Genomic DNA, 169,822 nt, shown 5'->3' with positions numbered 1-169,822 from the left:
CCCCCCTTCCTGACTCATTGGGATAACGATCAAAAGAGACATTAGTGAATGAATAACAGGCCAAGAAACGTAGCACGCACGTCCCTTCTAATCCTTATGCAGCGCTTGAGCAATAGAGGAGCACCTAGTTCCTTTTTTTCTTGCAAAAAATTGCCGCCGTTGATGTCTGGAAACAATTCAAAACTTTCCGGCCGCTTCATGTATCTAATCATAGGCAAGGTGAAAGAGAGTTTGCTACCCAGGATTTTCATGTCGTTTTTAAGAAAAAAATAAGGGGTCTTTTTATGAAGTTTCCATATGATTTAACTGCTAGATGTTGTAAGATGAACACAGGTTTAAGAGATAGATAGTTTGGCAATTTGGATGGTGGATACGTAAATTATGATTTATACGGATTGGTTTTATTGGCTGTTCGTGCTCGTGGCTGTCGTCACGTATCACCTCATGCCGCATCGTGTCAGACCCTGGGTTCTCTTTGCCGCAGGGGTCGCTTTTTACTACTATTATGCAGGTTCTTACCTGTTTCTGTTGCTTGCTGAGGTGGTCATCGCCATATTGGTCGTTACGGCCGCGGCGAAGTGGACCAAGCGGTGGATTTATCCCGTGGGCATTATCGGCGCCGTTCTCGTGCTTGGTTATTTCAAGTACACGAATATGATGCTGGATACGTTACATGAGTTGTTTTCGTTTTTGCACCAACCCTTCTTGCCGAAGGCGGAGCAGATTGTGCTGCCGCTCGGCATCTCTTACTTTACGTTCGAACTGATTCATTATTTGGTCGAACGCAAGCGTGGCACTTTGCCGGAACATCGGCCGGAAGGACTTTTGTCGTTTATCTTTTTCTTCCCGACGATGGTGGCCGGGCCCATCAAGCAGTTCCAGGTGTTCTATCCCCAGCTTACTGCGAAATTTCACATCGACCATGTGATGATCGGGGTAACCCGGATTGGATTCGGGTTGTTCAAAAAGCTTGTGCTGGCTGGTTCGATCGATTTGCTGGCGCAACCGGTATACTCGCAGGCCGGAATCGCCGGATCGGACACGGCAACGCTCTGGATCTCGCTCGTCGCCTATACATTCGTCATTTATTTTGACTTTTCGGGGTATTCGGATATTGCTATCGGAACCGCGCGCTTGTTCGGCATTGTGGTGCCGGAGAACTTCCGCTTCCCTTACCTGGCCCGCAGCGTAGCCGAGTTCTGGAACCGTTGGCACATCTCGCTGGGCTCCTGGCTGACCCGCTATGTGTATTTCCCGCTCGGTGGAAGCCGCGTCCCTGCTCCCCGTGTCTATTTGAATCTGATGGCGACGATGACCGTCTCCGGCCTCTGGCACGGAGCCGCTTGGAATTTCGTCGTCTGGGGCATGTTCCATGGCGTGATGTTATGTATCCATCGCTTCTACGTGAAGCAAATCAAGCCTTCATTTAAGCCTGTACCGAAGTGGCTGAAGCCGGGAACGACAACCATCGCGATTTTGATTACGTTTTTTGGCGTCACGATCAGCCGAGTGTTCTTCATTCTGCCGATTGTGGACGGATGGGATTTGATGCTCCGGTTGCTCGGCTTGCGATAGGTTAACCGATTTTCGATTATTGATGGAATGGAAGTGTGAGGTATAATGGCTAATTTATTTCTGAACAAGACCGTGTCCGTCATGCTTATCTCCTTCGCCTTGGTCGGATTGCTTGGACTAGGCAATGGAGCCGATCAAGTGGTCGAACAAATGAGACAAGAAGTCGTGACGCATGCCAAAAAGGAACTCCGCGTTCCAACCTATGATTCGATCGTCTATACGCCGTTATGGGTGGAATATTTGAAGGAGCAGCCGAATGACGGCAAAAAGGTCATCGGCATGTTCGGGCCCTCCACTGTCTTCGGCACGACGGTGAAGAATGGGGAGAACACCTCGGCAGGTGTCCTTCAGGTCCACATGAAAGACAGCAGCGTGGTTAACCTGGGTATTGCCGGCGGAAGATTCACCGAGACGTACGCTCTGCTTGCCTCGATGATTGACAATGTCGATTATGTTGTCTATGAGATCAACTACGGCATCGCCGTCGTCTCGGATAATGAGCCGAATGTTATCGTCTATCCGTCGCTTGTCGAGAAGCTGGACCAAAATATCCCGCGCAGCTGGCTGGATGATTTCCCGGACAAGAACCGCCAGTCGCTTCCCAGCGACACTCATAATTGGGTCATGTCCCATTTCCTGAATAAGTGGACCCTCTATCATGATCGCGACGCGATCAGCTACCGGTTGTTCAAGACCCGTACGCCGACGGAGAAAATCCGCCGGGAAATCCAAAAGAAAGAGAATGAGAAAAAAGGGATAAAAGAAAGCTATACCCCGATGTATACCGCCTATGACAAATTGAAAGATGCCCAAAAGGAAGGCATCGACAAGCATTACAAAGAGCTTTATCGCTGGAATAAGCCTTTCGACAAGGATAACAGCTTCGGGTTGTTCATGATTGAAAAAACGCTGGATCTGTTGCAGGAGCATGACAAAAAAGCCGTGTTCTATTCAGCTCCGCTCGATAAAGAACATATTGTGAAGAAGAAGCTCTTCAACTGGAACGAGTATACCAAGGTGATGGGGGCTTACCAGCAGCTGATTGAGTCCAAAGGCTATCCGTATATCGAATTCAATAAGGATAAGGACAATACGATCCCACACGAATATTATCGCGATCCGGCCCATCTTATCGACAAAGGAAATAAAATGTTCGGCGAAATTTTGTATAAGAGGTTGAAGGAATATGGAATTACAACCCCGTAGTGCCAGACTGGCCAAAACGAAAGCCCGCAGTCTCACTCATCGCGTCGGACGCGCACTGATGATGGTAGGAGCAGCGCTCGGCGGAGCGATCGTCCTAATCGCCATCGTGCTCGGTATTTTGTTCTTCTCCGGCGAGACACAAGAATTTATTTATATGAACTTCTAGTGTGTAAAAAAACGGCATGCAAGGACTGGCTCCCGGTCTTGCATGCCGTTTTTTCCCTTCATAAGGCTGCGGAAGTCCAATGGACAAGTCACTTACTTGGGCTGCTACGCCGCTTTGACCCCATTGAGCCAACTTTCCTTGAATGATAAGCGTCCACACAACCTGTGGATGTTCGCCATATCATACCTATAAGATGCGATTAGGATTCGTCTGCATAATGAGGAGTAGGTGGGGAATTTCCTATGATCTATACAGCTCTTGGTGATTCGATTACATTCGGAGAAAATGCCTCCTCTGCGGCAAGGGCTTATCCCCGATTGGCCGGATCGATGTCACACCCTTACCGGGTATATGTTCTGGCGCGTCCCGGTTGGAGCGCCTATGATTTGTTGGATGCCGTGATATGGCAAGGGTCCTCCCTTATTCACCGTTCTGCCGTGGTGTCAGTATGGATTGGAGGGGTGGATCTGGCGAATGCGGCGCTGTCTGCGCTTCGCACCCGCCGGCCATTGGCTGCCAAATTGATTTTAAGCCGTTATAAACGAACCTTGCACGCCATCCTGACTCACATCAAAAGGAACAGGCATGCCCGGATTATTTGCTGCACGCAATATAATCCGTTTCCGAACAGCCCTATTTCCATCATGTCGATAGACCGGTTAAATTACGCGACCAAAGAAGTGGCGAAAAGCTGCAGCGCCACGATCGTACCTGTTCATACGTGGTTTGAAGGAAAACAAGCCAATCTTATCTATGGATATCGAAGAGGAAAACTGGAAGACGCATTGAGCGGGTTCCTGCCCATCCATCCCAATGATCAGGGGCACCGGCTTATTGCCAAAGGGTTGGCCCCCTATCTTGCCCCCTAAGTCAGCTTCCTGATAGCCTGCGTCTGATTCGATAATAAAAGAGAGCGGAACGATGTTGTTCCGCTCTCTTTCTGTTGCCCCGGTGTCCGTGCTGCATCTCGTTGATCCGCTGTGCCGAGCATCCAGGTTCCATATCTTCCTTGGTGGGGCGCTGACTTCGGACTGTTAGGGGAAGCGGCTCGAGGAACGGACTCTTCCCTATGTATCTATCGATTATTTCAGATACGCCTCGGCGATTCCTCTTTGCTTGCTTTATCCCTTGTCCGCCCAGATGTCATAGGTGAATCTCTGTTTTTTATCCGGGCTCTTGTACACCCATGTGAGCGCTCGACTTTTCGGGTATCCCCCTCCACCACGTCAGCAAGGACCTGGCGCAACTTCGCTTCATCCACGCCGCCCCCCCTTTCACCTCTATACAACGAACCATCGACACGGGAATGTGACAGTGAATTATAAAAATAAAGTAAAATTTTTAAGATCGCGCTTGCTTAGATTAATTTTATTTGCTAGTATAACTGACGAACGTTCGTTAATTTGAGGTGATTCGATTGAAAAGCGAGGAAATTAAGGATGCAGCTCTGAAATATTTCACCATACATGGTTATGAAGGGGCATCCCTGTCTCTTATTGCCGAAGATGTCGGCATGAAAAAGCAATCGATCTACGCCCATTTTAAAGGAAAGGACGATCTTTTTCTGCAAGTGCTGCGTGATGCGAAGGAGACGGAGCTCTCTTCCAAGCTTCAATATTTTAGCAGCATAGGCTCCCAGCATCCCGAGAAAGCTTTATACGGGTTTCTGCAACTGGTCATCGATCTTTTCCAAAAAGATGAGCGGTTAACGTTTTGGCTGCGCATGTCTTTTTTTCCGCCCGCTCATCTTGCCAAAGCGATCGAACAGGAAGTCATCGATATCGAAGAAAAGGTGCAGGCGATGCTGGAGCGGAAATTTCAGGATTGGATCGATGAGAAGGCTATCGTCGAAGAGGCGGCGAGAACGCCAACCCTCGCCTTCCTGGGCGTCGTCGATTCCATTATGCTGGAGCTTGTGTATGGCGGCAATGATGATCAGCGGCTGAAGGACAAATTGGAAGCCTCCTGGACCGTATTTTGGCGAGGAATAGCACATCCTTGATTTTGACAGAAAGAAAGTGGTTGATGATATGAAGAAAACAATCAAAGAACAAAAAGCAGTACTGCTTATACTCCTCAGCAATATATTCATTGCCTTCCTGGGCATTGGCCTTGTTATCCCCGTCATGCCGTCTTTTATGAACATGATGCATTTATCAGGCAAAACGATGGGCTATCTGGTTGCCGTATTTGCCGTGGCCCAACTGCTGATGTCGCCGCTGGCCGGACGCTGGGTTGACCGTGTCGGCCGCAAGAAGATCATCATCATCGGCTTATTCCTGTTCAGCGTATCCGAGCTAGTCTTCGGGCTGGCCGGGAATGCAACGATGCTTTATATATCAAGGCTTCTGGGTGGAGTTAGCGCCGCCTTTATCACGCCGGGGGTTACGGCTTATGTCGCGGATATTACCTCCATTCAGGAACGGCCGAAGGCGATGGGGTATGTCTCGGCCGCCATTAGCACCGGCTTTATTATCGGGCCCGGCATCGGCGGCTTTATCGCGGAATATGGCATACGCATGCCCTTCTTCTTTGCGGCGGGAATTGCTTTTTTCGCCTGCATTTTATCCGTGTTTATTTTAAAAGAGCAGCTCACCAAGGAGCAGCTTGCGGAGATTTCCGCGAACGCAAAGCAAAGCAGCTTTCTTGCCGATATGAAAAAATCGCTTCACCCGCTCTACTGTATCGCATTTATTATCGTCTTTGTGCTCGCGTTCGGTTTATCGGCATACGAAACGGTCTTCAGCCTCTTTTCCGATCATAAATTCGGCTTTACGCCAAAAGATATTGCCGTCATTATTACGGTTAGCTCCATTTTCGGCGTCGTCGTGCAAATCTTTATGTTCGGAAAAATGGTAGAAAGACTCGGGGAAAAGAAACTGATTCAAATCTGCTTAATTGCCGGGGCCATTTTGGCGGTGGTGTCCGCCGTCATCTCCGGCTTTGGAATCGTGCTGGCGGTAACGTCCTTCATCTTCCTCGCCTTTGATCTGCTGCGGCCGGCTTTGACGACATTTCTGTCCAAAGCGGCCGGGAAAGAGCAGGGCTTCGTGGCTGGAATGAACTCAACCTATACGAGCTTGGGCAATATTGCCGGCCCAGCGATGGCCGGAATGCTGTTCGACGTTAACATTCACTATCCTTTCCTGTTCTCGGCCGTCATTATGGTCATCGGCCTCGGCATTACCGTCATGTGGAAAGAGAAGCATTTGCCGCAAAACGAAGCCGAATAGGTTGAACTTCATCCGATTGACTTTAGGGAGTGTCTCACAGACACTGCAAATGATTGAGATGACGAGTTAACAGAGAATATGGATGCGGGAAAAACGGCGGCGCACAAACCGGTGGAAGATGGATGAAGCAGTGAAATGCTGCGTGGATGCATCAATTTCTGCTCTTTAAGCCGCTATTTGATGAAATTCCTGCAAAAGTTCATTATGTTCATCGATTTTTGTCTTTTATCGATTGGATAGTCAGAAATTGATGCCGTTTTGCAGGATTCCCTGTAACGGAGTACACGTCATAAAGGAAAAAGTGTATTATTGCAGTTTTTCGGCGAGTCGAGCTTTGAGAATCAGGGGGGGCTGTCTCACTGTAGTGAAATACTACTTTTGGGACACCCCCATTTTAATCTTTTAATTCGATTCGATTTCCTTCGGGATCAATAACAACTCCTATTTTCCCCCAATCAAAGCTCTTCACCTCGACATTTACCCCACGCGCCTCCATCCCTGAAAAAAAAGAGAGCGGTGAAATACATCCGCTCTACATACATCCGTTCTATTCGTTTTTATTTTGGGTGCCGTCCGTACGCTTCCCGGATTCCTTGTCTTCCTCCGGTTCGGCTCCGTCCAGTTCCATGTCCTCTTGCTTGATGATTTCATGAATCTGATGCTTAATCGTCTCGGAACGGGTTCCGAAGATGGCCTGCACATTGTTGCCGACCTCCAGCACGCCCGAGGCGCCCAGTTCCTTCAGGCGCTCCTTATTCACATTGCCCTTATCCTTGACCTGCACGCGCAGGCGCGTAATGCAGGCATCCAGGGATGCAATGTTGGCTTTGCCCCCAAGCGCCGTCAGGATACCGCGCGGCAATTCTCCCGCCGTCGCTTCCGGCTTGGCCGCAGCAGCAGGCGCGGCCGCTTCCCTTCCCGGCGTCCGGAGATTGAAGGTCCGGATGGCGAAGCGGAAGCCGAAGTAGTAGATGAGCGCCAAGACCAATCCGACCAGGATGACGAGCCAATACGGCGTCCGGTTCTGCAGCACGCCGAACAGCAGGTAATCGATGAAGCCTCCGGAGAACGTCATTCCGATTTTGACGCCGAGCAGGTGCATCGTCAGGAAGGACAAGCCCGCGAACACGACATGCACGGCGAAGAGAAGCGGCGCCACAAACAGGAAGGAAAATTCCAGCGGCTCCGTAATGCCGGTCAGGAAGGACGTCAAGGCGGCCGATCCCATCAGCCCGGCTACAAGCTTCTTATTCTCCGGGCGAGCTTCATGATATATGGCTAGGGCAGCCGCTGGCAGACCGAACATCATGAATGGGTATTTCCCGGTCATGAACGTGCCCGCCGTCAATTCAACGCCGTCTTTAAGCTGGGCGAAGAAGATTTTCTGATCCCCCCGGATAAGATCGCCCGCCTTGCTCACATATTCCCCGAATTCGAACCAGAAGGGCGAATAAAAGATATGATGCAGCCCAAATGGAATCAGCGCCCGTTCGCAGATGCCAAAGATGAAGGCCGCCAGCGCGCGGTTCGAGTCGATGAGCGAGTGGGAGAATGCATTCAGGCCGTTCTGGATCGGCGGCCAGATGAACACCATCAGAATACCGATAACAAGCGAGGTGACGGCCGTAATAATCGGGACAAAGCGCTTGCCCGCAAAGAAGCCGAGATAGGAAGGCATCTCGATCTTGAAGAACCTCTTATATAGCATTGCCGCCGTAATACCTATAATAATACCCCCGAAGACGCCCGTCTGCAGCGTCGGCACGCCTTGAACGTTGGCATAGGCAAAGTCGGTCTGCACCATCTCCGGCGTCACACCCATCATCACTTTCATCGTCACGTTCATGACGAAATAACCGACGATGGCGGCAAGCCCCGCTACCCCCTCCCCTCCGGCGAGACCGATGGCGACCCCGACGGCGAATAGCAGGGACAGGTTGTCAAATACAATGCCCCCGGCTTGCTCCATCACGCTGGAGATAAGGCTGATAGCGCCGGTGCCCAGCACCGGAAAGCGCGCGATCAGATCCGGATTGCCCAGCGCGTTGCCGATTCCGAGCAGGATGCCGGCCGCCGGCAGAATGGCGACCGGCAGCATAAGCGCCTTGCCGACCTTTTGCAGAACGCCGAATATCGATTTAAATATGTTAAGCATGGAAGTCAACTCCTATCGATGTACAGATGAGCAAAATGCATAAAAAACCTATTGTTACCATTTCCAATCTGTTCAGGCACTATGCATGCAGCGGAACCGCCCCGCGCCATGGTCCCGAATACCAAGCGTAGCCACGCGAAGAGCCCTGGAGACGGTTCCGGTTCCGGGCATTAATCGAGAACGGATTCCAGCACCGCGCCTACGGCATCAATCGCCTGCCCGGCTTGGTCGCCTTCCGCCGACACCATAACGATGTCGCCGGCCTTCAGGCCGAGCGTTAACACGCCCGTGATGCTTTTTGCGCTTACTTTGCGGCCGTTGAACTCCAGCGACACTTGCGAATCCGGGAACTCGGCGGCTTTTTTCATAATGGCTCCCGCCGGACGCGCATGCACGCCTTGCGGATTTTTTATCGTAAATTGCTTTTCCATGATTGGCCTCCTCTTGGTTACACCCCTATTTAGTCATCAAGCCCGATTCATGCCTGAGCACAAGGGAATGATGAATATCGTATTCTTCTTCGCGCCAAGTCCAAACCTGTCTTCCTCCTCGTAATATGTACTGGTGATGCCCTACCGTGCAAAGCAGTCGCAGCACGGCTTGGGACTAATGACGGGAACCCCTGCCACGTCGTCTGCATAGCACAAAAAAGGCATGAGCCAAAGCATGCCAGTTCACGCAGTGAACGGCCGCTTAGCTCATGCCTAGTCGTACTAGTAACACGCTGCTTGCAGTGTAAATGACAACGCTTAATTTAACACGACCCATTACGGAATGCAAGCGTTGCCAGCCCCTGTTACCAAATTGACACAATCGGTAGAGGGATTATTGACGATTTATAGGAAATTTACCCCTATTTCTCCATGACGACCCCTTTGGAGACATTCATCTCGCCGTACCGACCCATGACATCAGGCAGTTCATCCATGCGGAAGCGATGGCTGATCAGCGGCTCAATGCTTACGATATGCTGCGCGAGCAAAGCGATCGCCTCCTCGTGCGTGTACGGATTGATGAACGAGCCCATGATGCGCAGCTCCTTGCTGAACACCTCGAATGGCGACAGGCTGGCCCGCGCTTCCGGAGAAGCGACGCCGAAGAGCAGGACTTGGCCGCCCTTGCGGGCCGCCTCCAAGGCCAGCTCCACCGATTCCGGACGGCCGGCGCACTCGATCACGACATCGGCTGTGCTGCGCAGTTCGTCCGCTGCGCCTGCTTCCAGCGGCGAGACGACAGCTTCGGCGCCCAGCTCATGCAATAGTCTGTGCTTGTGCGCGGCCGGCTCGCATACGGTAATATGCGCGACGCCCGCGGCCGCGACGAGCTGCAGGAACAACTGGCCGATGAAGCCGCCTCCGATAATCAGCACATGCTGATTCGCACGCAGCTCCAGCTTCTTGAATCCATGCAGCACGCAGCCAAGCGGCTCGGCCATCGCCCCTTCGACCCAGCTCACCTGCTTGGGCAGCTTGTAGCAGTTGGCCGCCGGCACAACGCAGTATTCGCCCATTCCGCCGTCCCTCGTCACCCCGACGGCCTGCAGCCGATCGCACAAGTGAGCGCGGCCGTTGCGGCAATATTCGCACGCCCCGCAGTATATATTCGGGTCGACGGACACCCGGTCGCCCGGATGCAACTCCGTGACCGCCTCCCCCACGGAGTCGACGATGGCGGCCAGCTCATGGCCAAGCACAATCGGCGGCTTCACTTCCGCCGATCCCGGATGGCCGTGATAAATATGCTGGTCTGTGCCGCAAATGCCGCAGCAGACGACACTCAGCCGAACCTCGTCCCTGCCGGGCTGGCGCTCGGCCCATTCCGTTACCTCCATCATTTTCGTTCCGCGCAACACTGCCGCTTTCATGCTCTTCATCCCTTTTCCCGTATGATTGTAATCCTTCTCCATCCCGATGCCCTCCCCGCAGAGCAGAGTGTCCTATCTCCCGTCACTGTTCACGGCTTCCGATGAATTCAGGGCGGTGATGCGCAGCGTCTCCCACGGAATCCGCTTGCCTTCCGCCTGCGAGAGCCGAATCTCCTTCGCTCGCCCCGGCAGCAGATCGAAGAAGTTGTCGCTCGCCGCAATCCACGCTTCATCCAGCTCGATCTTGACCATACGGGCCGCCCGATCCGTCTCGATGCGAATGACGCCAGCCTCCTCATCCAGGCCGATCTTCAGCTGTGCCTGCTCGAAGCGCATCACCTTATAGTCGCGCAAGTAGACATAGTTATCTTCCGTGAGGCCGCTTCCGGACGAGATGAGGCAGACCACCTCCGCCGGATCCGCCCCGTTCGTCAGCTCCGCTTCGGACAGCGCATCCAGTTCCCTTTTGCCGTTCGGCTCCAGGCATACCTCATACTCGCGCTCATACAGCCTCGTCCCATCCATCCGGTACACCGTCAGCCGGACCTGGTCTTCATAAGGCTCCAACCGGTCATTGAGCGCCCACAGATGCAGCGCCCGGCCCGCATCATGATCCGCCGTCAGCAGCACTGGCGCATAGAACTTCCGCGCGTAATGATACGCCGCCTTCGGCAGCCCATAGTAGTCGATGACCGACCAACTCGTGCCCGGCCAGCAGTCGTTCAGCTGCCAGAACAACGCGCCGCTCGTATCCGGCTTGCGGCGGCGGTAATGCTCAATGCCGTATCGCAGCCCCTCGGCCTGCGTCAGCATGGAATAATTGATGTACTCTTCCATATCCGTCGGGGCCCCGGTATACCCTTCCATCAGCAAGATGCCCTTCGGATGATGGATATCTTTGTTGCGGTACATCATCTCGTCGCTGCCCCAGTAGAATTGGCTCTCCGGGATGTTGCGCTGCAGCGTGTAGCGGTTCGAGGAGGCATGCATGCCGAATTCGCTGGCGAACTTCGTCGTGTCGCCCTTGAATTTTTTGAACGACAACCCTTCGACGCTATAGTCCTGCAATTGCGGCTCGCCGAAGACCCGCGGCTCGATGTTGCCATGCCATACCTGCCAATTATGCGTATCGCCAATCTCGCGCGAATTGTGATCGTTGCCCCCGTATGGCGAGCTCGGCCAGAACCGGCGCGTCGGATCGAGCGTCTCCAGCAGGGCCGGCATCAGCTCGTGGTAAATTTTCTCTCCATAGAACGGATGCGGGATCTCCCCGCTCGAATGCAGTGCTTCATACAGCCAGTCGTTCTCGTTATTGCCGCACCAGAGAGCAAGACAAGTCCGGCTCCGCAGCCGCTTGACGACCTGCTCGATCTCCCGCCGGACGTTATCCATGAAATTGCGGTTATAGTCCGGATAGAGGGCGCAGGCGAACATGAAGTCCTGCCAGACAAGCAGCCCGAGCCGGTCACACTCCTCGTAAAAAATATCCCGCTCATAGATGCCGCCGCCCCAGACGCGCAGCATGTTCATATTGGCCTCCTGCGCCAGGCGGATATACCGCGAGTAACGTTCATCCGGCACCGCCGCAATGAAGCTGTCGATCGGAATCCAGTTCGCGCCCTTCGCGAACAGCTTCACCCCGTTGAGCACGAACGTGAACGCATGCTGTCCTTCCTCGTCATGCAGCATCAAGTCCAGCGTCCGGATGCCGAAGCGCTGCTGCCGCTCATCCACGGCATCGCCGCCGCTCCGCAGCGTCACTTCCAGCCTGTACAAATAGGGCTCACCCAGATCATGCGTCCACCACAGGCGCGGATTCGGCACCCGGAGACGTGCGCTGCCGGACAGGCCATGCGCACAGATAGCGCCGTCCGGCATGAAGCCCAGGCTGCGATCAAGCACGAACGTCCGCCCCGCCACCTGCCGGCCTTCGGCGTCCATCAGCGCGACTTCCGCGGTGCAGGCGCCGCGGCGGTCGAATACACGGGCCTCGACCTCCACCTCGATCATCGCCTCGCCGTCCTTCACCTCAACCGTATGAGCGAACACATTGTCCACATACGCACGGCTCCGCTTCACCAGATGGACATCCTTCCAGATTCCCGCACAGACGAGCCGCGGCCCCCAGTCCCAGCCGTAGTGGCTTTGGTTCTTGCGCGTCCATATCCTTTTTTTGCTGAAGCCGGACCAATAATATTGCATCTTGCTCTTCGCATGCAGGTGAACCGGATCCAGCTTGACCGCGAGGACATTCTTGCCCTTGTTCAGCTCGCGCGTCACCTCGAACGAATGGCTGATGAACATATTGTCCGTCGAGCCCAATTCCACCCCGTTCAAATACACGGTCGCGAACGTATCAAGCCCTTCAAAGACAAGCTCCATCCGCTCCAAGTCCTCCCGCTGTCCGTCCCAATGGAACGTCGTGCGGTACCACCACACCTTCTCCTCGACCCAGCGGCATGTCTGATCGTTATTTCCATAGAACGGATCCTCGATTATGCCCTTCTCGATCAGCGTCGTATGCACATCCCCCGGTACCTTCGCCGTCATCCAGAAATAATCGACATAGTCAGGGGAAGCCACCTCCAAATCGCGCTCCTCGCCGACATTGAAATCGCGCAGCTTCCAATTCTCATTCAGTATCATATCGCGCTCCTATCCAGAAGACGCCAAGACCTCCCGGCCTTGGCGTCTCCCTGTCTCTACTGCTGTCTATTCATCTATATAGGTCAAGCTCTCCAAAATTTCCTTGAGGCTAAGCTCCGCGCAGGCCATCGACGTATCCGCAACTCCATAGTACATCTTGACCGTATCACCTTCCACAACGACGCCGCAAGAAAAGACGACATCGCCGAAGAAACCGTTTTTCTCGTAATCCGCCTCCGGCTCCATCACCGGTTGCTCCGAGCGGGCGATGACCTTCGTTGGGTCATTCAAGTCCAGCAGCACGGCGCCCATGCAGTAGCGGTGCTCCTTTGTCGCGCCATGGTACAGCTCCAGCCATCCCTTTTCCGTCTTGAACGGGACGGCACCGCCGCCCATGCGCCCGCTGTCCCACATGCCCAGACGCAAGCCAAGCAGATGCTGATGATTGCCCCAATAGAGCAAATTATCCGATTCGGCGATCCAGATTTCCGGATTGCCGATGCTTTTCGTCGTCGGACGATGCAGCGCATAATACTTGCCGTTGATTTTTTCCGGGAAAATAAGGACGTCCTTATTATCCGGGCTGAAAATCATGCCGTGATGCGTCACATTCACGAAATCCTTCGTCGATACCATCGACTCCCCGACGCCGACCGGAGATACGGCCGAGAAATAAATGTAATACGTATCGCCGATCTGCGTTACGCGCGGATCCTCGATGCCGAACGTCTCCAATTCCGTCGACGGATAGACGAATGGCGCATCATCTATCGTGAAGCGGTGCCCGTCCTTGCTGCGGGCAATGCGGATATAGGAGATGGAAGTCAAATATTCGAACGTCGCGCCTTGCGCCTTGTTACGAATGACGCGCGGATCGGAGAAGTCGTAACGATCATCATCCACGCGAAGCTCAATGATGTCCAGCTCCTTCGTCTCCGGGTTGAAGACGGGCGCCTTCACGATGTTCGGGTCGGTGCTGATCGGGCGCTCGGCTACGCGGAGCAGCAGCAGCACTTCCCCGTTGTAGGTCGCGACGCCTGCATTGAACGCGCCGATGACTTCGAAGTCTTCGCGATGCGGCTTGACGTCGGCCGGCGTAATAAGCGGATTTTCTTCATACCGATAAATATTCATGCTGTAGACTCCTTAAGCTGTAAAATGATAATTGCGATTATGCCTGTTCGTATTGCAAGAATGGATCGGCAATGGTCAGCCGATGCGCCTCCGCATCGCTTATGCCTGCATACAGCACCGCCGTGCCGTCGTCGTTGCGCACCAGGCCGCCGCTGAATACGACGTCCACGAGGTCGGTCCGCTTCGCCGCGCCCGGCAGGAATTGATCCCGCACGGCGATGAGCTCGATGGCGGTGTGCTCGCCGGTAGCCGGATCAAGCGCAAACGCCATCGGATAATAGTGGCGGTCGCCTTGGTCATCGAAGCATGCGATATGTCCCAGCACGCCGATACGGCCGTTGCTTAGCATATGCGCTTCGTTCGCGCCTCCCCATTCCTCGTCGATGAATTGCCCTTCCAAGAGCGGGGCGTTGTCAATCAGCTCAATCGATAAGTCCTCCAACCGCTCGACGCGGGTAAATCCGATCTTGCCGCGGCCACCCTTCTCTCCCTGCGGGCGGGTAAAGACGCCGATGCTGCCGTCCAGAAGCTCGACCAGCCGCAGATCCTTCATGCCGTCCGGGCCGGTGAAGCACGGCTTCAGATCGGCGATGCGCTTCCCTTTGTAGAATACCGTGCGCCACATCAGCGCGTTCGCCTGTGTCGGATGCGGATAAATCTGCACGCCACCGAGCACAAGCTCGCCTCCGATCCGGGTCTGGAACGGATCCTGAAGCTCGAATGCCGGCGCGCCTTCCCGCGGCACCCATTCCCCGTTCCGTTCGACGAAGAAATGAACTTCAGAGTGCTCGCTGTCACGCGATTCCACGCGTCCGGCGATGACCTGCTCCCCCTCGTCTTCGAACGGGGCGGTAATATTGTATACATCTTTGCTGCCGACGCCGGTAAATTTCAACTTCTCCGCGTTCGCCGCCAACGGGCTGCGCGTCATATATTGCTTCAGCAGTGTCGCGCAGGTGATTGCGCTGCTGTGGTTCCCTGTCATGTATGGCACGTCTCCTTCACTGATGAGTTCTCGCTGATCCAAATAGCCGCTTCCTGCGGACCGAGGATGAACGATTCATTGGATTCACTCGGCTCCCCGTGGCTGGACAAGGCGAAGCGGAAAGTCCCGGCTAGCAGGCTGACGACGGGCAGAGCGTACGGCTCCGTCCCGAAGTTCAGCGCCACCAGCACCTCTTCGCCAGCGGCCTGCTTCACGTAGAAGAGCACATCCCCCTGGCGTTCCAGCCGCGCATAATCGCCGCTGTGCAGCGACGGGTAACTGCGCCGGAGCGCGATAAGCTGCCGGTAGAACGAATAGATCGAATCCGGTTCCCGCTGCTGCGTCCGCACATTCAGCACTTCATGCCGCGGGCCCATGCCGATCCACGGGGACGCATCCGAGAAGCCGCCATAGGTCTCGTCCGTCCACTGCATCGGCGTCCGCGATTTGTCCCGGCTCTTCGCCAAGGCCCTCTCAAGCGCCTCCTCCGGCGCCGCGCCTTCCGCCAGCGCGAGCCGGTAGGCCGTCAGCCCCTGCACGTCGCGCATCTCTTCGATCTTCTCGGCCACGAAGTCACGCATCCCGATCTCTTCGCCGTAATACAGGAACGGCACGCCCTTCGCGGTGAGCATCAGCGCGGCAATCAGCTTCGCCCGCCGCTCCTCCAGCTCGGTCTTGCCTTCCCCGAAGCGGGAGATATGGCGCGGCATATCGTGACTGCTGAAGAACAGCGTCGGAAGCTGGTCGGAGGCATGCGCCTCCTCCATCTTCTTCAATTCCTCATACAGGCGTTCGAGCGAGAACGTCTCCTGACTGCCGAGATTGAAGTTGAACACGACGTCCAGCAAGCCCGTGCCGCTATAGCGGCGCAGCACGTCCATATCCTCGGAGCCGACCTCGCCAACCATGAATGTCCCCTGCCGTTCATGCGCGTGGGCGGACAGCTCCGCGATGGCTTCCAGGATGCCTTCCTGATCCTTGTCATGCACATGCTGCTGCTCGCCCGTCTCCGCATCGTACGGGTTGTCGGGGAATGCCCCTGATACTTTCAAAAAATTGATGACATCGAGCCGGAAGCCGTCAATGCCCCGATCCAGCCAGAAGTCCATCACGCCCTTCATCGCAGCGCGGACTTCGGGATGAGTCCAATTCAAGTCGACCTGTTCCTTCGCGAACGCGTGATAGTAATATTGCCCGGTCGCTTCATCGAACTCCCAAGCCGTACCCCCGAAGAAGGACTCCCAATTATTCGGCGGCCCGCCGTTCACCGGGTCCTTCCAGATGTACCAGTCGCGCTTCGGATTCGAACGCGACGACCGGGACTCCCGGAACCAGCGATGCTCCGACGACGTATGGTTCAGCACCAGATCTACGATCACTCGGATATCCCGGGCATGCGCCTCGCGGATGAACGCTTCGAACTCTTCCATCGTCCCGTAATCGGGATCGATGGCCGTATAGTCGGCGATATCGTAGCCGTTATCCACCTTGGGCGACAGATAGAACGGCGTCAGCCAGAGGCCGTTCACGCCCAGCTTGGCCAGCTCATCCAGCTTCGACGCTATGCCGGCGAAGTCGCCGATGCCGTCCCCATTGCCGTCGCAGAAGCTCGGCATATAGATTTCATAGAAGACGGCCGATTGCCACCACGGTGCTTCCATTCTCTCCACTCCCATTGTTTAGGCTGGCAACTTCCTTATTTGAGGCTGAATTGCATGCCTTCCTTGAACTTTTTGCCGAACACCATGAACATGATAATAATCGGCAGCGTCAGCAGCACCGATGCGGCATACAGCGGACCCGGATAGCCGCCGTAAGGCCCGAACATTTGCGACAAGAGCACGTTCAGCGTCAGCATATTGTCGCTGCGCACGACGATCATGTCCCACAGCAGCTCCGTCCACCGTTCCATCAGCAGGAACAGGAAGATAACCGCCGTAATCGAACGTGACATCGGCATCATGATGCGGTACAAAATTTTGAAATCGGACGCACCGTCCAGCTTCGCCGCCTCGATGAACACCGTCGGGATCGCCTTGAAGAAGTTGGTGTACATGAAGATGGCCCACAAGCTGACCGCCTTCGGAATAATCATGGCCCAGTACGTATCGTACAATCCGACCTTCTGGATGATGAGGAAGTTCGGGATGAGCAGGATGATCGCCGGAAAGAACATATGGAACAGGACGAAGTTGTTCACCGTGTCCCGCCCCTTGAAATTCAGCTTCGACAATGCGTAAGCCACCATGACGCCAAAGAGCATCATGAGCGCCGTCGACACGACCGAGACAATGACGCTGTTCACGAACGCGTTCAGCCACGGACGCGCAATGCCCGTCTCGCCTCCGGTGAACAGCCATTCATACGATTTCAGGGAGTAGCTGGCCGGAATGAGCTTGCGGTCGACCTGCGACCAGTCGGCGAACGAGTTCAACACCATGTAGAGGTACGGGTATACCATGACCAGAAGCAGGAGCGTCGCCAAAATATAGCGGATCGTCAAGCGAAGCTTGTTGTTTTGTTTAGACCCAACCATTTCGTTTCCCCCACATTTCCAGCAGTTTTTTGATGACAAAGATCGAGATGAACGTAACGACGGACGCCAAAATGGCTACAGCCGAGGCATAGCCGGCCTGCAAGTTTTTGAAGGCCTGATTGTAAATCTCCATCTGCCATGTGTTCGTCGCGAAGTTCGGACCTCCGCCCGTCAATTGGTATACTTCCGTGAAGATGCCGAATGTGACGCCGAACGAGAGAATCAAGGTCGTATACAGCGCGGGATACAGCAGGGGAAGCGTGATCTTCCAGAAGCGCTGGCGATCCGTAACGCCGTCAATCGCCGCTGCTTCATATACTTCCTTATCAATGCTTTCCAGTCCCGACGTCAAAATGAGCGCATAATAACCGGTAAACTTCCATGCGAGAATAAGCCCTACGACGAAGAGCGCCGACAACGGCGATCCGAGCCAGTTAATATCGAGCCCGAATGCATCACGCAGGAAAATGTTCACCGGACTGTTATAGGACAAAAAGCCCTTTACGATGAGCGAAGCGACGACGCCGGACGACAGATACGGCAGGAAAAAACCGATCAGATACAAGCTGCGCAGCTTCGGCAGCCCCTGCACAATCACGGCGACGCCGAGCGACATGACCGTGACAAGCGGCACGAACACGATCATGAATTTGTAAGTGACCCAGAAGGCCGATTGTACCCCTGGCGTTGACAGCGCCTTGATGAAGTTCTTGAACCCGACGAAGTCATAGGTCGGCGCAATCAAGTCCCAGTTCGTGAAGGACAGATAGAACGACCATAGTAACGGACCCAAAAAGAAAACAAGCCCATAAATGAGGTAGGGACTGGTGAATAACCAGCCCAACCGATTGTTATTCTTGTCGATCATTATTGAAGTTCCCCTTCAATAGCCTTCTTCATGTTGTCCCATCCGGTCTTCGGATCAATCTCGCCGAGGACCACTTTGTTGAATGCCTCCTGGCCAATCAGCGTCTGAAGCTCATTGTAGCGGGCATTGTCGATGGCCGGAATGCCGAGCGGCACGGACTTGGCGTACAGCTCAAGCTCAGGCGATTGCTCGATTATCGACTTGAATTCCGGAAGCTCTGCCAGATCGTCTCGCGCCGGCGGCAGATTCGTCTTCTCGAACCACGCTACATCGTTCTTCGGATCGGAGTACACCCACTTGATGAACTCGGCGGCCGCCTCCTGCTGCTCCTTCGGCACGCTGGAGAAGATAACGAGACCTTTCGCGTCGGAGAACGTCTTCGCTTCGTCCGGATTCATGCCGTCCGGAACCGGAGGAAGGGACAGCGTGTATGTCTCGTTGTATTTCATTTCCGGGAACTTCTCAGCCCAGTAGTTGAACGTCCACGGGCCAAGATCCGTAAAGATGCCGATGCCCGACTCGAACGGATCGGTTACGTTTTTCGCCAAGATCGCCTTTTCCTTGCGCAGGTTGTCGACGAACTCCAGCATCTTCACGCCGGCAGCCTCATCTCCGACGAACTGGTCTCCGTCAATAAATTTGTTGCCGTCCGATGCGGCATTATAGAGCATGAAGAAGTCGAACCAGCGCTTCCATGCCGTAGGGTCAACCAGATCCGCACCCTTGCCCCACACGTACTTATCTGGATATTTCTCTTTCAGCTTTTTGGCGACATCCAGCACTTCGCTGTATGTCTTCGGCGGCTCGTTATAACCAAGCTCCTTCAAGATGTCGAGACGCCAGCCGAACAGCATCGGATTGGAGTAGATCGGCAGCACGTATTGATTGCCGTCAGCGAACTCCCACGGCTCGAGCGTATTGCTCATATTGCGGCCCGATACGATGTCGTTGAATTGCGGCAGCGTGTTCAGCGGAACAAGCGCCTGGCTTCTGGCCAGCTGCGCGGCGAAGCCGCGGTTGATATTTTCCGAGATGGCCGGAGCGCTGCCACCGGCGATAGCAGCCTGGATGCTCGCCTCCGAGCTTGGCGATTCCTTGATCGCGCTCACATTGATCTTGACATTCGGATTGACCGCCTCATATTCCTTCGCCATTTCCATCCAATACGCTTGCTGCGGCGGGTTCGGTGCCGCCCAAAAATCAATGGTAATTACCCCGTCTGCCGACTCCTTCGGTGCTTCCCCTTTGCTGCAAGCAGCCAAGACCGAGAAGACCATCGTAAGAATGAGCAGAATTGACAGTTTCTTTTTCATGGAAAAAGACCTCCTCCTAATGACATGACTAAACCTCATGATGACAATATACACTTAGTAACGTTACAATTAAAATGACTAAACGCACTGAAAGCGTTTGTAATCACATTATTAATCAAATATTATCGGTTGTCAATCCGTTTTTTTAGGTAAAATAGATATTTCGACATTTTTCGATAAATATGTAACTGTCTTTACTATTTCTTTGAGTAACGTTATTATTATTTTGTAATGTTGTTTTGTAATCCTTTTATTTCTGGCATAATTACTATAGAAACCGATTGCACTGCGGAAGATGATTTTGCTTTGGTTAGTATGCAATGTTCAACTGGTTTTTATTCCAAAAATAACCCAACGGAAGTATACAAGCTTGAAAGGAGGTGTTGGTCGCTGATGAAAGCAAAAGTGACAATGCAGGATATTGCGGATCGGCTCCATATTTCCAAAAACTCCGTATCGCAAGCTCTCTCGGGCAAGGACGGAGTAAGCGAAGAGACGCGCCGGCTTGTCCTCGAGACAGCGAAGCAAATGGGATATACCTACCCCTCTGCACGTAAAAAGAAAGTATCCGAGCAAACCGGCAACATAGCCTTGATCGCCTCGGATTTCGCGTTCGGGCAAAAAAGCTTTTTCGGGGAAATTTATTTGAGTGTGGAGCAAGAAACGAGAAGACGCGGCAAACACCTGCTCATCCAATCCATCAACAAGGAATCGGAGCTTGAGCTGGCCTTGCCCTCTTTCTTGGAGAATCAAGACGTGGACGGGATTCTGATTCTGTCCCACTTGAGTACGGCCTTCACGAATGCCGTTATCGGCACCGGAATACCGACCGTGCTTATTGACCACCATCATCCGGCCATTCATGCCGATTGCATCTTGACGAAAAATCGCTTCAGCGCGTATGAGGCCGTTCAACATCTGAGCGATTTGGGGCATCGGAGCATCGGATATGTCGGCAATATTGATTTCTCTCCGAGCTATTATGAGCGGCTGGAAGGATTCCGGCTCGCTCTGCGCGATATGGGGCTCGAGGCCCGCCCGGAATGGATCGTGACCGATGCGGTAGAGCAGGCGGATTATGTCATGGAGACGATGAAAGCGATGAGCGAACTACCGACAGCCTGGTTCTGCGTGAATGACGGGCTCGGCTTCCTTGTCAATTCTACGCTGCATCAGCTTGGGTTCCAGGTGCCGGACGACATATCGGTATGCAGCTTCGATAACGGGCAGTTGTCCCGCTTGGCAACGCCAATGACGACAACGATGGCCATCGATTTGAATCTGTTCGGCCGCAAAGCCGTCGAGCAGCTGTTCTGGCGTATGGAACATAAGGATGAGCCGTTCATTGAGCTGCTTCTTCCGACCCAGATCATCGTACGCGAATCGACGGCTCCGCCACGGAAGTAAGGACGGCAGCCAATCATGCCGAACGGACAAGCCCCTCCGCTTGCCCGTTCTCTTCAGGCGTCTCGCCGCAGATGCCCGTCACCGCACGACAACCCGGCCGCCAGGCCGGGTCTCTCTTCGTTATTAGCTTTGGTGTGAACTTCGGTATAACATCCTCCCCTTAAGACGGAAGCCGGCCAATATACAGCAGACTCTCGACAGGCAGATGATCCGCACTGCCGTTCACAATCGCTTGCACGTCCTGGAGCATGTCATACAGGCCGACTTCCGCGCCAGTCCGGCCCGTATAGGCCTCGGCGACATGGAACGGCTGGGTGAGATAGGCTTCCAGCCGCTCGCCCCTGTCATAAGTATGCCGCTCCGAGCCCGGGATCCCGTTCAGGCCCTTCACCTGGACGAGGGAACGAAGCTCCCGGTAGCGCCGCAGCAGCTTCTGGGCCCGCTGCTGTACCGCAAGATGGTTCTGGTCGAGATGCACCCCCTCCAGGATGGAGGAGGTCGAGTAGAGCGGATTCACCGCCGGGAACTTCTGTCTGGCCGCGAGGTCGGCATCGAAGTACCATAGCGTCTCCAACGGACCGTACGGGAGATCCTCATCGACGGCAATCCCCTTCAGGTCGACCAGAAATGTCGTGACCCCGGTAATTCCCGCTTGCAGCAGCCTTTCCTGCAAGTCATAGATGCCGCCTGTCAACACATGCTCCCGGTCCGCGGCGAACACGATCTCCCGCCCTCCGGCATCGGCCATCCGCCGGTACGTCTCCTCGATCGAGTAGGTCACCTGATCGACGCCGTCCAGCAGGTCCCTGAGCTCGGGATACACCACGTATTCTCTTCGGGCTGAACGAAGCGAAGCCGGTTTCCCTTCCCCGTGCCACGCCTATGCTTGCCCCCCCCCGCGTGAAGAGACGCCTTGCTATTTTGCCAGCACATTGGCCTGCTTAAGGTCCTGCTCGAGGTCCCACTCAAGGTCCCGTTCAAGGTCCCGTTCAAGGTCCCGAACAAGGTCCCGTTCAAGGTCCCGTTCAAGGTCCCGTTCAAGGTCCCGCAGGTCCCAAGCTTCCGGATGCTGCCGAACGGCCCCAAACGCATCAAGGGGGCTGTCCCATAAGTAGGCTTTCGCTACTGTGAGACACCCCCTGATTGTTAAAGCTCGACTTGCCGGAAAACTGTAAAAATGCAGTTTTCCCTTAGGACTTTTGCGTCGTCACAGGAATTCCTGCAAAAACGCATGAATTTCAGCATAAAAAGAGAGATAAAGCAAAAGTTGACGGAAAATAATGTACTTTTGCAGGAATTTACCAAAATGTCGGCTCAAAGGGCGAAAATTCCTGCATTAACGCAGCATTTCACTCCAACATCCCTCCAACAGCCATCCTTCGCCGCTGTCTTTCCGCCTCTACATTTACATTCCTCTACATTCCTCTACATTCTCTGCTGTCCCTTCCTAGTATCTGCTTCCCGTCATCATTCTCTGCTGTCCTGTCTTGCCTGCCTCATTGTGCACGACCATCGGACAACCTCTCTTCAGGCGATTCAAGTTATTGCTGCTTCAGCGCCTGCATCCCTAACGCCAGCGCGCCGGTAATCCCCGCGCGGTCCGCGAGACCCGGCGGCACGATATAGCCGCTGTCCGTATCCAATACGGCCGGATGCTGCACATAGCCGTTCAGCAGCCGCTTCACTTCCTCGCGAATGCGCGGGAACAGATGAAGCTGCTTCGATACCCCGCCGCCCAGAATGATTTTTTCCGGGGATATGGTCAAAATATAGTTCATCAACGCCTGAGCCAGATAATAGGTCTGGAACTCCCAAGCCTTGTGGTCTTCGCCCAGTTCATACGCCTTGACGCCCCAGCGCGCTTCAATCGCCGGTCCGGCAGCCAAGCCTTCCAGACAATCCTGATGGTATGGGCACTTGCCCGCATACGTATCCTCCGGATGTCGCTTCACGAAAATATGTCCCATCTCCGGATGAGTCAGCCCGTGAACGAGCTTGCCTTCCACGACCGCCCCTGCTCCGATGCCGGTGCCGACGGTAATGTAGAGGCAGCTGTTCAGCCCCTTCGCCGCCCCGTAGGTCGCTTCGCCCAGCGCGGCTCCGTTCACGTCCGTATCGAATCCGACCGGAACATGAATATGGCCCTTCAAGTGCCCCACGACGTCATACCCGCTCCAATGCGGCTTCGGCGTCTTCGCAATATGGCCATAGGTGGCGCTCGCCGGATTCAAATCCACCGGTCCGAACGAGCCGAAGCCGATAGCATCGACTCCCTTATCCTTAAAAAACTGCACAGTACGGTCCATCGTCTCTTCCGGCGTCGTCGTAGGGAACGTCTCCGTCTCTCCTACCTGTCCGTCCGGCGTGCCGACGGCGACCACAAATTTAGTGCCTCCGCCTTCAATCGCTCCTATACGTGTCATCACTTTCTCCCTCACCTTCTCCATGCCTGGTACGGCTGCGCCCTGTCTGTCTGTCGGTGCCGCGCAGCCCGCAGCGGCCGCCTTGCAAGCGGTAACGCTTCCATCGGTCTCATTATACCATTCGTCTCGACACGTTCCAACACGAATCGAGCCTCATCTAAGATTATGACACATTTGTCGAATTTTTTACCCTTCCCCTCCGAAACAATCGAAATAAGTTTTCGTGGACGTCGGTTCGGTAATGCGTTAAAATATCAAATTAAATAAATGCGCTGGGCACACAGGGAGGAGTTATCATTGAGCACACAGACAACACAGCCAGGCATGTTCGGTGAATTCGGCGGCAGCTACGTTCCGCCGCAGCTTCAAGAAGTGTTGGAGCGGTTGGCGAAAGCCTTCGAACGCTATAAGGACGACCCGGAATTCATCGATGAGTTCAAAACGTATCTGCGCGAATATGTTGGACGGGAGAGTCCGCTGACGTATGCGAAGCATCTGAGCGAGAAGCTTGGCGGGGCCAAGATCTATCTGAAAAGGGAAGATCTGAACCATACCGGATCGCATAAAATCAATAATGTGATGGGACAGATTCTGCTCGCGAAGCGCATGGGCGCCCATCGCGTCATAGCCGAGACCGGCGCGGGCCAGCACGGCGTCGCCACGGCCACCGTCTGCGCTATGTTCGATATGGAGTGCATTATCTATATGGGCGCCGAGGATATTCGCCGTCAGGCGCTGAACGTGTTCCGCATGGAACTGCTCGGCGCGAAAGTCGTCTCGGTCACGAAGGGGCAGGGCCGCTTGAAGGACGCCGTCGACGAAGCGTTGAACGATCTCGTGGACAATTACGAGTCCACGTTCTACCTGCTCGGCTCGGCGGTAGGCCCGCATCCGTTCCCGTCGATGGTCAAGCATTTCCAAGCGATCATCAGCGAAGAGTCGAAGCGCCAGATCATGGACAAGGAAGGCCGCTTGCCGGATGCGGTGCTGGCCTGCGTCGGAGGCGGCAGCAATGCGATCGGCGCCTTCGCCCATTATGTGGACGAACCGTCCGTCCGCCTCATCGGCGTGGAGCCCGACCAAGCCGCCACCTTGAGCCGCGGCGTCCCGGGCGTGCTTCACGGCTTCCGCTGTCTCGTGCTGCTTGACGAGGAAGGCAACCCGGCGCCAACGTATTCGATAGCCGCCGGTCTCGACTACCCGGGCATCGGACCGGAGCACAGCCATTTGAAAGTCAGCGGCCGGGCCGAATATGTCACCGTCACGAACGAGGAAGTGCTAGAAGCGTTCCAGGTGCTGTCGAAGACGGAAGGCATCATCCCGGCGCTGGAAAGCGCCCATGCCGTCGCTCACGCCTTGAAGCTGGCGCCGCAGCTTCGCCGCGATCAGATTATCATCGTCAATCTGTCGGGACGCGGAGACAAGGACGTGCAGCAGGTGTTCGAGATGCTGCAATCGGGCAATTGATTGATAGGAGAGGGGCTGTCCCGTAGGTAGTTTTTTAGGGTTCAGCGAGACAGCCCCGCCCCTGCTTCTTACAGTTCAGTTTGCCGAAAATACTGTAAAAATGCAGTTTTCCTTTAGGACGTGTACTCCGTTACAGGAAATTCCTGCAAAACGGCATCAATTTCAGATTATGTAATAGATTAAAAGCAAAAACCGTTGGAAATGATGTACTTTTGCACTAATTTCATCAAAAAGAAGCCCGAATATCAGTAATTCCTGCGTTTACGCAGGATTGCACTGTCTCATCCATCTTCCACTACTGTGTCCTCCTCCGCCTTGCCTGCCTCACCTTGCCTGCCTCCGACTTGCCCGTCTCCACCTTGCCTGCCTCTGCCTTGCACGCCCCCACCTTGCCTGCCTCTGCCTTGCCCGCCTCCGACTTGCTGCCTCTGACCTTGCCCGCCTCCACCTTGCCTGCCTCCGCCTGAACAGATCTGCCCAGGAGAGGCCGATGCGGGGCAGCTCGATCCCATGCTCGGCGAACAGGTCGGCATTATAATAGATAACGCTGGTGAAGAAATTCGGCGTCAGCCCATAGAGCGACCCTCCCCCCTTCTCCCGCAGCGAGTCAATCAAGCCGGGCATGTATCCGTCCACATCGAACTGCTCCTGCTTGATGATCGGCTCCAGGTTGAACAGCTTGCCCGCCTGTGCATACTCTTCATACTCGTCCCGGCCAAGCAGCAGCACGTCGGGCTTATGGAGGTCCACCCATTTCGCCAGCTCGCTCCGGTAATCGAAATCCTCGCCGCTTATCCTTCTGGCCATAAGCTCCTTCGTGCTCACAATATCGAACTTGATATTGGGGAACTTGACGTTGAACGCATTCCCGTATTCCCGGTAAAAATCATCTTCGTTATAATAAAGAACCTTTATCGTTCCCTTGCCTTCTTCGACAAGCTCTTCCAAGACGGACTTCGACCCGAAGCAGCCGCTAAGCAAGACAACGGAGCCAAGCAGAAGCAGGCCTTTTTTGGCAATGGCGGACAGTCGCATCATTGTTCCCATTCTCCTTTACTAGCGCCACGCGGAACTTTACTTGGCTTTCGCTCCGGCTGGCTGCTGGACCGCGCTTTCCGCAAGCTCGATCAGTTCTTCTTTCGTCAATGGATTTTCCGGATTCGTCGAAATGTTAAAAATTGATATTGGTTGTCTGTCCAACTCAGTGTATTTTGAACGAATTGAGGGTATTTTTTCTTCGTCTCTTCATCAAATTCGTCGGCCGCCGTAAAGTGGTAACCTTTCTGCTTGCCGTACTTCTTCGCGTTCTCTGCGCTCATTAGGCTAAATTGGAGCCGCACGACATCTTTTCCGTTCTTGAATTCCAGATTGACCTGACCCGCTTCCGTCCATTTGATGAGCTTCAAGTAAGCGGCTTTGTCTTTGGCCTCCGTTTTCACTTCTTTCTGATACTTGTCGCCATAGGCCAGAATCGGCGGCGCTGGATGTTGGCTTTGGTGAACCTATACCCTTCCGGCAATCCGTCCGGACGCTTCAATGCGGGAGTCTTCAGCTTGGATACTTCTTTCATGTAATCTTCATAGCTTTTGAAATTGTACATATTCAGATAGTTAGAAAATTGCTCGCCGCCATTAAGCGACTTATCGCTTACATACAATATGTAATAGTCACCCGGATTTTTTTCATTTTGGCATACTTCGCTTTTTCCGCTTCCACCGCCTTTTTCTTGTCCGCAGCGGAAGGCGCCTTCGCTGCGGACAGTACCGACACTTTCTTGGCCGTGTTGGCCGGCGCCGCCTCGGCGGCAATATGCATCGAATGGAACAGCAGCAGGCAGCTCGTCGCGGCAATCGCCGCTTTCGTCATGTTTTTCATGTTCTATTTCCCCTCTCCAGCGTTTCATTTTTGATCGAGCTTCTGTTCAAGGCCAGGCCGCATTGCGTTGCTTTGGGATCCCTTAGGCGCAAGCCTCTATGTTATAAACACCGCCAGACGAAAAATTGGTTCACTTTTTTGAACACTCATTTGCGGTCATTATTCAAAAAAATAGACCAACCAGAAATATCTGGTCGGTCTAGCACCACGGCAAGCCCTCCGCATTCGCTGCCGCAGCGCGGAAGGAAGAACGTCCCTTTATTGAAGCTTCAATGCTAACTCCCGTTCGGGATATCTGATAAAATACATAAAAAATATAGATTTCCACTTCCGTTTCTTCAAAGCCGGGATAGACGTCCGCCCGTTTGTTGAGGCTATCGTTAAGCCCGGCGCCTGTGATCCAATCGAATAGGATATGTCCAGGGATGCGCTGATCTTCCTGGCGAATCAACGTCTGATTGATCCTCCGAATCGTGCGTCCGCGCTTTCGCTTCTACATACAGGTCACCGTTCTGCTTATAGTAGGTCCACTTCACCGGATATCCTCCAACGTCCGTCGTCAACGTCTGCTTTTCGTCCGAAATATTTGACAGAAGGATCGGTTGTTTGTCATCCCATATTTCCTCTACTTCATATTGCAGCAGCAGCTCCATCGGCAAATCCGCTGTCAGGCGGAGATCAGGCGGAGCCTCGAATAGATACGTCTGCAAATAATTAGATCCCTCGCCCGTATTGTCCGTTAACCATTCTTCCCCTTCCAGCTGCCGGCCGCCAACAGACAAGTAGACGTGCTTATAAGGCAACCGCGAGTATGCCCTGCAATGCTCAATCTCGACCCGAATGCCTGTCGGACGAATGAACAGCTTGCGGACGACGGCCTCTCCATCCGTCGTCCTCAACGGCACGTCCAGGGTGCAGATCGCTGATGCATGCAAAGCCTTCTCCTTGTTCAGCCGCAGCATTCCGAGATTCCATTCACCGTCTATCTTCGTGCCCGGCGTCATGTAGGCGAGCTCGAACGTGATATCTTGCTGATGAATCGTCCAATTGGTAAATTTCTTGTTCCGCCCACTTGCCGTCTGCCTGATCGAACCGAATACCGCCTGGCTTCATGAGCTTCCCGTCCTTTTTCACCAAAATCGCGGGAAGATCGGTCTTCCCAATCCGTTCATCCCTATACGTATAGAGGGACTTGAGCACCACTTTCCCTTCTGATTCCCGCGAAATATGAATGCTTGCGGCGTCAATGCCGCCAGCCTGAATCGGGAACGTCTGCACGCCAGTCTAGGCCAGATCGAGAGCCAGCGGCAACTTCCTAGTCTCATACTCCTGCAGTCCCCGCACGATTAGCTGCAGCTCCGTCTCCTTGCCGTCGAAGGTCCATGGCGTTTCCAAAAAACCGTTGACGGCGATGCGCATAAGCCACGTTTTGAGGTGCTCTACCTGCCGCCATCCCGAGGTAACGCCTTCACGAACACCTCTTGGCATATATCCTCCGCATCTGACGCATCGCGCAGCATATAGTAGCAGGTCCTGTACACTTCCTTGTTGTACCGCTCGAAAAACTCCCTGTCCGTCAACAGGCCCTCCACCTTTCCCATGCTCTACTCTACTAAGTTAACAACTTAGCGGGAGAAAAGGTTCATTATTATCAAATTATTCTTCGCCACAAAGCCGCCAGAACGTAGAGATCCCCCCGTCTCCGTCAGAAAAATCGGAGCCGCTAAAGAAATGCGGGCCATTTGCCGATATACATAAGGGAGTATGTCTGAGGAGGATATTGAAATTGCCACAATTCGTTCGGCGGCTCAATCGCTGGCTGCTGTTCCTGATATTACTGGCGCTGTGCGCCTTCCCGATACAATTCCTGTTCGCCTCCAAATTCAATGAGGGCGGGCTGTCCTTCTCGTTCGGCATGCCTACGGACGATATCGTCCTCATGCTGCACAGCAATACCGCCTACGTCGGCCGCTACCTCGTTCCGATCGATGAGCGGGAGAACAGGGCATCGCCATACCAGCAGTCCGGCGAGACGCTGGTTCCCGCCCGCTTCCTCGCTTCGAAGCTGGAGGCCGAGCTGGCCTATGATGAAGCCACAGGAACGATCACCTTCACCAAAGACGATGCGCGGGTTACCTACCGGCTGAACAAGCCGGAGGTCAAGATTGCGGGAGCCACGTCTTCGGTCAAGACGGCTCCGCATGTGAAGAACGGGTTGACGTACGTGCCGCTTCGCCCGGTCAGCGAGGCGCTCGGGCGCAATATTTACGCCCGGGATGGACTTATCGCGCTATCGAGGCGCGATGAGGCGCCAGATGAGGCAGAGTGGAATGACTGGCGGAAGGAATTGTCCCAATACATCGACTATGATACGTTCGGGCCCTATGGCGTCCAGCTCGGCGGGCGCTTCGAGCGCGTCTTCCGCCGCTGGGAAGATGCCGTCGCTTACGCTCGGCAGGCGCCCGGACGCCGGGTAACCTATCGCGGGCAGCATGTCATGTGGGACCCGGAGAAGCCGGCGCCGAAGTCGTTCCGCTACAACGGGGCGCCGCTCATTCTGCAGCTGCCGGAGCTGCCGCGCGGCTGTGAAGTGACCGCCCTGGCCATGCTGCTGAAGACGGCGGATGTCGACGTCGACAAGATGGACCTCGCCCGGGAAATCCGCAGAGACCCGACGCCGTATAAGAAAGCAGGCGGCAAGGTTCACTTCGGCAATCCGCATAACGGATTCGTCGGTGACATGTACACCTTCGCCAATCCGGGACTCGGCGTCTACCATGAGCCGATTGCCGAGCTGGCCGAACGCTACCTGCCGGGCCGCATTGCCGACTTGACCGGCACATCGGTCGAGCACCTGCTATGGATCGTCGGGCAGGGTACCCCGGTCTGGGTCATTCACACGACAATGTATGATGAGGTGCCGGATAAATATTGGGTGACATGGCAGACCACGGACGGTCCGATTCGCGTTACCTACTTCGAGCATTCCTTCATCGTGACGGGCTATGACGAGAAATATGTCTATATCAATGACCCGCTCGGCCGCCGCAATCGCATCGAGCGTTCCGCCTTCCAGAGAGGCTGGGAGCAGATGGGGAGCCAGGCCATCACCTATTTGCCGTCCGAAGAGTCTGTGGAATGATTGCGGCTCCAACGCCAAAGCCCGAAGCCTTCCTGTCGGTCGACAGGAAAGCCTCGGGCTTCTTTTGTAAGCCGATTATATGATGTCAACAGAGTTGGATGCGTGCTGAGCCTGGACCCAGGCCCGCATCCTTCCTCTCTTCTGCCTATACATTTTCTTCGTCCTGCTGGTTCGATACCCGGCTATTGAAATACCATAACGCATAGAGCACGGCGCCAACCAAAATGAACAATCCTACCATCCAAATAATAAGTTCACCCATTCCATCCACCTCCCCTGTCAAATCCATGCCTGCTCCAACTGCCTACGGGCTGCACATGGTCCTGCGGTATGAAGCAGCGAATCTGGCTGTCTCTGTCTACTCTGTGTCTACATGATATACCCTTGTTGCCATTGATTGAACCTCAATCCAGCGGCGAGCATCTGCCCGGCACCGTTCGGCCAAGCCTCTCTCGCGATTCCCCCTCCCTTCCCATCCATGTCGTAAGCTTGCAGCGGCCAACGGCTCGCTCTCCTTCCATCATGCCATAAAAGGGAATAAATGCAAACCAATTCCACCAAAACCGCTCTCGCGCCAGAACTCCGCCCCTAATCCCTTCGCCTTCTGCTGTTAAGTACTATTCGAACGGTCCTTTTCGTCACTATCCCGCCGCCTCATAACTGTTCGATTCTCCAAGCGCTCTTTTCAACGCTATCCCATTCACTCATAAGCTCACTTCATGGCTGGCCGACTCTTACACCACTATCCCAATGCCTCATGACCGTGCATATAGTCCACCTGCTTTTTTCATCGCTATCCCGTTCGCTCATATCCCCCCCCCCGGACTACGGCGGCTTCGTTTACTTTGGCTTACTGCCATTTATATGTTCATTTCATTTCTGCAATATCTCGTATAGGCTTGTAAATCCAGATCTTGCTTCTCCAATGGGATAATGGCCAAAAGAACACGCCACCCCATACATTACGTACCTTGCCTCCCCCCGCCAAAAATGCGAAAAATAAAAAACGCTGCGGCCAACCAAAAAAAACGGAGCCCGCAGCAACGCGGAACTCCGTTCGCAATCTATCGATTTAGGACACTTCCTCAACTGGCGTATCGAGCACGTCCGCCTGCAGCCGGTGAAGCTCTGCCTTCAATTCGCTCACCACCGTCTCATAGCCCGGTTCACCGTATACATTGCGCATTTCGCAAGGATCCTGTTCGAGATCGAACAACTCCCACTCCGGGGGCCGATTTTCGTCGACCGAACCCGGCGTGCCCAAAGCCTGCGCATAATAGTAAATCAGCTTATACCGATGCGTTCGAATGCCATAGTGCGAATAAACGTTGTGATGCTCGTCCAGGTGCATCCAATACCGGTAATACATCGAGGTCCGCCAATCCGGAGGCGTCTCCCCTTCCCATACAGGCCGGAGAGAATGCCCCTGCATGCCCGCAGGCGCCTCGATCTGCGCATAATCCAGGAAGGTCTGCGCGAAATCAACGTTCAGCGCCATCGCATCCGTCACGCTGCCCGGAGCAATCGCACGCGGGTACCGGACGACGAACGGCATGCGCAGCGACTCCTCGTACATGAACCGCTTGTCGAACCAGCCGTGATCGCCAAGGAAGAAGCCTTGGTCGGAGGTGTAGATGACAATGGTATCCTCCGCGATTCCTTCCTCGTCCAAATAATCGAGCAGCCGCCCCACATTGTCATCAATGGACGCGACGCAGCGCAGATAATCCTTAATGTAGCGCTGATACTTCCACCGCTTCACTTGCTCCTCCGTCAGTCCTTCCGGCGTATCTCCCTTCGTATCGGTTGTGACCATATCGCGCCCAATCCGCATTTTTGCTTCGACGGCAGCTTGCGAGCGATTGGCGTAATCGTCATCGAATGTCTCCGGATACGGAATCTCCACATCTTCGTACATGCGGCTGTGACGCTCATCCGGCTGCCAAGGCCGATGCGGCGCCTTATGATGGCACATCAGCATGAACGGCTTGTCTTTGTCCCGCTTCCGCAGCCAATCCAACGACAGGTCTGCGATGACATCGGTTACATAACCTTCGATGCGGCGGCTGCCATCCGCCTCCAAGAACTCGGAATTAAAATATTCGCCCTGCCCGTCCAGGACGCTCCAATAATCGAAGCCGGTCGGATTGGCGTGGCCTCCATGTCCGAGATGCCATTTGCCGACAATGGCGGTCTGGTATCCATGCTGCTGAAGCAGCTTCGGAAATGTCTGCTGTCTTCCATCGAAGTGATCGTCGATCGATTTCACTCCGTTAAGATGGTTGTAGGTCCCCGTCAGGATAGAGGCTCGGCTTGGCGAGCAGATCGAATTCGTGCAAAAGCAATTGTCGAAGCGGATGCCTTCATTCGCAACCCGGTCGATCTGAGGTGTCACGTTGATGCGGCTGCCGTAACAGCTCATCGCGTGGGAAGCGTGATCATCTGACATCACAAATAAAATGTTCGGTCTTCGGTATGATGCGGTCGTCATCGTTGTCCACTCCTTCGGTGAGCGAAGGCGGCTCCTGCCCAGAGCATCCATATATAACGCTGATGCGGCGGAGAGCCTGTCCTTCCTATAAAATGTAATGAATGTTAACGGTAACCTTCATGCGCATAACAGGGAGAACCCTGCGTTATAACCACACAGGGCCCCATCATGCAATTACGAATCCTTCGGTTTGTCTTCCTTCACTCGCTTCAAATACTCATCGTACCGGCTATCAATTTCCTTCGCCATGCTTCGATACTGCTTCGTCTCCTCGACAATCGGGTCGAGGGCCGTCTGGATCCGGATCTCGGTGCGGGGCGGAAGGCGTCTTCTCACCGCTTCCTCCTGCTCCTCCGTCTCCATGTCTCCTTCGGTCAGATATTCGCTTAGCCGGGCTTCCACCCGCCGGCGATCTTCTGATTCGGGCATGAGCGCTCCCCCTCCTTCATACCGTAGTATACCCAATTCATGGACTTGTTCGAGAAAACACGCTCCTCCTGATGATCAACCGGACAACCCGTAGCCGGAGACTCGGTTCAAAGTCCAGCCGCTGCCGCGGGGTTCACCGGTTAGCAATGAGAAGCCGGGTTGTTACCCTTGCGCTCCCGCCGCCTCCAACGCTCCGATGAAGGCGTCATGGATGGCGCCGTTGGTCGCGACGACATCGCGCACGCCCAGATGATACGGCTGACCGTGCGTGTCGGTAATCTGACCGCCGGATTCGCGAATGAGCAGGCTGCCTGCCGCCAAATCCCATGCATTGAGGTTCAGCTCCCAGAATCCAGTCATCCTTCCGGCTGCGACATAAGCCATGTGCAGCGCAGCCGAGCCCGCCGTGCGGATATTGCGCACCTGCGGCGCCAGCGCCTGAATGCCCGCCAGATTAAGCGGCAGAGCACGGGTACACTCAGTCGGAAATCCGCTCGCAATCAGGCTGCCGGACAAGTCCTTCTCCGGTGCGACCTGCATGCGGCGGCCATGCACGTAGGCGCCTTTGCCCTTCTCCGCGACGAACAGCTCGTCGCGCGTCGGGTCATATACGACGCCGACGATGACCTCGCCATGATGGGCCAGCGCGATCGAGACGGAATAGAACGGGAAGCCGTGAACATAGTTCGTCGTGCCGTCCAACGGATCGATAACCCACACATATTCCTCGTCCTTTACCTGCTCCCAGGCTTGCTTGGAGGCGTCGCTTCCCGGCTCCACCCCTTCTTCACCCAGAATGGCATGGTCCGGAAAATGCGTCAATATCAGCTTGCGGATCATTTGCTCCGCGCCTTTATCCACTTCCGTCACAAGGTCGTGCATGGATGACTTTATATGAAGCGACTTGAATTGCCCCAGCTTGCTCTTGATCCATTCGCCTGCCTTCGCCGCGCAATTCACCGCCACCGCGGTGTGGCTCTTGCTGGACACGACGTAAGGAACTTTTTCCTTCGTATTCAAAACAATCACGCTACTTTCTGTAAAAAATGGAACGAACTGCCCCAGCTATTATACGTTACTGCAACAGCCAAGTTTCATAGATTTTACTGGCCTCGCCTTCACGCCGCAAGTCTCGTTCCTGCCTTTACACCGGAAGATACAGAAAATCCGCCTTGAGGAACCGGCCTCGAATGAGATCGATCCCGCAAGGCGGACGCCTGCTGCAGCGTCCCGTAACTATCGTCTATACTCCGATAATATGGAAACCGCCGTCTACATAGATTACTTCTCCCGTGATGCCTCGCGACAGATGGCTCATCAGGAACATCGCGGTATCGCCCACCTCTGCGGTTTCCGTTGTTCGGCGGAGCGGCGCTTTCTCTTCCACTTCCTTGAGAATGGAGTTGAAATCGCTGATGCCCTTCGCAGCCAATGTACGGATCGGTCCGGCCGAGATAGCGTTGACGCGAATGTTATGTTGTCCGAGATCGTTCGCCAAATAGCGAACCGACGCCTCAAGCGCTGCCTTCGCCACGCCCATGACGTTGTAATTCTTCATCGCGCGCTCAGCGCCCAGATACGTCATCGTCATAATGCTGCCGCCTTCCGTCATCAGCGGATGCAGGCGCTGTGCCACCGCGACGAGCGAGTAGGCGCTGATGTCATTCGCCAGGGCAAAGCCTGCGCGTGACGTGTCCACATACATTCCTTGCAGCTCCTCCGTCTTCGCAAAGGCAATGCTGTGCACGAGTCCATGCAGCGTGCCGAATTCTTCCCGAAGCCGGCTTGCCAGCGCATCGATATCTTCATCGACGGTCACGTTGCAAGGCAGTATGATCGAATTCGGAATCGTCTCCGCCAGCTTGCGCACGCGGCCTTCCACCCGTTCGCTCTCATATGTAAATGCCAATCTTGCGCCTTGAGCGGCCAAAGATTGCGCAATCGCCCAGGCGATGCTGCGATCATTCGCGACGCCCATGACGACGATATTTTTACCTGCCAATAATTGAGTCATTGCTTCAACCTTCCTCCCCTCGCCCACTCGCCTCATCACGCATCATCGCCGCGATCAAGCGGTAAACGTTCTGTGTCCAACGTATCGTATTTTCGCCACATTTTCAAGTAGCTGTCCATCATGGATCGATTCGGACGCTGGCCTGATCCGCGATCGCGACCCCTTCTCCCTCGCAAGCGGCGAGAGCGTCCATCAGCTTGAACAAGGCCTGATCCTTGTGCTTCGCCTCGATCATCACGTCCAGCCGCTCCGTATGGGCGGCAGCCATCCGCAGAAAATGAAGCAGCGGCGCAATATCGACATCATCGGCATGTCCGCGGATATCCTTCTCGCTCTTCGGGCTGGAGACGTGAATCTTCGGCGGGAGCGGATCGTCCGGCGTGGCGTCGGCCTGGGCATACGGCGTCTCCCATGTCCTCGCGATACGGGGCCACAGCTCTTCAAGCGGCTCGCCTTCATTGTTGATCTCATGATGATGGATATCGAGCACCATCGGCAGCCCGAGCCGTTCACAGACGGCCAACGTCTCGGCCGCCGTGAAGGTCTTGTCGTCATTCTCCAGCGTCAGACGCTGCAGCAGTTCTTCCGGCAGTTCCCCGGCATGGCTGACGAACCGCTCCCCGGCCGCCCGCTTGTTCCCGTAAGCCCCGCCGATATGAATATTGTTCTTCGCCCGTGCGTCGAGCCCCATCGCCTCCAGCATCCGAAGATGATAGCCGAGATCGCGCTTCGAGCTCTCCAGCACTTCCTTCCGCGTCGTGCTGAGCACGGTGAAGTGATCAGGATGGAACGACAGCCGCATGCCGTGCCGCTTCGCATAATCCCCGACAGCGGCGAAATCGTCCCGCAGCGCCGGGAACGGATCCCAATCGGCAAGCTCCTGGTGGGTCACCAGCGGAATCAGCTTCGAGGACATGCGGTACAGCCGGATATCATGCGCGCGGTTATGCTTCAGCAGCCGGAGGGTATTATGCAGATTCTCCGCCGCAATCCGCTCCAGCTTGCGCAGCGCCGCCTCGCGATCGGGCAGCGCCTGGAAGCGCTTATATGTCATTGTGCGCGACGGCGAGGCGTTCGCCACCACCATCGACATGGCCACGTACCCGAATCGGACAAGCATGGAATCAGACTCCTTTTCCTCTGCGTCGCATGTAGCGCGCAGGTGTTCTTACTCCTAGAATGCCCTATTTCTCCCAACTGGAACCGTGGCACGCGCTCCACTGGCTTTTCTTTTCTCACCCCGGATTAAAATAGAAGCCCTTCGGCCGGAACAAGCGGCTTCTAGCGCTTCTATTTCATAACGCGCATGCAGAGCTAAGCGCGGTTCGGATTGCCGAAGAACATCTCATGGGCCAGAGCGGTCTGGACCCGGGACTCTTCTTCGTTCAGTCTGCGGACGAGTTCCATCTCGACCGCCGTCACTTCCTCGCCTTGGAAGTTAATCTCGGCGATGGAGGCGCTAATCTTCACAATGGCAACCGCCGTATTGTCCGGCGAATAAGCGATGACCATCTGGCCGGTCGGAAAAATCCGAAAGCCTGCTTTGGTCATTTTGCAGCGCCCATATTCCAGCAGTTCATATAATTCCTGCTCCTTCTTGAACTTGCATACAGAATTGAACTCAGTTTGAAATCCCATCCGTCCCCGCTCCTTTGCGTTATAATCTCTCTATATATTGAACCATGCTGGAAGGGGTTGTGGCAACCGGGCAACACGTGCGGCCCCGGCAAAACCTTTAGATGATGCTCACCATGGCAGCGATAGAACTGGCCAAGTTGGCACATCCATGGATGAACCAGCTCGGAAGGATGGAGCCGCCCGCCTTTTTCTCATTTATCCATCCCATGAGCCATCCCATCCCCCCTGTAGCGATCGCAAGGGCAATCGCTGCGTTCCTTTTTCAATGCTTTTTTCGCCGAATTGAGCCGGGATTTGACCGTCCCCTCCGGAATACGCAATATCTCGGCCGCTTCCCGGTAAGTGCACTCCTCGAAATAGTACAACACGAGGAGAATGCGATGCTCATCCTTGAGTCTGCTTAGCGCGCGGCGCACCAGTTCCTTGCGGTACGAAGCTATCAACAGGTCTTCAGGTTCATCCGGAGACCCTGGAATATTCGCAATCTCCCGCTGCTGGAGCTCCGGGTTAAAATATTGCTTCACGCGGCCCAGCCACCGCTTCGCCTTGCGATAGCGATCGCGGTACAGATTCGTCGCGATGGTGAACAGCCAGTTCTCCAGACTCCTGTTCGCATCATAACTATCCCAATGCTTTATGGCGCGGATCCACACATCTTGGAACAGATCGTCCGCATCCGAAGCCGAGCCGCATAGATGAAGACAGTAGCGGTAGAGAGGATGCTTGTATCGTTCCAAAACCGTTTCCAAGTCATAGCGGACCGATCCCGCGTTCCCCCACATCCTTCCCCCCTTATGTTGTATTACGCCTGACCTCCTCTTTCGTTCGCCGCAACGGATTAATTTATGAAAAAAATAAAAATCCCCTTGCCAATCACGCTCCGTGACCGCAAAGGGATTTACTGTCCTGGGATTTTTCAAATATTTTGGGCGTAACGCTCGTCAGGCGTTTTCGTCAGGACAACATACAGGCTAGACACCCCATCGACGCCGTTGCGATAAGAGAAGCTCTCATCGCCCGTGATATGAAGGACATCCCCTGCCGCTACGGCCGTTGCCGTCCCATCGCAGATAACGGTGCCCGCCCCGTCAACAACGAGAATATATACGTTGGCGCCCGGATGATTATGTGTCGGCAGCTCCGCTCCGGGACTAAAATTCAACATGAAAATGACATTTTCCGCTTCCTTGTGAATAATGCGCTTCGTAAATTTATTATCTTGATATTCCTGAAATTGAGCCAGATTACTCTTTTGCACCTGCTATCACTCTCCTGTGAAGTTTTTTTAATCCCTGTTCAAAAAAGCCGCTTTCCTCTCAAAAACGAATTTCATACTCGCAGCAATCGTCGCCATTGACATTACACTTGATTTCCTTGACCAAAACTCTCTTCTTTTTCAATTTGGTCAGCGCCCCCTCCATAATCGCGCCTTCCAGATCACAGATCATATGGCCTTCCATTTCCGGCAACCCTTCGCAAAAACAGTCCTTCACGGCAACGTGCATTTTGTGCTCTTCTTCAAGAACGATTTGCGGATCTCCGATTTTTAAGTCGCGAAACATAGTGAACAGCTCTTCCAACGAATGAACGGGCAAGCTTTCGCCGATTTTTCGACCTATCGTCACGGTAGTTCCTTTCCCTCTCATAGGAAGCCCCTGATACATTCCGATTAGACGAATGGCTCTGTATAGCTCGATCGGAACAGCGTGCCCCAATTTTGTTCGTGAAATTTTGGCCATATCGTCAAAGGTAAACTCCTGGACAACACTTGCTTTATTCATAGCTGCACCGCCTATTCATAACTGGTGGATGTGAATGTATTTCTAGTATATTGGACTGGTTTTTTTAGCTTGTGATTACAGTCACATACCGGAAAAATCACCATCTTTATCGAACTATTTTTTTCAGAAAATTTGATTTCAATCCTCTTTTTTGCTGGCAAGCAGGGATAGAATCAGGGTGTCGTCCAAATTGAACCGCAGGAGGTTAGTCAAATGCACATGGAGCATAAGCTGTCCAAGGATATTTATTGGGTAGGAAAAATCGATAGCCGCGAGGTTCCCTTTCATCGTCTTCTGTTAGCAAAAGGGACAACCTATAATTCATATTTGCTCAAGACCGGAAAACCAACGGTCATTGATACGGTAGATATCGCGTTCGGAAGAGAGTTCGTTGAAAGAATAACAGAAATGATCGATCCGCTGGATATCCAATATATTGTCATCAACCATACCGAACCGGATCATTCAGGCGGTCTGGCGGCGCTGGCGGCCAAGGCAACCAATGCCACAATTGTCTGTACGGAAATTGCCGTACCGGAAATTCAACAAATGTACAAGCATCACCACCGCAATTACCTGGTAGTCAAGGATGGAGATCAGCTTGAAATCGGAGGCAAGACGCTTCTCTTCAAAGAAACGCCTTATCTGCATACGGAAGAAACCATGATCACGTATTGCATAGAGGATAAAATTTTGTTTCCTTGCGATATATTCAGTACCCATGTTGCCGTGGAGCATCTCTTTGCCGATGAAGCGGGATTGGATATCACAGGGGATTTCATTGGATATTACCGGGCCATTATCCATCCGCACCGAAGATACGTCCGGACACTGCTGGAAGCTGTCCGGGACTTGGAGATCGACATCATCGCCCCTTCCCATGGCTTTATACTGCGGCACGACATTGCCAAGTACATCGGCTTGTATGCCGAACTCAGCACCGACACGAAGGAAGGCAAAAAAAGTAACCATCGTCTATGCAACGCTCAAAAATAACACGAAAAAAATGGCCCATATATTGAGAGATTGCTTTCTTGACAACAATATCGCCGTTGAACTGTGGGACGTGGACAAGGCTGACGAGGCTGACATCTTGCACAGCATCGGGACTGCAGACGCCGTCTTGGTCGGCAGCTCGACGAAATATGCGGATATGACCGGAAAATTGGAGCCCCTGCTGCAGAAAATGCTGAAGATGGATCTGGCAGGAAAGCTTGGCGCAGCCTTCGGATCCTACGGTTGGAGCGGCGAAGCGATTGAGGTGGTCCAGGATTATTTGAATCAGACGAATCTGACCGTACAAAGCACCTCCAGCGTAATCAAGTCAACCGGCATGACGCATGTGGAATTCCCTGTTCGCGTGCGCTTCTCCCCGCAGGAAGAAGACAAAATCAAAAAAATCAGAAATGCTGCCGAATTCATCTCAGACTTGCTGCTTAGCGCGGTCTAATGAGATCAGGCAAGGAAAGGGAGAGGAATATGGCCGACAACCGCCATTATGTTATTGTGGGCAGTGGAGTTGCTTCCGTACATGCTGCTAAAGCGATTAGAGATCATGATGACGTAGCGCAGATCTCCATTTTCGGAGAAGAGCCGGCCCTTCCGTACAACAGGGTAAAGCTGTCGAAAGGGTTGTTTACCGATTTGCACAGTGAGAAAATCTTGATTAAGAAAGAAAAATGGTTCCATGAAAACAGAATTGCCGTGCATGACAATACCCGTATTTCTTCTATCAGTACAGAGAAAAAAGCGGTGATAACCGCTGACGGCCGCGGGATAGCATATCATAAGCTTCTTCTGTGTACGGGAGCCACGAATCGCAGGCTGAGTATGGAGGGCGCTTCCCTTCCCAACGTGCATAACATTCGCGACAGGCATGATGCGGACAAGTTCAAGGAAGCTTTGCGTACGGGGGAGCGGGTCTGTGTCATCGGGGGCGGCATTCAAGGGTTGGAAACGGCCTGGTCGCTTATCCAAGCGGGATATTCCGTCACGATTATTGAGGCCGGACCGCGGCTTATGCCTCGGCAGCTGGACGCCCCATCTTCGGCGATATTGATGGAAGCTGCCGTTGCATGCGGAGCGGAGGTCAGGCTGGGACAAGGCGTCACCCGCATCATTGGCGCAGGCCGCGCAGACGGGATTGAGCTTGAAGACGGCTCGACTCTCGCTTGCGAGCATATCGTCTACTCGATCGGGGTCATGCCGAACATAGCGCTTGCGCGCGAGGCAGGCCTGGCAGCCGGGAGGGCATTATCGTCAACGAGCAGATGCAGACCAGCGACATTCATATCTATGCCGCAGGAGACTGCGCCGAATTCCAGGGCAAGGCGGACGGCCTGTGGGGATGCGCCATCGAGCAGGGACAAGTGGCCGGGGCCAATATGGCGAACCGCAAAGCGATGTACCAGCGGCCGGTTCCGATGACCTTGTCCAACATATTCAACACCCCCTTATTTTCCATCGGTCTGGTGGATGAAGAGCAGTCCGATACCAGCATAACCGAATCGGCGCAAGGGCGTTACAGACGGATTTTTATCAAAGACGGTTCCCTATGCGGGGCGATTGCCTTCGAAAACACTGCCGCTTCCTTACCGTATAAAGCCGCTATTGAACAAAAGCTTCCTCTGGATGGAATCGATGTTGCAAGCTGCAGCATGGAGGAAGTCATGAATGAAATTTCCAGTAGATTGCAATAACAAGGAGAGAATAGGATGAAAAAATATATATGTCAGCCTTGCGGATATATTTACGATCCAAGCATTGGCGATCCTGATGAAGACATTGTACCCGGCACCGCGTTTGAGGATCTTCCCGAGGATTGGGTATGTCCGGTGTGCGGGGAAGATAAGAGCCAATTCGCTCCTATTGAAGGCTAGCAGCATGCAAATGATGTGCGATCATGCTTGCGCACTGCACCCTGGAGCAGATAGAGGGAATGGAGTGGAGACGATGACAGAAGATTCCTGCCAATACGCCGAGGAGCCTTGCACCCGCAAGGTTCCTATTTTCGCCTCTCTGTCTGATGAGGAATTGGCTAAAGTCAGCGCCATGATCAAACACAGAAAGTATGAGAAAGGCGAAGCGCTCGTTCTGGAGGAACAACCTTCGGACACCTTATTCATTATTAAGCAAGGACATGTCAAGTTGTTGAAAGTGACGCCTCAAGGCAAAGAGCAAATCTTGCATATCCTGACCAACGGTGATTTTTTTAGCGAGTTGAATATATTCAATAGCGATGAATTGAGTAATTTTAGTGCCTATGCGCTGAAAAAGACCGACATTTGCATGTTCACCAAGGATAATATGGAGCATCTTGTCCGCAACAACCCGGACATTTCGTTGAAGCTGCTCAAAACGGTGACCAAACGATTGGCGCACACGGAAAACCTGGCCCAAAGCCTGGCTACCAAGGACCCTGAAATACGGATTGCCTATATGATCCTGGAGCTCGGCAATAAATACGGCAAACCGGTGAAAGGAGCGCAGGAGCGGATCAAGATAGAACTCCCCCTGTCGTGCGAAGAATTGGCCAATTATGTGGGCGTGACACGTGAAACGATCAGCCGCAAATTCAGCAAGTTTGAGCGGCTGGGTATTATTGAAATCAAAGGCACCCGGGAAATCACGATCCTGAATGCGCAAAAACTGAACGAATATATTGATTAGTTCATATATTGAGCTGCAATCCCCTCTATTCACTTCCATCTAAGGCCAGACACCCCCTTAGCAACCCGTAGGGCAGAGGCACTTGTAAAGTGCCCCGCCTACGAGGGGTCATTAATCCCGTTTCCCCGCATAATCCCCGTTGCCCCGTATAATCCCTTTACCTTTCTGTGCTCCCGTCAGGTGCATTGCCATAAATGCCCGCTCACCTTGCAGCGGTCGCACCAGAATAGGTAGCCGATCCCGCCGCTGCCCCACATCCATTCCTGGCCGTCCGCCAGCGGCAGCTCGGAATCGAGCTGATGAAGGCCATCGTCTCGCGGCATTCGGGGCAGCTCGGATATTGAGCGTCCTCTATCCAGGAAGGCATGCCGCCCACACGGCACAAATTCTCGCGCCCGTTGGACAATGCCCAATCCTGGGCCGCCAGCGCGCAGGCGCAAGAACTCCATACCATTGATACCTCTTGCTCCCCTAACTCCCGCACCTCGATCTCCAACTCCACCCGAAGTTCATCGAGCTTCTCTCCGGCTCCCTCCTCTTCCATTGAAGAAGTATAAGCCAGAATTCGGTACTTGCCAGCTGGCAAGAAAGCGCGCCTTACATTGTCGCTGAACGGATTACGCCAGGCTCCGGTGCAGTGTCTCTATTATATAGAAAACTATAAGTTACCAAATGAAAGGAATTCAGGGCATCCAGCACCATGTCCCCCGGCTCGAATACCGTTTGCTTGCGCGCAACCTGGGTCATGTCATCTGTAACTTGCCCCGCTTCGTCCCGAATGGAATAGAGTATCATCCGATTCGGATGAATGATTTCTATACGATCATCACCTTCATATTGTAGCGTCGACCAGATGTCTATCGGCTCTCCTGCCTTATATACGGTCTTCGATGAATAGAGCGACAACGTGAAGTCTCCCTTCCGGGTCCTCGCGTTCTTGCTCGATTTCATCGTCTTCATCGGCTGATGATCGATATCAATCCGCTTCGACTACATTGTTGTTCACTTTTATCGTCACATCTGATTTGAGTACGTTATCGCTTATTTTTACAGCCGAAATTGGATAAACGCTCGGATCTTGGCGGCATCATCGCCCTCTGGAGGCATCGTTGCCCCCTGGGGCTTGAACTGTGGAGGGAATTGCTGCTATTTTACAGGAATTTTGGCTCAATGAGTCCACATCACGAGGAATTGCTGCATATCTACATCATTTTAGGCCCTTTTGCACCAAGTCGAAGCGAAACGGGTGAAATTCCTGCCGTTTTGCAGGATCCCCTTTCTAGTGAGGTCGTCCATAGCGAATTGCTGTATTTGCGCAGGATTTCGCTTACCGAATAAGCGTGTCTGGAGAAATCATGCAGTTTTGCGGATTCGCCTACCGGATAGACGTGTCTGGAGAAATCGTGCAGTTCTGCGGATTCCGCTTACCGGATAGACGTGTCTAGGGAAATTGTGCTGTTTTCAGACCATTGGAACCCCCCATTTTTTTACGAGGGGGTGGAGATTGTCCATTTTCCTAAGTAAAACTTGGCACTTAGAGCGTTTTACATCAATTTTTTCTACTGGGGGACGAGTCAAAATAAAGTGCCAGTGATGTACAGGAGCATTTACTGCTTATAGCGGAGGACGGTATTATTATATTACAGCAGGACATTGGGGTCGTGTCGGCGACTCCTTCCAGCAAGGTGGAAGCTCTATTGGTTCTGTAAACAGAGTTTCGGCCTTTCCTGGAAGACCAAGTTTATCTGATGCTCTTATTCTCTGATGCCCTAAGTATTTCAATTTCTTCATCAGAGGCAGGCAAGTTTATTGATAACAATCGATATGAAAGCCTGTCTATCAATGGTTGGGAAAGAGAAGACGAAGAAGTTCTAGGTTCTATTATATGTAAATCTGGCGATACAACGGAAATTACCTGCGGTGAACTCGTTACAAACCGGTATTTTACCCTTGATGAAGAGAATCCAGGTATTAGTTACTCACAAATGAGAGTTGTGAAGGCTAAAGCATCTAAAGGGGGTAGTGGAGCACCAACGTTTCATGCCGACTTTGGAATGATGAGATCAGTGATGACAGGCACTTTATCCTTTGCTGGGTATCATGATAGATATAAGTCGGATGTAATTGGATATGGTCATGTAACTAACGTCCTAAACGACCTGAATTTGGATGGTGTATATATTTACAATTAAAAATCAATGGGTATCATTATGACTTCAGTTCGTTATGAATAGAGGCCTGTCTTGGAGGTTTAATGACAAAGTAAAATAAATGATTACAATATCGAGGGGCCGGATTATTCAGCCCCTCATCTTATTTGCAATAAAAGCAAGGCTCCAATCTATCTGATTCATTCCGCTCCGTACACCTTATCGTACCATGCCCGCAGATGATGGATGGCGACGCCGGCGAAGGACGGATGTCGTCCTCCCTGCTGCTCCAGCGCTCGCAGATGGTAATCAAAATAATGATTCGACTGGCCATGGAACGATACGCTCTCGCCTTCGTCTGTCTGGCCCAGCTCGACCCCGACAAGAACCGGGCGGTTCAGCCGCTCCCCGATGCTCAGATCGGCCGCGGCCACGTCATAGATCGCATTGACGTGGTTGCGGTACGCCATAATCGTGATGGCGTCGAACCGCTCCTGCACCCAGACGCTCATCGAGGCGTCTTCCTCTGGCGCCGGAATCTTGTCCAGCCAGAAGGGCACGTCTGCCGCGATGAACAGTCCCGCCTCTCGGGCCTCGCGAATCCAGCGGTCCATGCTGTCCGTCCATTCCTTCACAATCCGAGCCTGCTCTTCCTTCCAGCCCGGCAGGAGATAAGGCTCGACATCGAAATGGACGCCGCTGAACCGCTCCTCCTCCGGAACGGCCGCATTATAATCGCGGACCCAGCGGATGAAGCCGACGCCCTCCTCGCGGCGGTCGGGCTTGGCCCACTCGGGCTTCCCTTCCAGGGCGTGCACCTGAATGCCGGCTTCGCGGGCCATGCGGATGAAGCGGCGGTATGACTCCGCTTCCTGCTCCTCATCAATCTGCAGATAGATCAGATTGATCCGCTGCGCTTGCGCGAAGGAGACGATATCAGCCGGCGCTTCCGCCATCCACTTCGTCTCCCACAGCCAGGTCGCCCGCGTATTCTCCGTTCCGGCCTGACTAAGCAGCAGCGAAGCGACTGCCAAATAGCAGAGCAGCACGGCCACCTTCAGCCCGTGCTGCCCGGTAAGGAACGAGGGCCGCCAACGGCCTTCCTCGTTCCTGCGGAACAGCCACAGAAGCGGTCTAGACCAGAACAACCTGATCCCACTCGCTCTGAATTTGCTGCACCGAATTGCCCAGCTTGAAAATATTCGGCCGCTCGATGCCCTTGAAGGCGTTGCGGGTATCCAGAATTGGAATGCCCAGATCCGCCAGTTCCTCATAATCGAATGACTGGTGGCTCGTAATCAGCACCATGCAGTCATACGTTCCGAAGTCCTGCAGATTGTAGTCAATGGTGCGCACCATTTTGCCCGACTTACTGATGAAGTGAGTAGCGTGCGGATCGTAGTAATCGACATTGGCGCCGCTCGCCTTGAACAGCTCGTACACTTCCAGTCCTGGCGATTCACGCAGATCGTCGATGTCGGATTTGTACGCCATCCCGAGGATGAGGATCTTGGAATGATTGAGCGATTTGGCGCTCTGATTCAGAATCCGTCCGGTCTTCTCCACGACATAGTACGGCATGTTCGCATTGATCGATTGGGCAATATCGATGAATTTGCTGTAGAAGCGGAAGCCCTTCGCCTTCCAAGACAGATACATCGGATCAAGCGGGATGCAGTGGCCGCCAATGCCCGGTCCTGGGTAGAACGGCATGAATCCGAACGGCTTCGTCGAAGCCGCTTCGATGACTTCCCAGATATCGATGCTCATCCGGTCGCACATCATCGCCATCTCGTTGATGAAGGCAATATTGATGCTGCGGAACGTATTCTCCAGCAGCTTGGACATTTCGGCCACCTTCGTGGACGAGACTGGCACAACCTTCATGACGACGCGGCTATAGAGCGCGGCCCCCAGCTCCAGGCAGGTCGGGGTGGCGCCGCCGATGACCTTCGGCGTGTTGAACGTATTGTATTTCGTGTTGGAAGGATCGACCCGCTCCGGCGAGAAGCAGAGGAAGAAATCCTCTCCCACACGGTAGCCCAGCTTCTCGATCTCCCGTTGAATGAGCTCCTCCGTCGTGCCCGGATAAGTCGTGCTCTCGAGCGTAATGAGGCTCCCCTTCTTCATATACTGCTTCAATTGATCCACGACTTGCGTAATGTACGACGTGTCCGGATCCTGATTCTCGCTCAGCGGCGTCGGGACGCAAATGCTGAGCGCATCCATTTCGCGGATATGCTCGTACTCGTTCGTAGCCATGAACCGACCTGTGTCCATGCATTGTTGCAGCGTCTCATCGCTGACGTCCTTGATGTAGGAATGTCCTTTGCGGATGCTGGCAATCTTGGAAGGATTCAAGTCAATTCCGATGACGCGGAACCCTTGCTTGCACATCTCCACCGCGAGCGGCAGACCGACATATCCGAGACCGATGACTCCGACGACAGACGATTGATTTTCGATGTTGTGTTTCAAATTGGCGGCATACATGTTCACAGGTTTCACCTTCCATAGAAGAATTGGATTATAGTGCTGTTCCCACATTCCGCTTGCCTGTCTGCGGGAACGCACTTTTATATCTATTTAAAAACAGTTTCTGATTCTAGCGTCCAAATCTGCCGGCGAGAACGGCTTCGTAATATAATCGATGACGCCCTGCTGGAAGCAGTGCTCGATCGTACTTCCTACGCGCTGCTCCGACAGAATGATGATCTTGGGCTCTTTGGCTAGTTCCATCTTCTGAATCTGGGAAATGAACGGCAAGCCATTCAACCCGTACAGATTGAGCTCAGTGACGATCAGGTCGTAGCCTTCCTTCCGGATCATGTCCAGGGCGGTTATCGCATCAGTTGCCGCATGCACCTCATAGCCCTGGAGCTTGAGCTGAATCTGCAGGAACTCGCGCACGCTGTCGTCATGGTCGACGATGAGAATTTTCTTCGCATCAGGCGCCTCCAGCTCATCGTGCAGGACGCAAATCCCGGCGGTGCCGTCCATCATCTTCAGCTCCGGCCAGCGATCGAAGAGGAGCGATTCCGCTTCCGCCGGGTTGTCCGGCGCGGCTATCGCGCATACGATCGGCTTGCCGACATGGCTCTGCTCGAGCAGCATCTTCAGCTGCAGCGCATGATAGTGGGTCATGTCGAGCGCGGAATTCGGCAGCAGCACGGCCAGAATGTCATGGGCCGCATCGCGCAGCAGCTCGAAGCGGAGATTCCGGTCAGCCGAGAGCCACTCCCGTGCCTCCGCTTCCCAGTTCGAACCGAACGGTTGAGCGTGAAGGAGTATCACCCCCAGGCGGTCGCTGTCATTGGCGCATAAGCGTTGGACCTTTTCTTTGACAGATGGTGCAGCTTCCGGTTTCATTACCGTGTTCAGCATTTTCGGAAATACCACCTTTCCCAACTGTTATCGTCAAGCCGATTTGACCGGCTTGCTGTCCTCTTGCCAGCTCTGGCGGGTCATGGCCCCCCACGAGTTGTTGTTCTGGAAATATTGAATATGGCCTTGAATCCGCCATAGACCTCCCAACTGACGGTAGCCGAAGAACATGAGCACGCTGAACGCGAGCATGCGCAGCAGGTCACTGATCCGCGGATATCGCTTGAAGGCGATCTCCTCCAGCAGCAGCGAGCCGATGGCAAGCAGCATGCCGGACAAGAAATTGATCAGCATAAAGATAAGCACGATAGGCCATTGCGTCATGTCCAAGAACGCATAACCGATTAGGGCAAGCAATCCCGTAACTTTGAAATACGGATTCAGCGCTTCGAACAGAATCGTATACGGCATTGACAGCAAGCCGAATACTTTGTACTTCGGACGGAACGCCATGTCGTAGTTCTCGATCATGTTTTTCAGATTCCCGCGTCCCCAGCGCTTCCGCTGATTGGACAAAATATGATACGTATCCGGCGCCTGCGTCCAGCAGACCGCTTCCGGGCAGAACGCGACGCGGTACGGCAATTTATTTTCCAGCATATAGCGGTGGAGCTTGATAATGATGTTCATGTCCTCGCCCGGATACCCTTCGCGGTACCCGCCGACCTTGATGACATAATCCTTGCGGAACAGGCCGAACGCGCCCGAGACGATGATCAATCCGTTGATCGCGCCCCAGCCGATGCGGCCGCCGAGGAACGCCTTCAAATATTCCAGCGTCTGGAACATCGGCCACCACTTCTTCGGCAGTCTCACATCGGTGACGGTGCCGTTCTCGATCTTGCAGCCATTGGCGATCCGCACATTGCCTCCGATGGCGACATACTCCTCCGGATTAGACATATACAGGTTCGCCATTTGGATAAGCGAGTCTTTCTCCAGCAGCGAGTCGGCGTCGATCGACGAGATGAGCGGATAGTGGGAGAAGTTGATCCCCGCATTGAGCGAGTCGGCCTTCCCGCCATTCGCCTTGTCGATAAGATACAGATTCGGATATTCCGGATTGTAATAGACGCCCCGGAACTTCGTGCAATTTACCGCGTAGCGCACGGCCAGATTGTCCATGCGGTACATCCCGAACTCCTCGATCATCACCTGCAGCGTATGATCGCTGGAGCCGTCATTGACGACGATAATCTCGTAGGTCGGATAGTTGAGTGTCATAAGTGACTTCACATTCTCGATAATCGTCAATTCTTCATTATAGGCAGGCACGAGCAGCGATACCGGCGGTACATGCTCCGAGCCTGCGAGATTGCTGCGCAGCGCATAGCGCTTGCGGCGAACAATTGAGGAAATGCTCTTAAAAGAACACAGCATTATGCCGAAATAAATAGAGTTGACAATAATGACGTAGTACATGACGACGATGCCATAGACAAGCAGCAGATCTCTAAGCAGAATAATCGCCTCCTACCCTGCCAAGTAGCGGAGCGATCGCGGCCTCGCCGAAATACTGCTCATAGATGATCCGCTTCGGCTGATATCCGGCACCCTGCTCTCGCCGGCCGGCAAAGAAGTGTTCGCGCAGAAGCTCCTTGTGTATGCGATCTTTCGCCATGTCCGACTTGAAGTGATCGTCGGTCTCCAGTGCTGCTTCGCACAGCGCATGGAAGCCTTCATCCCCCATATTGGACAGGCTGTTCGCGCTGTAGTAGCGAACCCACCAATTGGAATCGGTCAATGCTTGCTTGAGCACCGGGATTCGATCCGTGTTCTTGGAATGTCCGAGCGCTTCTGCCACAGCGGCTCGGATCTCCCATGCCGGATCCTTGATCCATTCGAGGATGTTGTTCTCGGTCAGCGCATGTCCGGCGCGAACGAGCATTTTGACCGCAAGGGCCCGGATCTCTTTGTCATGACTGTCAACGAGCGGAAGCAGGGCGGGCGTCAGCGCGACGTCTGTCTGTCCGCTTAAGGCGAGCAAAGCCGCCTTGACCATATTGTCCGACTCGTCCTTGAGACAGCGGACGAGCATCGGGGTCGCGTTCACCCGCGTCTCTTCCAACACCTCCGCAGCCAGCAAGTGGCTCTGGCGGTGGCGCGTCAACTGCTGCAGCATCGTATGGAGCTGCTCCGCCTCGTTGGCGCATTTGGCCACGGAACGAGCCAGCACCTGCAGGAGCGGACCATCCTTCTCCTGCATCATCGCCTTCATCAGATGGGGAACCGCCCGCTCAGAGCGCATTCCGCCCAGCCGGAACGCCGCCTTCATCTGCTTGGAATAGAACAGGCTGCCTAATTCCTTAATGTCGCGGTCGACCAGACCCATCTCTTCACAGAGCGCCGTCAGCTTCTGCTGCTGCTCCCCGCTGAATTTGTCCATCCATTCCATCAGCTTATCCTGAATCACCCGCATCTCCAGCGTACGAAGAGGCCCTTTGGGGGGCTGGAACGGATCCGGGTCCAGCATATGTCGCTGCAAATACACGAAATAGGGCTGATGCTTCTCCAAATAAATCTCCTGATGCTTGGCTAGCCGGTTATTGCGTGCTTTCATCAATAACAAAATGAGTACACCGATGCCAATCAAGCCAAGACAAACGTAAATGAAGCCGAGAGCGACTCCCAAACTGGAAAACATGTACGTGTGCCTCCTTTGTCGGTATCAAGCGCAGCTTGGGCCACTACTCTGCACCCAGCTGCTCGAATATATTTTTCATGTCGGTATAGCTTTGCTTCAGCCGCTCGGTATAGCCAACCTCCTCCCAGTCATCCCATTGGTATACTGGGATATTTCGGAAAGCGTAAGGTACGACCTCCTTCCCGGATGAAGCTTGTTCCCGTTCTGACAGCCAAGGCAGGAACCGGATGCCTTCCGTCTTCACGGTCGTGAACGTCCGCTTGTCCTTGACCGGGTCGTAGCTGATGACCTGCTTCGAGCTCGGGTCGGCGAAGCCGAACAGCATCCAAGGGATGCGCAGCTCGATGAAATCCCCCTTGTACTGCCACGCGGCAAGCGATTGATATTGTTCATCCTGCGGATTATTCGTCCCGCGGATCAGCTTGCCTACCGTCACATCTTGGAACGGATGCGCCGTTCTCGTATCCGGCGGCTCCATCTTCAGGCTGACAGCCAATTTCCACGGATTGAATATCCCCGAATTATCTTGAAGCTCTTTCTTGTTCGGCTCCACCATCCAATAGCCAGACGGACCATACAGCCGATTGTTGAAATCATAGTTGGACGCGATGCGAATCTCGCTGTCCTGATCCGTGCCGAGCGTGATGAGCGTCTCCAGCCCTTCATCCAGCTTCAGGCCCGGGAGCTCCGGCATGGTACGGTTGCCCCCCTCCAGCACGCTGGAGCCGATATGCAGCGTCTGCGTCTTCGGATCGAACGGCTTGTCCAGCTTGAGCGCGAGATAGACGTAAGCTTCATCATGGGTTGCCCACATCCCCCGGATGCCCGGAAGCTCGGTCTTCAATTGAACCTTGTCCTCCAGGGCCTCCCAGTCGCTCCAATCGCCGTCAAGCACGATTTGCTCTTCCTTGCTCGGATACATGCCGAGAATGCCGAACAATTGCTCATTCGTCAGCACGTTCAGCCAGTAGGAACGGCGATCCTCCGGAATTTCGAAGCGCATCGTGTTCCAGGTCTTCTTGAACCATTCATCCTGCCACATGAACAGAATCGCGCCGGCGAACTCCTCGTCATAAATATCCTTCGTCAAGGAGGCGTTAATGCGGCCCTGCTCCCGCTCATCATGTCCTCCCTGATTGCGGCCTCCCATGCCCAAATGGGAAATCCCGATCGAGGCCGGCACCCCGTATTCGGTAATCATGACCGGCATATCGGGATACTCCGCCTTCAATAGGCGTAAATACGCTTTATACGTATTGAATTGGCCATTCTCATCCTTCAACGTCTGCAGCGTCTTGTCCAGATGGAAAAAATCCGGGTAATACGGATACACGTGGTATGCCGCGAAATATCCGGCCTTCCAGTCAACCGGCTGAATATGGCGCGCGTCGACGCTGACCATATCTTCCTGGAACAGCGGTTCGCCGGGATGCGTCAGCACGTCGGTCGTCACCCAGTTGGTGAACGTCATCGGGTGCTGCCAGCCGTATTGGTTCTCCAGCTCTGCCGTAAGATCAATCAATTCTGCCAGCCAGCTCTCGAATGGCGATGCCTTCTCCGTCGCCTGGAACCGGCTTCCTTGGTAGGGCTTCACATCCTTATGCAGGCGGTTCGTATTATCGACCATCGTCGGATCCCACTCGGTCCCAAGATGCCAGGCCATCAGATACTGCCCCGCATTCTGCTTGTACTTCCCCCCTGCTGTCCCCGGCTTGACCGGGATATCCAGATCCCCATAGACGGCCTTGACCACCTTCTCGATTTCCTGCTTGAACTCCTGTTGGATCTCCGGAAGATACGCATCCTGCTTCTCGATGAGCTCCTCCTCCGGGGACCAGATTCCTTGTATAAAATAGAGCGGGCGTTCCGCTTCCTCCCGATTGAACTTCACTAGCGCCTTATAGAAGACCGGCTGGTGCACCGTATAGAGGCGGATAACATTGGCGCCCATATCATGAATTTGGCGGAACCAGCGTAAATACGTCTCCTCATCGACCGGAAATTCACCCGGGAAATGTCCCGGAACCGTCGCCCCAAGATTGACTCCTTTCACAAATAACGGTTCGAACTGCTCATTCCTGTATTCGAGGAATTGATCTCCTTCCGTCTTGAACTTCAGCTTGATGCCGCTCGCATCAGCATAGGCTATCTGCTTCGGATACAGCAGACCGGGTAAATAATACCCCGCCAGCCCGCCGGCAGCGAGAAGCAAGACAACAACTATGATGAGATTCCACTTCGTTCTCCGGCTCATGGATCGTAGTATTGTTCACCCTTTCCTGCACAACGTATTTCCTGTGACTTATCCAGTACCACGGAAATTAATCGCAACACCTAACACTAACTATAACCAAGAAAACCAATGGTTTAACATGGTTATTTAGACTCTTTTTGTTCAGGACCCTTGAGTCAAAAAAATGGTTCTATGCGGGCGGAAAGCAGTGGCCCGTGATCAGACGGTCTATTCGGTTAGTCCCGTCTATCAGTGAGGAAAAAAGCAGGGGTCTGGTTCTGGTTTTCTTTATTTGACATGGTTAGACGCGTTCCTCCTTTAAAAGTTTCGGTATTGTAACCATTTTACCAATAATACCTAGTTTTATCGTTCTTTAGTCATATTTATATTAACATTCATTGCATCAAAATGTTTTTAACAATTTCTAGTTAATTTCTACTATTTTCATGTAAAAATAAGCCTAAAAATGGATGATCTAAATTGGATAAAAAAGGGCTGCTTTTCTTCCCTCTCTCAAAAAAAAATCCTTGCATCTTGCATGCAAGGACTGAATAATGTCTCAGTTGGAACATATTTCGCTCACGTATACAATAACGAAATAACCAGTAATTGATACAGAACAAGCGGCAAAATAACATCACTATAAGCCGCTGAACCGGGGAATGCCCGTCGATCCATCGGCATCCGGGTGTGCAGATAGAGAAAGCCCTGGTCAACATTAACAATAACGCCATCGTACACATGGCCGTCTATCGTCTGAATCCGCACATACCGCTTCTTATACATATGGCCGACATACTGAACCCGTTCCCGTATGGAATGCAAGGTTTGCACCGTACTCGGCTCCGCCTGATAGATAGCTTCTTGATGCGGGGACGAGGAATGACGGGCTGAATATGACTGATACAAGGGCCTGAACCTCCGATCGGATTGAAATAAGGTACATTTCACCTTATGCGCATTTTTCAGGCATCAGCACCAGAAATTACTGCCGCTCGTCCGCCGGCCGTCGGGAACCCGCACACCAATATATAACGGGAGCGGGCCAGCCGCATGATGGCCAGCCCGCCCGGTGAGAGGAGAACGGAGGTTATTCGATTACTCCTTGCTGCGGTAGTAGACATGGCGAATCTGGAGGGACTGGTCCTCTCCGATATCCAACAGGCCGTACGAATACTTCGGTTGAAGCCGTTTATCCGTCGGGGAGCCGGGATTGAAGAGCAGAATCCCCTCCCTTTCCTCCATATACGGGACGTGCGAATGGCCGAAGACAATGATATCGACACCTTGATTGCGGAAAGTATGGAAGGCGGTATCCTTCGCCGATCGGCCTGCCCCGTCCCCATGAACGAGGCCGATCCGGATCCCGCCAGCCTCAATGATTTTGCGGCGGCCGAAGCGCTTCACAATAGCCGTACCGTCATTATTCCCGGCGACGCTGTCAACCGGGGCCAGCGACTCGAACATCGGGATAACGCTTGACGATGTCCAGTCTCCCGCATGCAGGATGAGGTCAACGCCGCGCAGCCCTTTGGCCAGATCGCGAGGCAGCTTCTGTCCCCGATGGGGCATATGGGTATCCGACACGATTCCGATGCGCATAGGCTCTCCTTCCTCCTTTCTTTTTCCTAAAATAGATAGGACTCACTCGCAGCCTTCAGTTTGATTAATATCTATTGTGGCATAACTCCCGCCTCACGTCGATCCCTTTGCCGCGTTATCCCATTCGCTCAGCAAGGGCGCGGGCCCTTATGAGCAGTATCCCATTCGCTCAGCGCGGGATAGGGCACAGGGCAGCGGGCCCTTTCGGTCACTATCCCACTCGCTCAGAACGGGATAGGGCACAGGGCAGCGGGCCCTTCGGTCACTATCCCACTCGCTCAGAACGGGATAGGGCACAGGGCAGCGGGCCCTTTCGGGCATTATCCCACTCGCTCAGCGCGGGATAGGACACAGGCCCGCGGGCCCTTATGGGCAGTATCCCATTCGCTCAGCGCGGGATAGGACACAGGCCCGCGGGCCCTTATGGGCAGTATCCCATTCGCTCAGCGCGGGATGGGACACGAGCGGCAGGCGCACGGGATAGGATACAGACCGCCCGAACGGGCGGGTGGAGCGTTCAGCACTAGATACATGCTCATTCATAGAGCGGCAACCGAATGTTGGCCCGGGTTCGTTCCCTATTTGCGTGTATAATGTTCAGCGGGCACGATATTCGTCTCTTTTCTGAAGCAAGGGGATAGTGGCCAAAAGGGGGGCGGAAGGCATACCCTCTCATTCGACATTTCCCTTCCACCGATTACACCGCATGCCAGTGTTCTCCTTGGTGGGTGCTATTTACCGTTTTTCTTCCTATTATATGCATCATTCCCCTTCAACACGCCCAAAAGAAAAAGAAACCCGAAGTCTTAGCAAAGACCGGGTTTCTCGGCAAGCCAACCGACACATGCTGTCCATGTCCGGCGGGTTCTCTTTTCTTCTATGGCTCATTGCCCTTCTATTCAGCCTGGAGTCGGCAAGTTCCTGGGCTGGCGAAGTAACTGGAAGCACGCTGTGAAGCTATACGTTCTCGTATTGCAGCTTCTGCTTCGTCTCGAAGCGCTCCAGAGCAAGCTGAATGAGACGATCGAGCAGAGCCGGATACGTGATGCCCATCTCCTCCCACAAGATCGGATACATGCTGATCGGAGTGAAGCCTGGCATCGTATTGACTTCATTAATCAGGACGGCCATGTCGGAACGGCGGACGAAGAAGTCCACGCGCGACAGTCCGGAGCCGTCGATGGAACGGTATGCCTGCAGCGCCATCTCGCGGATGCGCTCCAGCAGTTCCTCGTCCAGCGGCGCAGGGATAGCGATTTCTGATTTACCGTCGATATATTTTGCCTTATAATCATAAAATTCGTTAGACGAGATAATCTCGCCTGGTATGGACGCTTGCGGCTCGTCATTGCCAAGAACACTCACTTCCACTTCCCGTGCGTCAACGAATTCCTCTACAATAATCTTCCGATCGTATTGCAGCGCGAACTCAATCGCCTGCTTCAATTCCGCTGCATCGCGGGCTTTGGAAATACCGACCGAGGAGCCGAGGTTGGCCGGCTTCACGAAGCAAGGATAGCCCAGCTCAGTCTGCACCCGATCCATAATCTCCGCTTGATTCTGATCCCACTCCCAGTGAAGAAAATACTCGTATTTGCACTGAGGCAATCCCGCTTGGGCAAAGACTTGCTTCATGATGGCTTTGTCCATTCCGACGGAAGAGGCGAGCACCCCCGCTCCAACATACGGGATGCCGGCCATCTCGAACAGTCCCTGGATGGTGCCATCTTCGCCGTTCGTGCCGTGCAGAAGCGGGAATATCACATCGATCTGGCGCCGGCTCACGCCGTCCTCCGACGCCCCTTCTGCGCTGTCTATGCCCGCGAACAGCATCTCCATCGCCGTTACGGTTCCCCCTCTAAGCGATTCCAGCGTCAGTTCCTCTTGATTCGTGAACGGCCGGTCCCGCCATGTGCCGACCCGCCACTCTCCCTTTTTCGTAATATAAAAAGGAAGGATCTCATACTTGCCGTAATCCATCGCTCCCATCACCGCAAAAGCTGTAGACATCGAGACTTCATGTTCCCCTGATTTGCCGCCGTAGATGAGACCGACGCGCAATTTGCGTTCTTGTTCCATGTTCCCCTCCGGTTAGCGCCTGATGCGCCTGTTGTCTTCTCTCAGAATGCCCGTCACGCCCCGCACATCGGGCCACACCGCAATAAGCGGGAACGGATTGTCTCCTTCCCCGCCTGGCAACCTAAAATGCATTGACAATATGGAAAAAGCGGTACCTCGTCGCTTCCGTCCATGCATACGAGTCCTGGTAATCCCAGTACCGGTGGCGGCTGCTTACCGTGTGAGCGTTCACCAGCGGCATGCCGTTCGCATCGAAAGCGGTGACAATGGTCGTATGCTGGTAATGGCCGTTGCCGTCCCAATCATACGCGATCACGTCACCGAGCTGCAGATCACTCGGATGCTCGACCAACTCGGCCCGCAGGCCGTACGTGCTGTTCGTCAAATGCCGCTCCAAACTGTTGGCGACCGCCCAACTGTAGCTCCACGCTTCCTGGCTGTTAACCATGCCTTTATACCACCAGCCCGAATCTCTTCTACCAGTATAGTTCATCGGTGCACTGCCTGCAAAGAGACATTGCGAGATATAATTGGTGCAATCGACCTCGAAGCTAAGAAAGCGCGGGTTCGGTTCATTCCACCATTCATCCGCGTAGGCGACTGCTTTGTCGCGGCGGTACGGGATGGCCCGCAGCGAGCCGGGCGGCCCAAGCACATTCCGGTTCAACAGCGGCAGCGAGCGGTTCGAACGAGATGCCCGATCCTGCTCAGCTCCGACGAGCTGCTGTCCCCGCCTCTCCGGTACCGGAACCTCCACCTTGGACACGACCCATCCGGTTCCTTCCTTGAGCAAGGTCAGCCGCTCTCTCTCAATTCTCTCATCCTTCAGAGGCAGCCCCTTCTGCTCATAGCCTCTCCGAATATGGTATTCGAGGTCTACCGTAACCTCATGATCCGCCTCATGGGTGCGCAGGAGCTTCGCCTTCGTCTCGCTCTTGGTCGGACTGGCCCCCCTGCTCTCGTACCACGAGACCAGCCTCCGCGCCCGTTCGCTCGTGAGGAGCGCATGCTCCATGTCGGTCACCGGGGCCTGGATGGCCCGGGGCCGTTCGTCGATCTCAGAACGATTATGCTGATCTACGTACAAATAAAGAGTCGTTTTCCAATCGTGACGCATCCCCTCTCTCCACCTCCTTCACTCACTTTTGTCGCGTCAGCCGCGGATGGAGCCTATCGCTCCTTTCTCTCCGCCGGCCCGGTATTTTGCTATCCATTGTATGCAGAAATGCCGCTTCGCATGTCGAAGCGGTAGATTTAGGCGGGTTTGTATGGGAAAAGCTCTTTACGGTGTCTCACGAACACGATATACTAAAGATGTAAGCAATTATGAAATCGGGTTTCATCAGATGAAACGAATAACGTAAAACAAATGACGCATGACAGCATGAAGCTCCATGACGGGCTTCGGATGAACAGAATTTAGAAGGAGGTAATTTTCAATGGCAAGAACAGATGCTTTCTCTACGGCCCGCGAACTGAAGGTCGACGGCAAGTCGTACCGCTACTACAGCCTGGAAGCATTGGGCGCGCAAGGCTACCAAGGAATTGATCGCCTTCCGTTCTCGATCAAAGTCCTGCTTGAGGCTGCCGTTCGCCAATTCGATGGCCGGGCGATTACAAAAGATCACGTCAACCAAATTGCAAAATGGGCGGAAGGTCAAGATGAAAATAAGGAAATTCCGTTCATTCCATCCCGCATCGTTCTTCAGGACTTCACCGGCGTTCCGGTTGTCGTCGACCTGGCGGCTATGCGCGATACGGTGAAAAAGGCGGGCGGCGATCCGAAGCGCATCAATCCGCTCGTTCCGGTCGATCTCGTTATTGACCACTCGGTAATGGTCGACGCTTTCGGTTCGGATCAAGCGTTGGAATATAACATGAACGTGGAATTCGAGCGCAACGAAGAGCGCTACCGCTTCCTGCGCTGGGCTCAGACGGCATTCGATAATTTCCGTGCGGTGCCGCCGGCTACCGGTATCGTTCACCAAGTGAACCTGGAATATCTGGCTTCCGTGGCCGCTACCAAGGAAGTCGACGGCGTAACCGAAGTCTTCCCTGACTCCCTCGTCGGTACGGATTCCCATACGACGATGATCAACGGTCTCGGCGTGGTCGGCTGGGGCGTTGGCGGGATCGAGGCTGAAGCCGGCATGCTCGGCCAGCCGCTCTACTTCATTACGCCGGAAGTCATTGGCTTCAAATTAACGGGAGCGCTTGCAGAGGGCGCGACAGCGACCGACCTGGCGCTGACCGTTACGCAAATGCTGCGCAAAAAAGGCGTCGTCGGCAAATTCGTCGAGTTCTTCGGCCCTGGTCTAGAATCGATCAGCCTGGCGGACCGGGCGACCGTCGCCAACATGGCTCCGGAATACGGCGCGACGATCGGATTTTTCCCGGTTGACCATGAGACGCTGAACTACCTTCGCCTCACCGGCCGCACCGAGGAGCAAGTCGCTCTCGTGGAAGCCTACTACAAGGCGCAAGGCATGTTCCGCCATACGGATACGCCGGACCCTGTCTTCACCGACATCATTGAGCTGGATCTGAGTTCGGTCGTGCCGAGCCTTGCCGGACCGAAGCGTCCGCAAGACCGCATCGAGCTGTCGAATATGAAACAATCCTTCCTCGATATCGTCCGCACACCGGTCGACAAAGGCGGATACGGCTTGAGCGACAGCAAAATCGAACAGAAAGTGCCAGTAGCTCATCCGAACGGTGAGACAAGCCAACTGTCGACAGGCGCTGTCGTCATCGCGGCGATTACGAGCTGCACGAACACCTCCAACCCAAGCGTTATGCTCGGTGCGGGCCTCGTGGCGAAGAAGGCTGTCGAGCGCGGACTGCGCAAGCCGGCTTACGTGAAGAGCAGCTTGACGCCGGGTTCCCTGGTCGTAACAGAATATTTGAAGAAATCCGGTCTGATGGATTCGCTGGAGCAGCTCGGCTTCCATGTCGCCGGCTACGGCTGCGCAACGTGCATCGGGAACTCCGGTCCGCTGCCGGATGAAGTGGGCCAGGCGATTGCCGATCATGACATGACGGTCGCGGCGGTTCTGTCCGGTAACCGGAACTTCGAAGGCCGCATTCACGCGCAAGTGAAAGCGAACTACCTGGCTTCGCCTCCGCTCGTCGTCGCCTACGCGCTCGCGGGCACGGTCAATATCGACCTGGATAACGAGCCAATCGGCTACGACAAGAACAATCAGCCTGTATATTTGAAAGATATCTGGCCTTCTTCGGAAGAGATCAAGCAGGCGATGGCGCAAGCGATCAACGCTTCGATGTTCCGCGACAAATACGAGCATGTCTTCACGCAGAACGAGCGCTGGAATGCGATTCCGGTTCCGGAAGGCGAGCTGTATGAGTGGGATGATAAGTCTACCTATATCCAAAATCCGCCGTTCTTCGAGAATCTGGGTACTCAGCTCGGAGACATCGCCGATATCGAGAATGCCAGCGTCCTGGCGCTCCTTGGCGATTCCGTGACCACGGACCACATCTCGCCGGCCGGCAATATCAAGGCGGACAGCCCGGCAGGGGAATACCTGATCGCGAACGGCGTTCAGCGCAAAGACTTCAACTCTTACGGTTCCCGCCGCGGCAACCACGAGGTAATGATGCGCGGAACGTTCGCGAACATCCGCATCCGCAACCAGGTGGCTCCGGGCACCGAGGGCGGCGTGACGAAGTATTTGCCGAACGACGAGATTATGTCCATTTACGATGCGTCCATGAAATATCAAGGAGAGAACACGAACCTTGTTGTCCTTGCCGGTAAAGAATACGGCACAGGCAGCTCCCGCGACTGGGCGGCGAAGGGAACGTACCTCCTTGGCGTCAAAGCGGTCATCGCCGAAAGCTTCGAGCGTATCCACCGCAGCAATCTGGTCGGCATGGGCGTGCTTCCGCTGCAATTCCAGGAAGGCCACAGCTGGAAGGCGCTCGGCATCGACGGCACGGAAGTGTTCAGCATCAACGGCTTGTCGAACGACATTCAACCAGGACAAACACTGCAAGTCACAGCGACTCGCCAAGACGGCACGACGTTCGAATTCCCGGTTACGGTCCGTCTGGACAGCATGGTCGACGTCGATTACTACCACAACGGCGGCATCCTGCAAACCGTACTGCGGCAAATGATTGCCGGAGAAAAGGCGAACGCGTAAGCGAATGGCGTTTGAGTGCGTAATGGCTGAAAAATAATAACGGAGCTGTTCCCGAAGGTCCATGACCACCGGGAGCAGCTCCTTTTTGTTCGCGCCTGTAGTCTCCCGCCGCAATTATTTCTTCCTGCCCCCGATGCCAACCGCTTCCCAACAGCTAGGCCCCCGCATAGGATGAACTACCTTGAGACCAAGGCATATCCTGCGGAGGCGATTCTGTATGACAGTCGCGTTAACCGGCATTCACGCCGTCTATTTGCTGTTCGTCGCCCTCATCATTCTGTGCCTCGTCCTGCGGCGGGACACCACGATCGTCTGCCTAATCGGCATCTTTGCGTTAGGACTGCTCGCCACCTCGTCGGCCAGCTCCGCAGTGAGCGGCATGTTCACGAGCTTCATCTATGCGCTTGAGCAATTACTGGGGACGATCCTCATTATCTCCATCATCGTCGCGATGAGCCGCGTCATGCTCGCGTCCGGCGTGAACGAGACCATGATCTCCCCGTTCACGCGGCTAATGCGGGGACCGGGGCCGGCCTATTGGACGGTCGGGCTACTTATGTTCCTCATCAGCCTGTTCTTCTGGCCTTCCCCGGCCGTTGCCCTTATCGGCGCTGTCCTGCTGCCGGCTGCGGTCCGCGTCGGCCTTCCGCCGCTGGCGGTCGCCATGGCCATGAACCTGTTCGGCCACGGCATCGCGCTGTCCGGCGACTTCGTCATCCAGGGCGCGCCGAAGCTCACCGCCGACGCGGCAGGCGTGCCTGTGCAGCAGGTGCTCCAGGCAAGCGTACCGCTCGGCCTCGTCATGGGCGCGGTCACGGTCGCCGTCTCCTACTGGATGATGCGCCGCGACATGCGGGCCGGCCGGCTGACGATGGCGACCGGTCTGGCGAAGAATGCCGCCGGCAGCGAGCCGGCGCGCCTGCCTCTATCCGCCCGGGCCAAGACGGCGGTGGCGCTGCTTATCCCGTTGCTGTTCGCCCTCGATGTCATCCTGCTGTTCCGCCTCCATCTGCAAGGCGGGGAGGCAACCGCCCTTATCGGCGGAACGGCAATCGCGATTCTCGTGCTCCTGACCGGACTCACCCACCGGAAGCAGGCGCTGGAGGCGACAACCTCCTACCTGATCGAAGGCCTGCAGTTCGGCTTCAAGGTGTTCGGCCCGGTCATTCCGATCGCCGCCTTCTTCTATCTCGGCGATGCGGCCTTTTTCAATCTGTTCCATCACGGGCTGCCGGCGGGGTCCCAAGGGATCGTCAATGATCTGGGCATCGCGCTGGCCCATAGTGTGCCGCTTCACCCGGCGGTCGGAGCCGGGACGCTGGCCGTCGTCGGCGCCATTACGGGGCTGGACGGCTCCGGCTTCTCCGGCATCTCGCTCGCCGGATCGGTCGCCTCCTTGTTCGGAACCGCCAGTGGCGGCGGAACGGCGACCTTGACGGCGCTCGGCCAGATCGCGGGCATCTGGGTCGGCGGCGGAACACTCATCCCATGGGCGCTGATCCCCGCGGCCGCTATCTGCGGCATCAGCCCGTTCGAGCTGGCCCGCCGCAATCTGATTCCCGTCCTCATCGGCCTGGCAGCAACCACGCTCGCTGCCATCCTTCTCTTGGCGCTTCACTGAGAGCGACAGCGGAGGGTATGCCGCAGCAGGCCGAGAAATGACTGGCATCTGCACCAAAATGAAAGTACGATAGAAGAAGCAATTATCCAGAAACTAGCTAGGAGGTAGCATAATGCTCCGGATCGGAATTATCGGACTCGACACATCCCACGTCACAGCCTTCACTGCGCTGTTGAATGACGGCACTCATCCCTATCATGTGCCAGGCGGGCAGGTCGTTGCCGCCTATCAAGGCGGGACGCCTGGGCTGGGGCTGAGCATGTCCCGTTTGAAAGCTTATACAGATGAGCTCATCGGGCAATACGGCGTCACTCTCGTGCCGGATCTCCCGTCATTGGCGGAGTAATGCGATGTCCTGCTGCTGGAGTCGGTCGACGGCGGCGTGCATGAAGCGCATTTCGCGGCGGTGGCGCCCTTCGCCAAGCCCGTCTTCATCGACAAGCCGCTGGCGCTCTCCACCGCCTCCGCCAGCCGCATCGCAGACCTGGCCGCCCGATACGGCACGCCGGTCATGAGCAGCTCTGCGCTGCGCAAGCGCTCACTTCGGCGGTGAAGGAAGTGACGGCCGAGGCGGAAGGCGGGCCCTATGTGCAAGGCGTGGATGCCTTCGGCCCGACGCTGCGGGGAGATGGCGCGCCGGGGCTGTTCTCTTACGGCATCCACTGTGCGGAGATGCTGTACGCGGCTATGGGGCCCGGCTGGCGGGAAGTCCGGGCAGAAGCAATTCCCGGCGGGGAGTGCATTACCGCCCGCTGGGCGGACGGGCGCATGGCGACGATCCGCGGCCGCCATGGCGGACCGTTCGGCGCGCTCGTTCATGGCGAGGGACAATCGCGCTATCGGATGTGGCGGCCGATGCCAAGCCATTCTATGCGAGCCTGCTGGAACGGGTCATGGCGTTCTTCCAGATCCGGGATCCGGACGTCCCGCTCGCGGAGACGCTGGAGCTTATCGCCTTCCTGGAAGCGGCCAATGCGAGCCTCGCCGAGAATCGTACGGTAAGGCTGCCTTAATTGAAGCTATAAGAAAACGCCCCCTGACGCGTTCCCTTTCCAGGGAGCATCCAGGGGGCGGCGAATACCGCGTGTTCCGTTAGACAAAGCAAGCAAGCCGAACCTGGCGTGCGGCTCTTCTCCGCTCGGCGCTGCTACCTTTTCCGAGGCTCGATGCCCCGTTCCGGCGTGCAGCCGGCTCCCTCTCTATCGTTCTGCTGCGCGAACGAACGGCCTTGTCTTCTTCGTGCATATACGACCAGGCCGATGATAAGCAAGACGGGCAGCAGCATGAGAACGAGGGTGACGATCATATTTTCCCATACAAAAGTCAAGGTATAACCCTCCCTTCGATTCATGCCCAGATGCGAGAGAACTCTGTCCTCCCTTGCAACTCTATATCAGTCTATACGTGTATATCGAGAATGCGTTGCACCGAATCAAATAGAGAAGCCTCCTCCATTGGAGCGGGGCTGCCTGAAGATGAAAAGCAAGGACGTAAAGCGTGTCGTCCACGCTAACTTATGACAGAATAAGCGGCAGGGACTTCACGCCGAACACAAGCTGGCTGTCGAGGCGTTCTAGCCGGTAGGAGCGATCGCGGCGGTAATTCGGGAAGCGGTCAAGCATCGCGTTCAGGGCAATCTTCGCCTCCAGCCGGGCGAGCTGAGCGCCGAGGCAGAAGTGAATGCCGTGGCCAAAAGCGACATGCGGGTCCTGGCAATAGCGAGCGATCCTCTCGGACATCGCGCCAGGCCTCGCGGTCGCTGTCGAAGCAGAGCAGGGCTGAGGAGAGAAGATTCGTCGTCGTCTCGTTGCCCGCGACGAGCAGCAGAATGCAGAAGCCGATCAGTTCGATGGAGGACAGCGGCTCCCCGCCGGCGATGCACTAGCCGGGTGATCAGATCGTCCTGCGGATTGTGGCGGCGCTCTGCCGCAATCGCTTCGAAGTAGACGGACATCTCCTTCTGGCAAATGACATAGCGCTCATAGTCATTGCTCAACAGCGCGTCCGACCATTCCCGGAACTGATCGCGATCGCCGGCCGGAATGCCGAGCATTTCCGCAATGATCGTAACCGGAAGCGGACCGGTGAACTCGCGCACCGCATCCATCCGCCCCTCCTGCGCCGCCTTATCCAGCAACTCATGCGACACCGCTTCGATGCGCGGAATCATCTCCTCAATCGCCCGGGGCGTGAACGCTGTCGTCACGAGCGTACGCAGTTGGCGATGCTTCGGCGGGTCAATGCGCAAAATGCTGAATTCGATCGGATCCTTCTCCTCCGTCATCGCACTCGATGAGAAATGATCATGATCGGCAAAAATCTCCTTGAGCCGATCATACCGGTACACATTCCACACATCATTCTCCATCACAAGCGGACTTTCCACCCGCATTTTCGCAAAATGAGACAGCGGCAGCAAATCATGTTCACTTGCCCACTCCATCGCTAACCTCTCCTCTCTTCCCATGCGTTAGATCAAGATTCCATGAATGTACCATACATCCATAGGCTGCGAATCAGCCTTGGGACGGACATTTTCCAATTCGCCCCTCGCCGTTGCAACAAGCCTCCGCTGGGATGCGCCTCCGGATCGCGAAGACCCGCAAGCCCCCTGTCACGAGGGAACCTGCAGGTCTTTGTCTACTGAGGCGGCTTCATCACCGCTTATTCGGGATGTGGATGCTCGTCAGAATGACCAGGACCAGCCCCGGCCGTTATCATTATTTTTCGTATGGACATAGGCTCTGCAACACTTTCTTTTCCTCATTGCGGCCGATCCGGCCTTACCCGTTCGATTATGTACATTGTAAATCATCTCTTCTCGTTGCCGCTCCATCGCTCATACCATGATTGATAGGCCGCTTGCGGCGGAATCCCGAACTCGTTCTGCGTCATCTCGCACAGCTTGGCATAGGTGGCTTCCACCGCATTCCTGTCCCCCGCTCCGCGTATAACCGCATTAGCATGTAATAGCCGGATTCAATTCGAGGATAGACATTGACCTGACGGTGATAGACCTCGAGCGCAGCCGGGAAATCGTTATCCGCCACATAGTAGTCGGCCACCTCGTTCACGAGGTGGAGCCACAAGGAACGAAGGCGCTGCCTTTCTCCCTCCGCCCACAAGTAACTGCAATCGGCCAAATAATCGCCGCTATACTGCTGCAGCAGTTCCCGATAGGTCAGAATCGTATCCTGACCAACAGGAGGCAGTGCTTCGATCTCCTGTTCCCATTGCACGCAGTCGATGACCGCTTCTTGGAGGACCAGCATATAACTGTCCTCGCAGTTGATGATCTTCATCTGGTCGAGGTAAGGCTCCAATGTTTTGCGCACTTGATAAATGGCTGTATACAATTGGGCATACCCTTTCTTGGCATTCTGTCCGGCCATAGCAGCTCAAGAAGAATTTCTTTGCGAACCTGCCGTCCCCGGTGATGCAGCAAATAGGCGAACAGTTCTTGGGCTTTGGACGTTCGCCACCGGAGGGGATTCTGCGACGGATTTTCGAACTCGATATGCAGGTTCTGGAAGCAGCGAATCATGCGGGATGGACGCCTGCTTCTTGGCCTGTGCCGTCATGGCCGCCTTCTCCGCCAGCCGCTCCAGCGTCGCTGTCAACCGCTCGACTTCGACCGGCTTCAGCAAATAGTCGATGGCATTGAGTTCAAACGCCTTGACAGCATAATGATCATAGGCGGTAATGAACACGATCTGTGTCGCCGGGAGCGAAGACTGAATCCGCTCAGCGAGCTCAATTCCCGTCATCTCCGGCATGTCGATATCCAAAAACACGACATCCGGCGCGATCTCTTCCATTTCCTTCAGGGCCCGCTTCGGATCCTGATAGGTTCCTTCTATTACCATTTCCCCTGTCTCGGCCAACAGGTCATTCAAATAAGCAAGCGCCAAATACTCATCATCGATCAATATGGCTCTCATAGGCCTTCCCTCATCGATCAATATGGCTCTCATAGGCCTTCCCTCCGCAGGTTATATCGTTGATACCCCTTCGTTCGGCAGCCAGGCTCATGAAAGATATCGTATCTAACTATGATACGCCCCGACATCAATCTCACCCGAAGGAATGTGCCCTATTTCACTTTGGCATATGCTTCGGTTGTTTCTATTATATACGCTGCAGGATATCTCCTTTACTAGATTATACGACAATGATTGTCAAATTGTTCCTCTAGGCGGCAATAATGAGTCCTGTGAACTGTCATCCGATCATCAACAAAACAGGGCGCAGCAGATTTCACTCTGCCCGCCCTGTTTTCTTTTTTCCCGGCGTATTAATCGAACAGTAAATTATAAATGGCTTGCGCGGCTTCCGCGCGATTCGCCGCTGCTCCCGGAACGAACCGCCCTGTCGCCCGCCCCTTCATCAAGCCCAACCCGGCCGCGGCGTTCACATGACCGGCGGCCCAGCGCGAGATCCGGTCCGCATCGCTGAATGTCCCTTTCCCGTTGGCGGCAAGCCTCTTGCCTGTCTTCACTTCATAAGCTTTGACCAGCATGATCGCCATCTCTTCCCGCGTAACCGCGCTCACGGGATCGAAGCGGTTCGCGCCCTTGCCGCTGACGATCCCCGCCTCATGCGCCGCCGCGACCGGCGCGGCGTACCAGGCAGCCGCCTCGACGTCGGCAAAAACGTTGCCATCCGTCCCGGCCAGCTGCAACGCCTGCGCCAGCAGCGCGGTGAATTCCGCCCGGGTAATGGCCCGCGCCGGATCGAACTTCGTTGCGCTGGTGCCGCTTATGATCTGCTTGAGCGCAAGCTCCTGAATGACGCCATAAGCCCAATGGCCGGAAGGCAGATCGGCGAACGGCTTCGTCATTTCGAGCACCGCGTAAGTGCCGAACTGGCGGATAAGGGCAGCCATCTCGGCACGAGCGTAGTCTCCCTCTGCCTGCACGGCCGCTCCGCTGTCAGAGATTGAATAGATTCCTGCCCATCTCGGGTTGATACCCGAATTGGCGGTGAGTCGAAGCGTAACCGGCTGATCGAAGGAGGTCAGCTTCTCCCCCGTCCCGTTCGCCAGCGTGATCATAAGGCCAAGGTCATATATATCGCCGGACAGTCTCACCTTCATGCCGGATGCCCTCCCGGCCTTGGCGATCATGTCGTTCGCCTTCTCCTTCGCGAGTGGTGCCAGCTTCAAGGAGATGACCGATCCTTGCTTCTCGCTGTCCGTCCATTTGTTGATCAACTGCTTCATCAATTCGGAAGGAATCTCGAGCGAGATATGGTCCGACTTCACTTCCAGCTTATTCTGAAGCAGCAGCCCGTACGTATTGGACGGGAACTTCACTTCGTTAGTCCCGGCCGGCATCTCGAAGACGATGGTGCCTTGTCCGTCAGCAACCAGCTTTTCCGGTGTCGCCGTTACGGTTCCCGGCTTGTCTTCAGGCTTTGGACTTGGCTTGGAACTTGGAGTGGAACCCGAGTCCGAGCTGGAGCCTGAACCTGTCCCCGGGTCCGGATTCGGATTCGAGCCCGGCTCTTCCGGCAGCTTGCCGCCCTTCAGATCGGTAATCCGCCCTTCCACGCCGGCGTTGATGATGCCGACGCGATCAAGATGCTCGATGAACACTTCATAATCGACAATGTTCAGCTCATAGAAGCGGCCGTCGTTCTTCGCCTGCTTCATCGAGCGGTAGAAGTCTCCCCCGTCCGCCATGAACGAGTTCGTCGCCACGATGTAATAGCCTTGCGGATCGATATCGGCATAAGTCCCGCCGTCATTTTTCACCTGCACCTTGACGATCCGTTCGCCTGTCTGCGTGACCTCGCCGGTCACGGCGTCGATCGTCTCGCCCCTCTTCGTGGAGTCGTAATAGAAGCGCATGCCCGACACTTGCGGGAAGCGTCCCTGGCCCGTCTCCACGCCGCTGACGCCGTTCTCCAGGGCAGCGATAATTTCCTCGCCCGTCATCTTCACGGCGGACAGATTGTTGCCGAACGGCATCACCGTCAGCAGATCGCCCAGCGTAATATCACCCGCCTGTATGGACGCCCGTATGCCGCCGCCATTTTGGATCGTTACGTAGCCTTTGATGTCTGTCTCGTTCAACAGGCGCTGCACCTTCGCGCGCATGCTGTCGGCAATCAGATTGCCCAGATTGGTCTCCTGCTTGCGCACGCTTCCGCGCTCGCCATCCAGGAACACCTTCGTCTTGCCGATGACCTGCTTCTTGAATTCCTCCAGCGGCCCGGCATACTCGGCCAGCTTCGCCGCGGCCTCCGCATCGTCGGCCAGGACATACTGGCCCGCGGCATCCTTCGCATCGATGTCGGTCAGCTTCCCGTTCCACTCCGTCAATGCCCCGCTGTGATCGAAGGTGACATCCAGCTCTCCGAGGTAACGCCCGTATTCCCCGGTCTGGACGATCAAGGTTCGTTCACCGCTTCCCCGTTCGATGACGACCGGCTCCGTTAATTTCGTATGCGAATGTCCGCCGATGATGATGTCGATGCCTTCCACGCTCTCCGCCAGCGCCCGGTCGACTTCATAACCGAGATGGGTCAGCGCAATAATTTTGTCGATTCCTTCTTCACGCAGCATGGCCACCGTTGCCCGGGCGCTTTCCACATAATTGCGGAAGGCGATATGCTCGCCCGGAGAAGCCAGAAATGCCGTATCCTCCGTCGTCAAGCCGAATACGCCGACCTTCTCGCCATCCACATCGAGGATAATCGCCGGGTAAATGCTCGCTTCCGCTCCCGGATGGCCGATCTCATGATGGAACAGGCCCTGCAGTTCCGGCTCCTTATCGAAATCGATATTCGCGCTGACGAACGGGAACTTCGCCTGCTTGATGAAGTTCGTCAGCTTCGCCGGCCCGGCATCGAATTCATGGTTGCCGAAGGTCATCGCATCGTAGCCGATCAGGTTCATGAAGTCCAGATCCGCCATGCCTTCATACTTGTTGAAGTACAACGTGCCAGAAAATACATCGCCCGCATCGAGCAGAAGGGAATGATCCGCGTCCGCGCGGGCTTCCTTGATCGCCGTAATCCGGCGCGGCACACCGTCCAGATGCGCATGCGTATCATTCGTATGAAGCAGCCTTAGCTGGAAGTCGTCATCATCCGGCTTACCGAACTGAAGCTGAACGAGCAGCGGATCATGATCACTTATCCGTCCATGCGCTTCCATGAAATCGGCATTGATATGCACGATGTCCAGCTTTGCGCGCTTGGCCAGCTTATTATCGACCAAAATATGATCCAGCGTCTGCGAATTGCCTTCATAAATATAAGAGTAGCGCTCGGCTTCCGGCAGTCCGTCTACCAGATTGTTCAATTCATTCCCCGCGACAATCCGCAATGTGTCGGAGAATTGGAAATCATTCAAGTCCCCAATCAGCACGACGTTCGTCTGCGGATTGTGGGTCAGCACTTCGCTCACGAAGCCGTGAACGAGCGCGGCTTGCTTCGCCCGCTGCACTTCACTCGACCGCTGCGGAGGCTGGATGCCTCCATACGGCGCATGATCCCCGCCCTTCGAATTGAAGTGGTTGGCGATGACCAGCACCCGCTCGCCCCGGAACAGGAACTCTGCGGCCAGCGGCTTGCGCGAGCCGTTGAACGCTTCGTTCGCCGGCTCAATCCGCCCCGGATTGAATGATAATCCGTCCGTACCGTAACGGACGGCGGTCTTCGCGTCGCCCTTCCCATTCTGTTGGCTGCCGGCCAGCGTGACCCGCTCCGGATTGTACAGGAACCCGACGCGAATATTGCCTCCCGGCGCGCCCCCGTCCATTTTGTCCTCCGGATTGACATCCGTATATTGATAGACCGGTCCGCCGGCCGCTTGAATCGCCCCGATGATCGCTTCATAGTTGCGGCTAGCGTCGACGACGCCATTATCTGTTTCCCCGTTATTATCCTGCACTTCCATTAATCCGATAATATCCGGAGACTTCAGATTGCGCACAATAACGTCACCGATTTTGCGGGTTTTCTCCTTCCCCTTGGCGCTCGGATCGTTCCAATAATTTTCGACATTGAAAGAATCGATCGTCAATTTCTCGCTGTCCGTCACGATGCTGGTCACCGCAGGCTCCCCCTTGCCGCTCTCCACCTTCGGCAGCCGTTCCGGCAGCAGCTTATAATTGCTGAAGGAGTAGGCAATGACGCCGGTGATCGGTTCTGTAAATCGATCACCCGTCTTGACGGCCGGATTCGGCTTCGGCGTAACATAATCAAGGGATACCAGCACGCGCTGCGGATTGAGGCTGTCCTCGGTCAGGACGAGGCCGCCCGCCGGAGACACGACGGGATGATTGCCCTCCTGCCGTACACTGACCGGAATCTCATATTTATAAGGGCCGATAATGTCCGGGTTCTCGATCATGACGCGCATCCCTTCCAGACTCTCATACAGATCGAGCGCATTGCGCTCCGGATCGTAATAAGTATCGGTCAATTGATAACCGTCCGTAATGATCGATGGCGGAATCACTCGATCCTTCCCCAGTACAACGGGAGGAGGCAGATCCTGATCATGCGAAATAATATCCACGCTCGAAGCCGCGATTTCCGTCGTCGTCAGATCGACCGGATTGCTGGAATACGTCTTTTCCTTATATTCCTTGACTACGCCGGATACCTCTACTTGGTCCCCGACCTTCACCGGACTGTCCTTGTGATAGACGAGAATGGCGTCCGATGCCCGGCCATCCTTGCTGTACCGGTCGGGATTGCTTTCCTGGATATAGAAGTTGCTCTTATCCCGCTTGAACGTCACGGTGCCTTCCACGCCCGTCACGGCTTGATCCGCGTACGGAGAGCGATGGCCTTCGCCCTGTATGTCGTGGATCAGGAGATGGCCCGTATCCTTCAGCACCTTGTACGTGAACGTATAGACTGCACTGGCCGTTCCGTCCTTCACGACGATGGCCTTGACCGCCGTATCCTCTATGATCGCAATCGGCGCTTCATAGCGGGCGCTGGCCTGCGTCGGCTCCGTTCCATCCAGCGTAAAGTAGATGACGCCGCCGGAAGCCGGCGTGCTAAGCGCAATCTCGCTGCCCTTCGCGACATTCCCGGATGGAAGGCTTGCCGTTACCGACAGCTCGGTCTCTACCACATCCGCGTACGCACGCGGAATCAGCTGGTACCCGTACGAGCTATGATAGGACAAGACGCCGGTAATCCTCTCGTAGGTGCGGTTGACCGCGAACGCTGCGGGAACGTTTTTGGCGTAAATGACAATGCCTGTGCCGAGCTTGTCAGTCGCATAGTAGGTAGATCCGCTGCTTCGGTCAATCGCAGCCGCGGCGACTTCCACCAGCTGGCCTTCGTACAGCTTCCCGGCATTCTGGGCAAAATCGGCTGAAGTGATCGGCTTCGCCGCCGGCAGAGGCAAGGCCGGTTCCACGATTCGGAGGCTCCCGCCCGGCTCCTTGTTCAATTGCAGCAGGCCGCTGTACAGCTCCAGCTTGCCCTGAACCTCGATCTTATCTCCTTGCTCGGCCGTTATATTCTGGCCGCGGACGACAATCCCTGCCGTATCGTCCTGAATATACAGATTGGAGAAGCCGCTGCCCGTGTCCTCTCTATAAGTAACAACGCCTTGCACCAGGGCGGCATCGCCCGCATTCCGCCCTCTTGCCTCCGCAATGCTGGAGACCGTCACAACCGAATAAGTGAATTCGGAAATATCGCTATCCTTCAGTCCATCCCGCTTGGCATAGGCCTTGATGGTCGTCGGGCCTGTAATCTCGATCGGCTCCGTATACGGAACGAACTCGAACTTATCGGAGCTGCCGTTCAGATTGTAGTAGACGGAAGCGGTCACCGTTGGCGACGAGAGACTCACCCGCGTCCCCGTTGGCACCGCTCCGGAAGGCGGTGCCGCGGTTACGGAGGCCGCTTGATCCGGAGGCGTGACGTTGACCTTTTCCATGGAGGATGGGGACGTGATGCCCCGATGAGGCTTGAAGTACTCGGCCAGCGTACCGGTGACTCGTAGCTTCGACCCGAACATTCCCGGATTCGATTGCAAGCCGAACTGTTGTCTGAATGGAGAAGCAATCTGGACGAATAGCGTCTTGTCCTCTGCCGTCTCCGCTGCAGCGGCAGTTCCTGCGATCCAACCCGCAGGCGCCATCGAAGACAGCAGCAATACGGCTGCTATAATGATACTGATTGACTTGGTCCAGATCCGATGTACCATTTTGTCGCTCCCTTCCCAATATGGGTTATCATTACAAATCGTAGCTTGTCTGTATAACCTTGGTGTTAAAGGACTGTAAAAAATATATGAAGAAGCTCGGCCCGTTCATGCCGGAATTGCCTTAACACTTCCCCCTTATCATTCCACAAAAAGAATCCTTGAAGGGCAGGCAGTCAATCGAGGGGAACAACGCGATGCTATTTCTCATTTTTCATCCCTTATTGCCGCTATCCCCTTCGTTCAGAAGCAAGGGTTGTTTCTGTCAGCGCTACGGAGTCTCATCATCATCCTCTTGCCGCTTACCGATCCGCATTCTAAATATCCGATCGCCCGCTACATTCTATTGCAATATACTTGGGAGGAATACAGTCCGCCAGCCATATCGTATGGTTGCCCGGATAAAACATAATCCCTTCGTTCCGGGCCGTCTCGGCATCCACCTTCAACAACACCGGGGCAGCGTCTCTTCGTTTCCCGACCAGCATGGCCGTCTCTTTGTCGACGGAGACATGAACATATTGTCTTCCCATCGGCCGGAGTCCTTCGTCCAAGATTTGCGCCACAAAGCGTCTTGCCGTTCCGTGATACACGACGGAGGGAGGCGTCTCTCCCTTCTTGACGATTTTGCTGGGCATCGAATGCCCGTATAACGCTCTAATTTTCCCGTCCGCAGCCTCAAACCGTTGCTTGTCCGCCATTGCCATGATGTTATGGATGTCCTGTTCATTAACAGCTTCCCATCGTTGGTCAAGGTGAAGCGCCAGCAGCAGCTGCTCCAGGCTGACCCAGCCTTCCTCATCCAGTTCCAATTCATACTCCCAAGGGGCATGCCTCAGGGCATAGGATATTTCCTTGCTTAATTTGAACAAATCTATCTTCTGTCTGGTCATAAAAGCGCCTCCATAAATGTCAAATCTACTATTCCTATACAACGCTGTCCCGGCAATCGATTCAATTGCTTTGGCACTAGCCGTATTGTAAAAAAAGAAGCTTGTAGTGGCTTCGAGCCTTGTGCAGATTGAAATCCCGGATTGAAATTAGCTGGTTAGTAAAATATTACGAACTCGATTATGGGTCCCATTTTGATTAATCAAAGCCAAGTTCCCCTCCTCCTCATATTGTCAATCGAGCGCAGTCGAGCACAATCGAGCACAATCGGGCATAATCGAGCACATTCGGGCATACCTCCAGGTTGAAGATACTCTCTTTTACATTCAGGTACCTCCAATAGTGCAAAAATACAGCATTTTTAAAGAAGCCAATTTTATAAAATAGGAATCCTGCAAATTTACAGGAATTTCTTCCATTATAGCCCGAATTAGAGAAATATCGAGTAAAAAGATGCAAATTCGCAGGAATTCCACCCAATATGCCCTATATCGGAACAAAAAGATGCATTTTTGCAGGATTGCTTCCGACCCGACGCCGATGCCGACGCCGACGCAGATGCTGCAACGGAGGAAAAACAAAAACGATCACCCCCGCGCCAATTACAGGGGTGATCGCCTATTCCACAATGCTCGTCTCGCTCTGCTATGCTACTCCGGCAGCATTTTGTACTTCCCGCAATCTTGTGCGGCCAGCCTAATGCCCGCAACCCGGCCATCCAGCGCTGGCATCCGCCTGCACGCTTGCGCGGCCTTACGCCTTACCAACCGGGACCGCACCCGACAGGTCGTCATACATCGCTTGCAGGTCGATGACCTGGCCGCCCTGGAGGCGGGATTGCTCGGCCGCGAAGGCCATCAGATGGCTGCGCACGGATACCGAGGCGGAGGACAGGCTCTCTGTGCCAGAGCCGAAGCCGCGCACTTCCTTCAGGAACGAGCGCACGATGCCCGAGTCGCCGCCGCCGTGTCCTGTGATGGACGGAGCGAGCTGAACGCTCCGCTTCTCCTTCGTCACGAAGTCGGTGATCATGAACGAGTCATCCTCCATATTGCCGCGGATGTCCCCCTTCGTGCCCATCACCTGCACGATGCGCGTATTATCGTGCGTGAAGCCGCACATGCTGAACATCGCGGTCGCCCCGCTCGCGAATTCGAGATTGACGACCTGATGGTCGACGACATTGTTGTCCGTCTGATAGACGCAGCGCCCGTACGGACCTTCCCAGAGCGCCTTCAGGATGCCTTCCTTCGTATAGTCATCCGTAATTTTGCGCGCCCAGTCGATGCCCTCGCCAAGATAATAACGCGGCGCATGGTACTGGCAGCTCTGCTCCGCCGGACAGCGCTCGATGCAGCGGGCCGGCGCTCCTTCCGGCTTATGCCCTTCATGGAAATGCATCAGCGAGCCGAACGAGCTGACCCGAGCGCAGGGCTCATTCATCAGATACGCCAAAATGTCCATGTCATGGCACGACTTCTGCAAAATCATCGGGCTCGATTCATCGCTGTTGCGCCAGTTCCCTCTGACGAAGCTGTGCGACATATGCATATTGCCCACATTCTCGTTCAATTGGATGGATACGATATCGCCAATCGCGCCGCGATCGATCTCCCGCTTCATCGCCGACCAGAAGGACGTGTAGCGCAGCACATGGCATATCGTCAGCAGCCGGTTATGCTTCTTCGCCGCCAGCTCCATCTCGACACATTCCTGCGGCTCCGGCGACATCGGCTTCTCCAGCAGCACATGATAACCGAGCTCCAGCGCCCGCAGCGTCGGCTCATAATGCATGCGGTCCATCGTGCAGATGATGGCCACATCGGCACGCCGGTCCCCTTCCAGAATCGCTTCCCATGTCTCGAACTGCTGCGATTCGTTCAGGCCGAACTGCTCGGCGAAGGCTTGCCTCCGCTCGTCCTTCGGATCGGCCACGCCGACAAGCTGCAGCTCATGCGGATTATCCAGGGCATACGGAGAATAAGCACGCGCACCCCGGTCGCCTGCACCTATGACAATGGCTGTAATCGGATTCATAATGACATCTCTCCTTTGCACGACGCAGAGAAACGCCAGCACTAAGCGGCGTTCCTCCGGCATACTCTGCTTATTTTGCTTGGGCGGCTTGGTAAGCCTGATTCATTTCGTCAATAACTTTGATTAAATCCTTATCTTTTTTGATTGTTTCGATAAATTTATCATACTCCTCAACCGTCTCTTTGCCAATAATTACTTTTGTACGCATATCGTCAACTTTTTTCTTTATCTCCGGAAAATAGCGATTATACGCTTCCGAGTAGAGGCCCCGCTCCGGTTCCGGCACGACATGCTTCTTCCGCTCGTTCACGATCTGGACATTGCGTTCGTACAGTTCATCCGGCATGCCGACGGCCCCGATGGCCATATCGTCGCTAATTAGATGGAAGAGGCTCGACATGTTGCCGTCTCCCGTCAAATCTTGCTTCGCCTGCTCCGTAGGCACGATTTTCCCGTTCTCTTCCTTGTAATGGATATCTTTTAGACCATAATAGGTCAAAATATTCCCTTCCGGGCTGTTGCCGTAATCGAACAGCTCGAGAATTTTCTTCACCTTGTCCTCCGGCACCTTCTTCGGAATCAAGTACACGCCGTAATACGCAGCCCCAGATGGCGTATATTTATAGCCGTTCGGATTCTCCAAGTATGGCAGCGGATACAGATCCGCCTTCGGGTCGATATCGCGCAGCAGCTTGCCGGTTACCCAGACATGGTTCATGGACAAGCCCGTGCCGCCGACCTTGCCGCTGCGGAACGCATCCAGGATTTGCGAAAATTTCAAGATGGCGAAATCCTTCGGGAACAAACCCTCATCGTAAGCTTTCTTAATCCAGAGCAGCGCATCGCGGGAGGCGTCTTCCGTAATAATCGGCACAAGCTTGCCGTCCTTCAGCTTCCAGTTACCCTGCGTCTCGTTGTAAATATTGTAGACGAAGCCCATCGAGCTCGGAGAGGCCGCATACGGAATCTCATCCGCCTGTCCGTTGCCGTTCGGATCCTTCTCCTTGAACGCCTTCAGCACATCGAACAGGGAATCGAGCGATGTCGGCACCTCCAGGTTCAGCGCATCGAGCCAGTCTTTGCGGAGCATCGCGAAGGCGCCGCCCCCGAAGCTAGGGTAATAGCGCGGAATGACATAATTTTTGCCTTCGATCTTCGTCTCGTCCCACATCGACGCCTTATCTCCGTCCGTCAAGTTCGGGTAACCCTTGATGAATGGCGTCACATCCCAGAAGACGCCCTGCTTGATCATTTTCTGCAGCTGCGCGTTGTTAAGCGACTCGACGAAGACGACATCCGGCATGTCGCCGGAAGCGAGCATGACATTGACCTTGTCCTCGATCGTCGTCGGCGTCAGCCAGGTGATATCCAGCTCCGTGTTGGTGCGCTTCTCGAGCTCTTTCCAGATCGGGCTGCTCTTGTTGACCATGTCTGTCGCATAGTTCAACGTCTGAATCGAGATCTTCGTCGGACCGTCTCCTCCGGACGAAGCGCTCTTGCCGCCGCCGCCGCATGCCGTCAGCAGCAGCGAGCAGGCGAGCAGAATGAGCATCGATGTTTTCAACGCGGAAGCCAGCTTGCGTGGTTGCTTGTGAATCATCGTAGACCCTCCTTTTTTACGTGAACATGCTTTTTGTGCATCCTTATCTCGTCATTCTTTGACAGAGCCAACCATCGCGCCCTTGGCGAAATGCTTCTGCAAGAATGGATACACCATCATAATCGGCAGCGTCGCGATGACGACCGCAGCCATTTTGAGCGTCTCGGTCGGCATCTGGCGGTTCACATGGAAGTCCATGCCGCCACCTGTGCCGCCGCCCATCGCCGTCGGGTCGACCAGCATATTTTGCAGGAGCACCTGCAGCGGCCATTTGCTCTGGTCGTTAATGAACATGAGCGCATTGAAGTAGGTGTTCCAGTAGCCTACCGCGAAGAAGAGGCCGAAGGCGACCAGCGCCGGCAGGGACAAGGGAAGCATAATGCGCCAGAACACCCCGATCTCGTTGCAGCCGTCGATGCGGCCGGCTTCCTCCAGGCTGTCCGGGATGCTGTCGAAGAATCCTTTCATCAGCAGGACGTACCAGGCACTCGTCAGGCTCGGCAAAATAAGCGACCAGACGCTGTCGATCAGGCCTAGATTGCGGACGACCAGGTACAGCGGCACCAGTCCTGGCTGGAACAGGAACGTAATCAGAATCATCATCATAATGGCTTTGCGGAAGCGAAGCCGCTTGCGGGACAGCGCATAAGCGAGTCCTCCCGATACGATCAGGCTGAACGCCGTGCCCACGGTCGCCAGGAAGGCGCTGATTCCGAGCGAGCTCATGAACAGCCCGTTGGACAGCAAATATTTATACGCGTCCAGCGTCCATTGCTGCGGGAACAGGATCAGCGGCCGCGTGTAATATTCCGTCGGATCCGTGAACGACAGCACAATCGTATAGTAAATGGGGAACACGGTAGCGATACTGAACAGAATCAGCACCGTCACATTGCTCGCTTGGAACAACCGATCCCGCCACTGTTCTCTCATGGCATTCGACCTCTTTCCTGCTTTTCTAATAGAGACTATTCAATAAGTTAGTACAGACTATCTTGACCGAACCGCTTCGCCACCTTGTTCGCCGTCACGACGAGAATGACGCCGACGACCGACTTGAATAGCCCGATAGCCGTGCTGTAGCTGAATTCGCCCTGCTTGATCCCGATGCGGTACACATACGTGTCGAACACATCCGCCACATGCGTGACCGCCGAATTCATCATCAGATAAATCTGCTCGAAGCCGGTATCCATAATCGTGCCTAGGCGGAGAATGAACAGAATCATGATGACGTTGCGAATGCCCGGCAGCGTAATATGCCAGATGCGGCGCATCCGCCCCGCTCCGTCCATGACGGCCGCCTCATACAGCTGCGGATCGATGCCGGCGATCGCCGCCAGGAATATAATCGTGCCCCAGCCGACTTCCTTCCATATCGATTGCGCCGTCAGCAAGCCCCAGAAATAATTCGGGTTGGACAAAATGTCGACCGTCTCTTTGCCCATCGATACGAGCAGCTTGTTCACCATCCCCTCCGATTGGGAGAACATGAGGAACGTCAAGCCGTAAATAAGCACCCAGGACAGAAAATGCGGAATATAGATGAGCGACTGCACCGTGCGCTTCAACACCGAGTTCCGCACCTCGTTCAGCATGAGGGACAGAATGATCGGCGCCGGAAAAAAGAAAAGGAGATTCAGGAAGCTGATCGCCAGCGTGTTCCGTAGTAAAATATAGAAATCTTCATTGGCGAAAAAGCGGCTGAAATGCTCGAACCCTACCCAGGGACTCCTCGTGACGCCGTAGTACGGAGAGTAATCCTGGAAGGCAATGACCAGATTCGTAATCGGAATGTACTTGAAGATCAGAAAAAACAGCAGTCCCGGCAGGGCTAACAAATATAAATACTTGTCGCGCTTCAGATCGGACCATAGCTTACGCTTGCCGGCACGAGCACGGACACGGGGCGCAGGACCTGCTGTTCGCTCGGCGGCGATATTCGTTGGCTGTGAGCTCATCGGTCACCCTCGCTTTCTATTCGAATCGAAGCTTCATGGCTTGGTAGTGCTAATGTAAACGCTGTCATCATTCCGTGCAATTTGACTTTTTTTCCAGATTAGCTTTATCCCTTTACCGCTATGATGGACAAAGCTGAGAAGCCGTGCCCTACCTGGACAGAGCGCCGCTGCAGCGTCTTTGCGGCCCGATCCGATTTCCTGCCGTTGCACTTTTTTTCCGGGCCTCTCCACGCTTGTGTCCCCCTTGTCCAACGGGACAATTTCAATTGAAAGCCTTTTCAATCCGCATGTCATTCAGTATGATGAAGACAACGGCATCCGGACTTCCGCGATCCGAATCCGCTGCATGATGGGAGGATCACCGTTGAGACGACAATGGATAAGCCTGTTGTCTTCGAAAGGCGTATTGTATTGGAAAACCATCGCGATGGCTGTGCTGCTGACCTGTCTTCCGCTGACGGTCATCAGCGCGGCTTATTTATATATCGGGAACCAGCATATGGTGAACCAGTTCCAGCAGAAGAATGAGGACGCGCTTCAGGATGCGGCGAAGCAGATTGACGAGCAATTTTCCCAGCTTGTCCAATACGCGCTGAACATGGTCGTGAAGCCGCATTTCAAGCCGTCCGTGTCCGACATGGATTTCGGGCTTCAATTCGAGGAGACGCTCCAGCTTCTTGATACGCTCACCTTAATCGAAAATGCCGATCCGCTGATCGATCAAGTGTACCTGTACGTGCAGAAGCAGAACAAAGTGCTGCAGCCTTCTCTTGGCCTTCGCACGCTGGAGGATACGCAAGATGCCGAGCGCTGGGGCCGGCTGATGCTGGAGGAGAAGGGCATCTACTGGGTGCCTGATCTCGTGCGCCCATTCGCCAAGGGCGGCGCGCCGCACGCGATCGTCCTCAAGCTCCCGTTCAACGGATCAACCTCCTTCGGCGCGATCGTCATCTACATCAATCCGTCGAAGCTGCATATCTTCGCCAATACAGACAACCTGTCGTATGTGCTGGACGCGGAGGGGCATGTGATCGGCCATTCCGCGAAGACCGCGGAGCATCCGGAGGCGCTGCCGCTCATTCTTGGGCATCTGCAGGAAGAGCCTGCCCCGGCCGAACCGGGACGCCTCCCTCCGCCGCGAACATGGCAGATGCCGATCGAAGGCGGGGACTCGCTGCTCGTCAATACCGTCTCCTTCGAGAAAATGGGCGGAACATGGACCTATATCGCGGGAACCCCGCTATCGGTCATTACGGCCCCTACCCGGCCGTATACCCATGTCGTGCTCGTCCTATGGGGCTTCGCCCTGTTGGCGGCGCTCGCGCTCAGCTGGTTCGCTTCGCGCCGGATGTACCGGCCGATTCGCCGGGTCGTCACGATGCTCGGCGGCTGGCGGACGCCGGAGTCGGCGGTCCATAATGAGCTGGACTATATCGAGAAGGAATGGAAGCAGTACCGGTTCGCGAACGAGACGCTGCAGAGCCGCCTCGATCAATCCATCCCTTCCGTGCGCGAAGCATTCATCAACCAGTTCGTGACCGGACAGGCTTCGCACCTGACAGAGCGGGAGATTCGCGAGAAGCTGAGGCTGCTGCAGGTGAATATCGAGGGGAAGAGCTTCGCGGCCGTCGTTGTGCAGCCGCATGCGTTGGGGAATGGCCGGGAGCCGTTCTCCGACCGGGATGAGCATCTGATGGCGTATGCGGCCATCAACATCGCGCAGGAGCTGTCCGATCAGATGGCCGATTACGTCCATCTGATCAACTTCCTCGACAGCTCCTTCGGCGCCGTCCTTATCCTGCCCGGAGCGGAGCCGAACGAATCCCAGAGCCGGATCGAGCAGCTCTGCGATCAATGCCTGCGCGCTCTGCGCGACGTGCTCCGTCTGGAGGCGACGATCGTCGTCAGCGGGCCGACTTCGTCCTGGCTCGATGTGCCGTATGCGCTTGAGCAGGCACGGCGCGCCCTGCGGCACCGCACCTTCGATTCCGGCAGCCAGCTGCTGGAGGCAGAGCATGTCCTGTCCCAGACCGCAGGCAATGTCGAATTCCCGCTGGAGCTGGAGCAGGACATCATTCACGCCCTGAATCTGGGCCTGGAAGAGGAAGCCGTGCAAGGGGTGGAGCAGTTCGTCACCGCTCTCCATGGCGGCGGGGCGGCCGAATGGCTGATCCACCAAGCCTTGATGCGGCTCATCGGCAACATTCACCGCGCGATGCTTCAGGCTGGGCACAATCCGTATGCGGTGTTCGACGCGGCGGGCCTGCAGGAGGAGCTGAACGGGCTGCGCGACACGCGCGCCTGCCTGACCTGGTTCCATACCCGCATCATCCGGCCGTACATCGCCTCGCTGAACAAGAGCTACAGCGCGACCATGAAGCAACTGGTCGAGGAGATGCTGGAACGCATCGGCCATGATTATATGAGCGATCTGTCGCTCGACATCGTCGCCGCGGAGGCCGGCGTGAGTGCATCCCAGCTCAGCAAGGCCTTCAAGCAGATGACCGGCTCCAACTATGTCGATTACTTGACGTCGCTCAAGATGAATAAATGCAAGGAGCTGCTCCTGTCCACCGATATGAAAATCAACGAGATCGCGGAAGCGGTCGGCTACCAGCCCTCATACTTCAACCGGATGTTCAAAAAGCTGGAAGGCATGACGCCCGGCCAATACCGGCAGCAGCATGCGGGATAAGGTCATCCCCGCCGGAGAAGAGGCTGTTCAATCCGTGGATTCCCAGTACGAAGAGTCGGGCATAGCAGGCTTCGCTCCAACCACAAACGGGCTGGTCAAGGGTTTCATCCCTGACCGGCCCGTTTGTTGATGCTGTCTTCCCCACAGTACGTTATCGGAAGCAACTAACGTAACAATGCACTTTGTCATCTTTGATCGAATCGATATCAACCACGCTTACAGAAGATTCTACGTACTTTGGTTTTCAGGGGCGATTAGGAGGCTTTTTGCGCAAATTATACTTCATAAATAGATCGAAATAACTACTTTTTCCTTATGAAGTATTTTATGGTATTGTATAAGGCACAGAAGTTGAACCTTTGGTTTCTTGAAGGACTTTCAGGCACCGAGTATCTTTGAACATTTAATAGAATAAGGAGAATCTCATTCACCATGAAACATATCCAAACTATTAAAAGAATAAAGGAGCGATCTCAATGAAAAAAAAATACTTCCTGCTTCTCTTCATATTCTCTACTATTTTGGTCAGTTGTACTACTCAAAAGGAAGCGATTCCTCAGCCTGGAGACTCAGGTGATCCCTCTATCGCTTTAAGGATAGTTGTAATAGGAGATGATCAAATTGAAGGAATTGATAGTGTCAATTTCGTGAAGACAACTCTTCAAGATTTGGTTAAAGACGAAAATCAACAATTTGATGGATTAATCATCTCTAAAGAATATTTTGAAGAAGCAGCAAAAAAACAATATAAAGATTTTTTTAAAAATATAAAATATCCTGTGTTCTTCCTGGGAACAGAAAACATACTAACAGCTGTGTTTCATGAAGATGAACTTTCCTTAGAAGATGCAAAAATAGGTGGCTGGGGACCTTATGCTTCTGGCTTTGTCCGTGTCGAAGATGGATACAATGAGTGGGCTTTATATCTACCTAATAATTCAACAAACAATGACAAAGAAAAAAATATTATATTACGAATCTGTAATATCCTTCAAAAATATAAAAAGGATAAGAAGGAATAAAAACTAATTTTGTTTACTTATTCCAAATTACTATTTATTATAAATATATACCATAAAGAGGAGGATATATTTAGTATGAAAAAGAAACTGAGTATTGTTTTAAAGCTTGCTTTAAGTTGTGCTTTAACTACAGGTGCAATTCTTTCTTTTCCCCTCCCATCCTATTCTCAAAGTGTATCTGAAGGTACTAGAGAAGTTCATGATGAAGGCTTTATTGACTTAAACAATCTTGATAAGCTTGATGGAAACATAACTGTTCGTGATGTTAGCTATGATTCTGCAATGGCTAGTATTGCAAAGCTACAGGGAATTTCCATAGAAGAAGCCAAGAGAATACATCCTGATAAAACTTCACAGGGATTACATAAGGAATTAAGAAATCTCGCTTCCAATGTATGGATTAAAGAGATTAGTGTTGAACAACAAGTAACAGCTTTTTATAAACCAACTTTGAAAATATATGCTTATTATTATAGCTCAGGATCTTTTAGACAATTTGAAGAAATTGTTTCTGTTCAATTAGATCGTAACTCAAGCGCAGCTGTTGGTTTCACAAAACAATTTTCCGGAAATTTAGAAGCTGAGATCCCGACAAACAATCCTACTCAAATGTGGTGGCTTATCAATGGAGATTTTTATGATAATGGCACAACAACTATTTCAGGAAGTGTTACTGCTGGAGGTTCGATGTGGAAAGGAACCGGTACGATTCAACACGCTAGTAATCATTATAAATATTGGTATAATTCAGGAACTTATTCTCTTTATTAATTATTTTTATTTATAACAATACGCTACACTTTTGTTGGAGGCCATCTCTCTCTTTCCCAAAAAAGTATCCACTATTTGAAAGACATATTACCCAATTCCCCACTGTATGAGAACAAAATGCTTTAATCGCAAGAGTGCCCACCCTATTTCTGAATTCCTCCTACGAGCAGGCACTTGCACATTAATGATGTGGCCGCCCATCGTCGCTATGATAGTTACGATGGGCGGCTTGTGCCGCGCTCAGACCTTGCGGCCTCTTATCCGATCGAGCGCAGCATCGTCGCCATCCGGCGGGCGGCCTCCGTCAACTGCGGAGCGTACGCCTCCAGCGTCTGGAGCGACATCCGGCTGACCGGGCCGGAGACCGACAGCGCCGCCGCCAGCTTGCCGCTGCGGTCGAATATCGGCACCGAGACCGCGGCCGCTCCTGGCTCACGCTCCTCGATGCTCACCGCATACCCTTGACGGCGCACCTCTTCCAGCTGCCGCATACACGCCTCGCTGTCGACACTGGGCGGCCAAAAGGCATCCCGAAGCGCCGCGTCGCGCTCGGCCGGATCGGCGAAGGCAAGCAGCACCTTGCTCGATGCGCCGACGAACAGCGGGAGCCGCGCTCCGACCGGGGCCACCCGCCGAATCGCCTGGTTGCTCTGCACCGCCTGAATGCGAATCCGATCCGAGCCGTCGCGCACGTACAGGCTCACCGTCTCCCCCAGCCGGTCGCGCAGCGCCTCCATCTCGGGAAGCAGCAGCTGAGCGGCGTCGCCAACCTGCGTCAGGTTCGCGGACAACTCCCATACCCGGTAGCCAAGGCGGTACTTGTCGCCGTTGCGCAGCACGAAGCCGCGATCCTCCAGCGTCGTCAGCAGCCGGTGCACGGTGCTCTTATTCAAGTTGACCCGAGCGGCCAGCTCGGTCAAGCTCATCTCATATTGCTCCGTGAAGCACATCAAAATATCGAGCGCCCGTTCCACGGCACGGACGGTTAATTTTCCTCGTTCCTCCACGCCATCTCCCTCTTTCGTTCCATCGAGTGAAACTACGTTACATCTAGTATAACCCCCTTTTCCGATGCCGTAAAGGGACGGACCACCGATCGTCACCCCGACCAACGTCCCTGGTTTCGACATTTTTACAGCCGGATTGCAATGTTACGAGACGATTACAAACACCTTACAAATCGTGCACTTTTATTGACGTTATGCGGCTCGCGGCATACGATAATAGTACATTTCGGATCAAATGAAACGCTTTCACTAGCAAGCTTTTATTTAACGTTGACCAAGACTTTCGTTCTAGTTAATGTCATTTTATGTCGATACCCCGCTTTGCGAGTTTTTCTCGCTTTCCCGCACATCCAGAAGGAGGTCATGCCCATGAGCACACCTGTCGTCACACCCGTGCTTCAACCGGAATGGCTCGGGCCCTCGGGTCTGGCGCCGGCGGCCGCACGCCGCATCCGTCTGAAGCATATCGTGATTGCCCTGTCCTTGTCGACGGTGTTCGCTGCATCGGTTATCTTCCTCGCCCTGCACGGCTTTATCGCCTGGATGTTCGCGAATCCACAGGTGCCTCCGCTCTTTTCCAATCCGATGGAGGCCAAGGGAATGCCTTACGAGACGGTGACCTTTCCGGCAGCCGACGGCCATACCCTCGTCGACGGGTGGTATATTCCTTCGGACTCCGCTTCGTCGCGGACCATCATTTTAAGCCATGGCTATGGCGCGAACCGCGAAGAATATTGGGTGCCGATGTACGATCTGGCCCAGTTCGCCCACCGGCTTGACTATAACGTCATCATGTTCGATTATGGCTTCGCCTCGGAGCAGCACAAGACAACCGCCACTGGAGGCAAGCTGGAGAAGCAGCAGCTGCTTGGCGCCGTGAATCTGGCCAAGGAACGGGGAGCCTCCCACATCGTCGTCTGGGGCTTCTCGATGGGAGCCGGAACCGCCCTGCAAGCCGCGCTGTTGACCGATGACATTGACGCGATGATTCTGGACAGCACCTTCCTGCTGGAGCCGGATACGCTGTACCACAACCTGAAGCAGTACGTGCCGCTGCCGAAGCATCCGTCACTCGATCTGCTGCGCTTCTTCTTCCCGGCGCTGAACGGCACCAGCCTGGCGCAGATCCCGTACAGCGAGGTGAAGGCAACCAGCTACGAGATGCCGACCCTCATCATTCACGGAACCGCGGATACGAAAGCGCCATACGAGATCGCCGAACAGATTGCGGCTCATCAGAGCAACAAGCTGTCGGAATCCTGGATCGTGCCCAATGTGCAGCATGAACTCATCTACCGCACGCACCGCAAAGACTACCTCGGCAAGGCCGCCGCATTTCTGAGCGCAGCCTACCACGCCGATGCCGCATCGATGATCGCCCACCCGTAAGCCTTATGGCTTGCGGGTTTTTGCAGTTCTCCGGCACAGCGGGAGAAGCATAAGCCAACCTGTCGGCGGAATAGGCTAGATACAAGAGGTCATGGATGCGAGTCTCATTGACATGTAGAGGAGGAACGCTCGTTGGAGTACATATATGGGTCACTGATGCCTGTCCGCGTGCTGGAAGAGATCGTATTTTGGAAAAAACAAGAGCGCGAGCACATCGAGGTCATTCTCGCCATCGTGCCGCAGCTAGAGCCGGAATATGTCCAAGTGCTCCGGGAATGGGAGCCGGTCTTCACCAAAACCGAGGAAGCGGCCTCGGCCTGGCTCCAGTTCATACTGTCGCAAGGGGGAAGCGCGCCTCCCGATACAATGCACAAGATCGAGCTGCTGCTCAAGGCATCCGTCTATCAATCCGAGCAGTTCATAAAGCATCTGGAGACGATGAAGAAGTATAGCCGTGCCGTGCATAGCGTGCCGCTCGCCCCGATCGTATTCGATCATATCGCCAGCGAATCCGCCTATTTCCTGAACGTCGTGCATGCTCTAAAAGACAAGCCGCTGTCTTCCTTCGCTTCGCCGGACGTACCAGGGGCGCATGCCGCTCCGCCCGGCAACGCCGTACAGCCGAAGGCGTTCATCCACGAAGTCCCGCCGCTCGACAGCGGCAGCAGCTCCGGCTTCCCGGCGGAAGCGGAATATCCCTTGACAGCCTGTAACAGTGAATCCGAGGAGAGCTCCGACGCATCGGCGACAACCGCACCGCAATCGCCTGCTTCGGGCATTCTGGCTTACATCGGTTCGGCTCAGGCGCCCCAGACGCCTCTGACGGCTCAGGCCCAGGCAGCCCAGGCGGTCCAGCCAGCAGAGGAACAGGAAGCCAAGCCGGTACAGAAGCAGGACGAAGCCCGGACCGCGCCTGAGAATGCACCCTTCGGCTACTCGGTGTACCGGGAGGTGACGTATGCCCCGACGGGCGGATGGCCGCCAGGCCACCCTCAGCATCAGCCGCTGATGCCGGAGTACTATCTGCGCGGGGACCTAGCCTCCGTCCCAATCGGCGGCCATACGCTGCCACCATTGCCGTATCCGTATGATGCGTTGGAGCCGTATATCGACGAGACGACGATGCGGGTACATCACGACAAGCACCATCAGAGCTACGTCGACGGCTTGAACCGGGCCGAACGCGCATTGGCGGAAGCACGGCGCACCGGCCGCTTCGATCTGGTGAAGCACTGGTCGAATGAGCTTGCGTTTAACGGCGCAGGCCACTATTTGCACACGATTTTCTGGAATACGATGAATCCGGCGGGCGGTGGTCAGCCGGCCGGAGAGCTGCTCGATCAGATTACGCGTGACTTCGGAAGCTTCAAGGCGTTCAAAATGCATTTCTCCAAGGCCGCGGAGAAGGTCCAGGGCGGCGGGTGGACGATTCTCGTCTGGAGCCCGCGCAGCCGCCGCTTGGAGATTTTGCAGGCGGAGAAGCATCAGAATCTGTCGCAATGGGACGTCATCCCGCTCCTTCCGATCGACGTATGGGAGCACGCGTACTATTTGAAGCACAAGAACGAGCGGGCCAAATATATCGAGGATTGGTGGCATGTCGTCAATTGGCCGGCGGTCGACGAACGCTTCCAGGCGGCGCGGACCCTGGCATGGAAGCCGTACTAATGTCTGCGAAATCGCCAGCTTCCCCAGGGGAGCAACTGGCGGCCGCATTTTCGATATTGCGTCTTCTCCCTCCCGTTCGGTACAATAGAAGAGGATACGCGAACTTACGTGCGGCCTTCAGGCCGCCTTTTTTTTGCGTGAGGAGAGACTGCCCCGCCTACGGGCGAGCAAGTCCTCACGACGCAGATAACCGACAGGGGTGAAGGGCAATGTTGAAACCGATACTCAAATGGGCGGGAGGCAAGCGCCAACTGCTCCCCGACATCCGCCGCCGTCTGCCGCGCCTCGACTGGTCGCAGGCGGCCTATTATGAGCCGTTCATCGGCGGCGCCGCGCTGCTGTTCGATCTGATGCCGCCGCGCGCCTGCATCAACGACGTGAATGGCGAGGTGATCAATTTGTATGAGACGATTCGCCGGGAGCCGGAAGCGCTTATCGACGCGCTGCGAGTTCACCGGAACGAAGAGAGCTATTACTATGAAGTCCGCTCCTGGGACCGGAATCTGGAGGAATACGCGCAGCTGGACGCCGTTACCCGGGCAGCCCGACTCGTCTATTTGAACCGGACATGTTATAACGGCCTGTACCGGGTCAACGCGAAGGGACAGAACAACGTTCCCTTCGGACGCTACAAGCAGCCGGATATCGTCCAGGAAGAGACGATCCGCGCCTTGGCATCCTACTTCCAAGCGGCGGATATCGCCATGACTGTCGGCGACTTCGAGCGAGCCGTGGAATCGGCGCAGGCGGGGGACTTCGTCTACTTCGATCCGCCATACGACGTCTTGACCAAGACGGCCGCCTTCACCTCCTATGCGAAGGACGGCTTCGGACGGGACGAGCAGCTGCGGCTGGCCAACCTGTTCCGCGAGCTGGACGGCCGGGGCGTCTATGTGATGCTGTCCAACCATGCGACAGACTATATTCGCGAGCTGTATGAAGGCTTCCCGCTCCATATCGTACAAGCCCGCCGCAATATCAACTCCAAGGCGACCGCCCGCGGCGCGGTGGACGAGGTGCTTGTCATGAATTATCAACCCCAAGAATAAGGCGGGGGCTGTTTCAGGATACATAAGGAAAGCTCAAGGGGAAATGAAGGACATGACGGCAAGCCGGCTGAGGAAAAGATGTCGCCGGGGAGAAGCCGTCACGATTTTTTTGAATGTTAAGGAGGGGGCCCGCCACCGCGGAGGCCCCGGCCATCGCAGAGCCGGAAGGCGGGCCGCTCCGGCAAGCGAACTTGTTCGTGCGTATCATCCCTCTGCTGGAGCCGCTGGCGGAGGCCTGCCGCACATCGATAGGAACGGCGGGCCGCCCCTCTCCCTTAATCCAGATTGTAGCGTTCCTTGGCCCGCTTCACCGCCTCCTCCACCTTGTCCCTCGGGGGCAGCTTCGAGTTTATCCGCAGCATAAAGCAACAGATTGCACATCAGCAGCACGATTATAATCAGCTCCACCAATAGCCTTCCCTCCTCTTTCCCTATGTACAAATAAGCTGCCGCGCCGCATGGTCGCCCTTGCGGCGAACCCACGCAGCGCTAGACAGCTTATATCTCCTTGCCCTTCCGTTCCAGAGCCGGTCCTCGGTTCAGACCTCTGCCTGCCCTTCGTCCGCTCCCGCAAGCGCAGCTTCCAGCCACGGACTCGGCCGCCCCATGTAGTAGATGTGGAGCTCATGCATCGCCCGCGTGCACGCTACATACAGCAGCTTGCGCTCGCTCTCCCGGCCGTAGCCTTCATCGGATGCATTGTACAGCACGACGGCATCGAACTCGACGCCCTTGGCCAGGTACGACGGAATGACTAGGGCGCCCGCTTCGAAAGTCACCGTCTCCTGATGAACGAGTCGCAGCGGCACAACATCCTGCAGCGCCTCGTATGCCTCGCGGCTCTCCTGAGCCGTGGTGCAGAGCAGAGCGACATTGCGGTGTCCGGCTGCGAGCAGCTCGCGCATCCGCGTGGCGACCCGGGAGTTCAATTCCTCCCTGTCCTGTAATCCCGTCAGCGTCGGCGCCGGACCTTCGCGCTCGAACGTATCGATCCGCTCGCCGCCCGGAATGATGCGGCGGGCCAGCTCCATAATCGGCCGGGTCGAACGATAGCTTCGGGTCAACTGGAACGACTCCGCCTCCTCGGCCGGGAATACTTCCGCCAACGCCGGAAGCGGTACCGACGCCGCTCCTTCGGCATGCGGGTAAATCGCCTGATCCTCATCTCCCAGCACCGTGAACCGGGCACGGGGGAACAGACGCTTGAGGAAATGGAGCTGGAAGACCCCATAGTCCTGGCCTTCATCCACAAAGACATGCCGAATCGACGTATTCGTATGGAAGCCTTCCAGACATTCATTCAAATACAAGTATGGCGTCGCATCCTCCACAGTCATCTCGCCCCGGTTCATCCGTTCGGCCGTCAGGGCGCAGATGCCGGCCCAGCGCTCAGGCAGCCTCTCTTCTCCGGCCAGACTGGCCGCGAAGTCCGGACTGGAGAACAATTGGGTGTAGATGGCCGGCATATCGACGAAGCGGAATCGCTTGATGTCCGCCCGAAGCGGCTTGAAGCGCTCATTCACGATCTGGCGGGCGAGCCATTCACGTTCGCGATCGAAGTCATCGAACGACTCCTCCGTATATCCTTGCCGGCGCTGCAGCTCCTGGAATGCCATGACATAATCCTCATTGTCGAGCAGCTCGATCTCTTCCTCCACCCACTCCGACTTCCGTTCCCGGCGCGCGGCGGCGGCCAGCTCGCCCCGCAGCCATTCCGCTATCTGGCTCAGCCGGTTCGGGATCGACAGGGACGCATCCAGCTCATAAAAGTGCCGCAGCATCGCTTCCCCCGATATGAAAGTCCGATCCTGGAAGCGAAGATCGCGGAATCGCATGCCTTCCTGTCCGAGCCGCTCTACATAACTCCCGAGCAACCGGAAGAAAGATGCCCCCGCCTTATAGCGAATTCCTTCCATTCGCGCCGCGTATTCCGGTTGTTCCCCGGCGCTCAGCGCATATTCCATCTGCTCGGCCGGATGCTCCAGCCGGAAGGAATCAGCCAAGCGATGCTCCACATACTCCTGATACGTCGTCTGCCGCATATTCCGTTCCCCCAATTCCGGCAGAACGGTCGAGACATAGCGGTTGAACATCGGATTCGGCGAGAACAGCACGATCTCATCGGCCTGCAGCGTATCCCGGTACCGGTACAGCAAATACGCGATCCGCTGCAGAGCGGTCGACGTCTTGCCGCTGCCCGCCGGGCCGGTGACGACCATGAGCCGCTTCTGCTCGTTGCGGATGATGCGGTTCTGCTCCCGCTGGATCGTCCCGACGATGCTTTTCATATGGGCGCTGGACGGCCGGCTGAGAATCTGCCTCAGCAGCTCGTCGCCAATCGTAAGCCCCGTATCGAACATGCCCCGGAACCGGCCCTCCGTGATGATGAATTGGCGCTTGAGCCCCATCTCCCCCGACAGGAGGCCGACCGGCGTCTCATAGTGGGCCGGGCCCGGCGAATAGTCATAATACAGGCTGGACACAGGCGCACGCCAATCATAGACGAGGAAGTTATCGTCCTTGTCCCGGAACGATCCGATCCCGATATACACTCGCTCTGCCTCCGCTTCCCCCTCCTCCCGGAAATCAATCCTCGCGAAATAAGGGGACTGCGTCATCCGCTTCCACACATCAAGCTGCTGGGCCGCATGAAGATGCCTGCGCTCCCGCTCCGCCAAGACTTCCGACTGCTGCTTCAAGCTGGCATGCGTCTCGATAGCTTCATTCGCATCATCCAGATTGACCTTGACGTCGTCCCAGAACTCGCGGCGGATATCCACGACTTCGCGCTTGACCGTGCCCATCTCTTCCTGCAGCGGAATGATGCGCTGCTCAATCTTCTCCATTACCTCGACAGCCCGCGCTTCCTCCAACTGCCACTCCCGATGATTCGGGTCCATCTGATCACCCGCTTTACTATAGATTGCGATTTTTGCGGCACCGGGTTGCTTAACCAGTTGACAACAACCCGCGCTTTATGATATTATATATTTGGGTAAAAATATATTTGTTCATAATATTCTTGTGCCGCACCTGATATCGTACCATAGGATGGATGCGGCTGCAAGCGATGGACAAGCTATTAAGCATGCTTTATGTTACATAGGCAACCTATTTTTGGTATGTTTGAATGAAAAGCACGACCGGAGGCGATTATCTGCCCCCGGTCTTTTTTATTGCAGTGATTTCCGAGCCTGTGGAAACTTTGACCCTACGATTGGGTGAACGAAGGTTCAAGCCTGCATGCAGTATCATCAACGAGACACATAATCGGCGGTGCGGCTCTCTTCCGTTACCGGAATGTGCTGAAAGGCGGTGAAATCGAATAAGCCCATATCCGTCAGCTTCAGTTCGGGTATAACGGGCAAGCCTAGGAACGACAGCGTAACAAATGGATTGAACTCGCTTGAAGCGCCGATTCGCGCCAGAGCGTGATGGAGCTGTTCCATATGCTGGAGCACCTCGGCATAATCGGCAGTGGACATTAAGCCAGCCAATGGAAGCTCGATGGCAGCGAGCACGACGCCGTCGCTGGCTACGACCAATCCGCCCTCCAGATCGCGCAGCGCCCGTATGGCGGTCAGCATATCCCTATCGTTGCTGCCGGCCACGACGAGGTTGTGGGAGTCATGCGCCACAGTAGAGGCGATCGCTCCGCATTGAATGCCAAATCCCTTGACGATGCCCAGTCCGATGCATCCGGTACGATGATGCCGCTCCAACACGGCGATCTTCAATTGATCCTTGGCCACCGAAGGGCGGAAGCAGCCATCCTCCGCATCCACCTCCTCCACGAGGTGCGTCGTAATGAGGCTGTTCGGATTGATGCCGATAATATGGCAGCGGTGCTCTTCCTGGATCCGGATTTGCAAATCCCGCTCCGTTATCTCGGGCAGATGAACCGATTTCAATAGTCCAGCCGGGATCTTGGCCGTTTGCGGCTGCGGCCCGATATATTGGCCGTTTTCGCCGACCAGTCTGCCCGCTTTGTACACCTGGGCAATTGTCAAGCGCTCCAGATCGTCGAGCAGCAAGAAGTCGGCCTCGTACCCGGGAGCGATCGCGCCTTTGGTCTGCAATCCGTAACATTCGGCCGCATTGAGAGAAGCCATCTGGATCGCTTGCAGCGGGTCAAGCCCGCAGCGTATGGCCAGACGCGCGTTATGATCAACGCTGCCCTCCTCCAGCAGCTCGTCCAAATGCTTGTCATCGGTGCAGAACACGCAGCGGCGCGCGTTGCTGGCGGTCACGGCCGGGATGAGCGCTTCTACATCCTTGGCGACCGAGCCTTCACGAATCATCACGTACATGCCCCGCCGCAGCCGTACCTTAGCTTCCTCAGCCGTTACGCATTCATGGTCGTTGCGAATGCCGACCGCCCGGTACACATTAATGGCCTCTTCATCCAGTCCAGCGCCGTGACCGTCAATCATTCCGCCATGCCGATGCGAGGACATCAATTTGTCCAGCATATCGTCATCGCCGCGGCGCACGGATGGATAATCCATCACCTCGGCCAGCCCCAATACCCGGGGGTGGGCGTAGAATGCGTCCAGACTGGCCGCATCGAGCTTCGCTCCAGCGTGCTCGAACGGCGTGCATGGAACGCAGGACGGGAGCATGACATATACGTCCAGCGGCAGATTCTCGGAAGCGTCCAGCATATATTGAATGCCGTCCGTCCCGGCCACATTCGCGATCTCGTGCGGATCGGCAATGACGGACGTGACGCCGTGAGGGAGCACGACGCGGGCGAATTCAGCAGGCGTGACCATGGCGGATTCAATATGAACATGGGTGTCGATGAAGGACGGGGCGATATAACGTCCCTCCGCATCGATGACGCGGGCGCCTTCATAGCTGCCGCCGATGCCTGCGATAATACCATCCACAATCGCGACATCCCCTTCGATTATGTCGAGATTGAAGACATCGACAATTTTCCCATTCGTGATGACAAGGTCGGCAGGCGCCGTTCTGGCGGCTGCGGCAATCCGCTTGCTCCAATGTGGCTTGCTCCAATTCATTCGATTTCACATTCCTTTGCTTTTATAGGATGATTGCGCGATTCGGATACAACAAAAAAACTCTAGTCCAGCAACTAGAGTTTGACGGCAAGGAGCAAGAACAGCCTGTCCCAGCGGGGAGCCATCCTCCGCGGCAGGCATTCTCTTCCTCGTAGTCAAACTATTTACGGTAGTTTGGTAGAGACGGTTGGACCCTATTTCCAAAATTATACGAAGAATATAATATTTAATTCTCTACATTGTATCGACCTGGCCTATTTCCGTCAATGGCTACAAACGAAGTAAAAAGATACCAGACCCAACAATCATCAACCATAATCACAAAAATGGGCCAGTTGAAGGATATCCTTAACTGGCCCGCTGACTGCCGCGCATTCTGCAAGAACACCCGGCATGGCAATCAAGATTCGTGTTTGGCAAAATAGTCGAACAGATCTGCCTGGGCTTCCTCCAGATAGACGAGGCGCGGCTCGCGTTCGATTTTGATCTTCAGGCGCTGCGCCGTCTTCTCGAACAAATCGAGACCTTCGTTCGACCGGATAATAAGCTTTTGCGGGCGCGCCCCTTTCTCCTCGATTAACTGAATCATATGATCAATGAATTCCTGCTCGAAATTCCCTTCATAAGCGACATGGAAGCCGACCGCGCTGCGGGTCTGGCGATCCACCCACAGACAGAGCCGCGGGTAATACGGCCGCTCGGCCTCGCCCTGCACCGCGACAGGGGCGAAGAAATAATCGGTCTCCCACTGTCCCCGCTTCTCCGGAATGCGGCGCACAAGGTCCGTCAGCTTCGCGTCATCGCTGTATTCATACTTCGCCGGGCGCTTCAGGACGAACTCAGGATCACACCAGCCTTCGCTCCATTCCCCGTTCTGCTGCGCACGGACCAACAGCTGCCCGGAGACCGGCGGCACGAACAGCTGCTCGTCCTTCTTGCATCGAGCAGCCAGCTCCACCGCTTGCTCCAAGGCGTTCGTCAGGAAGCAGACCTGCTTCCGGTCAAGCGTCCATGGTACAAGCCCCGGATCATAAGCCCGGAACAGCGGCCAAGCGTTGCGGCCGCGGAAGCGGAAGCCAAGCTCTTTGATTTGCGCCAGATCCTGCTTGTCCAGCTCGGTCCGATCCTCGAACGTCACCATGATGCATTTTTGCCGGTTCAGCCAAGCATAAGGCTCATCCCGATCCAGCATCATGTCCTGCAGGCTCTCCAGCCCTTCGCCTCCGCGGAAGACAGCCAGGCCGAACAACTCTTCGTTCGAACCCATGATGGTGCAATAGCCGACCTCTCCATCCTCCGGGTTGCATACGCCGAAGATCTCGGAATCGGACACCCACTTCCAGCTTCCTTGCTTCTTGAAGGCTGCCGCCGCTTCATAGAGGCGATGCCATTCCGCCTGCTCTTCGGTTAATTCCACCGCTTCTTCCTTGCGTTCTGTCTGTTCTACATCCGTCTTTGTCATAGAATTTCCTTCGTCCTCCTCTTCCATGCTGTGCTCTGCTGCAAGCGCGCCTCAATCCCAGAACGCCGCTTCTCTCGATACCTTCTTGCAGCCCAAGCAAAAAACCCGCCCCTTTGCCCGGAACGGGTTCCATTGGTTCTCCTCAAACCCTAAAGCACCAATTTACTGCTTAATCAGTGACAAAAATTCCGCGCGCTGCGCCGCATCGTCCTTGAAGCTGCCCCGTGTCGACATCGTAACCGTCTTGCTGCCAGGCTTCTTGACGCCGCGGGAACACATGCACAAATGCTCGCCCTCGACAACCACCATCACGCCATGCGGCTTCAACACTTCTTCCATAATATCCGCGATATTCGCCGTGACCCGCTCCTGCACCTGCAGACGGCGCGTAACCGCTTCGACCAGCCGCGCCAGCTTGCTCAGGCCGGCCACATGTCCGCTTGGAATATAGCCGATATGCACCTTGCCGAAGAACGGCGCCATATGATGCTCGCACAAGCTGTAATACGTAATATCCTTGACGATGACAAGCTCCTCATGGGCTTCGTCGAAGGTAACCCCGAGCACGTCGCGCGGGTCGACCTCATACCCGCCGAAGATCTCTTCGTACATGCGGGTGACACGCGCCGGCGTCTCCTGCAGGCCTTCCCGATCGACATCCTCGCCGATCAGCCTCAAAATTTCTTTTACGTGATGTTCGATCTGCTCGCGGTTCACACCGACTTTTGAATTGACATAGTCTTTCAAGCCAGCCATAATTGTGCCTCCTCCCGCCTGCCGTGCCCATGGACGCGGGCAGTTCCGTTATTTCATTTTTTCTTTTTTTGCTGCATCATTTTCTGTGCTTGCTGCATCTGCTTCGCATTCAAATTATAGCCCATTTGCTTTGCCATTTTTTGCAGCATTTGCGGATCCGATTGCATCTTCTCCATCTGCTTGCGCAAGTAGAACACCCCGCCGGCAAAGCCGATAATGATGCCTACGATGAGTGCGATTATCCCTACAACCCAAATCATCTTCTTATGGTCACCCCAACAAAAAAATTAGTTACATGAGCTAATTCAAAAAACCGCCTTTCGTTGCAAACCGGCTTTGTGAACACTCACTTCGATCTATCCGTGAGAAGGCATGGCTTCGCGGAACTCGTCCGCCATTATGATAGCATGTCCCTTCCAATATGACAAACGAATGGAATCTATCTGGGATTGCCCCTGTGTCTCATTGCCCGCAAGACACGCCCTCAAGATGAAGCAGCGTGACTTTCTTGTCCATGCCGCCGCCATATCCGACCAGCTGTCCGTCGGCACCGATCACGCGGTGGCAAGGCACGATAATGGAGAGCGGATTGCGATTATTCGCTCCGCCGACGGCCCGCACCGCCCCCGGATTGCCGATCGCTTCCGCGATCTGCTTATAGGACCGGGTCTCCCCATAAGGGATGTCGGTCAAGGCTTGCCATACCTGACGCTGGAACGGTGTCCCCTGGATATCCAGCGTCAGATCGAATTCGCGCCGCGTTCCCGCGAAATACTCCTCCAACTGGCGCTTGGCCGCCTGCAGCCGCTCCGGATGGCGCTGCAGCACGACGCGGCCGTAGCAGCGGGCTGCCCGCCGCTGCAGCCCCTCGGCCACCGACAACGCGTCCCCGAACTCGATCGCGAACAATCCAGTCGCGGTCGCAGCCAATGTCAGCGGCCCAAGCGGACTCTCCATCTCTTGCACATACAGCGGCTCATGCTGAGCTTCGGCGCGCTCCTGCGCTTGCATCACAGCTTCCTTCACCTTCGGCTCCTCCTCGCGGCTTAGCGCCGCCTTCAATATTCGCTTGGCGTCCGGACCTCCGATCTGGCCGAGGGCCCACGCCGCCGCGGCGCGGATATCCGGCCGCTCATCCGTGCGCAGCAGCCCTTCCAGGGCCGGGACGGCCTGGCGGTCGCGGAAATTGCCGAGCGCCGCAATCGCGTTGCGCTGGATCGGCTTCTTCCCGCGCCACGCCGCCGCGCTGCTGCCGAACCGGGACTTGAACTCCCGGTTCGACAGCGACAGCAGCGGCACGAGCAGCGGCTTCGCCTGCTCCGGATCGGGCTGCATCTCGGCATGATGGGTCCAATTCAGCCCGCGGTTCTTCGGGCATACGATCTGACAGGTGTCGCAGCCATACAGCCGGTTGCCTATCTTGACCATCATCTCATGCGGCAGCATCTCCTTCGACTGTGTCTGGAACGAGATGCATCGCTGCGCATTGAGCTGCCCCGGACCGACGAAGGCTCCTGTCGGACAAGCATCGAGGCAGCGTGTGCATTCCCCGCAATCCTCGGTCACCGGGTGATCGGGCGGCAGCGGCAGATTCGTAATCATTTCCCCCAAGTAAATCCACGATCCCCACTTCGGAGAAATAATCGAGCAGTTTTTGCCGCTGAAGCCGATGCCGGAACGCTCGGCGACCGCCCGGTCGCACAGCTCGCCGGTGTCAACCATGCTCTTCACCCGCACCTCCGGCACCCTCTCGCGCAGGAACTGCTCCAGACGCTGCAGCCGATCCCTCAGCACATGGTGGTAGTCCAATCCCCATGCGGTCCGCGCGAACATTCCTCTGTTCGCCCCCGCCTCCGACTTCGGACCGCCCTCCATCTTGGATGGATAAGCAACCGCAATCGCGATAATGGAGCGCGCCCCGTCCAGCAGCAGCGCAGGCTGCGTCCGCTTGTCCAGGTCCGGCTCCTCGAACCCGGATGCATAGCCTTGATCGATAGAATGCTGCAGGCGCGCCTTCAATTCGGTGAACGGGTCTGCCGTCGTGAAGCCGATCTGATCAATGCCCATGGAAGCCGCTGCATCCACAATCTCCTGCTTAAGCCGCTGCCAGCGTTCCGCTTCCCGGATCGTATCGGCCTCAGCCGCTTGATCTGTTCCGTATGGTGTCCATCGTTTCGTTTGCTTTTGTTCCGCCATCCCGTTCACCTCCTTCATTGATGTCGCTGCGTGGATCGCGCCGCTTTAAATACAGAACGGCCCCCTAGCTCCGGGTACCGGATTCCCCAGAGCAGGCGCCGCTCCTGTTACGGTCTGACTTCCCTGCATTTCCATTCATCCCTGCCGCATTCCTTGCTCCCCGGCCAGCCTGCAGAGGAATTCCCTCATTCCGGCTGGATCGCCTGCTTCCAGTCTTCGTAGTACCGGCGCACCTCATCGTCCCAGAACGGAGGCCGGCGATGCCGAATCCGTTCCAGCACCGCGTCCAGGCCGGCGCTGATCTTGCGCTCCACCAGATCAGGATAGTGGTACACATGCCGGTTCTGTTCATACTCGTCCTGGTCCACCACATTCACCTGGCCGCCGGGCATCTGAATGACGTCCAGATCGTAATCGATATAGGTGAAAATGTTGTCCGTGCGATATGGCGGCGAGGCAATATTGCAGTAGTAGCGAATGCCGTGATCCTCAATCAGCGCCACCACATTGAACCACTGCTTCGGAATGAGGAACGTAACGGCAGGAATTTTGCTGTTCCACTGCTTCCCGTCCGCTTCCCTGATCGGAGTCTGACTGTTAATCAGCACGAACATTCCTTCAACGGCATGCTCGGGATGCACGAGCGAGGAGGGAACGATCCAGTTCTCCAGCCACATCCGGTGCAAATGGCCATCGTGTTTGAAACTTTTCACAAGGGCTTTCTCATAACGTTCCATACGTTTTCCTCGGCTTTACTTCATTTCTCTTCACTTATTATTAATAGAAAAGCATATCTTCACCCCGATTGCAACGGTTGTAAAGATATGCCTTCCCATTCGACGACAAATGTTCAATTTAGAGACAGCTAGCCAGCAACAATCCGAAGCTGCTTCAATGAACGCAAGACATGCTGGGCCCCGTATCCCAATGCCTCGAACCAAGGCAATACGAATTCCGTATGCTCATCCGCAGCAATCATAATGTTGCGGACCTTGCGCTGCTGGAATCTCTGTTCCATTCCGGCGACAAGCGCTTTGCCTACGCCTTGGTTGCGGAAGTCCGGGTGCACCGCCAGACGATAATAGTACCCGTTGTTGCGATCGATGGTGCCGATAGCCAGCCCGACCATGATCGTCTCCCCACTCGGGTTCTCCTGTTCCGCGATGAGCACAAGTTCTCCGTCCAAGGACAACTGGCGCGCAAAGGCATCCAGTGTCTTATCACAGCATTCCTCGGACAACGATTCCTTCAATAACTGAGTAGCCGGCAAATAATCCGCCAAACGAAAGGATCGAACGTTCATGTCTTACTCTCCCTCATCCTGAGCTTGGTGTTAAATATACGGTTCTCTTCTCTATCTGTGAACAAGCAGTCTACGCCAACGGACATCCTTTTTGTTCTCATTCCATTATATATAGTATTTACAAATACGACAAAAATCGCGAAATTCCTTCTTTATCATTCAGATTCCAGGAAAAACGCCGAAAAAACACGGTTTTTCTCGTGTAAGCGTTTCATATAAAGCGTTTACATTACTTTAGAGTCCATAGGTATAAAAAATTGGCAACTGTGCCAATTTTGTGACCATTGTTTTGGAGCACGTGCTACGTTTGAAAGCCTCATGTAATGGGTAATGATATAAAGTCAGCGCCCTATGACAAAGCTCTGACTTTTGAAACATTTATGTTGATTTATTAGCCCGACTCGTGGTTAAATGGGAATATATCACTTACATATTTTTTGGGAGGAATGAACGATGGCACACCAATTACCAGCTCTTCCGTATGCGAACAATGCTCTTGAGCCTCACATCGACGAGACGACGATGATGATTCACCATGACCGTCACCACAACACGTATGTGACGAACCTGAATGCGGCATTGGAGTCTGCGCCTGAATTGCAGTCCAAATCTGTTGAGGAACTCATCTCCGATCTGAACAGCGTGCCTGAGAGCATCCGTACGGCAGTCCGCAACAACGGCGGCGGACATGCGAATCACTCCCTGTTCTGGGAGACAATCGGACCGAACGGCGGCGGACAGCCGTCCGGCAAGCTGGCGGAAGCAATCGACAAGGAGCTTGGCGGATTCGACAAGTTCAAGGAAGATTTTGCGAAGGCAGCTACGACTCGCTTCGGCTCCGGCTGGGCTTGGCTGGCAGTCGATAAGGACGGCAAGCTGTCCGTAACCAGCACGCCGAACCAAGACAGCCCGCTGATGGAAGGCAAGACTCCGCTTGTCGGCCTGGACGTATGGGAGCATGCATACTACCTGAAATATCAGAACAAGCGCCCAGATTACATCGCTGCGTTCTGGAATGTCGTCAACTGGCCGGCAGTTGAGAAGAACTACGAAGCAGCTACAAAATAAGGAATGAAATAAGGGACAGTCCCTCAGGTCTTATCAGACCTTGGGGACGGTCCCTTTTTGCATGTCCGTGCCGGACCGTTCCTCCTACTCCTTCCGGCGCCGGCTCGCCCGATAACGGTATGCCGCATACAATCCGCCCGCCATCGCCGCATAGAGAAGCAGCACAGCCGGAATCTTCATGCCGTCCTCCAACAGCTGCTCCCCGATGAAGGCAAAGACCAGCATCACCGGCAGCTTGCCTGCCGCCGTAGCGAGTAGAAAAGAGACGAACGGCACAGACACGAGCGCCGCATATACATTGATCGCGATAGCAGGGAGTACCGGAATCATACGGGCGATGAAGACCGACGTCACCGGGTGATGTTCCATCGTGGCGTTCAGCTTGTGCAGCAGTGCGACCCGATCCAGATAGCGCCTGCCCTGCTCCTTCCAGCCCTGCCGGACCCCAAGGAACATGACGGCCGCCCCCAGCGTCGAAGCGGCTGTATTCATCAACCCGCCCAGCCACAATCCGTACGTGGCTCCCATAATGCCCCCGACGACGCCGAAGGGGATGACGGGAAAAAGAGAAGCTATCGACGCCAGGACGAACATTTGCGCGGCGGTAGCCGCATCCCGGGAGGACTTCATGCTCTCTATCCAATGAAGCAGCTCCTCGCGCCAGAGCCAGACTCCGGCCATAGCGAGCATATAGATGGCGGCGGTGGCCCATTTCCCCATGCCTTCACCTCTCTTTTCTCTAACGGTACAAGCCCTTATTCATTCTATTGCAAAATGCCCCTATAATCTATTTCCCCTACCTTGTATTCACCTAAAGTATAGCCAGCAGATTATGGAGTACTTAATCGTTATCATATACCCGCTCCTCCTCTTACTGCCCCTATCCCCTTCGCTCATCGACGATTTCCTCCAGGCTGGCCTTGTTCCTCATAAAATAGGGGACAAGCACGCGAACGGGGTACATCCGGTAATCAGCTTTTCCCCGTCACTGTACCCTTCTTCCCTGTCCTTCAGCTCCTGCACAAGCACCTGCCGCCAATACTGCACCCGCTCCTGGACGGCGGCATCGCCAATCGCATTGTGAGGCTCCTGCGGATCATGGATCAGATCAAAATATTGCTCCGCGCCAGTCTGGGAATACCAGATAAACTTCTCCTTCCCGTTCGTCACCCAGTGCGTCGAAGCCATTCCCTGGGCATGCTCACCGTGCAAATATTCTCGCCATTCCCGATCCCGGCCGCGGGACGTAATCGGGCTAAGCCCTACCGCGCTTCATCCTTCGTATCTGCCCAATCTCCGACCGGCGAATCCGGAATCTCCTCATCCTTGTACATATCGAGATACGCCTGCGGCGGATCGAAGGGCGGATGCGGGCGCACGAATGACATCCACAGGAAGAATGGCTTGCCCGGATCACGGCCCGCAAAAAATCGATGGACTGTTAACGGTCCAATTCGTCGGATGCAGCATCTCGGGCAAATGCCACGGACGGGCCACCGTCGAAGCATTGCAATCCAGGCCGAGGTGGTCAGATCGGCGCCTGGAACACGTTCTCTTAGCCAGGTTACATAATCATCCACTTCATCGAAATAAGTCTGCGATGGCGAATTCGCCCGGAAGCGTCGTCTCATAATTCTTCAGGGAACGCAATCCCGGTAGCCTACCCGCCCAAGGGAGGTCTACGACTGCCCTGTAAAAATCGCCGCCCGCGCCGGAACACACGACGGCGTCGCCGTATAGGCGCGATTGAACCGGACGCCTGTACGGGCCATCTATCATTCTGCAATCATTTTACCATGACGAATGAAAGAGTGGTTATCATTCTCCGCACACCTCTTCCAAACCGGTCCAAAACAGGCTTCCCCTTAGAAATAGCGCCCTTTCTCTTTTAACTTTATTCCATTTTGAATAAAAGTCGGTTATACTAGCAGAAAAGGCATAGCAAAGCCTATCAGCCACAAGAATGGGGATGAAGCGATGAGCGACACTCCGAACGCCAGAAAATCACCGGGATACCCCGCTCTTCTTTTACAATTATTTATTACGTTTCTCAAAATCGGCCCGACCACCTTTGGCGGCGGGTATGCGATTCTGCCGGTCATCGACCGGGAAGTGACCCAGAAGCGCCAATGGCTCGGCGCGCAGGAAATGGGGGAAGTCACCGCCTTGTCCGGGGCCGCCCCCGGGGGAATCGGCCTGAATGTTGCCGGTCTTGTCGGATACCGGGTTGCCGGCCTTCCCGGCCTCATCATAGCCATTGCGGGCATTGCCATGCCCACCGTCTTCATTATGCTCGCGCTCGGAATGACAGCCGCCTGGTTCCGCACCAATCCTTACGTGCAAGGAGCGCTTGCGGGCATTAAACCGACAGTCATCGCCCTGATCGTATACGCCGCCTTCCGCATGGGGAAAGATGCCTTGCGCCACGTCTTCGGCTGGACGGTATCCTTATTGTCCGTCGCCCTGCTGCTGTGGACCCCGTTCAATCCGATTGCCGTGCTTGCCATCGGAGCGGCTGCCGGCCTCGTAGCGGAATGGTTCCGGCACCGCAGATTACGCCGGCATGACGGCCCCTATGCCGCCTCTTCTCTCCATCCGCCTTCCTCCTCCCGGCAGGTCAAGCGGGAACAAGGATAGACGATATCAATCCCGAATCGGCCAGAAAGAAGGATACAGCATGCTATGGGACTTATTTTGGACGTTTTTCAAGCTGGGCTTCGTCTCGTTCGGCGGCGGCTATGCCATGCTGCCGGTGATCGAGCATGAAGCGCTAAACCACCAATGGCTGACCGCCTCGCAATATACGGAAGCCGTTGCCTTGGCCGGGATGGCTCCCGGGCCTATCGCGATGAACAGCGCCGTGTACGTCGGCTATACCGCGGCGGGCTGGCCGGGCAGCCTCATGGCCGCGTTCGGCATCGCGCTGCCGTCGGCCATCATCATGTTCGCCGTTGCTACATTTTTCTATCACGTGTATGATAATCATTGGGTGCAGTCCGCATTGGACGGAATGAAGCCGGCTGTCGTGGCGCTGATTGCACTGGCGGCCGTCAACATGACGCGTGGCGCAGGCTACCTGGACGGCTGGACGATCAGTTCGGCCTGGCCGGTCATTTTGTTTATCGCAGCCTTGTTCGCACTGATTCGGCTTCGATTGCATCCAATCACGGTCATTATATTGTCTGGAATAGTGGGGATGGTAATCTATGGGTAACGCATTGGAGCAACGCATCCCTTCCAAAAAGGGAAAAGAACTGTTTCAACGGATTCGCCGGGCGCCGGAAATATCGAAAAATGATTTGGTCAGCGACAGCGGGCTTACCGCCAGCACGCTTACCCGTGTACTGGAGGAGCTGACGGCGCTCGGCCTTATTGTAGAGAGCGGCTTCGGCGCCTCCACGGGCGGGCGGCGTCCGATCTTGTACCGTGTTCGCGCGGAATACGGCTATGCCTTCGGTCTCGACATCTCCCGGACCTCGTCCCGGCTCGTCCTGCTGGACAACGCCGGGCAGATGAAGGCGGTCCACTTCATCGAGATGAACGACCAGATGACGCCAGAGGGGCTAATCGAGCGTGTGGCAGCTCATATTCATACATGGATGGACGAGTACCGGCTGAATTCGGATACGGCACTCGGTCTTGGCATTGGCGCTGTCGGACCGCTCAACCGGTTTGACGGCGTCATTTTACAACCGGAGTATTTCCCTGCTCCCGGCTGGGAGAACGTCCCTATCGTCGCCGAGCTCGAGCGGCGGCTGCAGCTGCCCGTGCTGCTGGACAATGGCGCGAATACCGCCATCCGGGCCGAGGCATGGGCGAACCGTTCCATGGATGTGCGCCACATGCTCTACGTTCATGTCGGGATCGGTCTCCGCTCGGCGATGATGTCCGACGGCAAGCTCATCTACGGAGCCGTCGATATGGAAGGCGCGCTCGGCCAAATGATCATTCAGGCCGACGGCATCCCTAACCGCTCCGCGAACGGCAATTATGGGTGCCTCGACTCTTATGCCACCATCTACGCGCTGGAGCGCGATGCGAATGCGATGCTTCGCATCGGCCGGCGCAGCCTGCTGGAGCATATCGTGCCCCGCGGAGAGCCCGCCGCGTTCCCGCATATTGTCGAGGCGATGAAGAAGCACGATCCGCTCGTTACCGAGCTGGTTACCCAAGCGGCAACCTACTTCGGCGTCGGACTTGCCAACCTGCTCAATGTGCTCCATCCGGAGCGCGTCGTGCTGGGCGGGCCGTTCATGAATATTAACGATCTCTATTTCTATACCGCGACGCAGACAGCGATTCGCAAAACCTATCATTACCCGCAATATCAGGTCGTCTTCAGCAAGGGCAGCTACGGCGAAGAAGCCCTTGCCGTCGGCGGAGCGCTCATGGTGCTGGATCAGTTGACCGCGCCCGTCCCGCCTTCCCCGACGATCCACATATAGTACAATGCCCTTAGGTAAATTATCTTAGGTACATTACCTTAGGTACATTGCCTTATGTACATTGCCCGTTAGCACGACACTGCCTTCCAACACTCGCTAGGGAAGCCGCCACAGGACGATATAGCCCAGCCGCAGAACGTAAAGTACAGCAACTTAAGCACAACAAGGCCTATAAACACTAGACTGCACATCGCTTACACGAAGCACGAAGTACGCAGTAACGCACAATATGAACACGACATTGATCGTAAAATACAGTTTACAATCGTATTGTCCAACCGATTCTACTTTACCCTAGGAGGCGATCACGATGACTCAAATCAACCAACATCCGGACGATTCACCGCGGCCTTGCTGCGCCGCAGCACGCGGCACCTCCCTCTTGGCAGAACCACCAGCAGGAGAGCGCTTGAACGAATCAGCCCGCCCCGACTGTTCCCGATTGTTTGCCTCCACTTCTTCAACGGGCTTGGACAATACGGCGGCTGCCGTCTCGCCGGACGAGTCGGCCCAGGCCGCGCGGAAGCTGCTGGCCAATTTGGATGAAGGAGCTCCGTCGCGTACGTCCCTTGATAGCTTCATCCTTCTGGAAGGTGGCACCTTCACTATGGGCTCGGAGGATGCCGAGTCGTTCCCGGCGGACGGGGAAGGACCAATCCGGGAAGTGACGGTCGGTCCCTTCCGGATTGCTCCTTATGCCGTCACCAATGAAGAATTCGCCCGCTTCGTCGCGGCCACGGGCTATGTAACTGAAGCGGAGCGCTTCGGATGGTCCTACGTGTTCCATCTGCTTGCTCCCGACCTGGAAGAGGAGCACATCATCGGCCGCCCGCAGGGAACCCCCTGGTGGCTTGGCGTTCGCCAGGCCTGCTGGCATCGTCCGGAAGGCCCCGGCAGCAGCGTCGCCGACAGGATGAACCATCCCGTCATCCACGTGTCATGGCATGATGCCCAGGTCTACTGCGAATGGGCTGGCACGCACCTCCCTACCGAGAGCGAGTGGGAGTTCGCCGCCCGCGGCGGACTGGAACGCCGGCGCTATCCTTGGGGCGATCTGCTGAAGCCGGACGGGGAGCATCGCTGCAACATATGGCAAGGCAAATTCCCCGTCAAAAACAACGCCAGCGACGGGTACATCGGCACCGCTCCCGTCAACGCCTTCGAGCCGAACGGCTACGGGCTGTATAACGTCGCCGGCAACGTATGGGAATGGTGCGCGGATTGGTTCACCGCCAGCCCGGACGAGCGCGGCCCGGCCGTGCAGCCTCGCGGACCGCAGACAGGAACGGAACGTGTTATGAAGGGCGGCTCCTACCTATGCCACAAATCATACTGCAACCGCTACCGCGTCGGCGCACGGAGCAAAAACACCCCCGACAGCTCAACCGGTAACCTCGGCTTCCGCTGCGCAGCCGACGCCTACTGATGCCTTTTCACGGAAGTCCCCTTGCTGCGCAGAGGGCCACACCATTAGCCGGAGGCCTCCTTGCCTCCGTTTTTTTTGCTGCTTACTTGAGAGCCTTCGTCCCCGGGGCCGCTTACCTTCGGCTATCCGACTATTGCCCAGTCCCGCTATCCCGCCTAGTCTCCGCTCCCATGTCCCGCCTATTGGCCACTCCCGCTATCCTCCTATTGCTCAGTCCCGCTGTCTACCTATTGCTGACTCCCACTGTCCTCCTATTGCTCACTTCCGCTGTCTACCTATTGCCGACTCCCACTGTCCTCCTATTGCTCACTTCCGCTGTACTTTCGTTATTCTGTCTATTGCACATTATCCTCAAAGCTGCTCGTTAGAATCATGTTCACAGAAGCCACCTTACCGTACCAGTCAACACGTCCGCCACACCCGACCATCAAGCACGTTACTCCTCAGCACCACCCTGGCCATACCGAGCTTCGTCCCTGACCACGTCCGACTTCACTAGTGACCTCACATTACCATCTATTAGCATCGCCTCTTTCCCTGTACTTTCCCTCCCCTTTCCTTTTTGCTTTGCCCAAATGTTCCTTCTTGTCGAATCAAGCCGTGGCTCTATTTAGGTCCTTTTGTCCATTATCCCCTCCACTCAAGCTGATTCAATGGGATAGTGACGCAAAGGGAATAGATAGGCATTCATTTCAAAAAAGATGCTTATTATCGATGAAACGTCGCACCTTACGTTTTTTAACATGGCTTCTAACACAGCTTCGGAAAAAAGAGTATCAGGGGTTTAAAGTCCTTCAGATAGCGAGGTAAAGAGCGGAGACGATAACGGCCAAATAATTGGATTAATTTTCAAATAATCACTTGAAACAAGAACGTTAGTTCGGTATAATGGTGTAAGAATATATGTTCCCGCATTTTTTGAGGAGGGAAACGGTATGAGCGTCTGGGAGTCGATTCATAGCGTGGAAGAACTACTTCAATTGTTACATAACGAAGCCGAGATCAATTCTTTCTTGTTCCATATGAAGTGGCCTTCTGGATTTGTATGCCCGCGTTGCCATCATGGCGAGGCTTATGTCATCAAGACTCGTCGGCTGCCTCTGTATGATTGCCGCGCGTGCCGTCATCAGACTTCCCTTATAGCAGGAACGATAATGGAGGGAAGCCGTACGGCGCTGTGGAAGTGGCTTACGGCAATCTGGCTCGTCTCTCGTACCGACCTAACTTTCAATGCGGTTCAACTTCGTTCCCTCATTCAAGTAACTTATAAGACGGCATGGTCAATGCTCCATAAGATTCGAACGGCCATTAGCCGTGCCGACACTGCTCTGCCACTGGAGGGAGAGGTGCGTGGCATCGTAGCTTTCTATGGTCGTCCCTTTTATTCGCCTATCCTTCTCCATGAGCGCGAGAGCCCGATCATTGTAGCTGATTCCGGCAGTGCGGAGTCCGCCAATTTTGATTCCACCAACTCCGATTCCGCCAACTCCCATTTCGCGAACTCCGATTCCGCCCATTCACATTCTGTTAGCGAAATGAACGAACAAGGCATTCATACCCAGAGGATCAAGATGAAGATCGTTGACCGGATGCATTGCTCCGGCAAATCGCTCTTGCGCACAGGCTGCGATGAATTCGCCAAGCTGCATGCCCATTGCGATTCTAGCGTCTCCATTACTCGTTATTACTTCCACGTCCGGCGCAAGGGCTACCTGTATCAGACATTTAAGCGCGCCTGGCAATGGATGAATAATACGTTTCACGGCATTGGATCAACTCACCTCCAACTGTACTTGGATGAGTTCTGTTTCCGCCATAATGCAGCAGCCGATGGAACAGCATCGTGGAGCAATTTATTGCGTTCATGCTTGTCTTTCCGTGATGCGCGTGGCTCGAACACCTCTTATGTAATTTCCGCTGCATAGGCAGTTGTTGATGTCATGAAACGATGCACATAGATGTAACGTCCTTCTATTGCACGCCGACAATAGGCCATTCGTTCGGATGCCCATCTGCATGTATTTTCTGCATGCCCTTAACGCGGCCCTCGCCTTGCGAGCGTCGATGCGCTGCCTACGGGTATTCAATCCCCAAGGCTAGTCTCACAGCATTCAAGTGGGCGGAGCTTCACCTTTAGAGGTTCCATCAACGATCGCTCTGCCGTTGCGTTTACTTCTTCTTTGGATTTGGCCTCTTGATCTGTTTTGGGTGATAAATGATGCGCTTCAGCTAAAAAACGAAGGCAGTTTTTTCTATGGGAACACGCCTGCCCGGTGATGCGATGTACGGTAATGACTGCGAATAGACTAGGCCCGGTAAGATCGATGCTGCAGTTCTCCGAAAAACTTTTTCAGTTGGTGCTCATTGTGAAGTAGCAAGAACTTCGCTGCCGCAACTGTACCCCTTTTTTCTGATTGGATGGGATAATGACCAAAAGAGCTCTAAACCCTACTATTCTGTACGGTGCCCTTAAACAAAAACATCCAGATACCACAATACTCCTCAACTCAACTCACCCTACTTCCCTGCGTGCCCGCTGGCTCTGCTCAATCTGATTTCTTTGCTTCCTGAGCTTTCTTTGGTTGCTTTGGATGCTTTGGTCACTTTGGTTGCTCTGCCTACCCTGTTTTCCTTGTCTACTTTGCTTACTTTGGTTGCTCTGCCTACTCTGCTTTCCTTGGTTAGTCTGCTCGATCTGAATTTCTGATTTCTCTGCTTAATATGCCCAATCTGTTCAATCGGGTGATCTCCTCCTTCTGAAATATGCTTATATCTATTGGTGGCTGTTCGAGAGACGAATCACGTCGAGTAGTGAGACATATTGGTGGGTGGCTTCGTGGACGAGATGGCTGTCGGTCACATGGTCAATGAACAGCTTTCCGTCCAGATGGTCCATCTCATGCTGGATGCAGCGGGCAAGGAGGTTTTCTCCCTCCAGCGTGAATGTCTCTCCGTTGCGATCCATGCTGCTGATTTTGACGTACTGATATCGCTTTACGCGGCCGTAATATCCGGGATAGGATAGGCACCCTTCCATCCCATCTTCTTCCCCCTCGGCCTCCAGGAGCTGCGGGTTAATCAATTCGATCAGTCCATCGCCGCAGTCCATGACGAGCACGCGCCGGAGCACGCCGATTTGCGGTGCGGCCAGGCCTGCCCGGCCAGGGCGGGCATAGAGGGTATCTTTCAAATCATCCAGCAGCGCCAAAATCCGGCGGTTCACCTCGGTAACTGGACGGCATATTTTGCGTAGTATCGGATCTCCAAAAGGAAGGATTTCTCGTTGAGCCATGAACACACTCACCCTCATTTGAAATCGAAAAGGCAGGATGACGTCTACCGTCGGCCTGCCTTTTCGTAATGGTGTCTATTATATCATAGGTTCGCTTCAGAAATAAAAATGCTATCCGTTCTGCCCTCGCTCGGCGAAATATGCATGCAATAGTCGCAAAAATAAGTTCGGGAACGCCCGCCGCTCCATCTCTTCAGGCCCGATCCAGGCATATTTGCCGCCGGTAATCGCGTCTGGCGCCTCCTCGATTACGCAGCGGTACACGCGCATCTGCCAGTGGATGTGGCTGAACGTATGCTCGGCATCGGTCCAATGCCCGAGCGGCCTTAGCCGTACGCCCTCCGACTGCATCCCGTGCCGCAGCGCCTCCATCGCTTCTTCCTCGCGCAAGTCGAGCAGTCCTCCCGTCTTCGGCGCCAGCAAATGGGGCAGCTCCCACATGCGCGCCAACAGTCCGGTGTCCGGGCGCTGGCGCACAAGCACCTTGCCCGCATGCTCCCCTGCGCCTTCCACGATGGCTGCATAGCGAAGCTCCGGCTTCGGCGGCTTCGCCTTCGTCTTTACCGGCAGCATCAGCTCCTCGCCGGCAATCCGCCCGGCACAATGCTCCATGACCGGGCATGGCAGGCACGCCGGGGATTTGGGCGTGCAGACGAGCGCGCCCAGCTCCATCAGCGCCTGGTTGAATTCCGAGGCACAGCCCTCCGGAATCAATTCCTGGGCCAGATGCTCCATATGCGCGCGAGTGCCGGCCTTGGCGATGTCGTCATGCAGGCGGAAGTAGCGCGACAGCACCCGCATGACATTGCCATCGACGGCCGGCTCGGGCCGGTTGAACGCGATGCTCATAATCGCGCCCGTGGTATACGGCCCGATACCCTTCAAGGCCGAGACCTTGGCCTTGTCGTCCGGGATGCTGCCGCCGTATTGCTCCTTGACTTCACGCGCGGCAGATTGAAGATTCCGGGCTCGCGAATAGTAGCCGAGCCCTTCCCATGCCTTCAGCACCTCTTCTTCCGGTGCTTCGGCCAGCGCCTCGACCGTCGGGAAAAGAGCGATGAATCGCTCGAAGTAAGGCTTGACGGTCTCGACGCGAGTCTGCTGGAGCATAATTTCCGATACCCATGTATAATACGGATTCGAATGGCGCCGCCAAGGCAGATCCCGCCGGTTCGCACGGTACCAACTCAGCAGCTCCCGGCTGAAATAACGCTTTTGTTCGTTCATGACGGCCTCCCGTTCTCGTTTGTTAAAATTAAGGATCTTACTTTTTAACGATCTTAACGATAAACAACCTTACGCATTTGTTCAATCCCTTCCCCCGCTTTTTTGCTGCATCCTGGTAGGCTGGCGAGCAACTCTCTCACAAAATAGAAAGTATTTTTCTCTAATCACCAACAAAACGAAATAATTATGTGATATATTTATACACATCGTAATATAACCATGGAGTTTTTATTTCGCAACGATGGAATACTGTTGTTTTTCCGACAAAATAATTCTCCTTGGTCCCCGTTTATACTATCTTGGAAAGGAGATGCGTTCGTGACTCTCTTTGCTTTTGAAATGCTGCTGATTTCCGTCTTCGCCGGAATCGTCGGATCCGTGCTTGGGCTGGGCGGCGGCATTATTGTCACTCCCGCATTGACGCTGCTGTTCGGCGTCGATATTAATCATGCCATCGGAGCCAGCATTATCTCCGTCATCGCAACGTCCAGCGGCTCCGCCATCGCTTATATCAAAGACCGGATTACGAATCTCCGCGTCGGCATGTTCCTTGAAATTGCGACGACGGTGGGCGCCATTACCGGTGCTTTTTTGGGGGCGATTATCGCGCCTGACTGGCTCTATGTCATCTTCGGCTTGCTGCTGCTGTACTCTGCCTTGGCCATGCTGAAGAAGGGCAAGTCCGACCTGCCGGCCGAAGTCGAACCCCATCCGTTGGCGACGAAGCTGAATCTGCACAGCCATTATTATGACAAGGCGATTCAGCAGGAAGTGCATTATCAGGTGGCCAACCCTTACGGCGGCTTCGGCGTCATGTACGGCGCAGGCGTCATCTCGGGCCTGCTCGGCATCGGCAGCGGAAGCTTCAAGGTTATGGCTATGGATCTGTTCATGAAGCTGCCGCTCAAAGTATCCAGCGCAACCAGCAATCTGATGATGGGGGTAACGGCGGCGGCCAGTGCCGGCGTCTACCTGTTCCGGGGCGACATCGATCCCGTCATCTCCGCTCCGGTCGCCCTCGGCGTCTTGATTGGAGCCACCCTGGGCACACGCATTATGCAGCGCTTGAAAAATAAGACGATTCGCAAGCTGTTCGTACCGATACTGGCCTATGTCGCCATCCAAATGATTATACAAGGGTTAGGTGGTAAAGGATGAACGAACCGAAGGATAAAGAGAAGGAAATGCTTGATGTCGAGGCCGCAGTCAGTTCGTTTTTGCGAATCGGCGTCCTGACGAGCGCGGCCGTCATCGTGACCGGACTCATTCTGTTCCTAATTACGGGAGTGAGTGGTTATCCAGAGAGCGAATATCCGACCACCGTCACGACGATGATACAAGGCATCGCCGCCGGCAAAGCCTACGCGATTATGATGGGCGGCTTGCTGCTTCTCATCATGACCCCGGTCGTGCGGGTTTTTATTTCGATTTTCGTCTTTGCCAAAGAGAAAGACTATATGTACGTCGCTATCACATCGCTCGTCTTCGTCATTCTGATGATAAGTCTGGCGATAGGCAGAGCAGGCTAACGAACTTGAGGAGGTGTTCGCATGTTCTCCTTCGACGATATCCCCGCTTCATCACTCGATGAGATTGATAAGATGATTTTATCGGCGCTGCACAGCAATAGCCGGATCTCGTATACCGATCTGGCCAAGAAGGTCAACCTGTCCCGTGTGGCCGTACAGGCCCGGGTACAGGCGATGATGGAAGACGGTTTATTGGAAAAATTCACGATCGTCATCAATCCGGAAAAATTGGGCATCCGGGTTTCGGCTTTTTTTAATGTCGAGGTGGAGCCCCAATACCTAATGAAGGTCGCAGAGCAATTAGCGAATGAGCCCTGTGTGACGAGCCTGTATCATATGACGGGCCCGAGCAAGCTGCATATGCATGGACTGTTCGCCTCGAACCGGGAGATGGAGCAATTTCTGCAAGAGAAGCTGTACCCCCTTCCCGGCATTATGAGCGTGGAGACGCAAATTTTGATCAAGCGGTACAAGAGCCGGATGGGCATGAAGCTGTAGACCAGTTGTGAACCTTCTGCAACATTGTGGCGGAAAGCTTGCTTTTAGAGGAATTCCTTTCCTATACTGAGTACAAGATCATAGACAATTCGGAAAGTACGGGAAAGGAAGGAGTCCATGCGTACACGCAAATTATCGGCGCGCGCCGCGGCATGCGGAGCGCTGCTGCTCGGAATCAGCACGCTGCTTGCCGCTTGCGGCGGATCGTCATCCGCCTCTACGCTGGAAGGGCCGGAGGAAGCCGTCGCCGTCTACAAGCAGCGCTGCATGCAATGTCACGGCGATGCACTGCAAGGCTTGATGGGCCCGGAATCGAACCTGCAAAAGGTCGGGGAACGGCTGTCGAAGGAAGACATCGTGAATATGATCAATAACGGTGGCAACCGCATGCCTGCGCAGCGCAACATCGATCCGGAGGACATTGACAAGGTCGCCGAGTGGCTGGCCGGCAAAAAGTAGCGAGACATGGCTTGGGGCACGGCTCGAGGAACGGCTGCCGGGCCGGACAGGCAGAACGCAGACGGAAGCGTAGGAGTACGCTCCTGTCTGCGTTTTGTATTGATGGGTATCACGATGTTGGCGTGACCGGCAAAGTAAAGGTCAGCATAACGCCGCCATCGATATTGGCAATAGAATACCGGCTCTGATGCCGGTCGAGCAGATGCTTGACAATCGACAGGCCGATGCCATTGCCGCCCCCCAGGCGGCTGCCTGATGCATCCGCGCGATAAAATGCATCCCACACGTGGGGAAGATGCTCTTCCGCGATCGGCTGGCCTTCATTCTGGACGTCAATCCGGACGAATCCGGGGTCATCGCCGCATTGCACCCGAATGTCGATCTGCCCTCCCTCCGGGGTATGGCGAATCGCATTCGTCAACACATTCGTGACGATTTGTTCCAGCCGCTGCGGATCGGACCGCACCATAACCTCCTCCTCCGACAGCCAGTCCAATCGCAAGTGCCGGCCCGGAGCAAGCGATTCCACCGATTGCATCACGTACGCCAGCGTGGAGTGAAGCGGAACGTTGCTCCACCGGAGATCGAAGTGCCCGCTCTCCAGTTGGGACAGGTCCAGCAGATCCTTCACAAGGCGGGACATCCGCTCCGCTTCATTCACGATGACCGAGGCGTACTTGTCCCGCTTCGCTCCTTGGCCCACATTGTCGCGGAGCGCTTCCGCGTACCCTTGAATCAGGCTGACCGGCGTCTTCAGCTCGTGAGACACGTTGGCGACGAACCGCTTCCGCAGCAGCTCCAGCCGCTTCTCCTTCTCGATATCGCGCTGCAACTGTTCGTTGGCAGTCTGCAACTCGCCCATCGTGCCGTTCAGCTCGGTGGCCAAATAATCAAAGGTGGCAGCCAGCTCCCCGATCTCATCGTCGCGCTTCATCTCGGTGCGCACGGAGAAATCGAGCCGCGCCAGCCGCTTCGCCATCTCGTTCAGCTTGACGAGCGGCCGGGAGATCATGCGCGTGAACAGAAAAGCAAAGCCGAGCAGCGGAATAACCGCCGCAAGGAAAAAATAGCGGTAGAACCCGCCCAGCAAGGAAGCGGCATCGGACACGGGCTGCGGCGATGAAAACGTATATATATACTCCTGTCTTTCTCCTTCCTCCGAGATTGGCGCCAAGGCAGCCCAGCACTTCCCGTCGCCTTCGCCGAACACAACAGCAGTTCCGTCCCGCCCCTGCATATCCTTCAATTTGTTCAGGCTTGGAGTAATGCAATTTAGATACGTCGGAGTCCCTTCGTCGGGCCAATTGCTCAGAAGCTCCGCTATCCTGCCCTCCTTCCTTGCAATAACAGTCCCGGAATCGTGCTCCCGATCGAACTCGGCCATCCGCTCCAGATTCACTGCCCTGCCCTCCTTCCTTTCGATGACAGTCTGGGAATAGTGCTCCTGATCGAACTTGGCCATCCGCTCTAGCCACTCGCTATCGGACTTCATTTCTCGAATTTCCTCGTACATGCCGCGAAAGTCCTTCTCCAACTTGGCCGCCCGCACCTTCAGCGAATAGTCTTCGAAGAAGACCAATTGCAAAACCATGAACAGCGCAGTGAACGCCAGGAAGCCGATGGCCGTAACCCAGTATACTTTTTTCGCCAGGCTCCAACCCCGTATACGCTTTTTCATCGGTATTTATACCCGTTTCCTCTCACGGTGACGATGCGCCCGGCTTCATCGCCCAGCTTGCGGCGCAGCCGCTTGATGTGCGTGTCTACCGTGCGTACGTCTCCAAAATAATCCATCCCCCATACCCGATCGAGAATGATATCGCGGGTCAACACTTGATTGGAATGATCGGCGAGGCAACGAAGCAGCTCAAATTCTTTTGAGGTCAATGGTAGCGCGATTCCATCCTTGCGCACCTCGCGCGCCGTAGCGTCAATGACCAATCGGTCGTTGCCGCTCAGCCCTTCCGCCTCTTCGTTTTTCCAGCGGTTCAGGAGCACGCGGATCTTGGCCGATAGCACCTTCAGACTGAACGGCTTCGTCACATAGTCATCGGCGCCGTAACTATAGCCCGTCAACTCATCCTCTTCTTCCGCCTTCGCCGTCAGCATGACGATAATCGCATCGGATTGAGCTCGAATCTCCTCGCAGACTTCAAATCCATCCTTCCCCGGCATCATCACATCGAGGACGACCAGATCTATCGGCTGGCTGTCTATCAAGTTGACCGCCTCTTCTCCTCCCCCGGCTTGAAGCACATCATATCCTTCGTCTTCCAAAAAATCGGAAATCAATTCACGCATCAGCGGCTCATCATCAACAACGAGTATTGTATGAATCATCCTTGATTATTATCTCCTTCCAACCATCTGCTTCAGGGACGTTATCCTGCCCCGCTTCCCCTTGTCGGTCAAGCGCTCCGCGGACTCGCTCGCATCTCTGCCTCACGATAGAGGTCCAGCACTCACAGCACATATGTCACACGAATGACACAAAGGAGAAGTAAGCTATAATCTGCGCACTAGAATTCACCAATCATTATGGAGGAAGGGATATGAGATTGCAACACAAGCTGCGCAGCGATGCTGCCGTCGCATTTGTTTTTTTGGCGCCCAGCCTGATCGGCTTTTCGCTCTTCTATATCATCCCTTTTGCAATCGGAGCGGTCTACTCATTCCAAGACGGATCGCAGGCAGGTCACTTCGTCGGCCTAGCCAATTATGCGGACCTGTTGCGCAGCGAATCGTTCCGAAAAGCAACATGGAATACGCTCTGGTTCACGTCCGTCAGCGTTCCCGTTATGATTGTCTGCTCGCTGCTGATCGCTGCGGCGCTGAACCGGCAAGTATACTTCCGCAGTTGGCTGCGTATGGCGTACGTCATGCCGCTCGTCGTGCCGGTCGCATCGGTTGTTCTCGTCTGGCAGACCTTATTCGACTGGAACGGGGGACTCAATCATCTGCTGGAGCTATGCGGTATGGATCGCGTGGATTGGCTCAATTCGGCCTGGGCCAGGGCAGTCGTGTTGTTCCTCTATATTTGGAAAAATGTAGGTTACAATGTTATCCTGTTCCTCGCCGGCTTGCAGCAGATTCCCGGAGATTACTATGAAGTCGCCCGCCTGGAGGGCGCGTCCAGAATGCGCCAGTTTTCGATTACATTGGTCTATCTGGTGCCCACAATGCTTTTCGTGGTCATCATGTCGATCATGCAATCATTCAAAGTATTCCGTGAAACTTACTTGCTCTCAGGCGATTATCCGCATGACAGCATCTATATGCTGCAGCATTACATGAACAATATGTTCTCTGCGCTGGACATTCAGAAGCTGACCTCTGCAGCGATACTGATGGTTGCCGCCATCTGGATCATCGTCGCCGCGCTGTTCCGGGGAGAAAAATGGTTCCGCGGCTTCATGGATTGAAGAAGGGAGAATCATGTAAAGGAGGTGAGAAGCATGAGTCAAGGCAATGTGCGACCCGGTGACGCCGCCCGGTCGGAAAGAAGGGGCTTTCGGATAAGCACCTTGGCGAACACCGTCATTCTGGCGCTCTTCGCCAGCCTGTTCCTGATGCCTGTCCTCTTGACAGCCGTCAACTCTATCATGACCGAACAGGAGATCCAGCAGAATAACGCGGCTCTCGGAAAATTGGACGCCGATACCTTCGTCAATCTGAAATGGATCCCGGACACGGTCTCCCTGGAGCAATTCAAGACGATTCTCATCGGCACTCCGCAATTTCTGCGCATGTTCTGGAATTCAGTCTTCCTGGTCGTGCCGATGATTCTCGGACAAGCCGTTGTGGCCAGCCTGGCGGCGTATGCCTTCACGAAGCTGCGCTTCCGCGGGCGGGATGCGCTATTCTACGTCTATTTGCTCACGATGCTGATGCCGTTCCAGGTGACGATGGTTCCGAACTATATCGTGGCCGATTGGCTAGGATGGATTAACACCCCGGCCTCCATCATTGGGCCAGGAATCTTCGCCGCATTCGGGGTCTTTCTGATGAGGCAGTTCCTGATGAATATTCCGTACGCCTATATCGAAGCAGGCAAAATGGACGGAGCCGGGCATCTCCGCATCTTTACGTCGATCCTTCTTCCGATGATCAAGCCGGGAGCGGCGGCGCTCGTGCTGCTTTTATTCGTCGATTACTGGAATATGGTCGAGCAGCCGCTCATTTTTTTGCATGACACGATCAAGCAGCCGCTTTCCGTCTACTTGTCCCGACTGCGAGGCGACTATATCGGCATCGCCTACGCCTCTTCGGTTATCTATATGGCGCCGATGATTCTCTTGTTCCTGAATGCGGAGCCTTACTTCATCAAAGGGGTGCAACTATCGGGAATAAAGGGTTGATGCAGCCGGCGGGAATCTGACATCTTGCAGCATGCCGGACCGCAAATTCAAACAATTACCTTACCGAGGAGGGACCGCCGTTGGATAGCAGAGCAGTTGAGGGCCGCATGCGGCGGATTTTGCTCATCGCATTTGTCATATCCCTCGTCTTGCTGACACTGTTCAGCAATACTATTCAGAGCTTCACGCTCCCCGCTGTCGTGACGACCGCCCCGGAGACGGGCCAATTGAAGATGACGATTGAGGGAGAAGGCAAATTGCGCCCCGCAGACCAGATCGAAGTGAAAAACGAAAAGGGCCTGGAGCTCGCTCGCCTCGCCGTAAAGGAGGGATCACGGGTCAAAAAGGGAGATATTATCGCAGAGTATAATAACGGGACGCTGGAGCGCCAAATCAGAGAGGCAGAAGCCCAACTGCAGAAGAGTAAAATCAGCTCCGACAAGTTGAAAGAACAATTCATTCAGGCCCGTATCGCGGGAGATGAGTTACAGATCCGCGAAGCAGAGAGGGCGATTGAACTGGATCGCATCGACCAACAGATTCAAAGCCAAAAGCTCGCCGATCTGAGAGAAGATTTAACTAATCAAAGATACGAACGGGCACCTTTCGACGGCATTATCACCGAAGTGAAAGCCTCGGTTGAGGATGCGCCGTCCCCCGGTCAGACGATTGCCTCTCTATTGAGAGAGAAAGACGGATATGAGTTTTCCTTCACGCTGCCGGAGCACGAAGCAAAGTGGCTGGAGGAAGGAGAGTCCGTTGATGTGCAACTCACAGGAAAAACCGGCCACCGCCTCAACGGCGCCATTCATTCGATTGATATCGGGGACTCGCAAGCACCCTCTACGGGGACAAGCGTTCCGAGCAGCGATAATAGCACCGGTGAGTCTGCGGCCGGATCCGCCGCTACCGTCACGATTCGGATTCCAGCAGCGGCGGAAGGCATCAAGCTGGAATCCGGCATGAGAGCCAAGATCTCGATCGAAAAGAAATCGGAGCAAACAGGCTTCCTGATTCAGTCGAAGTGGCTGAAGCAGGACATGGACGGAACCTATCTATTCCTCGTTAAGGAGACACTCGGCGCCTTCGGCAATGAGTACATCGTCTACAAGGCAACCGTCAACGTGCTGGCCGGTTCGGGAGAGCAATCGCTTGTCCAGGGCCTTACCTCCAAAGATAACATTATTATCGAGACGAGCGAGCCCCTGAAGGAAGGCAACCGAGTCCGCGTCAAGTAGCATGGCAGTAAGGACGTAACCACCGTATATGCAGGAGGAGAATATGATGAGCATGAGAATAAAAAAGAGGAACATAAACACCTATATAGTATGTACTTTCACCATTTTGTCGCTATTCCTGTCGGCATGCAACGGCACATCGGAGGGAACATCCGGCGACTCCTCAGGCAAGAAGCAGATCGTTCTAGCGACGATGACTCAAAACCGCTTCCTCGACTTCGCCAAGGAGAAATACGAAGCGTTGCACCCCGATATTGAAATTGTGTACAAAGTATATCAAGAATTGGATATTAGAGAAACGGGAAACAACATGGCACAAATATCCATGCCAACAAAGGAGGACCAGGAGAAATATATCTCTACCATCAATACGGAGATGATGTCGGGCGCGGGCCCGGATATCCTGGACACGACAGAGCTTCCCGTCGACAAATATAAAGAAAAAAACATGCTTGCCAACCTCTACGACATGATGGATCAAGATCAAGACTTTAACAAAAATGAATACTTCCAAAATATATGGAAAAGCACAGAGTTGGATGGCGGGCTCTATACATTTCCGGTCAATTTTTTACTGGAAATGCTCAATGCCAACGATGAACTGCTGAAGCAGGGCGGAGTACAGCTTCAAGAGCCGCTGTCCTGGGACGATATCCTGACAGCGACGGAACAAGTAAGACAAGTGGTTGGCAACGATGTTTCTGCCATCAGTGAGAGTTCGCCCGAAGACTTGGCGAGTGAGTTAGTCAGTCTGTATTATTCGCAGCTGGTGGATTCAAAGAACAAAAAAGCCTACTTCGATTCCGATGATTCCCGCCGGTTGATCTTGAAGGTGAAGGAAATATTTGATAGAGGGTTCGCTGGGGCCGGCATGTCCGACATCCAGACCGACATCCAGAGTATGGAGGATTTTACCGAAAAGATGAAACTTACTATTTTCTCTCCATCCTATATTTCGGATCCAACGTCTTTCGCTTTAAGCGGCACATTATACAGCCAGCCCTCTTTCGATGGCAAGAACGAGGAATTAGCATTTCGGACATTGCTGAATTTGGGGCTCAACGCGAACTCGGCCATGAAGCAAGAGGCGTGGGATTTCTTGAAGTTCCTCGTGTCCGAAGAAATGCAGCAAGCTCCTGCAAGGATTGGCCTGCCGATAAACAAACAGGTGTACAACGAGATGTTCGATCGTATGCTGGATGATGTCAAGAAGAACGGAAGCGTAACGACACCCCGTGGAGAAGAGCCCGTGTCGGTGACACCGGAGCAATTGGAGAGCATGCGGCCTCTTGCAGAGAAAGCAAATCAGAAATCGTCCGGGGATCCCAAAATATTGGATATATTCCGTACTGAAATCGCTCCCTACTTCGCCGGCCAGAAGTCGCTTGATGACGTCCTGCGTATCATCCAGAGCAAAGTGACCACCTACCTGAACGAATAACGACCGCCTAATTTGCATCCTCTTCGGTTATGGAACAGCCCCGTGCCTTGCATAAGGATACGGGGCTGTTCCGCCAAGAAGACGCTCTTCGAAGCATGGATCATGCTCTCTATCCGGCGACGCAGGCGCATTGCGTTCCGGCTCTGACCGGGAGCAGGCCGGATGTCAATGCCCCCCGTCCGGCAGCCGCTCTACGATCGCCTGCGCCGAGGCGAGGCTTGGCTGATGGGAGATGCTGACGTGAATGCGGCAGGAAGCGCCGGACAGGCCGAGCCGGCTCCAGGCCGCCTCGCTTAGACGGGCATGCGGCTTGCCGCGCGCATCGGACAATACTTCGATATCCTGGAAGCCGATCTCCGGCCCGATTCCGGTGCCGAACGCCTTCACGACGGCTTCCTTCGCGGCGAACCGGCCGGCTACCCATTCCGTCCGGCGCGCTTCCCGCTGCGCAAGGGCCTTCCGCTCGCCTGCAGTCAAGATCCGCTGCAGGAAGCGCTCCCCGCTGGAGCCTTTCAACAGGCGGGCAACCCGCTCCAGCTCCAATATGTCATGCCCGATACCGTAGATCACGAACCTCTTTCCCTTCTTTTCGGTTACGCTTGAATTTTATATAGAGAGCATACAACTGAGAAGCCGTAAGAAGCAAGTTCGCCTCCGGCATAGCGGGCTGGTGTGTTGCATCCGATTCCGCATGGCCCGTTCGGCTCCCGTGAGCTTAGTTCCCGTCAGGTTGCTTTCCTCCGGGGAAGCCGCCCACGTCCTGCCGTCTACTCGCTCACCCGCCATTTCACCAGCTTGTTAATGACGAACAAGGTGACGATACTGAAGGCGAGCAGGACGACACAGTTCCACATGACGCCATCGGTCCAGCCAATCAGCAGCACAGTACGCATTGCATCGGCCGCATAAGTTGTCGGGAACAGATACGACACCCACTGCAGAGGCAGCGGAAGCTGTTGCATGTCCATCATAACCGGGGACAAGAAGGTGATGAACATCATGAGCACCTGGCAGACCATGTTCGTCAGCTGGTGATTCGGCGACCAGAAGCCGATGCACACCCCGATGCCGACGACGCTGGCGAGCGACAAAATAATGACGAGCGGCATCCCCCATGACAGCTGGAAGGCGATGCCGTAGCCGATGCTTCCGATGACGGCCAAAAGGACCGTAGACGGCAGCGTGCTCATCAAGCCGCGCAACAAGTTGGCGGCGACGAAGCTCATTTTGGAGATCGGGAGCGAGGCATAGTACGTAAAGTGGCCTTGATGCTTTTGCCATGAAATCTCCTGGCCCATGCTGTTCATCCCCGTCACAATGATCCCGAAAATCAGGTTGCCCGCAATGATGCGGGTAATCATCTCTTCGCTCGGATTGTCCATGAAGAAGGTCATGAACATCATCGTCGTTAATGGGAACATCGTCGCCATCAACAGCACCCATACCCAACTGTCACGAATAATGGCGAATTGAATGCGGAACAGGATGGACAGCTCGGTTAGCGCGCGGCCCGGACCTTGCAGCGGAGCGGATGCCGCTTCCGAATTCGGATGTGGAGTAATCGCCGGATTCATGCTCCCGCCACCTCCTTCTCTACCTTTTGATCAATATGAAAATAGACATCCTCCAGGCTAGGCGGCTTCACTGCGTATTCCTCAATCGGCAACTCCGGAGAATGCACGATATAATCGAGCACTTGACTGGCATCCTCCTTGTTCACCAGCAGGATGAGCCGATTCTCTCCGTTGCTGTGCAGCTGCCCCCAGCGTTCCAGCGCCTGCACCGTATCCTCGCGGCGTCCGAATTCCGTCGTCAGCTCGAACTTGAGGCGCTGATCGACCTTCTGCTTCAGCTTCGCGACCGTATCGTTCGCCAGCAGCCGGCCATGATTGATGACCGCGACCCGATCGACAACCTGCTCGGCCTCGAGCACGTTATGCGTCACGAGAATGACGGTAGCGCCCTGCTGATTGCGCTCCTTGATCAGATTCCACACCAGGCGCCGATTGGCCGGGTCGAGCTCATTCGTCGGCTCATCCAATATCAGCACCGGCAGCCGGTCGATCATGACCGTCCCGATACCGACCATTCGCCGCTGGCCGCCGGATAACTGCCGCAGCAGCTTCCCTCCCTTATCAGCCAACCCCATAAGATCCAGCAGCTCCTCGGCTTGCCGCTCGGCCTCCGCCTTGGCCATGCCCCGCAGCCGGCCGGTGAATACGAGCGCTTCGCGCGCCCGGAGCGAGGACAGCACATGCGGCTCCTGCGAATAATAGGCCACCTGCTGCGCAATCCGCTTCGAATGCTGGCTGACGTCGATTCCTTCATATCGCACGCAGCCCGACGTCGGCTTCAAATGCCCGATCATTTGGTTGATCAAGGTCGATTTGCCGGCGCCGTTCGGACCGAGCACGCCCAAAATCTCGCCCTCCTGCACCTGGAGCGAAATGTCGATATTCGCCTTGACCTTTCCTTTTTTATAAAGCTGGCTCACTTGTTCGACCTCATATACGACCCGATCCACCCGCTTCTCCCTCCTCATCCTTCTATCTATGAGCATACATGGAGTTCCTCTTCCCCTGAAGCGTCCGCCGATTGAAATCGTATTCATGCTGCGGAACAATTTATGTCTCGGTCTAGAGACCGAGGGGCGGAGCGGACCAAGAGCAGGCCAAGAGGGGCCGGTTCCACAGTTCCCGAAATCGCTCCGCCGCGGGAGCAACCTCCCCTGCCGTTGGCCGATAAGGTGTTGTCTCAATCTCCATCATTTGTTAACCTTATATATAATAAAAATAGTTTACACAAAAGACGCAATGAAGTTAACGGACATACCGGAGACGAAGGAGCTGGAGTTCAATGCTAGAGAACCGGAAGCAGCAATTGCTGGATAAGGACCGGGCGTATGTGTGGCATCCCTTTACGCAAATGAAGGATTACGCCGATCGCGACCATGTGCTGATCGAAAAGGCCGAAGGCCTCTTCCTCTATGACGCGGACGGACGGCGGTATTATGATACGATATCCTCCTGGTGGTGCAATCTGCATGGGCACGGCCATCCGCGCATCAAGGCGGCGATTCGCGATCAGCTTGACGCGTTCGATCACATCATGTTCAGCGGGCTGACGCATGCGCCGGGCATCGAGTTGGCCGAGCAGCTCGTGCGCCTGACACCCGAAGGGCTGACGCGGGTGTTCTACTCCGACAACGGCTCGACGGCCGTCGAGGTGGCGCTCAAAATGTCGTTCCAATATTGGCGGCATACCGGGCGAACGGAGAAGACGACGTTCGCTTACCTGGACGGGAGCTATCATGGCGACACGTTGGGCGCGGTGAGCGTGGGCGGCGTCGATCGCTACCACGCGCTGTTCCGGCCGCTGCTGTTCCACGGCCACCGCCTGCCGGCGCCCGATCTGCGGCAGGCGCGCACCGCGGGAGCCGATGGCGAACGCGAGGTGGCGGCTCGGGCGCTCGCCGCGGTGCGCGAGCTGTTCGAGCAGAAGGGCGACACGATCGCAGGCTTGATCGTGGAGCCGATGCTGCAGGGAGCCGGCGGCATGATTATGACGCCGTCCGCCTATCTGCAGGGCGTGCGCGAGCTGTGCAGCCGCTACGGCGTCCACCTCATCGCCGACGAGGTGGCGACGGGCTTCGGGCGAACAGGCGTCATGTTCGCCTGCGAGCATGCCGGGGTCAGCCCCGATATCCTGTGCCTCAGCAAGGGGCTGACCGCCGGCGTTATGCCGCTCGCGGCTACGCTGTGCCGCGAGGAGCTGTACGCCGCGTTCTATGACGATGACGCGGCGAAGACCTTTTTCCACGGCCACAGCTTCACCGGCAATCCGGTGGCGTGCGCCGTGGCGTTGGCTTCGCTGCGCCTGTTCGAGGAGGAACGCGTCCTCGAACGGGCGCAGGACACCATTGCCGCGCTGGCGGATGCCCTGCGCGGCCTGGCCCGCCTGCCGCATGTCGCCCATGTGCGGCAGCTTGGGCTCGTGGCGGCGTTCGACCTGTACCTGGATGCCGAACGCCGCCAGCCCTTCCCGCCCGAGCGGCGCATCGGGGCGGCCATGTACGAGGCGGGCTTCGAGGAGGGACTCATCCTCCGCCCGCTCGGGGACACCCTCTACTATTGGCTTCCATTATGCGCCAAGCCGGACGATGTCCGCGACATCGCCGCCCGCACCGAGCGGGCGCTCCGCCGCGTCCTCGGCTAACGCCGAAGCGGGCGGGAGCTTGATTCATCAGCTCCCGCCCGCCCTATTATCCTGCCCGCTACAGCCTAATCCGCGCCAGCGTTCGGATAATCAGATATCCCAACACAAAACAGAACCCGGCCCCAATCAAATATCCCAAGCGGCCCGAGTAGAAAAGGCCAGAGCCGATGTTGCCGCCGAGCAGAGCGGAACACAGGACGAAGCCCCCAATCAGCACCTTCTCTCCCGAAGGAAACACGATCAGCTTGCCGTTGTTCTCCAGCGGATTGCGGTTATACAGGACAAGACCCGCGACAAGCAGCAGCAGAGCGGACACGCCGACGAATCCGTACGGATACCGATCGGTTTCTCCCGTAATCCAGATCAGGACATTTAATTTTTCCCATACGGTCCCGCTCAAATCCATGTGCTGGTAGATCAGAACCAGAAAGAAAACATAGGCAAGCTGCTGCACCATCAAAACCATAAAGTCATAAATGCAGAAAAGAATAAAGGTCAGCACCGCCTGGGCGGTCCAGCTGCCTGTGAAGGAGCCGATGAAGAGCATAAACGTATACACCGACAGGACGGCAAAAATAACATGGAAAGCGTACTTGATAAAGTCCATGACGTGAAAATGAGAGCCGACTGGAGAAGACCACAGCATGACGGCGTACAGCACGGTGATCACGAGCACCGACGAGATGATATAAGCTGCGCCGACCATCCATTTGGTGCCATAGATGAGCCACCGGGGATACGGCAAAGCGAACCCCAACTCGCTGATGTGGCTGCGCCGTTCATAGCCCATTTGCCACAAAGCCAGCAAAAAGCAGATCAATGTAAGACCTAACTGGAAAAAGGCATACTTCTCGGAAAACGCCCACCTCACCGCATTATCCGGCTCGCGGTCGAATATCGAGGCATTATGCTGGATATACTGCGGCGTCTGGAACCACCATTGCTGCATATGTGTTAACAATACGGCAAAGAACCCAAGCAGCAGCATTAACCCGAGCAATCCCCATGTCTGGCGAATCTCCTTCCGCCACAGCGGCCGGACAAACCAATTATGCAGCACCCCCGTCACCTCCCGACTTCCATGTGAACCAATCATCCAGCGAGAGCGGGAGCTCGTCGATGAGCATCGGTTCCTCCCGCTTCAACGCCTCCAAGGCAGCTTCCGATTCCACAATCACCGTGTACACGCGGCCAACCTGCTGAAGAACGAACACCTCCGGCTCATAGAGCCAGGCTGGCGGCTCCGGCTTGCCGAACACGATCTGCAGCTTCTTGATTTGCTGCCGCAGCTGCTCCAGCTCCCACACATCCTCGGTCCGTCCTTCCCGCAGCAGGACGACCGTATCAGCGATGCGGTCCAACTCGTGCAGCATATGCGATGAGATGAGGATGGAAGACTCTTCGCCCAGCGATCCGACGATCAGACTTAACAGCTGCTTCTTCGCTATCGCGTCTATCCCGTTCGTCGGCTCGTCGAATAGAATCAGCCGCGCTTTCGTAGCCAACCCGAGGGCCGTGCTGAACAGCATCTTCATTCCCTTCGACAACGAGCGTACCCGCTTGTTCAGCGGGAGCTTGAAGTTTTTCATGGCCTCCGTAAAATAAAAAAGATCAAAATTCGGGTAAATTTGCGCGTACCAGCTGGCGCATTCCCGAATCGTATACGATTCCAGCGCCGTCGGCGCATCCGGGACAAAGACAATATCCCGCTTCAGCTCCGGATAGCGGTGAACGCTAATCCCGTCAAAAGCGACGCTTCCCTGATCCGGGCTATAGATGCCGACCATCGTCCGCAACAGCGTCGTCTTGCCGGTCCCGTTCCGGCCCATAAGCCCGACGATGCGCCCCGGCTCGATGCTGAAGCTGACGCCTCGCAGGACAGGCTTGCCGTCAATCGATTTATGCACAGCCTCCACTTGCATCATGATTCTTCCCTCCACCATTCATGACATGCCTGCTCGACCATGTCCCGCAGGCTGGACGGTTCCAGTCCGAGATGCTTCGCTTCCAGGGCGACGCGCTTGACGTCCTCTCTCAGCTTCTTCATCCGTTCCTCCGCCATGCCGGGAGACGCCGATTCCGCGACAAACGTGCCTTTGCCCCGCATCGTCACAATCACCCCTTGCCGTTCGAGCTCCTGATAAGCCTTGCTGACCGTATTCGGATTAACCAACAGCATGGCGGACAGCTCGCGTACCGAAGGCACCTTCTCTCCCGCTTCCAGCGCTCCCGTCGCGACGAGCGCTTTCATCTGGTCCACAATCTGCTCATATATCGGCGAAGCGCTCTGCTCTTGCAGGCGAAACATGGACACCCTCCCTTTCTGCTGATCGAACCAAAACTTAAAGTGTATTATAAAGACTAGTACACATGGTACACGACAATAGATATTGCTGTCAATATGAAAATGACATTCTGCTCCAATTCAGGGGTATGGTACAATGGGGAAAAATAAGATGGAAAGCAAGGAGGTTGGCTAGATTGAAATATGGATTCACCTATTCAGGACAGGACGGCCGCATTCTGCGCGGGGACGTCTTTCTGCCTGCGCAACCGCAGTGTCCGGCGGTGCTCCTCATTGCTCACGGATACAAAGGATTTAAGGATTGGGGAATGTTCCCTTATGCGGCGGAGCAGATCGCCAATCGCAGCGGGCTGCTGACGATAACATTTAATTTTTCACATAATGGCGTCGGCTCTTCGCTTGACCGCTTCGATCAGCCGGAGCGGTTCGCGCTCAATACGTACGGAGAGGAACAGACCGACCTTGCCATGCTGCTCGCTTGGGTTCGTTCCCCCGAATTCCCGCAATGGCTGGCTGCCCAAGGAGGAATCTTCCCTTACTCGAAGGAGATGCCGCTGTATCTGCTCGGCCACAGCCGGGGCGGGGCAAGCTGCCTGCTGTATGCGCTGGAGCATCCCGAGCGCATCGCAGGCGTGCTTACGTGGAATGGCGTGACGAATATGGATTTATTCTCCGCGGAGCAGAAGCAGGAAATGCGGGATAAGGGGGAATCCAAGGTCCTTAACGCTCGCACGGGCGAAGCGCTTCCGTTGTCCCGCCTGCTGCTGGACGACCTGGAAGCCAATCGCGATAAATATGACCTGATTCATCGCGTGCGCAATGCCCGCTTCCCTCTGGCGCTCATCCAGGGCTCGGACGATCTGCCCGGCTTTCGAGACGGCTCGGCCCGTCTGGTCGCCAACTATCCGGAAGCGGAATGGATCACGATCGAAGGGGGCGGCCATACCTTCAACACGGTCCATCCTTTCCAAGGCACGACACCGGAGCTGGAAGCCGCCATTGAAGCAACCGTTCAGTGGCTGGGCGCCCGCTAATTTTCACACATAGACAGGAGATGCTGTGTACTTATGTTGACCCCGCGCCAGCTCGCTGTGTCGGTCCTAACGACGATAGGCGGTCTTACCGCTGCCTATCTGCTCGGTCTGCCGCATATTGCCGGCTTTGCTGCCGGCTTCCTTGTGCTTGCCCTCTTCTCGCGCAAGCAGGGCCATCCCTGGCCCGACCTGCTTCGCTATATGCGTGCCGGCGCCCTCCATACGATGGAAGTCGTCTGGATTTTGCTCATGGTCGGCCTGATGATTCCGGCCTGGACGCTCAGCGGAACCATCCCTTATCTAATCGAACAGGGACTATCGGGGATCCATCCGGCTTGGATGACGACGCTCACCTTCTGGTTGTCGGCTCTGTTTTCCATGCTGCTGGGTACCTCGACGGGGACTTTGAGCGCGATAGGCATTCCGATGATGGGAGTCGCGGCGATGGCTGGCGTACCGCTGCCCCTTATGGCCGGGGCACTCGTATCCGGTGCGTTCGTCGGCGATCGCACCTCCCCCTTCTCCAGCGCCCACCGCTTGGTCGCCGATTCGACGGGAACCCCCGTCCGGCTCCAGGCCCGGGCGATGCTGCCCACAACCCTGCTCGGTCTGGGCGCGGCTACGGCCGTCTTCGCCTTGTTCGACTGGACGGGAGCGTGGGTCGTTCCGGCCGAGGCATTGCAGATGGAAGCCTATCGCGATGCCTTTGCTTTTCACCCGCTGCTGATGCTGCCCGCTCTCGTTCTGGTCGCAGCGATCTTGTTCCGGCTCAAGACGCGTTACGCCTTCCTGCTCTCCATTGTGACTGCGCTCCTTCTCGGCACCTGGCTCCAGGGCGCCAATCCGCTGACATGGTGGAACGGCTTGCTGTGGGGATATGACCATGCCTCACTGCCCTCGCTGCATACGAAGGGCGTGCTGAATATGGTCGACCTCGTCCTGCTGATTGCGATGGCCGGCGCATTCAACGGCATACTGGAGTCGACGCGCACCCTGGAGCCGTATATGGCCTCCTTTTTGGGAGCGAAGCCGTCCCTGCCCGGAGCCACCGCGCGCATCGGCTTATTCGGCTTCATCTTGGCGCTAGTCTCCTGCACGCAGACTCTGCCCATCATGATGTCAGGCCGGAGCGTGCTGCCGCTGTGGACCACCCGCTTCCCGCCAGCGCAGCTCTCCCGCATCGTCGCCGATACGGCGCTCGTCCTCGCTGCCCTGATTCCGTGGAATATGCTGGCCGTCCTCTGCGCCACGATTCTAAATGTGCCTGTTCATCAATACGCGCCCTTTGCCGTATTTCTATGGATACTGCCGCTGTGCACGTGGCTCGTCTCCTTCCTGATCGGGCGGAAGCGAAGTGCAGCGCAATGCAGCCAAACACTATCTGGCTGAACGAACAAGAATAGCCGCCGACGGGGCGTCAGGGCTTATACTGCCGCCACAGCGGCTCTTCCCTTGGTCAGGACGAATCCTTTCTGGGTCGGGCAGCTTCTGGTTTCGGCCGTTCCGTCGCCGTCGTCCTGCCGCCGTCGTCTTGTCACCGTCGTCCCGTCGCCGTCATCTGTCGCCGTCGTCCTGTCGCTGTCGTCCCGGCCCCCCTCGTCCCACCGTCGCGGCTCTCCCCAATACCTTTACGCCGCTATCCCCTTTGCTCATATTTGATAGCGGCTTACCGGCTCGCCAGCTTCCAGGGTGATTGTTGGGAGTTATTCTTGGGGGGATTGGATATTGGACAGCATCTCTTTTTGGCCCTTTTCGTCACTATCCCCTTTGCTCATAATACAATTGCTGCTTCTCGATATTGCGGTGCTGTCCGGTTCGGTTAACGGCTTCTCTGTCTGTTGGATATGTTATTTTTTTCATTTGGAAGAGACGTCTGATTGCAGGGGATGCCAGGATGTATGTTTTCTGCTCCTTTTCCAAAACACGGTCTCCTCCTAAAATTTCACCGCAAGCAAGCCGTTCCTCTCTTCTTTTATGAGTCATGGGGATATTGAGCAAAAGGCCTTGAAAACATACTTTCCCCCCGCCCCTGAAAGAGATGTCTTCTTCTTATTCAAAGTAAGGTGACGGAAAGGGAAGAAACCACGATATACTAAGGAGAGCCAGTGTTCTCTAAGCAGAGGGAGCGAGCTCCGCGTTCGGCATAGCTCGAGCTTGCTTGCACCGGTTTCTTAAGATATAAAAAAAGACAAGCACGGTTCATGTGCTTGTCTTCTTCGATCAAACGCGAATATGGCAGGTCTGGGCCTGGCCTATTTTGAATGACGGTTAGATTCCAGGAATCGGGGCGCGTTTGTGCTCGGTTTTGCGATAGTGCTGTTCGAGCTTCGCTTGAACGTCGGCAGGAACCGGCTTGCCCTCCAGGTAGTCGCTGTTGTGCTCGTAGGAGACACCCAGCTCTTTCTCGTCGGTCTGCCCCTCCCAGAGGCCGGCGGTCGGCACTTTGTCGATGACGCTGCGCGGGACGCCAAGCCGTTCGGCAAGCTGGCGAATTTGACGCTTGTTCAGGGAGGACAGCGGAGTGATGTCTACGGCTCCGTCGCCCCATTTGGTGTAGAAGCCGGTCAACGCTTCGGATGCATGGTCCGTACCGACGACGATCAGGTTCAGGTCGAACGCCAGTGCATATTGGGCGACCATTCGAATTCGTGCTTTGATGTTCCCTTTGCCAGGAATGCTGATATGCCGCGGTTGACCGAGCCCCTTGAAGCCCTGCTCGACCTCAAGCGCAACCTCGTTCACCGCCTCTTCGATGTTGGTCTCGACGGTATGCTTCAACTGAAATGCTTCCGCGACGGCATAGCTGTCCGCAATGTCAACCTGCTCCCCATAAGGCTGGAACACGCCCAGCGTCATGTACTCCTGGCCAGATTCCGCAGACAGCTCGTCAGTGGCGCGCTTGCACAAGCCGGCGGCGACCGCGCTGTCGATTCCGCCGCTAATGGCGATCAGCAGCCCTTTCGCGCCTGCATTGGTCACATACTGCTTCAAAAAATCAACACGTCTGCGGATTTCGGCATCTGCATCGATTTGGGGCTTGACTCCGAACCGGCTGATGATTTCCTCTTGTAGGCTCATCTGGATATCTCCCTTCGATCCATCCTGTTAACGATCTGATCGTATTTATGGAAACATCCCCGCATCAGAGCAACGCGGGGATGAGACTGCGCATTAGCGGCAGTGGCGATCAAATGCTGCTGTCAGATCCGCTGCAATCTGCTCGGCAGAGCGGTCTTCTACGCTGTGGCGTTCGATAAAATGCACCAATTTGCCATCCTTCATCAAGGCGATGGATGGGGAAGACGGCGGATACGGCGCAAAGTATTCGCGCGCTTGTGCCGTAGCTTCTTTGTCCTGCCCTGCAAAGACGGTGAACAAATGATCCGGCGTCACTTCATGCTCCAACGCTGTGCGCACGCCTGGACGGCATTGTCCCGCCGCACAGCCGCACACGGAGTTCACGACTACAAGCGCGGTTCCCTTCGCCGTCGGCAGCTTCGCTTCCACCTCTTCCGGCGTCCGCAATTCTTCGAAGCCAATTGATGTCAATTCGTTGCGCATCGGCTGCACCATATCGCGCATATATTGCTCAAAAGACATAGACATTCTTCACTTCACTCCTAACCCGTTAAATAATTACCCCGATAGACGTCACCAGATAGTGCTATCGTTAATATTTTAACCATTTGCACAGGAGTAAAGCAAGGGAAAGCCGTTCCTTCCGGAGCGGCTTTCCCTTATCTTGCGCCTTTAGCGCTTATGTGGACGGACGGTTCGGCCCTTCCAGCTTTTTGTCAACCGGTATTTTGCCGCGTGTGTCGGCTGTGCGGTTGGCTTGTTCCTGCTGCTTTTGCTCCTTGGAATGACTCTCTTGCATCTCCATAGGCCTCCTTCATGCAGTCTCGCATCTAGTATGCGCACCAGCAGAAGAGCCTATCCTTCCTCCATGTCCGGGGAGCGCTCAGGCGGTGTGTCCGTCCCCGTTCCCGTCTCCGAGTCCGTGTCGGTCTTCTCCCGGTGCCGAACAACCATATATCCGGCAGCCAGCAGGACAACGCACAGCCATTGTTCAGGGGCGAGTCCCATCCATATCGTCTCGTGAGTCTTCACGAAGCTGGCAAGCATGCCGAACGCCCCTACGGGGACGAAGGTCCACTGCGCATCCGACAAGCTGCCGGGCGGACGCCGCCTCATCCATATTCCCGCCAGCAAAAGCAGGGCGATCATGGACTCGACAGGCGGCAGGCCTCTGGGCAAAATGCCGCTGGGCATCGGCAGCGCCGTATATCCCGGGGCCGCGCCATCCTGCAGCGCGTACAGCCAGCCATAAGCCGCGAGGAATGCCAGCAGCCCATAGGCGAGCAAATCCGATAGCACCGGATACGATAAACCGTTCCGTCTCATGTATATGGTCGTCCAGACGATGAGGCCGAGTACAAGCAGCACATTGCCGTTCGCGGACGTGCCGCTCAGAAATAACAGCGTGCGGGGCTGTTCCCATAGAATCGACGGCGCATCCCACAGGAAGCCGAACTTCGCATTCAACATGCAGATGAAGGCGACCCCGTAGGCCCAGTCCGCATAGCGGCGATTCACTCCCTTGTGCATGCGGACCCGGAGCGAGATGACGAGCGCCGCGATCAGGAAGGACGCAAAGCTTGCCAGCAAATCGCCGTTGATCGTTAAGCTGCCAATCTGGATTACGTTCACACGCCCACCTCCCTCATCTATGATAGCTGACGATTAGAGCGCGTTCAACGCTTCCTGCGGATATTGTTCCTTCTCACGCGGTTCTCTCCGCCGCTTCGGATCGATATGGAAGGTGACGATGAACGTGGTCCCTCTCTCCGACGTATCAATCTCGATCGTTCCTTCATGCCTTTCGACGATGCTCAAGCAGAGCGGCAAGCCGAGTCCGGTCCCTTTCGATTTGGTCGTATAGAACGGCTCGAACAGCTTTTCCAAGACGGAATCTGGAATTCCTGTCCCGGTATCGCTTACAAGCAGTTGCACGCCTTGGGGCACGGCACGGGTCGTGATCGTTAATGTCCCCCGCTTCTCCATCGACTCCATCGATTCCAGCGCATTGCGCGACAAATTCAGAATAAGCTGCTTCATTTCCTTCGTATCCAAATACAGCTCCGGAATATTCTCGCCCAATTGATAGACAACCTCCTGGCCGCGCAGGTTGGCGTCCGCCCACAGCAGCGGCGACAGCTGCTTCATAATATCGTGCAGATGGACCATTTCCTTCTCCACGATGCGGTTCTGCGCCAGCGCCAGAAAATCGTTGATGATTCCGTTGGCCCGGTCGATCTCGTCCATCACAATCCGGTAATAGTCCTTCATATTGTCGGGACTCTTCTCTTGGATCAATTGCATGAACCCGCGAATGACCGCCATCGGATTGCGGATCTCGTGCGTAATGCTGGCAGCCATCTGGCCAACCAGATGCAGCCGCTCCATGTTGCCGATCTCGGCGCGCAGCTTGGACAGCTCGGTCACATCATGGGCCATGCCTACCGCGCCGACAATTTCCCCGGTCTCTTGACTGTAGATGGACTTGGCCAGAATGTAGTAGTCGCGTTCACCAAGTCGAGCGACCTCGCCTTCGACGGCCCCTTTTTGCAAAGCCCATTGAAGGATAATAAACTTATTCGGCTCATCTCCCATCTTGTGCAGCAAATCCCGCAGTGGACGCCCCATTAATTGCGCTCTCGTCACGCCGGGAACCTGCAGCTGGATCCCTTCGATCATCATGTCGTTGAGGGCAGTGATGCGGGTATCCGCATCGATGGCAATGACGCAGAGCGGAGCCGTATTGAGAATCTGCTTGAGCTTCTCGACCTCCTCCCGGTATTGACGGGAGACAATTCGGTATCCCTGCTGCAGGAACGTCTTCTCCCTCGTGCCTTCCATCATATACAGCACCAAGCACGCGGTAAGCAGAAACACGATGCCGAATAAAACGAGACAGGACAAGCCTAAGGCCCCCGCCTCTCTCTCAACCGGATCGGTCCAGAGATACGCTGCGTAGACAATGCTGTAGACGAGCATGCCGAGCAGCGAGAAGGAAAGAATGATGGCAAGCCGCATTCGCAAGCCGGACTGACGAAATTTGTTAATCGTAATAAACAATAGCGGGGTTAAATAAATCAGGGCATCTCCCCATTGGTTCCCCGCCGGTTGATATAGTGGAAAAGCGATAATAAAAACGGTATAGAGGGCCACCATAACCAATCCGATGCGGTATCCGCCGTATAGCACGCCCAGCATAAAAGGAATCAGCCGAAAATCGAATGGCTGTGAAGCCTCCGCATGTTGGAAGGAGAACAGGATGCACAGAAACACGGAAATCACGGAAGCCGCTCCAACAGCAAGCCGAGTCAGCAGCGGCCGCGCCGACCGAATGGAACACAGCTGGCAGGCGAACGCCGGAATACAAGCAATCAGAACTTGCAGAAGGGTTTCCTTCAAAGCGATGTACATGATTTCTCTCCTCTGGCATGTTATGGAATGCATTGATTAAAACATAAATGGCCAAGTTTGACAATGGAGCAAGCCGATCTTTTAGGCATTTTTCTACATTTTGCGATACAATAAGGGACGAAACGACGGTGAAGGAGCATACGAAATGAAAGAGACCGATATTATAGTTATCGGCGGCGGACCGTCAGGATTGATGGCCTGTGTTGCTGCTGCGGGCGAAGGCGCGGACGTGCTGCTGATCGACAAAGGGGACAAGTTGGGCCGCAAGCTCGGCATTTCGGGCGGCGGACGGTGCAACGTAACGAATAATAAAGATTTGAATGAGCTGATTCGGCATATTCCGGGTAACGGGAGATTTTTACATAGCGCGTTTTCTCACTTCAATAATCAGGATATTATCCGCTTCTTTGAAGGACTCGGCATCGCGTTGAAGGAGGAGGATAACGGCCGGATGTTCCCGGTGTCCGACAAGGCGAAGACCGTGGTCGAAGCGCTTATTGGGGAAGTGCGCCAGCGGGGCGTCACGATGATGACGAATCGTCCCGTGGCTGAGGTGCTCTATGCGGACGGCGCCGTGCAGGGCGTCCGCCTGTCGGATGGCGCGGTCATCCGCGCGAAGGCGGTCATCGTCGCAACCGGAGGCAAGTCCGTTCCCCGCACGGGTTCTACGGGCGATGGCTATCCTTGGGCCGAGACTGCCGGGCATACGATCACCGAGCTGTATCCGACAGAAGTGCCACTGACCTCGCAAGCTTATTTCATCCGTGAGAAGCTGCTGCAGGGCCTGTCGCTTCAAAATATCCGTCTTACGGTGTGGAACGCCAAAGGGAAAAAAATCATTCAGCACGATGGAGATCTCCTGTTTACGCATTTCGGGCTGTCCGGGCCGGCGGCGCTCCGCTGCAGCCAGTTCGTCGTCAAGGAGCGGAAGCGAACCGGACAAGAGACCGTGCTGCTGACTATCAATATGAAGCCGGAGCTTAGTCCGGAGGAGCTGGAGCGGCAGCTAATGGACAGATGGAGCCAGGAACCGAAGAAGGCGATCAAAAATGTGCTCAGGCACCTGGTGCCCGAGCGGATAGTGCCCATCCTGCTCCAGCAGGCCGGCATCGAGGAGAGTGTAACCCGCGATCATATTCGCAAGCAGCCGCTGCAAGAGCTATGCCGGCTGATTACGTCCTTCCCCGTCAAGGTGAACGGCACCTTGTCTCTGGAGGAAGCGTTCGTCACGGGCGGCGGGGTCAATTTGAGGGAGATCGACCCGCGCACGATGGAGTCGAAGCTGATGAGAGGGCTCTTTTTCTGCGGCGAGATTCTCGATGTGCACGGGTATACGGGCGGTTATAACATTACGGCCGCATTCGCTACCGGATATACGGCCGGGAAGCATGCGGCTGCCCTTCCATAACAAGCAAAGCGGCTTCGCTCCCTGTCGCTGGGGAGCGAAGCCGCCTCTTGCGTTGCCCTAGATATGAATCCCTCCAGGGAACTGGTTCGTGTCGTCATTCCAGCCCATCGCGTCCTCTTCCCGCGCCTCGAGATCATCATGACTCGATTCGGCCAAGGCATACCGGTCGTCGTCTGCCCAATCCTCATTGATCACATGTGCCGGAATCGGAATGAGATCGATATTATAGGCATCATTCACGATTGCGGATTCGGTCATATCTCCCTCTTCCACAAGCGCACCGCCGTGAGCTTCGGCAATTTCAATCGCCGAGGCCAGATCTCTTTTCTCCACATGAATATGAAGCTCCGTGCGGTGATTGCCGTCATAGACCGGCGCATAACCAAGCTCTTCCAAGGTGTCGAAGGCCAATCCGGCACTCGCGGCATCCGAGAACCGGAACCGGATAGCGGCTGCTTCCATGTCTTGCCCTCCTCTTTCTCCGCTTTGGACATAATATGCCCGCAAGACCGGAATCTCATCCGTTCATCGGTTCACGCGCCGAATTGACTCTCCTTCTCTTCCTTGGTCTTCTGCTTCCAGCCCTTCATCTGCACGATGATCGTTCCAATCGCGCCGGCGGCCAGTCCCCCTACAAGCCCCATGCCGACTGCCAACAGCGGCGGCGCAATGAAGAGCCCGCCTGCCAGCGCCCAGAGAAAGCCGGGAACAGATGCCAGCACCCGGACCATATGAGCCGCCGCCTGCTGCAGATGCGACGAGCGGAACGAGAACATCGAAGGCACATCTCCTTCAATGAATTCCCTCCAATATGAGCTGAGCCAGTAGCTGAGCACACCGCATAGGACGGGCATGATGAAATAGTACAGGCTTGGCAAGGAGATGACGCAGGTGACGGTAGCGGTCAATCCAATCCCGACAAGTTGCAGATAGAACAAACAATGATTGCGGCTGCGCAGCAGCGACTTGACTGCCAATGAGCCAATGACCTGCCCGCCGTCCTTCCGCTTCATGAAATAGCCCGAGCGCGGGAAAAGCAATCCCCGCTTCCGCTTCTGCCGCACAGGCTTGTCCATGCTCTGCGACAGCAGCAGCGCGGTCAGTCTCATCCGTGCCTGGCTCTCCAGCTCGACATCGCGCTCGAAGGCATGGGTGACATGCAGGCGATACCGGATAAACGGCGCGGCCAGGATAGAGAGCAGCAGCGCTCCGCCCAACGGCAGTAAGGGATGAATGGACAAAATGTAGACGAGGCCGCAATAGGCGGCAATCATCACAGAGCCCGCCAACAGACCGAGCCCCCAACGCCGCCAGCCATGCCATTCCGTCTGGACGCGGTTGCGAACGCATGCCGATAATATGGATAAGGAGGCGATTCCCGTTCCAAAAGCCGCCAATTCCCCGGCAGACAGGCCGTAGCCCTTCATCAGCCAAGGGGCCGCCACCACTCCGATAAGGCCGGTCAGCAAGATGCTGCGCACCGTGTACATCAGTACTCCGAAAGCGGCCAACCGTCTCCACCATGCTTTCTTTTGCCTGAGGAACAGCACGTCGCCCGCTTCGCTCCACGTATGAAGCGTACCGGACAGCACCGGCAGGAGGAACGGCAGCAGCCATACTTCCCTCGGCAATGCGACCCAGGATGCCGGCAGCGGAAGGGTCCACCAATCATAATAAAACTTGATGCCGAGCAGCAGCGCTGGAATCGCGATATAGAGCCACACGGTCCAGTCCAGCGCGGAGCGGAGCGCCTTCCATTGGTACATGGCATTCGTCGCCCACCGGTACTGGGCGAGCCTCCACGGCCCGGAGACCGGGCGCTTCACGTCAGCACCTCGAAGCAATCGAACAGCGTCCCTTCCGGAAGCCCACTCGTTCCACGCACCTGCTCCAACGTGCCGGAGGCGACAACGCGCCCCTGATGGATCAGCACAAAGGAATCGCAGACCCGCTCGGCCGTATCCAGCACATGCGTGCTCATGAGGACGCCGGCTCCACGCTTCCGCTCCTCCTCCAGCATCCGAAGGAAGCGCCGGGTCGCCCGCGGATCCAGGCCGACGAACGGCTCGTCCACAATATATAAGGAAGGCTTGAGCAGGAAGGCGATAATTAACATCAGCTTCTGCTGCATTCCTTTGGAGAAGCTGGTCGGCAAATGATGCTTCACCTCGGTTAATTGAAAGATGCCCAGCAGTTCCTCCGCCCGCTCCCGGAACTCGGCTTCCGGCAGCTCATGGGCGGCGGCGGCCAGCTCCAGATGCTCCCACAGCGTCATCGAATCATACAGGACGGGCTGCTCCGGCACATAGGCGTAGGTCCCCGTTCCGTCCCCGATGCGAATAGTCCCCTTGACCTCGCGCATAATGCCAAGAATGGACTTGATTGTCGTGCTTTTGCCGGCCCCGTTCGGTCCAATGAGTCCGACGAGTTCCCCCGCTTGTACTTGAAAGGAGATGTTGCGTATCGTCGGATCTCCTTTGTCATAGCCCGCTTCTTCGATTCGTGTATCCAATACGATCATGCCAGCACCTTCTTCTGCTTGCTGGTTCTCTTATCGTCTTACGGCACTAAGAGAACGATTTTCCCTACATTTTCATTACGTTCCATCCGCTGATGCGCTTCATTTATTTGCTCGGGCCGCCAGACCGAGTCGATGACCGGAAGGCACACTCCACGCTCCAGCCATGGCCCGGCGAAGCTCCAGAACGCCTTCGTCAACTCGCTCTTGCGCTTCGGAGGCAAGCCGCGCAGCGTACTCCCGATGACATGCAAGCGGCGCAGCATGACGGACATGAAGTCCACCTCCACCTTCGAGCCGCCCAGCGTTCCAATCAGGACCAGCCTGCCGTCCATCGCCATGCAGCGCATATGATCGTTCCAATACGCGGCGCATACCGGATCCAGCACGACATTTACGCCGGCGCCCTCCGTCCAGGACAGCACCGTCTCTGTCAACGGCTCAGTCCTATAGTTCAAGACGAGCTCTGCCCCCAATGCCTTCAGCCGCTCGCACTTCTCCTCCGTCCCGGCCGTGGCGGCGACTCTCGCCCCAGCAGCCCGCGCGAACTGAATCGCGGCCGTTCCCACGCCGCTTGCCCCGGCATGGATGAGCACTGATTCCCCGCCCTCCAGCTTCCCAAGCTGGAACAGATTTAAATAGGCCGTCAAATAAGCCTCCGGCAGCGCCGCCGCCTGCTCCAAGGTGAACGCCGCAGGGACGGGCAGCGCCATATCGGCCGGGATCACCGCATATTGGGCATAGCCTCCTCCCGGAAGCAGCGCCGCGACCCGGTCTCCCGGCTTCCATCCCGTTACTCCCGGACCGGCCGCTTCTACCGTACCCGCCATTTCGAGACCGAGTACGGGAGACGCCCCCGCCGGCACCGGATATTTTCCGCGCTTCTGCAGCAGATCGGCCCGATTCAGCGCCGTGGCATGCACCCGGACAAGCAATTCGCCTTCACCGCAGCGCGGCACTTCCATCTCCTTCCATGTTAGCCGAAGGTCCGATTCCACATGACAAGCCAGCATATTGGTCGGATTGGTCATTCTGTTCCTCCTCCTTAGGTATGCCCCTCTCCATTTTCCACCAAATAGAGCTGAACGATCTCGATCAAATTTAATATTCAAAATTTATTGCACTTTTAGCCCAAAAGTGTGATCTATGACATGTTGGACATCAACTTTAGCTTATACGATGAAGAGGTAACCAGTAAAGCGAGGTGGAAAGGACTATGTCTGAACGGGCGCAACGCGATACCGACGAAGCCCTGCATTTGTTCCGCGTATTCTCCAAAGCTTTCAAGAGCGTCTCCGATCATGCCGCTGCAGGCTGCAAAAAACAAGGCTACAACCCGACCGACTTTGCCGTACTCGAAATGCTCTATCATAAAGGACCACAGCCGATACAACAAATTGGAGCGAAGCTGCTGCTGCAGAGCGGCAATGTCACCTATGTCATCGACAAGCTCGTACGCAACGGCCTGGTGCAGCGCCACCCATGCTCCAAGGATCGGCGGGTCATCTACGCCGAATTGACGGAACAGGGCCGGACAGAGATGCAGAAAATTTTGCCGAAGCAGGCCCAGACCCTGCGCCGGGCATTAAGCGGACTGACCTTGGAAGAGAAGGCCCAAGCGATACTTCTGCTCAAGAAGCTGGGCATACAGGCGGAGAAGCTCAGTCTTGTCACAAAAAAAGAGGGGTAAAACAGGAAGAAACGGCCGCGGTTGCGAAGGCCGTTTCTTTGCTTGTTGCAAGTTATATCAAGCCTGTCCTCCCGCCGCTTCCGCGATGGCTCTCCCATCCGCATAGTTGGAAAATTGACGGAAGCGCGCCGCGAATTCCGCAGCAGGCAGCGGATGACTGATATAGTAGCCTTGGAAATGGTTGCAGCCTAACGACTCCAAGTAATGGAACTCCTCGGCCGTCTCCACCCCTTCCGCGATGACGGTAAGATTCAAGCTATGGCTGAGCTGAATGACGGCCTGCACAATCGATGCATTGACTGGATCCGCAGACAGATGTCTAACGAAGGAACGATCTATCTTCAACGTATGGACCGGCAATGTTTTCAGCCGCTCCAGCGACGAGTAGCCGGTTCCGAAGTCGTCGATGGCGATGTTCATCCCGCGCCGCTTCAGCTGCCGCAGGACATGGTTGGCTTGCCCGACATGCTTGTGCACATAGCCTTCCGTAATCTCCAGCACCAATTGCTCCGGTTCGAACTGCGTCTCCTGCACGATTCGCTCCACCATTGCCACGAAATCCTGATTCAAAAACTGCCTCAGCGACACGTTCACCGACAGGCGCAGCGGCGGCATGCCCTGCTCCCTCCATTGACGATGCTGCATGCATGCGCTGCGCAGCACCCACTCGCCAATCGGAATGATTAAACCGGTTTCTTCCGCTACCGGAATGAACTGCGAAGGCGAAATATAGCCCTGCTGCGGGTGCAGCCAGCGCAGCAGCACCTCGGCGGCGACGACCTTCCCTGTGCAATCGACAATCGGCTGATAATGAAGCGTCAGCTCATCGCGCTCCATCGCCTTGTACAGCAAGCTTTCAAGCAGCATGCGGCCGGAGGCCAGATCCGGATGAATCTGATCGAAGAACATATAGGTCTGCCCGCCCCGCTCCTTCGCCGCATACATCGCCGTATCGGCTTGCTTGAACAGGGCGGTCAGCGTATTCCCGTCATCGGGATAGAGCGCGATCCCGGTTGAAGCCGAGACGAACAGCTCATGCGCGTGAATGCAGAAGCGCTCGCGGAAATGCTGAAGGATGCGCTGCGCCAATTTTTTGGCCTCCTCGCGTGTTCCCTGCTCGAGCAAAATGACGAACTCATCGCCGCCCAGCCGGGCGCACAGATGGGCTCCCTCCTGCTTCGACAGACAATGGAGCAGGCGCTGCCCGGCCCGAACGAGCAGCATATCGCCGATCTTGTGACCGAGCGAGTCGTTAATGTATTTGAAGCGATCGAGATCGATGAACAGCAAAGCAAGGGGTGTGGCATCTACATCAGCCCGTTCCAGCGCCTTATCCATCTCTATCGTAAAATAGTGGCGGTTCGGCAACTGGGTGAGCGGATCATAATAGGCCAACCGCTGCAAGTGCTCTTCCGATTTTTCCAGCAGCTTCGTCTGCTGCACAAGATGCTCATTCATGCGGTGAAGCTCCCGGAACTGCGCGGTAAGCCTCTCGGCCATAGCGCGAAAATTCAACATTAGGGAGCGAATCTCTCGGACGCGGCTATGCGGCCATGCTTGCCTCTCCCAGTCCGTGATCGTATCCGGATCAACGCCCGTCATCCGGTTCAATCTGTCAAGAGCACGAATGAGAGAACGGCTGATCATAACCGCGCTCCCCGCTACGATGCCCCATACAACCAGCATAAGAGCGAGTTCCCAGACATAAGAAGAGAGAATCCCCGGCAGGAACGTATCATTCGGGAGAAAGGCGGTCACCGCCCCAGCCCTTCCGGCTTCGCCAAAGCGTTCCAGCACATAATAGCCGTCCTTCCAGCGACCGGTTGCATAGTGGTAGTTCTCCGTCCCCGGCAGGACGCGATAGAAGCCGGCAACCTGGATCCTCTCCACTCCATCTCCCGATGCTAACATTTTGGGCAGGGGAAGAGCGGTTCGCACTGCTCCCGCCTCTTCATACAGCCGCTGTCGGGAGGCTGCCCACATCCGGTCGCTCCACGCGAACATTTCGCCACGCTCGTCCGTTAAGGCAAACTTGATGACGCCGTCCGACGACTCTTCCTTCAGGAGACTCTCCACCAACGATACGTTCGTCCATACGTCAGTCACCCTTCCCGGGAGCCGCCGGCTAGATCCTTCCAGTCCCCGCAGCGCGTTCTCAGCCCGGATCGACAGCTTCTCCAAGCGGGCATATGCTTCGCGCTCCACTTCGGTCAGCAAGCCGCTGCTCCCCAGCTTCATATGCAAGAGGAAGGAGAGCAGAACAGCGGCCAGCGCCAGATGAACGATAACGCGCTGAAGAGGAATCCGCCGGTCTGCGCTGCGTCCGAACAGGCGCTGCCACGGCACGTAGGCAAGCAGTATATCGGCGAGAAACGCATTAACGATGCCGTTCACAGCGGACATCATATATTGAAGCATGGCCTCTGTCCCGAACACGCCGGTTCGCATCAAGAACAGCAGCACAATTCCCGGAGCTCCGACCGCAAGCCAGAACAAGCTGTCCCACAACAACAGCCTCCGTCTGCGCCGATAGAGGAAACCCACAACGGCAAGCTCCATTCCGATGAACGCCAGTGTATCGATATCATATCCAGCGACATAGAGGACCAGTGCGGCCAGTCCGGCGAACGCCATCGTTCGGACGGCACCGAATAAGACGAGAGCCACAAGGAAGAAAGCCCCGCTCAGAGCAAATTCTACGCCGAACGGGAACTTGATTCCGACTTGGGAGCCGACGACCCCCAGCAGGATAAGCGAGATGTAAACAAAACCCGTACGGCTTGAGTTCGGCAGTACCGAGGTATACGGCATAGAGGACGACTCCTTTGGCTGAAGGTAGTTCGACAATTCCCCTATATCCATTCGACACAAATCCATATTTTCCTACTTTATGCATAAAAAAACCGTCCCGTAAGGGGTCGGTTCGATGCTATTTGCTGTTCAGCTTGCCTTTCGGCATCAGCAAGGTGCAGCCGAGGCAGATGACGGCGACGGCCGACATCACCAGGAACACATTCTCGAGTCCGGTCTCCAGGAACGTGCGCAGGCTGTTCATGACATCCGGCGCCAGTTGGCTCGCGCTCTCCGGGTTCAACAGCTTGTTCAGGTCATCATCCGAAATGCGCGAAGCGATGTCCGGGCCGGCTTGTCTGACCATGGACGCGATGCGTTCATTCAGGAAGGTGCCGAGCGCCGCGATGCCGATGGTCTGGCCGAGCGTGCGCACGAACGTGTTGAGCGCCGTGGAGGCGCCGCGCATATTCCAAGCAACCGACGACTGGACGATAATCGTGAACACAGTAATCGAGAACCCGAAGCCAAGTCCCGATACCGTCATCAGCGCGACGATGACCCACATCGACGTGGCGCCCGTGATGGAGGCCAGCCATATCGATCCGGCGGCAATTAGCGTCATGCCGAGGGAGGAGGTTAGCTGCGGGCCGCTCTTGATCAGCATCCGGCCTCCAATTATCGAGCCGATGAGCCAGCCGATGGACATCGGCGTCAGCGCCATCCCGGAGCTGGTCGCGCTATGCCCCATGACGCCCTGAATCCAGAGCGGCATGTACGAATTGATGCCAATCAGCACGCTGCTAACGAGGAAGCCGACGAGATTGGAGATGGCGATGTCCCTAACGCGGAATAGCTGGAACGGAACCATCGGTTCCTGCGCTGTTTTTTCGATACGGTAGAACCAGATGAGGAACACCGCAGCCAAGCCGAGCAGCGCGAACATCCACGGGGATGTCCAGGCAATGTTCTGCCCGCCGGTAATAATGGCGAACAATAAGGCCGTCATCCCGATCGAGAAGGTCGCCGCGCCGGCGTAATCGATCGGCTTGTCCTTCTTCTCCACCTTCTCATGGAATAGCTTGGCGATCATCCATACCGAAATAATGCCAAACGGAACGTTGAAGAAAAAGATCCAGTGCCAGGAGAGCGAATCGACAAAAAATCCGCCGACCAACGGGCCGACCAGGCCGGCTATGCCCCAGATGGAACTGAACAGCCCCTGGATTTTGGCGCGTTCCTCCAAGGTGAAGATATCCGCCACGATGGTAAAGGTGGCGGGCATGACAGCACCGGCGCCGATGCCTTGTATAGCCCGGAACAGAATCATTTGCGTCATATTGGAAGATAAGCCGCACAGCATGGATCCGCCGACGAATAAAATAGAGCCGAAAATAAAGATCTTTTTGCGGCCGAACAGATCGGCCAGCTTGCCGAACAAAGGCGTCGAGATGGCCGTCGTCAGCAAATAGGCAGAATAGACCCAACTGATCAGCTTGAGTCCGCCCAGATCAGAGACGATCTGCGGCATCGCGGTGCTGACGACTGTAACCTCAATTGCTGCCAAAAATGTAGATAATAATAAGGCCAGCGTCACGAGCTTCCGTTCGCGCCCGGCCTGCATCGTTGCAGTGCTTCCCATTGCTTCATTCCCCTTCTCTCTTGCTCTCCGCTTCCATTCACATTGGTCCTGTATCGTCACGCATGTTGCCGCTATCTGCTATCTTACCATGCCCTTGTCCGGGCCGCGATCTAAGCGTAATCGCTTAACACTATTCCGGCCCGGCGCTCCGCCGTCCGGCCGCGTCAAGCCAGCAGCCCACTTCCATATAGGCTGCAGCCAGCTGTGGATAAGCGGCCTCATCCCAAATGTCATCATGGGTGATGACGATCAAGCCGCAGCCCCGCTCGGCCTGTGCAAGGCACCAGTCGCGTATCAACGCGGCGCTCCCGGCATCGAGGCCTGCTGTCGGCTCATCGAGCAGCAGCAGGGAGGGCCGATGCAGGCCGGTCAACGCGACGCTGAGCAGCCGGATGGCTCCGGCAGGCAGATCGTGAGGATGGCGGTGGCGGTAACGGGACAGGCCCGTAGCACGGAGCAGCTCCTCTGCCATCGCCACAACGGATTCCTCCCTGTAAGCCTGCGCCGGTGGCACCGGGGCGTGCAAGCGGGTGCTCCGCCAAGCCATGGCGGCCGCATCGAGCACTTCCTCCTCGACGGTACGGCCGAACAATCCGGCTTCCGGCTGCTGCGGCACATACCCGAACAGCCGGGCCGCTTCGTAGACAGAGCAGCGCGGCAGCGGCTTGCCGGCCAGCCGGATCTCCCCGGACATCCGTCCCGCTTGCCGCGGCGTGTCCTTCGTTAGAAGCTTGAACAAGGTTGATTTGCCTGCTCCGTTCGGTCCGCGAAGAAGCATGCATTGTCCCGGGTACAGGTCGAACGAGACCTCGCGAAGCGCCTGCCCCCGAATGTTCGAGTTGGGGTTATCCTTCCGCCTTTTCCCGTACCGGAACGACACGTCCCTGACTTGCAGGATAGGCGCTTCCCCTGAATGCTCCCCAGTCAGTTGGGCGGACCTATGTGCGATGACTCCGGAACCCCTGTCATCCGGTACCGCGATCGGCTGCCAAGACGGCCGTGCCGCGGCGGACGTCCGCAGCTTGTTCAGGGCGCCTGCCGCTTCCGCTTCTTGGAGGCCGCCATCATAGATGATGCGGCCTTCCTCTAGCAGCAGCAGCCGCACATCGGGCAGTTGCCCGATCCAATCCTCCAGCCGGGCCCCGGCCAGCACCGCCGTGCGCCCGGCCTGCTGCCCTGCACGAAGCGTCTGCAGGAGACGCTTCCGGGATGCCGCATCCAGATGGCTCCAGGCCTGGTCCAGGATGAGCAGCTCCGGCTCCATCGCCATGACCGCAGCGATAGCCGTCCGCTGTTTCTCTCCCCCTGACAGATCCGTGATCGGCGACTCCCGCAGCGATTCCAGCCCGAACGCATCAAGCTGCTCTTCCACCCGGCGCATGACCTCATCTGCGGGCACACCCATATTTTCCGGGGCGAAGGCCAACTCGTCCTCCACCGTGCCGACGATAAGCTGCGAATCGGCATCCTGCAAGGCCAAGCCGGCCACTGCGGGCGGCTGGCCCTCTGGTGGCGCCGCCTTCCCTTGCAGCGTGCCTTCATGGGGCTGCATCACGCCGGCCAGCAGCTTGCACAGCGTCGTCTTGCCGCTGCCATTCGCTCCGGCGATATAGACGATATCGCCCCGGTGGAGCGTGAAGCTGCAATCGCGCAGGGCCGGCTCGTCCGCGCCCAAATAGGTAAAGGTCACGCGCTTGATGCGCATGACCTCTTCAATCAGAAATTCCATCGTGTCAGCCCCCTATCCTCGATGCCCGCGGTAGGCCTTCCCCAGAGCGAACGGGCGGACAGCCCGTGCAGGCGCCAGCCGATCGCCAATCAGCTTCGTCAATGCGCCGCAGAGCACAAGGCCGCTGAGACAGCGAATCACGAGCGTGGCAATCAATACCCACGTCTCATAATAAATGTAGCCGAACATGAAGGCGGAGATGACGAACCAGATCGGCACCGCCGCCAAGCCGATAAAGAGCATGGACGGCCAATCGTATCGCCGGTAACGGAACAGATAGAGCAGCGGCTCAATCACGATGCCGTAGCATAGCGCGGCCGCAATCGCCGACCAGGGGCCATAGGCGGTACCGACCAGAATCTGCACGACCGCGCCGAGCGCGTAGGTCAGCATCGCCGCGCCCGGCTTGCGAATAATATAGGCGGCCAGCAGGCCGTAAATCATATATAACCCTACGATGGCTGACGTCAGCATCGGCCCGCCCAACGAGTGCAGCAGCTTATTCAGCCAGGACAAGCCGCTCGTCAGCACCCCGTTCGCCGCAGCCAGCAGGGCCATGAGCACCCATTCGCTCAAGGTCAGCGAACGCCATAATCGCGTGTTGGATGATGTCATCTGTGGTCAACTCTCCCTTATGTTCTACCTAATTCGGAAGGATGCGATAGTCTGGCATCCCTTGTCTTCTATACACGTTACAAGTCATACGCTGGAAATGCAAGTAAAAAAGCGGGGCCGCCTGCGCCCGGAGCGTGAAGCCCTGGCCGGCAAGGCTGCCGGCCGCTGTTAGCCGCACCACCAGGTGGCGGCGGCTCCTAGCACCGAGGCGAGAGCCAGTCCGATGCCCGGCGCCGCGAAGATAAGCTGGCGCCGATACGTCCGCGGGGCGGCCCCGAACCGCTTCGCCTCCATCGCCGTGGCAATGTCCTGCACGCGGCGAAGCGTATGCGCAGCCGCTCCGGCGAGGACGCGCTGCAGCCGTTCAAGCCGTTCCGCCATGCTATGCGGCGGAACGAGACGGCGCAGGCGCTCGGCGTGCCGGATGCGGGCCGTCTCGGCCAGCAGAATCGGCACGAAGCGCAGCGCAATCGCCGCCGCGTACGCGAAGCGGTCCGGCAGCCGCAAGTAGCGCGACATGGCGAGGACGACATCGCGCGGCGCCGTCGTCCCCGCATAGACGAGCGATGACAGGAACAACGTCATCGCCCTGAGCGTCAGCGCGGCCGACTGGAGACCGGCTTCCCGCGTCAAGGTCAGCTTCCCTGCCGTCAGCCACGGCGTATCGCCAGGCAGGACCAGCCACTGGAACAGCAGAAGCGGAAGGGCGAATCCGCCGATCCATAAGCTCACCAGCCTCCAGCGCTGCGCCGTCCACCCGCTTCCGCTCAGCGCGATGAGCAGGATGGCAAGGAACCAGCCGGCCTGCCACTCCACCTTCATACTGATCATGACGGCCAGTCCGGTGCTTAGCAGCCAGACGCCCTTCGTCAAGGGGTCGATCCGAAGCAGCCAGCTCATAAGTCCTCCCCCCTTATCTTACAAGCGTCCGCCGGGGCGGGCTTCCAGCCTTCCGAACCGGCACGAACGCATAAAATCATACGGCCTAACCCAACTTAATACAGATTGGGAGGACCCGGCGCCTCCCTTGCCCGTCCACCGAAAAATTCACTTAGCATCATACCGCTTAACCTGAAGAAAGTAAAGATGGAGAAAACGCGGCAAAGCCCTTTTCGTAGGCGCCGCAGCGTATGGAAAGGAGTCCAGTCATGGCGGTGCAAGACATAGCGAGGTCGCGTCGCAACATGGTTCTCATCGGTCTCATTATGGGGATGTTTTTCAGCTCACTCGAACAGACGGTAGTGGGCACGGCCATGCCGACCATTATTAAGGACTTAAGCGGATTCGCCATCTTCGCCTGGGTGACAACGGCGTACATGATCTGTTCGACTACCGTCATCCCGCTCTCCGGCAAGCTGGCGGATCTGTTCGGCAGCCGGTTTATTTATTTGACCGGATGGATTATTTTCGTCATCGGTTCATTTCTGTGCGCCACCGCAGTCAACATGGGACAGTTGATCGGCTACCGCGCCATTCAGGGGATTGGAGGCGGCCTGCTGATGCCGATGTCCCAGACGATTATCGGGATGATGTTCACCCCGGCCCAGCGGGCGAAGTGGCAGGGCGCGTTCGGGGCCATCTTCGGGCTTAGCTCCATCGTCGGGCCGTTTCTCGGCGGCTTGATCGTCGATCATATTAGCTGGCACTGGATCTTTCTCATCAACGTCCCCTTCGGCCTCGTCTCGACAGCGCTCATTTTTATCGGGATGAAATCGATGGGCAGCCCACGCGACAAGAGCAAAAAGGTTCATATTGACTGGCTCGGCATCTTCACGCTCATTCCGGGGATCGTGTTGGTGCTATACGGCCTGTCGCTGGATCATGCGAAGTATGCCTGGACATCCCCTTACAGCCTGTTTATTTTCGGCGCGGCCTTGACCCTGTTCCTCGTCTTCATTCCGATCGAGCATCGTGCTGCCGATCCGATTATCGACATGTCGCTGTTCCGCAGCCGCGTCTTCAATGTTGCTGTCGGGCTCGGCTTCCTGGTCGGACTCGGGATGTTCGGCGCCATCATGTTCGTGCCGATGTTCATGCAGGGCGTCCTCGGGGTGACGCCGACCCAGGCCGGCTCCACGATGACCCCGATGATGATCGCGCTTATTATCGCCAGCGTGCTGGGCGGCCGGCTTGTGCTCAAGCTCCCTTACCGCACCGTCATGGCTTCCGGGATGGTGATCAGCGCCTGTGGCTTCTTGCTCATGTCCACCATGGGCATCCATACGACCCCGCTCACGGCCTACGGCTTCATGATGGTGCTCGGCTTCGGAATGGGTCTGGTCATGCCGCTCATCACCATCGTTGTCCAAAATGCGTTCCCCCGCGAGCAGCTCGGAACCGTCACCTCGGCGACGACCTTTTTCCGTTCCATTGGCAGCACCATCGGCACAACGCTATTCAACGTCATCATGAACGCCGATATCGCAAGGAACATCACTGCGGCCATGCAGACTGCCGATCCGGTGACGCAAGCCGTCCTCGACCGAATCGGGACGGATTCGAACACCTTATACCAACTTCTGATCAACCCGGCTATGCTGCCGCTCGAAGGCGAAGCCAAAATCGCCGTGCTCGACACGCTCAAGGAAGCATGGTCGGCATCTTTCTCGACCGTCTTTTTGACGGGACTCGGGTTCATCATCGCCGGCATCGTCATCTCCCTGCTGATCGGCAGCGGCCGCATCTCCCGCGACGACCCAGGCCAGAAGCGCAACCCGGGCTCTGCCCAGGAAGGCTCGGAGAGGAATTCAGCCCAGCCCGCCTAGAGACAGCAAGCTGCAAGCTGTAGCTGAGCTCCGAGGGGAGACCGCCTGCAGCTTGCTTGTTATATGTCATAGGTCAAACAAGACATCAATCACTGTAAAAGGGATCGCGAAGAATAATGCCAATAGAAAACTGCGGTTGACATCGTGCATCCCGAACCGATACTCCGGCTTGGGATGATGGCTTATCGAAGAGATAATACATATAATAATACCGATCCCAAACGCAAGCATAAAATTTTCAACGAATATCATTAGCATACGACTCAGTCCCTTTTTGGAATGTTTTGGTTTAATAGTAATAGTGGTCTAACCATAACATGAAAGCTTGGCTTCGTGCTATCCCCCCCACAACGTGACCCGAGCTAATCTGCGCATCCCTTGAGGCGCCCTAATCATGCATCATCCTTATACGATATGCACCAAGCCCACTTTAGGTGGGCTTTTCGCGTTGGTATCCCTCCTTTTTACGAGACAAAAAGGCGCCTCTCCAAGGAGAAGCGCCCTTCAACTTATAACATGCTTTACACGACACGAGCATCGGATTATTGCTTGCGCATATACGTCCGATACCAGAGTCCGAACACGTACAGCACCCAGATTTTACGGGAGTAGTCGCCTTGGCCGTTGCGGTGGCGGGTGAACATCTCTTCCACCGCGCTCAGGTTGACGAGCGGATCGATGCCGCTCGCAGCCAGCTCCTCCCACATGATGCCGGCCCGCTCCGTGCGCAGCCAATCTCGCATCGGGACAGGGAAGCCGAGCTTCGGCCGGTGGAGCACCGAATCCGGAATAATGCCCTCCATCGCTTTGCGCAGCGCATACTTCGTCGTCTTCTCGGCAATCCGGTAGGAAGCAGGGATCGTACGGGCCACGTCAAATACTTTGCGATCCAGGAACGGGACGCGCAGCTCCAGCGAATGCGCCATCGTCAGCTTGTCCGCCTTCATCAGAATGTCGCCCGGCATCCACAGATTCATGTCGATATACTGCATCCGCGACACCGGATCCAGATGACGAGTACGGTCATAATAACGGCGTGCGATCTCGAACGGCTTCTGATAGGCCGCAATCTCATCCGCGCTGACGCGGAGCAGCTCCGCCTTCGCATCGTCGGTCATGATATTGGCATTGCCCAGGAAGCGCTCCTCCAGCGGAGTCGTTCCCCGGAGCAAGTAGTTTTTCCCGTAGAAAGAAAACGGTACGGCGCGCACCATCTTGTTCACCACGCGCTGCATTCCTTCCGGCATCCAGGACAGATAGCGCAGCGAATGCGGCTCGCGATAGATGCGATAGCCGCCGAACAACTCGTCCGCGCCTTCCCCGGACAGCACGACCGTAACATGCTCCTTCGCCAGCCGCGCGACCTCATACAGCGCGATCGCGGACGGATCGGCCACAGGCTCGTCCAGATGCCAGATCGCGCGCGGCACGGCGTCAAAATACATCTCCTGCGTAATGATCCGATCGTAGTGATCGGTATCGATTTGCCGGGCCGTATCGCGGGCGATAATCGTCTCATCGTTCGGCCCCTCGAAGCCGACGCTGAACGTCTTGATCGGCTCGATGGAACGCATGAGCGTGGACGTAATCGTCGAGTCGATGCCGCTCGACAGGAAGCACCCGCGCTGCACCTCGCTGTGCAGATGATGCTCTACCGAGTCGCGCATGACGTGACGAATCTCGTCGAGAACCTGAGTAAGCGGGCGATCGACCGGTTCGAACATCGGGTCCCAATATTTCTCGATTACAGGCTGCTCGCCCAGCCTAATCGTCATCGAATGAGCCGGCGGCAGCTTATAGATGCCGGCGTACATTGTCTCCGGATCGGGAACATATTGGAAGGTCAAATAGTTGTAAAAGCCGTTCATATTGACCTGACGGGCCACGCCCGGAACGGCCAGAATGCTTTTGATCTCCGATCCGAAGACGAGCATCTCGTCGTTCATGTAATAATACAGTGGCTTGATGCCGAAATGATCGCGGGCCAGGAACAACTCCTGCTTGTTCCGATCCCAGATCGCGAAGCCGAACATTCCCCGGAGATGGTTGACGCACTTCGTTCCGTATTCTTCATACAGGTGCAGGATACATTCCGTATCTGTATTGGTTTTGAATTGATGGCCGCGGCTGAGGAGATCCTCACGCAGCTCCAAATAGTTATAAATCTCGCCATTAAAAATAATCCATACCGAATCATCCTCGTTGCTCAGCGGCTGCGCGCCTTCAGCAACGTCAATGATGGACAGCCGGCGGAAGCCCAGGCCGACCCGGTCGCCGATCCACAGCTTCGCATCGTCCGGCCCCCGGTGATGGATCAAATCCATCATGCTGCGAATGAGATGTTCGGATGGTTGTTGATCATGAAAATGATAGATTCCGGCAATGCCACACATCGGTTCCAAATCCTTTCGATCATTGCATACGTCTATTCATGAAGTATGTCAACATATAGTTGGCGCTAGTCGGCACTTGCCGCAATCGCGGCATTGCTAGCTGGATATCGTATACAGGCCTTGACATTTTTAGACCCGTACTGATTCATTATATACGTTTTTGACGAAATGCGACACAGGCCTCGCGCCAATTCGCCACAATCTCCGGATTCGACGCGAAATGCAGATGCGTATACCCGGCTACGAGCGGCAGCCCGGCTGGATGAACCGCTCCTTCCGGCTTCTCTCCGGCCCTTCCCCGGGACAGATAGGCCGGAGGATAAGCTTGCTTCAGCCCCGCCTTAGGCTCCTCAATCGTCGAATAATGGAACTCATGACCTCTCGCCGTCCCGCCCCGCAGCAGGAAGTTGCCGTCCGCGCCGTTCACCTCCCGGTATCCCAGCGCGGCCAGCTTCATACCCATCCGCGTCTCGCCCGGAAGCAGACCGGCCAGCGGGCAGACTTCGCCCTCAACGGTGACGAGCCGCTCCATCAGCAGCATATATCCGCCGCATTCGGCGAACGTCGGTAGGCCCGCCTCCACAGCTTCCCGAATCGATCCGAGCGTCCGGGCGCAGCGCGCCAACTGCTCGGCAAAAGCTTCCGGGAAGCCGCCCCCGATATAAAGCCCATCGGCATCCTCGGGCACCGGCTCGTCCAGGAGCGGCGAGAACCGCACCAGCTCGAAGCCGGCCTCTTCGAGCATCTCCAGATTATCCGCGTAATAGAAATGAAACGCGGCATCATAAGCGAGCGCCAACCGCAGCCGCCGCTCCGCCCCGCTGGTCAGCGCCACCGTGCCGGCTCCTTCCGCTGGGCGCGCTTCACCAGCGGGCAGAGCCTCCGTGTCCGTCCGCTTCATGGGGCCACCGCCGTTGGCCATTTCCTCCCGAGTCGCCGTATCGACCGTCGCGATGCGAAGCAGAGCCTCCATATCCGTATGCACCTCGACGGCGTCGGCCATTCGGTCGAACAGCCCCTCCAGCCCGCCTCGCTCCACAGCCGGCACAAGGCCGAGATGCCGCTCCGGCACCTGCAATCCGTCTTCCCGCAACACGTAGCCCACCAGCGGCACGCCGCATACCTGCTCTACCGCTTCACGGATCAGCTTGCCATGGCCTTCGCTGCCAACCCGGTTCGCGATGACGCCCGCCAGGCGCACCTCGGGATCAAGCTGCTGGAAGCCGAGCACGATCGCCGCGGCGCTTCGTCCCATGCCTGACGCATCAATGACGAGCAGCACCGGACAGTCGAGCTGCTTCGCAATCGAAGCCGCGCTCCCCTCATCGCTGTCGGCGCGGCGCCCGTCGTACATCCCCATTACGCCCTCGATAAGCGCGATATCCGCCTCTGCGGAATGGCGGAGGTAGGTCGACCTCATCGCTTCCGATCCGCACATCCATTCGTCCAGATTGCGAGAACTTGCTCCGCATACGGCGGTATGATAAGTCGGATCGATGTAATCCGGCCCGCATTTGAACGGTTGGACCTTCCAGCCCTGCCGGGTAAGCGCCCGCATCAGTCCTAGGGTGACCGTCGTCTTCCCGGTCCCGCTTCCGGTTCCGGCAATAAGCAGCCGGCGCGGCCCCTTCTTCGGATTACGCTCGATAAATGTCGAATGAGTGGAATGAAGTTCGGACATGGTGTCTTATCCTTTCGCATCTCTTTTTCCCCATTGTACAGAACCTCTACCGCGAACGCCAACCGTGATCGCGCAGGCGAGCGGCAGCAGCCCTACCCGGGGATGTGTAAATTGCCATTTTCCTGCACAACCTAATACCATCGTATCGACAATAACTGACAAGGGGAACAAGCGGATATGATCTACATCTTCCTGGCCTGCACGCTCATCATTATCTTCGTTCTAATCGCCTGGATTGTTCCAAGATATGCCGTCTACCAGATGACCCGCAAAAGACCGGCCACCTACGACAATTGCTTCGAGCTGCTGGAGCAATATCGCGTCTTCAGCAAGCAAGAATTCGACGACTGCGATAAAGAAGAGATTTTTATTCACAGCCATGACGGATTGAAGCTTCACGGCAATTACATTGAAAAGCACCCCTATTCCGATCGGATCGTCATTATCGTGCATGGCTACACATCCGCTCTTCCGTGGTCGGCCCAATTCATGAACATGTTCTTCAAGCTCGGGTACAATGCCCTGCTGGTCGATCAGCGGCGGCACGGACAGAGCGAAGGGATTCACACCACCTTCGGATTGAAGGAAAAGCGCGATATCGAAGCCTGGGTAGACTGGATTATCGCGAATAAAGGAAAGGACTGCACCATCGGGCTGCATGGCCAGTCTTTTGGCGGGGGCACCGTGTTGGAGTACGCTGCCAATCCTCATCCGTGCGTGAAATTCATCGTGGCCGACTGTCCCTATTCCGATCTGACAGAGCTCATACATCATCAGGTCACCGTACTGAATCGACTTCCGGCCTGGCCCTTCATGAAGCTGATCGACATTCTGCTGAAAAGCAAAGCCGGATTCCGCATGAAAGATGTCAGCCCGCTCAAGGTAATGCAGACCTGCAAGCTCCCCATTCTGTTCATCCACGGAGCAGCGGACATTTTCGTCCCGACTCAAATGAGCATCGATATGTACGAGGCTAAGCCCGAGCCGAAGGAACTGCTGCTGATCGACGAGGCCACCCATGGGGTTGCCTACTGCTACGACAAAGAACGGTATGCCGACAAAGTGACCCAATTCGTCATCCAACATACCGGCCTCCCAACCGCCCGCGAAATGGAGGAGATCGATCCGAGCAAGCACCAAGACGCCCCCTCGGTTCAGCAGCCGTATCCCGCATACCAAGTCCAAGAAGAACCATCGCATGCGTCCATGCATCGTGCTACATGACGATTCACAGCCAAGCCAACCGGGGAGTACATGCTCATCAACTCCCCGATATCCCCGTCCCTCAGAAGTTAAGAGCTTGATTACCCAAGGTTATACACGAGCATCACGGGTCTCACGGGTAGCGCGCCTCCGTCCTCTTATCGACGACACCCCTTATACAACCGCCTCTTTAGTCCCTTTTGGACAATATCCCATCGGCTCGTAACTTTGGGGAAGGCGGTACATCAACGTGGCATCTCCATGTCTGTCATTCTTGCCCAACAACTCTTTTCTCGGCGCTACATATCCCTCTGCACCTGGCAGATGAAGACCTATTTTCGAGAAAACACGCTGAATAAAAGTAGCTCGTCTCTACATTCATACCGGACGATTTATTCCTGAGCCGTTGGGAGATTAACCGTAAGGACCGTACGCACAAGTTTCCCGTTTCTGATATCCCCTCCACCACTATTCCCGTCCTCCAAAATAAAAAGCGGCACCCGCAAGTCCGGATGCCGCTACCTATTCAATCTATTAAGTCTGAGCCGGGACGGATGCGAGCTGGAACAGCAGGCTGTCGTAATCTTCAGCCCTGAGGCTGTATAGAGCTTCGGGAGAAGCTCCGCGCTCCGGATCGCATTCCTGTATGCCTCCGTACCGGAAGACGCGATCGAGGGCGGCCTGTACCTTGGCGGATTTGCCCTCTGCCTTCATGATCTGCATCAATTCGTAGTCGCGGATGCCGCGCAGAAGCCATTTGTAACGCAGGGACAGCAGCGGCTTGCCGAGCGGGCCAGGGTAGACGAAGTTCGTATCCCCGGCCTTCCATATTTCAGAGCGGTAAGCGATTCGCTCCAGCGGCTTATCGGGCCAGACCGTGTAGTTCCAACGCAAGAAGCCATCTATGCCGAGGCGCTCGGCGAACCAGGCGATAAGCCGGCTCTCCAGCGGCGGGGAAGCCAGGAACGTATTCGGGCGTGACGGGTTGCAGCAGACGTAATAGAGCAGCTTGCCCTCGATCGACGCACGCTGGTCCATCAGTCGCTGATGCTCCTTCACGGCACAATTGAACAAGGGCACATAGTCGGATACGCCTTCCAAGCTTTTTTCCACAAATTCCACATGGTTGATCGCTACCTTGTAACGGAAGGAAGGAGCCGCGTCGCGCAGCCAGGTCAGACGGCGATTGAACAAATCATACTCTGCCGGCTCGTCTGCCAAAATGCGGACGCGCTCGATGCGGCCGGTCGTGACAAAATGCTGCTCCAGCGCCTGAACATAGGCCTTCAAATCCTGCTCTTCCCGTATAAAACGGTACGTTCCGCTCGCTTCATCGTAGTATCGAACCCGCACCCCGTCGGGAGCACCCTCGACAATGGAACCGTATCCCGATTCAGCTTCCTGCCAAATGTTCAACAGCCCGAAGACCTCAATCTCCTCGCGAATGCCATGCTTCTCTCCCAGAGCAATGTAGCGGTCCAAGGCGGAAAAATCATAATGAAAAACTCCGTCCGCGCTTCTGCTAACGGCGACGATGCTGTACTCGAACAGATCGGACGGCTCGCGGTCGTTATACGAGAATTGTCCGGACCACGGAATCTCGGATACGATGACAGTCAATGCCTTCTGACCCAGCCGGGCCATGCTCTCCAGGTAGTCATCCAGCACGGTGAAATGCTCTTACGTCCAGTATCCGGTATGGTATTTGCGGGCAATATTGGAGCTATGCTGCCACAAATCAAGATAAAACCGGTAATCGCGCGGATCGGGCAACGTCTCCGGCAAGACGGTCCACCGGAAGTCGCATTCTCCTGCCAGCTGTTCGTCCTCGAACAACGTATGCGTGTAGATGCGCACCTTGCCTTCGTACGTTCCCGGATTCATCTTCTCGTCCGCATGCCATTCCACCCATACCGGCTGCACCTGCCGGGCTTGCACATGAATATGGGCATCCTCCAGCAGCAGATCGGTCTTCGGCGTGCCGTCATCATCTCCGATGAAGCCGACAAGCTTGATCTCCGGCTTCACATGGACGCCCTCAGCCGTTACTTCGATTCGGGCGATGCGAAGCGCGCCCCCCTTCCAGAACAGCGCATCCGGCCGTGTCGTCAGCAGGAAAGGCTGATCATCCGCCACAAGCATCTGAAACGCGGCGCTGTCCCGCCTGCAGCTGGCTATCTCATAAGGAGCATTGCCGTCAGCCGCATGCTGGGTATAATGGGTCCATCCCTTCCATGTGCGCGTTTCCTTATGGAACATATTTTTCAAGCCAATATACATCAAGCTCACACTCCTCTGCCGCACGCATAGTTCACGGCGCTGGCGAACCGCTGCTGCTGGATCTAAAATTGCGGGTGAACATTAACGTTATTCCCGTCATAACGATCTGGCGAGAAATGAACATGCATTATTTTTACTACCTGTATGAACTAAAGCCTATTTATTTCGACAGCGACGGAGCTGCCTCAAAGCGCAGCTGCTCCCCTTCTCGGTGCAGCTCGAACACGACAATCTCATTCTCGCCCTGGCGCAGAACCGGGGCCGGAACATAGAGCGCTTGCTGCGGGCCTACTTCCCAATAACGGCCCAGATTGAAGCCGTTCACGAAGACAACGCCTTTCTTCCATCCTTCCAGACGAAGGAAGGTATCCTTAGGCTCATCCTCAATAACGAGCTTCGCTTCATAGAATCCCGGTTGCTCCTCTTCCCATGCCCTAGCCGCCGCTGCATCGAAGCTCAAGCCGGCCAGCGTCTCCAACTCCAGCGAACGAACCCCCCAATGGAACAGGAACTGTCCATTCAGGCGCACCCCATGCGTAATGCCTTTGCGGTCATACAGTTGAGGCCCGTAATTGACCCGGCCCATATTCTCGACCAGAATGTCCAGTTGGGCGCCACCCTCCGGTATTGTGACCGGTAGCGATTGCGGATTCCAGCGCTCCACGACGCCAATCAGCTTGCGATCGAGAAACACCAGCGCCCGATCCCGCACATCCTGAATCGTTAATCGGCTCTCCGGACGCGGTCCGCTGATGCGAGTCGAGTACACGATGAAGCCATTGTTCTGGCCGTACTTCTCCATCGGTTCCGGACAAATGCTATCCTTGACCTCCGTCATCGGCTCCAGCGTATCGAACAGCTTCACGCGGCGGGTAACCGGGACGGAGCCATAGTCCGCCTTCGGCGTATTCGCTGGCAGCTCCTCTTCCGGAAGAGAGACATACTTGCCGATAACTTCACGGAACGCATGGTACTTCGGTGTCAGATCTCCGGCTTCGCTAATTGCAGCATCATAATCGTAGCTTGTAACGGTCGGCTCATATTTGTCGCTGTGGTTAGCGCCGCTGCCGAAGCCGAAGTTCGTGCCCCCGTGCACCATATAGAAATTAACGGAGGCGCCCATGCCGAGCATGTCGTCAAGCACGCGAGCCGCATCCTCCGCATCGCGGGTATGGTGGGGTTCGAACCAATGGTCGAACCAGCCGTTCCAATATTCCATGCACATAAGAGGGCCATCCGGCTGGTACTCCTTCAGCTTGTCGAACGCTTCCTTCGGGCGGGAACCGAAGTTGACGGTCGCAAGCGCGCCTTCCGCCATACCTCCCTGCAGCATGTCATCCTGAGGGCCGTCTGAGGTGAACAGCAGCACATCGACTCCGCGCTCGATCAGCATCGCCCGCTGCGCTTGCAGATACGCCTGGTCGTTACCGTAGCTTCCATACTCGTTCTCGATCTGAACAGCGATAATCGGGCCGCCCTTGGTAGCCAACAGCGGCGTCAATTGAGGGAGCAGCGCATCATAATAAGCTGCCACCTTCTCCAAAAAACGCGGATCATTGCAACGCAATCTCATGTCGTCCTTCAACAGCCAAGCCGGGAGGCCGCCGAATTCCCACTCGGCGCAAATGTACGGGCTTGGACGGACAATCACATACAAGCCAAGCTCGCCGGCGAGGCGGACGAACTCCGCCACATCTGCCACGCCTTCGAAATGGAACTCGCCTTCGCGCGGCTCATGCACATTCCAGGCTACGTAGGTCTCGATGCAGTTGCAGCCCATCGCTTTGATTTTGCGCAGCCGATCCTCCCAATAGGCCGGCACTATGCGAAAATAATGTATCGCACCGGAAATAAGCTGAATGGGGCGGTCGCCCATCTTAAATTGCCCTTCGTCATAAGAAAGCGTTGTCATTGACTTCTCTCCTTCGCCGATTTCATCCTGGATCATACCTGCTCCTTCGATCTGTGGCAGACCTTACTTTCATGATAGCGGTTTTCCAGCAAATGAACATGCAATTTTTTTACCACCTGCATGCACAAATGTTGCAAAAAGAGACTTGCTCCGCTCATACCGGTGCAAGTCTCGTTCAACTTCATTATTTCATTCCGCTTGAGGCTCAGCCTCGGAACACTTCCGTCTGCCGCTTCAAGCGGACTGCCTGCTCACGCAGCACCTCCGAGGATGCCGCGATTTCCTGCATCATCGCGGTCTGCTCCTGCGTGGCGCTCGCCACCTGCCTTGTGCCTGACGCCATCTCTCCCACGACGACGGCCATCTGCTTCGTCTGCCCGAGGGTAGCGGCAAATTGCTCGGTCTGCTGTCCGACCGCCGATGCAATGTCGCGCATCGAGGAGGATGCCCGCCGGGTCACTTCCGCAATCGTGTGAAGCGCCTCCGCCGCATCGTCTTTTTTCCCCGCTTCGACGCTGACCATCTCCACCTGTGCGGTAATGAGCCGAACCGCTTCCTCAACCTGGGACTGCATATGTACGATGCGCTCGTTAATGCTGCCGACAGCTTCAGCACTTTGTTCAGCGAGCTTGCGCACCTGAGAGGCGATAATCGCGAAGCCGGCACCCTGCTCTCCGGCCCGGGCCGCTTCAATGGAAGCATTCAGGGCGAGAAGATGCGTCTGATCCGCGATCTCCCGTACGGCAATGGAGATACCCCCAATCTGGGCGGCCTGATCATTTAGGCGCTCCACCGTCTGGATGGAGGCTTGGCCGGATTCCGCGGCATGAAGCATGCCATCGATAATTGACTTGAGCATGTCTTCACTGTCGGCCAGCGCTCCCAGCATCTCGGAGGTCATCTGCTCGGTGTCGCTTGCCTGGCGCTGCACGCCCACCGCGGATTCGTGAATCCGCTCGACCCTCGCCGCCGATTCGGCCGTCCATTCGGCCTGCCGTTCAGCCCCCCGGTTCATCTCCTCCGCCGTCCGTGAAATATGCTCAATCTGCTCGGCAGCCGCCGACATCGCATCCCCCAGCATCTCCGTATTGCGCGTCGTGATCTCCGCGCTCTGCTTAATCTCCGCAATCATGCCCCGCAGATTCCGTATCATCGTCCCGAACGATTCGACGAGAACGCGTATCTCATCATGGAACCGATAGGCCGGTATGTCGACATTCAGCTTGCCCTGCGCCGCTTCGTCAGCCGCCTTCGCCAACTGGGTCAGCGGCTTGACGATGAAGCGGGCGGCCAGCCAACCGAGAAAACATGTCCAGAAGATGCCAAGCGCAAAAATTATGGCATCATAGACAACGGCGTTCATATCCGGCGCCAATACCGGCTTCAAAATAAAGATGAAAAATCCGCTGGTCGCATACGTGACCGCCGATACAATCAGCAACCCCAACACCATTTTCATCTGAAATCCGAATTTCATCTTGTCATCTCCCCATGATTGATGAACGGTATGGTTTGTCTCTACTCTTCGGATTCGTCCTTACTCGCGGTGAACAACAGGATCGTAATCAAGACAAAAGCAACGAGAGCCAACAACGGAATCGTAATCCAACCGAATAAATCAAGGTAATCGGAACCGCAAGGCACGCCGGTCCGGCAAGGCGAAATCTCCTCCATGCCAGGAACTTTCTGCACCATGTAATGATAAATGGACACCGAGCCTCCGATAATCGACAGCGGCAAGGTGTAGCGGAAAATCCCCCGGTCGCCGCGGTAAGCGGCAATCCCCAGCAGCAGAACCAGCGGGTACATGAAGATACGCTGTACCCAGCACAGCTTGCATGGCTCCCAGAGCAGAATTTCGCTCATATATAAGCTGCCGCCCGTCGCGATGATAGCAACGAGCCAAGCGAGATGCAAAGCATATCTTCGAATGCTCGACATAGCGGTTCCCCCAGTTCGGTTTATTTCGCCTTCTCTAAAGCTTTATCGATCATCGCTTTGAGGCTTTCATAATCTAGATAATTGCCGTCGAACTCCACGCCGTCTACGAACACCGCCGGCGTGCCGTGAACCTGGGCCTGAGCCGCTTGCTGCTCGTCCTTCATCACTTCATCCCGCATTGTGCGATCCTGAAGCGCCTTTTCCAACTGGGCCGTATCGAGATCCGGCACCGTCCGCTGGACAAAATCAATGAGGAACGGCGCTGTGGCCCAGTCTTTCCTCTCGTCCTGCTGCGCGCGGTACAGCTCATGATGGAATGACCAGAACGCTTCCGGCTGCTGGCGGAACACCTCTTCGGCCGCCTCGGCCGCCAATTCGGAGCCCGGAATGACGAGCTTATTCAAAAACGTGAACTTCACTTTGCCAGTGTCAATATAGTCCGCTTTCAATTGAGGGTATAGGGTCTCATTCCAAATTTTGCAAGCCGGGCACTTGTAATCGCCGAATTCCACTATCGATACGGAGGCATCGGCATTCCCAAGCGTAGGCTGTCCCGCTATATTGAATTCAACCGGAGGCTGGTTCGCCATCTCTTCCTGCTTCATTTTCTCCCCTTGCTGATTCAAGACATAAATGAGAACGGCCAAGACGACAATTGCGATGGGGATCATTAACAAAAAGGCGCGGTCAGTGCCTTTTTTTCCTTTGCGCGAGCTAGAGGCCGCTCGGTGTTTCGTAGTTTTTGCCAATGGATTCACCCTTTTCTACTTGTTTCTTCCTTTCTTAACTTTAATAGATATACGGACAATTTTCCATTTGTTTTAAAAATTTTCTCTTCAGATCTGTGAGGTATGTCACTGTTTGTTAACATAATAAATCAAGTTATTTCGATTAATTATAAAGATGATAGGATTTATATATTTCATCAATAAAGAGGCCTGTGCCATAATCAAACCATACTGAAGCGCGAAAAGGAGTGACCTAGTAATGGCAGACGAGTGGCGTCCTGAACTGTATGACAGCAAGCTTGGATTCGTGTCCGCCCATGGACAAAATGTGATTGAACTGCTCCAGCCGAAGGCGGGAGAATCCGTGCTGGATGTCGGCTGCGGCACCGGCGATCTCACAGCCCGCATCCGGGAGAGCGGGGCTCATGTGGTCGGCATCGACAAATCGGAGGCAATGATTGCACAGGCACGCCGCAAATACCCGAATCTGCGCTTCATCGTCGCAGACGCGGAATGCCCCCTGCCTGAAGCGATGGCGGAAGCGTTCGATGCGGTCTTCTCGAACGCGGCGCTGCACTGGATGAGGCGGCGGATCAGGTTCTCGCCGAGGTATGGCGATGCTTGCGGCCGGGAGGGCGGTTCGTCGGGGCGTTCGGCAGCCGGGGGAATATCCGGACTGTGGAGCAAGCTATCGAGGCTGCTGCGTTGCCGAATACGGAATCGATGACTCTGCCTTCCATCCATGGTATTTCCCTTCCTTGGGAGAGTACGCCGCGCTGCTGGAGGCGGTCGGCTTCCATGTCGATATGGCCGTTCATTTCAAGCGGCCTACCGCGCTTCCGGATGGCGATGCCGGAATGGATTACTGGCTGGAGAGCTTCGCTAAGCCCTTCGTCCACGCCGTAGGAGAGAAGGAGTCAGGCCGCCTGTTCCGTCTCGTTAAGGAACGGTGTCGTCCTTCGTTGTACAGCGGGGACGATGGACCTTGGACTATGCAAGGCTGCGGTTCGCGGCGCATAAGACGCTGCGCGAATGAAGCAGAAGAGCGCGAGCGGTTCATCCGGCTCGCGCTCTTCTCTTGGGGTTCAGCGCGCAGCGTGCGAACCGAGGCTTAGTGGCCGTGGCCGCCATGCCCCGCGCCGGACTGCGGCTCGATTTCGAGCAGCGCATCCAGGGCGCTCTGCACGCTCGGCATGACCGTCTCCTCTGCTCCGGTCAGCCAGGCCGCATTGAACGGCCCTTCGACCGGCGTCTCCTTATAGCGGGGCCGAACGGACTCAAGATAGGCCTGCACCTGCGGCGGGATCTTGCCTCCGCTCGTCCACAGCAGCGGAGCGTGCTTACCGAGATGGGCGAACGGCGCCTGAATGACCGCCAGCTCTTCATCTCCTTCGCGCACGAAGGAGAAATTGTGCCCCGGCGTCCTAATCCTCCAGCCGAAGCCTGTCTGCTGATCATAGTACTTGGCGAACGCGATCGCCAGATCGATCGGACTGTCCGCCGCTATCCGCTCCACTCTGCCAAAAGCCTTTAATTGCTCCAGCACTTCCTCGGGAATGAGCTCCTTCGGGCCTAACACGTACATTACGGCTTTTTTGCGCCGCTTGGCGAGGGCGTCGGCGGTCGCCTGCGGAATGCCCTGCCTGCTGACATAGAGCACCGGCTCCGGCATATGGGCAATCCAGTTGACAGCCGGCATCGCGTAGGCGGCCTCTTCGCTGGAAGCGATAATGACCGAGGACGGCCGTTCCTTGCTTACGCGCGTATAATAGGCGTCGATGGCCGAGGCGATGCGAGCCGGATCATCGCCTTGAATCGCATCGACCTTCAGATCGAGCCCGCGAAGCTCCTTCAAGACGTCATCACTCACCTTGCCGACAACAATGGCCTGGATGCCGTTATTTTCGGGAGATCCGACAGGCTTCAGCCGCTTCATCTCGGCCAATGTATCGTCGGGAATGCCATCGGCATCAAGATAGAGCAAGGGCCCGTTATTCGGAAAGTGGATTAAATCGGCTGCCGCCATCGCAATGGCCCAATCCTCCTTCGGCACCAGCACGACGGCGTTCGGCCGCTGATTATCCGTTCCGGCAGGCCATACCGTGCGCGACACGTAGACGGCGGCCTTCACCGGATCGTTCGTATTGATGCGGACCATATTTTTCATGGCGATCCAAGGCGCATCATGTGCCCGATCCTCCGCCAGCGGCTCGCCGGCATGGAACGCGGCCTCTCCGGTCACCGGCTCGCTCTTCTCGCAGCCGGCAGCAAGCAGCAGGACGCCGGCAAGCAGGACGGCTCCCCAAGGCAGACGGGCAATCCGCCTGAAGCCCTGACCCTGATCCCGCAGTGAGCGGAGGGCTGCCCTCCAGGCCGGTTCCCGGGTCCTGCGGCGGTTGGAGCGATCGCCTTGTTCGACTGTCGTCATTACATACCCACTCCTTACTTCATACATTCTGTAAAGTTATTTCCATAGTTGTCCCCATTTACACGATCCTGCCTCCGGCTTCTTGTTCCGGCGCCAATCCGCTGCCCTTCTTCCCCTCATGTCCTCCGCGATTCCTCCCAACTGCGCCCGACGGCAAAAAAAGACCTCCCCTCGCGTCTCTTCCGAGAAGTCAAGGGAAGGTCTGAATATTGCGTTATGGCAAGTTCGGCTTTATTTGACGCCGGCGACATCTTTATCTTTGCCGAGCAGAATGGTCAAGCCCAACAATGTGACGAGAATAGTCGCTCCCATATCCGAGAGGATGGCGATCCACAGCGTGAGCAGCCCTGGAATGGTGAGCAGCAGCGCCGCAATCTTCAAGCCGAGCGCGATGCCGATATTCCAGCGGATAATCCGGTTGACGTGCTTCGAAATCCGGATCGCATTCGGCAGCTTGCCGAGGTGATCCTGCATCAGCACGATATCGGCCGTCTCGACGGCGCTGTCCGTCCCTTTGCCCATGGCGATGCCGAGCTGGGCGGATGCGAGCGCCGGCGCATCGTTGATGCCGTCGCCGACCATGGCGACCTTGTACTTCGCGGCCAGTTCCTTAATCTTGCCGACCTTCTGCTGCGGCAGCAGCTGCGCGAACCAATCGGTCACGCCAACCGCATCCGCGACCTGCTTCGCCGATTGGGTGTGGTCGCCCGTCAGCATCACCGTATGCTTCACGCCGGCTTCATGCAGCGCAGCCACGGTAGCGCGGCTCTCCGGACGAATCTCGTCCGCGAGCCCGAACAGGCCAAGCGGCTCCCCGTCCTGCTCGGAGACAACGGCGACCAGGGTCAAGCCCTTCGCCTTCATGCGTTCCGCTTCGTCCCGGGCCTGCCGGATGCGATCAGCGGCTGCTCCGCTCGCCTGGACGATGTCCAACACGCGCTCGCTGCCTACCCAATACACGGAACCGCCAACGACCGCCCGGATACCTTCCCCGGGCACAGTCTCGCTCTCCGACGGCTCTTCGAATGCCGTCGCCCGCGTCACTTCCAGATGGCGTATAATCGCCTTCGCCAATGGGTGGAGCGAAGCCTGCTCGACCGCACCGGCAATCCGGTAGAAGCGGCCGGCATCGTAGACGGCCTCCTCGTGCACGGCCGGTTCGCCTTTGGTCAGCGTACCGGTCTTGTCGAAGGCCAGCGCTTCGATCTTGCCAAGCTGCTCCAGATGAACGCCGCCTTTGACGAGAATCCCGTTGCGGGCGTTCCGGGTAATGCCGCTCACAATGGCGATTGGCGACGACAGCACCAGGGCGCACGGACAACCGACAATCAGCACCGCCAAGCCTTGATACAGCCATTTATACCAATCCCCGTCGAAGAAGAGGGGCGGGATAACAATGACAAGCGCCGCAACGGCCATAATAATCGGCGTATATACCTTGGCGAAGCGGTCGATGAACAGCTCCGTCGGCGTCTTCGTGTCCTGCGCCTCCTGCACGAGGTGCAAAATCTTGGCGAGCGACGAATCCTCATACGCCTTGTCAATCCGCACCTTCAGGACCCCGTCCGTATTCACACTTCCACCGAATACGGTGTCCTGAACTTCCTTCGCGACGGGAAGCGATTCACCCGTAATCGCCGCTTCATCGACAGCGCTCCGCCCTTCCATAACCGTCCCGTCGGACGGAATCTTCTCGCCCGGACGGACGAGTACAATATCGCCGACGACCAACTGCCCGATCGGAATCGACACCGTCTGCTCATTCCGAATGACGGTCGCTTCCTTCGGAGCGACGGCAAGCAGGGTCTCCATCGAACGGCGGGCCCGTTCCATGCCGTAGCCTTCCAGCATCTCATTCAGCCCGAACAGAATGGCAACCAGCGTCGCTTCCTTCCATTCCCCGATGAGCACTGCTCCGGTCAACGCAACCGTCATCAGCGTATCCATTGTAAAGCGCAACCGAAGCAGATTGCGGGCGCCCTTCAAAAACGTAACATAGCCGCTAAGCGCCATCGCAGCCAGATAGATGACAATAAGGACGGGGCCCGGCAGGCGGCCGTCCAGTACGAAGGTCGATAAGTACAAGGCGCCGGAAATGCCGAGAAACCATTTCATCCGATTCATATTGCCGTGGCTGTGATCATGGCCATGGCTGTGTCCTTCCGCATCGTGATGCCCATGATCATGGCTATGCGCTCCCTCGGAGCAGCAGCCGTCGCCATGCGAATGGCCATGGGCATGGCCGCCTGCGGCGGCCGCTCCGGCCGTTTGCGATGCTTCCACCAGTCGCGCCCCATCCGAACGAAGGATGCGCCGCACTTTATCCATATCAACGCGCTGATGCATTTTCAAGGTCGAGCTGTTATAGCTGATCACGGTATCTTCCCCGAACTCCAGCCTACGGATCTCCTCCTGCAGCCCGGCTGCGCAATTGGCGCAAGACAGCCCTTGCACTTTGTACACAACGCGTTCGTTAGCTTCTGTTCTCTCCCGCTCCTGTGTCTTCATGGCAATGTTCCTCCCTCATATGCTCCAATGTCATGCGAATCAAGGTCCGAATATGGTGGTCCGCCAGGGAATAGAAGACATTCTTCCCTTCCTTGCGCGAGGTCGCGATCCCCAGCGACTTCATCAAGCGCAAATGATGCGACGCGGTCGCAATCGACTGCTTCGTCAGGATAGACATGTCGCATACGCACAGCTCGCCGCCCTCATCCAGCAGCCACGCCATCTTCATCCGCGTCGGATCGGACAGCGCCTTGAACATTTGCGCCATGCCTTGAACCTCTTCCTCCTGCACACGTCCTTGCAGCTGACGGATCTTCTCCGCGTCATAGCATACAATATCGCACACGTCGTCTTTGCTTGTTCCCGAGCCTTTCATATCGGCCTGCTGCCGCTTCTCTTCCAACAAGGTCATCACTCCATTCCATTTCGTTATGTGAGGCTTTAATGTAGAACATGAATCGTAAAAGGATAAGTAAAATGGAGCACTCTTCAAACAATCAAACGAATGATTGAATATTTCCTTATCTGTACTATATCCGATCTCCCTCTAACATTCAAGTGATTGTTTGACTATATTTTTTTATGCGAGGTACGCTATCTCCACAACCAAGCAAGGCTTATATTCATTATCTCCCAGATTCCGATTTATCTTGTTATACAGCACAAAACCGCCAGGAACGAGGGACTCTCTCCTGACGGTTCTATTCCATATGCCCCTGCCGTCCACAGCGTCTTCATGTGGCGCCATCGTTCCGGCGCCCCTGCCCCGCTGCCCGGCTAGCGACTGATTCCCGCAGGCCTTCTACCGCTCCCTGCGTCGCCTTCAACAGCTATGTACATCTCCGTCTGCATCGAATTCAACAGCCATCTACAGTTCCATCTGATTCGCCTCCAACAGCGGCACGGCTTCCTTGTCAACGACGGAGACATAGGGATCGCCCTGTATGTAATAACGCCACAGCTTGTCCGCGAATTCTTCCGCATACGGAATATTGATGCGCGGGGCGGCGACGATCCGAGTTGCTCCCGGGCAGCTCCCCGCTTCCAGCCACAGCTCCTCACTGACCGTCAAATCCAGGGCATTGCACTGCTTGTCGATATTCAGCGCCATACAGAGCTTGCCGGGGCCGTTGCACAGGTCGGCCGGCTTGCGGGAGCGGATCACGCGGAACGTGCGCATCCTCGCTTCGTCCTCCGGCGTGCAAGGAGCCACGGCCCGAATAAGCACCGCCTCCGGCATGTCCTTCTGCTCCGAGACCACATTCAGGCAATGATACATGCCATAAATAAAATAGACATACGATGTTCCGCCATCTGCGAACATCGGCTCCGTCCGGGCCGTGCGCAGTCCGCCGTAAGCGTGGCAGCCCTTGTCCTCGGGGCCTACATAGGCCTCCGTCTCCACGATCCGGCTGCGGATGATACCCGCCTCCGTACGCCGGACGAGCACCATGCCGAGCAAGGTCTGCGCCAGCGACACGGCGTCCATCCGGTATAGGGACCGTGGCAGTCGTTCCCTCGGCTCCAGCGGGTGACATAACGTATATTCGCCCTTCCCGGCCTCGGCCTGGCTGCTGATGTCCTCTTCTCGCTCCATCTCCATTCTTCCGCTCCTCTCCTGCTCTTTTCTTGACGCTATGATAGCATATTCCTTGCCATCGGATTGAGGAGTCATCCGGAAGCGCGTTTGAACAAGCATGGGACAGAGCACGCCCGGATGGCAGCTGAACCGCTCCTGCTAAGCCGTACTGGCTGTGAAGGGCAACGGAAATCCTACCGATGAGCGGTACTGACTCTAATGGCGGCGGAAATCCTTCCGATAAGCTGGGCCGGGTCCGAAGCTACGGCTTCACGTAGGCGTATTTCAAATCCGTCGCTTCCTTAATGCAATCCGATGTGTCATACTCGTCGTTATTGACGAGGACGGTGACGGGATAAGCCGTCATGCCCGCTGGATCATACGGGACCAGGAGCCGGGCCAGCGCCTCGACCTCGGTCACGGCCGGATCGAGCCACGCGCCGATCGCCTCCCGCTCCAGAATGGCCGGCATACGCCCATCGAACTCCGCGACCAGTTCGTTCGCCCGGGTCATGACGATCGTGCAGGTGGAATGGGCCTGCCCCTTGGCATCCTTCCACTGCTCATACAGCCCGGCGACGCCGAATACGTCCTTGCCGCCAAGCACCGTCCGGACAGGGAAGCTCTTCTTCCCTTCCCGCCGCCAATAATAGAAGCCGCTGCACGGGATTATGCATCGTTGGCGCTCGACGACCTTCCAATAGGCCGGATTGCCCTGCACGGAATAAATGTCTGCATTCAGGGAGTCTTTGCCCCAGAACGGGACCATTCCCCAGCGATATTCGTCCAGCATCCGCACACCATTCCGCTGCAGCACGACAGGAACGGTCTGGGTGGGACTGATATTATAGCGGTGACGGTAATGAATCATGACCTTGTCGACCTCAAACTGCTGAATGATTTCCGGCAAATCAGCGGTGAGCGAGAACCTTCTGCACATCCTGCATCCTCCTTCTGCTTGACCCTCTTGTCCTTATCCTTATCCGTTGAGGGTGTTCACAAGCCGGCTTCCCTTGTTGCGCCTGGTTCGGTGCCCTGACGGCACCGGGAGCTCCGGCATCTGCGGTTTCGACATCTGCAACTCCGGCAGACGCAACTCCAACACCGGCAGCTACGGCATCTCCACTCCGACATCCGTAGATCTGGCACCCGCAACACCGGCTTCCGCAACTCCAACATCCCCAGCTACGGCATCTGCCACTCCGACATCCGCAGCTCCGGCGTCCTCACCTACGGCAGCCGCAGCTCTGGCAGCCGCAACTCCGGCATCGGGAGATCTGGGATCGTGAACAAGAACTCCGCTTAGGTTTTGTAAAAAAAGGAAAGTTATGCAGATATCCGAAGGAAAATAGCAGTCTGCTCTAAAGTGCCAGGCAAGCAGCCATCTACAGCCATCTTCTTAGGAGGTTCAGACGGCAGCCCAGCCGCGTAATTCGCGAGTCCTCGGCTTGGTGCACGGCCCCTTCACCGTTCCGCCCCACCAATGCTGCAAAAGTGCAGGAATTTTTCTGCGATCAAGTTCCCTAAAAGATCAATCCTGCAAAAATACATCAATTTCACCCCGATTTAGTTCCGACAGCGCTAAAACAGGGAAATTCCTGCAATCCGGCAGGAATTTTCGGGTTTTGGCCCGGCGGGGCCATAAAATACTGTAAAATTGCAGGAATTGGCCCGATAACCTGGCAGACGGCATTGGGAACCTTCTTCTCCGCCGCGGGCATGCAAGGTACGGGGGGCATGTAGGGTACGGGGGCATGCAGGGTACGCGGGCATGCAAGGTACGGGGAGGGATGCAGGGTACGGGGGCATGTAGGGTACGAGGGCAGGCAGGGTACGGGGGAATGAGGGGCAGGCAGACTGCGAGAAAAGGACGGAAGGCTCGGCATCCTTAGACGCGCCAATAATGCGGGGGAGGCTGGGCGACTCTCTTTGCTTCCACCCGGAACGTGCCGCTAGCCAATGTCCGAACAGGAGACCGGCAAATGCAAGGCACGGCAAATGCTAGGCACTGCAGATGCAAGCACGGCAGACGATAGGCACGGCAAACCCTAGGCACTGCAAATGCAAGGCACGGC

The 169,822-nt window shown here is 55.6% G+C and carries 141 protein-coding genes, 5 pseudogenes and 1 riboswitch; of the genes and pseudogenes, 48 read left to right on the top strand and 98 right to left on the bottom strand.

Annotated features, from left to right (window positions below):
• Positions 1-381 precede the first annotated feature (381 nt).
• From DQX05_RS02670 to DQX05_RS02645, 6 genes are all read left to right on the top strand, one after another.
• Positions 382-1,575, top strand: coding sequence for an MBOAT family O-acyltransferase (locus DQX05_RS02670; protein WP_119790607.1), 1,194 nt, complete (start codon positions 382-384; stop codon positions 1,573-1,575).
• A gap of 45 nt (positions 1,576-1,620) precedes the next feature.
• Positions 1,621-2,781 (top strand): hypothetical protein, encoded by a 1,161-nt coding sequence (locus DQX05_RS02665; RefSeq protein WP_119790606.1) that lies wholly within the window; start codon positions 1,621-1,623, stop codon positions 2,779-2,781.
• Complete coding sequence (locus DQX05_RS02660; protein ID WP_119790604.1) at positions 2,762-2,947, top strand: hypothetical protein; 186 nt, start codon at positions 2,762-2,764, stop codon at positions 2,945-2,947. The genes DQX05_RS02665 and DQX05_RS02660 overlap by 20 nt, the downstream gene beginning before the upstream one ends.
• Before the next feature lie 242 nt (positions 2,948-3,189).
• Positions 3,190-3,816, top strand: coding sequence for an SGNH/GDSL hydrolase family protein (locus DQX05_RS02655; protein ID WP_119790602.1), 627 nt, complete (start codon positions 3,190-3,192; stop codon positions 3,814-3,816).
• A 548-nt stretch (positions 3,817-4,364) separates the two neighbouring features.
• Positions 4,365-4,949, top strand: a complete 585-nt coding sequence (locus tag DQX05_RS02650; RefSeq protein WP_119790600.1) for a TetR/AcrR family transcriptional regulator — start codon at positions 4,365-4,367, stop codon at positions 4,947-4,949.
• A 28-nt stretch (positions 4,950-4,977) separates the two neighbouring features.
• Positions 4,978-6,180 carry an MFS transporter gene (locus DQX05_RS02645; protein WP_119790598.1) on the top strand — a complete coding sequence of 401 codons (1,203 nt, stop codon included), beginning with the start codon at positions 4,978-4,980 and terminating at the stop codon, positions 6,178-6,180.
• A gap of 547 nt (positions 6,181-6,727) precedes the next feature.
• On the opposite strand, the gene ptsG is transcribed toward DQX05_RS02645, so the two are convergent.
• The 10 genes from ptsG to DQX05_RS02595 form a co-directional block, all read right to left on the bottom strand.
• A complete protein-coding gene (gene ptsG / locus DQX05_RS02640; RefSeq protein ID WP_119790772.1) occupies positions 6,728-8,326 on the bottom strand; it encodes a glucose-specific PTS transporter subunit IIBC in 1,599 nt (532 codons plus the stop codon).
• Between the two features lie 179 nt (positions 8,327-8,505).
• Entirely contained in the window at positions 8,506-8,766 is a 261-nt protein-coding gene (locus DQX05_RS02635) for an HPr family phosphocarrier protein (RefSeq protein WP_119790597.1), read from the bottom strand.
• Positions 8,767-9,188: 422 nt separating this feature from the next.
• A complete protein-coding gene (locus tag DQX05_RS02630) occupies positions 9,189-10,241 on the bottom strand; it encodes a zinc-dependent alcohol dehydrogenase family protein (RefSeq protein WP_259391742.1) in 1,053 nt (350 codons plus the stop codon).
• Positions 10,242-10,271: 30 nt separating this feature from the next.
• Positions 10,272-12,845 carry a beta-mannosidase gene (locus tag DQX05_RS02625; protein ID WP_119790595.1) on the bottom strand — a complete coding sequence of 858 codons (2,574 nt, stop codon included), beginning with the start codon at positions 12,843-12,845 and terminating at the stop codon, positions 10,272-10,274.
• Positions 12,846-12,911: 66 nt separating this feature from the next.
• Entirely contained in the window at positions 12,912-13,979 is a 1,068-nt protein-coding gene (locus tag DQX05_RS02620) for a BtaManbiosPhlase (protein WP_119790593.1), read from the bottom strand.
• Positions 13,980-14,016: 37 nt separating this feature from the next.
• Positions 14,017-14,964 (bottom strand): MTP-1 family protein, encoded by a 948-nt coding sequence (locus DQX05_RS02615; RefSeq protein WP_119790591.1) that lies wholly within the window; start codon positions 14,962-14,964, stop codon positions 14,017-14,019.
• Positions 14,961-16,625 (bottom strand): alpha-glucosidase, encoded by a 1,665-nt coding sequence (locus tag DQX05_RS02610; protein WP_119790589.1) that lies wholly within the window; start codon positions 16,623-16,625, stop codon positions 14,961-14,963. Before DQX05_RS02610 ends, DQX05_RS02615 begins: the two co-directional genes overlap by 4 nt.
• Positions 16,626-16,660: 35 nt before the next feature.
• Entirely contained in the window at positions 16,661-17,500 is an 840-nt protein-coding gene (locus tag DQX05_RS02605) for a carbohydrate ABC transporter permease (RefSeq protein ID WP_119790587.1), read from the bottom strand.
• Positions 17,487-18,368: a carbohydrate ABC transporter permease gene (locus DQX05_RS02600; RefSeq protein WP_119790585.1), complete on the bottom strand. Its 882-nt coding sequence runs from the start codon at positions 18,366-18,368 to the stop codon at positions 17,487-17,489. Before DQX05_RS02600 ends, DQX05_RS02605 begins: the two co-directional genes overlap by 14 nt.
• Complete coding sequence (locus DQX05_RS02595; RefSeq protein WP_119790583.1) at positions 18,368-19,681, bottom strand: ABC transporter substrate-binding protein; 1,314 nt, start codon at positions 19,679-19,681, stop codon at positions 18,368-18,370. Before DQX05_RS02595 ends, DQX05_RS02600 begins: the two co-directional genes overlap by 1 nt.
• 393 nt (positions 19,682-20,074) lie before the next feature.
• Between DQX05_RS02595 and DQX05_RS02590 the strand changes: the two genes are divergently transcribed.
• A complete protein-coding gene (locus tag DQX05_RS02590) occupies positions 20,075-21,088 on the top strand; it encodes a LacI family DNA-binding transcriptional regulator (RefSeq protein ID WP_119790581.1) in 1,014 nt (337 codons plus the stop codon).
• 160 nt (positions 21,089-21,248) lie between these two features.
• On the opposite strand, the pseudogene DQX05_RS02585 reads toward DQX05_RS02590, so the two are convergent.
• Positions 21,249-21,908: pseudogene (locus DQX05_RS02585) on the bottom strand (ATP synthase beta subunit C-terminal domain-containing protein); the annotation flags it as partial.
• A gap of 721 nt (positions 21,909-22,629) precedes the next feature.
• Complete coding sequence (locus tag DQX05_RS02575) at positions 22,630-23,511, bottom strand: ROK family protein (RefSeq protein ID WP_119790579.1); 882 nt, start codon at positions 23,509-23,511, stop codon at positions 22,630-22,632.
• A 324-nt stretch (positions 23,512-23,835) separates the two neighbouring features.
• On the opposite strand from DQX05_RS02575, the gene trpB reads away from it, so the two are divergent.
• Positions 23,836-24,978: a tryptophan synthase subunit beta gene (trpB, locus tag DQX05_RS02570; RefSeq protein WP_397334791.1), complete on the top strand. Its 1,143-nt coding sequence runs from the start codon at positions 23,836-23,838 to the stop codon at positions 24,976-24,978.
• 324 nt (positions 24,979-25,302) lie between these two features.
• On the opposite strand, the gene DQX05_RS02565 is transcribed toward trpB, so the two are convergent.
• From DQX05_RS02565 to DQX05_RS32795, 7 genes are all read right to left on the bottom strand, one after another.
• Complete coding sequence (locus DQX05_RS02565; protein WP_182914588.1) at positions 25,303-26,016, bottom strand: ABC transporter substrate-binding protein; 714 nt, start codon at positions 26,014-26,016, stop codon at positions 25,303-25,305.
• Positions 26,017-26,120: 104 nt separating this feature from the next.
• Positions 26,121-26,417 (bottom strand): hypothetical protein, encoded by a 297-nt coding sequence (locus tag DQX05_RS02560; RefSeq protein WP_119790575.1) that lies wholly within the window; start codon positions 26,415-26,417, stop codon positions 26,121-26,123.
• Entirely contained in the window at positions 26,414-26,635 is a 222-nt protein-coding gene (locus tag DQX05_RS02555; protein WP_119790574.1) for a hypothetical protein, read from the bottom strand. The genes DQX05_RS02560 and DQX05_RS02555 overlap by 4 nt, the downstream gene beginning before the upstream one ends.
• Entirely contained in the window at positions 26,626-26,853 is a 228-nt protein-coding gene (locus tag DQX05_RS02550) for a hypothetical protein (RefSeq protein WP_119790572.1), read from the bottom strand. Before DQX05_RS02550 ends, DQX05_RS02555 begins: the two co-directional genes overlap by 10 nt.
• A gap of 380 nt (positions 26,854-27,233) precedes the next feature.
• On the bottom strand, positions 27,234-27,857 hold the full coding sequence (locus DQX05_RS02545) for a hypothetical protein (protein WP_147385147.1): 624 nt from the start codon (positions 27,855-27,857) through the stop codon (positions 27,234-27,236).
• 280 nt (positions 27,858-28,137) lie between these two features.
• Positions 28,138-28,341 carry a hypothetical protein gene (locus DQX05_RS31615; RefSeq protein ID WP_259391741.1) on the bottom strand — a complete coding sequence of 68 codons (204 nt, stop codon included), beginning with the start codon at positions 28,339-28,341 and terminating at the stop codon, positions 28,138-28,140.
• The gene (locus DQX05_RS32795; protein ID WP_310735637.1) at positions 28,293-28,454 is read right to left on the bottom strand and encodes an RNA polymerase sigma factor; all 162 of its coding nucleotides are present in this window, start codon (positions 28,452-28,454) and stop codon (positions 28,293-28,295) included. The genes DQX05_RS31615 and DQX05_RS32795 overlap by 49 nt, the downstream gene beginning before the upstream one ends.
• A 185-nt stretch (positions 28,455-28,639) precedes the next feature.
• Between DQX05_RS32795 and DQX05_RS02530 the strand changes: the two genes are divergently transcribed.
• A complete protein-coding gene (locus DQX05_RS02530) occupies positions 28,640-29,995 on the top strand; it encodes a C39 family peptidase (protein ID WP_119790567.1) in 1,356 nt (451 codons plus the stop codon).
• Between the two features lie 1,072 nt (positions 29,996-31,067).
• Here the strand turns inward: DQX05_RS02530 and DQX05_RS02525 are convergent.
• The 9 genes from DQX05_RS02525 to DQX05_RS02480 all read right to left on the bottom strand — a co-directional run bounded on the left by DQX05_RS02525 (position 31,068) and on the right by DQX05_RS02480 (position 38,348).
• Positions 31,068-32,486 carry a sulfatase family protein gene (locus DQX05_RS02525; RefSeq protein ID WP_119790565.1) on the bottom strand — a complete coding sequence of 473 codons (1,419 nt, stop codon included), beginning with the start codon at positions 32,484-32,486 and terminating at the stop codon, positions 31,068-31,070.
• Between the two features lie 174 nt (positions 32,487-32,660).
• Positions 32,661-32,915, bottom strand: a complete 255-nt coding sequence (locus DQX05_RS02520; RefSeq protein WP_087443378.1) for a hypothetical protein — start codon at positions 32,913-32,915, stop codon at positions 32,661-32,663.
• Positions 32,916-33,077: 162 nt separating this feature from the next.
• Positions 33,078-33,935, bottom strand: coding sequence for an inositol monophosphatase family protein (locus DQX05_RS02515; protein ID WP_119790768.1), 858 nt, complete (start codon positions 33,933-33,935; stop codon positions 33,078-33,080).
• Positions 33,936-34,158: 223 nt separating this feature from the next.
• On the bottom strand, positions 34,159-34,929 hold the full coding sequence (gene fabI, locus DQX05_RS02510) for an enoyl-ACP reductase FabI (RefSeq protein ID WP_006679868.1): 771 nt from the start codon (positions 34,927-34,929) through the stop codon (positions 34,159-34,161).
• Between the two features lie 118 nt (positions 34,930-35,047).
• Positions 35,048-36,049, bottom strand: coding sequence for a UV DNA damage repair endonuclease UvsE (gene uvsE / locus DQX05_RS02505; protein ID WP_119790563.1), 1,002 nt, complete (start codon positions 36,047-36,049; stop codon positions 35,048-35,050).
• 194 nt (positions 36,050-36,243) lie between these two features.
• Positions 36,244-36,567 carry a hypothetical protein gene (locus DQX05_RS02500; RefSeq protein ID WP_119790561.1) on the bottom strand — a complete coding sequence of 108 codons (324 nt, stop codon included), beginning with the start codon at positions 36,565-36,567 and terminating at the stop codon, positions 36,244-36,246.
• 191 nt (positions 36,568-36,758) lie between these two features.
• Positions 36,759-37,349, bottom strand: a complete 591-nt coding sequence (locus DQX05_RS02490) for an RNA polymerase sigma factor (RefSeq protein WP_119790559.1) — start codon at positions 37,347-37,349, stop codon at positions 36,759-36,761.
• Positions 37,350-37,483: 134 nt separating this feature from the next.
• On the bottom strand, positions 37,484-37,825 hold the full coding sequence (locus tag DQX05_RS02485) for a cupin domain-containing protein (RefSeq protein ID WP_119790557.1): 342 nt from the start codon (positions 37,823-37,825) through the stop codon (positions 37,484-37,486).
• Positions 37,826-37,883: 58 nt separating this feature from the next.
• Complete coding sequence (locus DQX05_RS02480; protein ID WP_119790556.1) at positions 37,884-38,348, bottom strand: V4R domain-containing protein; 465 nt, start codon at positions 38,346-38,348, stop codon at positions 37,884-37,886.
• A 213-nt stretch (positions 38,349-38,561) separates the two neighbouring features.
• Between DQX05_RS02480 and DQX05_RS02475 the strand changes: the two are divergent.
• From DQX05_RS02475 to DQX05_RS02460, 4 genes and pseudogenes are all read left to right on the top strand, one after another.
• A pseudogene (locus tag DQX05_RS02475) lies at positions 38,562-39,798 on the top strand (FprA family A-type flavoprotein).
• 29 nt (positions 39,799-39,827) lie between these two features.
• Positions 39,828-41,047, top strand: a pseudogene (locus DQX05_RS02470) (NAD(P)/FAD-dependent oxidoreductase).
• Positions 41,048-41,062: 15 nt separating this feature from the next.
• The gene (rd, locus tag DQX05_RS02465; protein WP_119790554.1) at positions 41,063-41,227 is read left to right on the top strand and encodes a rubredoxin; all 165 of its coding nucleotides are present in this window, start codon (positions 41,063-41,065) and stop codon (positions 41,225-41,227) included.
• A gap of 73 nt (positions 41,228-41,300) precedes the next feature.
• Positions 41,301-42,017, top strand: a complete 717-nt coding sequence (locus tag DQX05_RS02460; protein ID WP_119790552.1) for a Crp/Fnr family transcriptional regulator — start codon at positions 41,301-41,303, stop codon at positions 42,015-42,017.
• A 202-nt stretch (positions 42,018-42,219) separates the two neighbouring features.
• Here the strand turns inward: DQX05_RS02460 and DQX05_RS30215 are convergent, their stop codons facing one another.
• Both DQX05_RS30215 and DQX05_RS02450 read right to left on the bottom strand, forming a co-directional pair.
• Positions 42,220-42,603 (bottom strand): hypothetical protein, encoded by a 384-nt coding sequence (locus DQX05_RS30215; protein ID WP_147385146.1) that lies wholly within the window; start codon positions 42,601-42,603, stop codon positions 42,220-42,222.
• Between the two features lie 11 nt (positions 42,604-42,614).
• A complete protein-coding gene (locus tag DQX05_RS02450; protein ID WP_119790548.1) occupies positions 42,615-42,968 on the bottom strand; it encodes a lipocalin/fatty acid-binding family protein in 354 nt (117 codons plus the stop codon).
• Between the two features lie 797 nt (positions 42,969-43,765).
• On the opposite strand from DQX05_RS02450, the gene DQX05_RS02445 reads away from it, so the two are divergent.
• On the top strand, positions 43,766-44,209 hold the full coding sequence (locus DQX05_RS02445) for a chymotrypsin family serine protease (RefSeq protein WP_119790546.1): 444 nt from the start codon (positions 43,766-43,768) through the stop codon (positions 44,207-44,209).
• 158 nt (positions 44,210-44,367) lie between these two features.
• Here DQX05_RS02445 and DQX05_RS02440 read toward each other — a convergent pair whose 3' ends face one another.
• The 10 genes from DQX05_RS02440 to DQX05_RS02395 all read right to left on the bottom strand — a co-directional run bounded on the left by DQX05_RS02440 (position 44,368) and on the right by DQX05_RS02395 (position 57,226).
• Complete coding sequence (locus DQX05_RS02440) at positions 44,368-45,315, bottom strand: SGNH/GDSL hydrolase family protein (protein WP_119790544.1); 948 nt, start codon at positions 45,313-45,315, stop codon at positions 44,368-44,370.
• A complete protein-coding gene (locus tag DQX05_RS02435) occupies positions 45,302-46,660 on the bottom strand; it encodes a nucleotide sugar dehydrogenase (protein WP_119790766.1) in 1,359 nt (452 codons plus the stop codon). The genes DQX05_RS02440 and DQX05_RS02435 overlap by 14 nt, the downstream gene beginning before the upstream one ends.
• Before the next feature lie 93 nt (positions 46,661-46,753).
• Complete coding sequence (locus DQX05_RS02430; protein ID WP_119790542.1) at positions 46,754-47,551, bottom strand: response regulator; 798 nt, start codon at positions 47,549-47,551, stop codon at positions 46,754-46,756.
• Positions 47,552-47,584: 33 nt separating this feature from the next.
• A complete protein-coding gene (locus DQX05_RS02425) occupies positions 47,585-48,973 on the bottom strand; it encodes a glycosyltransferase family 2 protein (RefSeq protein ID WP_119790540.1) in 1,389 nt (462 codons plus the stop codon).
• A gap of 31 nt (positions 48,974-49,004) precedes the next feature.
• Entirely contained in the window at positions 49,005-50,195 is a 1,191-nt protein-coding gene (locus DQX05_RS02420; RefSeq protein WP_119790538.1) for a HEAT repeat domain-containing protein, read from the bottom strand.
• Between the two features lie 43 nt (positions 50,196-50,238).
• Positions 50,239-52,449, bottom strand: a complete 2,211-nt coding sequence (locus tag DQX05_RS02415) for a hypothetical protein (RefSeq protein WP_119790537.1) — start codon at positions 52,447-52,449, stop codon at positions 50,239-50,241.
• Positions 52,450-53,007: 558 nt separating this feature from the next.
• A complete protein-coding gene (locus tag DQX05_RS02410; RefSeq protein WP_119790535.1) occupies positions 53,008-53,337 on the bottom strand; it encodes an acetyl-CoA acetyltransferase in 330 nt (109 codons plus the stop codon).
• 189 nt (positions 53,338-53,526) lie between these two features.
• Positions 53,527-54,030 carry a metallophosphoesterase family protein gene (locus tag DQX05_RS02405; RefSeq protein ID WP_119790533.1) on the bottom strand — a complete coding sequence of 168 codons (504 nt, stop codon included), beginning with the start codon at positions 54,028-54,030 and terminating at the stop codon, positions 53,527-53,529.
• Between the two features lie 957 nt (positions 54,031-54,987).
• Positions 54,988-56,109 (bottom strand): D-alanine--D-alanine ligase, encoded by a 1,122-nt coding sequence (locus tag DQX05_RS02400; RefSeq protein ID WP_119790531.1) that lies wholly within the window; start codon positions 56,107-56,109, stop codon positions 54,988-54,990.
• Positions 56,110-56,230: 121 nt separating this feature from the next.
• On the bottom strand, positions 56,231-57,226 hold the full coding sequence (locus DQX05_RS02395; protein WP_119790529.1) for an amidase domain-containing protein: 996 nt from the start codon (positions 57,224-57,226) through the stop codon (positions 56,231-56,233).
• Between the two features lie 322 nt (positions 57,227-57,548).
• Here DQX05_RS02395 and acnA point away from each other — a divergent pair, with 322 nt between their 5' ends.
• From acnA to DQX05_RS31600, 5 genes are all read left to right on the top strand, one after another.
• Positions 57,549-60,275 carry an aconitate hydratase AcnA gene (gene acnA, locus DQX05_RS02390; RefSeq protein WP_119790527.1) on the top strand — a complete coding sequence of 909 codons (2,727 nt, stop codon included), beginning with the start codon at positions 57,549-57,551 and terminating at the stop codon, positions 60,273-60,275.
• A gap of 217 nt (positions 60,276-60,492) precedes the next feature.
• Positions 60,493-61,896 (top strand): hypothetical protein, encoded by a 1,404-nt coding sequence (locus DQX05_RS02385; RefSeq protein WP_119790525.1) that lies wholly within the window; start codon positions 60,493-60,495, stop codon positions 61,894-61,896.
• Between the two features lie 112 nt (positions 61,897-62,008).
• Positions 62,009-62,242, top strand: coding sequence for a hypothetical protein (locus DQX05_RS31610; protein ID WP_259391740.1), 234 nt, complete (start codon positions 62,009-62,011; stop codon positions 62,240-62,242).
• 36 nt (positions 62,243-62,278) lie between these two features.
• Entirely contained in the window at positions 62,279-62,449 is a 171-nt protein-coding gene (locus DQX05_RS31605) for a hypothetical protein (RefSeq protein WP_259391739.1), read from the top strand.
• Between the two features lie 184 nt (positions 62,450-62,633).
• The gene (locus DQX05_RS31600; RefSeq protein ID WP_259391738.1) at positions 62,634-62,909 is read left to right on the top strand and encodes a hypothetical protein; all 276 of its coding nucleotides are present in this window, start codon (positions 62,634-62,636) and stop codon (positions 62,907-62,909) included.
• 134 nt (positions 62,910-63,043) lie between these two features.
• Here the strand turns inward: DQX05_RS31600 and DQX05_RS02375 are convergent, their stop codons facing one another.
• The 11 genes from DQX05_RS02375 to DQX05_RS02320 all read right to left on the bottom strand — a co-directional run bounded on the left by DQX05_RS02375 (position 63,044) and on the right by DQX05_RS02320 (position 78,568).
• Entirely contained in the window at positions 63,044-63,223 is a 180-nt protein-coding gene (locus tag DQX05_RS02375) for a hypothetical protein (RefSeq protein WP_119790523.1), read from the bottom strand.
• 187 nt (positions 63,224-63,410) lie between these two features.
• On the bottom strand, positions 63,411-63,578 hold the full coding sequence (locus tag DQX05_RS31595; RefSeq protein WP_259391754.1) for a hypothetical protein: 168 nt from the start codon (positions 63,576-63,578) through the stop codon (positions 63,411-63,413).
• Entirely contained in the window at positions 63,524-64,339 is an 816-nt protein-coding gene (locus DQX05_RS02365; RefSeq protein WP_259391737.1) for a cytochrome P450, read from the bottom strand. The genes DQX05_RS31595 and DQX05_RS02365 overlap by 55 nt, the downstream gene beginning before the upstream one ends.
• A gap of 448 nt (positions 64,340-64,787) precedes the next feature.
• Positions 64,788-65,288, bottom strand: coding sequence for an AfsR/SARP family transcriptional regulator (locus tag DQX05_RS02360; protein ID WP_119790517.1), 501 nt, complete (start codon positions 65,286-65,288; stop codon positions 64,788-64,790).
• 6 nt (positions 65,289-65,294) lie between these two features.
• Positions 65,295-65,837 (bottom strand): LytR/AlgR family response regulator transcription factor, encoded by a 543-nt coding sequence (locus tag DQX05_RS02355; protein WP_182914587.1) that lies wholly within the window; start codon positions 65,835-65,837, stop codon positions 65,295-65,297.
• A gap of 353 nt (positions 65,838-66,190) precedes the next feature.
• A complete protein-coding gene (locus DQX05_RS02350) occupies positions 66,191-72,082 on the bottom strand; it encodes a 5'-nucleotidase C-terminal domain-containing protein (RefSeq protein ID WP_119790513.1) in 5,892 nt (1,963 codons plus the stop codon).
• Between the two features lie 314 nt (positions 72,083-72,396).
• Positions 72,397-72,972, bottom strand: coding sequence for an RNA 2'-phosphotransferase (locus tag DQX05_RS02345; protein WP_182914586.1), 576 nt, complete (start codon positions 72,970-72,972; stop codon positions 72,397-72,399).
• 751 nt (positions 72,973-73,723) lie between these two features.
• Positions 73,724-75,007, bottom strand: a complete 1,284-nt coding sequence (locus tag DQX05_RS02335) for a Gfo/Idh/MocA family protein (protein WP_119790509.1) — start codon at positions 75,005-75,007, stop codon at positions 73,724-73,726.
• 70 nt (positions 75,008-75,077) lie between these two features.
• Positions 75,078-76,607, bottom strand: a complete 1,530-nt coding sequence (locus tag DQX05_RS02330; RefSeq protein ID WP_182914585.1) for an extracellular solute-binding protein — start codon at positions 76,605-76,607, stop codon at positions 75,078-75,080.
• A 51-nt stretch (positions 76,608-76,658) separates the two neighbouring features.
• Positions 76,659-77,540: a carbohydrate ABC transporter permease gene (locus DQX05_RS02325; protein WP_087443348.1), complete on the bottom strand. Its 882-nt coding sequence runs from the start codon at positions 77,538-77,540 to the stop codon at positions 76,659-76,661.
• A gap of 47 nt (positions 77,541-77,587) precedes the next feature.
• Positions 77,588-78,568: an ABC transporter permease gene (locus DQX05_RS02320; protein WP_119790507.1), complete on the bottom strand. Its 981-nt coding sequence runs from the start codon at positions 78,566-78,568 to the stop codon at positions 77,588-77,590.
• 364 nt (positions 78,569-78,932) lie between these two features.
• On the opposite strand from DQX05_RS02320, the gene DQX05_RS02310 reads away from it, so the two are divergent.
• The 3 genes from DQX05_RS02310 to DQX05_RS02300 all read left to right on the top strand — a co-directional run bounded on the left by DQX05_RS02310 (position 78,933) and on the right by DQX05_RS02300 (position 83,056).
• A complete protein-coding gene (locus DQX05_RS02310; protein ID WP_259391736.1) occupies positions 78,933-81,263 on the top strand; it encodes a helix-turn-helix domain-containing protein in 2,331 nt (776 codons plus the stop codon).
• Between the two features lie 476 nt (positions 81,264-81,739).
• The gene (locus DQX05_RS02305; RefSeq protein ID WP_119790503.1) at positions 81,740-82,285 is read left to right on the top strand and encodes a hypothetical protein; all 546 of its coding nucleotides are present in this window, start codon (positions 81,740-81,742) and stop codon (positions 82,283-82,285) included.
• A 75-nt stretch (positions 82,286-82,360) separates the two neighbouring features.
• Entirely contained in the window at positions 82,361-83,056 is a 696-nt protein-coding gene (locus DQX05_RS02300; RefSeq protein WP_119790501.1) for a hypothetical protein, read from the top strand.
• A gap of 257 nt (positions 83,057-83,313) precedes the next feature.
• Here DQX05_RS02300 and DQX05_RS02295 read toward each other — a convergent pair whose 3' ends face one another.
• Positions 83,314-84,063 carry an IclR family transcriptional regulator gene (locus DQX05_RS02295; RefSeq protein WP_119790499.1) on the bottom strand — a complete coding sequence of 250 codons (750 nt, stop codon included), beginning with the start codon at positions 84,061-84,063 and terminating at the stop codon, positions 83,314-83,316.
• 369 nt (positions 84,064-84,432) lie between these two features.
• Here DQX05_RS02295 and DQX05_RS02290 point away from each other — a divergent pair, with 369 nt between their 5' ends.
• From DQX05_RS02290 to DQX05_RS02280, 3 genes are all read left to right on the top strand, one after another.
• Positions 84,433-85,452 carry an alpha/beta hydrolase gene (locus DQX05_RS02290; protein ID WP_119790498.1) on the top strand — a complete coding sequence of 340 codons (1,020 nt, stop codon included), beginning with the start codon at positions 84,433-84,435 and terminating at the stop codon, positions 85,450-85,452.
• A 132-nt stretch (positions 85,453-85,584) separates the two neighbouring features.
• Positions 85,585-87,120 carry a Fe-Mn family superoxide dismutase gene (locus tag DQX05_RS02285; RefSeq protein ID WP_119790496.1) on the top strand — a complete coding sequence of 512 codons (1,536 nt, stop codon included), beginning with the start codon at positions 85,585-85,587 and terminating at the stop codon, positions 87,118-87,120.
• 209 nt (positions 87,121-87,329) lie between these two features.
• Positions 87,330-88,169 carry a DNA adenine methylase gene (locus tag DQX05_RS02280; RefSeq protein WP_119790494.1) on the top strand — a complete coding sequence of 280 codons (840 nt, stop codon included), beginning with the start codon at positions 87,330-87,332 and terminating at the stop codon, positions 88,167-88,169.
• 539 nt (positions 88,170-88,708) lie between these two features.
• Here DQX05_RS02280 and helD read toward each other — a convergent pair.
• The 8 genes from helD to DQX05_RS02235 form a co-directional block, all read right to left on the bottom strand.
• Entirely contained in the window at positions 88,709-91,069 is a 2,361-nt protein-coding gene (gene helD, locus DQX05_RS02270; protein WP_119790490.1) for an RNA polymerase recycling motor HelD, read from the bottom strand.
• Positions 91,070-91,423: 354 nt separating this feature from the next.
• Positions 91,424-93,196 carry an adenine deaminase gene (ade, locus tag DQX05_RS02265; RefSeq protein WP_119790488.1) on the bottom strand — a complete coding sequence of 591 codons (1,773 nt, stop codon included), beginning with the start codon at positions 93,194-93,196 and terminating at the stop codon, positions 91,424-91,426.
• Between the two features lie 132 nt (positions 93,197-93,328).
• A riboswitch (purine riboswitch) is annotated at positions 93,329-93,430 on the bottom strand.
• A 166-nt stretch (positions 93,431-93,596) separates the two neighbouring features.
• A complete protein-coding gene (locus DQX05_RS02260) occupies positions 93,597-94,658 on the bottom strand; it encodes a DUF7309 domain-containing protein (protein ID WP_119790759.1) in 1,062 nt (353 codons plus the stop codon).
• Between the two features lie 162 nt (positions 94,659-94,820).
• Positions 94,821-95,414 carry a GTP cyclohydrolase I FolE gene (gene folE / locus DQX05_RS02255; RefSeq protein WP_119790486.1) on the bottom strand — a complete coding sequence of 198 codons (594 nt, stop codon included), beginning with the start codon at positions 95,412-95,414 and terminating at the stop codon, positions 94,821-94,823.
• 53 nt (positions 95,415-95,467) lie between these two features.
• A complete protein-coding gene (locus DQX05_RS02250) occupies positions 95,468-95,674 on the bottom strand; it encodes a YneF family protein (protein WP_119790484.1) in 207 nt (68 codons plus the stop codon).
• 202 nt (positions 95,675-95,876) lie between these two features.
• Entirely contained in the window at positions 95,877-97,610 is a 1,734-nt protein-coding gene (gene queG / locus DQX05_RS02245; RefSeq protein WP_119790482.1) for a tRNA epoxyqueuosine(34) reductase QueG, read from the bottom strand.
• Between the two features lie 185 nt (positions 97,611-97,795).
• The gene (locus DQX05_RS02240) at positions 97,796-98,347 is read right to left on the bottom strand and encodes a DUF402 domain-containing protein (protein ID WP_119790480.1); all 552 of its coding nucleotides are present in this window, start codon (positions 98,345-98,347) and stop codon (positions 97,796-97,798) included.
• Positions 98,348-98,475: 128 nt separating this feature from the next.
• The gene (locus DQX05_RS02235; RefSeq protein ID WP_119790478.1) at positions 98,476-98,913 is read right to left on the bottom strand and encodes a GNAT family N-acetyltransferase; all 438 of its coding nucleotides are present in this window, start codon (positions 98,911-98,913) and stop codon (positions 98,476-98,478) included.
• Positions 98,914-99,366: 453 nt separating this feature from the next.
• Here DQX05_RS02235 and DQX05_RS02230 point away from each other — a divergent pair, with 453 nt between their 5' ends.
• Positions 99,367-99,981: a superoxide dismutase gene (locus DQX05_RS02230; RefSeq protein ID WP_119790476.1), complete on the top strand. Its 615-nt coding sequence runs from the start codon at positions 99,367-99,369 to the stop codon at positions 99,979-99,981.
• Between the two features lie 84 nt (positions 99,982-100,065).
• Here the strand turns inward: DQX05_RS02230 and DQX05_RS02225 are convergent, their stop codons facing one another.
• Positions 100,066-100,701, bottom strand: a complete 636-nt coding sequence (locus DQX05_RS02225; RefSeq protein WP_119790474.1) for a TVP38/TMEM64 family protein — start codon at positions 100,699-100,701, stop codon at positions 100,066-100,068.
• Positions 100,702-100,908: 207 nt separating this feature from the next.
• A pseudogene (locus DQX05_RS32985) lies at positions 100,909-101,753 on the bottom strand (sulfatase-like hydrolase/transferase); the annotation flags it as partial.
• 205 nt (positions 101,754-101,958) lie between these two features.
• On the opposite strand from DQX05_RS32985, the gene DQX05_RS02210 reads away from it, so the two are divergent.
• The 5 genes and pseudogenes from DQX05_RS02210 to DQX05_RS33380 form a co-directional block, all read left to right on the top strand.
• Positions 101,959-102,618: a chromate transporter gene (locus DQX05_RS02210; RefSeq protein WP_119790468.1), complete on the top strand. Its 660-nt coding sequence runs from the start codon at positions 101,959-101,961 to the stop codon at positions 102,616-102,618.
• A 40-nt stretch (positions 102,619-102,658) separates the two neighbouring features.
• Positions 102,659-103,195 carry a chromate transporter gene (locus DQX05_RS02205; protein WP_119790466.1) on the top strand — a complete coding sequence of 179 codons (537 nt, stop codon included), beginning with the start codon at positions 102,659-102,661 and terminating at the stop codon, positions 103,193-103,195.
• Complete coding sequence (locus tag DQX05_RS02200) at positions 103,188-104,426, top strand: ROK family protein (protein ID WP_119790464.1); 1,239 nt, start codon at positions 103,188-103,190, stop codon at positions 104,424-104,426. The genes DQX05_RS02205 and DQX05_RS02200 overlap by 8 nt, the downstream gene beginning before the upstream one ends.
• Before the next feature lie 310 nt (positions 104,427-104,736).
• Positions 104,737-105,852, top strand: a complete 1,116-nt coding sequence (locus DQX05_RS02195; protein ID WP_119790463.1) for a formylglycine-generating enzyme family protein — start codon at positions 104,737-104,739, stop codon at positions 105,850-105,852.
• Between the two features lie 935 nt (positions 105,853-106,787).
• Positions 106,788-107,289 (top strand): annotated as a pseudogene (locus tag DQX05_RS33380) (transposase); the annotation flags it as partial.
• A gap of 1,336 nt (positions 107,290-108,625) precedes the next feature.
• Here the strand turns inward: DQX05_RS33380 and def are convergent.
• Positions 108,626-109,144, bottom strand: a complete 519-nt coding sequence (gene def / locus DQX05_RS02185; protein ID WP_119790459.1) for a peptide deformylase — start codon at positions 109,142-109,144, stop codon at positions 108,626-108,628.
• A gap of 111 nt (positions 109,145-109,255) precedes the next feature.
• Entirely contained in the window at positions 109,256-110,371 is a 1,116-nt protein-coding gene (gene mutY, locus DQX05_RS02180) for an A/G-specific adenine glycosylase (protein ID WP_119790457.1), read from the bottom strand.
• A 339-nt stretch (positions 110,372-110,710) separates the two neighbouring features.
• Here mutY and DQX05_RS02175 point away from each other — a divergent pair, with 339 nt between their 5' ends.
• The 4 genes from DQX05_RS02175 to DQX05_RS02160 all read left to right on the top strand — a co-directional run bounded on the left by DQX05_RS02175 (position 110,711) and on the right by DQX05_RS02160 (position 112,857).
• Positions 110,711-111,529, top strand: a complete 819-nt coding sequence (locus tag DQX05_RS02175) for a sulfite exporter TauE/SafE family protein (protein WP_206108728.1) — start codon at positions 110,711-110,713, stop codon at positions 111,527-111,529.
• A complete protein-coding gene (locus DQX05_RS02170) occupies positions 111,526-111,900 on the top strand; it encodes a DUF1634 domain-containing protein (protein WP_119790456.1) in 375 nt (124 codons plus the stop codon). Before DQX05_RS02175 ends, DQX05_RS02170 begins: the two co-directional genes overlap by 4 nt.
• A 21-nt stretch (positions 111,901-111,921) precedes the next feature.
• Complete coding sequence (locus DQX05_RS02165) at positions 111,922-112,398, top strand: chromate efflux transcriptional regulator ChrS (protein WP_006678024.1); 477 nt, start codon at positions 111,922-111,924, stop codon at positions 112,396-112,398.
• A 117-nt stretch (positions 112,399-112,515) separates the two neighbouring features.
• Entirely contained in the window at positions 112,516-112,857 is a 342-nt protein-coding gene (locus DQX05_RS02160; protein ID WP_119790454.1) for a c-type cytochrome, read from the top strand.
• 109 nt (positions 112,858-112,966) lie between these two features.
• Here the strand turns inward: DQX05_RS02160 and DQX05_RS02155 are convergent, their stop codons facing one another.
• Complete coding sequence (locus DQX05_RS02155) at positions 112,967-114,535, bottom strand: sensor histidine kinase (protein ID WP_119790452.1); 1,569 nt, start codon at positions 114,533-114,535, stop codon at positions 112,967-112,969.
• Positions 114,532-115,197, bottom strand: a complete 666-nt coding sequence (locus DQX05_RS02150) for a response regulator transcription factor (protein ID WP_119790450.1) — start codon at positions 115,195-115,197, stop codon at positions 114,532-114,534. Before DQX05_RS02150 ends, DQX05_RS02155 begins: the two co-directional genes overlap by 4 nt.
• 212 nt (positions 115,198-115,409) lie before the next feature.
• Here DQX05_RS02150 and DQX05_RS02145 point away from each other — a divergent pair, with 212 nt between their 5' ends.
• From DQX05_RS02145 to DQX05_RS02130, 4 genes are all read left to right on the top strand, one after another.
• Positions 115,410-116,279, top strand: a complete 870-nt coding sequence (locus tag DQX05_RS02145) for a carbohydrate ABC transporter permease (protein ID WP_182914584.1) — start codon at positions 115,410-115,412, stop codon at positions 116,277-116,279.
• A 33-nt stretch (positions 116,280-116,312) separates the two neighbouring features.
• Positions 116,313-117,215, top strand: coding sequence for a carbohydrate ABC transporter permease (locus DQX05_RS02140; RefSeq protein WP_119790448.1), 903 nt, complete (start codon positions 116,313-116,315; stop codon positions 117,213-117,215).
• Between the two features lie 80 nt (positions 117,216-117,295).
• Positions 117,296-118,453 carry an efflux RND transporter periplasmic adaptor subunit gene (locus DQX05_RS02135; protein ID WP_119790446.1) on the top strand — a complete coding sequence of 386 codons (1,158 nt, stop codon included), beginning with the start codon at positions 117,296-117,298 and terminating at the stop codon, positions 118,451-118,453.
• Between the two features lie 43 nt (positions 118,454-118,496).
• Positions 118,497-119,894 carry an ABC transporter substrate-binding protein gene (locus DQX05_RS02130; RefSeq protein ID WP_182914583.1) on the top strand — a complete coding sequence of 466 codons (1,398 nt, stop codon included), beginning with the start codon at positions 118,497-118,499 and terminating at the stop codon, positions 119,892-119,894.
• 165 nt (positions 119,895-120,059) lie between these two features.
• Here the strand turns inward: DQX05_RS02130 and acpS are convergent, their stop codons facing one another.
• From acpS to DQX05_RS02115, 3 genes are all read right to left on the bottom strand, one after another.
• On the bottom strand, positions 120,060-120,464 hold the full coding sequence (gene acpS / locus DQX05_RS02125; RefSeq protein ID WP_119790442.1) for a holo-ACP synthase: 405 nt from the start codon (positions 120,462-120,464) through the stop codon (positions 120,060-120,062).
• Positions 120,465-120,661: 197 nt separating this feature from the next.
• Positions 120,662-121,468: an ABC transporter permease gene (locus tag DQX05_RS02120; protein WP_119790440.1), complete on the bottom strand. Its 807-nt coding sequence runs from the start codon at positions 121,466-121,468 to the stop codon at positions 120,662-120,664.
• The gene (locus DQX05_RS02115) at positions 121,465-122,418 is read right to left on the bottom strand and encodes an ABC transporter ATP-binding protein (protein WP_182914582.1); all 954 of its coding nucleotides are present in this window, start codon (positions 122,416-122,418) and stop codon (positions 121,465-121,467) included. The genes DQX05_RS02120 and DQX05_RS02115 overlap by 4 nt, the downstream gene beginning before the upstream one ends.
• Positions 122,419-122,750: 332 nt before the next feature.
• On the opposite strand from DQX05_RS02115, the gene bioA reads away from it, so the two are divergent.
• Entirely contained in the window at positions 122,751-124,109 is a 1,359-nt protein-coding gene (gene bioA, locus DQX05_RS02110) for an adenosylmethionine--8-amino-7-oxononanoate transaminase (protein WP_119790436.1), read from the top strand.
• Positions 124,110-124,167: 58 nt separating this feature from the next.
• Here the strand turns inward: bioA and DQX05_RS02105 are convergent, their stop codons facing one another.
• From DQX05_RS02105 to DQX05_RS02095, 3 genes are read right to left on the bottom strand one after another with little or no spacing between them, the layout of a single operon-like run.
• Positions 124,168-125,169: an acetoin ABC transporter permease gene (locus DQX05_RS02105; protein ID WP_119790435.1), complete on the bottom strand. Its 1,002-nt coding sequence runs from the start codon at positions 125,167-125,169 to the stop codon at positions 124,168-124,170.
• The gene (locus tag DQX05_RS02100) at positions 125,159-126,034 is read right to left on the bottom strand and encodes an ABC transporter ATP-binding protein (protein WP_119790433.1); all 876 of its coding nucleotides are present in this window, start codon (positions 126,032-126,034) and stop codon (positions 125,159-125,161) included. Before DQX05_RS02100 ends, DQX05_RS02105 begins: the two co-directional genes overlap by 11 nt.
• Positions 126,031-126,417: a GntR family transcriptional regulator gene (locus DQX05_RS02095; protein ID WP_119790431.1), complete on the bottom strand. Its 387-nt coding sequence runs from the start codon at positions 126,415-126,417 to the stop codon at positions 126,031-126,033. The genes DQX05_RS02100 and DQX05_RS02095 overlap by 4 nt, the downstream gene beginning before the upstream one ends.
• 173 nt (positions 126,418-126,590) lie before the next feature.
• Here DQX05_RS02095 and DQX05_RS02090 point away from each other — a divergent pair, with 173 nt between their 5' ends.
• Both DQX05_RS02090 and DQX05_RS02085 read left to right on the top strand, forming a co-directional pair.
• Positions 126,591-127,448: an alpha/beta hydrolase family protein gene (locus tag DQX05_RS02090; RefSeq protein ID WP_119790429.1), complete on the top strand. Its 858-nt coding sequence runs from the start codon at positions 126,591-126,593 to the stop codon at positions 127,446-127,448.
• Positions 127,449-127,481: 33 nt separating this feature from the next.
• Positions 127,482-128,837, top strand: a complete 1,356-nt coding sequence (locus DQX05_RS02085) for a Na+/H+ antiporter NhaC family protein (RefSeq protein ID WP_119790427.1) — start codon at positions 127,482-127,484, stop codon at positions 128,835-128,837.
• Between the two features lie 879 nt (positions 128,838-129,716).
• Here the strand turns inward: DQX05_RS02085 and nadE are convergent.
• The 4 genes from nadE to DQX05_RS02065 form a co-directional block, all read right to left on the bottom strand.
• Positions 129,717-130,526: an ammonia-dependent NAD(+) synthetase gene (gene nadE / locus DQX05_RS02080; RefSeq protein WP_087443992.1), complete on the bottom strand. Its 810-nt coding sequence runs from the start codon at positions 130,524-130,526 to the stop codon at positions 129,717-129,719.
• A gap of 93 nt (positions 130,527-130,619) precedes the next feature.
• Complete coding sequence (locus DQX05_RS02075; protein WP_119790425.1) at positions 130,620-131,054, bottom strand: BrxA/BrxB family bacilliredoxin; 435 nt, start codon at positions 131,052-131,054, stop codon at positions 130,620-130,622.
• A 327-nt stretch (positions 131,055-131,381) separates the two neighbouring features.
• A complete protein-coding gene (locus tag DQX05_RS02070) occupies positions 131,382-132,158 on the bottom strand; it encodes a hypothetical protein (protein WP_119790423.1) in 777 nt (258 codons plus the stop codon).
• Between the two features lie 33 nt (positions 132,159-132,191).
• The gene (locus DQX05_RS02065; protein WP_119790421.1) at positions 132,192-133,937 is read right to left on the bottom strand and encodes an ATP-binding protein; all 1,746 of its coding nucleotides are present in this window, start codon (positions 133,935-133,937) and stop codon (positions 132,192-132,194) included.
• 145 nt (positions 133,938-134,082) lie between these two features.
• Between DQX05_RS02065 and DQX05_RS02060 the strand changes: the two genes are divergently transcribed.
• Positions 134,083-135,345 (top strand): BaiN/RdsA family NAD(P)/FAD-dependent oxidoreductase, encoded by a 1,263-nt coding sequence (locus DQX05_RS02060; protein WP_119790420.1) that lies wholly within the window; start codon positions 134,083-134,085, stop codon positions 135,343-135,345.
• A gap of 57 nt (positions 135,346-135,402) precedes the next feature.
• On the opposite strand, the gene DQX05_RS02055 is transcribed toward DQX05_RS02060, so the two are convergent.
• From DQX05_RS02055 to DQX05_RS02040, 4 genes are all read right to left on the bottom strand, one after another.
• On the bottom strand, positions 135,403-135,807 hold the full coding sequence (locus tag DQX05_RS02055) for a DNA/RNA helicase (protein WP_119790418.1): 405 nt from the start codon (positions 135,805-135,807) through the stop codon (positions 135,403-135,405).
• A gap of 71 nt (positions 135,808-135,878) precedes the next feature.
• Entirely contained in the window at positions 135,879-137,189 is a 1,311-nt protein-coding gene (locus DQX05_RS02050; protein WP_259391734.1) for an ABC transporter permease, read from the bottom strand.
• A complete protein-coding gene (locus DQX05_RS02045) occupies positions 137,168-137,866 on the bottom strand; it encodes an ABC transporter ATP-binding protein (protein WP_119790415.1) in 699 nt (232 codons plus the stop codon). The genes DQX05_RS02050 and DQX05_RS02045 overlap by 22 nt, the downstream gene beginning before the upstream one ends.
• Before the next feature lie 38 nt (positions 137,867-137,904).
• Positions 137,905-138,894, bottom strand: coding sequence for an NAD(P)H-quinone oxidoreductase (locus DQX05_RS02040; RefSeq protein WP_182914581.1), 990 nt, complete (start codon positions 138,892-138,894; stop codon positions 137,905-137,907).
• A 185-nt stretch (positions 138,895-139,079) separates the two neighbouring features.
• Between DQX05_RS02040 and DQX05_RS02035 the strand changes: the two genes are divergently transcribed.
• Positions 139,080-139,553 (top strand): MarR family winged helix-turn-helix transcriptional regulator, encoded by a 474-nt coding sequence (locus tag DQX05_RS02035; RefSeq protein WP_119790413.1) that lies wholly within the window; start codon positions 139,080-139,082, stop codon positions 139,551-139,553.
• A 57-nt stretch (positions 139,554-139,610) separates the two neighbouring features.
• Here DQX05_RS02035 and DQX05_RS02030 read toward each other — a convergent pair whose 3' ends face one another.
• The 5 genes from DQX05_RS02030 to DQX05_RS02010 all read right to left on the bottom strand — a co-directional run bounded on the left by DQX05_RS02030 (position 139,611) and on the right by DQX05_RS02010 (position 147,229).
• Positions 139,611-142,364 carry a putative bifunctional diguanylate cyclase/phosphodiesterase gene (locus DQX05_RS02030; RefSeq protein ID WP_119790411.1) on the bottom strand — a complete coding sequence of 918 codons (2,754 nt, stop codon included), beginning with the start codon at positions 142,362-142,364 and terminating at the stop codon, positions 139,611-139,613.
• 118 nt (positions 142,365-142,482) lie between these two features.
• Positions 142,483-143,985 carry an MDR family MFS transporter gene (locus DQX05_RS02025; protein WP_119790409.1) on the bottom strand — a complete coding sequence of 501 codons (1,503 nt, stop codon included), beginning with the start codon at positions 143,983-143,985 and terminating at the stop codon, positions 142,483-142,485.
• Positions 143,986-144,115: 130 nt separating this feature from the next.
• The gene (locus tag DQX05_RS02020) at positions 144,116-145,714 is read right to left on the bottom strand and encodes an ABC transporter ATP-binding protein (RefSeq protein WP_119790408.1); all 1,599 of its coding nucleotides are present in this window, start codon (positions 145,712-145,714) and stop codon (positions 144,116-144,118) included.
• Between the two features lie 12 nt (positions 145,715-145,726).
• A complete protein-coding gene (locus DQX05_RS02015) occupies positions 145,727-146,329 on the bottom strand; it encodes an ECF transporter S component (protein WP_119790406.1) in 603 nt (200 codons plus the stop codon).
• A 168-nt stretch (positions 146,330-146,497) separates the two neighbouring features.
• Positions 146,498-147,229: an energy-coupling factor transporter transmembrane component T family protein gene (locus DQX05_RS02010; protein ID WP_119790404.1), complete on the bottom strand. Its 732-nt coding sequence runs from the start codon at positions 147,227-147,229 to the stop codon at positions 146,498-146,500.
• Positions 147,230-147,477: 248 nt separating this feature from the next.
• Between DQX05_RS02010 and DQX05_RS02005 the strand changes: the two genes are divergently transcribed.
• Positions 147,478-149,094, top strand: coding sequence for an MDR family MFS transporter (locus tag DQX05_RS02005; protein WP_119790402.1), 1,617 nt, complete (start codon positions 147,478-147,480; stop codon positions 149,092-149,094).
• A gap of 542 nt (positions 149,095-149,636) precedes the next feature.
• On the opposite strand, the gene asnB is transcribed toward DQX05_RS02005, so the two are convergent.
• Positions 149,637-151,487 (bottom strand): asparagine synthase (glutamine-hydrolyzing), encoded by a 1,851-nt coding sequence (gene asnB, locus DQX05_RS01995; RefSeq protein WP_119790398.1) that lies wholly within the window; start codon positions 151,485-151,487, stop codon positions 149,637-149,639.
• Positions 151,488-151,635: 148 nt separating this feature from the next.
• The gene (locus DQX05_RS01990; RefSeq protein ID WP_119790396.1) at positions 151,636-153,168 is read right to left on the bottom strand and encodes a cobyrinic acid a,c-diamide synthase CobB; all 1,533 of its coding nucleotides are present in this window, start codon (positions 153,166-153,168) and stop codon (positions 151,636-151,638) included.
• A gap of 177 nt (positions 153,169-153,345) precedes the next feature.
• Between DQX05_RS01990 and DQX05_RS01985 the strand changes: the two genes are divergently transcribed.
• Complete coding sequence (locus DQX05_RS01985) at positions 153,346-154,392, top strand: alpha/beta hydrolase (RefSeq protein WP_119790394.1); 1,047 nt, start codon at positions 153,346-153,348, stop codon at positions 154,390-154,392.
• 513 nt (positions 154,393-154,905) lie between these two features.
• On the opposite strand, the gene DQX05_RS31585 is transcribed toward DQX05_RS01985, so the two are convergent.
• The 6 genes from DQX05_RS31585 to DQX05_RS01960 all read right to left on the bottom strand — a co-directional run bounded on the left by DQX05_RS31585 (position 154,906) and on the right by DQX05_RS01960 (position 161,253).
• Positions 154,906-156,039 carry a DUF4091 domain-containing protein gene (locus DQX05_RS31585; protein ID WP_259391733.1) on the bottom strand — a complete coding sequence of 378 codons (1,134 nt, stop codon included), beginning with the start codon at positions 156,037-156,039 and terminating at the stop codon, positions 154,906-154,908.
• A gap of 12 nt (positions 156,040-156,051) precedes the next feature.
• Complete coding sequence (locus tag DQX05_RS31580; protein ID WP_259391732.1) at positions 156,052-156,654, bottom strand: hypothetical protein; 603 nt, start codon at positions 156,652-156,654, stop codon at positions 156,052-156,054.
• A 157-nt stretch (positions 156,655-156,811) separates the two neighbouring features.
• Positions 156,812-158,563 (bottom strand): glycoside hydrolase family 35 protein, encoded by a 1,752-nt coding sequence (locus tag DQX05_RS01975; protein WP_119790754.1) that lies wholly within the window; start codon positions 158,561-158,563, stop codon positions 156,812-156,814.
• A gap of 205 nt (positions 158,564-158,768) precedes the next feature.
• Entirely contained in the window at positions 158,769-160,040 is a 1,272-nt protein-coding gene (locus tag DQX05_RS01970) for a methyl-accepting chemotaxis protein (RefSeq protein WP_119790392.1), read from the bottom strand.
• Positions 160,041-160,081: 41 nt separating this feature from the next.
• Entirely contained in the window at positions 160,082-160,504 is a 423-nt protein-coding gene (locus DQX05_RS01965) for a disulfide oxidoreductase (protein WP_087444017.1), read from the bottom strand.
• Between the two features lie 20 nt (positions 160,505-160,524).
• A complete protein-coding gene (locus DQX05_RS01960) occupies positions 160,525-161,253 on the bottom strand; it encodes a DsbA family protein (protein ID WP_259391731.1) in 729 nt (242 codons plus the stop codon).
• 238 nt (positions 161,254-161,491) lie between these two features.
• Between DQX05_RS01960 and DQX05_RS31330 the strand changes: the two genes are divergently transcribed.
• Together DQX05_RS31330 and DQX05_RS31325 are read left to right on the top strand one after the other, a co-directional pair.
• On the top strand, positions 161,492-161,959 hold the full coding sequence (locus tag DQX05_RS31330) for a class I SAM-dependent methyltransferase (protein ID WP_220483146.1): 468 nt from the start codon (positions 161,492-161,494) through the stop codon (positions 161,957-161,959).
• A gap of 31 nt (positions 161,960-161,990) precedes the next feature.
• Positions 161,991-162,347, top strand: coding sequence for a hypothetical protein (locus DQX05_RS31325; protein WP_220483145.1), 357 nt, complete (start codon positions 161,991-161,993; stop codon positions 162,345-162,347).
• Here DQX05_RS31325 and DQX05_RS01950 read toward each other — a convergent pair.
• The 5 genes from DQX05_RS01950 to DQX05_RS01930 form a co-directional block, all read right to left on the bottom strand.
• A complete protein-coding gene (locus DQX05_RS01950) occupies positions 162,344-163,660 on the bottom strand; it encodes a cell wall-binding repeat-containing protein (protein WP_119790388.1) in 1,317 nt (438 codons plus the stop codon). The genes DQX05_RS31325 and DQX05_RS01950 overlap by 4 nt on opposite strands.
• Positions 163,661-163,891: 231 nt before the next feature.
• Positions 163,892-166,168 (bottom strand): heavy metal translocating P-type ATPase, encoded by a 2,277-nt coding sequence (locus DQX05_RS01945; RefSeq protein WP_119790386.1) that lies wholly within the window; start codon positions 166,166-166,168, stop codon positions 163,892-163,894.
• Positions 166,134-166,580 carry an ArsR/SmtB family transcription factor gene (locus DQX05_RS01940; protein WP_119790385.1) on the bottom strand — a complete coding sequence of 149 codons (447 nt, stop codon included), beginning with the start codon at positions 166,578-166,580 and terminating at the stop codon, positions 166,134-166,136. Before DQX05_RS01940 ends, DQX05_RS01945 begins: the two co-directional genes overlap by 35 nt.
• Before the next feature lie 456 nt (positions 166,581-167,036).
• Positions 167,037-167,765 (bottom strand): DNA-3-methyladenine glycosylase, encoded by a 729-nt coding sequence (locus DQX05_RS01935; RefSeq protein WP_119790752.1) that lies wholly within the window; start codon positions 167,763-167,765, stop codon positions 167,037-167,039.
• 244 nt (positions 167,766-168,009) lie between these two features.
• Positions 168,010-168,687: an SOS response-associated peptidase gene (locus DQX05_RS01930; RefSeq protein WP_119790383.1), complete on the bottom strand. Its 678-nt coding sequence runs from the start codon at positions 168,685-168,687 to the stop codon at positions 168,010-168,012.
• Between the last annotated feature and the right edge of the window lie 1,135 nt (positions 168,688-169,822).

This window comes from Paenibacillus thiaminolyticus, from assembly GCF_003591545.1.
In the GTDB taxonomy this organism is placed as follows: domain Bacteria; phylum Bacillota; class Bacilli; order Paenibacillales; family Paenibacillaceae; genus Paenibacillus_B; species Paenibacillus_B thiaminolyticus_A.
The sequence above is the reverse complement of the archived record's forward strand: the minus strand, read 5'-3'. Positions and strand labels throughout refer to the sequence as shown.

Coding starts and splice junctions, on each gene's coding strand:
- DQX05_RS02200 (WP_119790464.1), top strand. CDS start 103,188: ATGGGTAACGCATTGGAGCAACGCATCCCTTCCAAAAAGGGAAAAGAA.
- DQX05_RS02205 (WP_119790466.1), top strand. CDS start 102,659: ATGCTATGGGACTTATTTTGGACGTTTTTCAAGCTGGGCTTCGTCTCG.
- DQX05_RS02320 (WP_119790507.1), bottom strand. CDS start 78,568: ATGAGCTCACAGCCAACGAATATCGCCGCCGAGCGAACAGCAGGTCCT.
- DQX05_RS02175 (WP_206108728.1), top strand. CDS start 110,711: ATGCTGCTGATTTCCGTCTTCGCCGGAATCGTCGGATCCGTGCTTGGG.
- DQX05_RS02660 (WP_119790604.1), top strand. CDS start 2,762: ATGGAATTACAACCCCGTAGTGCCAGACTGGCCAAAACGAAAGCCCGC.
- DQX05_RS02655 (WP_119790602.1), top strand. CDS start 3,190: ATGATCTATACAGCTCTTGGTGATTCGATTACATTCGGAGAAAATGCC.
- DQX05_RS02060 (WP_119790420.1), top strand. CDS start 134,083: ATGAAAGAGACCGATATTATAGTTATCGGCGGCGGACCGTCAGGATTG.
- DQX05_RS01970 (WP_119790392.1), bottom strand. CDS start 160,040: ATGAAATTCGGATTTCAGATGAAAATGGTGTTGGGGTTGCTGATTGTA.
- uvsE (WP_119790563.1), bottom strand. CDS start 36,049: ATGCTTGTCCGATTCGGGTACGTGGCCATGTCGATGGTGGTGGCGAAC.
- DQX05_RS02130 (WP_182914583.1), top strand. CDS start 118,497: ATGATGAGCATGAGAATAAAAAAGAGGAACATAAACACCTATATAGTA.
- DQX05_RS02035 (WP_119790413.1), top strand. CDS start 139,080: ATGTCTGAACGGGCGCAACGCGATACCGACGAAGCCCTGCATTTGTTC.
- DQX05_RS02145 (WP_182914584.1), top strand. CDS start 115,410: ATGAGATTGCAACACAAGCTGCGCAGCGATGCTGCCGTCGCATTTGTT.
- DQX05_RS02355 (WP_182914587.1), bottom strand. CDS start 65,837: ATGAGAGCCATATTGATCGATGATGAGTATTTGGCGCTTGCTTATTTG.
- DQX05_RS02610 (WP_119790589.1), bottom strand. CDS start 16,625: ATGGAAGCACCGTGGTGGCAATCGGCCGTCTTCTATGAAATCTATATG.
- DQX05_RS01985 (WP_119790394.1), top strand. CDS start 153,346: ATGATCTACATCTTCCTGGCCTGCACGCTCATCATTATCTTCGTTCTA.
- DQX05_RS01950 (WP_119790388.1), bottom strand. CDS start 163,660: ATGACGACAGTCGAACAAGGCGATCGCTCCAACCGCCGCAGGACCCGG.
- fabI (WP_006679868.1), bottom strand. CDS start 34,929: ATGACTCAATTATTGGCAGGTAAAAATATCGTCGTCATGGGCGTCGCG.
- DQX05_RS02095 (WP_119790431.1), bottom strand. CDS start 126,417: ATGTTTCGCCTGCAAGAGCAGAGCGCTTCGCCGATATATGAGCAGATT.
- DQX05_RS01965 (WP_087444017.1), bottom strand. CDS start 160,504: ATGTCGAGCATTCGAAGATATGCTTTGCATCTCGCTTGGCTCGTTGCT.
- DQX05_RS02305 (WP_119790503.1), top strand. CDS start 81,740: ATGAAAAAAAAATACTTCCTGCTTCTCTTCATATTCTCTACTATTTTG.
- DQX05_RS02165 (WP_006678024.1), top strand. CDS start 111,922: ATGTTCTCCTTCGACGATATCCCCGCTTCATCACTCGATGAGATTGAT.
- DQX05_RS02590 (WP_119790581.1), top strand. CDS start 20,075: ATGAAAGCAAAAGTGACAATGCAGGATATTGCGGATCGGCTCCATATT.
- DQX05_RS02600 (WP_119790585.1), bottom strand. CDS start 18,368: ATGATCGACAAGAATAACAATCGGTTGGGCTGGTTATTCACCAGTCCC.
- helD (WP_119790490.1), bottom strand. CDS start 91,069: ATGGACCCGAATCATCGGGAGTGGCAGTTGGAGGAAGCGCGGGCTGTC.
- DQX05_RS02330 (WP_182914585.1), bottom strand. CDS start 76,607: ATGATTCACAAGCAACCACGCAAGCTGGCTTCCGCGTTGAAAACATCG.
- DQX05_RS02520 (WP_087443378.1), bottom strand. CDS start 32,915: ATGCCCGAATCAGAAGATCGCCGGCGGGTGGAAGCCCGGCTAAGCGAA.
- DQX05_RS02645 (WP_119790598.1), top strand. CDS start 4,978: ATGAAGAAAACAATCAAAGAACAAAAAGCAGTACTGCTTATACTCCTC.
- DQX05_RS02490 (WP_119790559.1), bottom strand. CDS start 37,349: ATGTGGGGGAACGCGGGATCGGTCCGCTATGACTTGGAAACGGTTTTG.
- DQX05_RS02280 (WP_119790494.1), top strand. CDS start 87,330: ATGTTGAAACCGATACTCAAATGGGCGGGAGGCAAGCGCCAACTGCTC.
- DQX05_RS02120 (WP_119790440.1), bottom strand. CDS start 121,468: ATGAATCCGGCGATTACTCCACATCCGAATTCGGAAGCGGCATCCGCT.
- DQX05_RS02210 (WP_119790468.1), top strand. CDS start 101,959: ATGAGCGACACTCCGAACGCCAGAAAATCACCGGGATACCCCGCTCTT.
- DQX05_RS02055 (WP_119790418.1), bottom strand. CDS start 135,807: ATGGAAGCAGCCGCTATCCGGTTCCGGTTCTCGGATGCCGCGAGTGCC.
- DQX05_RS02240 (WP_119790480.1), bottom strand. CDS start 98,347: ATGGAACGTTATGAGAAAGCCCTTGTGAAAAGTTTCAAACACGATGGC.
- DQX05_RS02575 (WP_119790579.1), bottom strand. CDS start 23,511: ATGACACGTATAGGAGCGATTGAAGGCGGAGGCACTAAATTTGTGGTC.
- DQX05_RS02415 (WP_119790537.1), bottom strand. CDS start 52,449: ATGAGCCGGAGAACGAAGTGGAATCTCATCATAGTTGTTGTCTTGCTT.
- DQX05_RS01945 (WP_119790386.1), bottom strand. CDS start 166,168: ATGAAGACACAGGAGCGGGAGAGAACAGAAGCTAACGAACGCGTTGTG.
- DQX05_RS02425 (WP_119790540.1), bottom strand. CDS start 48,973: ATGTACTACGTCATTATTGTCAACTCTATTTATTTCGGCATAATGCTG.
- DQX05_RS02260 (WP_119790759.1), bottom strand. CDS start 94,658: ATGACAAAGACGGATGTAGAACAGACAGAACGCAAGGAAGAAGCGGTG.
- DQX05_RS02605 (WP_119790587.1), bottom strand. CDS start 17,500: ATGGTTGGGTCTAAACAAAACAACAAGCTTCGCTTGACGATCCGCTAT.
- folE (WP_119790486.1), bottom strand. CDS start 95,414: ATGGCTGGCTTGAAAGACTATGTCAATTCAAAAGTCGGTGTGAACCGC.
- DQX05_RS01940 (WP_119790385.1), bottom strand. CDS start 166,580: ATGACCTTGTTGGAAGAGAAGCGGCAGCAGGCCGATATGAAAGGCTCG.
- DQX05_RS02385 (WP_119790525.1), top strand. CDS start 60,493: ATGACAGTCGCGTTAACCGGCATTCACGCCGTCTATTTGCTGTTCGTC.
- DQX05_RS02290 (WP_119790498.1), top strand. CDS start 84,433: ATGAGCACACCTGTCGTCACACCCGTGCTTCAACCGGAATGGCTCGGG.
- DQX05_RS02420 (WP_119790538.1), bottom strand. CDS start 50,195: ATGTTTTCCAGTTTGGGAGTCGCTCTCGGCTTCATTTACGTTTGTCTT.
- DQX05_RS02030 (WP_119790411.1), bottom strand. CDS start 142,364: ATGCCGTATACCTCGGTACTGCCGAACTCAAGCCGTACGGGTTTTGTT.
- DQX05_RS02550 (WP_119790572.1), bottom strand. CDS start 26,853: ATGAAAAACATGACGAAAGCGGCGATTGCCGCGACGAGCTGCCTGCTG.
- DQX05_RS02450 (WP_119790548.1), bottom strand. CDS start 42,968: ATGAAATCGAGCAAGAACGCGAGGACCCGGAAGGGAGACTTCACGTTG.
- DQX05_RS02445 (WP_119790546.1), top strand. CDS start 43,766: ATGCTCTTATTCTCTGATGCCCTAAGTATTTCAATTTCTTCATCAGAG.
- DQX05_RS02665 (WP_119790606.1), top strand. CDS start 1,621: ATGGCTAATTTATTTCTGAACAAGACCGTGTCCGTCATGCTTATCTCC.
- DQX05_RS02400 (WP_119790531.1), bottom strand. CDS start 56,109: ATGGAACAAGAACGCAAATTGCGCGTCGGTCTCATCTACGGCGGCAAA.
- mutY (WP_119790457.1), bottom strand. CDS start 110,371: ATGAACGAACAAAAGCGTTATTTCAGCCGGGAGCTGCTGAGTTGGTAC.
- DQX05_RS02300 (WP_119790501.1), top strand. CDS start 82,361: ATGAAAAAGAAACTGAGTATTGTTTTAAAGCTTGCTTTAAGTTGTGCT.
- DQX05_RS02670 (WP_119790607.1), top strand. CDS start 382: ATGATTTATACGGATTGGTTTTATTGGCTGTTCGTGCTCGTGGCTGTC.
- DQX05_RS02040 (WP_182914581.1), bottom strand. CDS start 138,894: ATGACCAATCCGACCAATATGCTGGCTTGTCATGTGGAATCGGACCTT.
- DQX05_RS02350 (WP_119790513.1), bottom strand. CDS start 72,082: ATGGTACATCGGATCTGGACCAAGTCAATCAGTATCATTATAGCAGCC.
- DQX05_RS02405 (WP_119790533.1), bottom strand. CDS start 54,030: ATGCGCATCGGAATCGTGTCGGATACCCATATGCCCCATCGGGGACAG.
- rd (WP_119790554.1), top strand. CDS start 41,063: ATGAAAAAATATATATGTCAGCCTTGCGGATATATTTACGATCCAAGC.
- DQX05_RS02010 (WP_119790404.1), bottom strand. CDS start 147,229: ATGAGCTGGCTGCTTCGGATCGACCCCTTGACGAAGGGCGTCTGGCTG.
- DQX05_RS02435 (WP_119790766.1), bottom strand. CDS start 46,660: ATGTATGCCGCCAATTTGAAACACAACATCGAAAATCAATCGTCTGTC.
- DQX05_RS02325 (WP_087443348.1), bottom strand. CDS start 77,540: ATGAGAGAACAGTGGCGGGATCGGTTGTTCCAAGCGAGCAATGTGACG.
- asnB (WP_119790398.1), bottom strand. CDS start 151,487: ATGTGTGGCATTGCCGGAATCTATCATTTTCATGATCAACAACCATCC.
- DQX05_RS02020 (WP_119790408.1), bottom strand. CDS start 145,714: ATGGAATTTCTGATTGAAGAGGTCATGCGCATCAAGCGCGTGACCTTT.
- DQX05_RS02015 (WP_119790406.1), bottom strand. CDS start 146,329: ATGACATCATCCAACACGCGATTATGGCGTTCGCTGACCTTGAGCGAA.
- DQX05_RS02225 (WP_119790474.1), bottom strand. CDS start 100,701: ATGGGGAAATGGGCCACCGCCGCCATCTATATGCTCGCTATGGCCGGA.
- DQX05_RS02620 (WP_119790593.1), bottom strand. CDS start 13,979: ATGAATATTTATCGGTATGAAGAAAATCCGCTTATTACGCCGGCCGAC.
- DQX05_RS02525 (WP_119790565.1), bottom strand. CDS start 32,486: ATGACGACCGCATCATACCGAAGACCGAACATTTTATTTGTGATGTCA.
- nadE (WP_087443992.1), bottom strand. CDS start 130,526: ATGAGCCTACAAGAGGAAATCATCAGCCGGTTCGGAGTCAAGCCCCAA.
- DQX05_RS02195 (WP_119790463.1), top strand. CDS start 104,737: ATGACTCAAATCAACCAACATCCGGACGATTCACCGCGGCCTTGCTGC.
- DQX05_RS02335 (WP_119790509.1), bottom strand. CDS start 75,007: ATGAATCCGATTACAGCCATTGTCATAGGTGCAGGCGACCGGGGTGCG.
- def (WP_119790459.1), bottom strand. CDS start 109,144: ATGGCTCAACGAGAAATCCTTCCTTTTGGAGATCCGATACTACGCAAA.
- DQX05_RS02160 (WP_119790454.1), top strand. CDS start 112,516: ATGCGTACACGCAAATTATCGGCGCGCGCCGCGGCATGCGGAGCGCTG.
- DQX05_RS02230 (WP_119790476.1), top strand. CDS start 99,367: ATGGCACACCAATTACCAGCTCTTCCGTATGCGAACAATGCTCTTGAG.
- DQX05_RS02065 (WP_119790421.1), bottom strand. CDS start 133,937: ATGTACATCGCTTTGAAGGAAACCCTTCTGCAAGTTCTGATTGCTTGT.
- DQX05_RS02545 (WP_147385147.1), bottom strand. CDS start 27,857: ATGACGCCGGGCACGAAGATAGACGGTGAATGGAATCTCGGAATGCTG.
- DQX05_RS02235 (WP_119790478.1), bottom strand. CDS start 98,913: ATGAACGTTCGATCCTTTCGTTTGGCGGATTATTTGCCGGCTACTCAG.
- DQX05_RS02500 (WP_119790561.1), bottom strand. CDS start 36,567: ATGGGATTTCAAACTGAGTTCAATTCTGTATGCAAGTTCAAGAAGGAG.
- DQX05_RS02630 (WP_259391742.1), bottom strand. CDS start 10,241: ATGGAGAAGGATTACAATCATACGGGAAAAGGGATGAAGAGCATGAAA.
- DQX05_RS01975 (WP_119790754.1), bottom strand. CDS start 158,563: ATGACAACGCTTTCTTATGACGAAGGGCAATTTAAGATGGGCGACCGC.
- DQX05_RS02480 (WP_119790556.1), bottom strand. CDS start 38,348: ATGAATAAAGCAAGTGTTGTCCAGGAGTTTACCTTTGACGATATGGCC.
- DQX05_RS02345 (WP_182914586.1), bottom strand. CDS start 72,972: ATGACCAGACAGAAGATAGATTTGTTCAAATTAAGCAAGGAAATATCC.
- DQX05_RS02075 (WP_119790425.1), bottom strand. CDS start 131,054: ATGTCTATGTCTTTTGAGCAATATATGCGCGATATGGTGCAGCCGATG.
- DQX05_RS02565 (WP_182914588.1), bottom strand. CDS start 26,016: ATGATGCGACTGTCCGCCATTGCCAAAAAAGGCCTGCTTCTGCTTGGC.
- DQX05_RS31615 (WP_259391741.1), bottom strand. CDS start 28,341: ATGCCAAGAGGTGTTCGTGAAGGCGTTACCTCGGGATGGCGGCAGGTA.
- DQX05_RS02360 (WP_119790517.1), bottom strand. CDS start 65,288: ATGGCCGGACAGAATGCCAAGAAAGGGTATGCCCAATTGTATACAGCC.
- DQX05_RS32795 (WP_310735637.1), bottom strand. CDS start 28,454: ATGGGAAAGGTGGAGGGCCTGTTGACGGACAGGGAGTTTTTCGAGCGG.
- acnA (WP_119790527.1), top strand. CDS start 57,549: ATGGCAAGAACAGATGCTTTCTCTACGGCCCGCGAACTGAAGGTCGAC.
- DQX05_RS31610 (WP_259391740.1), top strand. CDS start 62,009: ATGCTCCGGATCGGAATTATCGGACTCGACACATCCCACGTCACAGCC.
- bioA (WP_119790436.1), top strand. CDS start 122,751: ATGCTAGAGAACCGGAAGCAGCAATTGCTGGATAAGGACCGGGCGTAT.
- DQX05_RS02460 (WP_119790552.1), top strand. CDS start 41,301: ATGACAGAAGATTCCTGCCAATACGCCGAGGAGCCTTGCACCCGCAAG.
- ade (WP_119790488.1), bottom strand. CDS start 93,196: ATGAATTGGAGCAAGCCACATTGGAGCAAGCGGATTGCCGCAGCCGCC.
- DQX05_RS01935 (WP_119790752.1), bottom strand. CDS start 167,765: ATGGAGCGAGAAGAGGACATCAGCAGCCAGGCCGAGGCCGGGAAGGGC.
- DQX05_RS02635 (WP_119790597.1), bottom strand. CDS start 8,766: ATGGAAAAGCAATTTACGATAAAAAATCCGCAAGGCGTGCATGCGCGT.
- DQX05_RS02155 (WP_119790452.1), bottom strand. CDS start 114,535: ATGAAAAAGCGTATACGGGGTTGGAGCCTGGCGAAAAAAGTATACTGG.
- DQX05_RS01930 (WP_119790383.1), bottom strand. CDS start 168,687: ATGTGCAGAAGGTTCTCGCTCACCGCTGATTTGCCGGAAATCATTCAG.
- DQX05_RS02100 (WP_119790433.1), bottom strand. CDS start 126,034: ATGATGCAAGTGGAGGCTGTGCATAAATCGATTGACGGCAAGCCTGTC.
- DQX05_RS02625 (WP_119790595.1), bottom strand. CDS start 12,845: ATGATACTGAATGAGAATTGGAAGCTGCGCGATTTCAATGTCGGCGAG.
- DQX05_RS02170 (WP_119790456.1), top strand. CDS start 111,526: ATGAACGAACCGAAGGATAAAGAGAAGGAAATGCTTGATGTCGAGGCC.
- DQX05_RS02025 (WP_119790409.1), bottom strand. CDS start 143,985: ATGGGAAGCACTGCAACGATGCAGGCCGGGCGCGAACGGAAGCTCGTG.
- DQX05_RS31330 (WP_220483146.1), top strand. CDS start 161,492: ATGGCAGACGAGTGGCGTCCTGAACTGTATGACAGCAAGCTTGGATTC.
- DQX05_RS02085 (WP_119790427.1), top strand. CDS start 127,482: ATGTTGACCCCGCGCCAGCTCGCTGTGTCGGTCCTAACGACGATAGGC.
- DQX05_RS02615 (WP_119790591.1), bottom strand. CDS start 14,964: ATGACAGGGAACCACAGCAGCGCAATCACCTGCGCGACACTGCTGAAG.
- DQX05_RS02150 (WP_119790450.1), bottom strand. CDS start 115,197: ATGATTCATACAATACTCGTTGTTGATGATGAGCCGCTGATGCGTGAA.
- DQX05_RS02395 (WP_119790529.1), bottom strand. CDS start 57,226: ATGCGTCACGATTGGAAAACGACTCTTTATTTGTACGTAGATCAGCAT.
- DQX05_RS02005 (WP_119790402.1), top strand. CDS start 147,478: ATGGCGGTGCAAGACATAGCGAGGTCGCGTCGCAACATGGTTCTCATC.
- DQX05_RS01990 (WP_119790396.1), bottom strand. CDS start 153,168: ATGTCCGAACTTCATTCCACTCATTCGACATTTATCGAGCGTAATCCG.
- DQX05_RS02140 (WP_119790448.1), top strand. CDS start 116,313: ATGAGTCAAGGCAATGTGCGACCCGGTGACGCCGCCCGGTCGGAAAGA.
- trpB (WP_397334791.1), top strand. CDS start 23,836: ATGTTCGGTGAATTCGGCGGCAGCTACGTTCCGCCGCAGCTTCAAGAA.
- DQX05_RS02430 (WP_119790542.1), bottom strand. CDS start 47,551: ATGCTGAACACGGTAATGAAACCGGAAGCTGCACCATCTGTCAAAGAA.
- DQX05_RS02595 (WP_119790583.1), bottom strand. CDS start 19,681: ATGAAAAAGAAACTGTCAATTCTGCTCATTCTTACGATGGTCTTCTCG.
- DQX05_RS02365 (WP_259391737.1), bottom strand. CDS start 64,339: ATGGAGTGGGCAAGTGAACATGATTTGCTGCCGCTGTCTCATTTTGCG.
- DQX05_RS02250 (WP_119790484.1), bottom strand. CDS start 95,674: ATGATTTGGGTTGTAGGGATAATCGCACTCATCGTAGGCATCATTATC.
- queG (WP_119790482.1), bottom strand. CDS start 97,610: ATGGCGGAACAAAAGCAAACGAAACGATGGACACCATACGGAACAGAT.
- DQX05_RS02045 (WP_119790415.1), bottom strand. CDS start 137,866: ATGATCGTATTGGATACACGAATCGAAGAAGCGGGCTATGACAAAGGA.